The 199,599-nt window shown below is 64.7% G+C and carries 227 protein-coding genes, 2 tRNA genes and 2 pseudogenes; 121 read left to right on the forward strand and 110 right to left on the reverse strand.

Annotated features, from left to right (window positions below):
* The 5 genes from AC1RLU_RS23885 to AC1RLU_RS23905 all read left to right on the forward strand — a co-directional run.
* Positions 1-655, forward strand: a 655-nt coding sequence (locus tag AC1RLU_RS23885; RefSeq protein WP_492798601.1) for a DUF1643 domain-containing protein, incomplete at its 5' end; no start/stop codon positions are given.
* Positions 648-914: a hypothetical protein gene (locus AC1RLU_RS23890; RefSeq protein WP_492798602.1), complete on the forward strand. Its 267-nt coding sequence runs from the start codon at positions 648-650 to the stop codon at positions 912-914. The genes AC1RLU_RS23885 and AC1RLU_RS23890, both read left to right, overlap by 8 nt.
* A complete protein-coding gene (locus AC1RLU_RS23895; RefSeq protein WP_492798603.1) occupies positions 904-1,170 on the forward strand; it encodes a hypothetical protein in 267 nt (88 codons plus the stop codon). Before AC1RLU_RS23890 ends, AC1RLU_RS23895 begins: the two co-directional genes overlap by 11 nt.
* Positions 1,167-1,607, forward strand: coding sequence for a hypothetical protein (locus tag AC1RLU_RS23900; RefSeq protein ID WP_492798604.1), 441 nt, complete (start codon positions 1,167-1,169; stop codon positions 1,605-1,607). Before AC1RLU_RS23895 ends, AC1RLU_RS23900 begins: the two co-directional genes overlap by 4 nt.
* Positions 1,608-1,739 carry a hypothetical protein gene (locus AC1RLU_RS23905; protein ID WP_492798605.1) on the forward strand — a complete coding sequence of 44 codons (132 nt, stop codon included), beginning with the start codon at positions 1,608-1,610 and terminating at the stop codon, positions 1,737-1,739.
* On the opposite strand, the gene AC1RLU_RS23910 is transcribed toward AC1RLU_RS23905, so the two are convergent.
* Genes AC1RLU_RS23910 through AC1RLU_RS23925 form a run of 4 tightly spaced genes read right to left on the reverse strand, consistent with a single transcriptional unit; the run spans position 1,736 to position 5,318 of the window.
* On the reverse strand, positions 1,736-2,752 hold the full coding sequence (locus AC1RLU_RS23910) for a PAS domain-containing protein (protein ID WP_082617510.1): 1,017 nt from the start codon (positions 2,750-2,752) through the stop codon (positions 1,736-1,738). The two genes, AC1RLU_RS23905 and AC1RLU_RS23910, sit on opposite strands and share 4 nt — an antisense overlap.
* Before the next feature lie 18 nt (positions 2,753-2,770).
* Positions 2,771-3,037 (reverse strand): hypothetical protein, encoded by a 267-nt coding sequence (locus tag AC1RLU_RS23915; RefSeq protein WP_492798606.1) that lies wholly within the window; start codon positions 3,035-3,037, stop codon positions 2,771-2,773.
* Positions 3,034-5,103 (reverse strand): ATP-dependent helicase, encoded by a 2,070-nt coding sequence (locus AC1RLU_RS23920; RefSeq protein ID WP_492798607.1) that lies wholly within the window; start codon positions 5,101-5,103, stop codon positions 3,034-3,036. Before AC1RLU_RS23920 ends, AC1RLU_RS23915 begins: the two co-directional genes overlap by 4 nt.
* On the reverse strand, positions 5,100-5,318 hold the full coding sequence (locus tag AC1RLU_RS23925; RefSeq protein ID WP_492798608.1) for a hypothetical protein: 219 nt from the start codon (positions 5,316-5,318) through the stop codon (positions 5,100-5,102). Before AC1RLU_RS23925 ends, AC1RLU_RS23920 begins: the two co-directional genes overlap by 4 nt.
* 59 nt (positions 5,319-5,377) lie before the next feature.
* Here AC1RLU_RS23925 and AC1RLU_RS23930 point away from each other — a divergent pair, with 59 nt between their 5' ends.
* From AC1RLU_RS23930 to AC1RLU_RS23945, 4 genes and pseudogenes are all read left to right on the forward strand, one after another.
* Positions 5,378-5,632, forward strand: coding sequence for a hypothetical protein (locus AC1RLU_RS23930; RefSeq protein ID WP_492798609.1), 255 nt, complete (start codon positions 5,378-5,380; stop codon positions 5,630-5,632).
* Between the two features lie 435 nt (positions 5,633-6,067).
* A pseudogene (locus AC1RLU_RS23935) lies at positions 6,068-6,469 on the forward strand (DUF7696 family protein); the annotation flags it as partial.
* A gap of 95 nt (positions 6,470-6,564) precedes the next feature.
* Positions 6,565-6,858, forward strand: coding sequence for a hypothetical protein (locus tag AC1RLU_RS23940; RefSeq protein ID WP_492798610.1), 294 nt, complete (start codon positions 6,565-6,567; stop codon positions 6,856-6,858).
* A 451-nt stretch (positions 6,859-7,309) separates the two neighbouring features.
* Positions 7,310-7,735 (forward strand): helix-turn-helix domain-containing protein, encoded by a 426-nt coding sequence (locus tag AC1RLU_RS23945; protein WP_492798611.1) that lies wholly within the window; start codon positions 7,310-7,312, stop codon positions 7,733-7,735.
* Between the two features lie 208 nt (positions 7,736-7,943).
* On the opposite strand, the gene AC1RLU_RS23950 is transcribed toward AC1RLU_RS23945, so the two are convergent.
* The gene (locus AC1RLU_RS23950) at positions 7,944-8,933 is read right to left on the reverse strand and encodes a LysR family transcriptional regulator (RefSeq protein ID WP_492798612.1); all 990 of its coding nucleotides are present in this window, start codon (positions 8,931-8,933) and stop codon (positions 7,944-7,946) included.
* A gap of 133 nt (positions 8,934-9,066) precedes the next feature.
* Between AC1RLU_RS23950 and AC1RLU_RS23955 the strand changes: the two genes are divergently transcribed.
* Positions 9,067-10,524, forward strand: coding sequence for a GNAT family N-acetyltransferase (locus AC1RLU_RS23955; protein WP_492798613.1), 1,458 nt, complete (start codon positions 9,067-9,069; stop codon positions 10,522-10,524).
* A gap of 290 nt (positions 10,525-10,814) precedes the next feature.
* Entirely contained in the window at positions 10,815-11,351 is a 537-nt protein-coding gene (locus AC1RLU_RS23960; protein ID WP_492798614.1) for a PAS domain-containing protein, read from the forward strand.
* Between the two features lie 223 nt (positions 11,352-11,574).
* On the opposite strand, the gene AC1RLU_RS23965 is transcribed toward AC1RLU_RS23960, so the two are convergent.
* The 5 genes from AC1RLU_RS23965 to AC1RLU_RS23985 all read right to left on the reverse strand — a co-directional run bounded on the left by AC1RLU_RS23965 (position 11,575) and on the right by AC1RLU_RS23985 (position 15,793).
* Positions 11,575-11,745, reverse strand: a complete 171-nt coding sequence (locus AC1RLU_RS23965) for a hypothetical protein (protein ID WP_492798615.1) — start codon at positions 11,743-11,745, stop codon at positions 11,575-11,577.
* Positions 11,746-12,351: 606 nt separating this feature from the next.
* Complete coding sequence (locus AC1RLU_RS23970; protein WP_492798616.1) at positions 12,352-12,651, reverse strand: PRC-barrel domain containing protein; 300 nt, start codon at positions 12,649-12,651, stop codon at positions 12,352-12,354.
* 135 nt (positions 12,652-12,786) lie between these two features.
* Positions 12,787-13,323: a GNAT family N-acetyltransferase gene (locus tag AC1RLU_RS23975; RefSeq protein WP_492798617.1), complete on the reverse strand. Its 537-nt coding sequence runs from the start codon at positions 13,321-13,323 to the stop codon at positions 12,787-12,789.
* A gap of 777 nt (positions 13,324-14,100) precedes the next feature.
* Complete coding sequence (locus tag AC1RLU_RS23980) at positions 14,101-14,973, reverse strand: FkbM family methyltransferase (RefSeq protein WP_492798618.1); 873 nt, start codon at positions 14,971-14,973, stop codon at positions 14,101-14,103.
* A gap of 79 nt (positions 14,974-15,052) precedes the next feature.
* Positions 15,053-15,793, reverse strand: a complete 741-nt coding sequence (locus AC1RLU_RS23985) for a 3-deoxy-manno-octulosonate cytidylyltransferase (RefSeq protein ID WP_492798619.1) — start codon at positions 15,791-15,793, stop codon at positions 15,053-15,055.
* Positions 15,794-16,001: 208 nt separating this feature from the next.
* On the opposite strand from AC1RLU_RS23985, the gene AC1RLU_RS23990 reads away from it, so the two are divergent.
* Positions 16,002-16,499 carry a hypothetical protein gene (locus tag AC1RLU_RS23990; RefSeq protein ID WP_492798620.1) on the forward strand — a complete coding sequence of 166 codons (498 nt, stop codon included), beginning with the start codon at positions 16,002-16,004 and terminating at the stop codon, positions 16,497-16,499.
* Here AC1RLU_RS23990 and AC1RLU_RS23995 read toward each other — a convergent pair.
* The 10 genes from AC1RLU_RS23995 to AC1RLU_RS24040 form a co-directional block, all read right to left on the reverse strand.
* Positions 16,471-18,708: a capsular polysaccharide export protein, LipB/KpsS family gene (locus AC1RLU_RS23995; RefSeq protein WP_492798621.1), complete on the reverse strand. Its 2,238-nt coding sequence runs from the start codon at positions 18,706-18,708 to the stop codon at positions 16,471-16,473. The two genes, AC1RLU_RS23990 and AC1RLU_RS23995, sit on opposite strands and share 29 nt — an antisense overlap.
* Before the next feature lie 69 nt (positions 18,709-18,777).
* A complete protein-coding gene (locus AC1RLU_RS24000) occupies positions 18,778-19,884 on the reverse strand; it encodes a hypothetical protein (protein WP_492798622.1) in 1,107 nt (368 codons plus the stop codon).
* 61 nt (positions 19,885-19,945) lie between these two features.
* The gene (kdsA, locus tag AC1RLU_RS24005; protein ID WP_492798623.1) at positions 19,946-20,815 is read right to left on the reverse strand and encodes a 3-deoxy-8-phosphooctulonate synthase; all 870 of its coding nucleotides are present in this window, start codon (positions 20,813-20,815) and stop codon (positions 19,946-19,948) included.
* 107 nt (positions 20,816-20,922) lie between these two features.
* The gene (locus AC1RLU_RS24010; protein ID WP_492798624.1) at positions 20,923-23,436 is read right to left on the reverse strand and encodes a capsular polysaccharide export protein, LipB/KpsS family; all 2,514 of its coding nucleotides are present in this window, start codon (positions 23,434-23,436) and stop codon (positions 20,923-20,925) included.
* Positions 23,437-23,443: 7 nt separating this feature from the next.
* Positions 23,444-24,193 carry an FkbM family methyltransferase gene (locus AC1RLU_RS24015; protein WP_492798625.1) on the reverse strand — a complete coding sequence of 250 codons (750 nt, stop codon included), beginning with the start codon at positions 24,191-24,193 and terminating at the stop codon, positions 23,444-23,446.
* Positions 24,194-24,239: 46 nt separating this feature from the next.
* Positions 24,240-25,298: a KpsF/GutQ family sugar-phosphate isomerase gene (locus AC1RLU_RS24020; RefSeq protein ID WP_492798626.1), complete on the reverse strand. Its 1,059-nt coding sequence runs from the start codon at positions 25,296-25,298 to the stop codon at positions 24,240-24,242.
* 999 nt (positions 25,299-26,297) lie between these two features.
* Positions 26,298-26,867, reverse strand: a complete 570-nt coding sequence (locus AC1RLU_RS24025) for a hypothetical protein (RefSeq protein ID WP_492798627.1) — start codon at positions 26,865-26,867, stop codon at positions 26,298-26,300.
* Positions 26,867-26,992: a hypothetical protein gene (locus AC1RLU_RS24030; RefSeq protein WP_492798628.1), complete on the reverse strand. Its 126-nt coding sequence runs from the start codon at positions 26,990-26,992 to the stop codon at positions 26,867-26,869. The genes AC1RLU_RS24025 and AC1RLU_RS24030 overlap by 1 nt, the downstream gene beginning before the upstream one ends.
* Positions 26,985-27,227, reverse strand: a complete 243-nt coding sequence (locus AC1RLU_RS24035; RefSeq protein ID WP_492798629.1) for a hypothetical protein — start codon at positions 27,225-27,227, stop codon at positions 26,985-26,987. The genes AC1RLU_RS24030 and AC1RLU_RS24035 overlap by 8 nt, the downstream gene beginning before the upstream one ends.
* On the reverse strand, positions 27,224-28,198 hold the full coding sequence (locus tag AC1RLU_RS24040) for a glycoside hydrolase family 19 protein (RefSeq protein ID WP_492798630.1): 975 nt from the start codon (positions 28,196-28,198) through the stop codon (positions 27,224-27,226). The genes AC1RLU_RS24035 and AC1RLU_RS24040 overlap by 4 nt, the downstream gene beginning before the upstream one ends.
* Before the next feature lie 254 nt (positions 28,199-28,452).
* Here AC1RLU_RS24040 and AC1RLU_RS24045 point away from each other — a divergent pair, with 254 nt between their 5' ends.
* Complete coding sequence (locus tag AC1RLU_RS24045) at positions 28,453-28,641, forward strand: hypothetical protein (RefSeq protein ID WP_492798631.1); 189 nt, start codon at positions 28,453-28,455, stop codon at positions 28,639-28,641.
* Between the two features lie 736 nt (positions 28,642-29,377).
* Here AC1RLU_RS24045 and AC1RLU_RS24050 read toward each other — a convergent pair.
* The gene (locus AC1RLU_RS24050) at positions 29,378-29,566 is read right to left on the reverse strand and encodes a hypothetical protein (protein WP_492798632.1); all 189 of its coding nucleotides are present in this window, start codon (positions 29,564-29,566) and stop codon (positions 29,378-29,380) included.
* Positions 29,567-29,903: 337 nt separating this feature from the next.
* Between AC1RLU_RS24050 and AC1RLU_RS24055 the strand changes: the two genes are divergently transcribed.
* Together AC1RLU_RS24055 and AC1RLU_RS24060 are read left to right on the forward strand one after the other, a co-directional pair.
* Entirely contained in the window at positions 29,904-30,173 is a 270-nt protein-coding gene (locus AC1RLU_RS24055) for a hypothetical protein (protein ID WP_492798633.1), read from the forward strand.
* A gap of 20 nt (positions 30,174-30,193) precedes the next feature.
* Positions 30,194-30,406, forward strand: coding sequence for a hypothetical protein (locus AC1RLU_RS24060; protein WP_492798634.1), 213 nt, complete (start codon positions 30,194-30,196; stop codon positions 30,404-30,406).
* An 8-nt stretch (positions 30,407-30,414) separates the two neighbouring features.
* Here AC1RLU_RS24060 and AC1RLU_RS24065 read toward each other — a convergent pair whose 3' ends face one another.
* Positions 30,415-32,673: a hypothetical protein gene (locus AC1RLU_RS24065; RefSeq protein ID WP_492798635.1), complete on the reverse strand. Its 2,259-nt coding sequence runs from the start codon at positions 32,671-32,673 to the stop codon at positions 30,415-30,417.
* 72 nt (positions 32,674-32,745) lie between these two features.
* Positions 32,746-33,180, reverse strand: coding sequence for a hypothetical protein (locus tag AC1RLU_RS24070; protein WP_492798636.1), 435 nt, complete (start codon positions 33,178-33,180; stop codon positions 32,746-32,748).
* A 258-nt stretch (positions 33,181-33,438) separates the two neighbouring features.
* Between AC1RLU_RS24070 and AC1RLU_RS24075 the strand changes: the two genes are divergently transcribed.
* From AC1RLU_RS24075 to AC1RLU_RS24115, 9 genes are all read left to right on the forward strand, one after another.
* The gene (locus AC1RLU_RS24075; RefSeq protein WP_492798637.1) at positions 33,439-33,582 is read left to right on the forward strand and encodes a hypothetical protein; all 144 of its coding nucleotides are present in this window, start codon (positions 33,439-33,441) and stop codon (positions 33,580-33,582) included.
* A gap of 325 nt (positions 33,583-33,907) precedes the next feature.
* Positions 33,908-34,135: a hypothetical protein gene (locus tag AC1RLU_RS24080; protein WP_492798638.1), complete on the forward strand. Its 228-nt coding sequence runs from the start codon at positions 33,908-33,910 to the stop codon at positions 34,133-34,135.
* Complete coding sequence (locus tag AC1RLU_RS24085) at positions 34,135-35,409, forward strand: site-specific integrase (protein WP_492798639.1); 1,275 nt, start codon at positions 34,135-34,137, stop codon at positions 35,407-35,409. Before AC1RLU_RS24080 ends, AC1RLU_RS24085 begins: the two co-directional genes overlap by 1 nt.
* Positions 35,410-35,662: 253 nt before the next feature.
* Positions 35,663-36,886 (forward strand): tyrosine-type recombinase/integrase, encoded by a 1,224-nt coding sequence (locus tag AC1RLU_RS24090; protein WP_492798640.1) that lies wholly within the window; start codon positions 35,663-35,665, stop codon positions 36,884-36,886.
* Positions 36,883-37,248, forward strand: coding sequence for a hypothetical protein (locus tag AC1RLU_RS24095; protein WP_492798641.1), 366 nt, complete (start codon positions 36,883-36,885; stop codon positions 37,246-37,248). Before AC1RLU_RS24090 ends, AC1RLU_RS24095 begins: the two co-directional genes overlap by 4 nt.
* 101 nt (positions 37,249-37,349) lie before the next feature.
* A complete protein-coding gene (locus AC1RLU_RS24100) occupies positions 37,350-37,565 on the forward strand; it encodes a helix-turn-helix transcriptional regulator (protein ID WP_492798642.1) in 216 nt (71 codons plus the stop codon).
* A gap of 2 nt (positions 37,566-37,567) precedes the next feature.
* Positions 37,568-38,461 carry a hypothetical protein gene (locus AC1RLU_RS24105; RefSeq protein WP_492798643.1) on the forward strand — a complete coding sequence of 298 codons (894 nt, stop codon included), beginning with the start codon at positions 37,568-37,570 and terminating at the stop codon, positions 38,459-38,461.
* Positions 38,458-38,907 (forward strand): hypothetical protein, encoded by a 450-nt coding sequence (locus AC1RLU_RS24110; protein WP_492798644.1) that lies wholly within the window; start codon positions 38,458-38,460, stop codon positions 38,905-38,907. Before AC1RLU_RS24105 ends, AC1RLU_RS24110 begins: the two co-directional genes overlap by 4 nt.
* Positions 38,904-39,650, forward strand: coding sequence for a hypothetical protein (locus tag AC1RLU_RS24115; protein ID WP_492798645.1), 747 nt, complete (start codon positions 38,904-38,906; stop codon positions 39,648-39,650). Before AC1RLU_RS24110 ends, AC1RLU_RS24115 begins: the two co-directional genes overlap by 4 nt.
* On the opposite strand, the gene AC1RLU_RS24120 is transcribed toward AC1RLU_RS24115, so the two are convergent.
* Positions 39,647-40,396 carry a hypothetical protein gene (locus AC1RLU_RS24120; RefSeq protein ID WP_492798646.1) on the reverse strand — a complete coding sequence of 250 codons (750 nt, stop codon included), beginning with the start codon at positions 40,394-40,396 and terminating at the stop codon, positions 39,647-39,649. The two genes, AC1RLU_RS24115 and AC1RLU_RS24120, sit on opposite strands and share 4 nt — an antisense overlap.
* Positions 40,397-40,489: 93 nt before the next feature.
* Here AC1RLU_RS24120 and AC1RLU_RS24125 point away from each other — a divergent pair, with 93 nt between their 5' ends.
* On the forward strand, positions 40,490-40,702 hold the full coding sequence (locus AC1RLU_RS24125) for a hypothetical protein (RefSeq protein ID WP_492798647.1): 213 nt from the start codon (positions 40,490-40,492) through the stop codon (positions 40,700-40,702).
* Positions 40,703-40,854: 152 nt separating this feature from the next.
* A complete protein-coding gene (locus tag AC1RLU_RS24130; RefSeq protein WP_492798648.1) occupies positions 40,855-41,670 on the forward strand; it encodes a hypothetical protein in 816 nt (271 codons plus the stop codon).
* A 253-nt stretch (positions 41,671-41,923) separates the two neighbouring features.
* Here AC1RLU_RS24130 and AC1RLU_RS24135 read toward each other — a convergent pair whose 3' ends face one another.
* Together AC1RLU_RS24135 and AC1RLU_RS24140 are read right to left on the reverse strand one after the other, a co-directional pair.
* Positions 41,924-42,805, reverse strand: a complete 882-nt coding sequence (locus AC1RLU_RS24135) for a hypothetical protein (RefSeq protein WP_492798649.1) — start codon at positions 42,803-42,805, stop codon at positions 41,924-41,926.
* Between the two features lie 414 nt (positions 42,806-43,219).
* Positions 43,220-43,558 carry a hypothetical protein gene (locus AC1RLU_RS24140; protein ID WP_492798650.1) on the reverse strand — a complete coding sequence of 113 codons (339 nt, stop codon included), beginning with the start codon at positions 43,556-43,558 and terminating at the stop codon, positions 43,220-43,222.
* Between the two features lie 377 nt (positions 43,559-43,935).
* Here AC1RLU_RS24140 and AC1RLU_RS24145 point away from each other — a divergent pair, with 377 nt between their 5' ends.
* The 18 genes from AC1RLU_RS24145 (at position 43,936) to AC1RLU_RS24230 (ending at position 56,179) form a co-directional block, all read left to right on the forward strand.
* A complete protein-coding gene (locus AC1RLU_RS24145; protein WP_492798651.1) occupies positions 43,936-44,343 on the forward strand; it encodes a hypothetical protein in 408 nt (135 codons plus the stop codon).
* Positions 44,344-44,571: 228 nt separating this feature from the next.
* The gene (locus tag AC1RLU_RS24150) at positions 44,572-44,880 is read left to right on the forward strand and encodes a hypothetical protein (protein WP_492798652.1); all 309 of its coding nucleotides are present in this window, start codon (positions 44,572-44,574) and stop codon (positions 44,878-44,880) included.
* Positions 44,880-45,134: a hypothetical protein gene (locus AC1RLU_RS24155; RefSeq protein WP_492798653.1), complete on the forward strand. Its 255-nt coding sequence runs from the start codon at positions 44,880-44,882 to the stop codon at positions 45,132-45,134. The genes AC1RLU_RS24150 and AC1RLU_RS24155 overlap by 1 nt, the downstream gene beginning before the upstream one ends.
* Positions 45,134-45,355: a hypothetical protein gene (locus AC1RLU_RS24160; protein WP_492798654.1), complete on the forward strand. Its 222-nt coding sequence runs from the start codon at positions 45,134-45,136 to the stop codon at positions 45,353-45,355. The genes AC1RLU_RS24155 and AC1RLU_RS24160 overlap by 1 nt, the downstream gene beginning before the upstream one ends.
* A complete protein-coding gene (locus AC1RLU_RS24165; protein ID WP_492798655.1) occupies positions 45,355-45,615 on the forward strand; it encodes a hypothetical protein in 261 nt (86 codons plus the stop codon). Before AC1RLU_RS24160 ends, AC1RLU_RS24165 begins: the two co-directional genes overlap by 1 nt.
* Complete coding sequence (locus AC1RLU_RS24170; protein WP_492798656.1) at positions 45,599-45,787, forward strand: hypothetical protein; 189 nt, start codon at positions 45,599-45,601, stop codon at positions 45,785-45,787. Before AC1RLU_RS24165 ends, AC1RLU_RS24170 begins: the two co-directional genes overlap by 17 nt.
* A gap of 69 nt (positions 45,788-45,856) precedes the next feature.
* Positions 45,857-46,078 (forward strand): hypothetical protein, encoded by a 222-nt coding sequence (locus AC1RLU_RS24175; RefSeq protein ID WP_492798657.1) that lies wholly within the window; start codon positions 45,857-45,859, stop codon positions 46,076-46,078.
* Positions 46,075-47,694 (forward strand): hypothetical protein, encoded by a 1,620-nt coding sequence (locus AC1RLU_RS24180; protein ID WP_492798658.1) that lies wholly within the window; start codon positions 46,075-46,077, stop codon positions 47,692-47,694. Before AC1RLU_RS24175 ends, AC1RLU_RS24180 begins: the two co-directional genes overlap by 4 nt.
* Positions 47,694-48,110, forward strand: coding sequence for a hypothetical protein (locus AC1RLU_RS24185; RefSeq protein WP_492798659.1), 417 nt, complete (start codon positions 47,694-47,696; stop codon positions 48,108-48,110). The genes AC1RLU_RS24180 and AC1RLU_RS24185 overlap by 1 nt, the downstream gene beginning before the upstream one ends.
* A 94-nt stretch (positions 48,111-48,204) precedes the next feature.
* The gene (locus AC1RLU_RS24190) at positions 48,205-48,429 is read left to right on the forward strand and encodes a hypothetical protein (protein ID WP_492798660.1); all 225 of its coding nucleotides are present in this window, start codon (positions 48,205-48,207) and stop codon (positions 48,427-48,429) included.
* The gene (locus AC1RLU_RS24195) at positions 48,429-50,003 is read left to right on the forward strand and encodes a portal protein (protein WP_492798661.1); all 1,575 of its coding nucleotides are present in this window, start codon (positions 48,429-48,431) and stop codon (positions 50,001-50,003) included. The genes AC1RLU_RS24190 and AC1RLU_RS24195 overlap by 1 nt, the downstream gene beginning before the upstream one ends.
* A 201-nt stretch (positions 50,004-50,204) precedes the next feature.
* A complete protein-coding gene (locus AC1RLU_RS24200; protein WP_492798662.1) occupies positions 50,205-50,966 on the forward strand; it encodes a hypothetical protein in 762 nt (253 codons plus the stop codon).
* A gap of 9 nt (positions 50,967-50,975) precedes the next feature.
* Positions 50,976-51,905 (forward strand): major capsid protein, encoded by a 930-nt coding sequence (locus AC1RLU_RS24205; RefSeq protein WP_492798663.1) that lies wholly within the window; start codon positions 50,976-50,978, stop codon positions 51,903-51,905.
* A 56-nt stretch (positions 51,906-51,961) separates the two neighbouring features.
* The gene (locus AC1RLU_RS24210) at positions 51,962-52,399 is read left to right on the forward strand and encodes a hypothetical protein (RefSeq protein WP_492798664.1); all 438 of its coding nucleotides are present in this window, start codon (positions 51,962-51,964) and stop codon (positions 52,397-52,399) included.
* Positions 52,400-52,429: 30 nt separating this feature from the next.
* Positions 52,430-52,750 (forward strand): hypothetical protein, encoded by a 321-nt coding sequence (locus AC1RLU_RS24215; RefSeq protein ID WP_492798665.1) that lies wholly within the window; start codon positions 52,430-52,432, stop codon positions 52,748-52,750.
* Positions 52,751-52,846: 96 nt separating this feature from the next.
* A complete protein-coding gene (locus AC1RLU_RS24220) occupies positions 52,847-53,437 on the forward strand; it encodes a hypothetical protein (RefSeq protein WP_492798666.1) in 591 nt (196 codons plus the stop codon).
* Positions 53,437-55,635 (forward strand): phage tail protein, encoded by a 2,199-nt coding sequence (locus AC1RLU_RS24225; RefSeq protein ID WP_492798667.1) that lies wholly within the window; start codon positions 53,437-53,439, stop codon positions 55,633-55,635. The genes AC1RLU_RS24220 and AC1RLU_RS24225 overlap by 1 nt, the downstream gene beginning before the upstream one ends.
* Positions 55,636-55,705: 70 nt before the next feature.
* Positions 55,706-56,179: a hypothetical protein gene (locus AC1RLU_RS24230; protein WP_492798668.1), complete on the forward strand. Its 474-nt coding sequence runs from the start codon at positions 55,706-55,708 to the stop codon at positions 56,177-56,179.
* A gap of 72 nt (positions 56,180-56,251) precedes the next feature.
* On the opposite strand, the gene AC1RLU_RS24235 is transcribed toward AC1RLU_RS24230, so the two are convergent.
* Entirely contained in the window at positions 56,252-56,677 is a 426-nt protein-coding gene (locus AC1RLU_RS24235; protein WP_492798669.1) for a hypothetical protein, read from the reverse strand.
* Between the two features lie 9 nt (positions 56,678-56,686).
* On the opposite strand from AC1RLU_RS24235, the gene AC1RLU_RS24240 reads away from it, so the two are divergent.
* From AC1RLU_RS24240 to ligD, 9 genes are all read left to right on the forward strand, one after another.
* A complete protein-coding gene (locus AC1RLU_RS24240) occupies positions 56,687-59,914 on the forward strand; it encodes a transglycosylase SLT domain-containing protein (protein WP_492798670.1) in 3,228 nt (1,075 codons plus the stop codon).
* A complete protein-coding gene (locus AC1RLU_RS24245; protein WP_492798671.1) occupies positions 59,914-64,311 on the forward strand; it encodes a hypothetical protein in 4,398 nt (1,465 codons plus the stop codon). The genes AC1RLU_RS24240 and AC1RLU_RS24245 overlap by 1 nt, the downstream gene beginning before the upstream one ends.
* Complete coding sequence (locus AC1RLU_RS24250) at positions 64,311-64,835, forward strand: HNH endonuclease (RefSeq protein ID WP_492798672.1); 525 nt, start codon at positions 64,311-64,313, stop codon at positions 64,833-64,835. Before AC1RLU_RS24245 ends, AC1RLU_RS24250 begins: the two co-directional genes overlap by 1 nt.
* A 45-nt stretch (positions 64,836-64,880) precedes the next feature.
* Entirely contained in the window at positions 64,881-67,952 is a 3,072-nt protein-coding gene (locus AC1RLU_RS24255; RefSeq protein ID WP_492798673.1) for a hypothetical protein, read from the forward strand.
* A 73-nt stretch (positions 67,953-68,025) separates the two neighbouring features.
* The gene (locus AC1RLU_RS24260) at positions 68,026-68,994 is read left to right on the forward strand and encodes a glycoside hydrolase family 19 protein (RefSeq protein WP_492798674.1); all 969 of its coding nucleotides are present in this window, start codon (positions 68,026-68,028) and stop codon (positions 68,992-68,994) included.
* On the forward strand, positions 68,991-69,224 hold the full coding sequence (locus AC1RLU_RS24265) for a hypothetical protein (RefSeq protein ID WP_492798675.1): 234 nt from the start codon (positions 68,991-68,993) through the stop codon (positions 69,222-69,224). Before AC1RLU_RS24260 ends, AC1RLU_RS24265 begins: the two co-directional genes overlap by 4 nt.
* Before the next feature lie 120 nt (positions 69,225-69,344).
* Positions 69,345-69,698: a hypothetical protein gene (locus AC1RLU_RS24270; RefSeq protein WP_492798676.1), complete on the forward strand. Its 354-nt coding sequence runs from the start codon at positions 69,345-69,347 to the stop codon at positions 69,696-69,698.
* The gene (locus AC1RLU_RS24275) at positions 69,695-70,405 is read left to right on the forward strand and encodes a hypothetical protein (RefSeq protein ID WP_492798677.1); all 711 of its coding nucleotides are present in this window, start codon (positions 69,695-69,697) and stop codon (positions 70,403-70,405) included. Before AC1RLU_RS24270 ends, AC1RLU_RS24275 begins: the two co-directional genes overlap by 4 nt.
* Before the next feature lie 648 nt (positions 70,406-71,053).
* Positions 71,054-72,031, forward strand: coding sequence for a non-homologous end-joining DNA ligase (gene ligD, locus AC1RLU_RS24280; protein ID WP_492798678.1), 978 nt, complete (start codon positions 71,054-71,056; stop codon positions 72,029-72,031).
* Here the strand turns inward: ligD and AC1RLU_RS24285 are convergent.
* The 4 genes from AC1RLU_RS24285 to AC1RLU_RS24300 are packed head-to-tail and all read right to left on the reverse strand — an operon-like array spanning position 72,028 to position 73,015.
* Entirely contained in the window at positions 72,028-72,213 is a 186-nt protein-coding gene (locus tag AC1RLU_RS24285) for a hypothetical protein (protein ID WP_492798679.1), read from the reverse strand. The two genes, ligD and AC1RLU_RS24285, sit on opposite strands and share 4 nt — an antisense overlap.
* Positions 72,214-72,248: 35 nt before the next feature.
* The gene (locus tag AC1RLU_RS24290) at positions 72,249-72,503 is read right to left on the reverse strand and encodes a DUF7696 family protein (protein ID WP_492798680.1); all 255 of its coding nucleotides are present in this window, start codon (positions 72,501-72,503) and stop codon (positions 72,249-72,251) included.
* A gap of 38 nt (positions 72,504-72,541) precedes the next feature.
* Positions 72,542-72,829 carry a hypothetical protein gene (locus AC1RLU_RS24295; RefSeq protein ID WP_492798681.1) on the reverse strand — a complete coding sequence of 96 codons (288 nt, stop codon included), beginning with the start codon at positions 72,827-72,829 and terminating at the stop codon, positions 72,542-72,544.
* A gap of 60 nt (positions 72,830-72,889) precedes the next feature.
* A complete protein-coding gene (locus AC1RLU_RS24300; RefSeq protein WP_492798682.1) occupies positions 72,890-73,015 on the reverse strand; it encodes a hypothetical protein in 126 nt (41 codons plus the stop codon).
* A gap of 439 nt (positions 73,016-73,454) precedes the next feature.
* On the opposite strand from AC1RLU_RS24300, the gene AC1RLU_RS24305 reads away from it, so the two are divergent.
* The 3 genes from AC1RLU_RS24305 (at position 73,455) to AC1RLU_RS24315 (ending at position 75,800) form a co-directional block, all read left to right on the forward strand.
* A complete protein-coding gene (locus tag AC1RLU_RS24305; protein ID WP_492798683.1) occupies positions 73,455-73,820 on the forward strand; it encodes a hypothetical protein in 366 nt (121 codons plus the stop codon).
* An 18-nt stretch (positions 73,821-73,838) separates the two neighbouring features.
* The gene (locus AC1RLU_RS24310) at positions 73,839-74,588 is read left to right on the forward strand and encodes an SOS response-associated peptidase (protein WP_492798684.1); all 750 of its coding nucleotides are present in this window, start codon (positions 73,839-73,841) and stop codon (positions 74,586-74,588) included.
* Positions 74,589-74,783: 195 nt separating this feature from the next.
* A complete protein-coding gene (locus AC1RLU_RS24315; RefSeq protein WP_492798685.1) occupies positions 74,784-75,800 on the forward strand; it encodes a hypothetical protein in 1,017 nt (338 codons plus the stop codon).
* A 105-nt stretch (positions 75,801-75,905) separates the two neighbouring features.
* On the opposite strand, the gene AC1RLU_RS24320 is transcribed toward AC1RLU_RS24315, so the two are convergent.
* Positions 75,906-77,312, reverse strand: a complete 1,407-nt coding sequence (locus AC1RLU_RS24320; protein ID WP_492798686.1) for a site-specific integrase — start codon at positions 77,310-77,312, stop codon at positions 75,906-75,908.
* A gap of 275 nt (positions 77,313-77,587) precedes the next feature.
* On the opposite strand from AC1RLU_RS24320, the gene AC1RLU_RS24325 reads away from it, so the two are divergent.
* Positions 77,588-78,232, forward strand: a complete 645-nt coding sequence (locus AC1RLU_RS24325) for a hypothetical protein (RefSeq protein ID WP_492798687.1) — start codon at positions 77,588-77,590, stop codon at positions 78,230-78,232.
* A gap of 13 nt (positions 78,233-78,245) precedes the next feature.
* Here the strand turns inward: AC1RLU_RS24325 and AC1RLU_RS24330 are convergent, their stop codons facing one another.
* On the reverse strand, positions 78,246-78,599 hold the full coding sequence (locus tag AC1RLU_RS24330) for a hypothetical protein (RefSeq protein WP_492798688.1): 354 nt from the start codon (positions 78,597-78,599) through the stop codon (positions 78,246-78,248).
* A gap of 245 nt (positions 78,600-78,844) precedes the next feature.
* A complete protein-coding gene (locus AC1RLU_RS24335; protein WP_492798689.1) occupies positions 78,845-79,255 on the reverse strand; it encodes a helix-turn-helix transcriptional regulator in 411 nt (136 codons plus the stop codon).
* 85 nt (positions 79,256-79,340) lie between these two features.
* Here AC1RLU_RS24335 and AC1RLU_RS24340 point away from each other — a divergent pair, with 85 nt between their 5' ends.
* Positions 79,341-79,751 carry a hypothetical protein gene (locus AC1RLU_RS24340; protein ID WP_492798690.1) on the forward strand — a complete coding sequence of 137 codons (411 nt, stop codon included), beginning with the start codon at positions 79,341-79,343 and terminating at the stop codon, positions 79,749-79,751.
* Positions 79,751-80,005, forward strand: a complete 255-nt coding sequence (locus AC1RLU_RS24345) for a hypothetical protein (protein ID WP_492798691.1) — start codon at positions 79,751-79,753, stop codon at positions 80,003-80,005. The genes AC1RLU_RS24340 and AC1RLU_RS24345 overlap by 1 nt, the downstream gene beginning before the upstream one ends.
* A gap of 248 nt (positions 80,006-80,253) precedes the next feature.
* Here AC1RLU_RS24345 and AC1RLU_RS24350 read toward each other — a convergent pair whose 3' ends face one another.
* Positions 80,254-80,649, reverse strand: a complete 396-nt coding sequence (locus tag AC1RLU_RS24350) for a hypothetical protein (protein WP_492798692.1) — start codon at positions 80,647-80,649, stop codon at positions 80,254-80,256.
* 59 nt (positions 80,650-80,708) lie between these two features.
* Here AC1RLU_RS24350 and AC1RLU_RS24355 point away from each other — a divergent pair, with 59 nt between their 5' ends.
* The gene (locus AC1RLU_RS24355; RefSeq protein WP_492798693.1) at positions 80,709-81,029 is read left to right on the forward strand and encodes a hypothetical protein; all 321 of its coding nucleotides are present in this window, start codon (positions 80,709-80,711) and stop codon (positions 81,027-81,029) included.
* 39 nt (positions 81,030-81,068) lie between these two features.
* On the opposite strand, the gene AC1RLU_RS24360 is transcribed toward AC1RLU_RS24355, so the two are convergent.
* The 33 genes and pseudogenes from AC1RLU_RS24360 to AC1RLU_RS24520 all read right to left on the reverse strand — a co-directional run.
* The gene (locus AC1RLU_RS24360; protein ID WP_492798694.1) at positions 81,069-81,512 is read right to left on the reverse strand and encodes a dATP/dGTP diphosphohydrolase domain-containing protein; all 444 of its coding nucleotides are present in this window, start codon (positions 81,510-81,512) and stop codon (positions 81,069-81,071) included.
* Positions 81,509-82,873 carry a hypothetical protein gene (locus AC1RLU_RS24365; protein WP_492798695.1) on the reverse strand — a complete coding sequence of 455 codons (1,365 nt, stop codon included), beginning with the start codon at positions 82,871-82,873 and terminating at the stop codon, positions 81,509-81,511. Before AC1RLU_RS24365 ends, AC1RLU_RS24360 begins: the two co-directional genes overlap by 4 nt.
* 2 nt (positions 82,874-82,875) lie before the next feature.
* Entirely contained in the window at positions 82,876-83,193 is a 318-nt protein-coding gene (locus tag AC1RLU_RS24370; RefSeq protein WP_492798696.1) for a hypothetical protein, read from the reverse strand.
* Complete coding sequence (locus AC1RLU_RS24375; RefSeq protein WP_492798697.1) at positions 83,190-83,750, reverse strand: hypothetical protein; 561 nt, start codon at positions 83,748-83,750, stop codon at positions 83,190-83,192. Before AC1RLU_RS24375 ends, AC1RLU_RS24370 begins: the two co-directional genes overlap by 4 nt.
* 2 nt (positions 83,751-83,752) lie before the next feature.
* The gene (locus AC1RLU_RS24380; protein WP_492798796.1) at positions 83,753-84,448 is read right to left on the reverse strand and encodes a lysozyme; all 696 of its coding nucleotides are present in this window, start codon (positions 84,446-84,448) and stop codon (positions 83,753-83,755) included.
* A gap of 226 nt (positions 84,449-84,674) precedes the next feature.
* Complete coding sequence (locus AC1RLU_RS24385; protein WP_492798698.1) at positions 84,675-85,865, reverse strand: glycine-rich domain-containing protein; 1,191 nt, start codon at positions 85,863-85,865, stop codon at positions 84,675-84,677.
* A gap of 10 nt (positions 85,866-85,875) precedes the next feature.
* Positions 85,876-86,580 carry a hypothetical protein gene (locus tag AC1RLU_RS24390; RefSeq protein ID WP_492798699.1) on the reverse strand — a complete coding sequence of 235 codons (705 nt, stop codon included), beginning with the start codon at positions 86,578-86,580 and terminating at the stop codon, positions 85,876-85,878.
* 21 nt (positions 86,581-86,601) lie between these two features.
* Positions 86,602-88,581 (reverse strand): hypothetical protein, encoded by a 1,980-nt coding sequence (locus tag AC1RLU_RS24395; RefSeq protein WP_492798700.1) that lies wholly within the window; start codon positions 88,579-88,581, stop codon positions 86,602-86,604.
* On the reverse strand, positions 88,582-89,085 hold the full coding sequence (locus AC1RLU_RS24400; protein ID WP_492798701.1) for a hypothetical protein: 504 nt from the start codon (positions 89,083-89,085) through the stop codon (positions 88,582-88,584).
* Positions 89,085-89,297, reverse strand: coding sequence for a hypothetical protein (locus tag AC1RLU_RS24405; protein ID WP_492798702.1), 213 nt, complete (start codon positions 89,295-89,297; stop codon positions 89,085-89,087). The genes AC1RLU_RS24400 and AC1RLU_RS24405 overlap by 1 nt, the downstream gene beginning before the upstream one ends.
* 122 nt (positions 89,298-89,419) lie before the next feature.
* Positions 89,420-90,529 carry a baseplate J/gp47 family protein gene (locus AC1RLU_RS24410; protein WP_492798703.1) on the reverse strand — a complete coding sequence of 370 codons (1,110 nt, stop codon included), beginning with the start codon at positions 90,527-90,529 and terminating at the stop codon, positions 89,420-89,422.
* 29 nt (positions 90,530-90,558) lie between these two features.
* Complete coding sequence (locus AC1RLU_RS24415; protein WP_492798704.1) at positions 90,559-91,089, reverse strand: phage GP46 family protein; 531 nt, start codon at positions 91,087-91,089, stop codon at positions 90,559-90,561.
* A gap of 15 nt (positions 91,090-91,104) precedes the next feature.
* Positions 91,105-91,659: a phage baseplate assembly protein domain-containing protein gene (locus AC1RLU_RS24420; RefSeq protein WP_492798705.1), complete on the reverse strand. Its 555-nt coding sequence runs from the start codon at positions 91,657-91,659 to the stop codon at positions 91,105-91,107.
* Positions 91,652-92,758 (reverse strand): phage baseplate assembly protein, encoded by a 1,107-nt coding sequence (locus tag AC1RLU_RS24425; RefSeq protein ID WP_492798706.1) that lies wholly within the window; start codon positions 92,756-92,758, stop codon positions 91,652-91,654. Before AC1RLU_RS24425 ends, AC1RLU_RS24420 begins: the two co-directional genes overlap by 8 nt.
* A gap of 15 nt (positions 92,759-92,773) precedes the next feature.
* A complete protein-coding gene (locus AC1RLU_RS24430) occupies positions 92,774-93,964 on the reverse strand; it encodes a DNA circularization N-terminal domain-containing protein (protein ID WP_492798707.1) in 1,191 nt (396 codons plus the stop codon).
* Complete coding sequence (locus AC1RLU_RS24435) at positions 93,964-95,892, reverse strand: phage tail tape measure protein (protein ID WP_492798708.1); 1,929 nt, start codon at positions 95,890-95,892, stop codon at positions 93,964-93,966. The genes AC1RLU_RS24430 and AC1RLU_RS24435 overlap by 1 nt, the downstream gene beginning before the upstream one ends.
* Before the next feature lie 68 nt (positions 95,893-95,960).
* Positions 95,961-96,329 (reverse strand): hypothetical protein, encoded by a 369-nt coding sequence (locus tag AC1RLU_RS24440; protein WP_492798709.1) that lies wholly within the window; start codon positions 96,327-96,329, stop codon positions 95,961-95,963.
* Positions 96,326-96,706, reverse strand: coding sequence for a hypothetical protein (locus AC1RLU_RS24445; protein WP_492798710.1), 381 nt, complete (start codon positions 96,704-96,706; stop codon positions 96,326-96,328). The genes AC1RLU_RS24440 and AC1RLU_RS24445 overlap by 4 nt, the downstream gene beginning before the upstream one ends.
* 67 nt (positions 96,707-96,773) lie before the next feature.
* Positions 96,774-98,273 (reverse strand): phage tail sheath subtilisin-like domain-containing protein, encoded by a 1,500-nt coding sequence (locus tag AC1RLU_RS24450; RefSeq protein WP_492798711.1) that lies wholly within the window; start codon positions 98,271-98,273, stop codon positions 96,774-96,776.
* Between the two features lie 28 nt (positions 98,274-98,301).
* Positions 98,302-98,505 carry a hypothetical protein gene (locus AC1RLU_RS24455; RefSeq protein ID WP_492798712.1) on the reverse strand — a complete coding sequence of 68 codons (204 nt, stop codon included), beginning with the start codon at positions 98,503-98,505 and terminating at the stop codon, positions 98,302-98,304.
* A 12-nt stretch (positions 98,506-98,517) separates the two neighbouring features.
* On the reverse strand, positions 98,518-99,324 hold the full coding sequence (locus AC1RLU_RS24460; RefSeq protein WP_492798713.1) for a hypothetical protein: 807 nt from the start codon (positions 99,322-99,324) through the stop codon (positions 98,518-98,520).
* Entirely contained in the window at positions 99,321-99,728 is a 408-nt protein-coding gene (locus AC1RLU_RS24465) for a head-tail joining protein (RefSeq protein WP_492798714.1), read from the reverse strand. The genes AC1RLU_RS24460 and AC1RLU_RS24465 overlap by 4 nt, the downstream gene beginning before the upstream one ends.
* Positions 99,728-100,315 (reverse strand): hypothetical protein, encoded by a 588-nt coding sequence (locus tag AC1RLU_RS24470; RefSeq protein ID WP_492798715.1) that lies wholly within the window; start codon positions 100,313-100,315, stop codon positions 99,728-99,730. The genes AC1RLU_RS24465 and AC1RLU_RS24470 overlap by 1 nt, the downstream gene beginning before the upstream one ends.
* Before the next feature lie 213 nt (positions 100,316-100,528).
* A complete protein-coding gene (locus AC1RLU_RS24475) occupies positions 100,529-100,855 on the reverse strand; it encodes a DUF2190 family protein (protein WP_492798716.1) in 327 nt (108 codons plus the stop codon).
* An 86-nt stretch (positions 100,856-100,941) separates the two neighbouring features.
* The gene (locus tag AC1RLU_RS24480) at positions 100,942-102,903 is read right to left on the reverse strand and encodes a prohead protease/major capsid protein fusion protein (RefSeq protein ID WP_492798717.1); all 1,962 of its coding nucleotides are present in this window, start codon (positions 102,901-102,903) and stop codon (positions 100,942-100,944) included.
* Entirely contained in the window at positions 102,900-104,414 is a 1,515-nt protein-coding gene (locus AC1RLU_RS24485; RefSeq protein ID WP_492798718.1) for a phage portal protein, read from the reverse strand. The genes AC1RLU_RS24480 and AC1RLU_RS24485 overlap by 4 nt, the downstream gene beginning before the upstream one ends.
* Before the next feature lie 5 nt (positions 104,415-104,419).
* Positions 104,420-104,629, reverse strand: a complete 210-nt coding sequence (locus tag AC1RLU_RS24490; RefSeq protein ID WP_492798719.1) for a phage head-tail joining protein — start codon at positions 104,627-104,629, stop codon at positions 104,420-104,422.
* A gap of 3 nt (positions 104,630-104,632) precedes the next feature.
* On the reverse strand, positions 104,633-106,627 hold the full coding sequence (locus AC1RLU_RS24495) for a phage terminase large subunit family protein (RefSeq protein WP_492798720.1): 1,995 nt from the start codon (positions 106,625-106,627) through the stop codon (positions 104,633-104,635).
* A gap of 2 nt (positions 106,628-106,629) precedes the next feature.
* Entirely contained in the window at positions 106,630-107,235 is a 606-nt protein-coding gene (locus tag AC1RLU_RS24500) for a DUF1441 family protein (protein ID WP_492798721.1), read from the reverse strand.
* Positions 107,236-107,538: 303 nt separating this feature from the next.
* Complete coding sequence (locus tag AC1RLU_RS24505; RefSeq protein WP_492798722.1) at positions 107,539-108,258, reverse strand: hypothetical protein; 720 nt, start codon at positions 108,256-108,258, stop codon at positions 107,539-107,541.
* A 381-nt stretch (positions 108,259-108,639) separates the two neighbouring features.
* Positions 108,640-110,385, reverse strand: coding sequence for a DNA primase family protein (locus AC1RLU_RS24510; RefSeq protein ID WP_492798723.1), 1,746 nt, complete (start codon positions 110,383-110,385; stop codon positions 108,640-108,642).
* A 6-nt stretch (positions 110,386-110,391) separates the two neighbouring features.
* Complete coding sequence (locus AC1RLU_RS24515; protein WP_492798798.1) at positions 110,392-111,150, reverse strand: hypothetical protein; 759 nt, start codon at positions 111,148-111,150, stop codon at positions 110,392-110,394.
* Between the two features lie 49 nt (positions 111,151-111,199).
* A pseudogene (locus tag AC1RLU_RS24520) lies at positions 111,200-111,712 on the reverse strand (DNA cytosine methyltransferase); the annotation flags it as partial.
* A 29-nt stretch (positions 111,713-111,741) separates the two neighbouring features.
* On the opposite strand from AC1RLU_RS24520, the gene AC1RLU_RS24525 reads away from it, so the two are divergent.
* Positions 111,742-112,344 carry a hypothetical protein gene (locus AC1RLU_RS24525; protein ID WP_492798724.1) on the forward strand — a complete coding sequence of 201 codons (603 nt, stop codon included), beginning with the start codon at positions 111,742-111,744 and terminating at the stop codon, positions 112,342-112,344.
* Here the strand turns inward: AC1RLU_RS24525 and AC1RLU_RS24530 are convergent.
* The 9 genes from AC1RLU_RS24530 to AC1RLU_RS24570 all read right to left on the reverse strand — a co-directional run bounded on the left by AC1RLU_RS24530 (position 112,341) and on the right by AC1RLU_RS24570 (position 118,315).
* Positions 112,341-113,405: a bifunctional DNA primase/polymerase gene (locus AC1RLU_RS24530; RefSeq protein ID WP_492798725.1), complete on the reverse strand. Its 1,065-nt coding sequence runs from the start codon at positions 113,403-113,405 to the stop codon at positions 112,341-112,343. The two genes, AC1RLU_RS24525 and AC1RLU_RS24530, sit on opposite strands and share 4 nt — an antisense overlap.
* Positions 113,402-113,617 carry a hypothetical protein gene (locus AC1RLU_RS24535; RefSeq protein ID WP_492798726.1) on the reverse strand — a complete coding sequence of 72 codons (216 nt, stop codon included), beginning with the start codon at positions 113,615-113,617 and terminating at the stop codon, positions 113,402-113,404. The genes AC1RLU_RS24530 and AC1RLU_RS24535 overlap by 4 nt, the downstream gene beginning before the upstream one ends.
* 5 nt (positions 113,618-113,622) lie before the next feature.
* A complete protein-coding gene (locus tag AC1RLU_RS24540; protein WP_492798727.1) occupies positions 113,623-116,310 on the reverse strand; it encodes a DNA methyltransferase in 2,688 nt (895 codons plus the stop codon).
* Entirely contained in the window at positions 116,307-116,528 is a 222-nt protein-coding gene (locus AC1RLU_RS24545; RefSeq protein WP_492798728.1) for a hypothetical protein, read from the reverse strand. The genes AC1RLU_RS24540 and AC1RLU_RS24545 overlap by 4 nt, the downstream gene beginning before the upstream one ends.
* Complete coding sequence (locus AC1RLU_RS24550) at positions 116,525-116,731, reverse strand: hypothetical protein (RefSeq protein WP_492798729.1); 207 nt, start codon at positions 116,729-116,731, stop codon at positions 116,525-116,527. The genes AC1RLU_RS24545 and AC1RLU_RS24550 overlap by 4 nt, the downstream gene beginning before the upstream one ends.
* Entirely contained in the window at positions 116,728-116,943 is a 216-nt protein-coding gene (locus tag AC1RLU_RS24555) for a hypothetical protein (RefSeq protein WP_492798730.1), read from the reverse strand. Before AC1RLU_RS24555 ends, AC1RLU_RS24550 begins: the two co-directional genes overlap by 4 nt.
* Entirely contained in the window at positions 116,940-117,404 is a 465-nt protein-coding gene (locus tag AC1RLU_RS24560; RefSeq protein ID WP_492798731.1) for a hypothetical protein, read from the reverse strand. The genes AC1RLU_RS24555 and AC1RLU_RS24560 overlap by 4 nt, the downstream gene beginning before the upstream one ends.
* A 1-nt stretch (position 117,405) precedes the next feature.
* Positions 117,406-117,888, reverse strand: coding sequence for a phage regulatory CII family protein (locus AC1RLU_RS24565; protein ID WP_492798732.1), 483 nt, complete (start codon positions 117,886-117,888; stop codon positions 117,406-117,408).
* Between the two features lie 193 nt (positions 117,889-118,081).
* Entirely contained in the window at positions 118,082-118,315 is a 234-nt protein-coding gene (locus AC1RLU_RS24570; protein WP_492798733.1) for a transcriptional regulator, read from the reverse strand.
* Here AC1RLU_RS24570 and AC1RLU_RS24575 point away from each other — a divergent pair.
* The 17 genes from AC1RLU_RS24575 (at position 118,232) to AC1RLU_RS24655 (ending at position 127,406) form a co-directional block, all read left to right on the forward strand.
* Positions 118,232-119,146, forward strand: coding sequence for an XRE family transcriptional regulator (locus tag AC1RLU_RS24575; RefSeq protein WP_492798734.1), 915 nt, complete (start codon positions 118,232-118,234; stop codon positions 119,144-119,146). The genes AC1RLU_RS24570 and AC1RLU_RS24575 overlap by 84 nt on opposite strands.
* Positions 119,147-119,161: 15 nt before the next feature.
* Positions 119,162-119,404, forward strand: coding sequence for a hypothetical protein (locus AC1RLU_RS24580; protein WP_492798735.1), 243 nt, complete (start codon positions 119,162-119,164; stop codon positions 119,402-119,404).
* Positions 119,405-119,825: 421 nt separating this feature from the next.
* Complete coding sequence (locus AC1RLU_RS24585) at positions 119,826-120,230, forward strand: hypothetical protein (protein WP_492798736.1); 405 nt, start codon at positions 119,826-119,828, stop codon at positions 120,228-120,230.
* Entirely contained in the window at positions 120,230-120,355 is a 126-nt protein-coding gene (locus tag AC1RLU_RS24590; RefSeq protein WP_492798737.1) for a hypothetical protein, read from the forward strand. The genes AC1RLU_RS24585 and AC1RLU_RS24590 overlap by 1 nt, the downstream gene beginning before the upstream one ends.
* Before the next feature lie 70 nt (positions 120,356-120,425).
* Positions 120,426-120,584, forward strand: a complete 159-nt coding sequence (locus tag AC1RLU_RS24595; RefSeq protein WP_492798738.1) for a hypothetical protein — start codon at positions 120,426-120,428, stop codon at positions 120,582-120,584.
* Positions 120,581-120,841 carry a hypothetical protein gene (locus tag AC1RLU_RS24600; RefSeq protein WP_492798739.1) on the forward strand — a complete coding sequence of 87 codons (261 nt, stop codon included), beginning with the start codon at positions 120,581-120,583 and terminating at the stop codon, positions 120,839-120,841. Before AC1RLU_RS24595 ends, AC1RLU_RS24600 begins: the two co-directional genes overlap by 4 nt.
* Positions 120,838-121,536, forward strand: coding sequence for a hypothetical protein (locus tag AC1RLU_RS24605; RefSeq protein WP_492798740.1), 699 nt, complete (start codon positions 120,838-120,840; stop codon positions 121,534-121,536). Before AC1RLU_RS24600 ends, AC1RLU_RS24605 begins: the two co-directional genes overlap by 4 nt.
* 3 nt (positions 121,537-121,539) lie before the next feature.
* Positions 121,540-121,782, forward strand: a complete 243-nt coding sequence (locus AC1RLU_RS24610; RefSeq protein WP_492798741.1) for a DUF2312 domain-containing protein — start codon at positions 121,540-121,542, stop codon at positions 121,780-121,782.
* 171 nt (positions 121,783-121,953) lie between these two features.
* Complete coding sequence (locus AC1RLU_RS24615; protein WP_492798742.1) at positions 121,954-122,238, forward strand: hypothetical protein; 285 nt, start codon at positions 121,954-121,956, stop codon at positions 122,236-122,238.
* Complete coding sequence (gene dnaN / locus AC1RLU_RS24620) at positions 122,235-123,347, forward strand: DNA polymerase III subunit beta (protein ID WP_492798743.1); 1,113 nt, start codon at positions 122,235-122,237, stop codon at positions 123,345-123,347. The genes AC1RLU_RS24615 and dnaN overlap by 4 nt, the downstream gene beginning before the upstream one ends.
* A gap of 146 nt (positions 123,348-123,493) precedes the next feature.
* Positions 123,494-124,387: a TAXI family TRAP transporter solute-binding subunit gene (locus AC1RLU_RS24625; RefSeq protein WP_492798744.1), complete on the forward strand. Its 894-nt coding sequence runs from the start codon at positions 123,494-123,496 to the stop codon at positions 124,385-124,387.
* 109 nt (positions 124,388-124,496) lie between these two features.
* Complete coding sequence (locus AC1RLU_RS24630) at positions 124,497-124,772, forward strand: hypothetical protein (RefSeq protein WP_492798745.1); 276 nt, start codon at positions 124,497-124,499, stop codon at positions 124,770-124,772.
* Positions 124,765-124,995, forward strand: a complete 231-nt coding sequence (locus AC1RLU_RS24635) for a hypothetical protein (protein WP_492798746.1) — start codon at positions 124,765-124,767, stop codon at positions 124,993-124,995. Before AC1RLU_RS24630 ends, AC1RLU_RS24635 begins: the two co-directional genes overlap by 8 nt.
* Before the next feature lies 1 nt (position 124,996).
* A complete protein-coding gene (locus AC1RLU_RS24640; protein ID WP_492798747.1) occupies positions 124,997-125,461 on the forward strand; it encodes a GTP pyrophosphokinase in 465 nt (154 codons plus the stop codon).
* Between the two features lie 3 nt (positions 125,462-125,464).
* Entirely contained in the window at positions 125,465-125,962 is a 498-nt protein-coding gene (gene ssb / locus AC1RLU_RS24645) for a single-stranded DNA-binding protein (RefSeq protein WP_492798748.1), read from the forward strand.
* 8 nt (positions 125,963-125,970) lie between these two features.
* Positions 125,971-126,249: a hypothetical protein gene (locus AC1RLU_RS24650; protein ID WP_492798749.1), complete on the forward strand. Its 279-nt coding sequence runs from the start codon at positions 125,971-125,973 to the stop codon at positions 126,247-126,249.
* Positions 126,237-127,406: a hypothetical protein gene (locus tag AC1RLU_RS24655; protein WP_492798750.1), complete on the forward strand. Its 1,170-nt coding sequence runs from the start codon at positions 126,237-126,239 to the stop codon at positions 127,404-127,406. Before AC1RLU_RS24650 ends, AC1RLU_RS24655 begins: the two co-directional genes overlap by 13 nt.
* A gap of 72 nt (positions 127,407-127,478) precedes the next feature.
* Here the strand turns inward: AC1RLU_RS24655 and AC1RLU_RS24660 are convergent.
* From AC1RLU_RS24660 to AC1RLU_RS24675, 4 genes are all read right to left on the reverse strand, one after another.
* Positions 127,479-127,555, reverse strand: a tRNA-Arg gene (locus tag AC1RLU_RS24660).
* 31 nt (positions 127,556-127,586) lie between these two features.
* Positions 127,587-127,892: an ETC complex I subunit gene (locus AC1RLU_RS24665; RefSeq protein ID WP_061966904.1), complete on the reverse strand. Its 306-nt coding sequence runs from the start codon at positions 127,890-127,892 to the stop codon at positions 127,587-127,589.
* A 71-nt stretch (positions 127,893-127,963) separates the two neighbouring features.
* Positions 127,964-128,040, reverse strand: a tRNA-Pro gene (locus tag AC1RLU_RS24670).
* 108 nt (positions 128,041-128,148) lie between these two features.
* Entirely contained in the window at positions 128,149-128,631 is a 483-nt protein-coding gene (locus AC1RLU_RS24675) for a DUF192 domain-containing protein (RefSeq protein WP_492798751.1), read from the reverse strand.
* Between the two features lie 204 nt (positions 128,632-128,835).
* On the opposite strand from AC1RLU_RS24675, the gene AC1RLU_RS24680 reads away from it, so the two are divergent.
* Positions 128,836-130,671 carry an aq_1923 C-terminal domain gene (locus AC1RLU_RS24680; RefSeq protein WP_492798752.1) on the forward strand — a complete coding sequence of 612 codons (1,836 nt, stop codon included), beginning with the start codon at positions 128,836-128,838 and terminating at the stop codon, positions 130,669-130,671.
* Entirely contained in the window at positions 130,661-131,374 is a 714-nt protein-coding gene (locus AC1RLU_RS24685; RefSeq protein WP_492798753.1) for a CatB-related O-acetyltransferase, read from the forward strand. Before AC1RLU_RS24680 ends, AC1RLU_RS24685 begins: the two co-directional genes overlap by 11 nt.
* On the opposite strand, the gene AC1RLU_RS24690 is transcribed toward AC1RLU_RS24685, so the two are convergent.
* The 5 genes from AC1RLU_RS24690 to aspS are packed head-to-tail and all read right to left on the reverse strand — an operon-like array spanning position 131,346 to position 135,781.
* Positions 131,346-132,392, reverse strand: a complete 1,047-nt coding sequence (locus AC1RLU_RS24690) for an acyltransferase family protein (RefSeq protein WP_492798754.1) — start codon at positions 132,390-132,392, stop codon at positions 131,346-131,348. The genes AC1RLU_RS24685 and AC1RLU_RS24690 overlap by 29 nt on opposite strands.
* Complete coding sequence (locus AC1RLU_RS24695; protein ID WP_492798755.1) at positions 132,389-133,270, reverse strand: glycosyltransferase family 2 protein; 882 nt, start codon at positions 133,268-133,270, stop codon at positions 132,389-132,391. The genes AC1RLU_RS24690 and AC1RLU_RS24695 overlap by 4 nt, the downstream gene beginning before the upstream one ends.
* Positions 133,271-133,312: 42 nt before the next feature.
* Positions 133,313-133,621 carry a hypothetical protein gene (locus AC1RLU_RS24700; protein WP_492798756.1) on the reverse strand — a complete coding sequence of 103 codons (309 nt, stop codon included), beginning with the start codon at positions 133,619-133,621 and terminating at the stop codon, positions 133,313-133,315.
* Positions 133,622-133,629: 8 nt separating this feature from the next.
* Positions 133,630-133,998, reverse strand: coding sequence for a hypothetical protein (locus AC1RLU_RS24705; protein WP_061966898.1), 369 nt, complete (start codon positions 133,996-133,998; stop codon positions 133,630-133,632).
* A gap of 4 nt (positions 133,999-134,002) precedes the next feature.
* Complete coding sequence (gene aspS / locus AC1RLU_RS24710) at positions 134,003-135,781, reverse strand: aspartate--tRNA ligase (RefSeq protein WP_061967270.1); 1,779 nt, start codon at positions 135,779-135,781, stop codon at positions 134,003-134,005.
* A gap of 189 nt (positions 135,782-135,970) precedes the next feature.
* Between aspS and AC1RLU_RS24715 the strand changes: the two genes are divergently transcribed.
* Both AC1RLU_RS24715 and rnd read left to right on the forward strand, forming a co-directional pair.
* Complete coding sequence (locus tag AC1RLU_RS24715; RefSeq protein ID WP_492798757.1) at positions 135,971-136,234, forward strand: hypothetical protein; 264 nt, start codon at positions 135,971-135,973, stop codon at positions 136,232-136,234.
* Between the two features lie 48 nt (positions 136,235-136,282).
* Complete coding sequence (rnd, locus tag AC1RLU_RS24720; protein WP_492798758.1) at positions 136,283-137,422, forward strand: ribonuclease D; 1,140 nt, start codon at positions 136,283-136,285, stop codon at positions 137,420-137,422.
* 113 nt (positions 137,423-137,535) lie between these two features.
* Here rnd and fliP read toward each other — a convergent pair whose 3' ends face one another.
* Both fliP and AC1RLU_RS24730 read right to left on the reverse strand, forming a co-directional pair.
* Positions 137,536-138,255 (reverse strand): flagellar type III secretion system pore protein FliP, encoded by a 720-nt coding sequence (gene fliP / locus AC1RLU_RS24725; RefSeq protein ID WP_492798797.1) that lies wholly within the window; start codon positions 138,253-138,255, stop codon positions 137,536-137,538.
* Between the two features lie 210 nt (positions 138,256-138,465).
* Positions 138,466-139,776 carry a hypothetical protein gene (locus AC1RLU_RS24730; protein ID WP_492798759.1) on the reverse strand — a complete coding sequence of 437 codons (1,311 nt, stop codon included), beginning with the start codon at positions 139,774-139,776 and terminating at the stop codon, positions 138,466-138,468.
* Positions 139,777-139,997: 221 nt separating this feature from the next.
* On the opposite strand from AC1RLU_RS24730, the gene AC1RLU_RS24735 reads away from it, so the two are divergent.
* From AC1RLU_RS24735 to AC1RLU_RS24785, 11 genes are all read left to right on the forward strand, one after another.
* Entirely contained in the window at positions 139,998-140,399 is a 402-nt protein-coding gene (locus AC1RLU_RS24735) for a flagellar basal body protein (RefSeq protein WP_142112461.1), read from the forward strand.
* Between the two features lie 2 nt (positions 140,400-140,401).
* A complete protein-coding gene (flgC, locus tag AC1RLU_RS24740) occupies positions 140,402-140,812 on the forward strand; it encodes a flagellar basal body rod protein FlgC (protein ID WP_061966893.1) in 411 nt (136 codons plus the stop codon).
* Positions 140,813-140,859: 47 nt separating this feature from the next.
* On the forward strand, positions 140,860-141,183 hold the full coding sequence (fliE, locus tag AC1RLU_RS24745; protein WP_091856529.1) for a flagellar hook-basal body complex protein FliE: 324 nt from the start codon (positions 140,860-140,862) through the stop codon (positions 141,181-141,183).
* Between the two features lie 24 nt (positions 141,184-141,207).
* The gene (gene fliQ, locus AC1RLU_RS24750; protein ID WP_061966891.1) at positions 141,208-141,474 is read left to right on the forward strand and encodes a flagellar biosynthesis protein FliQ; all 267 of its coding nucleotides are present in this window, start codon (positions 141,208-141,210) and stop codon (positions 141,472-141,474) included.
* A gap of 92 nt (positions 141,475-141,566) precedes the next feature.
* A complete protein-coding gene (fliR, locus tag AC1RLU_RS24755) occupies positions 141,567-142,322 on the forward strand; it encodes a flagellar biosynthetic protein FliR (RefSeq protein WP_061966890.1) in 756 nt (251 codons plus the stop codon).
* Positions 142,323-142,331: 9 nt separating this feature from the next.
* Complete coding sequence (gene flhB, locus AC1RLU_RS24760; RefSeq protein WP_061966889.1) at positions 142,332-143,399, forward strand: flagellar biosynthesis protein FlhB; 1,068 nt, start codon at positions 142,332-142,334, stop codon at positions 143,397-143,399.
* A gap of 72 nt (positions 143,400-143,471) precedes the next feature.
* Positions 143,472-145,976, forward strand: a complete 2,505-nt coding sequence (gene cckA, locus AC1RLU_RS24765) for a cell cycle histidine kinase CckA (protein WP_492798760.1) — start codon at positions 143,472-143,474, stop codon at positions 145,974-145,976.
* A 193-nt stretch (positions 145,977-146,169) separates the two neighbouring features.
* Positions 146,170-147,255 carry a recombinase RecA gene (gene recA / locus AC1RLU_RS24770; protein WP_492798761.1) on the forward strand — a complete coding sequence of 362 codons (1,086 nt, stop codon included), beginning with the start codon at positions 146,170-146,172 and terminating at the stop codon, positions 147,253-147,255.
* Between the two features lie 188 nt (positions 147,256-147,443).
* On the forward strand, positions 147,444-150,086 hold the full coding sequence (gene alaS / locus AC1RLU_RS24775; protein WP_492798762.1) for an alanine--tRNA ligase: 2,643 nt from the start codon (positions 147,444-147,446) through the stop codon (positions 150,084-150,086).
* Positions 150,086-150,745, forward strand: coding sequence for a hypothetical protein (locus AC1RLU_RS24780; RefSeq protein ID WP_492798763.1), 660 nt, complete (start codon positions 150,086-150,088; stop codon positions 150,743-150,745). The genes alaS and AC1RLU_RS24780 overlap by 1 nt, the downstream gene beginning before the upstream one ends.
* A gap of 190 nt (positions 150,746-150,935) precedes the next feature.
* Positions 150,936-151,601, forward strand: a complete 666-nt coding sequence (locus AC1RLU_RS24785; protein ID WP_492798764.1) for a hypothetical protein — start codon at positions 150,936-150,938, stop codon at positions 151,599-151,601.
* Positions 151,602-151,715: 114 nt separating this feature from the next.
* Here the strand turns inward: AC1RLU_RS24785 and AC1RLU_RS24790 are convergent, their stop codons facing one another.
* Complete coding sequence (locus AC1RLU_RS24790) at positions 151,716-152,930, reverse strand: NADP-dependent isocitrate dehydrogenase (protein WP_492798765.1); 1,215 nt, start codon at positions 152,928-152,930, stop codon at positions 151,716-151,718.
* Between the two features lie 215 nt (positions 152,931-153,145).
* Between AC1RLU_RS24790 and AC1RLU_RS24795 the strand changes: the two genes are divergently transcribed.
* The 3 genes from AC1RLU_RS24795 to AC1RLU_RS24805 all read left to right on the forward strand — a co-directional run bounded on the left by AC1RLU_RS24795 (position 153,146) and on the right by AC1RLU_RS24805 (position 155,417).
* Entirely contained in the window at positions 153,146-153,967 is an 822-nt protein-coding gene (locus AC1RLU_RS24795; RefSeq protein WP_492798766.1) for a hypothetical protein, read from the forward strand.
* A 77-nt stretch (positions 153,968-154,044) separates the two neighbouring features.
* Positions 154,045-154,782: an SDR family NAD(P)-dependent oxidoreductase gene (locus AC1RLU_RS24800; RefSeq protein WP_492798767.1), complete on the forward strand. Its 738-nt coding sequence runs from the start codon at positions 154,045-154,047 to the stop codon at positions 154,780-154,782.
* Positions 154,783-154,871: 89 nt separating this feature from the next.
* Positions 154,872-155,417 (forward strand): 2,4'-dihydroxyacetophenone dioxygenase family protein, encoded by a 546-nt coding sequence (locus tag AC1RLU_RS24805; protein ID WP_113587240.1) that lies wholly within the window; start codon positions 154,872-154,874, stop codon positions 155,415-155,417.
* 68 nt (positions 155,418-155,485) lie between these two features.
* Here the strand turns inward: AC1RLU_RS24805 and AC1RLU_RS24810 are convergent, their stop codons facing one another.
* A complete protein-coding gene (locus AC1RLU_RS24810) occupies positions 155,486-155,893 on the reverse strand; it encodes a flagellar assembly protein FliX (RefSeq protein ID WP_492798768.1) in 408 nt (135 codons plus the stop codon).
* A gap of 226 nt (positions 155,894-156,119) precedes the next feature.
* Between AC1RLU_RS24810 and AC1RLU_RS24815 the strand changes: the two genes are divergently transcribed.
* The 8 genes from AC1RLU_RS24815 (at position 156,120) to flaF (ending at position 162,292) form a co-directional block, all read left to right on the forward strand.
* A complete protein-coding gene (locus AC1RLU_RS24815) occupies positions 156,120-157,253 on the forward strand; it encodes a flagellar basal body P-ring protein FlgI (protein WP_061966878.1) in 1,134 nt (377 codons plus the stop codon).
* A complete protein-coding gene (locus tag AC1RLU_RS24820; RefSeq protein WP_061966877.1) occupies positions 157,253-157,609 on the forward strand; it encodes a rod-binding protein in 357 nt (118 codons plus the stop codon). The genes AC1RLU_RS24815 and AC1RLU_RS24820 overlap by 1 nt, the downstream gene beginning before the upstream one ends.
* A complete protein-coding gene (locus AC1RLU_RS24825; protein WP_061966876.1) occupies positions 157,596-158,084 on the forward strand; it encodes a hypothetical protein in 489 nt (162 codons plus the stop codon). Before AC1RLU_RS24820 ends, AC1RLU_RS24825 begins: the two co-directional genes overlap by 14 nt.
* Positions 158,085-158,308: 224 nt before the next feature.
* On the forward strand, positions 158,309-158,758 hold the full coding sequence (locus tag AC1RLU_RS24830) for a hypothetical protein (RefSeq protein WP_492798769.1): 450 nt from the start codon (positions 158,309-158,311) through the stop codon (positions 158,756-158,758).
* 243 nt (positions 158,759-159,001) lie between these two features.
* Positions 159,002-160,144: a flagellin N-terminal helical domain-containing protein gene (locus AC1RLU_RS24835; protein ID WP_492798770.1), complete on the forward strand. Its 1,143-nt coding sequence runs from the start codon at positions 159,002-159,004 to the stop codon at positions 160,142-160,144.
* Positions 160,145-160,343: 199 nt separating this feature from the next.
* Entirely contained in the window at positions 160,344-161,495 is a 1,152-nt protein-coding gene (locus AC1RLU_RS24840; protein ID WP_492798771.1) for a flagellin N-terminal helical domain-containing protein, read from the forward strand.
* Positions 161,496-161,544: 49 nt separating this feature from the next.
* A complete protein-coding gene (gene flbT, locus AC1RLU_RS24845) occupies positions 161,545-161,937 on the forward strand; it encodes a flagellar biosynthesis repressor FlbT (RefSeq protein ID WP_061966872.1) in 393 nt (130 codons plus the stop codon).
* Positions 161,921-162,292, forward strand: a complete 372-nt coding sequence (flaF, locus tag AC1RLU_RS24850; RefSeq protein WP_492798772.1) for a flagellar biosynthesis regulator FlaF — start codon at positions 161,921-161,923, stop codon at positions 162,290-162,292. Before flbT ends, flaF begins: the two co-directional genes overlap by 17 nt.
* A 76-nt stretch (positions 162,293-162,368) precedes the next feature.
* Here flaF and AC1RLU_RS24855 read toward each other — a convergent pair whose 3' ends face one another.
* The 7 genes from AC1RLU_RS24855 to AC1RLU_RS24885 all read right to left on the reverse strand — a co-directional run bounded on the left by AC1RLU_RS24855 (position 162,369) and on the right by AC1RLU_RS24885 (position 171,302).
* Entirely contained in the window at positions 162,369-163,883 is a 1,515-nt protein-coding gene (locus AC1RLU_RS24855; RefSeq protein WP_492798773.1) for a flagellin, read from the reverse strand.
* A 7-nt stretch (positions 163,884-163,890) separates the two neighbouring features.
* Complete coding sequence (gene flgK / locus AC1RLU_RS24860; RefSeq protein WP_492798774.1) at positions 163,891-165,750, reverse strand: flagellar hook-associated protein FlgK; 1,860 nt, start codon at positions 165,748-165,750, stop codon at positions 163,891-163,893.
* Positions 165,751-165,809: 59 nt separating this feature from the next.
* Positions 165,810-167,210 carry a flagellar hook protein FlgE gene (locus tag AC1RLU_RS24865; protein WP_091856517.1) on the reverse strand — a complete coding sequence of 467 codons (1,401 nt, stop codon included), beginning with the start codon at positions 167,208-167,210 and terminating at the stop codon, positions 165,810-165,812.
* Positions 167,211-167,386: 176 nt separating this feature from the next.
* The gene (locus AC1RLU_RS24870; protein WP_492798775.1) at positions 167,387-168,400 is read right to left on the reverse strand and encodes a YcjF family protein; all 1,014 of its coding nucleotides are present in this window, start codon (positions 168,398-168,400) and stop codon (positions 167,387-167,389) included.
* 27 nt (positions 168,401-168,427) lie between these two features.
* Positions 168,428-169,873 (reverse strand): YcjX family GTP-binding protein, encoded by a 1,446-nt coding sequence (locus AC1RLU_RS24875; protein ID WP_492798776.1) that lies wholly within the window; start codon positions 169,871-169,873, stop codon positions 168,428-168,430.
* 13 nt (positions 169,874-169,886) lie between these two features.
* A complete protein-coding gene (locus tag AC1RLU_RS24880; RefSeq protein ID WP_091856514.1) occupies positions 169,887-170,414 on the reverse strand; it encodes a SixA phosphatase family protein in 528 nt (175 codons plus the stop codon).
* A 42-nt stretch (positions 170,415-170,456) separates the two neighbouring features.
* Positions 170,457-171,302: an AAA family ATPase gene (locus AC1RLU_RS24885; protein ID WP_113587247.1), complete on the reverse strand. Its 846-nt coding sequence runs from the start codon at positions 171,300-171,302 to the stop codon at positions 170,457-170,459.
* Between the two features lie 214 nt (positions 171,303-171,516).
* On the opposite strand from AC1RLU_RS24885, the gene AC1RLU_RS24890 reads away from it, so the two are divergent.
* Positions 171,517-173,310, forward strand: coding sequence for a cation:proton antiporter domain-containing protein (locus AC1RLU_RS24890; protein WP_492798777.1), 1,794 nt, complete (start codon positions 171,517-171,519; stop codon positions 173,308-173,310).
* Here AC1RLU_RS24890 and AC1RLU_RS24895 read toward each other — a convergent pair.
* The gene (locus AC1RLU_RS24895) at positions 173,246-174,355 is read right to left on the reverse strand and encodes a glycosyltransferase family 4 protein (protein ID WP_091856511.1); all 1,110 of its coding nucleotides are present in this window, start codon (positions 174,353-174,355) and stop codon (positions 173,246-173,248) included. The genes AC1RLU_RS24890 and AC1RLU_RS24895 overlap by 65 nt on opposite strands.
* Complete coding sequence (locus AC1RLU_RS24900; RefSeq protein WP_492798778.1) at positions 174,355-175,185, reverse strand: UDP-2,3-diacylglucosamine diphosphatase; 831 nt, start codon at positions 175,183-175,185, stop codon at positions 174,355-174,357. Before AC1RLU_RS24900 ends, AC1RLU_RS24895 begins: the two co-directional genes overlap by 1 nt.
* 126 nt (positions 175,186-175,311) lie before the next feature.
* Here AC1RLU_RS24900 and AC1RLU_RS24905 point away from each other — a divergent pair, with 126 nt between their 5' ends.
* The 3 genes from AC1RLU_RS24905 (at position 175,312) to AC1RLU_RS24915 (ending at position 177,847) form a co-directional block, all read left to right on the forward strand.
* A complete protein-coding gene (locus AC1RLU_RS24905) occupies positions 175,312-176,091 on the forward strand; it encodes an SDR family oxidoreductase (protein WP_492798779.1) in 780 nt (259 codons plus the stop codon).
* 123 nt (positions 176,092-176,214) lie between these two features.
* Complete coding sequence (locus AC1RLU_RS24910; RefSeq protein WP_142112500.1) at positions 176,215-177,138, forward strand: DMT family transporter; 924 nt, start codon at positions 176,215-176,217, stop codon at positions 177,136-177,138.
* An 88-nt stretch (positions 177,139-177,226) separates the two neighbouring features.
* Positions 177,227-177,847: a helix-turn-helix domain-containing protein gene (locus AC1RLU_RS24915; RefSeq protein ID WP_061966859.1), complete on the forward strand. Its 621-nt coding sequence runs from the start codon at positions 177,227-177,229 to the stop codon at positions 177,845-177,847.
* On the opposite strand, the gene AC1RLU_RS24920 is transcribed toward AC1RLU_RS24915, so the two are convergent.
* The 7 genes from AC1RLU_RS24920 to lysM form a co-directional block, all read right to left on the reverse strand.
* A complete protein-coding gene (locus tag AC1RLU_RS24920) occupies positions 177,825-178,460 on the reverse strand; it encodes an HAD-IA family hydrolase (RefSeq protein WP_492798780.1) in 636 nt (211 codons plus the stop codon). The two genes, AC1RLU_RS24915 and AC1RLU_RS24920, sit on opposite strands and share 23 nt — an antisense overlap.
* Before the next feature lie 19 nt (positions 178,461-178,479).
* On the reverse strand, positions 178,480-179,421 hold the full coding sequence (locus AC1RLU_RS24925) for a c-type cytochrome (RefSeq protein ID WP_492798781.1): 942 nt from the start codon (positions 179,419-179,421) through the stop codon (positions 178,480-178,482).
* Between the two features lie 183 nt (positions 179,422-179,604).
* Complete coding sequence (locus AC1RLU_RS24930; protein WP_492798782.1) at positions 179,605-180,036, reverse strand: c-type cytochrome; 432 nt, start codon at positions 180,034-180,036, stop codon at positions 179,605-179,607.
* Positions 180,037-180,167: 131 nt separating this feature from the next.
* Positions 180,168-182,477, reverse strand: a complete 2,310-nt coding sequence (locus AC1RLU_RS24935) for a xanthine dehydrogenase family protein molybdopterin-binding subunit (protein ID WP_113587256.1) — start codon at positions 182,475-182,477, stop codon at positions 180,168-180,170.
* A gap of 101 nt (positions 182,478-182,578) precedes the next feature.
* Positions 182,579-183,538: a DUF3829 domain-containing protein gene (locus tag AC1RLU_RS24940; RefSeq protein ID WP_091856504.1), complete on the reverse strand. Its 960-nt coding sequence runs from the start codon at positions 183,536-183,538 to the stop codon at positions 182,579-182,581.
* Between the two features lie 52 nt (positions 183,539-183,590).
* Complete coding sequence (locus AC1RLU_RS24945) at positions 183,591-183,908, reverse strand: rhodanese-like domain-containing protein (protein WP_492798783.1); 318 nt, start codon at positions 183,906-183,908, stop codon at positions 183,591-183,593.
* 146 nt (positions 183,909-184,054) lie between these two features.
* Complete coding sequence (lysM, locus tag AC1RLU_RS24950; RefSeq protein ID WP_061966853.1) at positions 184,055-184,495, reverse strand: peptidoglycan-binding protein LysM; 441 nt, start codon at positions 184,493-184,495, stop codon at positions 184,055-184,057.
* Between the two features lie 179 nt (positions 184,496-184,674).
* Here lysM and AC1RLU_RS24955 point away from each other — a divergent pair, with 179 nt between their 5' ends.
* Positions 184,675-185,103 (forward strand): GlcG/HbpS family heme-binding protein, encoded by a 429-nt coding sequence (locus AC1RLU_RS24955; RefSeq protein WP_492798784.1) that lies wholly within the window; start codon positions 184,675-184,677, stop codon positions 185,101-185,103.
* Positions 185,104-185,261: 158 nt separating this feature from the next.
* Positions 185,262-186,323, forward strand: a complete 1,062-nt coding sequence (locus AC1RLU_RS24960; protein ID WP_061966851.1) for an NAD(P)/FAD-dependent oxidoreductase — start codon at positions 185,262-185,264, stop codon at positions 186,321-186,323.
* A gap of 215 nt (positions 186,324-186,538) precedes the next feature.
* On the opposite strand, the gene AC1RLU_RS24965 is transcribed toward AC1RLU_RS24960, so the two are convergent.
* Positions 186,539-189,034 carry a DUF2339 domain-containing protein gene (locus AC1RLU_RS24965; RefSeq protein ID WP_492798785.1) on the reverse strand — a complete coding sequence of 832 codons (2,496 nt, stop codon included), beginning with the start codon at positions 189,032-189,034 and terminating at the stop codon, positions 186,539-186,541.
* Between the two features lie 304 nt (positions 189,035-189,338).
* Positions 189,339-190,574 (reverse strand): urate hydroxylase PuuD, encoded by a 1,236-nt coding sequence (locus AC1RLU_RS24970; RefSeq protein WP_492798786.1) that lies wholly within the window; start codon positions 190,572-190,574, stop codon positions 189,339-189,341.
* Between the two features lie 241 nt (positions 190,575-190,815).
* Between AC1RLU_RS24970 and uraH the strand changes: the two genes are divergently transcribed.
* The 3 genes from uraH to AC1RLU_RS24985 all read left to right on the forward strand — a co-directional run bounded on the left by uraH (position 190,816) and on the right by AC1RLU_RS24985 (position 192,828).
* Positions 190,816-191,169, forward strand: a complete 354-nt coding sequence (gene uraH, locus AC1RLU_RS24975) for a hydroxyisourate hydrolase (protein ID WP_061966848.1) — start codon at positions 190,816-190,818, stop codon at positions 191,167-191,169.
* 6 nt (positions 191,170-191,175) lie between these two features.
* Positions 191,176-192,600, forward strand: a complete 1,425-nt coding sequence (gene puuE, locus AC1RLU_RS24980) for an allantoinase PuuE (protein WP_492798787.1) — start codon at positions 191,176-191,178, stop codon at positions 192,598-192,600.
* Between the two features lie 69 nt (positions 192,601-192,669).
* Positions 192,670-192,828: a hypothetical protein gene (locus tag AC1RLU_RS24985; RefSeq protein ID WP_162766440.1), complete on the forward strand. Its 159-nt coding sequence runs from the start codon at positions 192,670-192,672 to the stop codon at positions 192,826-192,828.
* 3 nt (positions 192,829-192,831) lie between these two features.
* On the opposite strand, the gene AC1RLU_RS24990 is transcribed toward AC1RLU_RS24985, so the two are convergent.
* The gene (locus AC1RLU_RS24990) at positions 192,832-194,235 is read right to left on the reverse strand and encodes an SNF2-related protein (protein WP_492798788.1); all 1,404 of its coding nucleotides are present in this window, start codon (positions 194,233-194,235) and stop codon (positions 192,832-192,834) included.
* A 137-nt stretch (positions 194,236-194,372) separates the two neighbouring features.
* On the opposite strand from AC1RLU_RS24990, the gene AC1RLU_RS24995 reads away from it, so the two are divergent.
* A complete protein-coding gene (locus AC1RLU_RS24995) occupies positions 194,373-195,761 on the forward strand; it encodes a M20 family metallopeptidase (protein WP_492798789.1) in 1,389 nt (462 codons plus the stop codon).
* A 5-nt stretch (positions 195,762-195,766) separates the two neighbouring features.
* Here the strand turns inward: AC1RLU_RS24995 and AC1RLU_RS25000 are convergent, their stop codons facing one another.
* A complete protein-coding gene (locus AC1RLU_RS25000; RefSeq protein WP_061966844.1) occupies positions 195,767-196,024 on the reverse strand; it encodes a hypothetical protein in 258 nt (85 codons plus the stop codon).
* A 226-nt stretch (positions 196,025-196,250) separates the two neighbouring features.
* Here AC1RLU_RS25000 and AC1RLU_RS25005 point away from each other — a divergent pair, with 226 nt between their 5' ends.
* The 7 genes from AC1RLU_RS25005 to AC1RLU_RS25035 form a co-directional block, all read left to right on the forward strand.
* A complete protein-coding gene (locus AC1RLU_RS25005) occupies positions 196,251-196,589 on the forward strand; it encodes an RcnB family protein (protein ID WP_091856495.1) in 339 nt (112 codons plus the stop codon).
* A 186-nt stretch (positions 196,590-196,775) separates the two neighbouring features.
* The gene (locus AC1RLU_RS25010) at positions 196,776-197,258 is read left to right on the forward strand and encodes an XkdD/Y8K6 family phage-associated protein (protein ID WP_492798790.1); all 483 of its coding nucleotides are present in this window, start codon (positions 196,776-196,778) and stop codon (positions 197,256-197,258) included.
* Complete coding sequence (locus AC1RLU_RS25015; RefSeq protein ID WP_492798791.1) at positions 197,251-197,982, forward strand: hypothetical protein; 732 nt, start codon at positions 197,251-197,253, stop codon at positions 197,980-197,982. The genes AC1RLU_RS25010 and AC1RLU_RS25015 overlap by 8 nt, the downstream gene beginning before the upstream one ends.
* On the forward strand, positions 197,979-198,224 hold the full coding sequence (locus AC1RLU_RS25020; RefSeq protein ID WP_492798792.1) for a hypothetical protein: 246 nt from the start codon (positions 197,979-197,981) through the stop codon (positions 198,222-198,224). The genes AC1RLU_RS25015 and AC1RLU_RS25020 overlap by 4 nt, the downstream gene beginning before the upstream one ends.
* A complete protein-coding gene (locus AC1RLU_RS25025; protein ID WP_492798793.1) occupies positions 198,221-198,394 on the forward strand; it encodes a hypothetical protein in 174 nt (57 codons plus the stop codon). Before AC1RLU_RS25020 ends, AC1RLU_RS25025 begins: the two co-directional genes overlap by 4 nt.
* Entirely contained in the window at positions 198,387-199,262 is an 876-nt protein-coding gene (locus AC1RLU_RS25030; RefSeq protein WP_492798794.1) for a hypothetical protein, read from the forward strand. The genes AC1RLU_RS25025 and AC1RLU_RS25030 overlap by 8 nt, the downstream gene beginning before the upstream one ends.
* Positions 199,259-199,599: hypothetical protein (locus tag AC1RLU_RS25035; RefSeq protein ID WP_492798795.1), on the forward strand; the 341-nt coding region annotated here is incomplete at its 3' end. The genes AC1RLU_RS25030 and AC1RLU_RS25035, both read left to right, overlap by 4 nt.

Here is a 199,599-nt window from a genome sequence, read left to right on the forward strand (position 1 = left end):
TATGGCGGTTTCTCCAAACGATCCGATCCGCCCTGTCTCAGTCCACCTCTGCCGGGAGGGTTGGGGAATGATAGGGGTTGGCATCTGCGAGACCTTGCCCGGCATCGCGCCGGCCGTCATCAAGACCGCGCGCATTTCCGATTGCGGCGCCTATCGCTATCGGCTGACCCGGCACTGGGATTCCGACCGCCCGCCGATGACCTTCGTCATGCTCAACCCGAGCACAGCGGACGCGGATATCGACGATCCTACCATTCGACGCTGCATCGGCTTTGCAAAGCGCGAGAGCGCAGGCGGGATAGTCGTCGTAAATCTCTATGCCTATCGGGCTACCGATCCTAAGAACCTGCCGAACGACGCCAGCAAGGTAGGTCCCAAGAACGAGAGCTATCTGCACGACGCACTCATGGAAGCCAACGGACGCCCCGTCGTCTGCGCGTGGGGCACCAAGGGCAACGGCTCGTTCTTCGTACAGTGGGCGAAAGGCTACGGCGCCAACCTGATGGCCCTCGGCATCACGAAAGACGGCTTTCCGAAACACCCGCTCTACATCGCTGGCGACGCCCCGCTGATGCCGTACCCGAGGCGCCTAGGCTCTGGCCGGAACCTCGCGGATGCGCACTCTAAATATCCCCCGGAGGCAGAGCATGGCTGAGAAGATGAGACGCGCGCCGCTTCGATGGAACTACGAACCAGGCGGCTACAACAATGCCAGCTATCGACTTCGCCGGGCCGGCGTTGATTACGCGGTCGTCACGCCGGCCAAGTCTGGCGGGTGGTACTCCTACAGCCTCGACGTGCCTCGAGACCATCGGTGGAATACCCACTCTGAACCGTGCGATCTCGAGCAGGCGAAAACCGACGCCCTCTCGAGAACCCGCCGCGCCCTAGACGAGGCCAGCCATGACCGGTGAGAAGGTGGACTGGCGGCCGATCAAGTCGGCGCCGAAGGACGGGCGCGATATCGAAATCCGCACATTCGACGGCTTCGAGATGAAAGCACGGTGGGAGCGCCACGGCTTCGAGGACGAGGACGGCAAGAGCGTGGGTGCTTGGGTCGCCACCGAGGAAGAGAAGCACCCGCCCTGTTGGACTGATGGCGCTTGCTGGGCATCCAACGCGGACGAGGTTCAATCCGACCAACCGATGATGTGGAGGCCCACGTCATGACCTCTGAGAGGGACGCCCCTGCCGAGGTGCCGGGAGACGAAGACCGCCTCTCAGCAGTATGGCTAGGGCTCAACCCCTACGCCCCGGAGACTTGGCCTCTCGGGACCGTTCAACGCCTGACCCGCATTCGCGCTGAGCGGGGCCATCAGAAGTTCGTCGAAGAGATCGCCAAGATGACGACGCCGCCCAGCGCCGGCATCGGCGGCATCTTCAACGCCTGCTGTCACCGCGAGGAATGCCGCAAGCTCGAAGCCCGCGCGCTAGCCGCAGAAGCCGCGCTCGCTGCGGAGAGGGAAAGGTGCGCTAAGATTGCGGAGACGCACGACAAGTTGCCATGTCGGTCATTGCTGGCAGGGCAACGTGGCGAGGATTACGATTGCGGCCAGATCGACGCAGCAACCTCAATTGCCGCAGCCATACGGGCGCAGGGGGAGTAGATGAAGGAGAAGTCCTACCCTTCGTTCATCGCCCGCTGGTGGCTGCTGATCCCGATGGCGGCCGGAGCCGTCATCTGGTGGGCGGTTTTCTTCGGTCAGGCGCGGAGGCTTTGGGCGGCTGTGTTCGGCTAGACACCGATCTTGTCTGCAGACATTTCGATCTGGACAACCAGCCCCGCGGGATTCCAGTCAAACCGCATAAGAGCGCCGAGTTGCGCTTTGGCCGCACGATCCACGAGCAGGCTACCGAAGCCTTGCCTATGGGGTGACCCGACGACGGCTGGTCCACCGCGCTCCTCCCACACCAAGACGACGTGCTCGCCGGAACCCTTAACTTCTATCCGCACGTTCCCCGTCGGGATTGAAAGTGCGCCGTGCTTGACGGCATTCGTCGCAAGCTCGTGAATGATAAGGGCAATGGATGTCGAACTGGAGCGTCCGATGCGAACCTTATCGCCGCCAACACTGATCCGAATGCTACCTTCGGCATTGTAGGGCGCAATCAGGCGGCCAATCAGATCGGGCAGATTGTCCGAAGACTCATCGCCGTTCTTATCCAGGACGATGCCGTGGGCCCTGTGCAGCGCGGTCAACCGGCCGATGATTTCATCTGCAAATTTTGCAGCTGCAGGCTCCGCGCGAGCGCCCATCGAAATGAGGCTGCTGACCACGCTAAAAATGTTGCCAATGCGGTGCTGCAGTTCGCGGGCGATCAACTCGCGCTGCTCTTCTGCCGTACGGCGTGCGGTAATGTCGATGTGGGCTCCAATGAGCTTGATCGGTTTCCCGAGATCATCACGTTGAATTTCAGCCTTGGCCAAGATCCATCGGGTCTCTCCGTCGGACGGTCGGATTATCCGATATTCGACCTCATAGTCGGTGTCGAAGCTATCAACGCTTTGTTGGAAATGGCTTACGACTCGATCGCGATCCTCGGGATGGATCCGCGCAACCCACGCCTCGTGACTTTCGTTCGCAGCATCGGCCGGCAATCCATGAACCGCCAGGTATTCCGGGGATCGCTGGTTGCGAAACGCGCCTTCTCTGAGATCGACTTCAAGGCCCCCGATTTGCCCGATGCGCTGCACGCGTGCGAGCTCGTCTTCGCGCGAGCGTAACTGCTTCAGTGCCTCGTTCAGCGGCAACGGAGATTCCCCAAGTTCTCAGAGCAAAGATACTTGCTTCGGTAGCTCTGGTTCCGAGTCGTCGCCATCTTTTTTGACACCCCGAGCCACGATATCGAGCGCGCCATCCGCAAGCGGCCGTTGCAGTGCCCTCGCCTCTTCCCACGGCGCCGTCATCCAGGCCTCGCATTCCTCCGGCGTCGTTAGGATGACGGGCAAGCCCGCTCGAACGGCCTTTCGGAACACCGGGAGCATGAGCGGCATCCCGAAGGCGATTGGATGAGCCTGCATAACGGAAAGGTTCATCGCCACATCCCGCGCATCTTCGCCCTAACGTCGACCTTTGGACCTCCAGAGGGCGCTCGCGTGTCTTCGGAAGCAGAGATCGGCCAGGCCGACCGCTCGAACTGTCCGAGAAGCGCGTTCGGGATGAAGCGGGTGCGATTGGCATACACATGCCGGTCGCCGGTCGCGGACTGCCCATACGTGAAGAAGCGCTGCGGCACGACGAGATGCAGGTCGTCCTTGGCCCGCGTCATCGCGACATACAGCAGGCGCCGCTCCTCCTCGATCTCGTCCCTGGCGCCGGCGCCAAGGTCGATCGGAATGCAGCCGTCGACCGTGTTCATGACGAAGACTGACTTCCATTCCTGCCCCTTGGCTGAATGGATCGTCGACAAGATCAGATAGTCCTCATCGAGATGCGGCACGCCTGCTTGGTCGCTGGTTGCGTCGGGAGGATCCAGCGTCAGTTCGGTCAGGAAGCGCTCTCGCGATGGGTAGCCGCTGGCGATCTGCTCCAGTTGCACGAGATCGGCTTGCCTCGTGCTGGCATCCTCGTGGATGCGCTCCAGGTGAGGTTCATACCATCGGCGGGCACGCTCGATCTCGGCTGGCCAACCGGCAGAGCCGGCGCGCAGCTCCCCGATCGCGGTTACGAACGCGCCCCAGTCTTCGCCGGCTCGAGGTGGAGCCGGGGCGCTATCGAGGGATTCGATCGGCGCCGACGCCTGCGCCATATGCTCAAGGACACGCTGCGCCGATGTCGGCCCAACACCGGGCAGCAGCTGCAGCACCCGAAAGCCAGCCACTTTGTCACGCGGGTTCTCGACGAAGCGCAGGAGCGCCAGCAGATCCTTGATATGAGCGCTGTCGAGGAACTTCAGACCGCCGAATTTGACGAACGGGATATTCCGGCGCGTGAGCTCGATTTCGAGCGGGCCGCTGTGATGGGAAGCTCGAAACAGCACCGCCTGCTGTTTCAGCGTCGAGCCGCCCTCGCGGTTCTCCAGTACCTTCTCCGCGATGAAACGCGCCTGGTCAGCCTCATCTCGAACATGAACGAGCTGCGGCTGCGATCCGGCTGCACGATCGGTCCAGAGGTTCTTGGTGAAGCGCTCCGCTGCCAGATCGATCACCGCATTCGCTGCCGAGAGGATCGCGCTGGTCGAGCGGTAGTTCTGGTCGAGCGTGACGATTTCGGCCGGCGGCACGAAAGCGGACGGAAAGTCGAGGATGTTGCGGACGGTCGCCGCGCGGAACGAATAGATCGACTGAGCATCGTCGCCCACGACCGTTAGACCCCGCCCATCCGGCTTGAGCGCGAGCAGGATCGAGGACTGGAGCCGGTTGGTATCCTGGTATTCGTCGACCATGACATGATCGAAGCGCGCGCCGATATCAGCCGCGATATCGGGATCGGTCATCGCTTGCGCCCAGTAGAGCAGTAAATCATCATAATCGAGGACATTCTGTTGCTGCTTCGCGTCGACATAGGCGGCGAACAGGTCCTTGAGTTCGGCCGCCCAGGCAACACACCACGGGTAGGACTGCCCAAGAACCTCCTCGATCGGCCGCTCGGCATTCACGCAGCGCGAATAAATCGCCAGACAGGTGCCTTTCGTCGGAAACCGTGACTCCGTCTTGGAGAAGCCGAGCTCGTGGCGGACCAGGTTCATCTGGTCGGCGGAGTCTTCCCGATCGTGGATCGTGAACGCGGGATCAAGACCAAGCTGATCGGCACAATCGCGCAGGAGCCGCGCTCCGATTCCGTGAAATGTGCCTGCCCAACTGAGAGCGTCGTTCAGGACGCCAGCGCCCTCCCCGAGAACTTTGCGGGTGATCCGCTCAACGCGCTTCGCCATTTCGCCGGCTGCCCGGCGCGAGAAAGTCATTAGCAGGATGCGCCGCGGATCGGCGCCGCTCACCATGAGATGGGCGACACGATGCGCCAACGTGTTGGTTTTGCCGGAGCCTGCCCCGGCAATCACAAGCAGGGGGGATGCCGTCACGGCGCCGACACCATGGGTCACCGCGCGCCGCTGTGCCGAATTGAGAGCGTCGAGATAGCCGATTGGGGAGACGGCATTCATGCCTTCGGCTCCCGCACCGGCCGCGCTCCCTGCGAGAACACCCCTCGAAGGAACCCGCGGGAGACCGAGCGATCAGCATCTGCCAACAGGACATTGAAATCGTGCAAAACGGCACGTAGCGCGGCGCGCTCGCTTCCATGCTCAGCTACGAGATCATTGATCTCCCATTCGATTTCGTTCGCCTCGTCGGAATCTTCTACTGGTTCGGCTGACATGGCTTGCGTCCTCGGGCACGAGAACATTATGAGAACAAACCAACCCGAGGAGTCAAGCCATGGCCAGCATCGACACGTTCTTCCTCCAGCCCTTCAAGACGCACCGGAAGCGTCTGGTGCCGGGCCAGCGGGTGCTGGCGAAGACGAAGCACCACGCCTTGAATGAGGGCGAGCGCCTGGGGCGAACTGCTGAAGGCGTGGCAGTCATCCACGTCACCGCCGACGATGAAACCGGCGAGGTCAGCGCGCTCGACGTCCTGGCGCGCCACGGCGCGATCCCCGAGGAGTTCGAGGAGCAGATCAGGGCGTTGTGAAGCATGAGAGCAAGGGGTCAACCGAGCGACACGCAGATCAACCGCGACTTTCCGCATCAGGTAGCGGTCTCACTCTTTGAAGGGCGCGGCCTCGGCTACTTCAATTCGTTGGGACCTCTGTCGAGCCTCTGCCCGCGTCGCTTTCAAGTTGGCGATGGGGCGCGAAGCTATGAGGTCTACTGCTTCGGCGATCGGGATCAGGCGGAGCAATTTCGCGAGGCAATCAAGGGCGAGGATTTCGATCCCCGCGATCGCGTCGGCGCGATATGGCACCGCGGCCGAGGTAAGCGGCGAGATGCCAGTCGCGCTCGAAAAGGATATTGGTAGCGAGCCCGCCTCAGAGATTCGCAGAGGCCTTTCCCACCCGACCATCCGCCGCACGTCTATTCCATCTTCGCCGGCCGCGAGGTCTCGACCTGGTAGGAGGAGTGGAAGCACGAATGCGAGGTCAGGAATCGGGCCAACATGCCGCTTGCTCAGCGGAATGAGGCGCTCGACGGCGTCAAAGACGGCATGCGCGGCGTTCGGCAGATCCGAGGCGATGCCGCCGTCGCGCAGCTCCGCGCCGAGATCGATCGGTATGCGGCGCTGAAGGCGCGGCCGGACTATAAGTCCCAACGGCGCGATGCAATCCACGCAATCGCTGCCACGGCCACTATTCCAACGGCAACCATCAGCGGCTCGTCCATGACCTCATTCCTGCGCGTCGGCAATGTAGAAACCGAAGGCCGAAGCGCAGGCCAGAACGACACTGATCTCGATCAATCCCATTGGAGCCTCCCATCTGACGATGTCGAAGCAACTGCGCAACGCCCGCCGTTGTTCCGCCACGTCTGAGGCCGCATTGTGTTTCTTGAGAACCCTTGCCGAATTGCCAAATCTTCGACCCCTCTTGCAACGCTGCCGTCGTCAGCTATTGGGTTCATGTCGACATGACCAAAGGGCAACAAGGGGATATTATGAAACTATTGGGGCTGACGAGCGCGATCGCGCTTCTGCTGATTTCTGCGCCTGCGTTGGCCATGCCTGCCGGCATGGGTGCGGGCTGCCAAAAGGGTTACGGAGTGTACGACACATCCAAAGCCCCAAAGGCCTTTGCAAAAGGTAAGACCAAAGGTTGCGGCTATGCCTATGGCAAAGCCGATATCGCGGAAGCGCGCAAAGCAGCCTTGAACTTCTGCCGCGGACACGGGGGCGATGGCTGCCGCGTTGTGGAAAGCAGATAAATTCAGCAGCCATAAGAAAATGGCCCCGTCAGCTTCCGCGGCGGGGCCTGCACATGAAACCGACCTGTGTGTTCAGGGATAGGTATACTCCGACATCGCTTTAAGCTGATCCTTGTTCCAGTTCATAACAGGCGGACTGCCGGCTACGTTCGGACATTGCCCTTGCCGTAAATCCGACCAATCGCAGTACGCAAATTATAGGTTATGCAATTATAAATTGCGTTCGATGCGGCAGCAATTTCGCTTCATTGATATCAAGGGCGTCAGTTTAGCGGGTTCCAATCGCGTCCTTTTGTGCTAAGGGCGCGGCGCGTTTCCAATGCCTGAGCCATCAGCAAGCTTTGGGCTAATTCGCGCATCGGTTGTGTTGCCTACGCCTATCCCATCGAGCAGCGGTTCTGAGCGGCCCGGCTATTTCGTCGAGCCCTCCAGTTATTGGCAGTGAAAGGGAATGTCCGTGGTCATTAAGTTACCAAATCCGATCGACAAGCATGTCGGTAGTCGCGTCCGCATGCGTCGGATGCTCGCGGGCGTCAGCCAGGAGAAGCTGGGCGATGCACTCGGGCTGACCTTCCAGCAGGTGCAGAAATACGAGAAGGGCTCCAACCGCATCAGCGCGAGCCGCCTCCAGCAGATCGCCAAGATGCTGGATGTGCCGGTCTCCTTCTTCTTTGACGGCGCGCCTACAGGCGATGTGCCGGACCCCGGCTTCGCGGATTCCACATCGACAAATTATATTTCGGAATTCCTGGCCACCAGCGAGGGCGTCCAGCTGACCAAGGCTTTTGCGCAGATCAAAAGCGGCCGGGTTCGCCGGCGGATCATCGACGTAGTCGAAGCCCTTGCCGAAGAAGCTGATCGTTCGGAGCAGAAGTAGTCGACGGCTCCGTGTGATCGGCACCACCGTCCTCCAGCAGGCCCCGAAGCTCGCGCTCAGCACTCGCCAACAGTTCGTTGACGAGAGCACTATTGAGATGCTCAGCGTCCAACGCCAGCTTGCGAACTCGGCCAATCAAGCCTGCCAGTTCATTCTCATCGCCGCCGAGCATTCGTCACCCAGCTTTTTGCCCGGCCCCCCAGCAGGGTCAGGAAGCAAGGCTAAGAGCGCACGACGGAGTAAACAAACTTTTGCGATCCTGGGTGGCCATGAAGGCTTCGATCTCGGCCGGCGCGATATATTTCTCACGGAACCAGGGATAGATCGCTGGATTGAAGGACGAAATGATCCAGTCGATCGTCCGTCGAACATGACACAGCTCAGCAGCCTGCGGGTGGTATGCTAGCCATATATCGCGAAGCAGTACAAAATCCTTCGCAACATGCACAAGCCCTCTCGAAACGACGGGAGCATATGTTGGCAGCGCAGTGACACCCAAGCCGCTGATGACAGAAACAAATTGGGCTGAGCTGGTGTTGACGCGGATGTTTACAAATCGTCGCTTATCCTCCCGCGTCATCTCCTCTTCAACTTTCTCACTGCGTATTTGTGGCGCAACGATATCAATGAATTGATGCTTCTCAACGTCAGACTTACTCTCCGGAGCGCCGTGTGCTGCGATGTAGCTTTCTGCTGCGTAGAGAACGACATGCAGATTGCCGATCTTGCGGACCATTAGATTCGGATCTGTGGGCTTATCGAGCTGTATCGCCAGATCGACCTCCAACTCCGATATCTTGGGCGGCGTCATCGAGCATTTCAAATCGAATTGAATGTCAGGATGACCGCTACGCAAGTCGCCTAGCATTGGCGTCAGCCAGAAAACTCCCAGCCCTTCCGTTATCCCGACGCGAACGGTTGAGCGCAGGGCAGCCTTCTCACGGCTTGGTATTGTCGCGAAAATGTTAGTTTGCCGCTGGATATTTTCAGCGACGGCCACAAGGCGCCCGCCGGTATCCGTCAGGATCATACCCTTTTTCGTCCGGTGGAAGAGAACCGCGCTGGTCTGCGCTTCCAGGTCACTGATTCGATTCCGCACGGCCGCGGGGGAGTGCCCGGTCTCCGAGGAGACCGCGCGAATACTACCCAGCTGAGCCAGCTTGAGAAAGATTCGTATGTCATCCCAGTTGAGATTCATTGCTCCTCTCGCGTCTGAGTGAGCACCATCTGACCTCACGTGCGTCATTTTCATTCTATCCCCGCCCCCACAAATCTAGGTTAACCTTTCCTTGTTGCGTACCTAGTTCCACGTATCCAGAAGGATTTGCGTTATGGGAATCAACTACTCACAGGAGAGCTTCAAGATTGCGCGAAGCGAGCGCAATTTTCGGACGCTGAACTACATGCGCTACGGGCGCGGTTACACCACATTCAGCCCTACCGAAAAGATCATCGATCATTCCATGCAAATGGCAAGACGCGATGTACCGGGGCTGGCCACGCTCGATACGGTGATGAAGGTCTACCGGCATAATCCGGACACCATCTCCGCATTCGCGCGTCAGTGGTTCGAGGCGCCCGGCCGCGACCCGATCGGCATTCTGGCGCACCTGCCGCTGAATCAGGAGGGAGCTCGCGCGCTGTTCACGGGCGAACTCGATACCGGCAATCCCGATCTGAAGTTCATATGCCGCCCGCATGAACGGGCCGCCGCCCTCTATTTCTGGTTCATCTATCTTCCTGGCGGACAAGGCGGCGGCATGTCGCTGGTCATGGAGCGAATGACCAGCGCGAAAAACCGCGACCTGCCGATCTTCTGCAAGCCTGCCAACGTGCAAGCCCGCTACTTCTTCGAGAACATGGGCTTCGTGATGGGCGCAACCTACGAGATGCTCCATTCGAGCACCCTCATGAGCTGTGCCATGCCGGATCTGGCGCGTGGCAGGAAGCCGTATGACAACTATCTTCCGGGCGAGAATGTCGGCACCAAGAAGAACTCCGTCACCGTCGTTCACTCGCTCGACGACGTCCTGAAGTGCATCGCCATCCGCGGCGCCGCCTATGTCGAGGATCGGAGCATTCCATACCAGGAAGACGTCGACGGAAACGACTTCACCGCCACCCATCTGCTCGGCTACTTCGGCGATGAGCCGGCCGGCTGCATCCGGCTGCGCTACTGGGCCGACTTCATCAAAATCGAACGGCTGGCAGTCCTCCCGAGATGCCGTGGCGGACTTGCCCTCGACCTCGTGCGAGCGGCAATCGCTTTCGGGCAGGACAAGGGCTATCGCCGCTTCTATGGCCAGGCAGCTCAGCCTCTCCTCAAGCTCTGGAAACATTTCGGCTTCGTCCAGCGGCCAGGACCGGGGCTCAGTTACCTCACCGACGAGGTCTACTACGAGATGGACCTCGAGACTGAGCCGAAGTCTGCGCCCATGACGCACCTATCCGGTGCGGCTGTCCTGATCCGACCTGAGGGGCAATGGGATCGACCTGGCCCGCTGGAAGAGCAATCAAGTTCGGAGCTTGTTCCGAACAAGGCGTTCGGTGCCGACCCGGCCGAGCGGAACGCTCCCGTTTCCGAGTCTTCCGCTCCCCCTCCCCAGATCGACAGCAAGGGACTCGTTAACGGCCAATGGGTGCCCGGCGTCAGTCCCACGACCATGTACCCGGATCGCGACATCCCCGGCTGCATGAACCCGTTCTACGGCGAGGCGCCAGACGGCAACGCCAATTCATGGCCGCCGCTCATCTACGGCAAGATCAAGGGGTTGAACGACCATGATTGATGCGTGGCCGCCTGTGCCTTACCAGCGCCGAGACATCCAGACTCTGATCAAGCAGGTCGATGATCTGATCTGGGACGTCTCGAAAGTCGACCCCGTGAGCACGGCGCTGCTCGGTCTGGTGAAGACCGAGCTTACAACCCGCAAAGCCATCGAGGATAGGGCGGTTAGCGCTTTCCCCTCTCCTTCGCCACGGGGGGCTTTCTCTCCACACGGCCGGTAATCCGCCTCCGCTCTCCTGCGTTCTAGCAGGGGAGCATTTCTCCTCAATCCAATCGACGACGGAGGGCACGATGCAACTTCACTATGATGTGGCACGTTTTCTAGGGGCCTGGCGTTGGCTGGTGTCGAAAGACCTGATCTTCATTGGCGAAGAGATCGCGGTTCTGTTCGGAATCGATCCGGCCGCAGGCCGCTCAGGGGTGAGGGTGAGCCGCTTGGCTCAATTCATTCACCCAGCAGACCAGACTGGCTTCTTTCAGGCCATCGATCGCGCGTCTTATTTCGGCGGCGATATCGGCTTCAGCTTTCGGTTGCTGGTCGAGGATGAGTTTCGTCGCATCGAAGCTACAGGAACCTGCGTACGGGCCAAAGCGGGCGGCCGGCCTGCGGAGTATCTAGGTGCTGCGCATATCTATAATGGGCGCGCCGAGCACCCGCTTTCGATCGTCGCTGATCACTTGCTCGCTTCAGCTGAGATGGCGAAAGCAGCTGGCGAGAGGGACCTGACGCACTTCATCAACATGGCGCTGATGGAGGTCGGATCGCGGCTTGCTTCCCTTGAATTATCGCTGCAGAAGCCAAGGCCTTGCATCGCGGTCGTCAGCTAAGGCGCGGCGGCGCCGACAGTCCCACATACCTCTCGATAGTCGCCCTTCGTCGCTATGGACGGGTGCACGATCCGACAAGGACACACCGCGAACATCGCATTCAGCAAAGAGGAAGAGATCGGCTGGCGAAGGCCTCGATCGGAAGCCGCCGGTACATCCGGGACTAACTCCGATCGAAGGCGGAAGAAGCGAGCGGGCACCGAATCCCCGCCGCTGATCGGCATCAAATGCACCTTGACGGGCGATAGCCCAATGCCCGTGCTTGCTTGCGGCGCTCTTTGCGTGCCAGCGAGTTCAGGTGCTCCCACTGGCGGAGCGATGCCCATAATTTCAAGTCATAGGTTGGGGGCTGCACCAACTGGCTTTCGTTCCGGGCCGGATTGATCTCGCTCAAGCCGCCCTCGTTATCGTCGGTGCATCATTCGATGCCGGACCCTAGGCCCTAGTGAAGCGACCAGCCCTGTCAAAAGACAGAACCGTGGGAATACGAAAAAAAGCCCCGCCAGCCTAAGCTGACGGGGCCGAGGTTCATTCCGAGGTGTAACTGCCATGGAACGCGCGCGAAGTCCTTCAGGTTCCTCGCCGTCGGCGATCAGGCGGCGCTTCAAAAGCTGATCGCCGAAACGAAGCTCTGGACCGTGAGAGAGACCAAGTCGTCCTCGCTCGACGTTTCGCCGACTAATCCGACTATGATCCGGGCCATGCGGTCGTGATCGACCAGATCGCTATTTCGGGCCAGTCCTTTGGCAACGACCAGTATCCAGGCTCGCGCCAACGCAGCCTCAGCCCGGACGCGACCCTCAGGGTTCAACGAAGAGAATGGCATCTACCGCCTCCGCGCGACCACGGGATATTAGGCCCAGGCAGCGCGCCGCATGTTGTCAAAAGACGCAGCCCCAAAAGGTAAAAGGCCGCCGCCCCCTTTCGGAGACGGCGGCTGAAGCCAAAAGCTCGGCACCGCTGGGCGAGCCGCGCCAAAAAGACGACTCAACAAATTGGCTCAGGGATCGATGTGCTCAGGCATCCCCTTGAGCTGATCCTTGGTCCAGGTCGTGACGGCATGAACGTCGCCGTCTTCGTCGCGCATGAATTCGAGATCGCTTACCGGCACGGATACGGGCTTAGCTCCAATGCCAAGGAAGCCGCCGACATCGATCACGACCTGGGTAGACGCGCCGGCGCCGTGCGTATGCGAAACGGAGCCGATCTTCTCATCTCCAGGTCCGTAGATCGTCGCTCCATCGAGAGCACTCGCAGTCAACTCCGCCGGCGCGAGACGGACGTGTTTGGAATGGTCCATGGTTTCCTCCTTTTGCTGGATGCCTTTCCAAACAGCGGGAGGGCGCTCGCGTTCCGCGCGAAAGATAATACCGGCGAAGCGTGAGCGGCCGGACTGTTCTTGATGTCCGCTCCCGCCCCTTAGCTGAACCTCGTGTCAGGCAATGAATTCCGTGTCGAGCAGTCCCATGATGATATCGTCGTGCCATTGGCCTGCGAGCAACGCCGATTCCCTCTCACGCCCTTCCTCGACAAAGCCGCACTTGCGATAGCACGCTATGGCGCGGCTATTGGTTGCGAGCACACGCAGAGAAACACGATGGAGGCCGCACTTGAAAGCGTAGGCCAGCGCGAGCTTTATCGCTTCCGATCCATAGCCTTTGCCGAGTGCTGCGGGATCGTCGATGCCGATTGCGAGCGTCACCCTTTTGTCCGCTTGAACAAGAGTATGAAAGCGGATGTGACCGATGAAGCCAGCAGCGTCGATGACCCAAGCATAGTCCTGCTTGTCGATGAATCGAACTGCGGCCTCGGCATGAGCTTTCGTGAATGCGGCAGCCGGATCAAAAACGCCGCCATACGCCTCAACGATTTCTTTATGTCGTCCCAGCGAGAGGCGAATTTGCACATCATGTGGGCTCGGCCTGCGAAGAACGAGCCGAGCACTTCTGAGTTCGGGCGGGGGGCTTTCCATAGCTAAGGTGTAAGCGAAGCGAGCGGCGCGTTGAATGGCTCCTTTCGACCCATAGATCCTTCAGAAATTGCCTAAGCCGCTTGGTCACATTCTATGCGTCGGCGTGACCGATTCCGACTTGTTCCGCCAAAACGAAAAGGCCCCGCCAGCAGAGCTGATGGGGCGGAGATGATGTCCGGGCGACCAGACAAAGCGCGATAGCAGCAATCCAATCTGTGCCTGACAGGTCGATCGGTCGGTTTGAGCGGCCTCAGCGACGATGCTTGCCATAAACGCCGGGCCCGCAATTCAGTCGAGCGTCGGCGCGCGCTCCGCCATTTCCAGAAAAGCATAGAGTGCGGCAAGCCATAGGATCGCGAGCATCGTCATACCTGCCGATAAGCGTAGTATGACGTTAGGAAAGCATTAATCAGGCCACGACGCTAGGGGCGTTTTCCGCGCCCGTTGGCTTCGAAATTGTCCCGAGATCCTGAATAGTTTCTTGGGTGACCCAGATTGAAACACGTAAAGCGCAGATTGAGCCGGCTGTTGGCCTCAAGGCCTGTCAACAAGGCGTTGCGGTCTCTGCTTGTCGTGTTCGCATTTGGCATGGAGGCGGCTTGGATCGTCGCGCTCTGCATCGGTGCGATCAAACTCTACAACTGGGTCACCTGAAACGAAAACGGCCCCGCCAGCCGGAGCTGACGGGCCCCAGAGAAGAGAAACCTGAGGGCCGCAGCCGAGAACCACAGACGGACCTGGGACTGCGGGCGCACCAAAGCGCGGCAAGACGGTCGGTTACGGCCGTGTCGGCTTCGCAGCAGCGTCGTCAAGATAGAGCAAACGATCCTCTCGATTTGTTGGGTCGAGCAGATCCTTATCCGAAACGGGAACGACTTCCGCGTCATAGCCCAGGATTTGGAGGACGGGATAGGCTCCGCGCAAGCGCGCGAGCAGCCCGCGAGGGTCGCGGCAGCGGCTGGGATTGAATTCGAGGATGATGCGCGGCCGCCAGCGCTCGATGGTTTGGCTCAGTCCGGTGACTATGTCTTCCTCTGCACCCTCCGCGTCGATCTTGAGGAAATCGACGCGGGGAAAGGCGCGGAGGAGCGAGTCGAGGCTATGGATGGGGACAGCGACCGCTTCCGCCTCGTCATTCGGCAAGGCCTTGCTGACCAGCGTCGCATTCTTCGGCTCTCCCGCCGGGACCATGAGACGCCCCTCGCCCTCCCCCGAACCCGCCGCGGCCGCCACAATGGTGCTGCGGCTGGCAAAGCCGTTGAGCTCGAGGGTCCGCTTCAGCGTGTCGGCAACGGGGGGGTTGGGCTCGACAGCCAGCAAGCGGCCATCGGGGCCGACGAGATCGGCCAGCAGCAACGCATAATAACCGAAGTTGGCACCGATATCGGCGACATGCATGCCGGGCGCGACGAGGCGAGCAATGAATTCCGTCAGCCACATCTCCCAGTAGCCGTCGAGCATGACATGCGCGCCGAAACCTCTGTCCCGCGTGTCGAGGAACATCTTGTAGCGCCCTAGGACGCGCGACAGAACCGAATCCCCGCCGAGAAAGGCGGCCTGGCTTGCCGCGCGGCAGATGCATTCGGTGCGGTAGCGGTCCGGTCCGCGCAACTCGTCCAGCGACAGAAGACTTCCGGGCTGAATCGGCATCGGTTGAGGCGTCTCTCTCCTGAACATCAGTATCAATCCGCCTCATTCGATCCAGTCTTCACACGCCTGCCGTACCCAATCAAAATGGCTTAGCGGCCAGGAACGCCCGGGCGCGATCGAGATCGGGCGGCGTGTCGACGCCGCGCGGCACATGGTCGATGACCATGACGTCGATGCGCATGCCGTCTTCCAGCGCACGGAGCTGCTCCAGCTTCTCGCGCAGCTCCAGCGGCGATTGCGGCAGGCTGACAAAACGGTCGAGCGCGGCGCGGCGATAGGCGTAGAGCCCGACATGGTGATAGAGCGGCCCCTCGCCGTAAGGCGCCGTCGCCCGGGTGAAATAGAGCGCGCGCAGATGGTCGGGGGCAATCTCGCTGCCGACGAGCTTCACGACGCTCGGCGCCGTCTTCTCTTCCTCGTCATCGATTACCCCGGCGAGAGTCGCGATATCCACAGCCGGATCGGCAAGCGGTTTCACCGCTGCGGCGATGGCCGAGGGCGCCAGCGTCGGGAAATCGCCCTGCACATTGACGATGATGTCGTAATGCCTGTCAGGGTCGAGAATATCGGCTGCTTCCTTGATCCGGTCCGATCCGGTCTGATGATCGGCGCTGGTCATCACCACCTTGCCCCCGGCGGCTTCGATCGCGGCCGCGATTTCCGGCGCATCGGTCGCCACGGCCACATCGCCGGCCCCGGATTCGACCGCCCGGCGCCAGACATGCACGATCATCGGCTCGCCATGGATATCGGCGAGCGGCTTGCCAGGCAGGCGCGTCGCCTGCATACGGGCCGGGATCAGGATCAGGGGGTTGGACATTGGCTGGGTATGCTCGTAATCGGCAAAAGGTCAAAAGGGGCGCGTGATAATGCGAGATGTAATGCAGCGCGCAAAGCGATTAAGCAAGCATGCGTACCGGTTGCCAGGGCCGGTACAGCAAAGCACCTAGTGGCGCTAACCTAGGCTTCTCCTCTTTCGGAGCCCGCCATACCCTTCTTAGTTTAGGACAGCGGAATAGTGGTCATTAATGCCTACAGCAGCATTACAGACCAAAACACGTATGGAGATTGCATTGAACCATCGAGATGAACTTCCTAATGCATTAGCCGGCATAACGGCAACGCTGTTCTCAGTTATCGAACTGCTACTTGAGAAAAGAGTTGTAACACCGGTCGAGATCTTAGGCCGTATGCAAGAGATCATTTCGGCTGATAGGCCCAGTGCACCGGATGATGGATTTAGCTCATCCGCAAAGCTCGTGGCTGCATGGACGCGTGATACAGTCGTATCGGGCGATGCAAGCCTTGGCAGCTTCGCGCCAAACCTCCCGGCTGTACTAACGGGCCAGACCGAAGCGGTCATCTCTCTAATCAAAATCCTGATAAAGAAGAACGTCTTTACCGAAGATGACATAAAAGGCGAACTTAATGATCTCATGCTAGATCGCGAGCAGCAGTCAAGCAACGCAGGTTTTGATGCGGCGGCGAAGCACATCATCAAATCATTGGAGTCTGCAAGGAAGTAACGAAGCTCGTGCTAGTGAGATCGTGTAGCTCTCCCCCCCGGAAAATGAACTTTTCGTTCTGCCCAAGGCGATGGCACCAGATCCTCAGCTCGATTTCACCTGCGGTTTCAGTAACGAATTCGAGGGTTGGCGGCCGGTCATTGCCCTGGTAAAGCCACTCGACAGCAGCAACGGTCTCGCCATTCAGCGCTGCATCGAAAGTCCACTCTGACTCAGCGGCCTTGCTGTTAGATGACAGAGCCAATTGTGCGCGCCATTTGCCAGCAGGCAGGTTTCGATAAGGGCCATAAATTACATGCCCGCCGTTGATCGGCCCAGCGATAAAAATTTCGGCGCCATTGGATGAACGCTCGCAAATTGTAGAGAACAACGCGGCCCCTAGGAGCGACGGTTCATAGCGCAGCACGGATCGCAAGCGACGAGAAACCAGACGTGAAATAAGCGGCTCCAGCAAACCCTGCTTTTTTCGCAGCAGAAAAAATGCATCGGAGGCGCCATCGAAATTGCGCGCTAGCTCTCTTCCCCGCCTAGCGCGAACTTCGACACAAATACTCGGATCAATATCCCTTATAATTAGAATTATATCGTCAATGCTCAATCTCTGAACATATCGACTTTCATTGGATGGCAACTTCGCCTCGAAGGCGACAAACTTAAAGCTCGAGCACATTTCACATAAATGTTGCAACAATCTATCGGGGACATGGTGGTTCTGCAGATTTCCCCTGTACTGGGCAATTTTTTGAGCGGATCTCGTTGAGAAAAGCGACCGATAGCTCGGCTCGACGACGTCGGCCTGCAAGGTGCACACGGGCCCTCCATAACGGTGGTTGGACAAGGTCGGACCCGCCACAGTCTGGATCAGGTCTCGGTCTTCCTCGTCTAACTTCGCAAGAGCGGCTTCAAGGCGAGGCTCGATTTTGAGCTGGACCTCCAGGGCGCCAGCCGCGCTCGAAATTCGCCGTATCCATTCCGGATAGAAATTCGCGAACGAGCGCGGGGCACTCGTTGCCATACCCAAAAGCTCTTGGAATCGATCACTACCTCGATGGGGCAACAGACCAGTTTCAAGGACATGGCAGATCAGAGCGTCCCGTTTCATCGGATCAAGAGCGGGGAGCGGAGCAGAAAGATACGCGCCCAAGCCAGATGGATCCCCAAGTTCGGTCGTGCAACCCTTTCTCGAATATACTGGCTGGCCCCATACGGTGACCGGCAAGTCGTACAGCAAGGCTTCCAAACCGACATTGGAACTCATCGTCGCCACGACCGAAACTCGCTCGAGGATATCGTGAATTGCAATGCCAGTAGCATCGAAGGAATTCTGCGGTCGAACTTGGATTGAACGTCGAAGACCGCCTTTCGGGTGGCTCTTGGTTAGCAATCGCCAATCGTTTGGAATGCTATCGATCGCAGCCTGGAGCGACGCCTCGTAGTCGTCGTATGCGCCGAGATTGATGACGACGTTTGCATCCGTTGGAACCTGCTGTGGGATGAACACGATCGGCCGCGTATCGGCCGCAATCCAATTCTCCAAGCGAGTCAGGTCTGCCAGATCGCTGGCCTGATCGTACTTCGATCTCCGTTCGGCGATAAAGCGCCGGACGAACGCTCTCGTTTCTTCAAGCGAGAGCTTTGCGGTGATTGTTGGCGGCCAGGTTTTATCGATGAGACTCTGCTCATGGAAAAAATGGGGGGCATAAGGATCGACAAAGTGATAGCCTTGAAAAAATGGGCTTTCCCAATAAAGAAATTTGGCTGATTTCTGAGAGCAAACCTCGGCGATTATCGCAGAAATAACTTCGGCCCCGTTCGGAATCAGGACGTAAGCCGGTTCAAGTGTTTCAAGAACCTGATTGAAACACTGTGCGACCCCACGCAAATGCTGAGCCCACGGCGATTCCGGCAGCAGCGTATCAGGGCGAAGGTCCCCGATACCATAGGAATGGCTCATGAGCTGCGGCAGTTTCAGACGATACCCGTGGATTGAATGGAATGCGAAATCGGAAAGGCGTGGCGCGTCTGCAATCTCGCTTCGGAGTAACGGCTGCATGGCCCAGGTCGAGCCCGTCCTCTCATGCTCGTCATCGAACCAGTAAGTGAGGATCTTGGGCTGGTAGCCGGCTTGCTCAACGGTCAGCGCCAATTCCACGGCATTCCGATACGATTCCTCGCCAGATGTCCGAACGATCAGGATGGACTTAGGCATCTGAATGGATTGGATCCTAGAAAATTCCGCATCGGCAGTTGATCGAGGCGCAGCATCGGAAAGTCGCAGCTAATTCACCGCTTGAAACGAATTATTCGCGACATCATTGTCGGGATCATCGACCCTGATGGCGTTGCTTTCGCGAAAGCCCATGAAGGTATTCAACTTCACTTGATTTCGCTTTGCGTGATCTCCGTCGTCCACGCCACTTCCAAAAGGCACACCTGCATCCAAGGCGCACCAACTCTTGAAGCTATTCCCACGTTCCCTGGATGCTACCCAAACCGCGGGCGCATCACCTGCGGGCCCGCGATCGATGACGAAACGGTTCCGTTTGATCTGGTTACCTTCTGGCTTGCCTCGCCTAACGACGCCGTTCTCACCGCAATTTCGATAGAGAAAGATCGCGCCGTGCCGCGGATTCCTGAACTCATTGCCCACGATCGAATTGCCCGACGAACCGTCGATCGCCAGCAATTCTCTGCTGCCCGTAGCAACCGAGAAGACAGAGTTCTGGATTACGTTACCCGAGGAACTATCGTCGAGGTAAACTGGAACGCCGCCTTTGATCTCTCCTTCGATCCGCCCGTTATTGAAAATAATCGATCTGGATCCAGAGCCCACATAGAATAAATTCGCTGTTACGGGGCGCCCTTTAAAAGTTGGAGCCTGAATCGAAACGCCGTTAAATTCAACATTGCTAGGAGCGACCGCACTGATCATCTCCCAAAAATCCGCACTCCTTGTCATTTCCTTGTAGTCTTTCAGGCTAATCGATATTGAGACTTCGACACTTCCGACAACCTGACATTCAACGATCGAAACATCGCTGACCTTCGTTCCCGTCCGCTTGTCGGAATTGAATGAAGATCGAATCTGCAGGCGCCATCGGTTGGTCGGTTGTTCAATATCTTTGCCGAATGCTAGGGATGCTCCGGCGCAATCCAGAGTGATCCCAGCCCCTTCCGGCCCAATGATTACCCGCTTCGTAACGCGGTCAGACGCGGCGAGCCTCACGCTACAAGATAGAGAAAACGTGTCCGCTTCGGTTTTCGCGGGCTCCAGCAGCTGTCGGCGCTCTTCGGCACTGCATGTCGTTGCTGCCGCCACGGGATCGACCGCGAATGCAAGCGAACCTGTTACGAACAGCGCCAGCAGCGCGAATTTAAAAAGCATAGGCAGGCCCTCGAAAATGCCGCATCAGGCCGGTGAAAAGCGCAGTGATGCGGCGGGCATTTCAATCGTTTGCGAGCGTACTCTTCAGAATGCGGTTGGCAAGGCGGTCGAACTCTTGCAGTTGCCGGATCAGGGCCGGGAACTCGCGCAGCGCCACCATGTTGGGACCGTCGGAGGGCGCCTTGTCGGGGTCGGGATGGGTCTCGATGAAGAGGCCGGCGACGCCGACGGCGACCGCCGCGCGGGACAGCACCGGCACGAATTCGCGCTGCCCGCCGGTCGAGGCACCCTTGCCGCCGGGCTGCTGCACCGAATGGGTGGCGTCGAAGATCACGGGGGCGCCGATCTCGGCCATGGTCGGCAGGGCGCGCATGTCGGAGACCAGTGTGTTGTAGCCGAAGGAGGCGCCGCGCTCGGTCAGCATCACGTTCGGATTGCCGCTCTCGGTCACCTTGGCGGCGACATTGACCATGTCCCAGGGCGCAAGGAACTGACCCTTCTTGACGTTGACGACGCGGCCGGTCTTCGCGGCGGCGACGAGCAGGTCGGTCTGGCGGCAGAGGAAGGCCGGGATCTGGAGGATGTCGACCACTTCGGCCACGGGCGCGCATTGATCGGCTTCGTGGACGTCGGTCACGACCGGCAGGCCCGTGCGTTCGCGGATCTCGGCATAGACGGGCAGGCCGGCCTTCATGCCCATACCGCGGGCGCCCTTGACGCTGGTGCGGTTGGCCTTGTCGAAGGAGGCCTTGAAGACGAGGCCGATATTCAGCTCCGCCGCGATCTCCTTCAGCGCCAGCGCGCATTCGAGCGCGTGGTCGCGGCTTTCCATCTGGCAGGGTCCGGCGATCAGGGCGAGCGGCAATGCATTGCCGAAGCGCACAGGGCGGGCGAGATCCTCGCCGATGGTCACGATGGCGTTGGGAGTCATGGTGGGCCCAAAATCCTCGAGTTATAAGGGCAAAGCTCGCCAAAAGCGGGTTCGCTCCTTCGCGTCCGATCTGGGAGAGTGAGAATTAACAATCGCGCTTCGGCCGATTATCCGTCTGCATTCAGAACAACTTCTGCCAACATCAACGTGGTGTTCCCGTCGGTCCAGACGCGGAATTCAAATTTCCTTGCGGACAACTGTCCATTCTGAGGAATTTCAAAGCGGAGCGTTTCATCATACTCACTAGCGATCGCGCCTGAATTGAGGGTCTTGGTGAGAATTATGCATTCCCCTCCTTCTGTGGCGATGTCGAATACGATCTTGCTCTCCTTCCGGAATAGTCCACGTCGGCTGCCACTTCGGACGCCCTTAACGCGCAAGGCATAGCGGCCAGGGTCCAGCTCACTGTACGGCCCGAATACGGCATGACCTGCAGGGCCAGCACCTATCTCGACGCCGTTTCGATCCGTCCGTTTTGCGTGCGACGCAAGGGACAGCTGCGGCAAAATATCGACGGAGCGCTTACTAATTGGCTTCGCCTGCCCCGCGGAATTCGACGCAGGCTTGGCCTGCAATGCGACCGGCGTGGGTTTGGCCTGCAGCGTAACAGGATCGCGGAAGCCCTTCGCACCACGAAGAACAAACGAACTGGGACTAATCCATTCCGGCACCGTGCCCAGGTTGACGGGCGGCTTAGGCAAGTTGGTAATCCGAGAAAAGTCAATCTGATTGCAAATTCTAGTTAGCGAACCATCAGCCTCCTTCTTCTCAAAGTATTTGCTCGCACCAAAGCTATAGAAAGACTCTTTCAGATAGTGGATGAATTTAATTCCGTTGTCTCCCGGCGACGGCAAATTCGAGTGGACAAGTTCATGTAGATGCTCGGAGCTGGTCGCTTGATGAGCCAATCCGCCATTTGCGTAGTATGCCAATCCGCAGACGACCACAGGCTTGTTCATGCCAAGAGCCAGGACACCGACGCCGGAATTCAAGACAACCACGCATGTGGCCGCCTCTATAAGGTCATGAATGTTTGCGTCATCCGGAACGAAGATAGCCTGCTCGATCGGTGGCCGCTCTGCCTCCAGAGGATGCTTTTTAACGACGAGCACATAGTGGCGCTTGTCGAGACTGCGAGCCAGGTTTTCCAACCACTCCAGATAGTTTGCGTAAGTGCCAGAAGGGCCCGCGAAAAACCTGGTAGCTGTATCATTCGGCCTCTGCAGAGCAACTAGTACGATCTTGCGTGCGCCGATACCCAGCACATCGCGCCAGTACTCGCCCCCCTTACGCCTTCCATTCCGCTCCAGCGTCGTCCCCGCCGATGCGAATTGCTCAATCCAACTACGTGTTGCGCCCAATGAATCGGGCGAGACAGCAACATCCCAATGCGAAGGATCGTATTTGGAGCTCCGACCGAGAAAGCCGCCGTCATCGAAGAACCAGCTGTCTGGGAGAGCGCCACGGTCGAAGGCATATGCTTTGATCCCGCGCGACCGAGCCCCTTCGAAAAGTGCCAGTCGATGGGGGTTACCGTAGGGGTTCAGAAACAGCAGATTATCGATTGCTTCATCGTCCACATAGGACGTTAGCATGTCCGCATTTTCAAAACTCGTCTCAGGAACGAACCTGTAATCTCCCAGCGAGGGCAGCACTCCTCGCAGAGATTGAGCCGGCATGGATGTCGGACTCATGAGAAGCAACGTGCGGCAATTTACCGATGGATCCTTGAGCGGCGCCAAATGCCGTTTGTTGCTCTTAAACTCGCTCAATTTCTGCTTAAGGAGAGCAAAATTCTCTGATGACCGCTTATAGGAGGGGTCGAAATCTTCGCGACGAGGATGGGATAGATGTACGAGCGCGACACCGCGCATCCAGATATCCATTCCATACAAGGAGAAGAATGCCCGGTAGCCTTCCCACACACCGTTCGCAAACGGTATGTCGTTATCATATTTTGGAGGCCGCCCTTGCCGGCGAGCAAGATCCGTCAGGCGGTTATAGAACTCGAAGTCTTCAGCTCCGTGCCCCTTAAAATCGGCGTCATGGCCACCGCTCATCAAGTAAAAGTATCGGTTGATGAGAAGCGCAGAGCTTCCAAGCGCAAAATGCTGAATAAATTCATTGCGATTATAACGAAGCGCTTGGTTGTGAATTCGCCGATCAGCCGAACGCCGACGATCCTTGTTGTGCATAGACAGGTATAGGCTTGTACCTTCTTCGGTCAGATAAATGGTGGGGACGCATACAAAATCGTAACCTTGCTGATCGAGGCAACGATACCTCGCCTCGTCAGCAATATCCAAATAGGTTTCCGTTTCGCAGAGGAAGTCTAAATCATGAAACATTACGATCGGCGTCTGCGCGTGGCGCACACCAAAATCTCGCGCAGCCCCAATCGAGAAGGGCTCATCCGGGTCGCCGGTACGGAGAACTGTGACGTGGGTATGCCGCTTCTCGAGAGCACGCAGTTCGGGCGCCCTCGCCTCATTGGTACCGAAATCGACGATCAGAATCGAGAACGCGTCGAGCGGAATCGACTGGATAATCCGATCCAGCCGTTCGATCTCGTCGTAGAGAGGATCGGTGGAAAGCCTCAACGGTATGATTGCAGTAATCATCTAATCCTCAGGGCCGAGAAAACATCACTGTAGCACCGACAGAAAAATCGGGATCATAATACAATCCCTGCGATGCCAAAACGTGAATTACTTTATTTATTCCCGCTAGCCCGATGATCGACTTATGGACTTCGAAGAATATCCTATTGACACCATCTAAATTACAATCATCGAATAAATCAGCCTCACCACCTTCGATATCACAGATAATTACGGTCGGCTTGTACTTGTCGATCAGAACTTGCGTTTGCGTAATATCGACGTCAATTGCACGTCTCGCGGAGGCCCCGGAAACCAATGACGAGCCCCAAAAATTCTCGTAGACGTAAAATGGAATCTGATTGTCTGCATTAGCGCTGGCGCGCATCGTTGAGCGGGGCGACAATGCCACAGTATTGATGACGTCCGACTCTACACCATTCAATGAATGATTGCGGCGGATAACCGGTATCAGCTCGGGGTTCGCCTCGACCACGGCGCATGACGACAGTGGCACGATCTTCGAGCACAACGACGATATGAAGCCGAGACCGGCGCCAAACTCCAAGAGCCGATCGCCCGCCTGAAGGAACCTCGGCAGTTGCCGTGCTTCGAGATGTTCGTACTTGCCGCTCTCGATCGCCTGCCGAATGCGAGGCGCAAGTAGCTTCGAGGGTATCTCCAGCTTAACGCCATGCAGCTCGAATAGGCTAGCTGTTGGTATGTCACTCTCTGCCGGCGTGGTTTCCGGGCTCGTCTCGGAATCGTGCGAGGTCATTGCGCTGTCTTTCGGCTTTGTCTTACGGTCATTGTCAGCACCAGCGCTACTGCACACCCGCCGACAGCAGGTCGTGCACATGGATGAGACCTACTGGGCGCTCGTCCTGGTCAGCGACAATCAAAGCGGTGATCCTCAAGCGGCTGACCATCTCCAGAGCTTCTACAGCCAGCGCATCGGGCGCGATGCGGCGCGGATTCGCAGTCATCATGCCACGAGCTCGATCTGCGACGGAACAACCAGCGGTCAGGGCCCGGCGCAGGTCACCATCAGTAACGAGGCCGGCGAGTCGCCCCTCGGAATTAGTGACAATGGTACAACCGAAGCCTTTGCCGGAAATCATTTCAGCAACGTCGGAAAGCGTTGCATCGAGGCCGACGAGAGGCAACTCCTCCTGTCGATGCATGATGCTCTGGACCGTTTTGAGCTGCGCGCCAAGCTTTCCACCGGGGTGATAGACGTAGAAGTCCTGGCGCGAGAAGCCGCGAGCATCGAGCAGGGCGACGGCGAGCGCATCACCGAGGGCCATTTGCATCGTCGTTGAGGTCGTCGGCGCGAGCCCATTCGGGCAGGCCTCCTGCACCTTGGGTAGGACAAGCGCGATATCGGCTTCGCGCCCGAGCGCGCTGTCCGGGTTCGAGGTCATGCCGATCAAGCCAACTCTGAAACGGCGGGTATGGGCAACGAGAGCCGCTAGCTCTGCCGTCTCCCCCGACCAAGACAGAGCTATAACGACGTCAGTCGGCTGTACCATGCCGAGATCGCCGTGGCTGGCCTCGGCCGGATGGACGAAATGCGAAGGCGTACCGGTTGAGGCAAGTGTCGCCGCGATCTTGCGCCCGACGTGGCCGGATTTGCCCATGCCGGTGACAATCACCCGGCCGGACTGCTGTTGTGCGCTGCGGATCATCGAGCAGGCAAGGCCGACTTGGCCGCCGAGTGCCCCATCCAATGCCCCCCGCAGCACTGTAAGCCCGCGAGCTTCTATGTCCAATGCGCGCTTAGCAGCTTCTACCACGCCGTCGGTGGATTCAGTCCTGATCGCCACTATCCCCACTGCGTCCACCTCCTGCCCACTCAATGCAATCCGCGCCATAGATCGCATTCAGTGGGCGTATCGGTCAATCGATGAGCGCGTTGAGTGAGCGGTTTCAGTTCGTACTCTTCTGCCTAGAATCGAAATAAATCTTCAATTAGCGAGGAGCGACGCAGGGTAGTAGAGTATGATATGATCGGGATTCAAAAGAGATTCGAAAGAGATAGGGCTTAATGTAAGAGCGGATGGGCATAGCGCTTGACCTGAGCCCCCCGCCCCCTTCCCCGGCTATCGTGCAATCGCCGCATTCCCTATTCGTCGACTACTGAGCCAGATGTAGCCGACCCTGCGCGCGCATGGAATCAACGACGGCCCGCTCGGCCTTCCAAGGGTGGCCTGACCACCCGCTAAAGTCGAAGCCGATCAACGTAACGTCATGATCGTCGAACCGACCGCTGCTGAGCACATGCATGATTGCGAGAAATCCCGTACTCGGCATCATGAAAATTTCGTCACAAACGGCCGACAGAACGATAAATGCGCACTCATTCTCGACCCTAGAAAATCTGAATGATCTCGCTTTTACATTGTTGTTCGCAACGATATGTCGCGCGTAATCACGAAAGTATTTAATTTTTGGCGCGCCGCCAATCATATTGGCATAATATGAATAATGAGATCTGTGAGATTTAAATTCGCGGGGGAACCAAATTTCATCGAGATCATCGATAAAATTAAATTTCCTTATAGAATTTGGTATTGCAAATAATTTTGCGGGCCAGCCGAAATTTGTCAAACACAGAACCGTAGTCTTCGATCCTGAATTTCCGGAGATACTCTCGCAATTGTTGAACCTAACGACACAGTCGGCGCCGTCCACAAGCTGTGAATGATCGGCTCCAATCGTAGCGTTTCCTACCAGAACGATGCTTTTTCGCCGGAGCGCCCGTCCAACTATCGTCACAAGTAACTCACGAATCTGCCAAGTCGGGAACCATAGCCAGCACGCTTCAGACTACAAGACCGTATCCAAAGGGCGCCGAGACAGTGCCGTCCCCCGGGATCTCGTCAAGGCGCTCGACGAGCCGCGATATCGCGAACAGTCTGCTCCATTGCCTTCAGCTTCTCGTCATGCTTGGCCATCTCGGCATCGAAGCTCTGGGCCTTGTCGATGAAAGCCGTGTTCGCCCGTGCGCTCTGCTCGACCAGTCCGAGCTTGACGCGATCAGCGGCTTGCTCGCGCTGCATGGTCTGGATCGCCGCATTGAGAGCCGTCTGACCGTCGACCATGCCACGCACAGTCAGGCCGACCTGCGCAGTCGCCGCTTCCGCCGACTGCTTCGCCGATGACACCTGACTGGTCAGGTCGGCGCGCACCGACGTGGCCGAAACGTTGATCAGGTACATCAGGCCACCGAGCAGAATCGCCGTCATCGAGACTGTGCCGGCGAGCATGCCGATGATCTGCGGGAAGGTCAGGCGGGCCGCGCGATGGGCCTTCCGGTCCTCCTCGGCCTTGCTGGACCATTCCTCGCGGAACTCGGCGAGGCTACGTCCGATCGCCGTGACATCGCTTTTGACGAGGGCGAACTCAGTTTCGAGCTTGCCGAGGCGGTTCTCGGTCGTTGTCTCGGCCATCAGTCCCGCCTCCAGCCGCAGGCGCCGACGCCCTTGGCGTTGTGCTGGTCGACCTGCGATCGTGTCTCCGGCGTATCGCTGGACGAGCCGTAGATCGGCGCGAAGATCCGGCAGCCGTCAGTCACGGTCGAACTGCTGCACGCGGCTGCGGTCAGCGCCACCGCGCAGGCGATCAACCTCTTTGCGTGCCGCATTGGCCGCCTCCTGTTGCTTGCGTTCGATTTCGACGAGAGCTCCGGCCGCACCCTCCCGGCGCTGTTGGCAGCCATACAGCCCGCCAGCGAGCATCAAACCGGCGGCGGCCCATACCTGCCAAGGCCAGTTGCGGGCGGCGGCGGCGATAGCGATCAGCACGGTCATGCCGCCACCGCTTTCTTGATCTCCTTCACGGCCGCGATGATGCGAGCGTGGAAGACCAGACCGAGCCCGGCTATGACGATGCCGCCGGCGAGCGCGACGGCTGTGACCCTCCAGTCGCCGAACAGGACGCCGCCGAGACCCGTCGCCAAGGCGCCGATCTGGCCGATGCGCTCCCAGAAGCCGCCAGTCTTCTCGACCGGCTTGTCGAGCGCAGCCGGCGTTACCGCGACGGGCTTCTCCTCGACGACGGGCGCAGCCTGCACATCGTCGGCGCGATCGACCGGCACAGTCAGCCGCACCAGCGCCTGGTGCAGTGCGGCGCGCGTCTTCGGTCCGGGATCGCCGTCGATCTTCACCCCCGCCTGTTTCTGGAAGCCCCGCACATCCGTCGGCGCAAAGCCGAGCATGACGAGCGAGACCCGCACCAGGTAGTCCAGCCGATCGGTGAAGCCGTTGCGGCCGCCATTGATCTTGACGGTGATGTTCTCGACGTCGCCCTGATCGGCATAGCGGTTGAGCGACTGGCAGGTCGGATTGCCGACAGCCCAATACCAGATCGGGCCGAGCCCCTCCCATGGATCGGTGTTCATGAGATCGGGATGCGCGACGAAATCGGGCGCCATCGGATCGATGTACTTGCGGCACCAGTCGCGGAAGCGCCGGGTATTGTCCCGACCGGTGATTTGCATCGCGGTATGGCCCGCGAACTTCTTGCCGTCGCCGGGCTCGGTATTGCCGAGATCCTTGCGGCCTTCATAGCGCTTTTGAGCGGCAGTCGGACCCCAGATTTCCCGATCATAGCGGAAGTCCGCGCTCTCATGCATGAGCTGCGGCAAATACTGCGCCCGCCGGTGAGGCTGATCGAGGCCGAAGAGCGCGCCATAGCGCTCGAGCGCGACGACGACGGATTTCGCGTTGGCGGGGTTCGGCGCGCGTTTCGCCGCCCGCTTGATGACCTCAAGCGTGTTCACGATGGATGCTCCGGATGTGGAAAAGCCATTAGGCAGCGAAAGCGCTGCCCAGTTGTTGCCAGAATGGAGGCCGATGGCTGGCCTTTCCTGCTCAAGCCCCGCCTGGCCGGCAGGAGCGCTACCGGCGGCGCGGTCAAGGTGCCGCCGGTAGATTGTCATCGAAAGGTCTTGCCGTTAGCCGTCAGCCGTGTTCCGCTACGTCAACAAAAGAGCGGGAGGCGCGCCGTGCTGTTGAGTAATCGTAGCGCTGGCGTATGGATGCGCACCGCCATCGTCATTGCGCTGGCGATTATCTTTGCGCTACCGATGGCGATTACGCTGTGAGGCGTGCCCTGAGTGACGAAGGCGCAGACTTCGACGCCGCAATCGAGACTGTGCCGCAATGGTTACTGGCCGCGATCAACCTCGTCGGCGTGATGGTGCTTGCGCTGCTCCAGATGTGAATTGCCGCAGGTGGCTGGATGCGGCCTTTATTTCGCCGCGCATGGAAGGAATCTATTAATCTAACGCTGGGGAATAGCACTAAATCGTGAGGTCGTGATGACGACTGAACTTCGCCTGCCCTCTGCCGCTCCCCTGGAGGTTCCTCACCAGCCGGCGGCCTGTAGTCGGGCATCAATTCCTAAGATATCAGAGACGGAGCGCCTCGAACGTCTCTATGTGGAACTGATGGTCGCGTTGGGCTTCAAAAGTCCAGCCGAGCCCAACGCAACCCGTTAGAAGATCCGGTCCAGCAGCGCGAATGCCAGAGCGGCCGCCATCCAGACGGCTGCAAGATACGAGCGATGCTTGAGCCGCTCCAGCATCTCAGGGATTTCATAGGATAGGTCGTCCATCCGAAGGCTCCCTCTTGGAAGCATGGAACAGAGGTTAGCAATCTGCGCTTAGGCAAAAGCGACCAAACGACTCAATCACGAGCCTGAATGATAGCCCAAAATTATTAACGTGACGTAAGGGTTAGAGGGCGTGGCCGACAGCCAGGAGAGCGACCACGGCGGCAGCGTATCCCGCAGCCATCTTCGCGCGACGCTTGAACCCCTCGATCAGTTCCGGAATTCTGTACGAAATGTCGTTCATGATGATGGAAACTTTCACGAACGACTGCTGTTCCCTACCTGAGAGGAAAGCCGCCGCAGCAATCGCCGGCGCGGGCCGCCAACTTCGGCCTTTTAAGGGCCATCAGTGGCTCAGATCCGAGGTCTCTAATATGCATGTGTCGATCATTGCGGAGAGTTTGATAGCATCGAATTCGGTCAGCTTGATTTTGTATTCCCCGCCGTGCTCGTCCCGAAAGCACACCACTACATCGCGCTCCCGCACAACTCGAAACTGGGTCGGGACGATCTCGATAAAGGTTTCGCTTGCCACCGCTTCCGCCAAAATTGCTTTCTGCCCGGCCGCACACTACGGGTTCGTCGATCATAGTCAAACAAGGACGGCTCGCTACTTTTGGCCCTGAAACCCGCCTTTCGGAGAAAACATGATCGAAATCAGTTCCGACGCCGAATATTCGCGAGCTGTCGATACCCTTCGTAAGCTCGTTCGAAGCCCTCCGGGTTCTAGAGAAGACGAGGAGGGGGCCAGACTGCTCACCGTCATTGAAAAGTGGGAGACCGCGAAACACGGTGAGTCTCTAAAGCGTGTGTTTTCTCGGGATGGCAACTCGTTTGTGACCACCATCCCGCGCCGGCCATGGGAGTAGGCTGTGGAAGACGAAGGGCCGGTAGGCGTTGTCACCGCAGAAATGGAGCGCGTCCTAAAGCTCATCGTCGAGAACGGTGGCGAACTCGTACGTGTTGACGACCATTTCTGTGCTGCCGGGCAGAAGATCGCGACGCCAGAGGAAATCTGGTCGATCATTCACACCGATTGGATCGATGTGGATCACTCATTTTTCCAAGTCAGGATTGAACTTCTCAAGGCCGGGCAGGACTACTACGACGGGTTGACCAACCCACCGAGCGCCTACAACTGATCCAACTAATCGAGGGTGCGATGCAAACTGATCCGAAAATTGCCGCTGCCTACGACGAGCAGCTCGAAAGCCTCCTCGCCGCAATGGACGCGGGCGCAGAACAGAACCCCGACGCTCCGCTCTCCGTCGATGACGAGGACTGGTCGAACGGTGGCCTTGCGAGGATCATGCCCGCCGATTTCATTGCGGATGAGCAAGCGATGCAGGTGGAGCTTTGGGCTAACCGCGCTTAAGCGAGTGATCAGGCGTTCGCGACAACGAGGGTATTTGAATCGGTGACAGTGACCTTCTTTCGCGCGCCGGTGTCAGTCAAAAGATAAAGTCCGTTCCCGGTGGCCGGCTGGGTAAGCTCGAAAAACCCATCTGGGCGCAAAATCGCTGACAATTGCACTTGATCTTCGCCCGTCGCCCCTAGACCAGTCCAAAAACCAGCGCCCACGCTGGTAGGGCTCGCCCCTACCTGAATAGCACCGAAGACCGCTCCCCGGCGGGAGGAGTTAGCCCGAGATGCGGCGAACGTCCCTCCTGGAACGAGGCTACCAGCCGCGGTACCGGTCTGAACGGCATAATAGGTCCCGAATTTCCCATCCGTGATCTGATTCCCTGGCGTCCCCGCCTCGAACCCACCGGCCTGAACCGCGTGGCCCGCAAGGAACCTCGGGTTCGTCGGAACGCCGGTGAATCTGCGGCCATTCCAGCGAAGATCAGCGTTGAAATTATCGGGGGCTGCATTCGACGGGACGTTCAGGAAGATCGGCAAATAGACCGTGTTGGGCGTGCCCGTGATATCAACCCGTCGCCCGCTGGATAGTACCGGAGTTGAGCCGCCGCCCGTGAACGTGTTGAAGACGCGAGTGTTGGCGCTAGAGTTTGTGCCGAAGATCGCGCCTGCCATGCCGAGATTCAGGTCGCCATACTCCATCGTGTAGAACGAAACGCTTTGGATAACCAGGAACGATGTGCTGTTGGCCTTGCCGGAAATGATGGGAATGTCGACACCGTAGACGGGTCCGGCGGCCCATGCCGACGCATCGCTATCCTGATCGGAGTTTATTGAGACGTGGACGGTAGCGAATCCGTCGCCATAAAGGGACGCGAGCTTGATCGCGGTGACATTGCAAAGACCGATGCCGGCTTGGCCTGAGAATGTTGCGTCTCGGATAAAAGCTCGGCAGTTGCCCAGGGAGACCTTGTCAGCCCGCGTGATGCGGATGAACTCTCGGTTTCCTTCCGAAGTGCCGTCGCCAATGTCGATGCCGATGATATTGCCGACTTTAATGCCGAAGGCGCGTTCCGTCTTATAGGGGCTGAGAGGGAGAGACGGGTCGAGAAGGAGCGTCGGGTCGACTTTGAATGCGCAGCCGCGCGATTCGGTCGCAAAGATGTCGCCTATGGTGATGTTCTGAGATTTCGCGTTGGCATGAGGCGAGCCGCCGATGCGAATTGCGTGGCCGCACTCCTCCATGTGGAGATCGCCGAAAACACTATCTTGCACGCCCTCAAGCAGATTCGAGATATACCGGCCAGGAGCGGATATCAGGGCGGCGCTCGCGCTTCTGCGGCGGGCCGTGATGTTGCCGAACGTGCCAGACAGGTACTGCGCATAGAGTGTCCGCAGATAACCGTCTGCCTCGATGTCTCCGATCTGCGAACCAGTCGCGAGGACGGTCGTAGAGGGATTAATGAGGGATAGCGGGTAGTCGATGTTCTTCGCTCGGATGCGACCGATGCGCGTCCTGACGCCCGTGGCGCCAATGCCGTTAAGGCTGGCTGCGTAGCCCAGCGCTGCATTGGCGCTAATGGACATCGGGCCACAGGTGAAATCGTCGCCAATGTCCACTAGGCGAGCCGAGGGTGAATTCCCCAACTCCGTGCCGTCGAACGTGAAGTTCAACTCGTCCGCCGTGACGTTCTTCCCGATCACGATGAAGCTCGCGCGCGCTGCCAGAGTGCCAACGCGGGCGATGGTCGCCCCCGCCGCCTCGATCGTCACGCCATCAGGAATCGTCAGCGTGGAGACAGCATAGGTCTTCCCCGGCAGCAGCTTGAACGTGTTGTTAGCGCCCACAGCCTTGGCCATGCCGGCTTCAAGAGCGGCTTTGTCGTCTGTAACGCCATCGCCAACGGCCCCGACATCGCTGGCGAGCACGGCCCCGCGCTGCGCCATGATCGCCTGCGTTGTCCGCAGCGGCGTCATGGTCTTGGTGTTGTCAGCGCCAGCTTCAGCTTCAGCCTGAGAGGCCAAGCGTGAATCAAAGTGTGCTTTCACTCCCTTCGGCGAGACAGCCTCGTTGTCGATCAGGCCTTCGATCGTAGCGGGCACGGTCGCGATCGCAGGGATCTGGGCGACGACATCGGCCAGATCGCCAGCCGACGGAACTCCCGTGAGGGCAGCCCCGACAACGTCCATGTTCTGGTCGACTTTGCGGAAGGCATCGCGAAGGGTATCCCCCTGCTTGTCGCCGCCGGTCTGACCGATATTGATCTTGACTAAATCCATGGCAAAGCTCCGCCGCTCCAGCGCGAACCGGGCGGTTGGTCGTCATTTGGAGTGTGGAAAGAAGCGGCGCTTCTATACGGCCGGGCCGAGACCTAGGAGAACGCTGTCGCGCCGAGACGTCGAAATTAGTTCGTCGTCAACGAGGGTCTGCAGTCCAACCGCCAGCCTGGAATCGTCGAGCGAGATGAATTGCGCGCCCACGGCACGATCGTACCAGAGCTTGGTCGAGACATCGGACATGGCCGCGCCCGCAATGGCGAGTTGCTCGTCTTCCGTGAACAGGTCCATGAATTCGAGGAACGAGAGGCGAGGAGCCTCCTGCTCCTCGGGTTCCGGTTCCGGAATGGGGCCGAACTCGCCATCGGCATAGGTCATTCCGACCCTCGTCGTTGCCTTGGCTGCCACGAACCCGGCGTGGGGGTGGAAGGCGTCGGCAAGCGCCACGCCATTTGGCAACTGAACGACCTCGACCACGATCCGGTCGAGAATTCTCGCCACGTAGCTCATCAATAGAACTCCCAGACAACGACGATGCCGGGAGCCCCATTGCCGCCCGCAAACCCGTTAGCGCTCGCAACGAGCGAGCCGCCGCCGCCGGCTCCGTAGCCGCTGGCAGCACCGCCGGCCCCGTTCACGCCGCGCCCATATCCGCGTGGCGACGGCCGAGATCGTTGCGCAGCCTGTCGTGTCTGACGGCAAGAACTACGGGTCGACTGGAGGCTGGGTTCATGCGGCCGAGGACGCGCAGCCCTGCGAGGTGCCGGCATGACGGACTACGACCACATCGCCGCGGCGCTCATCGTCCTGATCGGAATCGGTTGGCTGATTTGGCGCGCGCTCGACCGCCGCATCTACGGTGCCGACCCGCAGGCGCAGCCGCATGGCGACATTCCGGGGCCATCCAAATGAAGGATGGCGCAACCAATACCTCGGGGCACCTTCGCTTCGCCTACCCCTCTTTCCCGTTGAGGGTTTCGGCGGCTGCCGGCGTGTCGCTCAAACCTCCTCCCATCGGAGCGCCGGCAGCTTCGCCGAGGCACTACCTCTACCGTTGGGATCGTTGCGGCCGAAAAGGCCAGCGCTGCCGTGTCTTTGCACGCGGAACCATGAACTCCGTCGGCCTCGTCTTCGAAGATGGCTACCGCATGGTCTCTTCGGGCAACGCGCTGAGGAGGGCATAGCCATGGCGCGCGCTCTCCCGGCTCGATACCCGCTTCACGGCGCGTGGCCGGAGATGATGCGCGCCGACATGGCTGCTGCGTTCTTCGATCGAAAGGACACCAAGGATCTCGCGACGGCTGTCGTTCGCGGTGAGATTCCGCCACCATGCGGCTCGATCGGGGCGGGCAAGGCGAAGGAGCCGGTCTGGACCCGATCTTACTGCCTCGCCTTCATCGGCAGGCGGTACGATGCCGGCGCCGCCGAGCGCGCCGTGTCCGAAGACCTGGCTGACATGGTGTGATGATGAAGATCAGGACGAAGCCCAGATACACGAACCGGAAGTGGCTGAGCGGCCAGCGGCGCTGGGCCTGGTACTTCACTGTGCCGTCATGGGCCCGCGAGCGCGGCTGCCCGATGAAGGATGTTCCTCTCGGCACCGAGCGCGACGCAGCGTGGGATCACGCCGAAGACGTTGTCCTTCCTCAGTTCGATTCCTGGCGCACGGCCGGCATGAGCGACCTTGCCGAGGTTCGCGGCGCCGTCGGGTCCTTCGACTGGCTGGTGACGGTCTACAAGAACCATAAGAGCTACAAGGATCTGAGCGATGGCCAGAAGCGCAATCACGAGCGCGGCTTCAGCATGGTTACCGACTATGTGCTGACCAAGGGCGCTCGCAAGGGCGCGCGGGTCGGAACGCAGCCCGTCGTCGACATCACTACGAAGATGGTGGATGCGCTCTTCGAGGCGCTCCTGACCGTCACGGAGACAGATGACGACGGGAACGAGGTCACGCGGGAGCGGAAGACCACGACCAATACCGCGATGAAGTCCTGCCGGCGCGCATGGAACATCGCCTATCGTGCGGAGCCAGGCATCGTTCCAAAGGATAACCCCTTCTCCCGCATGGGCCTGAACGAGTCCTCCACGCCGAACACGGATGCGACTTTCGAGCAGTTGAAGGCCTTTGTCGCACAGGCGGACAAGGAGAAGCGCTCATCACTGGGCACCGCGGCCATGATCACCTGGGAGTGGCTGCAGCGAGGGGAACATATCTTCCGCTCCTTCGAGGTGGCGCACTACCGGCCGAAAGAGCGGCCCGACGATGTTCGAATCGTTCACCCGAAGACCGGCAAGGAGGTTTGGTGGCCGCTCTTCGATCCCGAGCAGACCGAGCGCGTGCCGCTCTTCCCCGAGCTCATGGCCCGGCTCGACGCCATCAAGCGCGAGCGCATCGGCGGGCTGATGCTCGTCCGCGACTGGAAGGACGACAAGAAGGGGCGCCCGCTGCCCTGGCCGACCGGAAAGAAGGGCGACCTCACCTACATGCGCCACGAGGTGAAGCGGATCGCCAAGGCGGCCGGGCTGCCGGAGGCAATCACGTTCACGTCGTTCCGACACGGCGGCCTGACCGAGACGGGCGACGCCGACATGACTGATCGCGAGATCCTTGCTCAGTCGGCGCAGACCTCTGCAAAGGTGCTCCCGCGCTATGTCAAAAAGACCATGAAGCAGGTAGCCAACGGCGCCCGGAAACGCCGAGCCGTGAGAACGGACAGCGGTCAAAAGTCAGAATGACCAGCAGTATACGTGTCAGAACGCCCCCGAGAACAAAGAGGAATTCATGAACAAAAACAATGGCGAGCCCGGCTGGATTCGAACCAGCGACCAGCAGCTTAGAAGTCAGATTTCGCGATTCGACACTAAATGCGGATTGCTGCGGATATCTCGAATTTTTCGGCGATTTCCACTCAAAACCCGCTGTCGCAGTTCTTGCAAGTGAGGATGGGTAACGGCAAGATTGTTACCCATCTGCTACCCAGGCGAGAATATGCTCCTCACGCGCGCCAACATCAGGCAACTCAAGGTGCCACCGGGTAAAGCCGAAGTCACCTACTGGGACGATGAGATAAAAGGGTTCGGGCTGCGACTTAGACAGGGCGGAGGTGGTCGGTGGATAGTCCAGTTTCGCAACGCTCAGGGGCAGCAGAGGAAGCTGACGCTTTCGCGTATTCCCATGAACAGCGTTGACCAGGCGCGTGCCGCGGCCGAGCGCGTCATTCGGAATATCGCCGACGAGCGCGACCCCCAAGCCGAAAAAATCGCTCTTCGCCAGGCGAGCGCGGTCGAGAAATTCAAGGTGTCGGACCTGCTGAAGCTCTACCTTCCGGCGGCGAAAGATCGCCTGCGCTCTTCGAGTTACGACGAAGTCGAGCGCCACCTGCAGGTTATCTGGGCTCCCATCCACAAGGTCGCGGTGGGAGCGCTCGACGCCCGGCGTATCGCGTTGGAGCTCGACAAGATCGCAAAGGCACGGGGCCTGATCACCGCCAATCGTGCTCGCTCGTCACTTTCCGCGATGATGGGTTGGGGGATCGAGAAAGGCCGCGTGGACAATAACCCAGTCATCAATGTCGCCAAAGCGCTGAAGCGCGAGCCCAAGCGGGACCGCGTGCTGACAGATGACGAGTTGGTCGATGTCTGGACTTGCTCTGGTGATGACGACTTCGGTCGCATCGTTCGCCTGCTCATCCTTTCGGCGGCTCGCCGCGAGGAAGTCGCGGGCATGCGCTGGCCGGAACTCGATCTCACTCGGGGAACCTGGCAACTTCCGGCCGAGCGCGTGAAGAACGGCCGATCGCACTTGATCCCCCTCCCCCAAGCCGCGATTTCCATCCTGCAGTCGGTCGATCGGCGCGAGAAACGGGAACTTCTTTTTGGCGAAGGCGAAGGCAGCTTCGCGGGTTGGAGCAAAAGCAAGGCCCGCCTCGACGAGGCTGTCACGGCGCGCCGGCAAAAGATCGCCGCGGAGATCGGCACCGAGGCGGTCAGCATGCCAGCGTGGCGCATTCACGATCTTCGCCGTTCCGCTGCAACTGGTATGGCTCGCCTCGGCGTCAGCATCGCCGTTATCGAGCGCGCTTTGAATCACGTCTCGGGAGAATTCAAGGGCATCGTGGCGGTGTATCAGCGGCACGATTTTCAGCAGGAAGTTCGGGAAGCATTCGCAACCTGGGCAGAGCATATCGACAGCCTTACGAGGCCACGCGATTGAACGATGATGAACAGGTCTTAGCCTACCTGAAGCTCCGGGGGATCGAACCCGGCGTTATTGAGGTTCTGCGCGCTCAGCTAGCTTCGAGGCCTTTAGTTGCTGCCCCCCAAGTACCGATAATAGTCGCCCAATACGACCCGACGATCGACGATTTTAAGGGACGCCGAGGGGGATACTCGACCGATCATAAGCGGAATATCGCGGCGGCCCGCTCGAAGCTTGGGTGGCAGGAGGGCCTGCCACCGTACGTTTCCAAAGGAGAGGCGGTTCGACAGATCATCAAGGCCATCAAAGATATGGGATTCAACGAGGCGGAGTTGCCAAAGTCTCGCACTGTCGAACGTCGCCTCGGGTACCGCTGAACTCCAAATTGTCGAACTTGTCGAAATGGCGTTCTCGCTGAAACACGTGCCCTAACCCATCCTCACCTCACCGAACACTCCTTCGTCTCCGTGAGGTCCGCATGAACGCCGCCGATTCCGTCATACCAGGGGCTCTGGAAAGCCGGCGACTTCTGGACACAAAGCAGTCTGCCTCAATCGTCGGATATTCCGTCGCTCATTTCCGCGATTTGGTTAGGCGCGGCGTTGCTCCCCAGCCTGTGAGGCTTTCCGCTCGCAAGCTCGGCTGGCGCGCAGGTGACCTAGCCGCGTGGATCGACTCCAAAGTGGGCGCCTGACGATGAGCGAGCGCGGCGTCTTCGCGGTCGATCGTGGTGTCTGGGATCATCCCGCGTTCGCCGACGAACCGTTCAGCGAGCGTGAAGCCTGGCTCTGGCTCGTGTCGGAGGCGGCCTACAAAGCGCATGCACGGCGGGCCGACGGCAAGATCATCGAGCTTCAGCGCGGGCAGCTTTGCCACGCCGTCCGCTTCCTGGCGAACGCTTGGCAGTGGTCCAAATCTCGCGTCGATCGGTACCTTGATCGACTGGAAAAGCACGAAATGCTTTCGCGAGAACGCGGGACAAGAACGCCGCTCGTCACGCTCAACAACTACGACGATTATCAGCGGGTTGCCCTCCCCGACCGGGACAAGAGCGGGACGACTGCGGGACAAGAGCGGGACAAACTAGAAAGAAAGGAAAACAAGGAAATATCCTCAGAGACTACGTCTCTTCGGAATAGCCGATCGCACCGCGACCACTCGGCGAAGCCAGCCAGCCGAAAGGACGAGGTCGTTGCGATTCTGACACCAATCGTCGGCACAAGGCGGGCCGAGGCGATTTACCAGCACCGCGAGCTGATGAAGGCGCGGCTGACGCCGTACGCGGCGGAGCAGCTCGGGAAGAACCTGGCCATGGCGCCAGACCCCAACGCCGCGGCCGATGCGATGATCGCGAACGGTTGGCGGGGCTTCAAGCCGGAATGGCTACAGTCTCGGGTCAGGAAGAAGACCTTCGGCGATCTATACCAGGAAGCATCGGCTGCAGCGGCCCGTGGAGAGCCGTTCATGGCCGACTATGTCGATCCGTTCGATCTCAGTTCACCTTGCGCCGCGCCTCAGGAGCCCGAGTTTGCAGTGCACCGCGACGGTCAGTGGGTGGATGCAACCCTCTTCACTAGGACGGCGCAATGAACGCGGCGCCGGCGGCTACGACGTTCGAGGACCTGATCAGAGCGATTAGGGCAAGGCGAATCCAGCTCGGCCTTTCGCAATTGGCCGTGGATGAAATCGCCGGCCTACCGACAGGCTACCAAGGGAAACTGGAAGCCAGTCTCACGAACCCCACAGCAAAAAACGCTCGATCGATCGGGCGAGACAGCCTGCCGCTGGTGTTGGGAGCGCTTGGCCTGGAGATCGATGTGAGGCCGCGTCGGAGCCCTGCTCCGAGCCCCGAAAAGTCGAACGAAATCAAAGCGAAGAATCGCCCGCGCCTAAAAACCTTGTCCGATCGTGGCCGAAAGGGCGGGCAAATCTGGTGGGCGCGTCTGTCCGAGAAACAGCGCACCGCAGCCATCATGAAACTCAACAGAGCTCGCGCCGCGAAAAGGGCCGCGAGGAAGCAAGGATCAGCACGATGAAGCGCAACGACAACGTCAAGAACCTGATGGCCCGTTTGAAATTCGCCTCCGTACCCGAGGACCTGCGTCGTGATATCGAGGCGACCCTGCTAGACCTGAAGGCGGCCGAGATTGACGCGAGATGGGCTCTGCCGAAAACGCCTCCTGGGCGCACGGTTGGTGTTGACGATCTCGGCGTAGCGCTTTCAGCGATCGTGCTGGCCATGTCGGCCGCCATCCAAAAGTCGATGCCGGGCGAAGCGAAAGCAGCAACGCTCCTTCGGGAGGTTCAGCAAGAGCTGGGCATCACGGCGGACGCCTACCGCCAACGGGACGGCACCATTCTGCCCGCCGGCCAGGCGCTGGAATATGCATCGGGTATGCTTTTTCTTAGCGACCCGGAAGGCCCGTCGACGGCGTGCGAATCCGTTTGCTCGGTCGCCCGGCGGAAATGGCCAACGAAGACCGCAGTAAGCCTCGCCCAACGCGCGGGCGTTTCCAATCGCGCCGCGCAGTATTGGCTCGATACCGCGGGAGGCATATCGGCCGACGCGCTTGCCCAGCTATTGCGCTCCGATGCCGGACTGGACTTCCTCCAAGGCCTGCTCGGCCCTGATAAACCGCATTGGTTCGCGGCAATTGTGGCTCAGAACAGTAATGCCTCTGTGATCTACCAACTGGAAAGCATCCGCGCCGAGATCGCGTCCGAGCGCAAAAAGCTCGAGCAGGGAACTAAAGCCCCGAAGGCTCGTCGCGCTCGCTAAATGTCAGGCCGAATGGTGCTCAAGTTTGGGGGCAATATCATAGGTCCAAGCCCGCGGCTTGGGGTTTCCGGCTTGTCGGCAGCGGCGGGCTTGACGGGCGCGCCGCTGATCACAACGGTCAACTGCTGTGTGTCGACGCGAGTGCTGGACGCGGATGCGCCGGCGTCGAAATAGGCGAGCTTCAGCGTAACGCCGCCCTTGCCTTCTGTCGTGACGCCGATCGTTGCATCGTAAGTGATTTTGGCGAGCTGCCCGGTGGGTTTCTCAAGCGAGACCTTGCTTAGATCGACCAAAAGCTCGCTGAGCCACTGAGAGAATCCAAACATGTCCGCCGGGCCATTAGCCAATTCTGAATCGAGATAAGCTGCCTTACAGACTTCAGAGTTGGCAGCATCGAGCTTGTAGGAGCTATTCAGCGTCGTATCGACTGTCCAAGCCTGGCTAGAGCTAAAGGAGATACTCGGAGCAATTGTGCCTCCGAAGGCGACAATGCCGGATCCGCCTGCGTTGATGCCAGCAGTATTTGTGCGGGCGACCTTCAGCTTCAGTTGCACGGTCGCAATATTCCCTTTCAGCCTGCGATATTCCGCCGGCAGGCTTCGCTCCTTTTCGAGCGCAAGCGCCAGTCCGCACTTGACTGAATTTGTGACCAGCCAGACCGGAATTAGATCTTGTGGCCGCGGCGGCGCCGACGCACACGACGCAAGAATGAGTGCTCCGATCGGCACAGCGAACGCGATTTTCATGTGATTGCCCCTTCCCCAAGGGAACGATAAGCAAATGCGCGTTCGAGGCGAGTCGAATTTGACCGGTGCTGAAACCTGAGACAATCTCGGCTGATGCGCGCCGCCATGCTCATCCTCGCTTTGCTCGCCTCTGGCTGTGTTAGCCAACAGGAGCGGCAGGCGCGTGACGAAGCGAACTGTGACCGCTTCGGGTTCAAGCGCGGCACCGACGGTTTCGCCAACTGCCTGATGACCGCCGAGCGCGATCGGGATCACAAGGATCTCGAATGGCAAAAGATGAGCCGCGCATCGCTAACGCAACCATAGCCGGCATGGAATGAGCGGCGCGGCTCGCCCGCATGATTTGAGGCTGCAATGGCTATGATGGATTCGGCAAGCATGAGATTTCGAGACCAATACTGGGCATTGGCGCGCCTTGGAAATCTGACCCAGTTTCCATCTAATATGGTTTCTGCTGAATGATCTTACACGAAGCAGATCTGGGGTTCGGGGAGCTTCGCTATGAACGCCGCCTGGTCGTATTTTTTGACATTCTAGGTTGGAAAAACGCGATTGCCGCGGCGGGGGAGAACTCGCGGCGCATTGCCCGATTGGCTTCCGCTGTGCGTACGTTCAACGCCAACGCTGGGAACATTGGTGAACAGCGAGCTCGACTAACGACATTTTCTGACAATGTCGTTTTCAGCAAACCATTCGATCGGAGCGATGTCCAAGGGATTCTGCAGAGCTTGGCTATCACCCAGTTGGGCCTGGCTGCCCAAGGTTTTTGGCTACGCGGGGCGGTGACGATCGGACAAATCTTTCACGACGAAGATATCGTTTTCGGACCGGCGCTCAACCGCGCATATCATCTAGAAAGCAAGGTAGCGCGTTATCCGCGCATCTTGCTTGATGTGCCCACGCTCCCGGTGCCCGATGGCACTGATTTCATTATCTCCGATGAAGAGACTTTTCTCGACCCGTTTACGCCGCGCTTCTGGGACCGAATTCTCACCGAGCATCCGATCCGCAAAGAGGCGCTCGAGCTCTTCAATCAGCGCTACGGATTAACGCTTCCGACTGAGACAGCGACGATTTCCGGTCACGCAGCTCTTGGCAGCATCGCAACTCGGCTTAGCGATGAACTGATAGCAACCGACGACCCTAAAATTTGGCTGAAGCTCGCTTGGCTGTTCGATCGCATTATGCTCTCGATCGGAGGAAAGACCACCTCCAGAATACTCCCCAAGGCGGAAGGGTTACGAGCTGCTCTCGCGCTGGCGACAACGGGTTAATAGCCACTGAAGCCAGCCTAGGAATGCGCGATGTGCGGTGAAATGTACAACAATCTCAATACCCTCAATTCACACCTTGGCTTGGGGCATCACAATGTGGACGGACGATCATATCCAGTCGAAAGTGCTGAATGAGGCCAGCCTCAACGCACTTCGTGAAGCTGTCGGTAATCTCGAATCTTTGACTGAGCAGGTTGAACGTGTGTGGCGAAACGCGAGGCAGAGGCTGCTCCACCTGGAGGCGCAGTTGAAGTCAGACGCCCATCAAGCGCCCCGAGGGCGCTAATTCAAACTCGACGTCATCCCAAGCACCCAGCGCGGCGAGATTTTCCTCAACCAAGACATCGATCGGTCCGCTAACGCTGAAGACGGTGAATGCTAGCCTCACCTCGTTTGGCTCTCCCACGTTGCTGACTGGGGCCGCCCCTGTAATCGTGAGCGCCGGCTGATGATTTGCGTCCAGGTGCCCAATCAATGTATTTTCCGAGCCGTTTGGGAAAACGATCTTTGTGCGATGCATTGCGGATACTGCAAAAAGGCCAATGATCGTTTCAAGTTCGCTAAACTTCTCGACTTCCGATTTTAGGAGTAGATTTTGACTACGAAGGACAGCCGTCATATCCTCGCATAATTTGGGGGGATCAAAGGCTGGAGTAAATGCCATTATCGATGTAAGGACCGTAAGAAGCTTTATTTCTTTTCCAGTAAGCGGGGGATTTATACCAAAAGTTCCATCCCCGTTTGGGGTCATTTTTCTCAGAATTCCTCCCAGGTGCTTGTGGGTGGCGCCGGCAGAAAAGCCGATCTGTTGACGAATATAAGCCTCAGGCAAGCGCCGAGCTGTGGCGCTTAGGTAGAGCGGCATAAACGAGGGAAGTCTCCATAGCTCATAAGGCGGCAATTTGCGAATGCTGTTTGAGTGGTAAGAGACGATGGCAAAGCTTTCCTGCAATGATCGAGTTATAGGCCCTTTGGTACGTTCATCACGGTGCGCGACAAAGTCCCCGACCTCTCGGATTGATTCGCGCCCATCGTTGTGAGCGCGGACGTGCAAGAACAGTCGCGAAAAGTGCTCTTGCCTAAATTCGCCGGCAAGCAGTCGCTCAACTCTTCGACGGAGCCCTGGATCACTCATCGCTAATTTGCTCGCGAATCGTCCGACATTGACAATTTAGCTGAGTATCTCAATTCGGGCGCGATTCAGAATGAGATGGTTTTGGGCTTTGCCCGTAGCAGCAACATTGTGACACGCGGTGTGCGGTGAACCCCGGCTCAGACCCGAGCATATAGGCTGCATCTCGCCTCGGCGGCTTAGGCTGTGTGCTCAGCGGGGATGAGAGACCGGCACCCTTAACGAGCTTGGGGTCGGTCACCAGTTTCAGTTCGACGAGCGGCGTGGAAGGACACGCGCGATCCCGTTGAGATGGCACGCCAGTAAGAATCCCGCGAAAGCGGTGGCTCGGGGAACTGGACCCCGATACCCAGACGGTGCAGGGGTATAGTTTAGGTGCAGCCGGTGTCGAGCCCGGCCTCGTCGATGAGCCCCGCCCTAAGCCGGCGGGGCTTTCTCGTTCTCGGCCATGATGCGATCGTGCAGGTGTCGCAGCGTCGCCTTGCTCGGGCCGGTGCGGGGATGATGCTCTGCCTCGGTGTCGTCGCGGACGCCTTGTCCGGCAGCTACCCGCTCGGCGTTGGTCATCATGGCTGCGATGCGAGCCGAGCGCGCCGCATCAGGATTGAGCCTGGCCTGCTTGCACCATCGCCAGACCGTCATCAGGCTCACCCGGCCGATCTGGGCCGCCTCGACCTGTGAGACCAAGCCACGCCTCAGCAAGCTCATCACATGGCGCTTCATCGCCGCCATCGCCTCGGTCTGACGCCCTGCCATTGTGTTACGATCCATAACGCATCGTTTTCGTGTCAAGCACCGCACATCGGGCGGATTTGAGCGTCGGCCTGCCCAACTAGCGCCCAACTGCGCATCACCTCATGTCATTGACAATGCAGCGATAATCGTCCCGCGCGTGCGATACGCGCACCAGCCATCAGACCATGTGCGGTGCCGCCAATCGCAACCCGAGCCATCTTCCTCGCGCCCACAGCCTCGCCCGCGCTCGTTCCTCTTCTCGTTGACGAGCGACCAGCGAGGCAGCCGAGCGGCAGCGATGGCAGAGAATGGATACCACCTCAACCAAGCCTCCGGCCCTCGCAACCTCTGGCAAGACGCTCCTCAACAGCGAGCGCGTCCAGGCCTTCATCGAGCTCATGATCGAAGGCGAGGAACTGCCGGCTGCCGCCAAGCAGGCCGGTCTCCGCGTCAAGCGGGCCCGCCTCATCATCTCCGATCCTGCCGTCCGAAGGCATTACTTCAGGCAGATGGAGGTGCTCAGCGAGAGCGAACGAGCGCGCAACATTCTCCTGCGTCGCGCCATCCGTAATCGCGGGCTTGACCCTCATGCGCCCGCGGCGCTCGCCAAGGTGGCGCTCGAAGCGGCCAGGCAGCTCGACGGCGACGAGAAGCAGGGCGGGATCACGATCAACGGCGGTCAGAACGTGATCGCGGGCTATGTGATCGACCTGCGCGGTGATGCTGAAGGCCCTCGTGCGATCACAAATCGCAGTGCAGATGGGGCTAAGCCGTTGATAAGACATGAGGATGTTACCGATGTCTAAGGGTAACACGCTCCGATCGGCCATCCGCTGCACTGCAGCATGGGCGCCCGCTCACGTTTCGGATCGAGGCCACCCCCTCGATTCCTGCGCGCGCTCGCTGGGGCGGGCCGGGGGGCAAAATGGGCGCGCCATGTGTCACGTCCTCCCCCACACGCACAACTTTCCCTCGGAACATCCGGGGCCGGTTCTCCAGATTTTTCAGCCCTCAGACATTCGCGAGGTTCGGTGATGTTCGGAATATCCCCGCCTGGGTATGTGCCGTGGGCCTTGAGGCCGCCCGGTCTGCTGTTCTGTCTGGCGATCGCCATCGGCTTGGTCGGCTGGGCGGTCTCTTCGGGGCTCGACGACCGTGATCGCATGCGGGCTGACCAAAAGGCGGTGCGCGCGATGTGGTCGGGTGCTGAGCTCGTCCGCATCTGTGCGCGCGGCCAGGAAATCTACCGGATCGACGGACGGCTGGTGACGGGCGTCATCGGGTGGTCACGACCGCGTCAGTTCGCTGCTGATGTGACGCCGGAAGCGGCGTGTGTGCGCTGATGATCGACGACTGGTCAGCGGTTCGAAAGCAGGCGGCGGTCGCGAATGTCGACGGTCAGCACGCCTGCAACTGCGTCGGCCCGCGGCCCGGCGAGCCTCTCTGCCCGTGCGCGATGCGCGGTGTGATCGTTCGGGACGGCCGGTACATCCTGCCGGAGCGCGACCTGGGCCCGGTGCGCCCCACGCCCGTAGACCGTCGCATCGAGAGGCAGCGCTTTCAGTTCCCCTCGGGCTTCAAGGCGAGGTTTTTCTGATGGCCGAGATCAAGGTCGACTGCGATCTCCTCGCGGAGATGCTGTTCCCCGGCGTGGAGGCCGTGCGGGTGACCAGTGTCCGCAATGACGATCTGACGCCAGCCATCATCCTGACGGTCGAGGGGCCGGACGTTCCCGACGCAGATCAGGTTCGAGCAGTCTTCACGCTGCGCGCGACGCGGCATCAGCGCTTCATCGAATGCAAGCTGGAGCCGCTGTGATGCAGCCGCGCACCTACGAGCACGAGGGCCGGCGGGTCCGAGCGATGCGGTTCGTGGGGAACGGGCCGGATGTGGCTCGGTTCGCGGGGCCGTTCGGTCGGTCGGAGGGTGATGGGCTGTGCGGCTCGCTGCGGGTCGGTGGTCGCGTCGTCGCCTGCGGCGATTGGGTTGTGATGGACGGCGGCATTCCGGCGGTGGTGTCGCAGGTGGCGTTCGCGGCCGGGAAGTTCGTGGAGGTGGCCAATGCCGACCAGCAGTGAGCTCGTGAAGCAGAAGCGCGAGCGCGAGGCGTGGGACGCCTACATGGCCGGCCTGCGCGCGCAGTCGGTGGCCCAGCCTGTGCAGCCGGCGCCTGCCCCCGAACCGGAGGCGCCTGCCCCGTTGCTCGGCCCGGATGGCCAGCCGATCGCACCGGAGTCGAGCGATGGGTAACGGCATCGCCTGGCCGTCGAACGTGATCGCGTTCCCGCGGCCAAAGCCCACACCCGAGAGCGCGCCGGAATGAGCGACAACATCGTCAATCACCCATCGGCATGGGCTCGCACCAATCTGACGCCAGAGCAGGCGCTTCAGGGCGCCGCGCAATACGACTGGGAGACGGTCGTGATCGTCGGCTTCACGAAGGACAGCGAAGAGCTTGTCGTTCGGTCGAGCGAGATGAACCGCAAGGACGCGCTCTGGATTGCCGAGCACTTCCGGCTTCACGCGCTGGACCGCCTATGACCACGGCCGACGACGAACTCCTGACGCTGCCGCCCGCGATCGAGCGCGACGAGCACGGCCGCGTAATCTACCGGCCTGACGGCGCGGTCCTCCGCGGGTTCATGCTGTCGAACGCGCGGGTGCGTATCATCCGCGGCCCGATCCGCTCGGGCACGTCGTCAATGTGCTGTCAGGAGATATGGCGGCGGGCATGCGAGCAGGCGCCGGGGCCGGATGGTTTCCGGCGCACGCGCTGGGCGATCGTCCGCAACACCTATCCCGATCTGGCGCAGTCGACGGTCAAGACGTGGCAGGCCTGGTTCCCGGAACGCGAGTTCGGCCGCTTCATCAACTCGAAGCCCATGGTGCATCACATGCGCAAGGGCGAGGTCAGTTGCGAGGCGGTGTTCCTGGCGCTCGACAAGCCGGAGGATGTCTCCAAGCTCCGATCGACGGAATGGACCGGCATTTGGTTCAACGAGCTCGAATACATCCCGAAAGAGCTGTTCGACGAGGCGGAATCGCGCGCGGGCTACTTCCCGGCGATCAAGGATGGCGGCGCGACCTGGAGCGGCGTCTTCGGCGACATGAACGCGCCGTCCGAAGACAACTGGGTCGTGATGATGACGGGCGAGGTGCCGCTGCCGGAGGACATGCCGGACGATGAGCGGCAGCAGTTCCAATGGCCGGAGGGCTGGGATTACTTCGTGCAGCCGACCGGGCTGGTCGAGCAGTTCGGGCCGGATGGCAAGACGCTTGACCCCGACGAGCCGTATCGCCTGAACGTCAAGGCGGAAAACCTGCACTGGATCCCGAAGATCAACGGGCGGCCGCTCTACCTCGAAACGATCAAGGGCAAGACGAAGCGCTGGATCGACTCGCGCATCATGAACCGGATCACGGCGCCGATCGATGGCTCGCCGGTCTGGCCAATGTTCGTCGAGGAGACGCACGTCGCGAAGCAGGCGCTGCGGTACAATCCGAACTGGCCGGTCTATGTCGGGCTCGACTTCGGCCGGCGGCCGGCGGCGGTCATCGGGCAGCTCATCAACGATCGGTGGCAGATCATCGGCGAGCTCGTCGGCGTGGATCAGGGCGCCAGCGTTTTCGCGCCGCGCGTCCGGCGATGGCTGTTCGAGAATTGCCCCGGCCTGCTGGCGGGCGAATCGCAGTTCGAGCTTGAGCAGGCTTGCCGGCAAGGGCGCCTGAAGCTCTATGGCGACCCGAAAGGCCAGGACAAGGTCCAGTCGGACGACGCCACGGCCTATGACGTGTTCGCCGATCATGGCCTGCGCGTGACGGCCGCGCCGGTCCCCTCGAACAACATCCAGACGCGCGTCGGCGCGGTCGAGTTCGTGCTGAACGGGATGCGGGACGGCATGCCGCGCTTCCTGCTCTCGCCGGGCTGCCGCACGCTCAAGATGGCGATGGCAGGCGGCTATCACTTCAAGAAGGGCGATTTCCAGAAGGTCGAGCCGGTGAAGGACCGGTATTCCGACATCGCGGACGCTCTGCAATATCTGCTGCTCGGCGCGGGCGAGGGTTCGGTGATGACCGGCCGCGACCGCCCATCGAACCGGCCATCCGCGCCGGTGAAGGCCCATCAGGGCCGGCGCTCGCTGCGGCGGGTCTCCTGATGGCGGGTGATAGCGGCAGGATCGGCGTCGAACCGGACATGTGGTTCCTCATCTTCACCGAGAAGACGCCGCACCGCTGGCTACGATGGCTGTCATGGGGCCGCTTCAAGCATGTCCTCGCGCTCGGCTTGCTGCCGGATCAAAACACCTGGGTCGTCTATGAGGTCAGCATGACGCGGACGCGCATCGCGGTCCTGCCTAATTGCCCGGGCGCTGACGAGTTGGTGTCCGACCTGCGCGCCGGCAACGTCACGCTGGCGATGAAGCCCGGGCCAGAGCGGGCACCATGGGCGCGCATCGGCTTCTGGTGCGTGCCGGCGATCGCCCATCTCGTCGGCCTGAAACGCCAACCGCTTCGGCCGGATGCGTTGTTCCGCGCGTGCCTGGCCGAGGGTGCGGTGGTCGCTGACTGGTAGCTTTGTCCCACCCGTCCCAAACTCACTACTTGGTGTGCGGTGCAGCCCCGCGCGTCGCGCCTGATCTTGCGAGCCTCACGATAGGAGGCACCGCATGGGCGGATCGATGTTCAGCGGCTCGTCTCAGCGCCGTCAGGCGATGGTCACCGCGACCGCTCAGAAGGAAGAGCTCGACACGCAGAAGGCCGTTGCGGATACCGCGCAGGCGACAGCGCTTCAGGATGCACTCGGTCGTGACACCAATCGCCTGCTTCGCGTCTACGGGACTCGGTCGCTTCTGACCGGGGGCGGTGCGCGCGCTCCCATGCAGGTCCGCTGATGGCGGGCGAGAAGACCCCACTGGAGAAGGAAGCGGCGCAGCGGCTGCAGGACTGCCGGCGCTTCAAGTCGCAGATCGATATCGACCTGCGCGAGGGCTATTTCTTCACGGCGCCGCAGCGCTGCCGGGATGTCTCATCGCAGAGCGCGCAGACCGATCGCGGGCGCGAGACGGACGTTGCCGAGCTCCAGATTTCGATCGGCATGGAACTCGCGCAGGATTTCGCGACCGAACTGCTGAACACCTTCACCCCGAAGATCATCGAATGGGCGCAGCAGCAGCGCGGCATCGACCTGACCGAAGAAGAATGGGGCGAGATCGAGGAACAGGTGTCGGCGCAGACCACCACGATCTTCGAGGCCATCCGCGCGTCGAACCTCTACGCGGCGCTGGCACTTGCCTATATGCCGGACGCCTCTCTTGGCACGACCGGGCTGTGGGTGTCCGACCTGCGCGCGCACGAGCCGATCGTCTCGCAAGCCGTGCCGCTGCGCGAGATGGAGATCAACATCGGGCCGTATGGCGATATCGACGATCGGTTCATCGTGCGCCACACCCGCTATCGTCACCTTCCGGCGCTGCTGCCCGGCATCGATCTCCCGGCCGAAATCCAGAAGAAGATCAAGGAAAAGGGCAACGAGCGTTGTGTCTTGTCGTGGGGCTGGTGGCGCCTGTGGGAGCGCAATGACGATGTCTGCTGGCAGCACGTCATCCGCGTAGACACCAAGCAGGTGTTCGACACTGTCTTGGAGGGCGCCGGCTCCTGCCCGTTCATCGTCTGGCGCTTCAACCCCGACACCATGTTCCCGTTCGGGCAAGGCCCCGCGTTGCAGGCGCTGCCGGAATTGCGTCGCCTAGACGAGACGGAAGCGCTCAAGATCGAGAACGCCGATTTCCAGATCCACTCGCCGTTCATCTATTCCGACGACGGCGTGATGAATTTCGAGAACGGCATCGAGCCGGGCATGGGCTACAAGGCCCGGCCCTGGCAGAGCCCGCCGATCGAGCGCCTGTCGTTCGATTCGAACGTGAGCTTTGCCGAGTTCGTCACGCAGGACATCGAGCGCCGGATCAAGCGCCTGTTCTTTGCCGACTATCCCGAGCAGCAGGGCAAGACGCCGCCAACCGCCGAGCAGTGGCTCGACGAGATCCAACGCGCCAAGCGCCGCCTCGGCACGCCCGGCGAAATCTTCTTCAAGGAAGGCCCGGCCGAGCTGTTCCTGCGGTTCAAGTATCTGCTCAAGGCCCGCGGCGTCATCGACGAGATCGAGGTGAACGGGAAGACCGTCGCCCTCACGCCGTACGATCCGACCGAGCAGGCGCAGGAATTCCAGGACGTGCAGGTCGCCGGCCGCATCCTCCAGATGGCGCAGGCCTATTTCAGCCAGACCGCCGCGGTCGAGATCGACGGTTCCGCCACGCTCGCGAACATCAAGAAGAAGCTCCGCGACAAGATCGTGGTGCTGCGCGACGCGACGCAGGTCCAGTCCGCGATCGAGCAGTTCGGCCCGCTCCTGGGTGGCGCTGAAGGCGGCGGCCCTGGCCCGGCAACAGGCGGAGCGCCCCCGGTATGACGAACGAAGAACTGGAGCAGGCGTGGGGTCGCGTGCTGTCCGATCGCGCCGTCGCGGGGGACGGTCAGCGCATCGCTTTGTGGCTCCGGCGCAAGGTTCTGAATGTCCTCCCGCTCGGCGCCCCGACATGTGCGGTGCACGATTCCGAGGGTAGCCGCAGGTTGGCGTCAGACATTTTGAACTTCGTCCCCGAGGACACCCATGACGCAGCAGCCGAGCCCCGCGACGCCCGAGCCGATCTCGCCCTCCGGCGAGCCGCCCGTGGTAACGCCGCCGGCAGCCCAGCCCGAGGCGCCGCTCGCCGCGTCCCCGTCCGCTGAGCGGCCTGACTGGCTGCCGGAGCAGTTCTGGGACGGCGACGGCAAGGCGATCAAGGGTTCCGATCTTCGCGCGCAATTCGACGAGCTCGCCGCCTTCAAGGCTGGCGAGGACTCGAAGCGCGCTGCCGCTCCCGAAAAGCCCGATGCCTACGAGCTGAAGCTGCCGGAAGGCCTCGACTTCGGCGAAGGCGTCACCTTCGAGCTCGACGACAAGGACCCGATGTTCGGCTTCGGCCGGCAGGTCGCGCATGATCTCGGCCTCGATCAGGCCGGCTTCGAGAAGCTGGTCGGCTCGTATGCCCAGATGCAGGTCGCGCAGTCGAAGGCCGATCAGGCCGTCTTCGCGCAGCAGATGGAACAGCTCGGCCCCAAGGGCGCCGATCGCCAGAAGGCGGTCGAGACCTGGATCAACGCGAAGCTCGGCCCCGATGCGGCTGTGCTGTTCGGCGGCATCACCAAATTCAAGACGGGCGTCGAGACGCTGGAGAAGGTCATGCGCCTTGCCTCCGGCGGTAACGCGCCCGGCTTCACGCAGGGCGGGCGCGATGTCGGCAAGGCCGCGCCGTCCGAAGAGGAATACGCGGCGATGTCGCCGGCCGAGAAACTCGTTTCTGCGCGTCGTGCGCAGGCTGGCGCACGATAGGGGGCCACAATGAAGACGCTTGTTGAATACGCCAAGGGCCTCGGGACGGATTCCCCGGAACGCCCGCTGATCGAGATGTTCGCCACGTCTTCGGACGTGATGGGCGCGATCCCGTTCGATGGCCTGACCGGCTCCGTCTATGAGGGCTTCCGGCAGTCCGCACTTCCCACGGTCGGCTTCCGCGGCATCAACGAGCCGTCGACCACCGGAACCGGCGTTCTCTCGCCCTTCCAGGAATCGAGCTACATCGTCGACCACGATCTCGACGTGGACCGCGCGATCGTGGACCGCTACGGCGAGACGCGCCGCGCCCGCGAGGAAACCATGGCGATGGCCGCGGCCGGTCGCCTCTGGGTCGACACCTTCCTGAAGGGCGACAACACCAGCAACCCGCGCGTGTTCGACGGTCTGCAGCGCCGCTCGGCCAAGTTCAACCGGACGATCGTCAACAACTCGGCTTCCGGTGGTGGCCCGCTCTCGCTGCTGAAGCTGGACCAGGCGATCGCCAACACGAACCAGCCGACGCATATCATCGCGGACTTCGCGACGATGCCGCTCTGGATTCAGGCGGCGCGGACGACCTCGCTGACCGGCTTCGTGATGCAGTCTTGGGACGAGATCGGCAAGCCGAAGATGTCCTACGCCGGCCTCCCGATCCTGTGGGGCTACCAGAAGGACGATCACGCGGCGATGCTGCCCTTCAACGAGGTCGGCGCCGGTGGCGGCAGCGCCGTCACCACGTCGATCTACATCGTCTCGTTCCGTGACGGCGGCCTGAAGGGCATCCAGATCCGCCCGATGGCCTTCAAGGACATGGGCCTCCTGGAGAACGGCATCACCTACCGGACGCACCTGTCCTGGGATGTCGGCCTCGTCGACGAGCACAAGTACAGCCTGACCCGGCTGTCCTCGATCACCAACGCGGCGATCGTCGCCTGATTTCGACGGCGGGGCTTCGGCCCCGTCACCACTTCTCGAATTGATGGGGGCTCCCGATGGGCAGCCGGACTTACACCTTCGACGCGCTGCTCCAGCTTAAGGATGCAGGCGCGGTCACCGCCTCCGCCGCGGCGCAGGTCGCCAGCGCGGCCAAGATCCTCGACATGGGCGCCGGCCGCTTCGACGGCACGGTCGTGATCGATGTCAGCGCGCTCGACATCGTCTCGAACGATGAGGAATACAACATCATCATCCAGGGTTCGAGTTCGGCGACCTTCGCGTCCGATATCGAGAACCTGGCGATGCTCAATCTCGGCGCGACCGAGGTGCGCGATGGCGGCGGCAAGGACTCCGTCGTCGGGCGCTACGAGATCGGCGTGACCAACGAGCAGGCGGATGTGACCTATCGCTACGTCCGCGCCTACACGTTCGTCGCGGGCACCACGCCCTCCATCAACTACACCGCATTCCTGTCGAACGACGCCGGCCGCTAACGCGGTCGGTGACACTGAGGAGCCGGGTCGATGACCAAGGTCAAGGTTTACGAGAAAGACGGCGACAAGGTCGTCGAACATGAGATGCATGCGGTCGATGCGCGCGAGGCGATGCTGCACGACCCCAAGCGCTATTCCTACACCGACCCGCGCGTGAAGAAGGCCGATCGCGATCCCAACGCCGGCCCGTCTCAGCCTCGCTACAAGGTCGAGCACGCCGGCAACCGCAAGTACAATGTGATCGACACCGCCAATGGCGAGATCATGGAAAGCGGCTGGGATAAGGAGGCGGCCGAGGCCAAGGCGGCCGAGCTCGGCGGTGGTCACGCGACGACTTCCCCGAATACCTGACGCGGCTTCGGCCGGGGGGAATGCAGAGGCCGGGCCGCAAGCCCGGCCTTTCTCATGTGCGGTGCACGGCGTCGCCGATCGCCGCACCGTTCGGCCATGGACCGGATCACTGTCATCCAAGACGCTCTGCAGAACACCGGCAACAACCGGGTCAATGTGGAATTTGACGGGTCTTCCGAATGGCAGGCTGCCGAGCCGGCCTATCGCCGCGCGCTTCAGTTCCTGCTTCCCCGGCATCAGTGGAATTTCGCCAACACCAGCACGCCGCTCGCCGGCCTGCTGCCGTCGTCGCCGCATGAAAGCTACCAGTACGCCTATCAGCTTCCGAGCGATTGCCTGCTGGTGGAGAACGCTTTCGCGAGCGGCCGGCCGATCGAGTTTGAGATCGTCGACCAGAAGCTGTGCTGCTGCTTCGATCAGGGCGTGACGGTGAAGTATGTGCGCGCGCCGTCGCCTGGGCAGTGGCCGCTCCTGTTCGCCGAGCTCGTGACGATGAAGACGGAGGCATACATCCTCCGCGGCTACAACGAGGACACGGACAACGCCCGGCGCCGCGACGCGGACGTGGAAGCGATGCTTGGGGAGGCGCGGTCGGCTCTCGATCGGCAGGAGCCGCCGCGCGCCATGTTCAAATCGCGCTCGGCCGCCCGGCGCTTGGGCCGCGGCTCCCGCTCGATGGTGCGCTGATGGACGCGCAGATCGTCGCGCAGCGTGATTTCTCCGCCGGGCAGATCGATGAGACGGCCCTGCGTGCGGACGATACCGAGATCATGCGTGCCGGGCTGCGGCGGGCGCGCAACGTTCGCATTCTCGCGTCCCGCAGCCTGCGCCGCCGGCCCGGCCGTCGCGCCCTCTTCGCTACGACGGGCATCTGCGAGAAGGTCCGCCCGGCGGCTGGCATCGAATGGTACATGGAGATCGAGGCCGGCAGCATCACCTTCCGATCGGATAGCCAGACCCTCGCGCTGAAGTTCACCGGACTGCCCTGGTCAGCGGAGATGCTCAAGGATCTCCGCTGGGTCGAGAGCGGCGGCACGGTCATTTTCGCTCACCAGAGCATGCGGCCGCAGGTCTTCTCCTATGATCGCTTGGGGAACTCGTGGGCCGCCTCGGTCTTCTCGTTTTCGGTCGATCCCAACGGGTCAACCCGCCAGCCCTTCCACAATTTCTATCTGGGCAGTGGCATCACCATGCGTCCGTCCGCGCGCTCGGGCGGCATCACAGCGACGTTTTCCGCGTCAATCCTGAACGCCGGTCATGTCGGCGTGGTGTTCACCTATGCCGGGCGGCAGTTGCGCATCACAAGCGTTTCGAGCTCGAACGTAGCGAACTGCACCGTCATTGAAGAATTGCCTCCGACCTTCGACGTAGCGATGGACAATGTCTCTGGCCTGCAGGTCGGCGATGTGGTCGAGGGCGTGTCGAGCGGCGCGCGCGGCCAGGTCATGGAGATCATCGGCGCGACCATCCGCGTGCTCGTCGAAAAGAACTGGTCGGGATTCACCGTCGACGAACTGGTGGCCGGCCCGCGTTCGAAGATGAAGGTCACCAGCCAGGCGGACGGTCCTACGGTCGCGACGACACAGTGGGCGGAAGCGCTCATGTCCAATTTCAGGGGCTGGCCGGGCTGCGTGTCGAAGGACGTGCAGCGGATCATCTTCTGCAAACTGGCGCAGGCCGGCGCGGCCATCGTCTGGTCGTCGACCGGGACGCTGAACGATTTCCGCATTGGCGCGGAAAAGGAAGATGCGATCTTCGAGTTCGTGCCGGAGAACTGCCTGGTGCTCGATGTGGTCGGCGGCGCCGACGAGTTCGTGTTCACGGACAAGGGCAATTACTATGTGCCGGTCTCGGTCTCGAACCCGCTCATTCCCGGTTCGATCGACTTCCGCCTAATTTCGGATGACCCGTCTTCGGATATTCGGCCGCGCTCGACGACGGACGGCCTGATCTTCATCAACAGCGCCCGCACGCGGGTGTTCGCGATCATCGGCACCGGCCAGACCGCTCGGCCCTATATCGTCGAAGATCTGTCGGAATATCACTCGTCGCTGATCCGATCCCCCACATCGCTCGCGACCAGCACTGCGGATGTCTCGGCGCCGGAACGGTATCTCTACATTGGCAACGCGGACGGCACGCTTGCGGTCGGTCGGTACCAGAAGGCGCCGACGACGCGCGGCTGGGTTGGCTGGGTGCCCTGGGACGGCAAGGGCACGATCGAGTGGATAGCGTCTGGCGGCGACTCGGTCGTGGTCACGGCCCAATACGAGACCGATGCCGGAACCGTGCGCTTTGTCGAGGTCTTTGACGACAGTCTTCTCCTCGACGCCACGCAGGCCATTGCCGCGCGCGATGGCGGCGATGCGCTTGAACTCTCGCCGGGCGTTTATCTCGAACTGGAGACCGGCGACCCGCTGGCTCTCGACGAGTCGTTCTCGTTCAACTGGGCGGCGGGCACCATGCTCTCGGTCGAGCGCAACGGCTGGTACCGGGGCGACTATACGGTCGAGGAGGATGGCTCTCTCTCGGATGTGATCCCGGTCCAGAACGTCGTCGGTCTGAACGGCGGGTTCAATTTCGAGGTCGAGGTCGAGCCGTTCGTGCCGCATGTCGAGGGCGGCCAGGCTCGCCGGCAGCGGTTCCGGCCGCGGCGGATCAAGCAGATCGGCGTCACCGTACAGCGTTCTCAGGCTCTCAAGATCGGCGAATACCTCGTCCCCTTCTATCGCGGGGGCGAAAACGAGGAGGTTGCGCCGGCTTTGCGTGACGAGGTCTACCGGACCCGGCTGCCCGGTCGCGCATTCGATCCGCGCTGGAGCCTGAAGCAGGAGCTGCCCGGCGCGCTCACGCTCCTGGAAATGACCACAGAGGTCACGATCTAACTCGGGTGTGCGGTGCAGGTAGTGCCGCTCCGCCGCAGGTTCGTCCCATCGAAATTCGTGTGAGGACGACATGGGCGCCGCTGCAGCACCTTTGATGGCCGGGGCAAGCATCGCCGGCAAGGGCTTGCAGATTGCCGGCGGCATCTCACAGGGCATCCAAGCGAAGACGGCGGCGCAGGTCGAAACCGTCAAGCTCAAGATGGCGGCCGAGGCCGGCAAGGTTCGCGCGATCCAGACGGACGCGGCCCTGCGCGAGGAATTCAACGACACGATGAACAACATCTCGGCGATCCGGTCGGCGCAGAATGTCCGTTTCGACTCGCCGACTTCTTTCGCGATTGCCGATAAGGCGCGGGAGATCAGCGACCGGGCGCGCGTGGTAGCGGTGTCGAATGAGCGCCTGAAGGCGCTCGGGCTGGAGGGCGACGCTGCTGCGGCCTGGGCTCGCGGCCAGACTGCCCGAACCACGGCGATGCTTGGGCAGGCGGGCAACATCCTCTCTCTCGGGCAAGAGCTCGCTGGTCTGCCCGGCAAGTTCACGTAGGGCGCCATGGTCGACATTCTCGAAGCATCAGGCGCCCGCCGGCCGAAGCCGGGGCTCGCTGCCACGCCGACATCAACCATCAGCGCCGAGCGGATGGCGCAGCCTTACACCGATCTCGCGAAGGCAGTCGGTGCGTTCGGCGCAGCCTTGGACGAGGCGGCCGCGCCTTATCATGCGGCCGAGGGTGCGAAGGCCGTCACGAAGGATGCGGACGGCAATCTGCAGGTGCAGTGGCGTGGCGAGTTCACGAGGGGGGACAAGCTCTATAACGCCGCGGCCCGGCAGAGCGCGCTTGCGACGATCAAGACGGACATCTCGCAGGAGCTGCTTCAGCTTCGAAACGACTTCGACGGGCGGCCGGCTGAGTTTCAGGCCGCGGCGCGCGAATACGTCAAGAACAAGGGCAAGGCCGGCGATGCGCTGCTGCGCCCGTTCATCCAGGACGAGGCCGATCGGCAGTCCAGCCAGTATTTCGAGGGGCTGGTCTCGGCGAAGCATGATCTCGACATGCGCAACGCCTTCAACTCGCTCGTCGACCGGCGGAAGCTGGTCGCGGACAATCTGGAGGCGCTGGCTGCGAACGGCGGGACGGATACCGACGAGTTCAAGCGTGCCCGCGAAGAATGGACCGATATCGGCGGCCAGCTCTCGGCCAACCCGAAATTCGCATACAATGCCGAGAAGGACGCCTTCGACACGCAGCGGCTCGATACCCGGCTGAAGGGTGAGAGCATTGCGTCGATGACCCGGCGGGTGCTCGGCGATCAGGGCGTCGACGCTGCGCGCAAATTCGTCCAGGGCGCCTTCGACGACCCGGCCAACGGCATGGACGCGAAGGAGCGCCGGACCTATCGAAACCTGGCCGAAAGCGTCATCAACGAGCGGTCGAAGGAACTGGCTACGGCGCGGCGCGAAGTGACGGCCGAGGGCAAGGAAATACTCGCCGGGCTGAAGAACGGTGTCGATGTCGACGATGGAGCCTTCGACGACTTCCTGACGCGCGCCTCGGCCGCGGGCGCAGCCAACACCGTTCGGCAGCTCGTGCAGACACGCGCGGCAAAGCAGCAGTGGAAGATGTTCGAGAGCCTGCCCACGGTCGAGCGGGTCAACTTCGCCAAGCAGGCGATTACCGGCGCGGGCGCGGGCGGCATGGATCGCCTGGTGCAGGCCGTCATCGGGCAGGAGTCGTCCGGCATCGCAACGGCGGAATCGCCGGTCGGCGCGTCGGGGCTCATGCAAATCATGCCGGGCACCGCGCGCGAGCTCGCTGCCGGCCTGGGCATTCGCGATCTCGACGGCAAAAGCGACGCGGACGTGAAAGCCTGGCTGAAGGCCAACCCGCAGCAGAACGTCCAGATGGGCACGGCCTATCTCGCACAGAACCTGCGGCGCTTCGGCGGTGATGTGGCTTCGGCGCTGGTGGCCTACAACGCCGGGCCCGGAACTGCGCAGGAATGGATCGCTGCTGGCAAGGATGACGCCGTGCTGCCGGCCGAGACGCGCGACTACAAGCAGAAGATCGTGGCGCGCCTGAACATGGGCGCTGCTCCGACCGGCCCGGTGCTGTTCAACGGTCGGCAGATCAGCGGCGCCACGACGGCTGAACAGATCGGCACGCAATATCTCGGAATGAGCGAGCGTGACCCCGGCGGCCGGGCCGCGCTTAAGGGCTTCCTGAAGCAGTATGCCGGCACGGACATCGACCCCGCGACGGTCCCCTGGTGCGCCGCGTTCGTGAACGGCATCATGGGCGCGTCTGGCCGGAAGGGAACGGGCTCGCTCCGCGCTCTCGATTTCCTGAACTACGGCACCGCGACCTATCAGCCGACATCGGGCGATATCGTCGTCTTCGACTGGAAGGACGGCAGCGGCCACGCGGGAATCGTGCAGGGCTTCGAGGAGAAGAACGGCAAGCGCTATGTGCGCGTCCTCGGCGGCAATCAGGGCGGCACTGACGACGCGGGCAACAAGGTTCGCGGCACGGTGAGCTCGTCGCTGTTCAACCTCGACGACGTGGCGGGCTATCGGAAGCCGCCCCCGGTCGGCGGCGGGCCGGAGTTCGCCCAGCCGCGTCAGTTCCAGGTAGCTGGCGGTGGCCGCGGCTATCTCTATCCCGACGCCTCAATGATCGACGACTACCGCAAGTCCATGGCCTCGGATGCGCGCCGGCTGATGCCTTCGATCTCGGATGGATTCCGCAAGGGGCTGCCCCCGTCTGCCGAGGAGTTCTCCGCGTTCGTCGACATGGTCACGCTGTCCGGCGATCAGAAGCTGAAGACCGAGACGGTCAGCCTCGTGAAGTCGCTGGAGGCCGCGAAGCAGTTGGAGGGGCTGCCCAAGCCTCTCCGAGATGCGGCGATGCAGCGGTTGACGCAGGAGCTTTCGGGCGGCTCGTCCGAGATCCAGCGCTCCATGGTCGACAACCTGACCGAGTCGTTCAACGCGCGCGACAAGGCCCTGGCGGATGATCCAATGGGCGCCGGCCAACGGTACAAGATGGTCCCGGCTCAAGCGCCGATCGACTGGAGCAACCTGCAGGCGTCGTTGCCCTCGCGCGCAAAGGCTGCGAACGAGCTGCGCGCTGCCACCGGTGCGACCGAGGCCGTTAATCCGCTCACGCAGGCGGAGACGTTGCAGTTCTCGCAGCAACTCGCGCAGGGCGATGGCCAGGCTTCCGGCGCCCTGCTCGGCGGGCTTGCCTCTCTGCCCCCGGACCAGTTCGGCGCGCTGCTCGCACAGACGCCGGTCCGCGATGCGCTGATCGGCATGTCTCGCTCGGGCGATCCGGCCAAGATGACGGCCGCCTTCTCCGCCTTGGATGCCGAGCGCCGCCGCGACCCGGAGGGCTTCAACAAGAAGTTCCCGAGCGTCGAAGATCGGCTGGAGGTCTGGACGTCGAAATTCGCCGCGATGCCGGCCGAAGTCATCGCCAAGGAAATGTCTCGCGTTGAGGATCCTTCGATGCAGAAGGCGCGGGAGACGTTGCGAACCGAGGCCAAAGAAAAGACGAAGAAGCTGACGACGTCTGATGTCGCCGGGTACTTCGATGAAAGTTCTCTGCCATTCACCAGCCCGAGCGCGCCCGCTCAGGCGCTCCAGGCCGGGGAGATGAAGGCCGAGTTCGATACGCTTTTCGCCGGCTTCTATTCGGAGCTAGGCGACGAAGGAAAGGCGCGGGAGCTCGCGGTCGAGCGGATGAGGCGCTACGTCGCGCCGTCCGCGCTGTCCGGCGGCCGCCTGATGCGGTTCGCGCCGGAGAAGTCACCCGCCTATCCGCCGATCAACGGCTCGCATGAATGGATCAAGACGCAATTCGACGCGGCGGTCCAGCAGGCGCTTTTTGGAATGGGCGCTGTCGTCGCTGACCCCGCTGATTATTCGGGCGCGAACTACGATCCAAACCGACAGGACGTGTTCTCGGCGCAGTCGACGGCGATGCTTGATGCCCCGCGGATGATCGTTCCGGACGCCCGCACGCAAGCAGAGTTCCAGAGTGGTAAGCCGCCGTCCTACAGCGTCGTCATTCAGAGGCCGGACGGGAGGTTCGAGGCACTGCAAGTCCGCGGCCAGGAAATGCGGTTCGTTGCAGACCCCGACCTTGCCATGGCGCCCCTGCGGGCGGCTGCTCAAGCAGAAGTCGAGAGGCGCCGGCCGATCAATGAGGCGCAGGACGCACTCGACGAGAAGCGGCGGCGGAAGGCAATGAATCGCGGCTGGACGCGGAAGGTCGACTGATGCCGCTGATCCCCAACACGCCGGAAGAAACCGTGCTGCGAGCGCCGTCCGCGATGACGGAGCCCAGCCCCTTCGCCGCGCCGCCGCCGGGGCCTGATCCGCTATCCGCCGCCTTCCGACAGGAGAACACGATCTCCAATGTCGTGTCGCTCCTGAACCGGCCGACCTATGCGCCGGAGCCGGGGTACAACCCTGTCGAGGCGATCCGGGGCACGAAATATGAGCGCGACCATCTCGACGATGCACTGAACATCCGCTCGGCGGCGGAGATGCGCGACTGGCAGGCCCGTATCGACTCCCAAGAGGCTGATCGGCGCGCAATGCATGACGCTGGCGGCTGGGGTGTCGCGGCTGGCATTGCGGCTGGATTGCTGGATGCTCCCTCGTTCCTGCCGCTGGGAGGGGTCGTAAGAGCAGCCCGTGGCGGATATAGCGTGGCCCGGTCAGCGGCCGTTGTCGGCGGTCTCTCCGGTCTGCAAGCCGGCGTTTCCGAGCTTGCCCTGCACGCCAACCAAGATGCTCGGACCACAGAAGAAAGCGTCATCGCGATTGCGACTGGAACTGTGCTTGGCGGCTTGATCGGCAGTGGGGCAGCATCGCTGCTTACGCGTGCCGAGCGCCGAGCCATGGAAGGTCTCTTTGATCAGGACCGCAAGTTCGTCACGGAGATTGTCGAGGGTTCCGCGGGGCAACCGGCCTCGGCCGGCGCAGCGGCAACAGACATCCGGCAGCTCAAACTCGTGGGCTATGGGCTGGACAAGGTGCCGGGTCTGTCGACGCTCGTTGAGAAGATGAGCCCGACCCTGCGCGTGTTCTCGTCGGACAATGTCTCGGCGAAGCGTGCGCTGGCCGATCTTGCGGAAACGCCGCTGCGCTTCGAGGACAATGCGCGCGGCATCAGCACGTCGTTCGGCGGCGCGCCGGTGAGCCGCGTGGTTCAGGCGCAGAAACTCGGCATGCAGCTTGAAGCGGCAGAGACGCTGAAGGATGCGTTCACGGCGTATCGCTTCGGCGATGCCGTCCCGTCTGCGGCCATGGCGCGCGCGGCGATTGACGACCTGCGCGGCGTCGTGGAGGACGGCAAGCTGTCGTTCAACGACTTCAAGCGCGAGGTGACGAACGCCCTGTTCTCCGGCGACGTGCATGCGGTGCCGCAGGTCGAGCAGGCCGCGAAGTCGATCCGCGCCAATATCCTGGACCCGATCCGGGAAAAAGCGGTCGCGCTCGGGCTGCTCGATCCAGACGCGGCGCCGAAGGGTGACCCCTCGTGGTTCGCGCGCGTCTGGAATCGGGAGAAGTTGACGCAGCGCCGGCCGGATGCGGTGAAGCGGTTCGCGGACTGGCTGGAAGGAGAGCAGACCCGAAAGGCTTCTGCGCAAGAGCGTCTCTCGGTCGCTAGCGATGAGCTTGAAGCGGTCGATGCCACGCGCGCCAAGCTCGAAGCGCAGGTGCAGCGGCTCGAAGCGACGACGCAGAAGCTCGAAGGAAAGATCTCGGAACGCGCTCTGGAAGCGCGCCGGGCGGCCGGGCGCGTCGATGTCCTGAACGAGCGGCAGTCTCTCCTTGCGCAGGAACAATCCGAGCTCGAAGAGTTCATTTCGACGATGCGCGAGGAGGTCACGAACCCCGCGCTTCGGGAGCGTATCGACAACCTGGAGAAGGATTTCCGCGCCGCGCGTCGGGCGGAGAAGCAGGCGGCCGTCTCGGATGCTGATCTGGAGCGCATCGACCGCGAGGAGGCGGCGGGCGCCCTCTCCGACCGCGTCGGCAGCATGGCGGCGGATATCGTGCTCGGCCGGCGCCGGCCGGCGCGGGAACCATCCTTCGCGCATTACCTCGCGCGCAACGGCGGTATCAAGGATACGGGCGGGGATGCCCGCTATGTCGTCGGCTCGACGCGCGCGCACCCCGGCTTGCTTTCGAACAACGGCCGCACGCTCGATGAGTGGGGCGAAAAGCTCATGGAGGATTTCCGCCTCCCCGAGCGCCCGACCGAGCGCCAGGTGCTCGACTTGCTCGACGATGCCATGCGCGGCCAGCAGCCGGGGTTCTGGCTCGACAGTATGACGGGCGCACAGCACGCAGCCCTCGACGCCACGCGGTTCGCCGCATCGCTCGACGAGGCTATGTCGCGCGCGGGCTTCACGCCGAAGTCGCGCGAGGATGTCGCAGCGTTCCTGCGTGGTGACAGCGCCAACCCGCGCAGCCTGGAGGACTTAGACCGCGCGCTTGCCGAGATGGAAGGCGCCGCGGTGCCGCCGTCCGTCCGGCTCGAAGGTGTCGACGGGGAATTGACGCTAGCGAAGGGCGATCTCGCATCGGCGCGTGCTGCCGTTCAGCGCGGCATGCGCGGGCGCCAGCAGGCAGCTACGCAGGCGCACGTCGTCGGAGGTAGGCAGGCCGAGGCCGGCATCGCTGACCGCGTCAGCCGTGGCCGCATTGGCATCCTGGAAGATCGCCGGGCGCAGTCGACGACGCGCCGGGAACTGCTAGAGGAAGCGCAGCGGCTTCAAGATGCAGCGGAAGCCGAGATCATGACGCGCATCGAGCAAGAGCTCGGCGAGTGGGGCGGCCGGTCTGCGAATGAGGCCCTGACCGCTATCAAGGCGCGGGACAAGGCCGCGCTCGGCCGCGATCCGAATGCCCCTCGCCTCTCCGGCGCCGACAAGCCGATGATGAAGGCCGTCGCGCGCATCCTCGATTCCGACCGCAACATGTCGCGGGCTGAGCTCGATGCCCGCGCGAACGAGATCGTCGACCGCATCCTCGGCACGCCGGACGGGCGACTGCCCTACGACGCAGCCTCGGGCGGCCCGAAGAACATGGCGACGCCGGAAACCGGGGAGATGCGCGGCTCGCTGCGGTCGCGTGACTTCGCCATCCCGACGAGCCTTGTCCGCGACCTGATCGAGGACGACGCGGAGCACGTCCTTTCGACGGTCACTCGGACGATGCTGCCGGACATGGCGCTAGTCGAGCGGTTCGGCGATGTCGACATGACCGAGGCGATGAAGAAGATCGTCGAGGAGTCGGCAGCAAAGGCCGCGCGCACGACAAACGTGAAAGAGCTGAAGGCGATCGAAGCGGAGAAGCAGGCGCTCCTTCGCGATGTCGCCGCCACACGCGACCGTATCCGCGGAACCTTCGGCTTCTCGCAGGACGCGACCGGCCGGAACATCGCCCGATACGCGCAGGTCGCGAAGAACTTCAACGTCATCACGGACCTGGGCACGGCCGCACTGAACAGCATGGGCGATGCGGCGGGCGTCGTCTTCCGCCATGGCTTCGTCAACACCTTCCGCGACGGCTGGGCGCCGTTCTTTCAGCGCATGCTCACCACCGCACCGGCTGGCGAGGCTGATAAGCGGCAGCTCCGCGCGATGCTGCTGGCGGTCGAGACGCAGACCAACCTACGCGGTCATTCGATCGCCGATGTGGCGGAGAACTACCGGCCGGGAACGCGCTTCGAACGCGCCGTGCGCTGGGCTGCCGATAAGTCGCAGGTCATCAACGGGCAGACGTTCTGGACGGACTGGACCAAGGGCATCGGCGCGACGGTCGCCTCGGCAGAGATGCTGCGTGCGACGGAGCGGGTCGCGCTCGGCAAAGCGACGGCCAAGGACATCGCCAATCTCGCGGAATCCAGCATCGACGAGGCCATGGCCGGGCGCATCCACAAGGCGTTCGCCGATGGCGGCGGCGCGGAGGTCGACGGCGCTCGCCTGCCGAACACCGACCAGTGGAAGGACCGCGGCGCTGCGCGAGCGTTCGACGCGGCCCTTCAGCGCGAGGTCGATATCGCGGTGATCACGCCGGGTCTGGAAAAGCCGCTCTGGATGTCGAGCCCGGTGATGTCGATGCTCGGCCAGTTCAAGGCGTTCATCTCGGCGGCGAACGAGCGGATGCTGATCGCCAACCTGCAGCGCTCGGACTGGAACACGCTGCAGGGCCTCTTCGCTGCCGTCACGCTCGGCATGCTCTCCTATCGCCTCTACACCCTCGTCTCGGGGCAGAAGGCCAGCGAGCGTCCGCAGGACTGGGTGAAGGAAGGTATCTCGCGTTCCGGCGTCATGGGCTGGTTCGACGAGATCAACAGCATGGGCGCCAAGTTCACGCGCGGCCAGTCGGACATCTACCGCGTGATCGGCGCGGACAAGCCGCTGTCGCGCATGCAGTCGCGTGGTGTGCTGGGCACCTTCGCCGGCCCGACCGCCAACAAGGTCGAGCGTCTCGCGCAGATCGGCGGCTCGGCTGCGACGGGCGAATGGAACGCCTCGGACACCACAGCCGTGCGCCGGCTGCTGCCGTTCCAAAATCTCTTTTTTGTAAGGCGGCTGCTCGATGAAGTCGAAGTCGGAGTGAACCGCCAACTCGGAATTCCGCAGAGGACGCCCTGATGCCGTCAACCAAACCGCTCCCGCCTCTTGAAGAGTTGCGGCGCGCCTTCGTGCTCGATTCAGAAACCGGCTGTCTCTACTGGCGGGAGAGAGCGAATATGTCGCCGCAATGGAATGGCAGGTGGGGAGGTCAGAAGGCTGGTAGTCCTGGCGCAAGCCACGGCCGGCTCACCGTTGTCCTCCAATACCGGCAGCTTCTCGCTCATCGGGTGGTTTGGAAACTACACCATGGCACCGAGCCGCCGAACGATATCGACCACATCGACGGGGATTTCACCAATAACCGCCCGCAGAATATGCGTGCAGCCTCGAAGCACGAGAACTTGCGAAATTCCCGGCTTCATCGCGGAAAGAGCCTGCCCAAAGGCGTTTCCTTCCACCGTGGAGCAGGAAGGTACAGAGCTCAGATCTATATCGGTGGCCGCCACCGCCATCTTGGTCTGTTCGACAAGCCCTCGGATGCGCATGCAGCCTATCGCGTAGCGGCGATGCAGGCTTTCGGAGAGTTCGCCCGGTTCGGCTGATCCATGTGCGGTGCAGGTCGGTGAAGGCGCGGCGAATGTCGCGCTATGACCACGATCCCCGCCTCCGAACGCTCGATGTCCTACGCGCCGGTTGCTGCGACCGGGCCTTTCCCCATCGACTTCCCCGTCTTCGATGGCACGGGGGCTGATCTCCTCGTCACGCTCGACGATGTTGAGGTCACCGGCTGGACGTTCTCGGGCACGATCGAGAGCGGCTTTTACGGGGAGCCGAACACCTGGATCAATGGCTCTATCACCTTCGCCGCCCCGGTTACCGGCGCGCTCGTCATCGATGGCGTTCGCGACCCGCGCCGGCAGGGGCAGTATGCGGAAGGCCGCGGCATTCCCGCGCGCGATCACAACACCGAACTGAACATCCTGACGGCGACCGATCAGGAGCTCCGCCGTGATGTTGATCGCGAAAAGTCCCGGCGTCAGGCGGATGTGAGCGCACTTGATGCGAGGCTCGATGCGGCCGAGCCGGTGCTCGCTGATGTAGCAAACCGCGCCGTTCGTGTTCCCGTAAGCGAGAGTGGCATCGAGATTCCTCCCGTCGCGTTGCGGCGCAATTTTTACGCAGGATGGGACGGAGCTGGGGGCTTCGCGCCTTTGGGCTTGCCGGCCGCCATTGTGGGCGATGGCATCGCGGACTTTTCGACGGCTCTTGCCGCCACTGGAGCCTCCCTCCCGGTAATCCAGCTATTCTTCCGCACAGCTGGCCGCTTCGCGCCAGGCGACGGCGGCGGCGCGCTCTATGAGGTTGTAGGAACTGAGCCGGACAATGGCGGCATCGCGCTCGCCGGCGGCCTTTGGGGCGCCCTGGCTGAACAAGAATTCCATGTCGAGATGTTCGGCGTTCGGCGCGGTCTATCGCTCGCCTATGTGGCCGGGAACGAGGTTGCCAAGCAGTCAGCCCAGGCCTTCATGAAGGCTCGTGGTGGCGGACGCATCTACGCTCGGGGTCTGTTCTACACCATGGGCGTGGGCGGCTGGCGGCTGCCTAGCGGCGTCAAGCTAATCTGCGGTGGGGCGACCGGCGAGTGGGAGCCCATCTACCCGGCCCGCGTCAAGACTTGGTACGCCACCAACTTCGTGTTCGCTGGCACGGGCACGAAAGACCAAGCATTCCCCGGCATCACGTCGATGAAGAATGGCGGGGGCTGGCGGCCTGATGCGGCCAATCCTGGCCAATTCTTCAAGCTGTGGTCTGCCCACAACGCCGACGCCACGGGCACCACGCCTGCCACTCCTCGCCTTTTCTCGGCGGGCATTACCGGAGAGTTTGAGGCGCAGGGCTGGGGCGTTGAAGGCTGCCGCGTCGCCGTGTGGATTGGCGATGATGGCATTTCCGATTGGAGCAATCAGGCCTCCACCAACCTCGGGGATGCCTGGGACTTCGGCATCCTCATTCGAGACGGCGAGTATGTCACGGTCGACAACTGCCAGTCGGTGGGGGATTGGCGTGAATTTGGCTTCCTAGAGGCCATCACCGCAACCACCAACTCGCGGGGCGAGCGCAACAAGGTCAGCCGCTGCCGCTTCCAAGGGCGCGTCGGTCTTGGCATCCGTGGACCTGATCGCTGGGCCTGCACCACGCCGAGCACCTCCTCCGTGCAGGTCTTTTGGAGCGAGGAAAGCTACTGGCCGGCTGCGGGCACGTTCCGGGGCAGCAACAATGTCACCTACACCTATACCGGGCTCGCGCGTGCTGGCGGATCCAGCGAGTATTTGCAGTTCACGGGCGTGACGCCGAACCCCACCGGCATCTTCCATGTTCGCCATCCCTCGGCCGGTATCGCAAACACCGAATACCGCGATGTGATCTGCACCGGGCTGGACCATGTGAGTGGACAGAGGGCATCCGCGCTTGGCCTCTCTGACAGCAAGGGTTTCGAGGCGTCCGGTTATCCGCTACGCGGCGCGAAGTTCTTCAACTTCAAGGTGCAGACCTTGGAGCCGGTCACCATGCATTTCCATGACGCGCAGGACTTTGCCTTCTACGCCGTGCAGGTCGAAGGCGGCGGGCACCTGATCGCCTCACCGGCCAGCAATGACGCTCCCTGGGCGACCGGTCAGGTCGGCGAGACCCGCAACCTGATCATGCTGGGCGACGATGGCACCAACCTTCTTGGCCTCACCATGTTCACACCGAGGTCCGGCTTTGTGCAGGGCCTCCAGATGGCCCCCGTGTCCAACCTGACGGCGGACCTGATCCTGCGCCCCCTTCGGGCTGGGCGGTCGATTATTCACGAGGCGGATGCGATCCTGTTCCGCAACGGCGCCGGCAGCACGGAGCTGGGCCGCTTCGAGGCGAATGGTCTCCGCGTCGGCAATCCGCTAGGCACCACGCCCGGCGCGGGCAATACCGTGGTCGGCGGCGCGATCCGGGCCGATGGTGCGGGCTTCTTCAGCCGCAACAGCGACTACGTCTTGAACGTCAACCGCAACGGCAGTGATGGCGACCTCGTGCACTTCCGGAAGGACGGCGTGGTCCAAGGCGGTATCGCCATCGCAGGCGGCGTCATCGCGTATAACACCTTCGTGGGGGCGCACTGGTCGCAGGGCGTTGGGGCGCTACCCCGAGGCACCGTCCTGGAGACGCTCGACGAGCTTTGCGCCTGGAAGCGCATCGAGATCGAGGTCATCCGCCAGCCGGAAATCGAGATCGATGACGACGGAACCGAGATCGTCATTCATCCCGGCGTGCAATTCACGACGGCGATGCAGTACAGCGGCGACGGCCAGGTGGGCGATATCGAGCAGGTCGACTATGACGGCCTGACCTATTCCGGCCTGATCACGGCCGAGCTTAATGAGCATCTGCCGATGGTGCAGGTTGCCGGGGAGGCATCGCGGCGCATCTACGGCGTCGCGCTCGGGCTCGATGATGACGGCGACATGCAGGTCGCGGGCCTTGGCGCCTTCATGGTGCGGCTGGCGTCCGGCGAGATCGTGCAGGGCGGTGACCTCGTCGAAAGCGCCGGTGGCGGTTGCGCCCGCGTGCAGGCCGGCGATGCGATTACCGCCCGGACCCTCGGCAAGATTTCCTCTTCGCAGGTGATCGAAACCTATGGCGATGGCTCCTTCACCGTGCCGGCCGTCCTTTATTGCGGTTGAGAGCCCCCCCTTCCCGGATGTGCGGTGCGGCTTGCCCCTCCGCCGCCCATGGTCTGGCATCACGAGGTGCCAGATGCAGCTTTCCATCGAACAGGTCCGGGAGATCGCGCGCAAGCCGTTGAATGCGGCGGCCGTGGCGAACGCGAATTCCGTCCTGGTCGCCTTGTCGCATTATGGCAGCCGGTTCGGACTCGATCAGCCGCATCGCCTGGCGCAGTTCATCCCGCAGATCATGCACGAGAGCGGGGAGTTCCGGTACGATCGCGAGGTGTGGGGACCGACCCCAGCGCAGAAGCGCTACGAGGGCCGCGCCGACCTCGGCAACACCCAGCCAGGCGACGGCCGCAAGTTCGCCGGCCATACCGGGATGCAGATCACCGGGCGCGCGAACACCAAGGCCTTCCGCGACTGGTGCCGAAAGCACATCGACGCCAACGCGCCCGACTTCCTCCGCTTCCCCGACCTGATGAACACAGATCCCTGGGAAGGGCTCGGGCCGCTCTGGTACTGGGACACCCGCAATCTCAACCGATACGCCGATCAGGGCGATGTCGAGATGATCACGCGCCGGATCAACGGCGGGCTCAACGGCTACGATGATCGCCTCGATCTGCTTGCGCGGGCATCACTTGTGGTGCTCGGCTACGGGCCGGACGAGGTGCGCCGTTTCCAATCCGACGCCAAGCTCGCCCTGGTCGACGGTGACGCGGGCCCCAAGACGCGCGCGGCAATGCACAAGGCGCTTGTGGCAATGACGGCCGGCGCGGCGCGATCGGATGATGTGAAGTCGGCGCCGGTGGTCGAAGAGGTGCCCGTGACGCCGCCAGCCCTCGACAAGCCGGTCGAGAAGACGGGCGGGTTCTGGGAGCGCATCGGCCAGATCGCGCTTGCCGGCGGCAGCGGCTTCGCCGCCTTGCTCGGAGACTGGCGCGTCGTCCTGGCCATCGCCGGGGCCAGCATCGTTCTGGGCGGGCTCGGTATCCTGTTCCATGCCCGCATCCTCGCCGCCGTGCGCGACCTGAAGCGGGAGATATCGGCATGACCTGGCTCTGGTCGAAGGTTTCCGGCTGGCTGGCTGGAGCGGGCGCGCTGATCGCCCTCGCTTTCGGTATCTGGCTCAAGGGCCGGCAGGAAGGCGAGGCCGCGATCCGAGCGGAGCAGGAGCAGAAGCGGGCCGAGGCTCGGCAGGTGCGGAAGGAAATCGACGATGAAGTGGACGGCCTGGGCCATGCTGATCTTGACCAGCGCATGTCTCGCTGGGTGCGCCGGTAGGAACGCCGGGGACTTCTGCGACGTTTCCTCTCCGATCCGGCCTTCCGCCTCTGCCGCCGCCGCGATGGACGCTGCCGACAAGGCGTCCATCGTGAAGCACAACGAATACGGCCTGAAGGCGTGTGGCTGGCGATGAACCAAAAGGTCGAGGCCATGATCGGCAACCGCGATGGGAAGTTCTTCGAGCGCTTGATCCCGAGCCTGCTGTCGGCCGGGATCGCGGTCATCGTCGCGCTCAGCGGTCAGGCGCTCGGGTTCTGGTCGGATAGCAAGGCCGCCGACGTGCAGACCGCCGCTGCGATCACGCGCCTCACCAACGACCTGGCCGAGACGAAGCGCCAGTTCAAGGAAGAGACGATGGAGATCAAGCGCTCGGCTGAGATCGACCGGCAGAAGACGAACGAGCTCTCGGCCGACGTGAAGGTGATCCTGGCCATCATGCAGCGGATCGAACGCAAGGTGGATGCTCGATGACGACGCTTCCCAACCTCCCGGCCGCGCCGGATGACGCTGCCGAAGGCGAACTGCTCTATGTCCGGCCGGCGTCCGGCGCGGCCAATGCCAAGCGCACGTTCGGCTCGCTCTGGCGCAATGTGCTTGGGCGCACCGCTGCGGCCCAACGCTCCTTCTTCGGCGCTGATCCGGTTGCGCAGCCCGCCGGCGCCGCGCAGGCCGCCATCGTAGACAACTCCGGCGGGACGGCCGCTCCGACGACCGGCCTTGCCGCTGCAACCTATCGCCAGACGATCATCCTCCCTCTGCAACTGGCAGATATCGCGGCCGGCGACTTCAAGGTCGCCCTGCCCTTCGACTTCACGGTGATCTCGGCTCTGTTCCGCACGGCCAAGCCCGCGTCCACAGCCTCAAAGCTGGCGACGCTAACTGCCTCGGTGAACGCTGTGGCCGTGACAGGCGGCGTGATGGCCCTGACCACGGCGAACCAGAACACGATCGGCGGCACAGTCGTGGGCACGGCGATCACGGCTGGCAATCTGGGCTCCGCCGGACAGACGATTGGCGTCACCGCCTCCGCTGTGACGGCCTTCGTTGAGGGTTCGGGCTGGGTGGAGTTCACGGTCCTGAACCGTAGCCAGGCGCACGCGGCCGCGACGCTGGCGGCACAGGGAAACGCGATCCGCGCCGCGCTCGTCGCGCTCGGGCTTTTGAAGGGTGCCGCCTAAAGGTAAGCGCATGCTCAGGTGCACCCTTACCTCCGCAGCCCGTCACTTTCATCTCGTCGGAACCGGCACAGATATTGACACCGAAATCAGAGACTGCGACCCAGTCTCTGGAGCCGAATGCGGTAATACTTGGCCCGAGGGGGTACAACGTGGCACGGATCACTTTGCGGGCGAACCAATACGAAGAAGAGTTTGACGGGCAAGAATTGGACCTGACTAAGGTCGGCTACCATATCTTCGGCCTGGGCGGGAATTGGAATGACCGAGCGGAGTCTGTCACAGTTCATGAGGGCGTTTGGCGGCTGTTCGAGCATATTGACGGCCATGGTCAATCCATTGACGTAGGCGTGGGCTACTTCAAAATGCCAGTCGGATTTGGGCTCTCGGGAATCCATCCCCTGGTCCCATAGGGCAATCGCGCTGCCGATCTTCGGTGCTAAAAGTCGGCCGCTTGCCGCCGCCTAGCGCTTTGAAAGTTTTGCTACCGGCCCGGCCCGCTCGCGCGGCGCCGGGCCTTTTTCGTTTTCGACTGGCCGGAACGATTCGATCCGCCGCTCGTTCGCGACTCGTTGCGTTGTGGAGTTGCGTTCAATGTGCGCGCGTCGGGTTCTCAGAGCCGGGCCTCCGCCGGAGGTGGTCAAGGGTCCGGTGGCTCGGCGGCGCAAGGCCGAGCGTGACCTCTTCGTCGATCCGATGCCGGAGCGGGTCGAGCCCTGCCTCGCGAAGCTTCAGAGCAAGCCGCCGGTCGGCGATGATTGGGCTTTCGAGGTGAAGTGGGACGGCTACCGGCTGGCGATCCATATCCTCGGCAAGCGCGTCCGGATCATCACCCGCGGGGGCCACGACTGGACACCTCGCTTCCCGACGATCGGGCATGATGCGCTCGAGCTCGGGCTCGACAGTGCGATCCTGGATGGTGAGGCCGTGGTGCTCGACGAGCGCGGCGCCTCCGATTTCGGCGCGCTGCAGAAGGCCCTTGGAGGCCGTGGGGGCAAGCGCTTCGCCTCCGAGGCCCGGCTCTACGCTTTCGATCTCCTCTACCTCAACGGCCATGACCTGCGGGAGCAGCCACTGACCGAGCGCCGCGAGATGCTTGCCGACGCGCTGGCCGGGCAGCCACATGGCTCGATAAGCCTGAGCGATGAGATCAATGCGGATGGCGCGGCCTTCCTCAAGCTTGCTTGCGAGATGAGACTTGAAGGTATCATCGCCAAAAGGCGGTCGGCTCCCTACCGATCTGGGCGCGGCGGTGACTGGCTGAAGGTGAAGTGCGCGCAGACTGAGAGCTTCGCGATCATTGGGTACGAGCCCTCGGCCGCGGCGATCGGCGGTATCGGGCGGCTCCTTCTTGCAGCGAGGCAGGGAAAAGGTTTGGCCTATGTCGGCGGAGTCGGCACCGGCTTCACACATACCAGCGGCATGGCATTGAAGAGGCAGCTCGACGCGATACCGGTCGACAAGCCACCCGCCATGATGAAGAACCGCAAGGGCGTCCGGTGGGCGCGCCCCGACCTCGTGGCCGAGATCGCTTTCCGGGCGTGGACGGACGACAGCAAGCTTCGTCACGCCTCCTACAAGGGCTTGCGCGAAGAGGCGGACGAATCCTCGATCTATCGGTTGGTCTAGCTCGCAGCGTCGTCGTTGGCAGCGTGGCGCTGCGAGAGCGCGACTTGCGCATACAGATCGACCGCTTCAGCGATCTCTTCGAGCTCGCGCTCCTCCGCGCTCCCGTTTACGCAGCCGAGCAATTCCTCTGCTCGATCTAAAGCGGCCCGCAGCTCTTCATCGTTTCGGATCACGAGATGCATAGGCGGGCAACCTGCCGGCGCGAACGTCGTTCCGGTCAGGGCTTGCTCTTCAGCGCCGCATATCGATCGATCTCGGCGCGGATATGCGCGACCGCCGCGTCGCCGCGGATGCTCTTCATGCCTCGAAGCCCGTCCTTCACACCGTCGATAGCATCGTTCCGTTCACGGAGAGGCAGTCCGGCAAGAAACCGCACCTCGCATTCGTGCTTCCACTCTTCCGACCAGGTCGACACCTCACGGCCGGCGAGGATGGAGTAGACGTGCGGCGGGTTGTCGGGCGGGTAAGGCATGATCGCGACTTGCCAGATTCGCTCGGAACCGAAAACGATCAGCCGCGCGCTTTCCTCTGCGCATCCACGAGTTCGTAGTGCTCATGGGTGTCGCCCCGTGACATAAGGTTTTTCGAGCCGCAGACGGAGCAGCGATAGCGCAGGCAGACGTCAGGAATGGGCGTCTCGGGCGGCAGCCCGCTGACATCGATGCCATTCGCATGGTGATGGCATTCGTTGCAGTAGATCTCGATCTTCCGTCGCCCGAGAGCCATATGGCTCGCGACCGTGGCGGGCTGGATTTCGCTGCCGTCCTTGTTGTAGGCGCGGCGCGGGTTCCGCTTCATGGCTTGACTCCTAGCTTACGCTTGTTCTCATAATGTTCTCATCATTGGACGAGAGCAATGTCAGCCCAGCCAGGCGATCAGCAAATCGAGGACACGTCGATCGATGCCGAAATCACATCGCTGATCGCGGATTTGATAGAGGAGCATGAGGGCTTCGAACGCGCGGCCTTCCGCGCGCTGGCTCATAGCTATCTCCTCCTGCTGGCCGAAAGCGGCCGGCTGGCCCTTGAAGCCGATCGGTCATGCTCGCGGGGTTTTCTCCGCGGCCTGTTCTCGGAGGGAGCGCGGCCGGCCCGCGAGCCCGAATGAGCCATGGAACCGCCAGACGAAGAGACCGCGTTGCGGGATTATCCGTGGGTGGTTTTGCGCCTGCGCTGTCCGTGGTGCCGGCGTGGCGGGGATTACAAGCTCGCCGATATCGCGGCGAAGCACGGCAGCCGGATCACAATCGGATCTGTCGTCGTCGCCTTCATCGAGGGCTGCGAATGGCGGCCCTGGAACCCCGCCCGCAAGCCGCAGAAGTATGGGATGAGATGCGGCGGCTATTGTCCGGACCTGTGCAGGCCCGACCCGCCCGATCTGCCGCCGTCGATGATCGGGCTCAACCTGATCGAGGGAGGCAAGGATGACCAGCTACCAAGCAGCCCAGAAGCCCCAGCTAGACGAAAGCGTCGCGTCGGAGGCGGAGCCTTTTGACCCCGACGCCTACATCAGCTCAGAGTACGTCAATCCGAACGCGATCGAAGGCGTAATCAAATCGCTGAAGGAGACGCGCGACCTGGGCCGCATTGGTGGTTGTTCGGTCGATGACTTCAGCCCGACGACGGGAATGAATTGGCTCAACGCCATGGCCGAGCACTACGATTGCGAGGTGAGCGGCCCATACATGGGTGATGTCGACCACGGCGGTGATTACTACCTGTTCCACCACCGGCCGAAGCCGCCGATTCCGCAGGGGGACTTGTTCGAGCCACTGCGGGATGCAGGATAGGCCGACGGCGGAGGCCCCATGTGCAATCTCTACAGCCACACCCGGAACGTCGAGGCGATCAGGAAGCTGTTCGCGAACTTCAACGATGCCGGCGTGAACGTGCCGTCCCTGCCGGGGATCTTCCCGGACTATGCCGCGCCGATTGTCAGGAATGATGAGGGCGGCCCGCGGCTGGCCATGACGCGCTGGGGCATGCCCTCATCCAAGAAGGCGTTGCTCGATGCAGCAACGGGCCGGGCGGACAAGCTCCGCGCAAAGGGCAAGGAGGTCGATTTCGACAATCTCCTAAGGATGGAGCCGGACAAGGGCACCACGAACGTCAGAAGGACTGATAGCAAGCATTGGAAGCGCTGGTTGGGCGTAGAGAGCCGATGCCTCGTGCCGTTCAACAGCTTCAGCGAATTCGACTGGAGCACCAAGCAAGACATCTGGTTTGCCTTCGGCGAGGACCGACCGACGGCATTCTTCGCCGGCATCTGGGCGCGCCAGTGGACCTCGGTGCGCAAGATCAAGACCGGCGAGGAGACGATTGACCTCTATGCCTTCCTGACGACTGACCCGAATGCCGAGGTCGGCGCAGTCCATCCGAAGGCGATGCCGGTCATCCTGACCACGCCGGAAGAATGCGAGGCCTGGATGACGGCGCCTTGGGAGGAAGCGAGGGCGCTGCAAAGGCCGCTTCCAGATGGCTCGCTCGAAATCGTTGCCCGCGGCGTGAAGAAGGATGGCGGCGAAGCTGAACTGCCGGCGGAAGCTTTCCTGATCTGAGCTCTCGCGCGAGATCTGTTCTATCGGCGGACAAAGAGGAAAGCTCGGCGCGAACGCCGGACCTCTTGATGTCGCGTTCGGACAACCAACGAGTTACTCGGCAAGGGATATTGGCCGAAGGGCGAACCGCTACTGCTTGATCGAACCGGGTAACAGGTTGCACAAACGCAGTCGTCTTCAGGAGACTTAGTAATCTTGGCCACCGTCACCATTCCGGAGAGCCTGACGCTGCCGGCCCTCTTTGCGCTTGCGCAGGAGATTGACCACCACGTTTTTAGAGACGCACTAACCGTCGAGTTTTCGCGAGAGACATTCTTTTCGCCATTCTCGATGCTGTTTATTGCGGCGAAGTTGAAAGCGCTAAAGAACAGGAACCCCGAACTGATTTTGCGGTGCTCTGGTCACTCAGATCATCCATACCCGGCCCACGTAGGCTTTTTTAGGTTCTTGGGTTTCAACCACGGGAAAGAAGTAGGTGAAGCCTGGGGCTCGGAAAACTACATCCCGATCACCGAGCTCACCCGCGCTGACCTGTTTCTTGAGCCAGGAGACAAGTGGCAGGAGATACCGGACTTAGTTCAACGCCACGCAGACAAGCTGGCGCTAATGATCGCGCGCGGCCGAACAACTAACAGGGATCTCTTTGACGTGCTTTCATACTCCGTTCGTGAAGTGATGAGAAACGTTTTCGAACATAGCGAAATCGACAAACTATACTACTGCGCACAATATTGGCCAAATAGCGGAAAAGTTGAGTTTTCAATTGTTGATTTCGGAATCGGCATTAGAAGAGGCCTCGCAACTAACCCGAACTTTAGATTTAAAACCGACAAAGAAGCTATAGAGTACAGTCTTCTCCCCGGAGTTTCAGGAAAAACCCATTTGCCAAGAACGTCAGATGTTTGGTTTAATTCTGGATACGGTCTATACATGACAAATAGGCTAGCAAGGAACGGAGGAAATTTCGTAATTGTAAGCGGGTCCGCAGGCATATACTTTACCAGAAAAACCAAAACTAATTATGTGACGTCATTTCCGGGAACGGCCCTGAGGTTTAACATGGACGTTCGCAACATTGGCGATGTTGCGAAACGATTAGACGAATTCCGCCGCGACGGCCGGGAAATTGCAAAGAAAATAGCCGGCAGCGGAAACAGGCCGCCTTCGGCGATGTCCCTTTTGTTGCGACGTGATTATACCCAAACGCCTTAGCGGCTCATCGGCCACATCCTTCCGCGTTCTGCCCGTCGCGCGCCAAGGAGCTTCGCGTAGTCGATGCTCCCGGCCATCGATCGCCGACCCTAATTAGTCTCCCCCTCACTCGTCTGCGGCCGACTTCGTCGAGCGATGCGCCCGGCGCAGTGTTGCCACCCGGCTCGATTGGACGACGGCCCCACGATTGTAGCCCATCGTCGTGCTCATCTGCGTATGGGTGGCGGCCTTCATCACGTCCGCAGCGTCTGCGCCTGCCTCGAATGCCTCGGAGATCGCCCCTGCGCGGCTGTCCATGTTCCACAGGCCCTTGGGCCATCCGGCAGCGTCTGCGAGCTTCCTGAACGTGCGCGAGAAGTATTCCCGACGGTACGGTTGCGCGGTTCGCACGTTCTTGATGACCGCGCCGACCCGTTCATCCGCTGGGATGCTCTGCAGCCGCGACAGAAGGTTCGGTAACTGGGTTAGATCGTGCTCCGCGACCAGTCGCCCGTTGCTCTTGCTGGTAGGCTTGCGCAGGATCCAGTTCTCGTCGATCTGATCCCAGGTAAGCCCCCAAATCCAGGCCTTGCCGCCCGCCTCGGCTGGCACCCATTCGCCGATCACGTCCTTCTGGCGTAGCGAAAGCTCGAATTGCATGAGAAGCGTTGTGACCATCGCCTCCGCATGCTCGCCCGACGCCGACGAAACGAACGCGTCGACAAGATCACGCGTCAGTTTTTTCCCTCTGCCCTTGGGCTGCTCGAACTCCATGCGCTCCAGAATCTCGCGCAGGAAAAAGCTCGGGTCGTCCCGCGATGTCGCGCACTCCACGCCATAAGACGCCACGACGCGGAGCGTCTGGATGCAGCCGTACGCCTCGCGCCAGCTTCTCTCGGTCCGCCATTCGTTGAACCATACCCGTACCTGCTTCCCGTTGATGCCAGCGATCTTCTGTTCGCCAGCGCGATCTCGGAGGAGCTTGAGCGATCGAGCATAGAATTTTTGAGTGCTGTGGCGGAGCGCGCGCGCGCGGGAATCCGCATCGCCTTCGAAGGCATCGCAAAGTTGACCGAGCGTGCCTGCGGCAAACCGCGATAACGCTCTTCCTGTAGGCGGCGCCCAGGCCAGCAACTCAGCCTGTAGCCGCTGGCAGGTTTCGGCCATTTTTCGAAGATCGGTAGCGCTCTCCGGATCGCCATGCACCCTTACCGCCTTCATGGGAAATCCCACTTGTGCCAACCGCGGCGATGGGCGCCAATAGTAGTCGATCCGCCCTCCAAGGCGGCGCTGTCCGTGAAGGCCGGGCGTGGCTAGATCGATTCCGTGTTCATCGAGCTTCGGCTCCCATGCCTTAGCTGTGCTCGTTGGGGCTATCGTTGGCGAAGCCCTGGCGCTCCGCCGCTTGAGATACGCCAGCACGTCTGGGAAGAACCGGCCGCCAAAGAGCTGGTCAATCGGCGGGAGGCCGTGTCGCTCTTCCACAACCGCATAGGCCGGCCACTGATGTGCGCGATCGGCGCCGAGGATCATGCGGCCGAGCTCCTTTTCGTTGGGATAAAGGCACGACGGTTCGATTGAAATGCGAGCTATCCGAGCCATTGCCGATCCTTCTACTCGGCGCATCCTGCGCTGAAGCACGAGAAGTTCAAGCGGCTCATCGCGCGCTGGCCGCCTTGCTCCGCAAGCGGGTCGTCGAGAAAGCCGGCGGAAGCGGCATTTCGCGAAAACTGCGGCAGAGCCACTAGTGCTCACCGTATCGCTGAGCCATGTTGGCCTCGTCTTTATCGCGGTTTAGCGAGCCTCGAATGTTCGGTTTGTCTCCGAAAGAAATGCTCTGGTGGACGAATGAGATCCGCATCTATGCCAGTGTTGGAACGGTCATCGTTGGCCTTATCGCGGGATTGGCACAATGGGGCCAGATCAGGCTAAGCGCAGTTGTTTCAGCCGAGAAGGACCACGAATTCGACAAATATAAGCTCGGTGCAGAGGAACGCATAGCCGCCGCCAACCATTCCGCCTCACAAGCCGTTGAGCGAGCAGCAAAATTGGAGGCGGAGGCTGCGTCAGTTCGCCTTGAAGCGGAAAAGCTGAAGGCGACGATCGCGTGGCGTCGCGTTACGCCGGAAATGTTCGCGATCTTGGAACGTGAGCTGGCGGGCGAGAAAGGGCCGCTATGGCTGACCTTCGTCGGTTCGGACCCAGAGGCGACCCAGTTTCGGCAACAACTTGCGGCCAGCCTTGAAGCGATTGGGATCCAGACTAACTACTTCTCTGGCTACGCAATGGCCGCCGGCGTTGGATTGACCCAAACTGGTGCACCGATTGAGATAAAATTGTTGCGCGCATTGAACGCTGCCGGGATTGAAGTCCTGGCTTTGAACGGGCCGAGGGATGCCCACCCGAAAGATAACGTTCCCGAACTGCTGATCGGCACTAAGCGTTATGATTGACTAGTGCCGGAGCCTAGTCCGCTTCCGGCGCCGACGCCTCGAGCATGGCGGCGGTTATAAGCACGGCATCCTTGGCCGGCGTGGGATTGCCCTCGGGATCGTTCATCGCGCCGCCGAGGTCGCGGAGTTCTTCAGCCAGCACTTCGAGCAGATCATTCACCGACCCGCCTTCCGTCTCGCGGATCGCGTTCGCGAAGCTGAGGGCGAAAGCCGAGAGTGCTGCCCCGAAGTCCTCGGCCGTCATCGTCGGGCTCGTCTTTTGATCGGTCACGCGAAACTCCACACCGCTGCTACCGGGGCTTATCGGCCGCTCGCGCGAAACATTATGGCCGCGATCGCGATCGCGGCCGATATAATCCACTTCCAATGGTTGATCCAAAAATGGCCAAGCCGGCCAAGGATCTTAGCGAGCAGCGGCTGCTCGTAGTGCCCCAACGAAAGAAAAACTACAGGACCGCCAGTATCTTGCGAGGGCGGAATATATCGCCCTTGATACCATTTCGCCAATTTCTCGCGCATACGCTGCAGCCACTCGCGCATCTGGCCCGCCTACCTTGATATCTCGCCCTGGCGTAGCCTGATGCCCGGCCCGCCGTCTATGCTCAGAAGTCGTTACTTCTGCTGCAATTCCTCCTCAGCCCGCTGCCCCTGCTCCCAGAGGTCGAAATACGGCGACTCAGGCGGATACGGATTCGCATGCACATTGTTGCGCCAATCCTCTTGGCCTCGCTCGAACGCCTTTTGATTGGCTTCCCGCTGCTTGTCACTCATCGTCATCTCCTGTTTGCGCAGCCTCACACCGGGTCCGCCATCCGCCGTCTCGCCGTTACCTAGGAAGGTAATGCCGGCCGCTTCGAGAGATCCGACCACCTTGTCGCGGGTGCTGGCATAGCCGGCAAGTTCGCCCGACCCGAGCTCCAGCCGCGCAATCGTCGGCTTCGAAACGCCGGATCGAGCAGCCAGGTCGTCTTGCGACCAGCCGAGGAGCGCGCGCGCGGCGCGGAGCTGAGGAACCGTCGTCATGCAAAGATGATAACTTTGATATTGACTTCGCGCAAACCAGAGTTGATATTATAGTTATCAAATTCGCAAAAAAACGGAGACGACCATGACGAAGCCCACCGCGGCGGCGAACCCCGCCGGCTTGCCTGACGCCTGCACGCTGAGTTGGAGGGGCCTCAGACTTCCTGAATTCCAGCCAGGCGACAGGGCGGCCGATGCAGCGGCACTCTATGACGCGCTCACAACGCTTCATCGCGTGAGTTTGGCAATGACCTGCCAACCGCGTTTCCAGAGAGGCGAGTGGTTTAGCCCTGCCGGCGAGTGCCTCGATGCGCTTCAGGAGGCGATCAGCATGAGCTGCTCCCAGATTGCCGATTCCCTGGGATTGGCCGCGACGCACGAAGACAACGACGACAGGGCTGAGGTGCTTATCGTGGAGCGCTTGCGGTGTGGGGACGTTTGGAGAGTGCCCGCACTGTCAGCCCGTCTGCTTGCGGATGATCTGGGGCTTTCGTGATGAGCGCTCGGCAGATTGCAATCAGCAAGGCCCTCCAGGAACTGGAGCCTGCGGTGCTCGACCTAGCGAGGATGTCGCATCTCGTCTCGGAGCACGCAGAAAGCGCCATCGGGCAAATTGAGAAGGATGGCGGCGCTCGACTGACGGCCGCAGATGCCGACGCCCTGCTGTTCGGCGTCTACGACCTCGATCACCGGATTCGACAGATCAGGGACGCATACGAGCAGGCGTTCAAGCAGGCGCCGCCAATCTAGTTACCCATGCGCTACCCGCCTCGCCAATCTGGGTAACAAAACCTGATCTAGACGCACCCAAGCGGCTGTAAAATATGAATAAAATGGCGAGCCCGGCTGGATTCGAACCAGCGACCAGCAGCTTAGAAGGCTTTGTGGATTGATAGCAGTATCAAGGCACCTTCCAACTCGACCACGACCGCGCTCATGCGTTTTTGGGGCGCCAGTTGGAAAGGCTTAGCTCGCTTTTCTCGCACGACAGATGATGCTCATTCCTCGCCGCCAACCCGCTTCCGCCGCTCAACCTCCGCTGGCGCGGCCGGCAGCTTCTCGCTCAGCCCGCCCTCGATAATCTGAAGCCCAGCCATGCCCGGCGGCAGGTCAGGCGGGTCTGGCCTGCGCAGGTCCATGCAATAGCCGCCGCATTTCATGCCGTATTTCTGCGGCCGCCGCGTCGGGTTCCAGGGTGCCCATTCGCATCCCTTCATGAACTCGATCACGAGCTGGCCCAAGGTGGCATAGGCGCCATATTTCTCGGCAAAGACGGCTAGCCGCACGTCGCCGCCGCGCCGGCAGAAATGACAGCGCATCCGCACCACAACCCACGGATAATCCCGCAGCATCGTCGAATCGGTCGGAGGCTTCGGCCGCTCCTGACTCTCCATGACACCAGCCCCTGCATGATGAGAACGTACAGGGAACAAACAGAGTGGAGTGTCAAGTCATGTCGCGTATCGAGAGCCCCGCCGGAAACAGCCTCACCCGTGCGGAAATGCACACGATCATGCCCTGCGAGGGACATTTTACCCTCACGCGCATCGAAGCCGAGCGCGAGGGGAAGGCAACCGATCACGTTTTCGATCCGCCCTATCACCTGCTGAACGGCGAGACCTATGCGATCTACCAGACGCCGGCCGGACGGATCGAGCTCTGGCAGGTCGAATGTGTCGCGCGCGGCAACTGGCGCTGGGTCCAGGAGGCGAAGCGGGCAAAGTCGAAATGGCCAGCGGAGATCGTTGCCGTCAACGGCATTGCCATGGCCTGAACGCAGAAAAGCCCGCCGGCGCGAGCCGACGGGCTATCACTACTGATTGCAGACCGCGTTCTCCGCCGTCCAGTGCGTTGGATCATGCTCGGCAAAGAGCGCGCGGATGCGCGCAACCTCACCCTCGAGCCGCCGCATCGTCTCGCCGAGAGCGACCTTCGGCGGCCGGTCATCCGTGACCTTCCCCGCCAACCCGGCATCGAGCAGGATGCCGGCACAGGCGATGATCGAAGCCAGATGCGGCACGCCGGTCAGAGGATCTGCATCCTCGCCGCTCCACCAGCTCTTGAGGTGTCGGTCGAGCGCTGCGCGATAGACCGAGGCGCGTATGCCAGCGACCCGCCAGTTATAGGCGCCGTATTTCGCCGCGCCCTCGACGAAGGCAAGGGCCGCATAGGCAGCGATCGTGTCCGGCACCAGGTCGAGCGGGAGCTTGTTGCTGGCGATCCGGTCCTTCGGGTTGGTCGCCTTCGTCGCGCTCATGCCGCCCTCCTGAAGCTGACCCAGTCTTCTCCGGCACCGGTCTCGGGCTCGTCGACCCGGATTTCCCAGCGCGAGGTGATGCCCCGTCGCGGATGTACGAACCAGAGCGGCTGGCAGGGCGGGGACGGCGGCGCGCGCAGGGCCGAGCGGGCATATTCGTCCCAACCCTTCAGGGTGCCGGAGACGATGACGCGCGGCAGCCAGATCATCTGGTGCCAGTGGCCGATCACCAGGACGTCATAGTCCAGGCCGAGCGCCGCAGCCTGCTTGCCGACCTTGGTCTCCCCGCGCGCGATCGGGCCGAGCGAGCCGATGATGCCGTCGCCACCTTTCACGCCGAGCATGTCGCCATGCATCGCCAGATAGCGCTGGCCGAAGACGCGATAATGCACCTCGTTGGTGTCCGGGATATCGAAGACGAGGCGCCGGTCGCCCTCGAAGGCGCGCGCGACGAGCTGATAGATCAGCCAGTCGAAGTTCTTGTAGATGTAGCGCTTGAATTCCGGCTTCTGCGTCGCACGGCCGTGGTTGCCGCTGGCACAGGGCACATAGACTTGGCCGAAGGCATCGGCGATCTGGCGCAGTCCCCAGACCAGCAGGTCGACGCAGCGCAGCACCGTCGGCAGAACCTCCTCGGCATCGGTCTTGGCGAGCTCGGGATGCAGGCCGCCGGAGACGAAATCGCCGAGCAGGTTGACGACGATGCCGGGATAGTCGCCCGGGCCGTGCTCGCGGGCGAGCGAGAGCGTCGCCGCCACCAGACGGCGGACCCGCGCTTCGGCAATCGCGGGATCGTAGGCGTTCTTGCCGGCCGTCTCGGCCGCTGACACCACCTCGCCCATATGCCAGTCCGACCAGACGGTCACCGGGACCTCGGGCGTGCCCTTGCCGCGACGGGCGCCGAGCTCGATCGTCCAGCGGGGCGGCGAGGACTGCGCGGCAGCGAGACGGCCGAGCAGAGAGCGCACGGCCTCGGTATCGAGATCCTCGCGCTGCTGGGCCTTGAGCTGCTTGCGCAGGCTCGTCACCTCGTCCTGCAACCCGGTCAGCTTGCGCTGGACCGCATTGTCGGGCGCGGTCGGCTTGCCGCCCTTGTGCCCGTTGCTCTGGCCGCGCTGACGCTCGACCGGCGCGATGCCGTTCGCCTGCAGGCCGTAGAGCCGGCTCGCCTGCTCCAGCCGATTCCTGAGCGTGGTCGCGGCCAGCCCGAGGGCTGCGGCGGCTTCAGCCAGTGCCGAGCGACCCGCCTGCCCCCTGGCCAGCGGATAGAGCGCTCCGGCCGCGATCGCCGCCTCGACGGCACGGACGGACGCTTCCCCCTCGGCTCGGCCGAGCGGCTTGTTGAGATGCTGCACGCCCATGATCAGCCCGCCCTGCCCCGGCCCGTACTGGCGCGGGCATCGAGAACCTTGTCGAGACGGTCGGCGAGGCGATTGATCGCATCGGAGATCCGCGTCTCGACCTTGGCCAGCATCTCGTCGCTGACGAAGCGCTGCACGGCCTCGATCTTGAAGGCGGCGAGCTCGCGGCCGAGCGCCTCGCAGCGATCGTCGAGCCGGGCGATCCGCTTGTCGTGCTGGACCGCCTGGAAGCGGACGACGGCATAGCTCGAGACGATCGCGCAGATCGCCGTGGCGATCGAGACGATGACGGGGATCGGGGTATCGGAGAATGGATTCACGCGCGCTTCCTCCCGAAGCCGATGGAAGGGGCGATCTCTTTCAGGGTATGGCCGCCATTGAAGACCGCGAGCCAGGCCAGGGTGACCGAGCCCCAGTTGCCGATCAGGTCGGAGAGCGGGATCAGCGGCTTCAGCCCGATCAGGGCACCGAACAGGGCCGAGAGCAGGATCACCGCCCAGCCGCCGATGATCAGGGCCTGCCATGCACCGCGCCAGAACTGCCAGGCGCCGAAGCCTTTCTCGATCTCCGCCGCCTGAGCCGCGGTCCCGCGATCGGCCTCGCTCTGCCAGAGCCTGATCAGCTCCGGCGCGGCGGCCTCGACCTGCGCGACGATGGCGGGCGCCTCGGGCTTCTCGGCCACCGCCTTTTCGACGGCCGCAGGCGTGGCCGGCGTGCCGAGCTTGCCGGCCAGCTCCTCGATGACCTTGCCGGCGACACCGCCGAGGACGGTTCCGGCCGGCCCGCCGATGGCGGTTCCGATGATGCCGCCGAGCTGCGGGGCGCCCATTTTGAACAACTGGCCCGCGAGCGAGCCGAGGGTGGTCGCGAGATCCATGATCAGCCTCCGAAGGCGCTCTTGAGGCCGGCCCAGAAGCGGGCGAGCCATCCGGCCGCCGCGGCCGGGGCGGCAGGTGGAGGCGGCAGGTCGGTGACAGGCGCTGCCGGAACCGGCGGATTGGCTGGCACGGCCGCGTCAGGCTTCGCCGCAGCGAGCGCCGCAGCGATCGCGGCGCGGACATCGATCCGCTTCGCGCTGGCCCAATCCGGCGTCATCCCGGCGGTGACGCGGGTGTATTCCGTGATGCGGCCGTCATTCGACCAGGCGCCGTCGAAGAACAGGGCGCATTCCTTCTGCCGGCGCTCGACGATCTCCGCCGGCTTGTTCCACGCCATGAAGGCGCGCTTGGCGCCGGCGATATCTCCGGCAAGCCAGAGCTTCGGCCAGGTGGCCGACTTGATCGCCCCGGTGTTCCAGTGGAACGAGAGGGCGGCGGCGAACTGCGCCTCGCTCAGCGGCTTCCGGGCGAAGACCTCGCGCACGGCCGGCGCGTAGCGCGTCTCCAGCAGCCACGCATAGATGGCGAGGCAGTGCTCCATCGTTTGCGGCTTGCCGACATAGCGATCGACCTTATGGCCGCTGGCGCTGGTGACGCCGATCGACCAGGTCAGCACGCCCTTCGAATCCCGATAGGTCTGGCGCACGAGCCCTTCATGCGACGCTGTTTCCAGCGCCACCCTGGCGGTGACTTCCATCACGATACTGCTCCGATGTCAGAAGGTCAGATGCGGTTCTGGACAACTCGCCACAGATCGCCGCCGGGCGGCTGGCGTGGCGCACAGGCATGCAGAAGCGCGAGGGCGAGGACGCCCGCGAGGACAGCGCGGATCATGGGAGACTCCGGACATGAAAAAGCCCGCGCAAGGCGGGCCGGTCAGGCAAACGACGAGATTCCGTCAGGGACGCTCGCCGCGTGATCGATCAATAGAACTCCCAGACCTTGATGACGCCGGGCGAACCGTTGCCGCCAGCGAAGCCGTTGGCACCGATCGATGCGAGAGCGCCGCCGCCGCCGGCCCCGTAGCCGGACGCATTGGCCGCTGACCCGCCTCCATCGACACCAAGCCCGAGTCCGCCGCCGCCCAGCGGAGACGAGGCGCCATTGCCGCCATAGCCGGTCGAACCGGTCAGCCGGACACCGCGCTGGCCAGGCGATCCATTGCCGTTGATGTCGCCGCCCGTGCCGGATCCACCCGTGCCGCAAGCAGAGGCATTTGCCGTGTTGCCATTGCCAAGCACGCTGCCGCCGCTGCCGCCGGTCGCCGAGGCTTCCGAGCCCCAGCTCGTCGTGCCACCGGTCGTTCCACCCCCGTTAACGGAACTGGTCCCCGCCCCGCCGATCGCGACGGCGTAGGAGGAAGCAGGAGCGATGATCAACTTGAGAAAATAGCCACCAGCGCCGCCGCCGCCGCCTTGGCTCAGATTGGCAGCCGTCGAGTTTTCGGAGCCACCGCCGCCACCGCCGCCACCGACGCCCTCGATCAGGATGGCGCGGCAGCCTGCCGGTCGGCTCCACGTCGCCGAAGCCGTGATCTTGTAGATCGAGCCGATCGCAAACGGCCCGACACCCTTCTGGAGATTGACGACCAGAACCGTGTCGGACGTTTGATCATAGATGAATTCCATGATCGAACCGGCGAAGAGGTCACCTGCGCTCAACGCAGCCCCGGCCAGCGTGCGGATGTTCTTCGCGCCGAGGCCATTGAGGTTGAGCGTCGCGGCGCCGCTGTTCGTCGTGCCGATCCGGAGGCGGAGCGGCATCCCGTTCAGATCGGACCAGGCCGTCGGAGCCGGATCGAGCGTTGCCGTCAGGGCATTCGCGGACCCGCCCGACACTCTGAAATTGTAACCCTGACTGCGCAGTCCGACAGTCAACAGATCATCACTCAGGTTGGTGACCTGGACCCCGCTCTTGCGCACGGCCGAGCGCAACTGTTGCAGCAGCATATTGACCGATGCTGCCTTCCACTCCGTGCCGTCATCCTCGGCGGGGCTCGAACAATCCTTATAGAAGGTATCCGGATCGCCCGGGCCATTCGTCGGCTCGTAAGCCGGGCGCGACGCAGCAGCATCCGCGGCGCCAAAGGCACCGGGACCCCAGAGATCAACCATGTGGAGCTCCTCAGATCGTCTCAAAGACGAGATCGGCATGCGCCGGCGCGATGCGCCGGATCAGGCATGACAGGGGTGTGATGTCGGGTCCGCAGTCGAAAGCGAAACCCAGGCGCATGCGCCCCAGCAACGGCTTGCGCCGCTCAGCATCGACATAGGACGGCGACGCGGCGAGAGCGACGGTGATGCGCCAGGTGACGCCCTGCATTGCCGCCATGCGAGCCGCGCCCATGCGGGCATGGCCCAGCCGCCCAGATTGCTGGACGGCGATGAACTCCTCGGCGATCGCAATCGACCAGCCGCGCTTCAGCGCCGCCGCCTCGGCATAGGCCGGGACGCTGTCGCCGACGGCATTGACCTTCTCGCAGACATCCGCGAATGGGTCACAGCCATCGGGCACGCCATGCTCCAGCGCCCAGAGATCAAGCGTCTCGGCCGCCGTCGAGCAGAAGAACTCGTCGACCAGCGCGCAGATGCGCCGGTCCGTCTCTCCCGAGACCTCGCCGAAAGCCGCGAAGAAGTCCCCCATGGTCGAGCCGGAGAGCCCGTCATGGCCACCATGGCGCCAGGCGTCGCCGCGTGGGCGATGCGCCGCGATCGATGCCGTGACCTCGGCATCGGACCGGCACCAGGGCGGCGGCGGATCAGGCGGCCGCCCGGTGAAGAGGAACCAGGTGCTGTCGAAGGTGACGACACTACTATCGAAAGTGAACATGCCGGACGGCCTCGCGGTCGCTTATGCGATGACGTTGCCGGTTGCAGTGCTGGCCGATGCAAGGCCCGTCGTGGTGGCCGTAGCGCCGGAGAACACGTTGCCGACTGTTGCGATGCGATCGGGGCTTCCGGAGCCTTCGACGCCCGCCGAAACAGCGCCGAAAAACACGTTGCCGGCGATTGACGCCCGCTGGATTGAGCCTCCGCTTCCCGCGTTGAGGAAGATCATTTTGCCGTTCGACGGCGCGCGGCCTTGGTTCCCGGAAATTGAGAAGCTCTCCGCAAGGCGCCCGGAAGTGGTCTGAATTTCGATGATCCTGCCGCCGCTCGCCACCTCTCCAATGGCATTGTTCGTAATGTTGAAATACCAGATGTCCGAGGTGCCGAGATAGATGTAGACGCCGCGCAGATAGTTATCTCGGATCGAATTTCCGCAGATCGAGACAGCCTCGAGGCGGCCTTGTGCGCCAGCTCCGTTCGAGCACTCAACGTAGATGCCTGCGGCGGCGCCGCCTCCGCGCTCGATCTGGTTTCCTTGGATGCCAAGTGAAACCGGGCGATTCTTGGCCCAAATCTGACACGCAATGCCGTTGTCATACGCTCCGCGAATGACGTTGTTGTTGATAATGGCCGTCCCGCCGAAATGCTGGATACCGTTCTTCGAGCTGGTGGAGACATTGCCGATCGCAGCTGAGACGATGTTGTTGCAGAACGAGACCATGTCGGCGGCGGGATGGGTATCGATGCCCGCGGCCCGGCAGCCGTTCATGATGTTGCTGTGCGCCACGATGTAGCGAACAACGCCCTCGGTGCCGCCCGTCATGATGGCGTGGCGCATGTCCTCAAAATAGTTGCCGGAGATGAAGACGTTCTGTGTCCCGTGGACGCAGGCCACGCCATAGCTCTCGCCGCCGGTGGTCGCCACGGCGCCAGGGTCATAAGTGCGCGTAAAGGAGTTACTGACAACCCAGCACTTATAGCACTTCGAGAATTCGATATTGTCGGTGTCGAAGCGGTCGAAGTCGCATCCAATGATGCGCCATCCCATGCCATAGGTCGCCCGGACGGCGTATTGACCGCCGGAACCGGCCCCGTTCTGAAGCGATCCGCGGCCCACAGCTTTGACATTCTCGATGGTCACGCCTTCGACGTAGGCCGGCTTGTAGAAGACGGGGTTCGTCGAATAGGCCGCGTGCAGACCGTCGCGGAGGGTCACGGTCGTCCCGCTGATCGAGAGGATCCGAGCGAACTCGCCCTCGGACGCGTTGGTGTTGTTCTCGAAGGCGTCGGACGAGCGGATGCGAATATACTGACCAACCGAAAGCCCGGCGACGGAGGCGGCAACGAACGAGTTGCTGTAGCGCAGCGCCCCGGAGGTGATCGCAACCGAGGCCCCCTCCACCCCGCTTGCCTGGAACAAGGTGGCGCCAACGTCGGCATTGGTGAAGTCGATCTCGAAGTTGCGGAATGTGATCTTCGACTTCGGTACCAGAGGGCTATCGATCCGATACTTCTTCCCACCCCCATCAACACACCCGCCCACCGGGCATGCGTCGATCGCCGCCTGCACCCCGGTTCGGGCGTTCACGAGGCCCCCAGCCGGCGCAAGGCGCTCGGCGTAGACGATGGTGTCGGTGAAGATCTCCGACCGGATATCGGAGGCCATGGCCTGGGCGAGATCCGCAAGCGCCACGTCGGCCGGGATCGCTGAGCTGCCGCTGATGTTGCCCTTGACGGTCAGGGTATCCATCGCAGCGGTAGCCGGAAGCTGGGCAACCGGGACCTTTCCAGTCGCATCGAGCCCAGCGAAGCCGTTAGCCTGCCCCTTCTCGGCCTTGGTCTGCCAGCGGCTGGGCGGTGGAAACTCCTGGACCGTGTTGCTGGCATCCTTCGTAAAGAGCCGCATATCGGCGATATTGATCGCAAGTTCAGCCTGCACGAGCTGAGCCGCCGTCGGAACGACCCCTGCAGTGGTCGACTTTCGCTGAACGATGCGCGGCATTTAGAAACTGCCCCCGTCAATTGTGGCTTCGAGATTGGTGACGCGCGTCGTCAGAGCCGTGACACTCGCCGTGTCGGCCTTGCCCGATGCCGCGCTGGCGGCTTCGGCCTTCGCGAAAGCGGTTGTTGCGATCTGTGTGGTGCTCGTCCCGGCCGCAGCCGTGGGGGCGGTCGGCGTGCCGGTCAGTGGCGGCGAAGCGAGCGGAGCCTTGGCCGCCAGTGTGGTATCCAGCCCTGTGATCGTGCTGGTCGCCTGCGTACCGGTGTGATTGGCCCGAGCCTTGAGGTTGGCGTCGGAATCGTTCGCCGTGGCCCCGGCCGCAACGCCGGACAGCTTCGAGCGCTCTGCCGCAGACATACCGAGTTCGACGATCGAGCCGGCGCCATTCTTGTGAAACAACTTGCTGTCGGCGGTGTTGATCGCAAGCTCGCCGACATCGAGGTCGGCAGGCAACGGAACCTTGCCCGCGGTCGGCGATCGCTTGAGCTGGATTACCTGGGCCATCAGTAGCTTCCTCCGTCGATGACTGTCGATGAGCCTGCCTCAAGACCGGAGACACGGTTTGCGAGTTCGGAGACCTCATCGGCGCCCGCCTTAGTGGCAACCGCCTGATAGAGTTCATCTGTCATGTGGTTGATCTTCTCGCCCGCAACGCGCGCCGAATCGCCGAGACCGTCATTCGGGACCTCACCGATTTTGATGATCTGCCTCGCCATTGCCTGCCGCCGCTCTAGGTGAACGTGATGGTGCCGAGCACCGGGATCGCGCCAATTGGGACGGTCCCGTCGTCAGGCTGCGCGCCGATAGAGATGAATTCGATCGCGTCCATCGGCTGCCCTCACAGGAAGGTCGGAATGCCGGGCACCGCGGTCTGGCCGGGGCTCAGCGTGATGTTGGTCGCGGGGTCAACCAGGATGTGGCTTTCCTCGCCGGTCGCATTGGCGACGGCCTGCCAGATCCAGCTTCGCGAGAAGCCGGCTGGCGTCGCCAGGAACGGCATGGAAGGGTGCGGCGCCGACCAGCCGGCGACGCGGCTGTTGCGATAGAAGGTGGTCGAGACCTCGGCGACGACGGCGGCGCGCACCTCGGGCGTGTCCGGCGTCAGCGCGTCGATGGCGTAATCGACCGGCACGGCCTGCGCGATGCGCACCACCGCCTTGCCGGCGCCGGGGCCGGCGCTGCGCAAGGCGTTCAGAACCGCCAGCCGGTCGCTTTCGAGCGGGATGCCGTGCGGCCGGGTCAGGTCGAAAAACGGATAGATCACGACCGTGGCGCGGCCGGCGCCGAGCGGGTCGACGAAGGCACGGGTCACGCCCGGCACCGCCAGCGTGTATTTCAGCCAGTCGGCCGGGGCGCCGGCATGTTCGGGAAAGGCCTTGGCCAGCAGCAGCCGCGCCTTGTAGGCCTGATGGCCTTCGCGATCGGCCGCACCGCCCAGCCCGCCGGCATCCACGGCCAGGGTCGCCGGGCCGGTCAGCCCGGTGCTCGCTGCCAGGGTCGCCTCGGCCACTGTCGCGCCGGATGCGCCAGCTTCGACCGCGGTGACCCGCACCGTCGCCGTGCCGGCGCCGGGCAGGGTCACGCCGGCATCGACCGTGAACTGGACGCCGTCCGAGCGCGAGAGGAGCGCCCCGCCTGCGAGCACGATCGCCCCTGTCGCGGTCACCACCACGCCGCCGCGCGCGGCCGTCGCCTCCTTGCGCGGCACCGGCGGCTTCATTTCGGCGCCATGCCGGTCGAGGCTGTCGGCATCGCTGGTCAGGATGAAGCGCTGGTCGGCCGCCCAGGCGAGGCGCTGATGGAGGATCGACATCTCGCCGGCGATGACCTTGGCGGTCGGGGCGAGGTTGTTGCGCGCAAGAGCCGCATCGGCGCCCTGCAATTTGCCGGTGAAGGCGCGCGAGACGCGCGTCACCAGCGCCTGCAGCGTCGGGGTCGTCCAGGCCATCGGCGCGGGTCTCTCTAACGGAGGTCTTGCTAGCGAAGGTCTTGCCAGAGGCGCTCGAAGCGCTGGCTGTAGCGAAGGGCACCGTCGCGGCCATAGATCGCGGCCGCGAGCCAGACGCCGCGGCGCGGGTTCTCGATCAGGCCGGAGGTGACATCGACCCGGGCCGCGACATGGTCGCGGATCATCCAGGACAGCGCCTCCTCGGCATAGATCCTCGCGAGATTGGCGACATCCTCGGTCGCGACCTCGTTCCGCAACAGCCAGAGATGGCTGCCGATCGGCTCCGGTGTCTCGCCCTCGGGCGCGATCGCATCGCCCCACCAGCCCCGCCGATCCGTCACGTCCGGCCGCCAGCCCTCCGGCGCCCGCTTGTCGCTGAACAGCGAGATGATGACGGCGCTGGCAAGCTGGCCGGAGGCATCGAGCCCGCCCGGATTGACCGGATCGTTCGCCGGCGCCACCCGCCAGTCGCCGAGCCCGTCCTCCGCCGACCAGAAGGTCGACCAGAACAGGGCGGGCCGAGCGGCCGCCTCGCGGCTGATCGCGATGCCGTAGGACATGCAAACTCCCGACGATCAGAGGATCGCGAATACCTTGCTGGAGAAGCCGCTCTCCGTGGCGACACGGGCGCCGCCCTCGCCGCCGAGGTCGACCCGGCCGGGCGTCAGCACGACCTTGAGCCCGCTCGCGAGCGCGAACTCGACCCGTTCGTCGGAGAGCGTCGCCTGCATGCCGCCGCGCTTCAGGCTGATCGTGCCGGCCTCGGCCTCGACCGAGACGCCGCCGGCTGCCGCCTTGACCTTCACGCCGTCGGCTCCCCGCGCGAAGATGGTGTTGCCTTTGTCGTCGTAGAGGACGGCGGTTCCGGGCGGTGAATTGACCGGGCGCCCGCCGCTCTCGAAACCGAGCGCCACAAGTCGGTCGGACGAACCCAGCCGCAGGAAATGACCGACGGCGTCGATCGGCGGATGGGACGAGAAGCCATGCGGTTGCCCGCGCAAGACCTTGCTGAAGCGTTCTCCGGTGAAGCCCTCGACATCGAGCGTTTGGCCGCGGGCGCTATCGACGACGGCGCGGATCTTGCCGCGCGTGATCGACGAAGCGTCCCAGAATTCGGTGACTTCACTCATCGTCGCCTCCGGCTTTGCCGGTATAGTCGGTGCCCTTGTTCGCCTTGCCCTTCTTGCCGCCGAAGCTGCGCGGATCGACGAGGCTGAGCACGGCCTGCGTGCCGCCGCTCGCTTCGTCGGACTGGCGCAGGCTGACCTTCTTGATCAGCATGTCCTGCACCACGTCGAGGGTCGGCAATTCGGTGAAGACGAGAAGGCCCGGGGTCCAGATCGTGCCGGCCGCGTCGCGCCAGCCCGGCACCGTCACCTCGCAGGTCAGGCCTTCGCCGCTGGCGCGGTCTCGGTGCCATTTTGCCCGCTCGCGCGCATCCTGCTTCCGGATCAGCTCGGGCGGGACGATGATCTTGACCCGCTTGCGCTTCAGCGTGTCGTCCTCGGCCTCGGCCTCGATCCGCAGATCGTCCTCGCCATAGCCGTCCGGCGCCTGCGCCCGGACCTTGACCTTCGAGAATTTCTTGCTGTCGTCATGCACCGCCGAAGCGTCGAGGATGTTGAGCCCCTCGCTCAGGCTGCCGGCATGGCGCTTGCTGCCGGCCTTGGCCAGCTTGAGATTGCCTTGAGGCGTGTCGCCAACAGAGAAGCCCGATGCGCGGCCGATCCGCTCGGCCGCGGAGAACACGGTTTCGCCCGGCCTCATGCGAAATAGAGGTCGGGCCGCTGGCGAGCTCTCGGTCTCGACGGAGACGCCATAGCCCTGCGAGAGTTCCCCGATGATGGCCTGCGGCGTCTTGCCTTCGAATTCGCCGGTGGCGTGCTCGGCGCTCGAATCGACCAGGTCGCCGGTCTTGGAGCGGCCGGCGATCGGCAGTTCCTGCTCGGCCGAGCGCAAGGCAGGCGAGCGCTTCTCGACATGGCCGGTCAGCAGCAGGTCGCCGCCATCCTGGCCGAGAGCCGGCGAATAGCCGTCGCTGGCCAGGCTGTGGATGGTGACCGCGGGCGAGCCGCGCAGCGCCTTCAGCAGATCGACCTGCGACAGCACGGGATGCTTGACCTTGGCCTCGAAATTCCGGGCCGCCTCGTCCATGGCGATCTCGATCGCGATCGTCAGGGGGCGAAGCATCAGCCCCGCCACTTTGAGCGTCACGATCTCGAATGCCATCTGCGCAGGCCTCTATCAGGAGGCCAGGGCCTCGAATTGCTCGGGCAGGAAACCGGGATGGACGGCGCCGGAGCGCCGGACGAGCTCGCCGGCCCGGCCGGGGTCGGCATAGAGCGACCAGGCCCAGACCAGCGCCGGCAATTCCCGGTTGGCCGAAACGGTAATGATCGGCGCAAGATCGGCCTCCTGCCGCTGCGCCAGTTCCGCGACAATGCCGGCCATGGCCGACAGACGGTCGAGCAGGTCGAGGCCGGATCGGCCGATGCGCGACAGGGCATCATCGAACACCGCCATCGCCTCGGCCCGCGCCGCAACGGCTTCGGGACGGTCAGCGTAGGAACGCCGCGCCTGCGCCTCGCCCATGGCAAGCGCCCGGGCGGCGGCCGTCATCGCAACCGCCACCGTGGCATTCTCGGCGATCGTGATCGCCGTGCCGCGCGAGACCTGCGCCGGCGGCGCATCGGGCGGCGGACCGAGCGCGGAGAGCGCCCCCGCAAGCATGCCGGGATCGGCCGCATCGCCGATGGCGACGGCCAGATCCGCGACCGCGCGGCCGAAGCCGGCAGGGTCGCCCGGCAGGGATGCCAGCGCCAGCGTCGCATCGGACAGGGCCAGATTGACCGGCGCCCGCAGATCGGGGGAGAGCCGCAGCAGATCCGCGATCGCGGTGAGATCGCCGACGATGCCGGCACCCGCATCGATCGCCGCCTCGATCACGGTCGCCGGCACGCCGACGAGTTGCAGGCCTGTGAGGGCAAAATCCGCCAGGGCATCCGCGACCGGACCGGCCGCGGCGAACAGGCTGGCGATCAGCGCGTTCGGCGACAGCCGCGCCGGCGAAAGCTCCGGCTCCGCCACGGCCTCGATCGAGACCGCGAGATAGCCGAGCTTGTCCTTGGCAAACTGGCGTCTCGCCTTGGTCAGGCGCACCAGGCGGGCGCCGCCAACCGGCAGCACCAGCAGGCCGCGATGACGGGTCTCGGCCGCCACCAGCAAGCTGTCGGCCAGGGCCTCGGCCGCATCGCCGACGAGATAGGCCTCGATCTCGTATGTGCGCGGGTTCGGGCCGAAACTCTCGTTCAGCCAGGTGCCGTTCGGGATCGTCGGCGAGGCGACCCGGTGCCCGGCCTCGTCATCGGACGTATCGACATGGAAGCCGATGCCGTTGAACGAGGCGCGGCGCAGCCGGCGCGGATCGAAGACCATTAGTTTGGACCCTGCTTCCCGGTCGGGAGACCGCTGACGCTCATCGACGGCATCTTGAGCGATGCCAGCTCCTGCTTCAGGCGCGCGACCTTGGCCAATAGGCTGTCGATACTGCCCTCGGCCGGGCTGAACCCCGCCGCGACCGCGCTACCCGCTGTCTGGGCCGCGGGCCCGAGCAGGCCGAAGGAGGCGGCAGCCGCCTCGCTCTTGCTCCTGGCATCGTCGAGGGCCGCAACAGGCACGAGCCCGCCGCCACCAAGGTCCTTCGGACGCGAAGGCGGCAGCACCTTGCCCTGCCGGCCGCCGGAAACCGGACTGTTTCCACCGATGCCACTGAAGCCGGAGGCGCGCCGCGCCTCGCGAGCCGCCTCGATCACGTCCGCGAATTCGGGCGATTGCGAGGTCAGGGAGCCCGGCAGGACGCCGAGACGGCGAAGCTGGTCACGCGACCATGCATCGTCACCGTCCGCGAGACGATCCTGGAATGTCTTCTTGTTATGGCGGTCGAAATACGACAGGTAGCCCTGCTTCTTCTCCTTCGATTGCAGCGCTTCAAGCGCTTTCATCGTCGCCGTCCGGCTGGTGTCGCCGGTGAGGAAATCCGACCAGGAGCCCTTGTCCGGGTTGGTAACACCCTCGAGCGTCTGAGAATCGACGAAGCCTTGCCAATTCTCGTTGTGCTCGCGAAGTTCCTTGCCGACGGTGTCCGTCGCGAGCTGCTTGACAGCTTCGAGAAAGCCCTTCTCGCGAACCGCCGTGGTCGCGCGCTCCAGCGCTTGCGCCACGCGATCGAGGTTATCGGCGCCGGCCTGGAGCCGGCCTGAACTGAGTTCGAGCGCGAGCCCGCCGACTGCCGTCTTGGCACGATCCGTCGCTTCCGCGAACCGATCGAACTTGGCCTGCGCGTCTTCAGAAACCCGCTGAAAGTCGACGTCGATGGTGCCTTTCGAACCCTTCAGCTTTTCGCGCAGATCGACCATCTTCTGCATGTCGGCCAAGAGGGGCCGCATGCCCCGCTGCACCTCCATATCCGAGAAGAGCTGCGGCAGCTTCGAGAGATCGCCCTTCAGGGCCTTGTTCGAGAGATCGACAAAGACATCGAGGAGGTTCTTGCCCTCCTTACGTGCCTTGGTCATTTCCTTGCGCAGATCGATACCGAACTTGGCAAAGCGCTTGACCGTCTCCTCGCTTTCCATCTTCGAGAAGATGTTCTGCGCGGAACTCGCTGCCTCTTCGGCAGAGCCCGTTCCGCCCCGGATGACCTGGAGCATGGCGACCAGGTTGCGCAGACCGCCCTGCCCGCTCTGTCCGAGCGCCTTGAAGGCCGGCAGCATCGAAGGCAGGTATCGCGCCATATCCTTCAGCTCGAACTTGCCGAGCTTGCCGCCCATCGCGAGCGTGTCCTGCGCCTCCTGCAGTCCTTCGACTGCGATCTTCATATGGTCGATCAGAGCGGTCGAGGAATTGGCGATGTCCTCGACCCCGGCGCCGGAGGCCTGTGCCGTCCGCAGAACGGACGGCATCATGCGCAGCGCTTCGCTGAAATCCCGGCCCGACGCCGTGATCGCATCAAGGCCCTGCTTCGCCGGGTCGAACAGCGTCGCGGTCTCGCGGGCGAGGTTGCGCAACTCCTCCGTGCCCTTGCGCGTGGCCTCGGCCGTCGCATCGCCGGTGATGCCGATCCGGGTCATCGAGCGATCGACCTCGGCGAAGCGCTTCTGCGCCTCGGCGAGGTTGCGCACGACGCTATAACCGGCGATCGCTCCGCCGGCCGCGGCCATGGCGCGGGACGCCATCGACTGGAAGGCGGCCATGCCGCGCGTCTGGCGCGCCCGGAAGCGATCCAGCTCGCGCGCGGCCGAAGCCAGGCCTGGACGGAGCTTATTCTGCGCTGTGAGCAGGGCCTCGGCCCGGACCGCGACGACCATGCATCACCCGTAAAGCTCGGCCCAGCGCCGCAACGCGGAAAGCGTCATGCCCGCGAATTCCTGCGGCCTCACGCCGGATCTTGCGAGGGCGCGGAGGCGGGCTTCAACCGCATCCGCGCCGTCTTGAAAAAATCGAGGACGGCCTCCTCGATCAACAGGCCAAGGGCCGGGTCGCGCTCGCGGCCGATCACGTCGGCATCGTGCTCGGTGACCAGCTTCCTGATCCACTGCAGCAGGAGCGGGCGGTCGACATAGGGCGTGCCCTCGCCCTTGTCGTTGAAGATGAAGCCGCGCGGATCGCCGATCTCCCACATCTCCGCCGCCATGGGCAGGCGCAACAGCAGCGAGGACTTCGCCTGACCCTGGTCGACGATCGGCGCCGGGAAATGGATGCGAACCGATCCGTCCGGCAGATCCTCGCGCCGGGGTCCGCTCATCGCGGCACCTCGAGGAAGTTCTGCGCGACGACGTTGATGCCCGACAGTTCGCCGGTAACGTCGTCGACCGAGGGGTCGCCGGTCAGCTTGGCGCGGCCATAGAATCTGTCGATCCGCTCGCTGTCGTGCAGGAAGGTGAAGTCGACATTGTCGAGCGCCATCAGCTCGCCGATCGGCGTCGGCAGGCCGTCACTGTCGCGGGCAGCCAGCGACATCGAGGCGCGATAGCCTTGCGGCGTGAAGGTGCGGTCGATCGTGCCGTCAAGATTGACCACCGGCTCGGCGCTGAAATTCAGCGGGTTATGGGTCACCGACCCGCGGATCGAGTAGTTGCGGCCGCTCGGCCCGCGAAATTTGATCAGGCCGTAATCAGCCATGGGTCAGGCTCCGAAACGAATGGAGGGAAACTCCGCCGCCGGGTGCGGCGGAGCTGGAAGGCGGGCGTCAGCTCGTCGGATACTGCGCGTAGAAGGTCGCGTTGTTGGCGAGGATGTCGAGCGGGTTCACCCGGTCGAGATGCTCGGCCAGATTGACCCGGGCCGGGTTCGATCCGTCGATCTCGACCTTGATCCGGCGGGCGAATTCGGCCTTGTCCTCGAACAGACCGCGGTCGACCAGGTCGCCATAGAGCGCAACGCAATCGGCCTTGATGTCGTCCGGTGTCGAGATCGACGGCAGGTTCGACGGGTTGGCCCGCGACAGCGCCTTGTTGCCATGGCGCACCGACAGGCCCCAGCGCAGATAGCGCAGGCCCAGCATCGTCTGCGCGATCGCCTGGATATCGCGGAACACCGTGTCCGGCAGGTCCTGCGCGTTGGTCCGCTGCATCGTGATCAGCTTGTCGAGCACGACCTGATCAGCGCCGTTGACCTTCCAGGTCGAGATACCCGAGCCGAGCAGCGTGTTGCGCACCGCATAGTTCGGCCAGAGCGAGCGGTCCCGCGGCGGGCGGATATCCTCCAGCACCAGGTCACTCTGGTTCCGGGCGGCGTTGCCATTGGTATCGTCGGTGAGCCAGGGCAGCACGCGGGCCGCATAGGCGGCGACCCATTCCCAGCCCGGCGTGGGCGAAGCGACGCGGCCGATGATCGAGACGTGGCGGTCGTTGCGGCCGAGGCCGAGGGTCGTCTGCGCGCCGGTATTGCCGGTGTTGACCGTGATGTAATGCCCGTAGAGCTGGGCATTCCAGGCCCAGCGGCCGGAGATGTCGGAGAGAGCGGCCGCCGCGGCGTCGAGATTGGTCGTGTCGGCGAAAGGCGAGATGACCCAGTCCATCGGCAGGTCGCCGAGACCGGCCATCACCGTCGCGATCGAGGCGGCACCGGTCGCCGGTACCGACTGCACGATGGTCAGTCCGGCGCCATAAGCGTTGCCGGAGATGTTCGGGTCGGCATAGACCTCGAGCTCGTTCGTCGTCGTGCCGGCATGGCGGGCCGTCAGCGTCACGACATTGGTGTTGGCGGCCGCCGTGACCGGCAGATAAGCCAGGGTCAGCGGATCGACGAAGGCGTTGATGGCCGCGGCGATCGCGGTCGCGGTCTGCGCCGCGGTCTCGCCCGCCGCCTTGGCAACCTTGATCTTGCGCCCGGCGATCTCGATCACGCCGTCGCCTGCGGCCGCAGCGAGCGCGCCGACCGTGACGGTCCACTGGCCGGGCGTGCCGGTGACCGGGACGGCCGCGATATAGATCCGCTGTACCGGGGCGGCGCGACGGGCGACGCGGAACATCTCGTAAAGCTGAGAGCCCGGCCCGGCCAGCGCCGCAGCCTCGCCGATGGTCGAGCACAGCGTCAGGGCATTGTCGGCGAGCGAGCCGGCAGCCGACTTGTGGCCGATGACCACGCCAAAGGACTGGCTTTCATACTGGCCGCCGGAATTGACCTCGAAGAAGGTGCCGGGCGCGATCAGGCCGCTGCCCGGGATGTAATTGAACAGCACGGCCATCAGCAGCGCTCCGGATTGAGGGGAAGGGTCAGGCGTGGGGCTTCGTCGGCTTGGCCGGCGGGGGCAGGTCAGCAGGCGGGTCGACCAGCGACCGATCGGCGATCAGCCCTGCGAAGAACGGATCGATGATCGACACTTGGAAGGGCTCGCTCGGCAGCAGGAGGCCGGGCTTGCCGGGCCACGGCACGCGCGCATCCTTGTCCGCCAGGACGACGGTTCTGGTCAGGCTCATGGGATGCCTCGTCTAGAAGGAGATGGAGCCGCCGAGATCGCCGATGGGCGGCGTCTCGCTGGCATCGGCGGGCTCGGGCGGTGTGTCGTCGCCGGCGCGCTTCAGGTTGACGGCCAGGCGCATTTCGTTGAGCGCCGGGAAATCGGCCGGGCGGCCGATCAGGCTGCCCAGCATCGTCGCGATCTTGTGGCCGTAGCTGCCGACGGGCAGATCGTGGGCCACCTCGGCCAGTGGCGAGGGCAGATAGTCGAAGGGCTGCGGATTATCCGGCAGACGGGCCGGCCAGCGCCCGCCGCGGCGGACCCGGCAGGAGAATTCCAACCGCCGCGCCGAGAGGCGCGTATCGGTATCGGGATCGCGATAGGACAGGCTCTCGACCTCGTTGATCGTGAGCAGCACCCGCTCCAGCGGCCCGATCATCCGGGCATCGTCGAGACGCTGCTTGATCTGTCCCTCGATCAGGTCGAGCAGGGATTCCGCGGCGGCATCGGTCGGACCGACCGCCTGCACTTCGGCGGCAGAGCCATCGCCGACCGTGACGGGGACCATGATCTCGCAAGCCAGGGTGACGAGCAGCGGCGTCGAACTCGATTCGAGCGAGACATCGGTCCCGTCCGCCTTCAGCACGGTTTCATCCGTGGTGACGCGGATGATCGGCGCGGGCTTCTCCACATCGGCCAGCGCGGTCGCGCTGATCTCGGTGTCGAAGACGAATTTCCCGGCGAGGGTCGGCCAGGCCGGGGTGGCCGCGCTTTCCTGCGCGAAGGGGGCGAGCGCCTCGATGACGGCGAGGCGCAGGGCCGTTCGGGCGAGCATCATCCCGAGATCCTCGACAGGCCGAGATGCAGGCCGGCGAGGCCGTCCGGCATCGGCTCAGTGATCTGGTAGCGGGCGTCCGGGCGATCGCCGAAGACGAGCTCGTCGCCCTTGCGCGGTTGCCAGGCGAGATCGGCGCTCTTGACGGTGGCGACGATCCGGCGACCGGCAACAGGGGAACCGAAGGCGCCTTTCGGCGTCGGCATGCCGTTGCCGCCGATCTGCACGCGCTCGGACCATTCCGAGCGAATCACGGTGACGCCCGAAATTTCCGCGCGCGACCCGTCCGCCTCCGGCTTGCCGTTGACGCCGCCGCCGGTCGACATCGGGAAGATGGTGGCGGTATCGCCGAACAGGACGCCGGCGGCATCGAGCGCCATCGCGTCGAGCTCGTCGAATGCCGACATCAAAAACCCCTGAGCGCGGCGAGCAGCGCTTCCTTCATGTGATGCGGCAGGCGGGCCGAGGCGTCGCGCTCCCAGGCCCGGGTGAAGGGCCGCGACTGCATCGCCTCGGGAACACCGGGACCACGCGGCCGGTCGAGGGCCCATTTGCCCTTGCCGGTCCGCTGCCAGACCGCATGCGAGATGCGGCCACGCTTGCGGCGCGGGAACTTGCCGGAGAGGTAGAAACTGCGCGCCACCAGCTTGCGGGCGCCAAGCCAATGCACGGTTGCGCCGGCCGGGGTTTCCTTCGGCTGGTACCAGATCAGCGGCAGGCCCCGGCCGAAGCCGGCCATGGAGAAGGTCAGCGTCGCCGCATTGGCCTTGCGGACCGAGGTGTAGCGCTTCACCGCCTGGGTGACGGTGCCCTTGGCGTAAGGGTGCTTCCGCAGGCCGAGGACCTCGCGGATATTGCGCTTGCCGGCATTGGCGGCAGGCGTGCCGGCGCGGTTGAGGCCGCGCGCGATCGCCCGGTTCGCCTTCGGCCCGGCCGCCATGACGAGGCGATCCAGCCCCTTCATGGTGATGTCGGTCCGAACCTGCAGGCTCATCGGGCGCCCTCGCCTATCGTCGCCGCGCCAGAGCGGCCTGCGCCGCCTGAGCGACCTTGCCGGCCAGGTTTTGCGTGACCCGGCTGAGATCGACCCTGGCCGAGGCGGCGGCGGCTCTTGCCGCTGACCCCGCCTCCTGCCAGGCACCGCGAACGGCTGCCCCGCCAGCGGTGGCCAGAAGGCCCCGCCGCTCTGCACAGCCGCCGCAGGCCATCAGGCCGGCACCAGGAAGACCTGGATGCTGGTATCGCCGTTGGCCTGCGCCGTGGCCGCATAGCCGATCTTGGTATTGCCGGCGCTCGTCGTGGTGACGTTCTTGGCGGTGTTGTCCCAGTACACCAGGGCGCCTTGCGCGATGACGCCGGCAGCCTTGGGCAGAGTGACGACATCGTCGACCTGGCCGGTGAAGGTCTCGCCGGCAGCTGCGGTATTGACCGCCACACAGAACAGCGCGCCGATCAGATAGCCGAGACCGGAAACGACGCCGCCGCCCGGTGCCACGAACGGCAGGCGGCCGCCGTAGCGAACGAAATTCTTCATGGAAAGCTCCCGAATGAGGTTGAGGACAGGGCTTTGCAAAGCCCGCCGGGAAGGCGGGCTCGCTCAAAGCCCTGCAAGAAGGCCGATCAGTTGCCGGGATTGCGGTAGCCGCCGCGCCACTCGATGCCGCCGCAGCCGAAATCGTGCTCGACCGACATCTGCGTGCCCTGCGTGCCAAAGGGGTCGTCGATGCGGACACGCGGCGCGGTGTAGCCGCTCAGCAGACCCCAGCGGAAGTTCGCGCGGACACTGGGATCGGTATAGAGCTCCCAGGCGTTGCCGGTGATCATCTGCGACACCAGCGGGCGAAGCTTGCCCTGGAAGGGGTTCACCTCGGCGCGGGCATTCGGCTGGATCGTCGTGACGAACTGCTCGGCTTCCGTCTCCTTGGCTGCCCCGACCAGCAGGATCGAAGGAGCGTTGAACAGCAGCTCATTGCCATCGATCGATTTGAAACCACGCATCGCGGCTCGCGCCGCCGAGACCGTCGTGATCGAGATGGCGGCGCCCGCACCGGCCAAGTTACCGCGTCCCGCGGCGAACATCGCGGCGTTGCCTTCCAGCAGCGTCGGGCCGGCCCCAGCGTTCAGAGCCTTGACCGCGTAGAAGGTCTTCTCCTCGAACAAAGCGACGGACTGGCCGTAGTTCGCGATGACGCGGTTGAGGCCGCCCAGGCTGTCGTTGACGAGGAGCTGACGGGAGAAGGCCAGGCCCACGGCGTAGGGCACGACAGCCACGGTCTCCTTCTTCTCGCCGATCGTGCCGAACTGGATCTTGCCGGCTTCGGCGATCGGCTGCAGCATCGGGAAATCGCCGACCGTCACGGTGCTGTGCGGACGGAAGTCGTTGAAGTCGTCGCGGATCGAGATCTGCCGATAGGTCGGCTGAGCCAGGGCATAGGTCGCCGCGAGGTTCCGGTTGACCGCGTTCTCCAGCAGGATCGGAAAATCGCCGGTCGTGTGCATGGCGCGGCGCAGCACTTCCTCGCGCTGGCCGAAGGTGTGCCCAACGCGACGGATGGTGAGCCGCTCGGCCGCCATGTCGACCAGCGACATGTCGCGATAAGGCGCGGCACGCTCGGACCACTCGCCCTGAAGCGAAGCCGGATTGATGCTGCGGGTGATTGCCTCCTCCATGCCGAGGCGGCGGGTCTCGGTCTCGTCCCGCTCGACACGGACATGGCTCGTCGGGGTCTGACGCGACACCAGGCTGTCGAAGGCCTGCGCGCGGAAGGCTTCGACGGTCACCGCGAGGTCGCCGGCCGCGGCGCGAACGGCGGCGCCCTCCATGCCGGCCCGCTCGCCGATCTCCATGATCTGCGTCACGCGCTCGGTTGCGGCGCGCTGCAGGTCGGCAGCCGACGGCTGCTGAACGGCCGGGGCCGCGCGGGTTTCGACGACGGTCGGGGCGGGCGTGGTGACGGGGGTGGGAGCCGGCGCATCCGCCGGGGCATTGCGACGCATGTCGTCAGTCTCCAGAGTTTCAGGGTTTGCAGGCGGGGCCGCACGGAACAGTGCGGCGGGGTCCGCGGGAACGGCGACGAGGGAGACTTCGAGAAGCTCCCAGCGGTCCGCCCGCCAGATTTCGGAATCGTCCTCGACCTGGGTGAGCGTCCAGGTCGACACGCGGTAGCCGACCGAAAGGCCGGGCGCGTCAGGGGAGTTGACGCGAGCCTCGGCGGCGCGGCCCGCTTCGGTATCGGCAAAGCGAATCTCGACCATCAGGTTCGCACCCTCGATCCAGGCGCGCGTGACCGAGCCGAGGATGCGGTCGATCGAGCCTTGGTCGTGGCTGTCGAGCAGCTTGACCTGCCCCGGTGCAACGCGCCCGAGGTCGATCGCCTCGGACGAGATAGCGAGTTCCTCGAAAATGCCCCAGCGGCGGACACGCGCGCCGGTCGAGGCGACGGCCTCGATCGTGCGCGCCTCGGCATTGTAGCTCGAGGTCGAGAACCGAACGGCGGTATCCCCACCGGCCCGCCGATCGAGCGCCGAGCCGGGAACGAACCCGTCCGGCGTCACACCGGGGGCTGCGGAGCGGATATTCATGCGGTTGCCCCATTGGCGCCCGCCGTTGGCGAGGCGTCCGTGATCTGCTGGCCGGCGCGCGTGCGCTGGCGCGCGTCAGTGTCGAAAATGGCCTTCGCGGCATCGGCCGCGCCGAAGAATTCGGCGTATTCGGCCAGAACCTCCCGCCAATCGCGGCCCCAAGCGCCAATGAAGTCCTGCGGCGACATCCGGCCCGCGCGAACCGCGAGGATGTCCGCCTCCAGGTCCTTCATAGGATCGACCGGCTCGAAGGCCGGCATGATCACCTGGCAGGGATACCCTTCCAGGCGCGGCCGCAAGCGGCCGGCCAGAATGGCGCGATCGATGAAGCGAGCGATAACGCGGTTGACGACCTGCGGCGCCAGCATGTGCCACTGGGCGTCAGCGACGAACTTGCGCTGCTCGATCAGACCTGCGCGAAGGCTCGAATAGTTGGCCTGACTGAGATCGCCGGTGAGCTGGTGATAGGTCAGGCCGACGCCCGCGGCGATCCCCATTAGGGTCACGCGCGAGATCGGCTCGAAGGCGGTGTTCGAGGCCGGCGTGAACGCTTGCAGCTCCTCGCCCTGGCGCAGATACTGCACCATCCCCGGTCGGATCTGCTCCAGACGCGTCGGGGCGTCCGGCCCCTTACCGGCAACCGCCGCGCCGATCGTGGGTGTGGCGTCGTTGCTTTTGATAAAGGCCCCGATCGACGCTTCGAGCCTGGCCTTGACGACCAGCGCGTCCATCACGTCGGCGAAGTCCTTCGCCGCCATCAGGACCGGCGCGAATAGCGGCACGCCGCGAACCTGCCCAGGCCGAAGGCGTCGATAGAGGTGGCAGACCTGCTCTCGCGGAACGAGAGTGGACGGCTGCTGGACATCGCCGAGCCGCTGCGGCTCGCCCGGGACAGTCCGGTGCAGCCAATAGCCCAGTCGCTCGTCATGATCGCCGAGCTCGACGCCGAGCCGAGCCCTGGCCGAGCCGGAGGCCAGTGAACCAGAGTCCCGCCCCTCGTCGATCAGATCGCCCTCGCCGGCATGCAATGCCAGCGGGACGGGGCGATCCTTGTCGCGGAGAGGTCGATCCAGCATCCGCAGGATCGCGTCTCCGCCTTCGTAGGAGGAGCGCACCAGCAGGGAAAGTTGCCCAGTAAGTCCGGTCTCGCCCTCGATGTCGAAGACCTTGACCTGCTCGTCCCAGAGCGCCTGAGCCTGCCGGACGGCTGGCCCCTTGCCGGTGAAGCGAACAGTGAGGTCCGCCGAAACGACATGCGTCGCATGGATGTCGAGGGCGCGGGCACCGATGAAGGTATTGCGAACCAGGTCGCGCGACCGATCCCGCAGGACCGGAAGCGCCCGGGAAATCTCGGCGTTGGCCGAGCCCTCGCCGCGCCGGAACGAGGCGCCGCGACGGCCCTGCTGGGCCGCATCGTAGCCACGCGCGGCCGCGAGGAGCTGGCGAGCTTGCCAGCGCCGCAGCCCAGCCTCCGGGGAGACCGCGCCGATGATTGCATCGAGCAGGTTCATGATCGTCAGTCGCGGATGAATTCGGTGACGGCGAACCGCGGCGGAGCATTGCCGCCGGCGGCCTCGGCCTCCATGCGAGCGAGCAGATCGAGCATGTCCTTAAGCGCGTGGAACTCCTGAACGCGGCGGGTTTCGCCCGAGCCGAACTCGACACGACGCGCACCGGTGGCGATCGCTCTCTTCAGGCGATCGATATCGGTCTGCGTCCAGGCCATGGTTCACCAGTTGGCGCCACGGCCTCCGAGCCAATCATCGGCCGGCAGGGGCGAAGCACTCGTTTCTTCAGGTTTCGGATCAACAGAAGGCACAGCCGGCGAAAAAAGGTCCCGCTTCGTCACCTCGGCCGGCAGGCCGCGATGGCGCGCGAGCGCAGCCCATTCGTCCGCGGTCGAGGTCGACAAGCCCAAATATTCGGCCAACGCCTTGTTGTAGACCCGGCAGTCGAGCAGGTGGTTATCCCGCCGGACCTTCCAGACCTTGCGGCTGCGGCCCCGGAACTTCTCGTCGGCCAGATACTCGGCCGTGATCTGCTCGAAATAGCCCATGTCGAGCCAGGTGCCGAAATGGCAATAGCCATCCGGATCACGCAGCGCGCCCGATTTCAGACCGTCCTTGCGCAGATCGTCATAGATCGAGCCCTTCAGCGACCAGGTTCCGACCGGCCAGAGCTTGCAGCCCTGCTTGATCTTGTGGCCGCCGAGATCGATGTCGACCAGCTTCGGCATGCCGATCGCCGGCAAGGCCCAGCCGTCGCGCCCGTCGAGCGCCAGAATGACATCCTTGCCCGTGTCCGGGTGCAAGCGCTGGTTCTGGCGGACCCAGGAATAGACGACATGCGAGCGATAGCCGGAATCGATGCCGAGCGCATCGAGCGAACGCTTGCCGCCGAAGGCATCGTCGAACTCGCGCCCGATCGTCGCCTTGCGCAGCAGCTCGAAGGCCTCGCCATCCGGCGAAGACGTGTCGCCGTCGCAATACCCCGCGTCGACAACCCAGCTCTCGCCGTTCGGCGCGACCGCGAGGATCTCGTACCAGATGCCGCGCATCTGCACGTCGGCTGCCGCGGTCAGCAGCAGGCCGGCGGGCGGCACGCGATAGCGCGGCAGACCGTCCTCGCGCCGCTCGAAGAGCCGCACATGGTCCGGCGCATCGCCCTTCATCTCGAAGGGCAGGCCGAGCGTCAGGTTGTAGAAGGTCTTCTGCTTGGCGATGTCGCTGCCGGCCTTGACGGCCCGCTCCGCGATCTTCGGCCAGGGCACGAAGGGCGAGGACATCGCGTTGAAATGATAGCCGGGCATCTTGCCCGGGCCGGGATCGGTCGCCTTCCAGCGCCCGTTCCGGACGAGATCGCGCTTCTCATGCTCCTCGACGACCGAGCCGCAGCAGGGCGCGACATAGTAAGCCCGATAAGGCCACTCGTCGGAATATCGGAAGTTCGGACCGAATTCGAAGACGAATTCACTGCTTTCGCCCGTTTCATCCCGGCAATGCGGGCATTTCACGAACCATTTGCGCTTGTCCGAGCCTTCCCAGTATCGCTCGATATGCGAGCCGCCCTTGATGGTCGGGGTCGAGACATAGACCCGCTTCCACGATCCGTCCGACAGGAAGCTCTCCTGCCGGGCCTCGATCATGTCAAAGGGCGAACCCTGCCCGTCGAGGTCCTCGGCATACTCGTCGATCTCGTCCAGCCAGGCCTTGCGGACCGATTTGGACCGCAGGTCGGCGGTCGACGAGGCGAGCGCCAGGGTCAGCGAGCAGGCGCCGTAGCGCTTCTCGTAGGTGGTCGAGGCCTTGCCGGACCGTGCCGTCTGCGGCGCGACCTTCGCCGCGAGCGCGTCAGAATTGTCGATCGCGATCTGGAGCTTCTTCGAATTGAAGTCCGTCAGCGCGCCGTCGGTCGGCTGCACGATCATCTGATCGCACGGCTCGATATCGATGGTGTGCCCGATGGCCGCGATCATCAGCGTGGTGAAGCCGGTCTGAGCCGACTTCATCACGCAGAATTCGTTGACCGGGCTGTCGATGCTGGTGTGCGACAGCGGTTCCGCCACGAAGGGCGTCAGCTTCCGGTCCCATTTCTCCAGCTTCTTCGGGCCGTCCGGGACGGTCAGTTCGCGCTCCGCCCATGTCGGCGGGTCGATTTGCTCCGGCGGCGTGATCGCGGCGATCAGGGCCTCGACGACGATCGTCAGAGCGTCGGGAAGCGCCATCGTCAGTCGTCCGGGGTCTCCGCCGGCGCCTCGCTCGGTTTCAGGTTCAGGACTTGCGCCAGTTCCCGGGCGACCAGCTCGCGCAGGTCGCGGGACTTGGCCTTCAGGGCGGTGCGGGCACCGGACGGGCCGGCGCGCCCGACTTCGGCCGCGACATCGTCGGCCATGGTCGGAAGCTGGTCGAGGGCGCGCGCGATGGCGTCTCCGACTGTCGCGATGGCGTTTGCCACCTCCGCGACCGACAGGATCTTGCCCTGGCGTTCCTCGAGGTCGAGGCGGGCGCTCTCGGCCTTGTAGGCCATGTGCCGCGCCTGCTCGGCGGTATAGATCGGCGCCGCGTCGTCCCGCGGCGAGGGAGATGCCGTCAGCCGCTTCGTCTCGGCGCCCGCCGCCTTGGCAAGGTCGGTGGTTTCGCCGATGACGCGATCGAACGCGGCGAGGTTGACGAGGACGACCTTGCCCTTGCCGGGCTTGGTCGAGAGCTGGCCCTTCGCGATGAGGCCTTTCACCCGCTCCGAGACCGCTGCCTTGCTCAAGCCCTTCAGGCGGGCGAGCTCGCTGATGGACACCCACGCGGCATCAGGCGTGTTCGGGTCCATCTCGGCCATGTTCGGGGTGTTCGGTCAGATTTCGGAAGCTGCGGCTAGCAAAATCCCGCGCCGCATTCTCGTCGCGGGGTGGGGTGGCCCGGGAAGGACCCGTGACCGGAGCCGGTCGGGCCGGCTCGACGAGGTCACATGGCAGCCTCCCCCAGCCAGAGCCGGAAACGCGAACCGCCCCGGCGCTGGTGCGACGGGGCGGCTCAGATCCCTATTGGGATGCTCCGAACATGCCACAATAGGGTGCGGCCGTCAAAGAAGGCGATTGCTTTGTTATCTCAACGAGTTATCGCGCATTAGATTACCGTGTCTTCAGGCCGTTTCGGTGGCGAGATCGAACACTTCGCCCTTCGCTCGCCTATCCCATGGTGCTGCCTGGCTGACCGGGCCGTTGACCTGATGCTTGACCAACACGCCATCCAGTGCCGCCGCCAGCAGGCCGAGCGCCGCATGCCAGGTCGCATAGACCGAGCGCGCCAGCATGATCCCCGCCCTCTCGGCCCGCACTGCCTCGCTCGGCCGGCCGCGATAGGGCGGCATCTCTCCGCCATGGTCCGGCCGCGAACCATTGCGCGCATGCTCGATCACCAACGCGGTCAGGAACGGGTCATGCAGCCGCGACCACGCATCCGCCTGACGCTCCGCGCCCGGCCGCACCAACCACAGGCCCGAGGCCGCATCCTCGATCCGCCAGCCCTGCGCCACGAGATCCGAGCGCCTCCAGGCAATCGGCGCATCCGTCTCCGCGCCCTCGATCAGCCACTCGGCCAGCGCCAGCACATGGTCGTGCACGAGAAGCAGATCGTCCGGCGTCGCCGCCGCCATCTTCTGGAAGCCGAGCATCCGGGCGGCCGCCCCGGAATTGTCGATGATCGTACCGAGCTGCAGCGTCTGCATCGCCCCGACCAGCGAGCCGTTGGGCCTGAAGCGCGGCAGGCCGAGCACGGCCTCGGGCGTCACCCTGTCGACGCGATACTGGGCATAGGCCCGGTGCAGCAGCGCTTCGATCCCGATGGTTTCTTTCGCGGTCATTGGCCGGTCTTTCCGCTCATGCGAGGGTTGCGAGGGTTCAGCGAGCATCGAAACAGACCCTCGCAAGCCATATTCCTCAATTCATTCAACATCTTACCTATCCATCTGCGAGGGTTGCGAGGGTTTGGAACGTGTAGAGGCAATATGAGAAATGGTTCCGGGGCTTCCCCGAAGCCCCTCATGTCTATGAGGCCCGCGATAACCCTCGCGACCCTCGCAGGCCATCACCTATCCCCTTGAGCAGCCTTACGAATTCTCCCCGCGAGGGTTGTCCCGAACCATCGCGCAACCCTCGCGACCCTCGACGCGCAAAACGCATGGCGCAGCGGCAGGAGGGCGTATGATCACGCAAAAACACATGACGATTGCGAGCATCGCGGTTCATCGGTCGTCTCCATAGCGGGGGCTGCGGGGCTCGGGCCGGTCGGGGATGTCGTGCAGCACGAGCCCCTCGAACGTGCGGATGCGGCCGTTGTGCTTGACGAAGCCCTTCTTCTCCAGGGTCTGGCTGAAGGCCTTCTCGCTCCAGGGCTTCATGGCGTTGGCGAGGCACCAGCTTTCATAGGCCTCATAGATCGCCCGTGATGGCACCTGCTTGGGCTCGTCAGGCGGTTCCGGCGGCGGCAGGCGGCGCACGCAGGCGTCGATGAAGCCCTGCACCTGGTCCATGTCGGCGCGATAGGCCTTGGTCGCGTCGCGCACCTCCGGCGGCTCGTGCAGGCCTTCCTCGAGGTAGATCAGCGCGCCGGCGATCAGCCAGTTGAGGATGCCGGAGCGCTCGGCTGCGAATTCGCCGAGCACGGTCTCCATCTCGCGGCGCTCAGCCTCGGGGATGGTCTGCGCCCAGACGACAAGCGAGAGCCGGCGCCAGATGCCGAGATCGACGCCGTCGATGCGCGGCTTGTCGTTGCCGGACATCGTCGCCTTGAACACCGGCCGCAACTCGAAGAAATTGCCGTAGTTATGCCGGGCCATCATCGGCTCGCCGCCGGTGAGCTGCTTGACCAACGCCTCGCGCAGCATCTCGCCGCGCGGCAATTCCGAGACGCGCACCAGGCGCTTGCCCGGAAGCTGGGCGATATCGGGCGTGGCCTGGCCTGCCCCGCGCGATTGCGTGCCGGTGACAGATTCGGCGTTGAGCGTGCCGGCATAGGGGCCGAACAGTCGCGCCAAGGCCTCGATCAGGGTGGATTTGCCGTTGGCGCCCTCGCCATAGTGGAAGACGAGCTTCTGCGCGCCGATGATGCCCAGCAGCGAATAGCCGTAGAACACCTGCAGGAAGCGCTGCACCGCCGCATTGGGCTGGCACAGATCGAGGAAGGCCTGCCATTTCGGACAGTCCGCATCCGGCTCGTAGAACGCTGGCGCCAGCTTCGCCAACCGGTCGGTCCGTTCATGCGGCCGCAGACGCGCGCGCCAGTAGAGCGGCGGCTTGACGTCCGATCGGGCTTCCGGATCTTCGACCCGCTCGAAGACGAGCGTGCCGTTCTCGACATTGACCAGCATCGGGTCGGCATCCATCGCCTCGACGCCGACGGTCAGATGCGGTTGCGCCTGCGTCAGCATCTGGGCGACGCGCGCACCATTGCCGCAGGAGACCGAGAATTCGCGCCTCCGGCCGCGCCGCTTCGACCAGGCGCCGATCGCCTTCTTGCCCTCGTCGATGGCGCGTTCCTGATCCTTGTCGCGCTCAGCCTCGGGAATGCGCCGCGCTGCGCGCCCGCCATCGATTGCAGCCTGCTCGGCCTCGCTCGGATGCATCACCAGGCTCTCGGCCGCGATCCAGCGCGCCGACGCCTGCGCCGTTCGGTGCGCCGCCTCGGCGCCGCCCAGCGGGTCCCAGAACGACCCGGTCCAGACATGCCAGCCGATATCGCGGACAAAGAGCAGGTCGAAGCCGCGCCAATGGATCAGGCGGCGGCCGTTATCGGTATCGTTCGGCAGCAGCCGCATGGCGAATTCCAGCCGGTCGACATGGTCACGGGCACGATCCGGGGCGCGAGCATCGTCGTTGTCCGGCCCGAGCGGATCGCGGGGCTGCGGGGTCGCGGCAGCATCGGCCTCCGCCCCGGTGATGAGCGCGCGCAGGCTCTCGGCCGAGAGATCGTCGGCGGGGAGATCAGTCATCGGGCATCATCCGAACAAGGAGGCCTGCGCCGGCGGAGCGGGACGCAAGGCGAGAGGCGAGAGTGCGCAGCGCATACGCTGCTTGAAGCGGGACAACGCCATTGCCGAGCAGGCGAAGTCGCTCGATACGAGCAAGGTCCAGCCGGGAGGCCAGCCCATCAGCCACTCGACGAAAAGCGGGTTCAAGCTCCGGCGCTCCTTTGAGGACGGCTTGCCAGTTTTCACGGTCGTGAGGGCCAGGGGGGAATAGAGGTCTTTCGCCGCCGGCCAGGCCACCACCTGATCCTCGAGGAATCCCTTCCCCCGCTTCGCCGTGATGTGCTTGGGGTTCCCGAGAGCTCGCGACATTTCCACGCGCGGCGCTGCCCACGTCTTCGCCTGCGTCGGCAGCGCAGATTGCGGCTGGCCGGTATCCCTGCGAACGCGATCCGCACCGCTCGTCGCATCCGATGCCTTGGGAGCCATCCAGTTCGCAGCCTGAGCCGGCAACGGCTGGCCGCCCGCTCCGAAGCTCTGGTTCGGCCCGCCCTTCTCCCCATCGCTCGCCCGAGGCGTCGACCAGAAGGCCGCCGCAGCCGTATCCTCCAACCTGCAATTGGAGGGATCGAGAGCCCGCTCGCCGTTGCCGTGGCCGCCGTTGTTCCCCACTCTCGGCGTCGGCCATCGGCCCACGAATTCCGACAGAGGCCGGGAATTCTTCTCGTGGGTGGCCTCTCCAGCCTCCAATGATCGATGATCCCTGGCGATCGGCGAAGGCCAATTCATCGTGGACTCCGAGGATGAAGAGACGCTCGCGCTCCTGGCTCGCGCCTGCTTCTTCCGCCGTGAAAAGTCCAACCTCACGCGCAAAGCCAAGTCTCCCCAGCTCTCGCCAAACCCGCTCGGCACCGCCCGACGAGAGCATGCCGCCGACATTTTCGATGAGGACGAACCAGGGCCGGGCCGCGACGATGATCCGTCGCGTGGGTCCCCAGAGATCGCGCGGATCTGCACGCTCAAGCCGCTTGCCGGCAAGGCTGTGTGGCTGGCAGGGAATGCCACCAATGAGGCCGTCCAGGCAGCCACGCCACGCTCGGCCCGCGAAGGTTCGGGCATCGCTCCACACAGGAGCCGGAGCCAGGAGACCCGCTCGCATCGCTGCAACCAGGTGCGCGACGGCGAAGGCTTCCCTCTCCACCATGCAGACGACGCGAGCGCTTGGCACTGCCAATTCGACGCCGAGATCGAGCCCGCCCCCCCCCGTGCAGAGGGAGAGGATGCGGGGGCCGGCTCGCAATTCGGAACGTAGAGCCACATTCACGCAGGCCTCCGTTGTACAAGGCCCCACGCCGCCCTAGCTTCGGCGAGATGGGAGAAATGACGATGGAATGGTGGGGACAAGCGGCGACGGTGGTCGCTGCGATAATCAGCTTGTTGGCGATGGGCGTTGCCGTATCGCAGGCCGTTTCGGCGCGCTCTTCGGTGACACTCGCGAAGGCGCAAGCCGAAGCCGCCAAGAAGTCGGCACAGAGTGCCGCCGATCAGGTCGAGGAGGCCAAGCGCGCGAACAGCATCGCAGAGCGTCAGCATGCCCGAGACTCTCTGCCGGATCTGACAGTACTTCTCGAGAGACTGGAAGCCGTCTCTGATTTTATCGCCACCGTACTCAGCTGGAGGGGCAAGCGGATGGCCGTCGCCGACAAACATGTGTCGGAGTTCAAAGCTCGATGCGAAGAGATTGGGCGAAGCAATCCGAGCCTGCCGCGTTCTACCGCCGCGAAGCGGCGAGATCTCGTCATTGAACTCCTGAAGCAGGCGCCGAGCGCTCGCTCCAGACTTCAGGGTGTCGAAATCAACGACGAGATGATGATGGAGCAGAATACGCGCTTTGCGGAGATTGACGCTCAAGTCCAAGCGCTCATCGACGAGGTTAAGGAGACCATCGCCGCGAATGAGAGCCTCGCCGCTGGGAGGAGTTAGCACGCCGCCCTCCCCCGCCCGAGCTCGTCGGGTGAAAATGTTCCGCGCTCGGTCGCATCGAGGCCGTTGCGGATGGTCTGGTTGATCTTGTGCTCGGTCGGCTCGACGCCGGCGGGCAGGTTCGCCAGCAAGAGCTGTTCAGCCCGGCCGCGGTCGAGATGTCCGGAGCGGACGAAGCGGCCGAGATGCGAAGCCGCCAGGAAAACGTTCTGGTTGCGCTCGCCGGCAGGCGCCGTGCGGGCAAACTCCAGGGCCCAAGCGACGGCGCCGTCGACATAGCGGGCGACGCGGCTGTCGCTGCAGCCTTCGGTGCGATGCGGCCCGCTCCGCGCCCTGGCGGCCGCACGACGCTGCGCCCGCTCGGCATCGGTCAGGAATTCGCCGGTGATGACGCCGCGCAGACGCCGCGGCAGGGCTGGCAGGCGCGAGACCTGCGGCATCAGCCATTCATAGCGCTTGCCATCCGCCATGACGGATGGCGGCGCGATGACATAGCCGCCCTCACCCCGCACATCGATATGAGCGAGCTCGGCCGGGCATTCGCCGTCGCGCAGGAAGCGCGTGAACAGGTTTGCCTTGTTGCCGATCGAGCCGGAGACCGGCTTGCCCAGCCGCGTCAGGTTATCCGCGACCTCGGTGAAGGTGGCCTCGTCCGGCCAGGCGAAATAGAGATGCAGGCCGCCCGATTGCGTCCGCGCGATCACCGGCTCGACGATCTCGCCGGTCTCCGGGTCGATCTCGCGAAGCTGGCCGCAGAACCGCGTCAACGCGGCCAGCATCGCCTTGGTCGAATGCTCCTTCGGATCGAGGTCGACGACGATGCAACGCGCGCGCAGCCCGGTCGGAAAGCCGATCAACGCCTGCGGCCAGCGCTTCCACCAGCCGCGGATCACGCCCTCGTCGAGGCTGGCCAGCCAGTGCCCGCCGTCCTTCTTGCCGGTCTCGCTCTCCTTGGGCAGATGCGGCGCCTTCGACCAGGGAGCAGGCTTCTGCGCCGGGTTGGCCGGAAACACCGGGCAGCCGTTCGCGGCATAGGCAAGGGCGTGGTCGAGCATGGTCATGCCGGCCGCCAGTGGCTCGGCCCATGGCCGTAATCCTCACACCAGGTGAAGGAGCCGTCGACGGCCTCCCAGATACCGATCGAGAGCGAAACCAGCGGGTTCGAGCCTGCGGGGTTCCAACGCATGAGAAAGCTGCCGACATCCTCATGCATCACCCGGACGAGCGAGCCGTCTCGCGGAACGGTGGCGATATCGCGATAATCGTCGCCCATCCGCCCTACTCCGCCGCCTCGAGCACTGGCGCCGGCTGTGCGGCATCGAGCAGGTCGAACAGGCTGGGGATCGCGATCATGTCCTCGGCCGCGGCGCAGTGCAGCGCGCCGTCCATGAAATAGCCGGGGTTGAGCTCGACGCCGACGCCGAAGCGGCCCTGCAGGATCGCCCGATAGGGCACGGTCATCAGCCCGCCGAAGGGATCGAACACGGTCTCGCCGGGCATCGACATCTGCGCGATCACGCGGTCGACGATGTCGAATTGCAGCGGGCAGAGATGCATCTCCTTGCCCTTCGCCTGCTGCACGCCGTTGAGCGTGCGCATCCGGGTCACGTCGCTCCAGACGGACTCGTCCGGCGAATGCGTCGGCAGCAGCATGAAGGTGGGCGGCAGGCGGCCGCGCGTCTCCAGCGCCTCGGCGATCGCGACGTGGTACTCGAAATCGTAGACAGCCTCGAGGTTGAAGCGCTTCCACATGCGATAGATCGTGGCGGCGTCGACGCCATTCAGATCCTCGGCCTTGAGCGCGCGATCGCCGGAAGAGCGCAGATAGCCATGTGCGTCGATCTGCCAGCGGGCGCGGCTATACCCGTCCGGGTTGATCCAGCCACCTTCCAGCGGCCCGGCATCCTCGATCAGATCGTCGCCGGCCTCCGTCTCGGCCGAGCCGTACCACTTCTTCGCCTTCACCACCTTCGTGTCGGCATAGGAGACCGAGCGATCGGTCTGCGGCTTGCGGAAGATCAGCAGGTATTCCGGCAGGCCGGCGCCCATCTTCGAGCCGTCCTTGCACTGTTCCGACCAGCCCAGCCGATAGGTCTGGTTGTTCTCGCGCACCACGTCGGTGGTGATCGTCTTCATGCCGAGGAAGGCAAAGCCGTGCTTGCGGAAATGCTGGATCGCGTCGCAATGGAAGGTCGAGACTGTCTGGAAGCCGAGCCCGGTCAGTCCGCCCGGGATGATCCGGTCCTTGACATGGATGACGCAGTTGCGGCCGGGCTGAAGCGCCTTCAGCAGCGAGGGCGTCAGGAAATCCATCTGCGCCCAGAAATGCGGGTCGCTGTCGGTGTGGCCGAAGTCGTTATAGCTCGGCGTGTATTCGTACTGCGTCGAGAACGGAATCGACGTGACGATCAGGCCAAGCGAGTTCTCCGCCAGGGCGGCGCTTTCCAGCACCGTATCGTTGTTGACGATGCGATGGTGCTGACCCCGGATCTCGACGCGCTCGACGCCGATCGCGCGGGAGAGCGAGGCGGCAAGCGCCTGCTCGTTCAGGCCATATTCGCGGATGATCTTGCCCATCTCGGCCACCATGTGTTCGTGCTGGCGCCATTTCTGGAGAAGCGTGCGCAGGATCGCCTGCTCGCCCTCGCTGGCGATGATGTGGATTTCGACCGGCTGATCCTGCAGGAAGCGCTGGATGCGGTGCACGGCCTGGATGAAGTCGTTGAACTTGAAGCCGATCCCGAGGAACACGGCCTTGTGGCAATGCTTCTGGAAGTTGCAGCCGGAGCCGGCGATGACGGGCTTGGCGGCCAGATGCTGGAAGGCGCCTTCCGAGAAGCCGATGATCGTCTCCTCGCGGGTATCGAGATCCTGCGTGCCATAGACCGAGCGCACGCCCGGCACCGCCACCTCGATCGCGCGCCGCTCATCCTCCAGGTCGTGCCAGATCAGGAAATGGTCGTCCGGCGCGGCCGCAAGGATGTCCTGCAGCCTGGCGATCCGCGCCGGCAGGCTGTCGCGCTTCTCGCGCGAGGCGCCGACGACGCCGAGCGCGGCATTCTTCAAGAGGATGCCCTGGCCGTCGCGCTCGGTCTCGCGCGTGGCGAGGTCGCTGGCGACGGTGTGATGGATGACCTGGAGCGGCGGCAGGGCATAACCGGTATCGTCGCAGCCGAGATCGGACGGCCGCTGCACGAACAGTGCCCAGCTCGACACCCACAGCCAGAACTCGCGTTCCTTGTGGGGATGGATGGTGAGACTGTCGGCCTTCTCGCTGTTGCGCTTGAAGAACCGGGTCTTCGCCTCGCCGACATCCATCACCTCGAGGAAGGCGGAATAAGCGAGCAATTCGATATAGTCGTTCGGCGAAGGGGTCGCAGTGGCGACCAGCTTGAAGGTCACCCCGTCGTAGAGCCGCATGAATTCGCGGAAGGTCTTGGAGCCGCCGAAGCCGCGCAGGCAGGAGGCCTCGTCCAGGCTGGCGACCGCGAACAGGCGCGGGTCGAGCTTGCCGTCGCGGACCGTCTCGTAATTGGTGAGATGGAGCCCGGTCTCAGCCGCCTCATCGATCGCGCGGATGAAGCGCAGGTTCGGGATGCGCTCCGGCCGGCCCTCCTGCCAGCGCCGCAGATCCTCGCGCTGCGCCTCGGTGATGCGCTCGTCCTCGCCGGTCGCCAGCACATGCACGTCGCGGCGGAACTCCTGCCGCACGCCGAGCGGCGCGGTGATCAGCCCGCGCCCGCCGCGCTTCTCGCAGACGATCCGGGTGAACTCGATCTGCATGAAGGTCTTGCCGAGGCCGAACGCCGCAAAGAGCCCGGCCCGGCCGCGCCGCAGCGCCCATTGCACCATCAGGCGCTGATGCAGCTTCAGCAGCGGGTTGATCTCGTCGAGCCCGACATCGAGGCCGCGACCGGGCGCGATGCAGGCCTTGGCCTTGAGGAAGGCGAGATAGGCGTCGCTCATGCCGCCCTCTCGATATCGAAGAAGTCGCCGGCGTCGCGCAGGAGCTTGGCGGCTTGCGACAATGCTTCGGCCCGCCGCCGGGCAGCCACCAGACAGTTGCCGGCGACGAGGCCGAGCTCTGGCTCGAAGCGGGTCGTTTCCAGCACATGGATGCCGGCGGCCTCCTGCTGCGCGGCGCCTTCCAGCTCGGCGATGATCTGGGCGAGATGCATGGTCACTTCCCCTCCCGGAACAGAGCGCGCTCGGCCGCGCTCCACAGGCCAGCCGGGGCTTCCCGGCAGGCGACGATGTCCTCGGCCGTGGCGCGCTTCATTCGCAGCACGGCGGCGATGATCGCGGCGGTGAAGCCGGCCCGGGCCATGCCGCGCGCGGCGGAGCGGCGGAAGCGGCCGATCTTCTGGAGCGTGAACCCGCGCTTCATGCCGCCGCCCTCGCGGTCAGCCGGCAGCGGCCACGGCCCTTGCCGGTCGGCTTGTAGAATTCGACCAGGCCCTGATCGCGCAGGCCGTTCCAGGTCGAGCGCATGAAGGGCGCCAGTTCGCCGGCGGCGAGCAGCACGCCATTGATGTCGAAGCAGCCATCGCCATTGTGCTTGCGCAGCCAGTCGAGGGCCTGTCGCTCGGCCTTGGTCATGCCGCAGCCCTCGCCGGCTCGACATCGCGATAGCTGCCGCAAGGCTCGGCGAAGAGCCCGGCCAGCGCGCTCAGATCCTGCTGGACATGGGCCGGCAGCCGGCGAGCGGCGGCGCGCTCCAGCAGGCTAACGGCCATGAAGGGAGCGCCCGCCGCGCGATAGCGATGGGCGCGGTGGATCACGGCGGTGACGCCGGCGCGCTGCCCGGGCGAAAGCCGCTCCGGCTCGCGCTCGCCCGGCTTGAGCGGGCGCGGCGCGGCGGACAATTCATAGCCGGCCCGGCATTCCCGGACATGGCCGAGTGTGATCAGGCGATCGAGCACGCGGCCGAGCCAGTTGCGATCATGCCCCGTCAGCATCGCCAGCAGCGCTGCGCGGCCGATCGGAGATTCCGCCTCCGCGATCGCGGCCAGCACGCGCGCGGTCAGCGATCCCGGCTTGATGCTCCCCCGTGCTGCCATCTCACTCCCCCGCCCGCTCGGCGAGACGGCGGATGACCTCGCCGAACTCCTCCTGGTTTTTGATCGCGGTGGCGAGCAGGCCCTTGATCTCGCCGCGGGTCAGCTTCTGGTCGGCGATGGCCTCCATCGCCTGCGCGGCGAAGCGCCCCTGGCTGGCGGTCGTCGCCATGACCGAGCGCATCAGGCAGAATTCATCCTCGTTGGCGCCCGATACCGGAACGAGCTGGTGCCCGGTCAGGGATGCCAGCGCACGCGAGAGGACCGGCTGCCCGGTCGCCGCCTCGAGGATGGCGGCCACATGCAGCGGCATCAGCGCCGGGTCGTTCTCGCTCTGCCATTTCGAGATCTGACCCTGGCTGTAGCCGGTCATGGCCTCGACACGCTGCGGCCCGGTCTGGCCGGGCGCGGCGCAGGCATTGACGAGGGCGCGCCCGGCCGTTTTCAGCAGCGGCAACAAGCCTTCAGGCAAAGCGATATTGCTCACGAAAAAAGCCCTTCTGCTTTTTCGTTGGGAAAACGGCGGTTCAGACGGACAGTCGCGGCGTCAGATCACGGAGGCGGAACCCCATGGACGAGAAGCAGAAACAGGCGGCAGGAGCAGGCTCGGCGCGGCGCGAAGCGGCCGAGAGCCGCTTGCGCCAGGCGCTGGTCACGATGGCGAAGGCGAGACGAGAGGCTCACGAAACGGGCCTCCCCAAAACGGGCGACGGACCGTGCAGGTCCGGCCGGAGCTCATGACGCGACACGCCGCTCAGCCCCTCGACGGCGAGTACGCGATTGGGCGGCACGCGCTTCCACTGCGAGACAGCTTGAGAGGAAATCCCAAGATGACGGGCGAGGGAGACGGGTCCACCGACGGCTTCGAGGGCCTTGCAAAGGGGGCTATCGCTCATGGCCCCAATTACAAGCATCCCTTACAAATAAAAGCAAGCGATACTTTTATTGCCGGCATCGGCGGAGCGCCTAATGTCCCCGTCATGCAAAATGACCTCGGCAGCACCCTGCGACAGGCACGCAAGAAGCTGAAAAAGCCCATGTCGGAAGTGGCCGAGGCGGTCGGCGTCAGCACGGCGGCAGTGCAGCAGTGGGAAACCGGCGTTACGATGCCGAGCATCGACAATCTGACTCGGACCGCGATGTTCCTCGGCCTGGACGCCTTCGAGATGATGGCAATGGTGATGCGGCAGCCGCCGCCAGCCGGCACGCCCCCTCAGTACGCGCAACACGTCGCCGCCGCGCATGGTGGCACGCCGATATCCCCACCCACAGACACGCCCCCCAATGCAATCATCGAAGACCGCGAGCCTGCCTTGCCGGAGCGGGGCGGCGCGCGCGACATTGAGGAGCTAGGAATCGCGGTCGGCGGTGACGGGGAGGATGATGGTGCCTTTGAGTTCAACGGACAGGTGGTCGATCGAGTGACCAGGCCTCCCGGCATCAAGCATCGCAAGGATGTCTTCGCCCTCCGCATCGCCAACTCGAGCATGTTCCCGAAATACGAGGATGGCGAGCGCATCTTTGCGGAACGGCGGCGCCCAGCAATCGGCGACTATGTTGTCGTTGAGCTGTTCCCAGCCGAAGAAGGCCGCGCCGGCAAAGGCTTCGTCAAGAAGCTGATCAGCATGAATTCCAGCAAAGTCGTGGTTGAACAGTTCAATCCCGCGAAGTCGATCGAGTTCGACAGGGCCCGCGTTAAAGATGTCCATCGCGTGATACCGTGGCACGAACTCCTGGGCATCTGAACGGAGGATGATCGCGTGATTTTCGTTCTTTGGCTGATCGCGGCGGCCGCGGCGTTGTTCGCCGGCGTCAGCGTCATGGACGTTATCGCGACAGCCAAGTCCAGCGCGCCACCAATTGCGCACTTCGCCGCCAAAATCGACCTGGGCCTGAGCCTTCTCGTCTTCGTCGCGGCGCTCGGTTTGGGTGGCGTCATGAAGAAGCTGGACGAGATCGCCCTGAAGGCGACCCTGCGCCACCCGGAACCGCCCGCCTCCTAGGAGCGCCGCCGGCGGTATGTCGGGAAGACGTTGATGTTCTTGCCGGTACCGCCACGCTCATAGCAGATGGAGCATCGCAGCTTCCGATGCAGGCCTAATACCGTTCGCACCCCTTGAGCCATGGCCTGCTGTATTGCTGCCGGCCAGAGCTGCCGCGAGTGACCGCAATCCTCACACTCGACACGCACCGTTGCGACGCAGGCCAACTCCGCTTGGCCGCTTTCTTCCTGCTGCGCGACGACCATTCCCAACGCCCCGTGTTCTCATTTCGTTCTCACATCTGAAGCAGAGGCAAACCGATGAGTCCAGAGTGATTCGTCACACTCCTGACTCTCGCTTCTAAAGCGGCCCTTACATTTCTGCTTGCGCTTGTTTTAAAGCTGTGCTTTCAATCGGTCATTCTTCACCGATGGAGGCCGCCTTGTCGCAAGCCGCCCACCCTGCCGACACGTCGAGCCGGCGCATTCTCGAAAGCCGCGCTGCCGTCGATGACGGCTATATCTGGCCGCTCAAGCGCAGCCAGATGGTCACCGAAGCCAACATCGCCGAGCGCATGGTCGAGGATATCGGCGCGCTGGTGAACGATTGCGGCGAGGCCGCTGTCGTCACGCTCGACGAGCTCACCCGCATCGGCTGGCTGCCTGCCCAGACCGCGCGCCACGGCGCCCGCGCCTTCGCGCTCTATGAGGCGGCGCACCGCAAGCCCCGCCGCACCACCGGCAACCGCTCCACCGTCCGCCGTCCCGGCTGGCGCCAGGAGGCCGCGGCGCTCGCCATCTTCGCCCTGCCGGTCGCGCTGCTGGCGCGCCAGATGCTGGGGGCGTGATGGACAGCGAACATGCACCGCCCCTCGGACTGCTCATCGCGGTCTGGTCCGTCCTCATCGCTTCCGCCGCCCTCGCCTGCGCGCCCGTGATCCTCGCGCTGCTGCTGATCTTCGGAGCGCAGTGATGGCCGGGCTCTGGCTTCTCCTCACCTATGCCGGCGCCACGGCGCTGCGCCACTCGCTTCGGAGGCGCGCATGACCGAGCGCCAGCGTCAGTCGCTCATCGACCTGATGAACGCCATCCTCGCCTGCGCCTGCGCGCCGGCCGATATCCGCTTCCGCGCCAACAATCTCCTCTGGAAGCTCCAGATGGATCAGATCGGGCTCGACCGCTTCTTCGGGGGGCGAGCATGACCCCGGCCCAGCGCGAACTTGCGCGCCATGCGCTCGGCCTGCCGAACCCCATGCGGAAGAGCTATCGCAATCGCTATTTCGCTCCGGCAAGCGGCGAATGCGCCGAGCAGTGGAAGGGCATGGTCACAGCCGGCGAAGCCGAGGGCGGCACGCCGGCCCGAAAGGCAGCGAGCCTCTTCTTCTGCCTCACCTTCGAGGGCGCCAAGCTCGCGCTGGAGCCCGGTGAGTATCTCTGCTTCGAGGACTTCCCGCGATGACCTGGCTCCCCACCACGACCGGGCGCGTCTTCGACATCATGCGGCCGGACTGGCGCGTCATCGACCTGATGAACGATGTCGCCGAGCAGCTCGCCCAAATCGCGCGCTTCTCCGGCGCCGTCAGTGCAGGCCCGTATTCGGTCGCACAACATTCCGTCATCGGCGCGGATTTCGTCTATCGCAACGGCCGCGATCGCGCCGCCGCCGCGGCCTTCCTGCTCCACGACGCGCATGAATACGTCCTAACCGACAAGACCTCGCCGAATGCCGAGGCCGAGATCGAGACGGCCGAGGTCATCTGGCCAGGCCATGGCGGACGTGTCGTCCGGCAGATGCAGGCGCTGATGAAGTTCCGCATCGACGTGTCGATCTATCAGGCAGCTGGCATGGGCGGAAACGGCTGCCCGACGCAGTATCGCGACCTGGTCAAGCAGATCGACCTGCGCCTGCTCGCCACCGAGAAGGCCCATCTGCTCGGCCCGCAGGTCAAACTCTGGAATGAGGCGGTCGAGGCGGCCGAACCGATCCGCCTGCACGGCCGGATCACGCCATGGCCCTGGCATCAGGCCGCCGATGAATTCCGCGACCGCTTGCGCAAGTACCTGCCGGACCGCTTCGGCGGCATCACCAGCAATCCCCCGTCGAAATCCGGACCGCGCCGCGATGGAGCGCGCCGCCAGCTTGAGGAGACCTAGACCATGGATGATCCCGTTCAGGGCGATCAGCTCAAGAGCATCGTCGAGCGCATCGAGCGGCTCGAGGAAGAGAAGAAGACCATCTCCGACGACATCAAGGAGGTGTACGCGGAGGCCAAGGGCACCGGCTACGACGTTGCGGTGCTGAAGAAAGTCATCGCGCTCCGCAAGCGCGACCTGGACGAGCGCAAGGAAGAGGAAGCCATCCTCGACCTTTATCTGCAAGCGGTCGGCGAAACGGCCTGACGCGATCCGGAGCTGAGACCGGATGCGGGCGAAACTGCAGCCCAAGCAACCAGCAAAGCAGTGACAGCACGGAGAGACGGCACCCATCCCTTCAAGAGGCTCGCCATGGACCAACCAGTCTGCGCGGAACAGCCTTCCGCGCGTTCGATCGCCACAAATGATGCCCTCGCGTTGCTCAAGGCGCATCTGGCCGGCTATGCGCCGGCTGATGCCTCGGTCTCGGCGGCCCTCTCCACGATCGCCGACCGCCTCGGCTACGGCCTTATCCATTACGACAACGAAGACGTGGACGATCGCGCCTCGCTGCACGTTGACGAGCACGAGCTGGACGAAGCCCGCGCTCGCGCCATGCGCGGCGAGGTCGAGGATGCCGTGGTCCACCTCGGCCGAGCCCTCCCGTCCGAATTCGCCATCATCGCCGACCGTATCGGCGACTGTCTCCGGAGCGCCCCATGAAATTCGTCATCGATCGCGCGGCGCTTCTACGGGCGCTGGCTCCCGCGGTCCGCATCATCGAGCGGACCAACACGATCCCGATCCTGGCCAATGTCAGGCTCGACGCCGAGAGCGGGCGCCTGCGCATCACTGCGACCGATCTCGACATCGAGATTCGCGGCGAGGCGGAAGCAGAGGTCGAAACCGAGGGCGGCATTACCGTGCCCAGCGGTCGCCTCAATGACATCGTGCGCAAGCTGCCCGATGACAGCCGGATCACGATCGAGGCGAGCAAGGAAAGCGTCACCCTGCGGTCAGGCCGCTCGAACTTCCAGATGCTGGGCCTGCCGGTCAGCGACTTCCCGCAGATCACGCCCGGCACCTTCACCCATGAATTCGAACTTCCGGCCGAGACTGTCAGCGCCCTGCTGGCCGCAACGCAATTCGCCATCAGCACGGACGCGTCGCGCTATTACCTGAACGGCATCTTCCTCCATACGCTGGAGCAGGATGGCAAATCCGTTCTGGCCGCCGTCGCGACGGATAGCCATCGCCTCGCCCGCTACCAGGTCGACCTGCCACAGGGAGCCGCCGGGATGCCCAACAGCATCCTTCCCCGGAAGACCGTGGCGGAGATCGCGCGGCTCGTCGACAAGGCCAAGGAGCCGCTGTCGATCAGCCTCGGCGGCGAAAAGATCCGCGTCACGCTCGGAGCCTTCACGCTCTCGTCGAAGCTGATCGAAGCCGTCTACCCCGACTATCAGCGCGTCATCCCCTTCGCCAACGACAAGTTGGTCACCGTCGATGCGCCGACACTGGCGGGGGCAGCCGATCGCGTCGCCACGATCTCGGGAGAGCGCGTGCGGTGCGTCAAGCTTGCCCTGTCCGATGGCAAGATGGAGCTGACTGTCACGAACCCAGATTCCGGTTCGGCCCGCGAAGAGCTCGATTGCGAATACGAGAGCGATGCGATCGATATCGGCTTCAACGCCCGCTACCTGAGCGAGATCCTGAGCATCCTTGGCGGCGACACCGTTAAGATCAAGCTCTCAGAGCCTGGCGCTCCAGCCATCCTCCAGACGCGCGAGGGCAGCCCGCTGCTCACCGTGCTCATGCCGATGAGGGTCTGACCGATGCTCTGGGCACTCGTCACCCGCCTCAGCGACGTCCTCGCGCTTATCGGTCTCGGCACGGTGATCATCGGTGTCGTGCGCCTCACCCGTCGCCTTACCCGCATCCTCGGCCGCTGATCGGCCAAACCTGAAAGGTTCCTGCCATGCGTCGCCTTGCTTTCACCGCCGCCACCGCCCTCGCCTTCGGGACGCTGTTCGGCGTCACCGCCTTTGCCCAGCAGCCGGCGTTCCGGCTCTGCACCGGCTCGGATGCCGGCAACTATTTCAAGGCCGGCCATCTCCTGAAGAAGACGGCCAATTCACTGAAGCTCGACGTCATCCCGACACAAGGGTCGCTCGACAACCTCGACAAGGTCGTGAAGGGCGAATGCGACGGCGCCTTCGTCCAGTCCGATGCGCTGCTGGTCTATTCCAGCCGCAATGCGCAGGCGCTGTCCGCGATCGAGCGCGCCGGCGTTCTCTACCAGGAGCACGCGCATCTGCTCTGCAACCGGGGTTCCGGGGTCGATCGCGTCACCGACCTGACGAACAAGCACAGCGTCGCGGTCGGCCCAGATGGCTCCGGCGCCCGCACCACCTGGGATGCCTTCGTGCTGGCGGACAAGAAGCGCTATGCGCCGGTCCAGATCGACACGCGCAGTGGCGTGCGGGCGCTCTCGGCCGTGGCTGACGGCAGCCAGGTGCAGTGCCTGCTCTGGGTCGGCGCTCTCGGCTCGAGCTATCTCCGGAATGACGCCCAGCAGAACGGCGATCGCATCGTGCTCGCCGGCACCGACGACTGGGACATGGGCAAGGTCGCCAAGGACGCCCGCGGCAAGGAGGTCTACGGCTATTCCGAGATCCCGGCCGGCACCTATCCGCGCATCCAGCCGGGCGGCACGCTCTACGGCACCAAGGCCGTGAAGACCATCACGGTCGACGCGCTCTTCGTCGCGAATATCGCCTGGATCGACGCGAATGCCGGCGCCTATGACCGCATCCTGCGCGGCTTCGCCGCCGCCAAGCCGGCCATCGCCGAGCTCGTCACGCCGAAGTGAGGGACGGGCGATGGCGGATGTTCGCGGCCCAGGCGGGCTGCCCGGTCAAAGAAGCTGCCCGCCTCAAGGAATCCAGTGTGATGATTGTAGCGAACCTGCGACGGTTCGCGTGCAAGGCGAGACCGACAGCTTTGGCTCGGAGCAGCACGATCTCTGCGACACGTGCGCCAAGAGGATGCGCGACGAGTGCGATGATAGCTCAGGACGCTGCGACTGGTGCAAGCAGGATGCCGCCGAGCGGGTTTGGACGCGCGATTACGAGGAGGGGCTCGGCGGGCCAGTCTATCACATCTGCCGGCCCTGCTTTCAGCGTCAACAGGATCGTATCAACGAAGATATCGATGGCTGGGCCGACGATGGCAGTTGGGACGATTACGATGAGTAGTCTAGCGACCCTCCGCCGGCGCCGCCTCGACGCGAAACTCGCCCTCGCGAAGGCCGAGGCGTGTCCGAAGAAGCGCGGCCGCGGCGAAGCCCGCCGCGCCTACATCCTCGCCACGGCCGCGATCATCCGCGCCGAGCTCAATCACCGTATCGCCGCCCCGCTCCTGCGCGCCCAGGCGGCGCGGCGCGAGACCGGCGACCTCTTCAGCCAGATCGGAGCCTGACATGGAAACAGTGCCTGACGGCGCCGGCCTGCCGGCGGCCCTTTCTCTCGCAGCACTGGTTCATGGCGATGCCGTCGACCGCGGAGGAGCGCTCTACATTGCCCACCCGCTCCGGATGGTCGTCCGGGCGATAGAGCAAGCTAAGCCCATCGAAGTTGCGATTGTCGCCGCACTTCATGACGTCGTTGAAGATACGCCGACCAGCTTAGACAAGCTCCGAAATCTTGGATTTTCAAGCACCGTAATTCTTGCAGTCGATGCCATGACGAGGCGGCAACAAGAATCTTACGAGAGCTACCTCATTCGGATCGCAGGCAATGCAATCGCGAGGCAGGTGAAACTGCTCGACATTGCCGACAATGCCGACCCCGCGCGGCTCGCCAAGCTCAGTCGAACGGATCGCACGAGACTATCTCGCAAATACAGCGAGGCCCTCGAATACCTCTCCATCTTTGAAAAGGACTGACCCATGGCCGGCAGCGTCAACAAGGTCATTCTCGTCGGCAACTTGGGCAAGGACCCGGAAATTCGTCGCACCGCCCAGGGAGAGCCCGTCGCCTCGTTCCGCATCGCGACCTCCGAGACCTGGCGCGACAAGCAGTCGGGCGAGCGGAAGGAGCGCACCGAATGGCACAGCATCGTCATCTTCAATGAGGCGCTGGCCAAGGTCGCGGAGCAATTCCTGAAGAAGGGCTCGAAGGTCTATCTTGAGGGCCAACTCCAGACCCGCAAATGGCAGGACCAGAGCGGCGCCGATCGCTACTCGACCGAGGTCGTGCTCCAGCGCTTCCGCGGCGAGCTCACCCTGCTCGACAAGGCCGAGCGCGAGCCGCCCTCGCAGGACAGCTATGGGCAGACCCGCACGCGAGAGAGCGGCCAGAGCTACAGCCAGGCGAAGAACGGAGATTCCAGCAGCGGTCCATCGGGAGGCGGCAGCGCTCACCTCGATGATGATATCCCGTTCTGAGGCTTGCCATGGCACGCGCGCAGCTCGTCGACGACCTCCCGCTTTCCACCGTCGCCCGGACCCTCGGCTTCGACAGCGCCGAGGCATTTCGCGCGCGCCTGCCCGAATACCTGAAGCGCGGCCTGCCGGCGCCGGACCCGATGACGAACCGGATCGACCCCGAGGCCTTTGAGCGCTGGCGGCGCCTGCGCACGCCTCATCTCTTCCCCGAGTTGACGAGCGCACCGGGCGCACGCAACGCTGCCGACCTCGCGGCCGAGCGGAAAGCACGCAGATGGGGCAAGTGAAGATCCCGTATTCGCCGGTCAAGAACGGCAAGCGCTATTGGCAGCCGACCAAGGCCATGCAGGCGCAGGGGTTCCTGCCGAAGCCTCTCGGCGACGACGACGCGCGCAGCCAGAAGATTGCGGTGGACCTCTATCAGGAATGGCTGAAGGTGCTGCGCGGCGAGACGCCCGCCCCGGTCGCGGCCGACGCCACGCGTGAGACGGCAGAGGCCGCACGGCGCTATCCAGCGAACTCTGTCGGCGAGGCCTTTCAGCGCTGGATCAGGACGAAGGCATGGGATGCCATGCCCCACAGCACCCGCAACAAGGTGCTTTGGCCGGCCTGGTATCGCGTCCGCGATGCCTGGGGCGACGCCGCTCCAGACACGCTCACCTTCGAGCTGCTGGACGACTGGCGCGCCGAGCTCGTCGAGGAGCACAGCACCGGCGTCGCACACAAGACACTGAAGTTCTGGCGCAAGCTCTGGAAGGTCATGCGGGCGATGAAGGTCGCGCGGGGCGACGACCCTTCGCTCGGCCTCCGCAACAAGGCGCCGCCACCACGCTGGCAGACCTATACCGAGGGCGAGGCCGTCATCCTGGTCAAGCGCGCGATTCGGGCGAGGCAGTTCGATCTCGCCTGCATGATCGCGGTGACCTGGGACACGCTGTTTTCGCCCGGTGACACCCGCCTGCTCACGGGAAGGCATGTGGCCTATCTCAAGCAGGGCGATCGAAAAGCCCTGTATTTCGACCGCTCGAAGGACGGCCGCATCAAGACCGGCCGTGCCGCGATCGGCACGGTCAGCCGGCGCACGCAGAAGCTCTGCGAATCTGTCTGGGCCTGGCGAGGCCTCGAGCTGACGCCGGAGGCCTATCTCTGGCGCAAGGCGAACGGCCAGCCGTTCAAGGATCACGAGATGGCCAAGGCCTTCGCGACGATCCGCGACGAAGGCGACGATCGCCAGCTGCGCGACATGCGCCGGTCCGGCAGCGGCGAGGCGAATGCGAGCGGAAGCTCCAACCCGGGCCTGCTCTCGGCGAAGCTCGCCAACAGCATCCAGACCTCGAATGCCCTGCACAAGACCTATGCGCCGGTCGATGTCGACGCTGTGCTGGCCTTCGACAAGGCCCGGCTCGCGGGGCGCCAGAAGCGCCGCGGCCAGAACGAAAACTGAATGTCAGTTGGAAAGCAGCAGACTTCTTCCAACTTCAGGAGCACCGCCAGACAGGCTAAGTGCTTGATATTATGGCGAGCCCGGCTGGATTCGAACCAGCGACCAGCAGCTTAGAAGGCTGCTGCTCTATCCATCTGAGCTACGGGCCCGAAAGCGAGGATGTCCCCTCGCCTGTCGGCTTCAATGCGTCCACTGACCGACGCGCGAGAATTTGAAATTATCGGAATAGGACAGTGAACGGCGCTTGGCCTCGTTCGGCTGCTCGACGCGATAGGCGATGCCGTTGCGCGTGGCATAGGCGACGGCTTCGGCCTCGCTGTCGAACCAGAGCTTGAGCTGGCTCTTCATGTCCGACGACGAGGTCCAGCCCATCAGAGGCTCGATCTGGCGCGGCGCCTCCGGCTCGTATTCGAGCAGCCAGCGCTCGGTCTTGGCCGTGCCGGACTGCATGGCCGTGCGGGCCGGGCGATAGATGCGTGCGGTCATGAAAGCGCTCTGCCGTCACCAAACCTGTGCAGTTCGCGACGCGAACCGCTTCCTATACACGCGTGGATTGATGGTCGGGGCACCAGGATTCGAACCTGGGACCCTCTGCTCCCAAAGCAGATGCGCTACCGGGCTGCGCTATACCCCGACGAAGCAATCCAAACGTTGCGGTTCGCTATCATGCCACAGGCGCAACCCGCAAGCGAAAGCCAACCGCAAGGCATTCCGCTTGTGCAGGGACGTGCCGCTGGGAGGCTCAGCGCTTGAACAGGGCGTGCTCGACCTTGTCGCCCGGCTTGATGCCGAGCTGCTTGCTGACGCCGCCATTGATCTCCAGCACCGAGAGCACCGGCTCGCCCGAGGGAATCGTCCGCGTCGAGAGCGGCTCGGTGCGCTCGGCGATGCGCGCGATCGTGCCGTCCGCCCGGATGAACAGCATGTCGAGCGAGATGTAGGTGTTCTGCATCCACATCGCCACCGGCTCGCTCACTGCGAAATCGAACAGCATGCCGCGGTCAGTCGGCATGTAATTGCGGAACATCAGGCCCTTGGCCCGCTGGTCCGGCGTGCGCATGACCTCGACCTGGAAGGCATGGCGCGTGCCGCCGCTGACGATGACGAGCGATTCGAGGCCCGCTCCCCCGGCGGCAGCCGGCTGGCCCTGCGCTTGCAGTCCGGCCGGTGCCAATGCGACCAGCGCCAGCGCGAAGGCGGCGAGAGCGTTTCTGAGGGCATGCATCGCTTTGGGCTCCGTGGCGGCCATGACCTCTTGCGCTCTAGAAGAGGCCGATGGCAAATCTTCGGCAGATGGCCGCCTTCGCCGCCTTTCGGTCAAGCCTTTCGTCATCATATGAATGCGGGATGCCACGCGGCGTCCCCTGACGGCTTTCTTTCGTCATCCGCTTGCGGCAGTTTCGCCGGGCTATTGAAGCAGGAGATATCCATGATCGTTGCGCGCCCTCGTCGGACGACGCACCTCGCCGGCACGGCCCTGGTGGCCGTCCTGATGTCCTTCGCCTCCTCCGCCTGGGCCGCCGATTTCCAGCTCGACAATGTCAGGATCGACCTCGGCAAGCTCGTGATCAACGCGCCGAAGATCGCGATCAAGGGCTCGACACTGGAAAAGGACGCCTTCCTGGCGCTGTTCACCGGCGCCTCCGCCAACGAATCCGCTTCGGCCAGGGCTGCACGCCTGAACGCTGCCGAGATCAGCGCGCCGGAACTGTCGCTGGTGCAGACGGTCGGCGACCAGAAGCAGACCACGGTCTATCGCGACATCCGCCTGACCAATATCCGCGAGGGCAAGATCGGCCATGGCGAATCGGCGAGCGCCAGCATCACCGCCGATGGCGCTGCCACAGGCCCGATGAAGGGCGAATTGAAGCGCACCGCCTTCGACGCCTTCGACCTGCGCCAGATCACGCGCGTGCTGACCGAGAAGGCCGCGCCCGGCGCCAGCGAGGCGATGCTTCCGGTCATCGGGAATTTCGAGCAGGACGGCTACAACCTGGACATGGGCAAGGCCGGCAAGATGTCGCTCGGCAAGACGACGGCGCGCGGCTTTGCCGCCAGGGTCGGCCCCGAGCCGCTCCTCGACGTGGTCTCGCGCCTGGCCAAGGCGAGCGAGGAAGTCGAGCGCAAGCAGGACGACAAGGAGACCGACGCCGACAAGCCGCCGGCCAAGACCGAGGCCGAACGGCAGCTCGGCCTTTCGATGCTCGCGCTCTTCGACATGTTCGAATACGGCAGCGGCGAGGCCCGCGATCTCGTCATGACGGTGAGCCCGCCGCCGAAGGCCAGCGCCAAGGTCGACGCGGTCGACATGCGGATCGCCCGCATGGCCTTCGGCGAGAACACCCCGGCGAAATCCGGCTTCGCCATGGAAGGCTTCCAGTTCCGCTCGGGCGAAGCCAAGGGCGGCATCGATTCGATCGCCTATTCCGGCTTCGCCTTCGGCTCCGTCATCCGCGAGTTGCGGGCGGCGCTGGCCGAACCGGACAAGCCGATGGACGAGATCGATTTCCGCCGCTTCATCCCGACGCTCGGCACGGTGCGTCTCGCCGGCATCTCGATCGACGCACCGGCGATCATCACCGGCAAGGAGCCGGTCAAGATCTCGCTCGGCACCTTCGAGATCAAGGCGGGCGAGCAGCTCAACGGCATCCCGACCAGCCTCGCGCTGACGATCGACAAACTCGTCACTCCGGTCTCCGAGGCGACCGGCAACCCGGCGGCCAAGGACATGATCGCGATGGGCATCCGCTCGCTCGATCTCTCGGCCAAGCTTGATCTCGCCTGGGAAGCGGCGAAGAACGAGATCGCCATCCGCACGCTCTCCTTCGGCAGCGCCGGCCTTGCCCAGATCGAGGCCTCCGGCACGCTCGGCAACGTCACCAAGGACCTGTTCGCCAGCGACCTCGCCCTCGCCCAGGTGGCCGCGCTCGGCGCCACCGCCCGCAACCTGCAGGTCAAGCTGCAGAATTTCGGGCTGGTCGAGAAGCTGATCGAGAACGAGGCGCGCAAGTCCAAGCGCAAGGTCGAGGACGTCCGCCAGCAATTCACGATGGTCGCGAGCCTCGGGCTGGCCGCCATTCTCGGCCCCTCCGACGGAGCCAAGGCCGTGGCAGGCGCCGCCTCCCGCTTCGTCGCCAAGCCCGGCACCCTGACGGTCTCCGCCAACGCCAAGTCGGCGACGGGGCTGGGCCTTGCGGACGTCATCACCATGACGGAGCCGACGGAGATCTTCGAGAAGATCGATCTCAAGGCCGATGCGCAGTGAAGAACAGGGTGTGATCGCGCCCGAGGACAGCGACTGGCGTCCGTCAGGCCTTCAGGCCTGGTGGGCAGGCCTGCCGCAGGTTCCCCGTGGCTGGCTGCGCAAGCGGCTGAACCCCGACAACCAGACCCGGCTGCACCTCGCGAAGCTCGTCGCGCGGCGGCCGGGGCAATTCACCGTCTGCCCCTATACCTATGGCCGCCCGAAGGTGCGCTTCCCCGAGAGCGGCGCCCGGCTCGTGATCGGGCGCTACGGCTCCATCGCGGATGGCGTCGAGATCCTGCTCGGCGGCAATCACCGGCTCGACTGGGCGACGACCTACCCCTTCCCCGCCCTACCCCGGCTCTGGCCGCAGGCAGCGGGAATGACCGGCCATGACACGACTCGCGGCGATGTCGTCATCGGCCACGATGTCTGGCTCGGATCGCAATGCATGGTGATGTCGGGCGTGACGATCGGCCATGGCGCCGTGGTGGCGGCGCGCGCGGTCGTCACGCGCGACGTGCCGCCCTATGCGATCGTCGCCGGAAACCCGGCACGGGTCGTCAGGTTGCGCTTCGACGAGGCCCGGATCGCATCCTTGCTCGAAACCGCCTGGTGGAACCGTCCCCGCGCCGAGATCGAGCCTCTGATCCCGCTCCTGCTCTCCGAGCGGTTCGACGAATTGCTGGAAGCGCTCAGGAAGCGCCCATCAATCGGCGCTTGAGCCCAAGCGCCGGCTTCTCGATCAGGTACCAGGACAGCGCCGCGACGACGACCGTCGCCGCGAGCGACGGCCAGAGCAGCGCCACCGCGCCGAGCGACGGGGAGAGCGCGTGCAGGGCCTGCTGCACCGGCCAGCCATAAAGATAGACGCCATAGGAGAGATCGGCCGCTGGCTCGACCGAGCGCCGCGTCAGGGCCGGCGCCAGCGCCAGCACGAGGACGCCCCAGGCCGTGACGAGATAGAGCGCCGCCTTGTAGAGCGGCGTGAAGGACAGGGGTACCAACGCCAAGAGAGCCACAGCCAGCAGCGGCAGCGAAAGCGGCACCTTCTCGCAATAGAGATAGACGACGCCACCGGCGAGGAAGATCAGGGGCAGGCGCAAAGCCGTCTCGGTGCCTTTGGACCCATGCGGCGCCATAACCTCGCGCAGGACGACGGCGAGGGTCAGCGCCAGCATTGCGGCCAGCGCGAGGCGCGGCCGTGCCAGAAGCCCGGCGAGGCCGGCAGCCAGCACGCCGAGATAGCACAAGGTCTCGTATTTCAGCGTCCAGACCGTTCCCAGCGGGAACGGCAGCGGATTGCCTTCGAAGACGCCCGGCAGCGCCGCAGCGCTCTTGAAGGTGGTCAGCGTGCCCGTGATGAAGCGCCACAAACGCGGGTCGCTGAAATAGGCGGATCGGTCGAGCGTCGTCATCAGCCCGCCCAGCACGAGCGCCACGACCAGGGTTGCCGCGATCAGCCCCGGCGCGATTCGCAGAAAGCGCGCGACGACATAGTCGCGCCAGCCGCGCCGGACGAAGCTCATCGTCACCAGGAAACCGGAGATCGCGAAGAAGCCGTTGACGGCGTGCTCGCCCAGCGTGAACCCGGTCGTCTGGAACCAAGGCTCCTGCTCCACCCGCCCATCGGTCACGCTGAAGGCATGCGACACCACGACGGCAAGCGCCATCACCAGCCGAAGCAGGCCGAAATTGTTATGCGGGTTGGCGAGCGCCTCTGCGACCGTGGGCCGGCTCATGGCATTTCCCTCAGCCCTTCATGCGCCAATGCCGTCTCGCCGCGCCGCCAGGCGCGGGCACCCGCAGCCGAGCCCGCATGTGCAAACATCTTCTCGCGCCTGAGCAGCAGCCCGTAGCCCGCTGCCTTGCCGATATTCTCCAGCAGGCGGATCGGCCGCGGCCCGGCCAGCCCGTATTTCCGGGCGATGTAATGCTCGGACCACGCGAGATGCCAGCGTGCCTTGAAGCGCCGTTGCGGCGACGACGCCGTCGAACGGCCCCGGCCATGCCGCGCCTCCGCTTCATGAACATGGACGAGGGCATGGCCGGCATCGCGCATGCGCCGGCACAGGTCATCGTCCTCATAGAACAGGAAGATCGCCGGATCGAAGCCGCCGAGCTTGATGAACAGCTCCCGCCGGATCAGCAAGCAGGCCCCCGACAGGAAAGGCAGGCAGGCATCGCCCTCCGGGATCGCCATCGTGCCGGAGCGATTGAGATGCGGTGGCGAGAGCAGCGAGCGCGGCTGCAGGAAGATGCGGCCGGACGGCTCGACGATACGCGGCGCCAGCATCCCGGCATCGGGATAGCGCTCCGCCGCCGCCAGCAACGCCGCAGCGGCGCCGCGGCCGAGTTCGAGATCTGGATTGACGATCAACACATAGGGCGTCTCGGCTGCCGCGATGCCGATATTGTTGGCCCGGCCATAGCCCTCGTTGTGGGCATTCGCGATCACGCGCGCGCCATTCGCCGTGGCGATCGCGCGGCTGTCGTCCCCGCTGGCATTGTCGACGACGATAGCCCCCACGCCCTCCCCGGCCAGCGCATCGAGGCAAGCGGGCAGGACCTCGGCGCTGTCATAGCTGACGACGATGGCGGTGATGGCGGCGGCGGGCATTGCGGCCTTGTGGCCTTGTCGCGGTGCTCGAAGCAAGCGATTTCAGCGGCGGGCGAGCGTACCGATCTCGTCCTTGATCCGCTCGCGCTCGGCACTCTCGCAGCGATGCGGCGCCTTGTAGGACTTCACCGCGTAGCCGGCATTGGCCGCGATGAAGCGTTGCCGATCCCGTCCGTCGAGGCGCGCGATGATGCGGTGGCGATCGACGCGCAGGCCGCAATCATAGGCGCGCGAGACCGTCGCGGCGGCATACTCCACCGTGCCCGGCATCGGCCCGGCAACCGTGCAGGCGCCGAGCGCCGCAAGCAGAACCGCCGCCGCGGCGGGTTTCAGGATCGAAGGCATCGGCATTGCGGGGCTCAGAGCGTGTTGAAATCCCCGGCCCGGATGCGGCCCATCCGTGCCTTGAGTTCTGCCCGCTCTTCGGCCGTGCAGGCCTGCGGTCGCACACCCTGATTGACCATCTCGGCCTCGGAGACGCCGATATAGGCCGCACGCGCCGCCGCGATCTGCTGATCGTCGGCGCCGCGCGCTTTTTCAGCCGCGAGGAAGCGGTCGAGCGTCGTGCGCTGCGGCGAGCCCGCCTTGCAGGTGATGGCGCGCGACACCGTCGTCGCCAGCGCCGAAGCGCGCCCGCTGCTGCTCTCGCCATGGGCGACGCAGGCGCCGAGCAGCGGCGTCAGGAGGCAGGCAAGCGAGAGGGCTCGCCCGGCAGGCAGGGAAGGCATGGGGTCAGCCGTTCTTCTCGGGCGGATTGACGCGCAGATGCGCCTCGCGCAGCTGCTTGGGCGAGGCTTCCGCCGGGGCGCCCATCAAGAGATCGACAGCCTGCTGGTTCATCGGGAACAGAGCGACCTCGCGCAGGTTCGTGGCGCCAGCCAGCAGCATGATGATGCGGTCGACGCCGGCAGCCATGCCGCCATGCGGCGGCGCGCCGTACTGGAAGGCGCGATACATGCCGCCGAAGCGCTCGATCACCGTCTCCTCGCCATAACCAGCGATCTCGAACGCCTTCACCATCGCCTCGGGACGGTGGTTGCGGATGCCGCCGGAGGCGAGTTCGAAGCCGTTGCAGGCGATGTCGTACTGGAAAGCCTTGAGCGAGAGCGGGTCTTCCTCGGTCAGCGCCTTCAGGCCGCCCTGCGGCATCGAGAAGGGGTTGTGCGAGAAATCGACCTTCTTCTCGTCCTCGTTGTACTCGAACATCGGGAAGTCGACGATCCAGGCGAAGGCATAGGCGTTCTCGTCGATCAGCCCGAGATCCTGGCCGACCTTGTTACGGGCGCTGCCGGCGAACTTGTAGAACTTGTCCGGATCGCCCGCGACGAAGAAGCAGGCATCGCCGCCCTTCAGGCCCATCTGCTTGATGATCGCGGCGACGCGCTCCGGGCCGATATTGTTGGCGATCGGCCCCTGGCCCTCGCCGTCTTCCTTGACCATCAGGTAGCCGAGGCCCGGCTGGCCCTCGCCCTGCGCCCAGGAGTTCATCCGGTCGCAGAAGGCACGCGAGCCACCCTTGGGCCCAGGGATAGCCCAGACGCGGTTCTTCTCGCCTTCCAGAATGCGCGCGAAGACCTTGAAGCCCGAGCCGCGGAAAGGCTCGGAGACGTCCTGCATGATCAGCGGGTTGCGCAGGTCCGGCTTGTCGGAGCCGTATTTGGCGATCGCCTCGGCATAGGGAATGCGCGGCCAGTTGCGGGCGACCGTCTTGCCCTCGGCGAACTCCTCGAAGACGCCGGTGATGACCGGCTCCATCGTCGCGAACACGTCCTCCTGCTCGACGAAGCTCATCTCGACGTCGAGCTGGTAGAACTCGCCCGGCAGACGGTCGGCGCGCGGGTCCTCGTCGCGGAAGCAGGGCGCGATCTGGAAGTAGCGGTCGAAGCCCGCCATCATCAGGAGCTGCTTGTACTGCTGCGGCGCCTGCGGCAGCGCGTAGAACTTGCCGGCATGCAGGCGGCTCGGCACCAGGAAGTCGCGCGCGCCTTCCGGCGAGGAGGCCGTCAGGATCGGCGTCTGGAACTCGGAGAAGCCCGAATCCTTCATGCGGCGGCGCATCGAGTCGATGACCTTGGTGCGCAGCATGATGTTGTTGTGCAGCTTCTCGCGACGCAGGTCGAGGAAGCGGTACTTGAGGCGGGTATCCTCGGGATATTCGAGATCGCCGAAAACCGGCAGCGGCAGTTCCGCCGACGGGCCGAGCACCTCGATCGCCGTCGCGAAGACCTCGACCGCACCGGTCGGCAGGTTGGCGTTCTCGGTGCCTTCGAGGCGGGCCTTGACCTTGCCGTCGATGCGCACGACCCATTCCGAGCGCAGCGTCTCGGCATCCGCGAAGGCCGGCGAATCAGGATCGATCACCACCTGGGTCATGCCGTAATGGTCGCGCAGATCGATGAAGAGCACGCCGCCATGGTCGCGGATGCGATGGCACCAGCCGGACAGGCGCACATTCTGGCCGATATCGCTGTCACGGAGTGCGCCACAGGTATGGGAACGATAGCGATGCAGGGTCACGGGATCGGTCTTTCGGAAATACGTCAAAGGCCGGTCCGTAGGACCAGCCGCAGCTTGCGGCTAAGCACACGCGCGCGCCCGAAATGTCAAGAACGGCCGCGACATCCGGTAGGCGCACTGCTAGCCTCGCATAGAGGTATCCGGACAGCGCGTGGAAGAGTCGACATGGTCCGATTAGCGATAATGAAGCCGCTGGCGCCGCTTTCTCTCGCCGCCATGCTGCTCGCCGGCGCGGATGCCTCCGCGCAGGCACAAGATCGTGGCAATGCCTACAGCGCGGGCCTGAACATCGCACGCAAGCGCAGCTACGCCCACCCGGGCTGCTTCGCCAGCGTTTTCGCAAGGCACGCGAGGCCACATCCGGATGGTCGCCGGAACCATTGGGTCGCGAGCGCCGGACGCGCCTATCAGGGTGAACTGTGGAGCCAATGCGGCATCAGTCGCTGACAGCTTCGAGACTCGACGAAAGCCTGCTTCCTCCGCTAAGCCGAAGCCATGCATCTCATTTCCGATACCGCCGCGCTCTCCGCCGCCTGCGACCGCCTCGCGACCCACCCCTTCGTCACGGTCGACACCGAGTTCCTGCGCGAGACCACCTATTACCCGAAGCTGTGCCTGATCCAGCTCGCCTCGCCGGACGAGGCGGTGCTGGTCGACCCGCTCTCGCCCGATCTCGACCTCGCCCCCTTCTTCGGGCTGATGGTCAACGACGCCGTCGTGAAGGTCTTCCACGCCGCCCGGCAGGACCTCGAAATCGTCTGGCTGCTCGGGCGTGTCTTGCCGACGCCGCTCTTCGATACGCAGGTCGCGGCCATGGTCTGCGGCTATGGCGACTCGGTCGGCTACGAACAGCTCGCCAACGACCTCGCCAAGGCGCGCATAGACAAGTCCTCGCGCTTCACCGACTGGTCGCGCCGTCCCCTCAACGAGGCCCAACTCGTCTATGCCGAGGCCGACGTCACTCATCTGCGCGACATCTACCTCGCCCTGAAGGCCGATCTCGACGCCAGCGGCCGCGAGAGCTGGGTCGCCGAGGAAATGTCCGTGCTGACCTCGCCGGGGACCTATGAGGTCAAGCCGGAGAATGCCTGGCTGCGCCTCAAGGGCCGCATCCGCAAGCCGCGCGAACTGCCGAACCTGATGGAGATCGCCGCCTGGCGCGAGCGCGAGGCGCAGACCCGTGACGTGCCGCGCCAGCGCGTGCTCAAGGACGACGCGCTGATGGATATCGTCCAGCGCGGTCCGCGCTCGGTCGAGGCTCTGGCGGAGCTGCGCTCCGTCCCCAACGGCTTCGAACGCTCGCGCAACGGCGCCGAGGTCCTTGCCGCGATCGAGCGCGCTGCCGCCATCGATCCGAAGACCCTGCCCCGGCTGGAGCGCGAGCGCGGCCGGCCGACCAGCGCCGCCGTGCTCGACCTGCTCAAGGTGCTGCTCAAGGCGGTCGCCGATGCCGAGCGCGTCGCGCCCAAGATCATCGCCTCCACCGACGATCTCGAGGCGATCGCCTCCGATGATCTTGCCGAGGTGCCGGCCCTGCAAGGCTGGCGTCGCACCGTCTTCGGCGAGAAGGCATTGGCGCTCAAGGACGGCTCGCTCAGCCTGCGCATCCAGCGCGGCCGGGTGGTCGTGGGCTGAAATCAGGCGGGGCGCTGGCTACCCGACCCGGACCATCGAGCGGCGGCGGTCCTGAATCGCATTCTGAAGAACCACGTTTACGCGGCTGACAGGATTCGCGTTCTCGTGAATTCTCACCCGCTGCCGTAGCTTTTCACCAGCGATCCCGCGACCAGCCCCCAGCCGTCGACCAGCACGAAGAAGATCAGCTTGAACGGCAGCGCCACCGTCACCGGCGGCAGCATCATCATGCCCACCGACATCAGGATCGAGGCGACGACGAGGTCGATGATCAGGAAGGGTACGAAGAGCAGGAAGCCGATCTCGAAGGCCCGGCGCAGTTCAGAGATCATGAAGGCCGGTACCAGGACCTCGACCCCGACATCCTGCGGCTGCTGCGGGCGCGGCGCCTGCGACATGTCGAGGAACAGCTCCAGGTCCTTCTCCCTGACATGCTTGAGCATGAAGGTCTTGAACGGGACGACGCCGCGGTTATAGGCCTCCTGCGGCTGGATCTGGCCCGCGACGAGCGGCTGGACGGCCGTCGTGTAGGCCTCGCGCAGTGTCGGCGCCATGACGAAGCCGGTCAGGAACAGCGACAGCCCGAGGATCACCGCGTTCGGCGGCGCGGTCTGCGTGCCCAGCGCCGAGCGCAGCAGCGACAGCACCACGACGATCCGGGTGAACGACGTCACCATGATCAGGATCGACGGCGCCAGCGACAGGACCGTGATGACGGCGATGAGCTGCAGCGCCCGTTCCGCCACGCCACCACCCTGCCCGAGATCGAGCGACAGCGTCTGCGGCAGCGCCGGCATCGTCTGAAGCGCGAGCAGCAGCGCGGCCGCCGCCAGGGTGCGCCCGCTTCGAAACCGTCTCGTTCGTCCGCCGATGAAATTCACGCGCGCCGCCACTGCCCGACTCAAGCGACCGGGCGCACCGAGGCTACCGATGCGAAAACGCCGCGCAACCGATGCGCGGCGTCGATGAGCCGGGATGGCCGAGTATCCTGTTGATGGTCGGCCGCCTTCGGGCTGCCGACCTCCAGCCTGCTGCTTGCCGCCTCAGGATTTGGCCTTGGGATCGCGGCCGAGCAGCCGGGCGAATTCGGCTTCGATCGCGTCGACCGAGAAGGGATCGATCTCCTTTGCAGCCGGCTCGGCCGGCTTTTCCGGCTCGGGCTGTGCCTTCGGGCTCTCGGCCGGGGCCGGCTCGTCCACGCTGGCGACACGGCTCCGCTCCGCGGGAGCGGGCTCCTCCTCGCCGATCGATTCGGATTCGGGCGCCGGTTCCGGCTCCGGATGATGCATCTCGGCCGGCTTGGCCTCGAATGGCCGGGGCTCGGGCGCTTTCGAAAGGGGACGATCCAGCGTCAGCCCGAGTGCCGCGGCAAGCTCGGCCTCGACATCGCTCGGAATCGGCTTCTGGCGCGGCGCAGCGTCCGGCTCGGGCTCCGGCACGATCTCGGGCTCGGGGGCCGGCGGCTCGACCACGGGCGCTGCCGCTTCCGCCGGCGGCGCTTCGTCCTCGACGACAGGCGCCGGGAAAAGCTTCTCTGCCGGAACAGGGGGTTCCACGGCCGGCGCCGCACTCTCGGCCGGCGCCTCGCCGCCGAGATTGGCCGGGCGCACGGCGGAGAAGGGCCGCTTCAGCGCCTCCTCGAGCTGGCGCGTCATGTCGTCGAGCTCGCCGGGGCTGACGGCGGGCTGCGGCGCATGTTCGCGTGCAAAGCTGGGCGCGGGTCCGGTGGTGACGGGCGGCGCCGGCATCGCAGGTATCACCGGCTTGGCAGCGGCCGAAACCGCCTCGGCGGCTGCAACGCCCAGAGCGGCGGCAACACCTGCCGAGGCAACGGTTGCAGCCGCAGGGGTCGGCGCCGCCGGCTCGACCGGGAATGAAGCCGGACGGGTCGGCAAAGGCGGCAGCAGCTCCGGCCCTTCGGGAGCATAACCGGCGCGGCGCGCCTCATCCCCCGCCCGCATCGCAGGCTCGCTCGGAGGCACCAGCGTCTCGAACGGCGGCAGCGGCCGATCCGCCGTGGCGGTGTCGACATAGGCCGGCGCCGCAGCGCGACCGCCGCTGCGCAGGATATTGGTCTCGACCACGACATCCGACGCGCCGCCGATCATCACCAGGTGCTCGATATTGTCCCGCCGGATCAGGACGAGCTGGCGCTGGCGATCGAGGTCGTAGGTATCGACCACGCCGAGACGGGGCTGGCGCTGCCGCCCCCCGGCCTGGCCGCGCAGCCGAAGCCGCCCGCCCTGGATCTGCCGCACGAACAGGCCCAGCAGGGCGAGCAGCACGAGAATAACGACAGAGGCGACGATCACCTTCTGCGCGGTGGAGAGTTCCAATCCGAACAAGCTCTGCAAGGTCTGCCTCTTACGCGACGGCCGCCCGGACGGCCGTTAAGTCCCGCCCATGGTTGAACACCTTGGCTATAGCATAACGCTTTCGCTATCGGGAAACATGGTGAACGTGTGGTTAACCACACCTGCGAAACACCGCTCCTTAACCGGATATTAACCATGCACCCGGCAGGATTTGCCGAGTGAACCGGCCTCGCCGGTGGCGAAAACGGGGAGCGGGAGCCATGGCGAATGACGGCTTGAACGTCAGCGGCGGCCTGATGCAGGCGCTGAAACTGCGCATGCACTACCAGCAGTCGCGCCAGAAGATCCTCGCCGAGAACGTCGCCAATGCCGACAGCCCCGGCTTCCGCCCGGTCGACCTCAAGCCGCCGAGCGTCGATCCGGCGCGCGCCGGCGTGGCGCTCGCCCAGACCAATGCCGGCCATATGAGCCTGACCAGCACCAATGGCGGCTTCGACGGCACCGGTGCCCCGCGCTTCGAGACCACGCCCAACGGCAACGCGGTGAACCTCGAGGACGAGATGCTCAAGGTCGCGCAGAACCAGTCGGACTACCAGCTCGCCGCCTCGCTCTACAGCAAGGGCCTCGGCCTGATGAAGATCGCGATCGGGAAAGGGCGCTGATCATGGACCTGATCAAGAGCATCGCCGTCGCCGCTTCAGGCCTGCGCAGCCAGTCGGGGCGCATGCGCGTCATCTCCGAGAACATCGCCAACGCCGATTCCGGCCCGGAGCGCGCCGGCGCCGAGCCCTACCGGCGCAAGGTCCCGACTTTCCAGCGCCATTTCGACCGCACGCTCGACGCCCAGCTCGTCGCGCTCGGCAAGGTCCAGCGCGACCAGAGCGCCTTCAGGGTCAAGCACGATCCGGGCAACCCCGCAGCCGACGCCAAAGGCGACGTGCAGATGCCGAACGTCAATTCGCTGGTCGAGATGGTCGACATGCGCGAGGCCCAGCGCAGCTACGAGGCCAATCTCAACCTGATCTCTTCGACGCGCCGGATGATCCAGCGCACCATCGACATCCTGCGCGCCTGAACCGCCCGGCGACCGAAACAAACACTCCAGAAGGGGACTAGACCGCCATGGCCACTCCGGGTTTCGCCGCAGGCGCCTATGCCTCCATCCAGGGGATGGGCGCCGGCAATCTGATGCGCAAGCCGCTCGCCACGGGCGCAGCGGAAGCGGGCGGGCCGGATTTCTCCGCCCTGCTCGGCAAAGCGCTCGACGCCACCGCCACTGCGGGGCGTGAGGCCGATGCGCAGACCGCGAGTGTCGCCGGCGGGCGGGCCGACATCGTCAATGTCGTGACGGCGGTGGCCGAGAGCGAGGCCGCGATCGAGACCCTGGTCGCCGTGCGCGACCGGGTCATCGCGGCCTATGAGGAAATCATGCGGATGCCGGTCTGACGGCGACAGGATCGGACGAGCATTATGACTTCCGGAGCCATTCTCGACATCGCCCGCGACGGCATCGTCGTCTTCCTCAAGGTCGGCGGCCCGCTGATGCTGATCGCGCTCGCGGTCGGCCTCATCGTCTCGCTGGTGCAGGCGCTGACGCAGATCCAGGAACAGACGCTGGTCTTCGTGCCGAAGATCATCGCCGTCTTTGCCGGATTGCTGCTGTTTCTTCCGTTCATGGGAAGCGCGCTGGCGGGTTATATGGGGCGAGTCGCCGCCCGAATCGCCACGGGCGGATGAGCCCGTCGCGCCTGCTGCCGGCCTTGGCCGGCGCGGGGCCGCGGCGCCCGTCCTGGCGTGCAAGTCCTTGGCGTGAAGGTCCCCGCGGCACGATGCAGATCGCGATCCTGCCAGAGATCAGCGCCCTTTTCGTGCTCGTCTTCGCGCGGGTCGGCACGCTCGTCATGCTAATGCCCGGCATCGGCGAACGCTTCATCTTCTCACGGGCGCGACTGTCGCTCGCCTTCTTCATCGCCCTGATGATCGTGCCCGTCGCCCGGCCTTCCCTGCGCGTGCCCGGCGACGTCTCCGGCGTCGTCACCCTGCTCGTCGGCGAATTGCTGATCGGCCTCGTCATCGGGCTCTGCGCCCGGCTGGTGATGGCCTGCCTGCAGACCGCCGGCACGCTCGTCGCGCAGACCATGGGGCTGGGCTTCGCCATGACCGTCGATCCGACCGGCGGCATGCAGAATCCCTCGATCGGCAACTTCCTGACGATGCTCGGCATCACGCTGATCCTGACCACGGACCTGCACCACATCGCCATCGCCGCGATCCATGAGAGCTATCGCCTGCTGCCGCCGGGCGGCGCCGTCGACATGACCGACGTGATGGCGCTGGCGATCCGCTCGACGGCGCGCGGCTTCGCCCTGGCGATCCAGATCTCGGCGCCCTTTCTCGTCTTCGGCCTGCTGTTCAATCTCGGCCTCGGCGTGCTCGCGCGGATGATGCCGCAATTGCAGGTCTTCTTCCTCGCCGTGCCGGCCTCGATCATGGGCGGCATGCTCGTCATGCTCGTCGTGCTCGGCGTGATGATGAGCGTCTTCATCGACGACCTCGGCGCCTTCCTCCGTCAGTTCACCGGCTGAGGGGGCACAATGTCCGAGGAAGCCGAAAACGAAGACAGAACAGAAGACCCGACCCAGCGAAAGCTGGACGAAGCCACCGAGAAAGGCGACGTCCCCAAATCGCAGGAGATAGGGACCTTCTTCGTGCTCTGCGGCTTCACGCTCGCCTTGATGGTGGCTGCCGGCTGGTCTGCCCGCGAGGCGATGCTGTCCTTGCGCTCCTTCCTGATGAACGCGCATCAGGTCCCATCCGACGGCGCCTCGTTCATGCAGGTCACGCAGCGCGGCGTGCTCACCGGCTTCATGGCGCTGGGCCTGCCTTTCGCCTTCATCCTCTGCGCCGGCCTCGCCGGCGCGATGCTCCAGCACAAGCCGCTCTGGACCTTCGAGCCGCTGATGCCGAAGTTCAACCGGATCTCGCCGATGGCCGGCGCCAAGCGGCTCTTCGGCAAGGAGGCCTGGGTCAACTTCGCCAAGGGCCTGGCCAAGACGACGCTGATCGGCGTCGTGGTCTGGTACACGCTCTGGGGCCAGCACGACCGGCTCGAAGGCTTCGCGCAGATGAGCGTCGAGGCGCTGATGCCGGCGACGCTGTCTCTCGCCATCCAGCTGATGGGTGCGGTGCTTGCCCTTTTCGCCATCATTGCCATCGGCGATTTCGGCTGGCAGCGCTTCTCCTGGTACCAGCGCCAGAAGATGACGAAGCAGGAGATGAAGGACGAGTTCAAGAACTCGGAGGGCAATCCCGAGGTCAAGGCGAAGCTGCGCCAGATCCGCGCCAGCCGCGTCCGCAAGCGCATGATGGCGGCCGTGCCCAAGGCGACGGTGATCATCACCAACCCGACCCACTTCGCCGTCGCCCTGCAATACGAGCCCGGCATGGCGGCGCCGCTCTGCCTCGCCAAGGGCGTCGACACCATGGCCCTGAAGATCCGCGAGGTCGCCGGCGAGCACCGCGTGCCGATCATCGAGAACCCGCCTTTGGCGCGTGCGCTTTACGCCACGGTCGACATCGACGAAGAAATTCCTGTCGAACACTATCAGGCCGTCGCCGAAGTCATCGGATACGTCTTGCGCCTGAAGGGTCGGCGCGCCTAACTCGGCAGGGATGCGAAGGAAGGATGGCCGCGGAGTTTCCGCAGCGGCCCCAAGCGAACGGACTCCACCGCAATGAGCGGCACCACGGCGACCAATACGATCGATCGCTCCGACAAGCCCGGCCATATCGGGATCATCCTGTTCGTGGCCGCCCTGCTTGTGGGCGCAGCGATCGCGCTCGGCTTCCTCGCCAATGAATGGGCGCAGCCGCTGATCCTCGGCCTGCTGGCCCTGCTCTCGGTCGTCGGCGTCTTCGGGCTCTTCGCCTTCGCCATCGGACTCGTGCAGTTTTCCGGCCGCGCCGCCCGCAACGACCTGACCAAGGCTGTCGTCGACGGCGCCGATGACGGCATCGTGGTGACCGAGAGCGAAAACGAGATCGTCTATGCCAACGAGGCCTATCTCGCGCTGGCGGGCGCGACCGGCGCCAACGACCTCAAGCCCGTCGGCCGCCTGCTGACCGGCCGCGCCGACGTCTCCGAAGCGATCTACCGGCTCGCCACCGCCGCCCGCGAGCATCGCCGCCTGGTCGAGGAAGTCCGCCTTGAGCCCGCCCTGAACGGGCGCAGCGAGGTCGGCTGGTACCGCGTCCGGGTCTCGCCCGTCCGCCGCGAGACCTCGACCGCGACGCTCTGGTCCGTCGCCGACATCACGCCCGACCGCGAGCGCCAGGAAAACGCCTTCCAGGAGCTCCAGCACGCGATCGACTATCTCGACCATGCCCCGGCCGGGTTCATCTCGATCGATGCCGATGGCGAGATCTCCTATCTCAACGCGACGCTCTCCGGCTGGCTCGATTTCGATCTCGCCCGCTTCGGCTCCGGCGGCCTGCATCTCGACGATGTCTGCACGCCCTCCGCCGCCGCCCTGCTCCAGGCGATCCGCGGCCAGCCCGGCGATGTCCGCGTCGAAGTTCTCGATGTCGACCTGAAGCGCCGCAACGGCGCGCCCCTGCCCGTGCGCCTGCACCATCAGGTTGCCTTCGGGCAGGATGGCCGCGCCGGCCCCTCGCGCACCCTCGTGCTCAACCGCACGGCCGGCGAGGCCGGCTCCGATGGCGGCAGCGACGCCGAGGTCCGCTTCGCCCGCTTCTTCCATTCGACGCCGATGGCGATCGCCACCATCGACGAGGCCGGCGCCATCCTGCATTCCAACGCCGCCTTCGCCCGCCTGATCCCGGCGGGCCTGCGGCCGCAGACCATCCACGACCTCGTCGCCTCCGGTGCCGGCCTCGATGCGGCGCTAGCCGAGGTGGTGGCCGGGCGCTCGGGTGGCGCCCCGCTCGATCTGGCGCTCGCCGGCGAGGATGGCCGCTCGGCCAAGCTCTACCTCACCCCGGTCGCCGGCACCGAAGGCGGCGACGGCGAGCGCGCCATCGTCTACGCGCTGGAGACCACGGCCGAGCGCAAGCTGCGCGACAACATGGACCAGGCCGGCAAGATGCAGGCGGTCGGCCAGCTCGCCGGCGGCATCGCGCACGACTTCAACAACGTGCTGCAGGTCATCATCAACGCCTCCGAGTTCCTGCTGGCGAGCCACCGGCCGACCGACCCGTCCTTCCCGGACATCATGCAGATCAAGCAGAACGCCTACCGTGCCGCGGCGCTGGTGCGGCAACTGCTCGCCTTCTCGCGCCGCCAGACGCTGCGCCCGCAGGTGCTGGAGCTCGGCGAGGTGCTCTCCGATCTCTCGCTGATGCTGAAGCGCGTCGTCGCCGACAAGGTCACGCTCGATGTCCGCCAGGGCCGCGACCTCTGGCCGGTCAAGGCCGATCTCGGCCAGCTCGAACAGGTCATCGTCAACCTCGCCGTCAATGCCCGTGACGCGATGCCGGATGGCGGCAAGCTCGCGGTGCGCACCCGCAACGTCACCCGCGAGGACTGCGCCTCCTTCGGCCAGGACGCCCTGCCCGCCGACGACTACGTCCTGCTGGAGGTCGAGGACAGCGGCACCGGCATCCCGCAGGAATATCTCGACAAGATCTTCGAGCCCTTCTTCACCACCAAGGAGGTCGGCAAGGGCACCGGCCTCGGCCTCTCGATGGTCTATGGCATCGTCAAGCAGACCGGCGGCTATGTCTTCGTCGACTCGACCATCGGCAAGGGCACGAATTTCCGCATCTTCCTGCCGCGCCATGTCCCGAGCCAGGAGGATATCGCCGCCGAGGCCGCGGCCAAGGAAGCGCCGAAGAAGCTCGCCGCCGATCATACCGGCGCCGGCGTCATCCTGCTGGTCGAGGACGAGGATGCGGTCCGCGCGCTCAACGCCCGCATGCTGGTCTCGCGCGGCTATACCGTCCACGAGGCAGCCTCGGGCGTCGAGGCGCTCGACCTCTTCCTGCAGAACGACGGCAAGATCGACCTCATCGTCTCCGACGTGGTGATGCCGGAGATGGACGGCCCGACGCTGCTCGGCGAACTCCGCAAGCGCAACCCGGACACCAAGGTCGTCTTCGTCTCCGGCTATGCCGAGGAGGCCTTCCGCAAGAACCTGCCCGAGGGGGAGGAATTCCACTTCCTGCCCAAGCCCTTCACGATGAAGCAACTCGTCGAGACGGTGAAGGCGGCGATGGGCTGAGGCCGACGGCGCCCGCATTCGGGCGCCATACTCCGCTGTGGCCGCCCTGCCCGTGACAGCTCCTGACACCCCTCCTGACAGAAACTGACACCGAGAACAAAAAAAGAACTTGCGAACAAGAACAAAGCGTGACCATCCTCATGTCAAGACGCATTGAGATGTCCCCGTCGCCCTGCCATAAGGAGCCCGAACCGTGAATCAGGCGAATCTCAAACTCGTGGAAGGCTCCTCGATGGACAAGGCCAAGGCGCTCGATGCAGCGCTCTCCCAGATCGAACGCGCCTTCGGCAAGGGCTCGATCATGCGGCTCGGCAAGAACTCGCCGTCGATCGAGATCGAGACGATTTCCACGGGTTCGCTCGGGCTCGACATCGCGCTGGGCGTCGGCGGCCTGCCCAAGGGCCGCATCGTCGAGATCTACGGACCGGAATCCTCCGGCAAGACCACGCTGGCGCTGCACACCATCGCCGAGGCCCAGAAGAAGGGTGGCGTCTGCGCTTTCGTCGATGCCGAGCACGCGCTCGATCCGGTCTATGCTCGCAAGCTCGGCGTCAATCTCGACGACCTGCTGATCTCGCAGCCCGATACCGGCGAGCAGGCGCTCGAGATCACCGATACCCTCGTCCGCTCCGGCGCCATCGACGTGCTGGTCATCGACTCCGTCGCCGCGCTCACGCCCCGCGCCGAGATCGAGGGCGAGATGGGCGATGTCCAGCCCGGCCTGCAGGCCCGCCTGATGAGCCAGGCCCTGCGCAAGCTCACCGCCTCGATCTCGCGCTCGAACTGCATGGTCATCTTCATCAACCAGATCCGCATGAAGATCGGCGTGATGTACGGTTCCCCGGAGACTACCACCGGCGGCAACGCACTGAAGTTCTACGCCTCCGTGCGCCTCGATATCCGCCGCGTCTCGACGCTGAAGGAGCGCGACGAGGCGACCGGCAACCAGGTCCGCGTCAAGGTCGTCAAGAACAAGGTCGCGCCGCCCTTCAAGCAGGTCGAGTTCGACATCATGTTCGGCGAGGGCATCTCGAAGGTCGGCGAACTGATCGATCTCGGCGTCAAGGCCGGCATGGTCGAGAAGGCTGGCGCCTGGTTCTCCTTCGACAGCCAGCGCCTCGGCCAGGGCCGCGAGAACGCCAAGACCTTCCTCAAGAACAACCCTGACCTGGCCTCCAAGATCGAGGCCACGATCCGGCAGAATTCCGGCCTCGTCGCGGACCGCATCCTCGATCAGGCGGACCCGACCGCGGACGATCTCGACGAAGGCGAGGCCTGATCACGGCCTGTACTGTCCCGGACGAAGACGCGGGCGGCCTTCGGGCCGCCCTTTTCGTTTGCGGATAAGGCCTTGCCCGGTGTGCGCTGCGTCAAGCTTTCTGGACAGCGGCAAGCCGCCTGACTAGAACCGGTCCTTCCTGCCGGGCGCGCCCGGCCTCCTGCCCCAGATCAGAGCGCAAAAGAGCGATGAGCGGCGTCAACGATATCCGGTCGACCTTCCTCGACTACTTCAAGTCCCAGGGCCACGAGATCGTGCCGTCGAGCCCGCTCGTGCCGCGCAACGACCCGACGCTGATGTTCGCCAATTCGGGCATGGTGCAGTTCAAGAACGTCTTCACCGGCCAGGAGAAGCGCCCGTATTCGCGTGCCACCACCGCCCAGAAATGCGTCCGTGCCGGCGGCAAGCACAACGACCTCGACAATGTCGGCTATACCGCGCGCCATCACACCTTCTTCGAGATGCTGGGGAATTTCTCCTTCGGCGACTATTTCAAGGAACAGGCGATCCATCACGCCTGGACGCTGGTCACCCGCGAATTCGGCCTGCCCAAGGACAAGCTGACGGTCACCGTCTACTCCGAGGACGACGAGGCGCACGCTCTCTGGAAGAAGATCGCCGGCCTGACCGACGACAAGATCATCCGCATCGCGACCTCGGATAATTTCTGGCGCATGGGCGATACCGGTCCCTGCGGCCCCTGCTCCGAGATCTTCTACGACCATGGCGACCATATCTGGGGCGGCCCGCCCGGCTCGGCCGAGGAGGATGGCGATCGCTTCATCGAGATCTGGAATCTCGTGTTCATGCAGTACGAGGAGGCCGCGGGTGGCGTCCGCACCAACCTGCCTCGCCCCTCGATTGATACCGGCATGGGGCTGGAGCGCATCGCCGCCGTGCTCCAGGGCACGCATGACAACTACAATATCGACCTCTTCCGCGCCCTGATCACGGCCATCGCCGACCTGACCTCGGTCGATCCGGACGGGCCGATGAAGGCGAGCCACCGCGTCATCGCCGACCATCTGCGCTGCTCGGCCTTCCTGATCGCCGACGGCGTGCTGCCGTCGAACGAGGGCCGCGGCTATGTGCTGCGCCGGATCATGCGTCGCGGCATGCGCCATGCGCAGCTCCTCGGTGCCAAGGAGCCGCTGCTTCACAAGCTCGTCCCGGCGCTGACCCGCGAGATGGGCCGCGCCTATCCCGAACTGCTGCGTGCCGAAGCGCTGATCACCGAGACGCTGAAGCTGGAGGAGACCCGCTTCCGCACCACGCTGGCGCGTGGCCTCACCCTGCTCGACGACGCCTCGAAGGACCTGACCGCCGGCCAGAGCCTCAAGGGCGACGTCGCCTTCACGCTCTACGACACCTACGGCTTCCCGCTCGACCTGACGCAGGATGCGCTGCGCGCCCGCGAGATCACGGTCGATACCGAGGGCTTCGATGCCGCCATGCAGCAGCAGAAGGCCAAGGCGCGCGCCGCCTGGGCCGGCACAGGCGAGGCCGCGACCGAGGCGCTCTGGTTCCCGCTGCGCGACAAGGTCGGCGCCACCGAGTTCCTCGGCTACGACACCGAGATTGCCGAGGGCGTGGTCACCGCGCTGATCCGCGACAATGCCGAGGTCCCCGCGCTGAAGGCCGGCGAGAGCGGTTTCATGCTGGTCAACCAGACGCCGTTCTACGGCGAATCCGGCGGCCAGGTCGGCGATGCCGGCCTGGCGAAGGCGCCGGGGGCGCTGGTCGAGGTTTCCGACGTCCAGAAGAAGCTCGGCGACGTCTTCGCCCACAGCATCACGGTCAAGGAAGGCGAGTTGAAGCTCGGCGCCGCTGTCGAGCTCGTCGTCGACCATGAGCGCCGTTCCGCGATCCGCGCCAACCACTCGGCGACGCATCTGCTGCACGAAGCGCTGCGCCTCGTCCTCGGCGACCATGTCGCGCAGAAGGGCTCGTTGGTCTCGGCCGATCGCCTGCGCTTCGACTTCTCGCATCCCAAACCGATCAGCGCCGAGGAACTGCGCGAGGTCGAGGAGATCGCCAACGCGATCGTCCTCCAGAATGAGCCGGTCACGACCCGCCTGATGAGCGTCGACGAGGCGATCGCCTCCGGCGCGCGCGCTCTCTTCGGCGAGAAATACGGCGACGAGGTCCGCGTCGTCGCGATGGGCACCAACCCGGCCGGCCGCGCCTATTCGGTCGAGCTCTGCGGTGGCACCCATGCCGCGCGCACCGGCGATATCGGTCTCGTCAGCATCGTCGGCGAAGGTGCCGTCGCGGCCGGCGTGCGCCGCCTCGAAGCCATGACCGGCAACGGAGCGCGCCTGCGCCTCAACGAGGAATCGCGCCTGCTCGACGGGCTCGCGAGCCTGCTCAAGGTCCCCGCCGCCGAGGCCGGCAACCGCCTGGCCGCGCTGATCGAGGAACGCCGCAAACTCGATCGCGAACTGACCGAGGCCCGCAAGAAGCTCGCCATGGGCGGCGGCGGCGCAGCCGAGGACCCGATCCAGGAGATCGCCGGCGCCAGGCTGCTGGCGCGCGCCGTCACCGGCATCGAGATGAAAGACCTGAAGAGCCTCGCCGACGAGGCCAAGACGCGCGTCGGCTCCGGTGTCGTCGCGATCGTCGGCGTCGCCGATGACGGCAAGGCCGGCGTCGTCGTCGGCGTCACGCCGGACCTGACCGAGCGTTTCGACGCGGTCGCACTGGTCCGCGCGGCCTCCGAGCAGCTCGGCGGCAAGGGCGGCGGCGGCCGCCGCGACATGGCCCAGGCCGGCGGGCCGGACGGCAGCAAGGCGCAAGCCGCGCTCGACGCCGTCGCCGCTGCGATGGGCTGATGGCGACGGGGAAGAATGGCGCCTGCACAGGCGCCCTCTCCCGCCGCATGCTCTTGATCGCGGTCGGCCTCTGGCCGGCTGCTGCCGTAGGCCAGAAGCAGCAGAAGCCCGCACCGGGCTCATCGCAGCCGTCGCTTTCCGCGGCGCGGACCATCGTCGCCGGCGCGCCGCTCAGCGTCTTCCTCACCCGCATGCCGCAAGGCGCGCGCCTCGCCATCGCGCGCCCGGATGACCCGGCGGACAAGGCGATCGTCGTCGTCGAGCCCAGGACCACGGTGCCGGCTCTCCCCACCCCCGGCGCTGTTGGGACTTACGAACTGCGCCTGACGGTGGAAAAGGCCGGCGCGCCCACGATCCTGCTGCGCCAGCCGCTCGCGACGACAGAGCCGAGTGCGACGCTGGCTGCGCCCGAGCGTGTCGGCCGCGGCCAGGGCGTGCCGGTGCGCGGCATCGGCCCCAATGGCGAGCAGGACCGCGTGATACTGGTGAAGCCGGACGCGCCGGCCGACACGGACGGCCCGCGCTTCTTCCCCGCGGAGAATGTCGAGGCGACGCTGGAGGCGCCGGACCAGCCGGGTGTCTATGAATTGCGCTACATCCTGCATGCGCCGCTGGCGGAACATCGCATCCTGGCGCGGCGGCCGGTCAGGGTGGAATGACCGGACATATCGCGATGCGGCTTGAGCGAAACCGCCCCGCCGCCTGACCTGCCCCCTTCAGTCACTTCCTTGCGACTATGCCGAGGCCGCCCCCAACAGGCCGAAAGCCATGTTAGGCTGCCCCTGCACCGGCTGCGGGCGTCGCTGAACGAACGTAGCCAAGAGCGAAGAAGACCAGGGAGACCGAACGATGAGCGCAAAATTCGTCACGCTTGCTGCGACCTTCGGATTGCTGGCGCTAACCGGCAGCACCGCCCAGGCTCAGACCTCGGATATGACCTTTTTCATCACGAGCGCTGGCTCCGGCAAGGGCGCGGATCTCGGCGGGCTGGCGGGTGCCGATGCGATTTGCCAGCGCCTCGCCCAGGCGGCCGGCGCCGGCAGCAAGACCTGGCACGCCTATCTGTCGACGCAGGCAGCCGGCAGCACCGCCGCAGTCAATGCGCGCGATCGGATCGGCGCCGGCCCCTGGCGCAATGCCAAGGGTGCGGTGATCGCGAACAGCGTCGCGGACCTGCATGGCGGCGCAGCGAACCTCACCAAGCAGACGGCGCTCACCGAGAAGGGCGAAGCCGTCAACGGCCGCGGCGACACGCCCAACGAGCACGACATCCTGACGGGCTCGCAGCCCGACGGCACAGCCTTCGCCCCGGGCGAGGATCGCACCTGCGGGAACTATACGAAAAGCGGCGCGGAGGGTGCGGTGATGATGGGCCACCATGACCGCACCGGGCTCGACGAGTCGCCACCCGCGAAATCCTGGAACAGCTCACATGCCTCGCGCGGCGGCTGCAGCCAGGACGCACTGAAAAGCACGGGCGGCGCCGGGCGCCTTTACTGCTTCGCCGTCAATTGACCTGATCGCGCAGCGACGGGCAGGTTCAAGTCAAGACGTCCTGCCATTACCGTTGATGAAAAAAGCCCGGCCTTTCGGCCGGGCTTCTCATTCCACGCAATGATGCGCCCTAAATCAGGCGGCCATCGCCTTGCGCATGTTGTCGCTGACCTTCTCGAGGAAGCCGGTGGTCGAGAGCCACTTCTGCTCGGCGCCGACCAGCAGGGCGAGGTCCTTGGTCATGTCGCCGGCCTCGACGGTGTCGACCGTGACCTTTTCCAGAAGCGAAGCGAACTTGGCGAGCTCGGCATTGTTGTCGAGCTTGGCGCGGTGCGCGAGGCCACGGGTCCAGGCGAAGATCGAGGCGATCGAGTTCGTCGAGGTCTCCTTGCCCTTCTGGTGCTCGCGGTAGTGGCGCGTCACCGTGCCGTGCGCGGCCTCTGCCTCGACGGTCTTGCCGTCCGGCGTCATCAGCACCGAGGTCATCAGGCCGAGCGAGCCGAAGCCCTGCGCCACGGTGTCGGACTGCACGTCGCCGTCGTAGTTCTTGCAGGCCCAGACATAGCCGCCCGACCACTTCATCGCGGAAGCGACCATGTCGTCGATCAAGCGGTGCTCGTAGGTGATGCCGAGCTTGTCGAATTCGGCCTTGAATTCAGCCTGGTAGATCTCCTCGAAGATATCCTTGAAGCGCCCGTCATAGGTCTTGAGGATGGTGTTCTTGGTCGAGAGATAGACCGGGTACTTGCGGATCAGGCCGTAGTTCAGCGAAGCGCGGGCAAAGTCGCGGATCGACTCGTCGAGATTGTACATCGCCATGGCGACGCCGGCCTCGGGGGCCTTGAAGACCTCCTTCTCGATGACGTTGCCGTCCTCGCCGACGAACTTGATCGACAGCGTGCCCTTGCTCGGGAACTTGAAATCGGTGGCGCGGTACTGGTCGCCATAGGCATGGCGGCCGATGACGATCGGCTGGGTCCAGCCGGGAACCAGGCGCGGCACGTTCTTGCAGATGATCGGCTCGCGGAAGATCACGCCGCCGAGGATGTTGCGGATCGTGCCGTTCGGCGACTTCCACATCGACTTCAGGTTGAACTCCTTCACGCGGCCCTCGTCCGGCGTGATGGTGGCGCACTTCACCGCGACGCCATGCCTCTTGGTGGCGTTGGCGGCGTCGATCGTGACCTGGTCGTCGGTCGCGTCGCGGTTCTCGACCGAGAGGTCGTAATAATCGAGCTCGAGATCCAGATACGGGAAGATCAGGGTGTCCTTGATCTTCTGCCAGATGATCCGGGTCATCTCGTCGCCGTCCATGTCGACGACCGGGTTGGCGACCTTGATCTTGCTCATGCGATGACCCCTGTTCTCTCCAGATAGAACGATCCGAAATCGCGGCTTTCGGCCACGATCCACGGCTGGGTCGCTTCCTAGCTCGTTAGAGCCGGCGGGGGAAGCGCGGCTTTCGGGCAATCTTATGCAACAATGATTATGCTGCATTGCCGCAAAATCGGCATCTTCCCGGCCTAGTCTGTTCTGCCGCTCGTCATAGCGACAGGACGAACGACGTGTTCCGTTTCATTCATGACCTCCGCGCCGGTCTTCAGCCGGCCGCGATCCTTCTGGCGGCGACGTTCGGCCCCGCCCTCGCCTCCGCGCCGATCACGGCCGAGGAAGCACCGACCACCCCGCTGCCGGTCCCGCGCGGCGCGCTGATCGATCCCGATGCCGACGTGATGGCGGCTCCGGCACTCGCCGCCGATGACCCCGATGCTCTCGTATTCGATCCGGGGCTGGCCGCGCTCGGCCGGGCGGCAGCGGCGTCCGGCGCCCATCTGCGGGCGCGGGCGCCGATTCCCGTCGACATCATCCGCAAGGGCTTCGCCGCGCGCCAGACCATGACGAGCGCAGCGCAGGATCGCTCCGTCGGCTTCAAGCTCGGGCAGGACATCTTCTCGCTCTCGACCACAATCTTCGACCCGGCGAGCGTCGGTGCGACGCGCGACGCGGAGCTGCGCTGGCGGCTGGGCAAGCCGGCGGTAGCCCAGAAGGGCTTTATCTGGAGCCTCGCGACCGGCGGCGGTGGCTCGCTCTACGGCAATCCCGAACAGACCGGCGAGGCCGTGATCGGCTACCGGCAGGAATTGTTCCCGCATCTCACCCTGACCTCCCAGCTCGCCATGGCCGGCAATTACGTCTTCGCGCCGGGCGACGGCCTCCACACGGCATTCACGCCGGAGATGAAGCTCTCGGTCGATCTCGCCAGGCTCGCCGACCTGCCCTGGCAGACTTCCTTCGATCTGACGCTGGCGCGCAAGGTGCCGCTCGTCGCCAGCGATTTCGAGACGCAGGGCCGGGCCATGCTCTCCTTCAAATACAAGTGGGACTGACCGGCACGGCCGCCATCGCATGGCGGCCTGCATCATCCAGCCTTTCCCATGGGCCCGGAGCGCTCTAGCCTCGCTCCATGACAAACCCGGCTTCGACCAAATTCGCTCTCGTTACCGGCGGCACCCGCGGCATCGGCGCCGGCGCCGCCCTTGCCCTGGCACAGGCCGGCTACGAGGTCCTCGCCACCGGCCTGACCGAGGAGGAGGTGGCAGCGGCGCCGGCCCATCCTGCGATCCGGCATGCCCGGCTCGACGTGACCCGCGACGCCGAAGTCGCCGCCATCGTCGCGACCTGCCCGCGCCTCGATGCCCTGGTGAACTGCGCAGGCATGATCCAGCGCGGCGGCAAGGAATTCGAGATCGACGCCTTCCGCCTGACCATCGAGGTCAATCTCAATGGCACGATGCGGATGTGTGTCGCCGCCAGGGACAAGCTCGCCGCCAGGGGCGCGGATAAGACCGGCGGCGGCATCGTCAACATCGCCTCGATGCTGACCTTCCACGGCTCCGCCTTCGCGCCGGGTTATGCCGCCTCGAAGGGCGGCATCGGCCAGCTCACCAAGTCGCTCGCCGCCGCCTGGGCGCCGGACGGCATCCGCGTCAACGCGGTCGCGCCCGGCTGGATCGAGACCGAGCTGACCCGGCCGCTGGTCGAGGATGCCGAGCGCTCGGCGCCCATCATCGCTCGCACGCCGATGGGCCGCTGGGGCAAGCCCGGCGATGTTGGTGGCGCCATCGCCTTCCTGCTCTCGGACGCGGCCGCGTTCGTCACCGGCGCTATCCTGCCGGTCGATGGCGGCTATCTCGCGGTCTAGGAAAGTGTTTCCGACTCAACAGCTTGAGCCGGAAACCTGAATCGAATTGCAAGCGCATTGAATCAGAACATCAGCCCGGGAGAGACGCCATGAACACGACGAGCCCGATCCCCGTCGCGGCCACCCAGGAGGAGCGCTGGACGCCCTATCGCCATCCCCAGCCGAAGGAATCGCCGCCGGAGCTGATCGTCCCGAACGTGATCCCGACCGACGAGCGCGTCTGGGTGCCGGTCGATGACAATGTCTGGTTCCGCCCGCTGCTCTTCTGCGTCTCGCGCGGCTACTGGATGAACCTGCTGAAGGTTCGCCGCGCCGGCGTGCTCTCGCGCCATCGCCATCCGCTGCCGGTCCACGGCTACGTACTGAAGGGCCAATGGCGCTATCTGGAGCATGACTGGGTCGCGACCGAGGGCTCCTATGTCTACGAGGCGCCCGGCGAGACCCACACGCTGGTGGTCGATCCCGAGACGGAAGAGATGATCACCATGTTCCAGGTGAACGGCGCGATGATCTATGTCGACCCGGACGGCAAATGCCTCGGCTATGACGACACCTTCACCCGCATCGACAAATGCCGCGCGCATTACGCCCAGAACGGGCTGGGTGCGGAGTATGTCGATCAGTTCATTCGGTAGTGCTTCGTCATGGTCGGGCTTGTCCCGACCATCCACGCCTTCGCTGGTCGCATGCGGTGTTCAAGCCGTCAGCGCTTCAGCTTCGCCAGCTCGACCGCCGCGCGCAGTTCGATATGGGCGAGAACCTCGTCGAGGCGCGGATCGTCGGTCGTCTCGCGCCTGAGCGCCAATGTCGTGCGCAGCCGCTCCAGCTCCGACGGCAGAACCCGGCCAGCGAGCAGCGCCGCCTTCAGCCGGTCGAGCCCGTCGAGCAGGTCGTGCCCGCGCCTCGCCTGCCGGCGCTTGCGGTCCTGCGTGTCCTCCTGCGCCTGGACGACGAGCAGCGTATCGAGCGGGCCGGCCGCGCTGACGCCGCTGCTGCGGGTCGCGGTGGCGGAATCCTGCGGCGGAAGCGTGAAGGCGGCGCCGCTCGAGCGCCTCGCGGAACTGGCCGGGCCGGCATTCGAAACGGGCGCGCGCTGGTCGATCCTGATCATCGGCGGCCTCGTGAAGGGTTAATGAAACCTTGTCGGAAGACGGTTAACAGCCGGTAAACGACCCGGCAGAAACTGCCGCCCCGGCAGGAAGCGCAGGCTCCGCAAGAGCCTCCCAACCATGAAGCCGAACTGCAAAGGACTGACAAACAAGGCTTTTCAAATTCGAGCGGTTTGGCACGCCCCTCGCAAGGGTCGGATGAGTTCAACCACCCCCGGTGCCAGACGCATGTTCCGCAACCCCGCCCTGAAGACGCTGCTGAAGCCGCTGGCCGCTCTGCTGGCCGTGGTCGTCGGCCTGTCGTCGCAGCCGGTGTTCGCGCTCTCGCGCATCAAGGATCTCGCCTCGGTCGAGGGCGTGCGCACCAACCAGTTGCTCGGCTACGGCATCGTCGTCGGCCTCAACGGCACCGGCGACACCCTCAACAACACGCCCTTCACCAAGCAGTCGCTGCAGGCGATGCTGGAGCGTCTCGGCGTCAACACCCGCGGCGCTAACATGCGCACCGCCAACGTCGCCGCCGTGATGGTGACCGCAAACCTGCCGCCCTTCGCCACGCAGGGCACCCGCGTCGACGTCACCGTCTCGGCCATGGGCGATTCCAAGTCGCTGCAGGGCGGCACGCTCCTGGTTACGCCGCTGCTCGGTGCCGATGGCGAGGTCTATGCGGTGTCGCAGGGCCCGGTCGCGATCTCCGGCTTCTCGGCCGAGGGCGAGGCCAGCAAGATCACCCGCGGCGTGCCGACCGTCGGCCGCATTGCCAATGGCGGCGTCGTCGAGCGCGAGATCGACTTCGCGCTGAACAAGCTCCAGACGCTGCGCCTGTCGCTGCGCAATCCCGACCTGACCACCGCTCGCCGCATGGCGGCTGCGATCAACGAATTCGTCGGCGGCGACTCGGCCGAGCCGACCGATCCTTCGACCGTGGCCTTGCAGATTCCGGCCCGCTTCAAGGGCAACATGATCAAGCTGCTCACCGATATCGAGCAGCTGCGCGTCGAGCCCGACCAGCTCGCCCGCATCGTCATCGACGAGCGCTCCGGCATCATCGTCATGGGCAAGGATGTCCGCGTCTCCACCGTCGCCGTAGCGCAGGGCAACCTCACCGTCACGATCAGCGAGCAGCCGCAGGTCTCGCAGCCGGAGCCCTTCGGGCGCGGCCAGACCGTCGTGACGCCCCGGACCAACGTCAAGGTCGATACCGGCGGCGGCAACAAGCTCGCCCTGGTCAAGGAAAGCGTGACGCTGGCCGAGCTGGTCGACGGGCTCAATGCGCTGGGCATCGGCCCGCGCGACCTGATCTCCATTCTCCAGGCCATCAAGTCGGCAGGCGCGCTGCAGGCCGAAATCGAGGTGATGTGATGACTGCTGCCCTCGCGCTTCCCGCCGCGAATCTCGCCCTCGGCGTCGCCGGCAAGGTCGCCAGCGGCATTGCCGATGCGCTCGACCCGGCCAAGGCCAAGGCGAAGAAGCAGGCCGACGATTTCGAGACCATGTTCCTCGAGCAGATGACCGAGAAGCTCTTCGCCAGCGAGGGCACCGAAGGCCCGCTCGGCGAGAACGGCACCGGCGGCGGCATCTGGCGCTCGCAGCTCACCCAGCAATACGCCAAGCAGATCCAGCAGGCCGGCGGCATCGGCCTCTCCAACCAGATCATGCGCGACCTGATCAATCTCCAGGAACAGGCCGCGGGCGGAGTCCAGAATGCCGGTCGCTAAGCCTGTCCTCGACGAACGCCCGCGCATCGCCGACGCGCTTGGTGCCCGAGCCCTGATCGAAGCCGTCCTGGAGGCGCTTGGCGCCCTCTCGCATCTCGTCGGCGAGGAGACCGAGCTGGTTCGTGCCGGCCGCCTGCCGGAAGCCATGACCCGCGAGCCGCGCAAGACCGAGCTCGCCGGCATCTACATGCGCGGCGTCGAGCAGGTGAAGCTGAATGCCGTGGCGCTGGCCCGCTTCGTGCCGGACCAGGTCAAGCGGCTGAAGGAGGCGCACAACGCCTTCCAGGGCCTGATCGAAACCAACCAGATCGTTCTGGCGACGGCGCGCGCCGTCTCGGAATCCGTCATTCGCGATCTCGCGGCCGACGCCAACCGGCCGATGCGGGCCAATGGCTACGGCCCGACCGCGACTGTCGGCGCCGGTGTCTTCGCCCGTCCCAATTCCGGGCCGTTGGTCGTCTCGCGCCGGCTTTGATCGGCGCCCTGCTCTGGCGGGCTCGCCGCCGGCAGCCGCCAGGCCCTTGGTATATAAAGGGTTTACGCGCCGGCTGCGCCGGAAACCCTAAAGATTTACCTAATTTCTTGACGCCGGATTCAATCTTTTCTGCCAATCCTCGCAGCGTCGGGTAGCGCGTCCTGCTCCCGGCACCGGACGAGAACGGCGCAACGGCGCCGTGAACGACTCCAGAAGGAGTGGTCATGGATTTTGGCAACGCCCCCAGGCTCGCGGCCGTGACTGCCGCGCCGCCCGTCACCCGCTCGGACGTCACGGCGCAGGCCGGCAGCATCGCCGTGGACCTTCCTCCCGAAAAGACCGTGCAATCCGCCTCTGCCGGCGCGGCCGTGAATGTCGAGGTCCGCGCCGAGGCACGCGACGCCCAGAGTCGCGCCGATGGCGAGCGCCGGGCATTCGCTAACGACCGGAACGATCGCACCGCCACGCGCACCGCCGACGAGACGGTCGAGCGCAAGCTGATCATCGATCCGAAGACGCGCGCGATCGTGCTGCAGAAGAAGGACCCGCACACCGGCGAGACGATCTCGCAACTGCCGGACGAAGTCCTCCTGAAACTCCGCGCCTATTCGCGCGAGCTCAGCGAACGGGCGCGCGAGGCCAGCGAGGCCCACCAGGTCGAACGGACCGCCTGAAGCCGGCCTGCTCCACGACATCCCGGCTTGCCTCCCGCAAGGCCCGCGCAAGCGGGCCTTCGTCGTTTCAAGGCTCCCTCGCCCCCTTAATCCGCCATTCACCATACCGGCAGGCTGCCCCGTCAGCGGCGCATTCTAACGTCGAAATTTACGTCTCGTTACGAAGCGCCGCGGCAGGGTCCTTTCGTCGCGGCCAGAACGGCCACGACGCCAGAAGGCATCATCCCAGAAGGGTTTCTCATTATGGCCTCGACGATCTCTCTCTCCGCTGGCGTGCGCAACGCGCTCTCCTCGCTCTCCTCGACCACCGCCGCCTCGCAGCAGGGTCAGTTCCGTCTCGCCACCGGCAAGAAGGTCAACTCCGCCGTCGACAACGCGGTCAACTTCTTCACCGCCGCCGGCCTGAACGATCGCGCCGGCCAGTTCACCAACCTGCTCGACGGCATCTCGAACGGCGTCCAGACCATCACGGCCGCCTCGAAGGGTATCGACGCGATCACCAAGCTGGTCCAGTCGGCCCAGTCGACGATCAAGCAGGCCCAGGCCGACGCCGCCCAGAACCGTCCGAGCACCGTCAGCGCCGCGATCGATACGACCAAGGCTGCGGCCTTGGCCAAGACCGTCGCCGCAGCCGGCGACATCACGATCACCGCCGGCGCGACGGAATATACCGTCACTGCATCCGCGACCGACACGATCCGCGACGTCGTCAACAACATCAACAAGTCGGGTATTGCGACCGCTTCGGTCAGCAACGATGGCAAGCTGACGATCAAGGGCACGGGTTCGGACGCTCTGACGATCGCCGGCGCCGACGCTGTTACCGGCGTGGCCGGAAACGACCAGGCCGACGTGGCGGCCACTGCCAACTCCGACGTTCGCGCCAGCCTCGTCGATCAGTTCAACGACCTGCGCACGCAGATCAATGAACTCGCCAAGGACGCCGGCTTCAACGGCATCAATCTTCTCGCCGGCGACGCGCTCTCCGTCGTCTTCAACGAGAAGACCGGTGCCGCCAAGAACGAGCTCAAGGTTCAGGGTGAGGAAATCAGCGCCACGAACCTCGGCATCGGCGAAGCCGGTACCGACATCGACTTCCAGAATGATACGCAGCTCGCCACCGCTGCCGACTCCCTGACCAACGCCCTCACCTCGCTGCGCTCGACGGCTTCGTCGCTGGGCTCCAGCCTGGGCGTCGTCCAGACCCGCCAGGACTTCACCAAGGACCTGATCAACACCCTGACCCAGGGTGCCGACAACCTGGTGCTGGCCGACACCAACGAGGAAGGCGCCAAGCTGCTCGCTCTGCAGACCCGCCAGCAGCTCTCCCAGACCGCCCTGTCGCTTTCGAGCCAGGCCGACCAGGCCGTCCTGCGCCTGTTCTGATCCTTCGTCCGCAGAAGCGGGCTTGCCCACAGAATTTGGGCCGAAGACAAAAGAAAGCGGCGGAGCGCAAGCTCCGCCGCTTTCTTCGTTACGAGCAAGGATTTTCCGTCGCGATTAACCGTTTATTAGCCTTAACAAACAATGATCGGTCCAAAGCAATCCGGGCGGGCGTAGCGCCGCGCGTTCAGAGGACCCAGACATGGCCAATACGATTCTCACCAGCGGCGTGCGCAACAACCTGCTGACGCTCCAGCAGACCACCGCCGAGCAGGGCGCGATCCAGAATCGCCTGGCGACCGGACGGCGCGTCAATTCGGCCATCGACAACCCGATCAATTTCTTCACCGCAGCCGGCCTGAACGACCGGTCCAACCAGCTCGGCGGCTTGCTGGATGGAATCTCCAACGGCATTCAGACGATCCAGACGGCCTCGAAAGGTATCGACGCGATCGTCAAGCTGGTGCAGTCGGCCCAGTCGACCATCAAGCAGGCCCAGGCCGACGCCGCCCAGAACCGTCCGAGCACCACGGGTGCCGCCATCGCCGCGACCAAGGCCGCGGCTCTCGCGAAAACCGTCGCTGCCGCGGGCAACATCGTGATCACGGCCGGGAACACGGAATATACCGTGGCGGTCGGCGCGACCGAGACGATCCGCGACGTCGTCAACAAGATCAATGATTCCGGCATCGCCACCGCAACGGTGAACAATTCCGGCGAGCTGACGATCAAAGGCACGGGCTCCGACCCGTTGACCATTGCGGGCGCCGACGCCGTTACCGGTGCGGCCGGCAGCGATGACACGGACGTCGCCGCCACTGGCAATTCTGACGTGCGCGCCAATCTCGTCGACCAGTTCAACGAGCTGCGCAGCCAGATCAACGAGCTCGCCAAGGACGCCGGCTTCAACGGCATCAACCTGCTGGCCGGCGACGCTCTCTCGGTCGTCTTCAACGAGAAGACCGGAGCGGCCCAGAACAAGCTGGACATCCAGGGCGAGGAGATCAGCGCGACCAATCTCGGCATCGCCCAAGCCGGATCCGCCGTCGGCGACATCGATTTCCAGAACGACAACGCCCTGGCCAATGCCTCCGACGCCTTGACCAACGCGCTGACCTCGCTGCGCAGCTCGGCCTCGTCGCTCGGCTCGCAGCTCTCGGTGATCCAGACCCGTCAGGACTTCACCAAGAACATGATCAACACCTTGACCATCGGTGCCGACAACCTCGTTCTCGCCGACTCCAACGAGGAAGGCGCCAAGCTGCTCGCGCTCAACACCCGCCAGCAGCTCTCGCAGACGGCGCTGTCGCTGGCCTCGCAGGCCGACCAGGGCGTGCTCCGGCTCTTCGGCTGACGCCGAAGACGGCACAGCCCTCCCCTCCGCCAGAAGGCAAGGACAAGACATGGCCCTCAAGGTCGAGCTCAAGCCCAAGGAGCGAATCATCATCGGCCAGGTGGTGATCCGCAACGACGAGCAGCGCACGCGCTTCTTCATCGAGGGCGATGCGCCCATCCTGCGCGAGAAGGACATTCTCACCGCAGCCAGCGCCGACACCCCGGCCAAGAAGATCTACCTCGCCATCCAGCTGATGTACCTGGCGCAGGACCCGACGCATGAGCACGAGACCTATTTCCAGCTCGTGCGCGAATTCATCAATGCAGCGCCCAGCGCTCTGCCGCATGTTCATGAGATCAATAACCGCATCTTAAGCGACGACCTGTACAAGGCTCTGAAGGCGGCCAGAAAGCTGATCGCCTATGAAGCGGAATTGATCGAGAATGCAAAACGGGTTTAACGCCTACGCCGCCGCGGCCAAGACTGCCCAATCCGTCGTTTCGCCCCGCGAACTTGAAGCCTCCCTGCTGATCAAGGCCGCGACCCGGCTTCAGGCCGTCGCCGACGACTGGGACGCGCGCGGGCGAGATGTCGACGAAGCCCTCACCTACAACCGGCGCCTCTGGACCCTGCTGGTCTCCGCCATGATCGCCGAGGACAACCCTCTGCCGGTCGGCATCAAGACCAACATCCTCGGCCTGGCCAATTTCATCTTCAATCAGACGTTCAAGATCTCGGCCGATCCGCAGCCGCAGAGCCTCAGTGCGCTGATCAGCATCAACCGGGAAATCGCCGCGGGTTTGCGCGGCCGCTGATACCTTTCCGCGGAAGACCTGAGAAACAGAAACGCCGCCCGATGGGCGGCGTTTCTGTTTGCGGGTTTTTCTGCGTTCAGAGGTAATTGGTCAGGGACAGCTTCGACAGCATCGAGGTGACCTGATAGCTCGCCTGCAACTGCGTCTGCAGCGACAGGATCTGCGTCGCGACCTCCTCCGTCGTCACGTTCTCGACGCCGGAGAGTGTCGAGATCAGGTAGTTCTTGGTGCTTTGGTGACGCTCCTTGGCGCTGGCGAGCGCGGTCTGGGCCGAGCCGAGCTCGGTGATGATCTCAGCCGGCTTCTGGACGGAGTCGCCGAAACCGAGCTTGTCGCCGACCCGCGACGCCATCGCTTCGTAACCTGCCTGCGCATTCGCGTCGCTGGCCGGGAAGGTCTCGGTCGCCATGATCGCGAACTGGGCGAGGCCGACGCGGAAGGCCTGCTCGTTGGCCCGCGCACCCGTCCCCACGACCTGCCCCTGGTCGATCTGGACCGTCGCCGTATTGCGGGCAGGGTCGCTGCCGTCATCGCCGCGATACCAGGTCACTGTCGTCGCGGCCGTGCCGGCATTGCTCGGCGGTGCGGTCGCCGTCGCGAAATTCGGGCCCGGCACCCGCTTCGGCGGATTGCTTGGGCTGCCGGCGAAGAAATCCTCGGCCGCAACCTGCGCGGAGGCGGCAGGGAGTGTCGTCTTCGCTTCCCTGCCGAGGGCAGCGTCGATCGAGGCCTTCAGCGCCGTCGCGGTATCGGCCGGCGTCGCGCCGATCTGGAAGCTGTCAGCGGCCGAGCCATCGGTTCCGGCGGCCCGGGCGGTGAGGGTCACCTCTTCCTGCGTTCCATCGGGCAAGGTCAGCTTGAGGGTCACCTTGTCGCCCGGCTGGGGCTGCGCCGTCACGTCGACGGCGAGATTCGCCGGAGTACCCGCATTATAGGTCACGGCAAGGGCCGAGGAGCTCGACGTGGCTCCGGCCAGTTTGAAGCCGTAAACATGGTTCTCGTCGGCGACCGTGACGCTCGTCGTGCCGGTGATGCCGGTCGTCAGCCGTCCGAGACCGGAGCCCAGATCGGCCTGCTTGCGCTCGTCGATCAACTGCTTCAGTCCGGCCTTGCCGGCGCCGTCTCCGTTCATGATCTCGTCGAAGCCCGCAGTCGGCTCGGTATCGGAGGTCTTGCCCGAGAAGAGATAACGCCCGTTGACCGCGGTATTCAGCAGGTCGAGCGCCTGCTTGAACTTCTCCTCGGCCAGCAACTGCGGCGCGGAGCGGCCACTGGCGCTCGGCACGTAGCTGTTGGAACGGGTATCGGTACGCGTCTCGTTGACGAGCTTGGCGAAGTTCTCGACGCTCTGTGACGAGAGCTTCAGATTCACGTTGGTCAGCTCGATGCCGCTGAGCCAGGAATCGAGCTGCGAAACCTTGGCGTTGAGATCGAGGCTGACGCGCCGGTCGATGCCGAGGTCGCCATAGCTCGTGCTACGCTGCTTGGTGTCGAGCTGGCGCTGGAGATCGTCGAACTGGGCCCGGGTCGAAACGAACTCGTTGGGCTTGGCCGCGCGGTAGGCGCCGGTTCCGTAAGCGGTGATGGTCATCGCGGCCTCACACTCTCATCAGCACGTCCATCATCTCCTTCATCGTGGAGATGATGCGGGCATTGGCGGCATAGGCGGTCTGGAGTTCGATCAGCATCGACATCTCCTGGTCGACATTGACCTGGGACGTCTCCTGGAAGCGGCTCTGGATCGATGCGAGCGCGACCTGCTGGCCCTCGTCGAGGCGCTTGGCAGCCTCGACCGCCTGCCCCTGCGAGGAGACCACGCGCTGGACGAAATTGGTGATCGTGCCGGAAAAGGATGCCGTCGCCCCGTCCGGCGAGGAGCTGTTGTCGAAGCTGCGAACGCTGCTCGTCAGGCTCTCGAGCAGCGCCTTGGGCCGCGTCGCATCGCCGGCCGCGGTGCCGGCCGGGCCGACCAGCAGCGCGCTGTTCCGGATGACGTCGGCATTGACCGCGATCCGGCCCGCCAGCCCGACCTTGCGCGTGGCGTCGTCATAGGAGCCGATGAAGGGCTTGTTGTCCGCATCGACGAAGAGGGGCATCCCGGAGGTCGCGGAATCGGCGGCGAGCACGCCGGTCTTGGCGCCGAGCCCGGCGACGCGACCGCCCGGCTCGGTGATCCGCAGCAGCGAGCCACTGGGATTGGCCACCGTGAAGCCCGTCGCACCATTCGTGTCGAGCGCGTTCTGGATCTGAGCGGCGACCGAAGCGGGGCCGGCCGAGAAATCGATCGCGATCGTCTTGTTGGACGGGTCGCTGCCGATCGGCAGGACTGTTCCGGCAGGCGCATTGACGAAGGTGAAGCGCTGCGTCGGGCCGGGTGGTGTCGGCGTGTAGTCGAAGGTCAGCGTGTTCAGGCGCTGCTTTGTGGTATCGAAGCCGAGATCGAGATCGAGGCCGGTCTGCGCCGCCGGCGCCGGCGGATAGGCCGCGCTCGGGAGGGAATTCTCCGAGAGCGCCTTCGACATCTGCGCGGCGATCTCGTCGAGCTGCGCCTGCGCCTGGACCAGCGTCTTGTCGCGCAATTCGATATTGGCCGCGATCTCGCCGGAGCGGAAGATCCGGTTGGCAATGGCGTCCGAGGCGTTGCCGGAGGCATCGATGATCTTGATCGTGCCGACGCTGCGCTTGGCCGGGTCGATGTCCCACTGGTCGTCCGGCCCCAGCCCGGCATGCTCGTCGAACTTGAAGGTGACGGCAGCCTGCCCATCGAAGAGCTGCGTCCCGGAACCCGTCACAACGCTGACCGAGCCCCGCGCATCCTCCGTCGTCTTGATGTCGACATACTGCGACAGCTCGGAGAGGATCAGGTCGCGCTGGTCCTTCAGCCCCGCCGTCGCGCTGTCGTTCGGGCTGCCGACGATGCGCGTATTGACCTTGGAGAGCGCGCTGAGCAGGTCGTTGACCTTGGTGACCGCGGTGGCGATGCCGCTCTCGGCCTGGCTGCGCAGGGCCTGCACGCCGTTGGAGAGCGTGTTGAGCTGGCGCGCCAGCTGCGTCGCGTTGTCGAGCACCTGCGCGCGCAGGCTGTAGGACGACGGATCGTTCTGGAGCGATTGCAGCGCGCTGGTGAACTTGTTGAAGATCGTATCCAGCGCCGTGGCGCTGCCCGGCGCGCCATAGAGCTTGTCGAGATTGGACAGCGAGCTCGCGCGGGTCGACGTATAGGCCGCCCCCGAAGCCTCCTGCCAGAGCTGATGCTGGACGATCTTGTCGAGGAGACGCTGGACCTGCGTGCTCTGCACGCCGACCGTCAGCCCGCTCAGGCTGTCGGCGGTCGAAACGGTCCGGCGGACATAGCCCGTCGTTCCCGCATTGGCGACGTTCTGCGAAACGATGCCGATGCCGACCTGCGCGGCGTTGAGGCCGCCGATCGCGGTGTTCAGGGAAGTGCTCAGGCCCATCGTCAACTCCTGTTGCGAGATGCGGCCCTCCTGGGCCGCAGCTTAGGCAGATGCGCCGCTCAGCGGATGATGTTGAACACCGCGGTCAGCATCTCCTGGGCCGTGGTGATGACCTTGGTGTTGGCCGAGTAGGCCTGCTGGGTGACGATCATCTTGGAGAATTCGTCGGCGATATCGGTGTTCGACTGCTCGACGCTGCCGCCGACCATCTGCGAGGTGCCCAGGCCGATGATCGGCGGGCCGGATTCGATCGTCTCCTCGAAGGCACCGCCGTCGAGCCGCTTCAGCGAGTTGTCGGCATTGAAGCGGGCGACCGAGACCTGGGCCAGCGCCACGACCTGGCCATTGCTGAAGGTACCGATCACCGCGCCTTCGGCCGAGACCGAGACGCGATCGAGCGTGCCGGCGGTGTAGCCGTCCTGGCGGATGCTGCGGGCGTCGATCTGGCCGCTGACATCGCCGTTCTGGGTCACGCCATTGCCGCCGGTCGTCAGGTTGATGCCGGTGATGGTGGTTCCGTTGATCGTCATGGTCGGCAGCGTGATGTCGCCGCTGGCCGGGGAAACCATCTGCCCGGTGGAGCCGAAGCTGACGGTCTGGCCGGCCTGGACATAGGCGACGTCGCCCGCCGCGGTCGCACTGGTGTCCTGGGCGACGAACAGGCCCCAGGTGCCGGATGTGGCCGGGTTCGCAGCCGGGTTGCCGTTGTCGATCTTGGCCCAGCGCATCTCGACGCTGGTGGCCTTGCCGAGCTCGTCATAGACGGTCACGGAGCCGCCCGGGATCGAGGTCGCCAGGAAGCTGCTGATATTGTTGCCCATCACCGCAGCATTGGCGGCATAGGGGTTCGGCGCCGCGCCCGCCGCCGTGACCGAGGCAGGGTTCAGGAATTCGGTACCGCCCTGGCTTTTCTGCGTCGTCGCCGGCACGGCCGGGATATTGGCGCGGTACTCGATCGAGCTCGTCGCCTTGGCCGGGAACTGCTCCTTGGTGATGCGCAGCACGTCCGGCTGCGTGCCGACGAGCTGGCCGGTCACCTGATCGATCTTCAGGCCCTTGAGATAGTAGCCGGCGCCGTTGACGAGGTAGCCATTCGCGTCGAAGTCGAAATCGCCGCGCCGCGTATAGAGGTTGCTGTTGGAAAACTGGGTGTTGGCGCCGACGCCGCTCTGGCGCTGGTCGACCACGAAGAAGCCGTCGCCGTTGATCGCGATATTGGTGTCGATGCGGGTCGGGTTGAGATCGCCCTGGATCGAGTTCGTCGCCTGGCTGAAGGCCGCGACCGAGCCGGCGACCTGCCGGTTCAGCGCAGCGTCGGGCACGAGATCGGCGAAGGCGGTATCGACCCGCTTGTAGCCCGCCGTCCGCGAGTTGGCGATGTTTCCGGAAATGTTCTCGAGCGCATAGGACTGCGCCGTCATTCCCGAAACCGCCGTGGTCAGCGCACTGAAAACACCCATGGAACCCTCACCTCGACCGGCAGCCCCCCAAGGGCGGCCCACAACTTCGAGGCGGTATCTGCACGGGGCGTGCCATGCGCAGCACCGTGCTATTTCAAGGGGTTGGATCGTTTACGAAAGGTAAAACGGCAGTCGGAGCCGGGCAGAAACCGCTGCCCCGGCAGAATCTGCCGGGCTCAGGCTTCCCCATCCTTGTCGCCGCGCCATCCGCCGAGATCGCCCGCGACATCGGACAGGGTCGGTGCCGCCGCCTCGACGAAAGGCAGCGGCCGGCAGACCGCGAGCGCCGCGAGCCCGATCCGGGCCGTCAGCATACCGTTGATCACGCCCTCGCCGAGCTTGGCCGAAAGCCTCGCCGCGAGCCCCTGCCCCACCACCTGCTGGATCACGGCATCGCCGGCCGCCATGCCGCCGGTCAGGACGAGATGGTTCATCACCTGCCGCGCCAGCCGGAGCAGACCGAGCGTCCCGGGCCGCCCGGCATAGATGCCGGCGATGGAGCGCAGCAGCCGCGCGCAGGCGACCAGCACGAAGACGACATCGACCAGCGCCCGCGGGCTGACCGCGGTGACCAGCGAGACGCGCCGCGCGGCTAACGCGATCTGGGCGGTGGCCAGCGCATCGAGCGGTGCGAGCAGGCTGCGTTCCGCCACCGTCAGCATATCGCGCGCGGCGAAGAGCTGCGGCAGCGCCTCCTGCAGGGCGGCGCGGCCCTGAGCCGTCTGCGCCCGCCCCTTGTAAAGCGAGACGAGTTCGTCGGCGATCGCCCGGCCCTCGTCGGGCGTGCCGCCCGCCAGCGCCGCGACGGCCCGCTCGCGCAACGCCTCGACCTTGCGCTCGCGCAGGATGTCGCGCAGCACCCGGCCCAGCATGACCAGCAGCGCCAGCGTCGCGATCGCCGCACAGACCAGCGCGGCATAGCCGAGTGCCGGATTCTGGCTCATCAGCGAGCGGATCGTGTTCTCGACCCAGACGCCGGCCGCCAGCGCCAGAAAGCCGGACAGCCCCGCCACGAAGAGCGAACCCCAGGAGAAGCGACGCCTGGGTTTGGCGGACACCGCAGGAACGGCGGCATCGATCGGCTCGCTCTCGGGCAGGATCGCGAGGTCGCCGCGCCGAAGCGGGGCCTCTCCGGCGGACTCGCCCGCCTGCGGGCCATCGAGGCGGATCGCGCGCGGTGCCTTGCTCATCGCGAAACCCCGTTCATGCCGACATCCTCATGCCAGCCTGTCGCCGATCAGGAATTCCAGCGCACGGTCGAGGCGGATCTGCGGCGGCGGCCTGAGGCGCCCGCCCGCATCCGGTGCGACCATTGGCGGCCGGAAGCGCGGCGCCCGGACCTGCCAATGCGCCTTGGGATCGAAGATGGCTTCCGGCCGCTCAGGCAGTTCGCCGGGAAAGATGGCCGCTTCCGCTATGCCGTCGAAGACCTGCCCGTCGATCGTCTCGCCGGCCTCCGGCACACCGGCGATGGCCGGCAGTTCCTCGCGGCCTTCCTTGATCCGGACCTCATGCGTCGCCCGCACGGCCGCCAGCGCCATCGCCTCGACCCGCGCGCCGGCGCCTTGCGCCCGCGACAGCGCCCGCCCGACCAGATGCGACATCACCGCCGCCAGCCGGTCATGGCTCGAATGGTGGATATGGTCGGCCTTGGTCGCGGCGAAGAGCACGCGCTCGATGCGCGGCGCTAACAGGCTCGACAGCCAGGAATTGCGACCTACGGAAAAAGCGGCGAGCGCCTGTCCCAGCGCGGTTTCGAGATCGGCCAGCGCCGGCGCCCCGGCATCGAGCGCGGCAAGCACGTCGACCAGCACGATCTGCCGGTCGAGCCTTGCGAAATGATCGCGGAAGAACGGCGTCACCACGACGCGCTTATAGGCCTCGAAGCGCTCCGCCATCAGCGACGCGAGCGTGCCCGGCCGCACATCGCGATCATGGCCGAGATCAACAGGCGCGAAGGTCAGGGCCGGCGAGCCCTCGAGATCGCCCGGCATCAGGAAGCGACCGGGCGGCGTCACCGCCACCGCTTCAGGATCGGCGCGCAGCCGGGCGAGGTAGCTCTTGAACAGGTCGCTCGCGGCTTCCGCCGCCAACTCGTCCGGCGCCCCGTCCGGGTCCCGCCCCGGCAGATCCGCCAGCCACTCCGCAGCGGCTTCACGCCGATGCGCCTTGCGTGCATCCGCGACGGCCTGCGCCGACCAGGCCTTGTAGTCCTGCCCGATCAGCGCGAGATCGAGCAGCCACTCGCCGGGATAATCGACGATGTCGAGCGTCAGTGTCGCCGGTCCCTTGAACCAGCCGGCGGCCCGCTCGTAGTCGATCTCGATCCTGAGCTCGGAGATGCGCCGCGTCGATTCCGGCCAGCGACGGTCTGGCCCGTTCATCGCCGCGCGATGCGCCTCGTACGGAAAGCGCGGCACGTCGGGATCAGGCTGCGGCACCAATCTGACGCGCGCGATCCGCCCCTCGGAGGCCGCCTTCAGCACCGGCAGCTTCGCGCCTTCGATCAGGTTCTGGATCAGGGCAGTGGTGAAGACCGTCTTGCCCGAGCGCGACAGCCCGGTGACGCCGATCCGCAGGCGCGGGCGTGCGAGTCCGAGCACGCTGTCGCCGAAGGCAAGAGCCGCATTGCGGGCGCTGTCGAGATAGGAGGTGTCGCTCACGGCGCCGCGGCGCTCACTCGTCCGGGCCTTCGCCGAGCGAACCCGGCGTGACGAAACGGTCGAGCCTGCCTTCCCGCGCGGCAACTGCGTACCAGTGCTCGGTGGCGAAATCGATCACGGCCAGCCCGCAGGTCGGGTATTTCTGGCTCATCCGCGCCGAGGCATAGCGGTCGCCGTGGCCGGTCAGCAGATGTGCCAGCTCCTCGAAGCCTGGATTATGGCCGATGAGCAGGAGCGTCCGGACATCGCCCTCGACCTCCTGCACGACATCGAGCAGGCGCTCGGTCTTGGCCTCGTAGATTTGCGGCTCGAACTGGACCGGCGGTCTTTCCGGCAGCATCGGCGCGACCATCTCCCAGGTCTCGACCGTGCGCTTCGCCGGCGAGACCAGGACGAGATCGGGCAGCAGCAATTCATCGGCGAGATAGCGCCCCATCACCGGGGCGGCCTCGCGCCCGCGTGCCGCGAGGGGTCGGTCGCGGTCGGCCACACCCGTGGGCCAGTGGGATTTGGCGTGGCGCAGAAGCATGAGGCGTCGCATGAGCAGAACCTAGCGATGCTGGAGCCGATTTGCGAGGGGCGCTCAGCGACTCTCCCGCCGCGTCATGAAGGCGAGCTTCTCGAACAGCGAGACGTCCTGCTCGTTCTTGAGCAGCGCGCCGTGCAGCGGCGGGATCAGCTTGCGCGGGTCGCGCTCGCGCAGCACCTCCGGCCCGATATCCTCGGCGACGAGCAGCTTCAGCCAGTCGAGCAGCTCCGAAGTCGAGGGCTTCTTCTTCAGGCCGGGCACCTCGCGCACCTCGAAGAACAGGCGCAGCGCCTCCTCCATCAGGCGCTTCTTGATGCCGGGGAAATGCACCTCGACGATCTGCTGCATCGTCTCCGCATCGGGAAAGCGGATGTAGTGGAAGAAGCAGCGGCGCAGGAACGCATCCGGCAGCTCCTTCTCGTTGTTGGAGGTGATGATCATCACCGGCCGCTGCGCCGCCTTGATGGTCTCGCCGGTCTCGTAGACATGGAATTCCATACGGTCGAGCTCGAGCAGCAGATCGTTCGGGAACTCGATATCGGCCTTGTCGATCTCGTCGATCAGCAGCACCGGCCGGACGGGCGCGACGAAGGCCTCCCAGAGCTTGCCGCGCTTGATGTAGTTGCCGATCTCGGAGACGCGGGGGTCGCCGAGCTGGCTGTCGCGCAGGCGGCTCACCGCATCGTATTCATAGAGGCCCTGCTGCGCCTTGGTCGTCGACTTGATGTGCCAGGTGATTAGCGGAGCGCCCAGCGCAGCCGCGATCTCCTCGGCTAGCACCGTCTTGCCTGTCCCGGGCTCGCCCTTCACCAGCAGCGGACGCTCCAGCCGGATTGCGGCATTGACGGCGACGGTGAGATCCTCGGTCGCGACGTAGTTTTCGGTGCCGGCAAAACGCATGGACGGTCCTTCTAAGCCAATGGCGAGACGCTAGCCCATCCTTTGCGGGCGCGGAAACCGCTTTTTCGCCCGCGGCACCTGAGCACCCCTGCCTAAAGGCTCGCGCCGCAACGCAAATTTCTGCCCTCCATGACGATTCGAAGGTTGTGCTGCGCCGCCGCAAACCGCAAGAATTGCCGGCGCATCCCGCAGCCCCCGAATCGCAAGGCACCCTTTGGCCGGAGCAGTCGATCTTTCCGTCTATCACGACGCTATGGTCGTGCTGGCGACCGCCGGCGTCATCGTGCCTTTCGCCAAGCGCTTCAAGATCAATTCGATCGTCGCCTTCATGGCTTGCGGGGCCCTGCTCGGCCCCTTCGGCCTCGGCGGTCTGGTTTCCTCGGTTCCGCTGCTGAGCACGATCACCGTCTCGCATGCCGAGGCCCTGGCCGGGCCGGCTGAACTCGGCGTCGCCTTCCTGCTCTTCGTGATCGGGCTGGAGCTCTCCTTCGATCGTCTGAGGACGATGCGCCGCCTCGTCTTCGGGCTCGGTCTTGGACAGGTGCTGCTGTCGGCGGGAGTCATCGGCGGCGGCGCCTATGCGCTGGGTCAACCGGCGCCGGCGGCGCTGATCATCGGTTTCGGCGTCGCCCTGTCGTCCACCGCGATGGTGGTCGAACTGCTCTCGGCCAAGAAGCGGATGATGACGGCGGCCGGGCGCGCCAGCTTCGCCGTCCTGCTCTGCCAGGACCTCGCGGTGATCCCGCTGCTCTTCCTGGTCAGCGTGCTGGGCGCGCAGTCCGAGGGCGGCTCGCTGCTCGCGGGCCTCGCCCAGGCGCTGGTCCAGGCCTTCGCCGCCATCGCCGCCATCGTCGTGATCGGCAGGCTGGCGATGCGGCCGCTGTTCCGGCTCGTCGCCTCGACCGATTCCTCCGAGAGCTTCATGGCGGCGACCCTGCTCGTCGCGCTGGGCACGGGGATGGTCGCGGCCGGGGCCGGGCTGTCGATGGGGCTGGGCGCCTTCATCGCCGGCCTACTGCTGGCGGAAACCGAGTATCGTCGCGCCATCGAGGTCACGATCGACCCCTTCAAATCGCTACTGATCGGCGTCTTCTTCCTGACCGTCGGCATGGGCGTAAACCCGGCTTTTCTCGCAGCCCGCCCCCTGACCATCCTCGGCATCGCGGCCGGCATCTTCACCGCGAAGGCGGCAGTGGTCTACGTCATGGCGCGGCAATTCAGATTGTCGGGGGCGACAGCGCTTGAAACCGCGATCATGCTCGGCCCCGGCGGCGAGTTCGCCTTCGTCCTGATCAATGCCGCGATCGCCGCCAAGCTGCTGGCGCAGGATTCAGCCGGCCTCGTCCTGGCGGCCGTCTCGCTGACCATGATCGCGCTGCCGCTGATGGCACGGATGGCCCCTTCGCTGGCGTCGCGGCTGCAGATTCCGGCGACCCTGCCCGACGAGGCCAGGATCCTGCCGCCGGACGATCATTCGGCCCGCGCCATCGTCGTCGGCGGCGGTCGGGTCGGGAGGCTCGTCTGCTCGATGCTGGACGAGCACGGCAAGCCGTACATCGTCGTCGACCTTGACTCCTCGCTGATCACGGCGCAGCGCCGTGCCGGCCGCCCCGCCTACTACGGCGATGCGTCCAAGCCGGAATTCCTGCGCCTTTGCGGCCTGGAGCAGGCGACGGCGCTGATCGTGACGATCGACAGTCCCCGCGCCGTGGACGAGACCGTGCGCGCCGCGCGCCAGCTCCGCCCCGACATCGTCATCGTCGCCCGCGCCCGCGATGCGGCCCATGCCCGCCATCTCTATGAGCTCGGCGTGAACGACGCGGTCCCCGAAACCATCGAGGCCAGCCTGCAACTGTCGGAAGCGGCGCTGGTCGGGCTCGGCGTGCCGATGGGCCTCGTCATCGCCTCGGTCCATGAGCGGCGCGACGGCTTCCGCGCCCAGCTCAAGCCGTCAGGCGCCGCGGCAGCCCGCGCCCTTCCCCGCCACGCCCGCTCGCGAAGGCTGTGACCGCGGCGGTCGAGCCTTCGGCCTCGCGCGGCAGGTAGCCGGCCTCGCGCGCCACGCGCCGGATATGGCCGTAGAACTGCGCGGCACTCGCTGCCCAGCTATGGCGGGCTGCCAGCTCCAGACAGGCAGCGCGCGGCACCCTGAGCGCCTGCATGGCAGCACGGCGCAGGTCCTCGTCGAGCACGGCCGCACCGCTGCCGGCGAAGACATCGCGCGGCCCCTGGACCGGAAAGGCGGCGACCGGCAGCCCGCTCGCCGCCGCTTCCAGCAGCACGATGCCGAAGGTGTCGGTCAAGCTTGGGAAGACGAAGACATCGGAGGACGCGTAGATTCCGGCCAGCTCCTCGCCCTCCTTCAGGCCGAGGAAGCGGGCCTCGGGAAAGGCGCGCGCGAGATCGGCCCGCGCCGGCCCGTCGCCGACCACGACCTTGCTGCCCGGCAGCGTGAGCGACAGGAAGGCCTCGACATTCTTCTCGACCGCGACGCGCCCGACATACAGGAAGATCGGCCGCGGCAGGTCGAGCAGACTCTGCGAGCGCGGATGGAACAGGCTGAGATCAACGCCCCGCCCCCAGCGCACCAAGTTCTCGAAGCCGTGCTGGCGCAGCTCCTCTTCCACCGTCCCGGTCGAAACCATCACCGCGGCGGCCGGGCCATGGAAGCGGCGCAGCAGCCGGTAGCTCCAGCTCTCGGGGATCGGCCAGCGCGCCGCGACATATTGCGGAAAGCGCGTGTGGTAGCTCGTCGTGAACGGCCGCTTCTCGGCAAGGCAGGCCGCCCGTGTCAGCCAGCCGATCGGCCCTTCGGTCGCGATATGGACATGGTCGGGCGCGAAATCGGCGATGCGCGCGGCGAGCGCCCGGCGCGTCGCCAGCGCCAGACGAATATCGGGGTAGCTCGGCAGGCCGACCTGATGGAACCCTTCCGGCGTCAGCGTTCGCGCCGTGATGCCGAGCCCGGGCGCCGCCGCGATCATCTGCTCCAGCGAGCGCACGACGCCGTTCACCTGGGGCCGCCAGGCATCGGTCGCGACCAGGACGCGCATCACGCGGCCTCGATCAGGTCCCGGACCGGAGCCGGGCGCGCCGGCATCGAAACCGGCTCGGCAGGCGTCGTCTTCATCCGCCCCTGCGGCCAGCGGATCAGTTCGAAGCGGCCATCTTCGTGCTCGACGAAGGCGGTGCAGCTTTCGACCCAGTCGCCGGTATTGATATAGGTGAGACCATCGATCTCGCGCTGGGCGGCATGGTGGATATGGCCGCAGATCACGCCGTCGGCCTTGTGGCGGCGCGCCTCGGCGGCAAGGCAGCCCTCGAACTCGCCGATATAGTTCACGGCGTTCTTGACCTTGGCCTTCGCCCAGGCCGAGAGCGACCAGTGCGGCAGCCTGAGCACGCGGCGCACCCGGTTGATCGCCATGTTGAGCGCGAGCGCGACCGTGTAGGCCCAGTCGCCCAGCAGCGCGAGCCATTTGGCATTGCGCACCACGAGGTCGAACAGGTCGCCATGGATGACGAGCATCCGCTTGCCGTCGGCCGTCTCGTGGACGATCTCGTCGACCAGCGTGATGCCGCCGAACTGCAGGCCGGTGAAGTCACGCAGGAAATCGTCGTGGTTGCCGGTGACGTAGATCAGCTTCGAGCCCTTGCGGACCTTGCGCAGCAGCTTCTGGATCACGTCGTTATGGGTCTGCGGGAAGTACCAGCCGCTCTTGAGGCGCCAGCCGTCGATGATATCGCCGACGAGATAGATTTGCGGCGCATCATAGGCGCGCAGGAACTCCAGCACGAGATCGGCCTGGGCCCCGCGGGTGCCCAGGTGCAGATCCGAGATGAAGATGCTGCGGACCCGCTTGCTGTTATCCTCGTCGCTCATGCCGGAAAGCCCCTGCTGCTGCGATGCGAGGGCCGTGTGTCTGATTTGCGTTGCGCTTTGATGACGGCGCGACCGATCCGTGCTCAGGGTAAGCCACGAACACCTCCCCTCTGATCGGAGACCATCATGGATCTGGGAATTGCCGGCCGCACGGCCATCGTCTGCGCCTCCAGCAAGGGGCTGGGCCGCGGCTGCGCCGAAGCGCTGGCCCAGGCCGGCTGCACCGTCGTGATCAACGGCCGCGACGCCAAGACCCTCGAAGCCACCGCCACCGCGATTCGCGCCGCGACCGGCGCGACCGTCATCGCCGTCGTCGCCGACGTCTCGACCAGGGCCGGCCAGGATGCGCTGCTGGCAGCGGCGCCCAACCCCGACATCCTCGTCAACAACAATGGCGGCCCGCCGCCCAAGCCCTTCCGCCAGGTGACGCGCGAGGGGCTGCTCGAAGGCGTCGTCCAGAACATGGCGACCCCGCTGGAGCTGGTGCAGCGCGTCATCGACGGCATGGTCGAGCGCGGCTTCGGCCGGATCATCAACATCACCTCGGCGAGCGTAGTGACCCCGCTGACCGGGCTCGACGTCTCCTCGGCCGCCCGCGCCGGCCTCACCGCCTTTCTCTCGGGCGTTGCCCGCGAGGTCGCGCATGCCAATGTCACCATCAACAACATCCTGCCGGGCGTGTTCGACACCGACCGGATCAAGACCGCGACCAACAAGGTCGCCGAGATGCAGGGCATCAGCATCGAGCAGGCCACCAAGAACCGGCTCGCCGCGGTACCTGCCGGCCGCCTCGGAACGCCCGACGAATTCGGCAAGCTCTGCGGCTTCATCGCCAGCGCCCATGCCGGCTATATCACCGGCCAGAACTTCCTGATCGACGGCGGCGCCTTCCGCGGCACGTTCTGAGGGCGGTCCCACGCCAATGACCTAGCCGGGTTGCGACGTTCACGCTTCGCTTCCCGGCTTCGACATGATCTAAGAAGCGAACGGTTTCGCTCGAAACCATCCCAAGCTCCTCGGCCGCGCGCTTTGTCCCCTCTTCTCGGCATCACCCTCAAGCTGGTCTCGGCGCTGGCCTTCACGCTGATGTCGGCCGGGATCAAGTCGATCTCGACGCGCTATCCGACCGGCGAGATCGTCTTCATCCGCTCCTTCTTCGCGATGATCCCGCTGCTCATCTGGCTGGCCTGGCGCTCCGAGCTGCCGGCTGCCCTGAAGACCGACAACCTGCGCGGCCATCTCAAGCGCGGCATCATGGGCTCGACCGGCATGTTCTGCGGCTTCGCGGCGCTGCAGTTCCTGCCGCTCTCGGAGGCCGTCGCGATCGGCTATGCCGCTCCGCTGGCCGTCGTCGTGCTGGCCGCGCTCGTCCTCAAGGAACGGGTGCGCATCTATCGCTGGAGCGCAGTGACGATCGGTTTCGTCGGCGTGCTCATCATGCTCTCGCCACATCTCGGCGCCGGCGCTCATCCGGTCGGCAGCAATGCCGCGCTCGGCGCCATGCTGGGCCTGGCCGGCGCCTTCTGCTCGGCCTTCGCCTCGGTCGAGGTGCGCCTCCTGACCTCGACCGAGCGCACCGGCGCCATCGTCTTCTACTTCATGCTGCTGACCAGCCTGCTCGGCCTCTCGACCATCCTGCTCGGCTGGAACATGCCGGACCTCCAGGATGCGGCGATGATGGTCCTGATCGGTATCCTCGGCGGGCTCGGCCAGATCCTGATTGTCCAGGCCTATCGCTACGGCGACGCCTCGCTGATCGCGCCCTTCGAATACTCGACCATGCTCTGGGCGGTTGCGATCGGCTGGTTCTGGTTCGGCGAATGGCCGGCCCTGGCGATCCTGATCGGCGCGACCATCGTCATCGCCTCGGGCATCTACGTGATCCTGCGCGAACGCCAGCTCGGCCTTGCCCGTCGCGAGCAGCGCGAGGTCGGCCCCAGCCGCATGACCTGACGGCATCGACCGAGCGCCGGCACAGTTCGCTTGTTCAAACGATCGTCCGCCGTTACAAACGATTTCGCAATCGAAAAGGGCCGGACGGATGGGAATCGAGACCAAGGAGCGCGGCGGGCGGGAGCTTGAATCCGGGGCTCAGGTCATCTCGGGCCAGCTCGGCAAGACCATCCAGCGCCTGCGCAAGGCCTACAACTTCTCGCTCTCCGACCTCGCCGAGCAGTCCGGCGTCGCCAAGTCGATCATCAGCCAGATCGAGCGCAACGAGACCAACCCGACGCTGGCCACGATTTGGCGGCTGTCACAGGCGCTCGACATCTCGATCGAGCGCGTCCTCTCCAGCGGCGAGGAAGAGCCCTTCATCGACAAGACCACCCGCGCCGACACGCCGATCCTCGTCTCCGAGGACGGCAAGTTGCGCCTCGCCATCGTCGGCTGGATCAAGACGGTCGAATGGCTGCAATGGTACGAGGTCTCGTCCGAGCCCGGCGGCGAGCTCGATTCCGAGGGCCATCAGCGCGGCTCGATCGAATCGCTCTCGGTGACGTCAGGCGAATTCGAGGTCGAGGTCGGCGACATCATCCAGCGGGCCAAGGCCGGCGAGACGCTGCGCTATCGCTGCGACCGCCGCCATGTCGTCCGCTGTGTCGGCAGCGAGCCCGGAACCGCCCTGATGGTCTGCATCCTCAAGGCCGCGGTGATGGAGTAGGCGGCGGGCGCTCCGCCGCTTCGGCCATCAGCGCAGCCAGTGGCCGGGTACCATCCCACAGGGCCGCACTCCAGCCTTCCGCGCGCGCCGCGTCGACATTCGCCTGCTTGTCGTCGATGAAGAAGATATCATCGGGCGCTAAGCCGGATCGCGCCGCTGCGGCCTGGAAGAACTGCGCTGCGGGCTTGGCCCAGCCGAGTTCGGCCGCATAGTGCATCCCGTCGAAATGCTGCTTCAGCCCGAGCGCGTCCCAGATGTAGCGGGCGCGCTCATGCTCCTGCACGGTCGCGAGATGCAACGTCACGCCACCGGCCCGGATCGGCGCGAGCTGCACCAGCAGCCCTTGATCGAGATGGGCATCGTTCTCGAACCAGTAGCGGATCAGCCTGTCGACGCCGAGCCCTGGTGCGATCTCGGCCAGCACCGGCCCGAGACGCTCCCGCAAGCCGGCTCGCCCGAGAATGACGTCCTGCCAATGCGGTTCGAAGAATGCCGTCTGGAGCAGTGTCTTCGACAGGCCGAGATCGCGTTCGAGATGCGCCGACCAGCCCCGCGGATCGGGGTGTGCGATCACGACGCCATCGACGTCGACCATGACGGCCTTGAAGCGCATGCTGCCTCGCTGCGGCGCTTCAGGGCGCCTTGGCCTGCGGCCGCGCCGGCCCTTCCACCGCCGGGAGCGACTTCAGGTATTCCGCCATCGCCATCCGATCGCCCTCGGGCAACTGCGCGATATTGCGCACGACCGACGCCATCGAGCCGCCGACGCTGTCGAAATCCGGCGTGAAGCCGGTCTTCAGCAGTTCCGCGATCTCCTCCTTCGACCACTTGGCGAGACCGTTCTCCGATTGTGTGATGTTCGGCACCCAGCCCTTGCCTTCGGGATCGGGGCCGCCGGCGAAGCGGGTTGCCGGGACGATGGCGCCGAGCGCGTTACGGGCGGAATGGCACTCGGCGCAATGGCCGGGGCCATTGACCAGATAGGCGCCACGGTTCCAGGCCTCGCTCTGGCCCGGATCGGGCCGGAACGGCGTGCGCTCGAAGAACAGCAGCTTCCAGCCGCCGACGACCCGGCGGATGTTGAAGGGGAAGCGCAGGTCATGCGCAGCCGCCTTGCCCTCGACCGGCGGCAGCGTGCGGATATAGGCGAAGAGGTCGGCCAGCGCCTTCGGCGGCATCAACCGGTAGGAGGTATAGGGGAAGGACGGGTAGAGATGCTGCCCGGACGGCGAGACGCCCGCCGCCATCGCATCGACGAAATCCTGCACGCCCCAGTTGCCGATGCCGTCGCGCGTGTGCGGCGAGATATTGGGAGCATGGAAGGTGCCGAAAGGCGATTCCAGCGCAAGCCCGCCACCGAGCCTGAGCTTGTCATCCTGCCCGGGCGTCGCATGGCAGGAGGTGCAGCCGCCGGCCGAAAACAGCAGCTTGCCGTTCTCGACATCCGCTGCCGGCAACGCCCCGATCTCCGGCGAGGGCGAAACCACGCGCGGGTCGGTCAGCACGTAGAAGCCCGCGAAAGCGACGGCCGCCAGAAGGACGAGGGTCACGAAAAGGCGGCGCAGCAACAGCATCGAGGTCTCCCGTCAGGACGTCCGGCAGATTGGACGGGCCGGCACTTCATCGGCAACCCTGAAATCGCAGCAATTCCAGACTGGCCCGTTTTCAACGCCCGTGAGCGGTCAAAAGCTCCCTCAGCCACGAAAAAGCGGGCGGCCGTCGCCGGCGCCCGCTTCCGGAACCGGCCGCGAAGCCGATCACTTCTTGATGCGGTAGGCCTCGTGGCAGGTGCCGCAGTTCTTCGTGGCCGCGCCGAAGGCGGTGCGGAAACCATCGAGATTGGCGACGCTCGCGCCAGCGGCGGCATCGGTCTCGAACTTGGCGAAGGCCGCCTTGAAGCCGGCCTGGTCCTCCCAGATCTTCGGAGCGGCCGTGGTCTCGCCGCCGGTCTTGGAGGAATCCGGGAACAGAGTGGGCATCTTCTTGGCCGCATCGGCATAGGTCTTGAAGATCGCCTGCGCCTTGGCGGCATCGAAGGCGGCTTCGCCCTTGGCCATCGCCGCCCCCTCGCGCGTGGCCCCGCCGACGCCCTTCATCGTCTGCTGGCGCTCCGTGATCGGGTTCGACTGCGCCATCACGGCGGTAAGGCCGAGCCCGAGGCCGGCAAGAACGAGAGCGGTGCGGATCATTCAATTCCCCTCAAAGACAAGTCCGCGCCATCCGGCGCTGTTTTGAACTCGTCCAGATCAAACGATGATCGCAACCTAAGCCAGTCGCTTTTGCGTGAGCGGGCTTGCGTCGCCGCAAGCCCGACCTTGCATCAAAGCCGATATCCGGCCTCCTTCAGAGCCGTGAACACCTTGAGCGGCGTCGCCGGCATGTCCATCGCCTTGATGCCGGCCGCACGGTCGAGCGCATCGACCATCGCGTTCATCACCGCCGGGCAGGCGCCGATCGCTCCGGCCTCGCCCGCGCCCTTCACGCCGATGGCGTTGGTCAGGCAGCGGACATTGCGCGTCTCGAAATGGAAGTTCGGGATGTCGACGGCGCGCGGCAGGGCATAGTCCATGAACGTCGCGGTCAGCATCTGCCCGTCCGGATCGAAGCGAATCTCCTCCATCAATGCCTGGCCGATGCCCTGGGCCGCACCGCCATGGACCTGGCCCTGTAGCATCAGCGGGTTCAGCGTCACGCCGAAATCATCGACGACGACATAGTTGAGGATCTCCGTGCCGCCGGTGCCGGGATCGATCTCCAGCTCGCAGACATGGGTGCCGTTCGGATAGGTCGCCTCCGGCGGCTGCCAGCTCTGGTGGACCTTGAGCATGGCCGGCGTCGCGCCCGGCAGCGCCGCAATCGCGGCGAGGTCGAGCGACTTGTCGGTGCCGACGATGCGCACCGCGCCCTCGGTGATCTCAAGATCGCCGACCGCCGCCTCGAGCTTCTCCGAGGCGAGCTGCTTGAGATTGTCGGTCAGGATGCCTGTCGCCTTGTCGAGCGCCGCCCCTCCCACCGGAATCGAGCGTGAGCCGCCGGTGCCCGAGCCGGTCTCGACCCGGTCGGTATCGCCCTGCACGACGCGGATGCGGTCCATCGGGATATCGAGATGCTGCGAGACGAGCTGCGAATAGGCCGTCTCATGCCCCTGCCCGTTCGACTGCGTGCCGATCAGCACCGTGACGGTGCCGTCCTTCTCCAGGATCACGGTCGAACTCTCCGGCCCGCCGCCGCCGCAGGCCTCGATATAGCAGGCCAGGCCGATGCCGCGGATCTTGCCGGCCTTCGCCGATGCCTTCTGGCGGGCCTTGAAGCCCTTCCAGTCGGCGACGTCCATGGCACGCCGCATATGGCCCTCGAACTCACCGGAATCGTAGACCGGGCCGGTCTGCGTCGAATGCGGCATCTCCGTCGGCTTGACGAAGTTCTGCGCCCTGACCGCTTCCGGCGCCTTGCCGGTCTCGCGCGCGATCGCGTCGACCAGCCGCTCGATCAGATAGGCCGCCTCGGGACGGCCGGCGCCGCGATAGGCATCGACGGGGGTGGTGTGGGTCAGCACGCCACGGAAGACGACATGCACGGCCGGAATGCTGTAGCAGCCGGGCGTCATCGTCGTGCCGACCCACGGGATGAAGGGCCCGTATTGCGAGAGCCAGGCGCCCATCTCGGCCGAGAGATCGACCTTGAGGCCGATGAAACGGCCCTTGGCGTCCAGCGCCATCGTCGCCGTCGCGAGATTGGCGCGGCCATGCGTATCGGCGAGGAAATGCTCGTTGCGATCGGCGACCCAGCGCACCGGGCGCTTGAGTTTTTCGGCCGCGATCATCGCCAGCGGGTATTCGCGATAGAGGAAGATCTTGGTGCCGAAACCGCCGCCAACATCCGGCGTCACCACGCGGATGCGCTTGGGATCGACCTTGAGCACATAGGTCGCGATCAAGTCGCGCATGCCGTGGCTGCCCTGGCTGCCCAGGGTCAGGGTCCAGCGCTTGTCGGCCTTGTCGTATTCGGCGATGCAGGCCCGCGTCTCCATGTAGTTGGAGGCGAGCCGGTTGTTGACGACCGTCAGCGAGACGGTGCGCGCCGCCTTGGCGAAGGCCTTCTCGGTCTTCGCGCGGTCACCCTGCTCGGCTTCGAAGGCGACATTGCCCTTGCGGTCGGGCCAGACCTGCGGCGCGCCCTTTTCCAGCGCCTCGGCAATGCCGGTCACGGCCGGCAGCGGGTCCCAGTCGATCGCAATGGCCTCGGCCGCGTCGCGCGCCTGCGCCAGCGTCTCCGCGACGATGAAGGCGACGGCCTCGCCGACATGGCGCACCGTGTCGGTCGGCAGCACCGGAACGGGCAAGGATTCCGACATCTCGCCAGAGGTGGTCTTCACATGCCCCTTGCACGGCAGATCGCCATACCCCGAGACATCCGCACCGGTCAGGATAAGCTTGACGCCCTTCATCTTGCGGGCCGTCTCGACATCGGCGACGGCGAAGCGCGCATGGGCGTAAGGCGAGCGCAGGACGAAGGCGTGCAGGGCACCCTCGGCTGCGATGTCATCCGTATAGCGGCCGGCGCCGGTCGTCAGGCGCTGATCCTCGACCCGCCGCACCGGCTGGCCGAAACCGAATTTCATGGGACGCATGAGGCATATCCTCAGTTAGGTCTAATGAAAGACTGGAGCATAAACCGCGCCACGTCAGCCCCGGCGCACCACGCGCCGGGGCTGCGCCGCACGCATCGAACTCAACGCGACATGCGCACCGCCGTCTCCGACAGCGAAACCATGGTGTTGTAGCTGCTCACCAGCCAGTTGGCGTCGTTCGCCGCGCCGCGCCGGACATCGCCCTTGCTCTTGGCGAGCTTGTCGCTGAAATCGCGCAGCTTGCCCAGCCAGGAGCTCGCCTGGCTCTCGATGAACGGCACGCCCTTGGGCTCCTTGTCCTTGAACGCATCCATCTCGCGGACGGCGGCAGCATAGTCGGCAATCGCGGCGTTGAAGGACTTGAGGTCGACGATCGGGCTCTCGTTGCTCGGCATCAGGTCCATCACGGCACGCGCGTTGATCATGATGTTGCGCACCTGCCAGCGGGCCGACTTGCCCTCGCGCTGCTCGACCGAGGCAAGTTCGCGCTGGTCGAGCCCGCGCTTGTAGACGCGCATCAGCGCATCCACCTTGGCCCGCTCCTCGAGGAAGGTCTTCGCCGCCGGCACCATCAGCGCGTGCAGCTTCTGGCCCTCCGCAAGATTGTCGTCGCGATAGTCCTTGCGGTCGTAGTAGCGCTCGGCCCTGGTGATCAGCGGCGCCAGCTCCTGATAGGCCTTGATATAGCGGCCCATGGTCTCGTCGATCGCCGGCAGCTTCGGCTCCCGCGCCATCGCCTCCTCGGCCTTCTTGATCTCGCTGTTGACGTCGTAAAGGCTGTAGAGCCCATAGGTGATGTAGCGCTCCTTGCCGGTCGGACCCTTCTTCATATCGACCCAGCTGTCATAGCGCTCCCAGGACTGGATCGCCCGCAGCGTGCGGTTCATCAGTCCGGTATAGGCGTTCGACTTGGTGATCGCGGCCTGGAGATCGTCATCGGCGGCCTTGCTGGCGCTGCCGGCGGGAACGGTCGCGGCGCTCTGCGCCCAGCCGGCTCCCGGAGCGGCCAGGAGCAGCGCGGTGGCGCAGGCCGCACCGTAGAAGAAAGTTCGGGTCAGCATGGTTTTATCCTTGGTCTACGGGCGGCGTGGGCGTGGATGAGGCCTCAGGGCCTCAATCCTGCTCCACCGGCTCGCCGTGCATCAGCCAGTCCTTGAAGCCGCCGGCATAGTGGCTGTCGATGTCGAGCCCCGCCGACTGGGCGAATTCCAGTGCCCGCCGCGAGCGCACGCCCGCCGCGCAGGACAAGACGATGCGCTTGCCGGGCTCGTTCGGCAGGTCCGCGGGGTCGAATTGCGACAAAGGCCGCGAGACCGAACCGGGAATATGCCCGGCGGCGAATTCATGCGGCTCGCGCACGTCGACCAGAAGGATGGAGCCATCGCCCAACCCCACCTTGATGGCGTCGATATCGAGGTCGTTCACGATCATGGGCAGGCCACTCCAGCCCGGTCGGGCGAGCCGTTGAGATAGGGCGGCAGTCCGGGAAACGCCACCGCTCGGCCGCGCTTCCGGGTGCCGAAAATAAAAAGCAGCCGCGGGCACGAGGCGCGCGGCTGCCTTGTCGGCGAGGCGTCTCAGCCTTTCGGCGGAATGCGCAGGACCCAGCCCGGCTGGATCAGGTCGGGATTCTTGACCGGCGGCGTGTTGGCCTTGACGATCTCGGTGTACTTGGCGCCCTGGCCCTTGCCGTAATGCTCCTCGGCGATCTTCCAGAGCGTGTCGCCCTTCTTGACCGTGTAGAACACCGCCGCCGCGGCCTCCTTGGTCACGGCGAGGTCCGATTCGACCTGGGCCACGCCCGTGGTGTTGCCGAGCGCGAGAATGATCTTCTCGGCCTCTTCCGTCGAAACGGCCTTGCCGGAGACCTTCACCTTGTCGCCGTCGATCTGGATGTTGACGTCAGCAGGCAGGCCGTGCCCGGCGAGTTCCTTCTGCAGATCGTCGGCGGTCGCCGCCTTGGCCGAGCCGCCGAATATCTTGGCGCCGGCATCCTTGATGAAACTGAACAGACCCATGAGCAAATCTCCTCGTGTCGGTATGCTATCAAGCCCTGTCGCGCCGCCCTATGCAAGCGGCTACGGAAAAGGTGTTTTGCTTGCCGGCTAGCACCAATCGCGCAAAGCGGACCCCACCGGCCTTTCCCGCACCTCTCGCGGCTGGCAAGAACGTCGCCGACGAAACCGGAGTTCCCGCCATGCTGACCCTCGCCCAGGCCCAGACCATTCTCCAGACCGCGCTGGCCCATGCCGAAGCCGCCGGCTTCAAGCCGCTCGCCATTGCCGTTCTCGACGCGCGCGGCGCGCAGAAGGCCTTCGCCGCGCAGGACGGCACCAGCCTGAAGCGCGGCGAGATCGCGCTCGGCAAGGCGCATGGCGTGGTCGCGCTCGGCCTGGGTTCGCGCGCCCTCCACAAGATGGCGCTGGATCGGCCCTATTTCGTGGAAGCCGCGACCCATGCCGTCGGCGGTTCGCTGGTGCCGGTGCCCGGCGGCGTGCTGATCCGGTCGCCCGAGGGCGCAGTCCTCGGCGCGGTCGGCATCTCCGGCGACACCTCCGACAATGACGAGGCCGCTGCCTGCGCCGGCATCGCCGCAGCCGGGCTCAAGGCCGATACGGGAGCCTGATTCCGCTACCGCGGCCGGGGGAAAGAGAAGGCTTTTCCCCTCCCCCCGGTCGCTCCGCTGTTTCAGCACTTTGCACTTGCAAACCGGCCTTCGAAGCCTCATGTCCTGCGCGCGAGTTCGTTAAATCGGACAGTTTGGACCGGCTCGAAGGTAGAATCATGAGCGACGCGGCTGCCGCCAACGAAAACGAAGTCATCACCACCGACGTCGTCATCGTCGGCGCCGGCCCCTGCGGCCTTTTTGCCGTCTTCGAGCTCGGCCTGCTCGATATCCGCGCGCATCTCGTCGACATCCTGCCGAAGGTCGGCGGGCAATGCGCGGAGCTCTATCCGGAGAAGCCGATCTACGACATCCCCGGCTTCCCGATGGTCACCGGCCAGGCGCTGGTCGACAACCTGCTCGAGCAGATCAAGCCGTTCGGGCCGACTTTCCATCTCAACCAGATGATCGAGGCGGTCGAGCCGACCGGCACGCAGGAGGCGCCGCGCTTCCGCGTCACCACCGATGCCGGCACCGTGTTCGACACCAAGAGCGTGATCATCGCCGCCGGCGGCGGCTCCTTCCAGCCGAAGAAGCCGCCGATTCCCGGCATCGAAGGCTATGAGAACGGCTCGGTCTTCTACGCCGTGCGCAAGATGGAGGCCTTCCGCGGCCGCAACATCCTGATCGTCGGCGGCGGCGATTCCGCCCTCGACTGGACGCTGAACCTCCAGCCGATCGCCAATCGTGTCACGCTGATGCATCGCCGCGACGATTTCCGCGCCGCGCCGCATTCGGTCGAGCAGATGCGCAGCCTCGTCGCAGACGGCAAGATGGACATGAAACTCGGCCAGGTCACCGGGCTCAAGGGCGAGAACGGCAAGCTTGAGGCGGTGGTCTGTCGCGGCACCGACAACGAGCCCTTCGACATCGCCTGCGATACGCTGCTGCCCTTCTTCGGGCTGACCATGAAGCTCGGCCCGATCGCCGACTGGGGCCTGAACCTCAACGAGAACCTCGTCCCGGTCGATACCGAGAAATTCGAGACCAGCGTGCCCGGCATCTTCGCCGTCGGCGACATCAACACCTATCCGGGCAAGCTCAAGCTCATCCTCTCGGGTTTCCACGAGGCTGCGCTCTGCGCCCAGAAGGTCCACCGCTACGTCTATCCGGAGAAGCGGCTGACCTTCCAGTACACGACCTCGTCCAGCAGCCTGCAGAAGAAGCTCGGCGTCGCCTGAGCGGGGCGGCACCTGTCATCCCGTGCGCGCCGCAGCGTGAAACGCTGCTGCGCAGACACGGGACCGCGTGACGCTTGGGGCTCCCGTCCTTACGGCCTCCGGATGGGCGCCTTTTCCGGGAAACGGTCCCGTGTCTGCGCAGCGGCATTCACATGCCGCAGCGCGCACGGGATGACATCGCTTACTTGAAAGCCGCGGCCCCCGCCGCGGCATTTTCAATGCGCGATGGCGTCGCCTGGAATATGCGCGGCGGCCGTGCCGTTGCGCGCCGGCGGAACCTGGGCGGAGCCCAGACCCAGCGAATTGCGGACGCTTTCGGACGGTCCCGCCAGCCTCGGCATCTCGCCCGGCGCGGTGACGATCTGCGGCTCGTCATGCCTTGGAGCAGGCGGCAACATGTCATCCGGCTCCTGCGGTTCGATCCGCGCCCTGAGCTCCGCCAGCGCGCCCCAGAGCGGCTGGAAGCTGAAGCGCACCTTGTGCGTGCCGGCCGGTACCTGCACCGCACGGAACAGCACGTTGGCCCGCAGGATCTCGCTCTCGACGCCGTCGACCTCGGCCTTCCACCAGGGATGCCAGATGTCGTTGAGCACGACGAAGCCGGCGACAGGCGTCGTGACCTCGATCTCGACCTGGGCATTGCGATAGCGCGTCAGCTTGACCTCGGCCTGGGTCGCGACCGGCCCCTCCGGCGTCGCGACGGGTGGCTCGGTATCAAGCAGCACGGCCTGCGTCGGGTCGGTCTCCGGCCAGCGGCCCGACAGCTTCATGCTCTCGAAATCGGCGAACTGCCAGCCGCCGACGAACTGCACGCGCGGCAGGGCCCGCGGGTTTTCGTAGACATAGCCCTGCTTCGTCCGGGCGATCAGGGTGAGATCGTTCTCGCCAAGGTTGTGGTCGACCTGCTCGATCGGAACCGGCGAAGCGATGTAGCGCAAGCCCAGCAGGTTCGCGAGGCGGCAGCGATAGGACGGGAAGAGCGGGGTGAACTTGCGGTCGGCCGGCCTGGCGATGCCGTCGCCCGTGCCGACAGCCTCGGAGAAATCCTCCAGCCGCAGCGGGTTGTAACCGAGCGTGTGGTCGAAGCCGTGAACCATGCCGGCATTCGGCCATTCGAAGCCCATGCCGAGCAATTCGACCCGGTCGCGGCGCGGCGAGCCCTCGGGCTGGGAGGTCAGGTGCTTCAGGAGCGCGATGGTGTCGTTCTTCGTGCCCGGCTCCAGCACGTCGTAGAGCTGCGGCGCGAGCGCGGTCGATTCGTTGGGACCGTTGTTGACGCCGAGATCGGCGGCGACAACGCCGGTGACCAGGACCGCCGCGGCGGCAGTGCCGAGCGCGCCGCGCCAGCGCTGCAGGATGAAGAACGCTCCGCCCGCGACCACAAACCAGCCGAGCGCGATTGCGACCGGCTTCCAGGCATCGGCCAGGTGCCCCCAGCCGCGCGAGACCGCGAGCGCGAGCACGAGCGTGCCGAGCACCAGACCTGCCCCGATCAGCATGTCACGGCGGAACGAGGTTCCCGCCTCCGCCGTCAGGATGCGATGCAGCACATAGCCCGAAAGGATCGCTGCGATGCCACCGATCAGGAAGGTCGCGTCGGCCGGCCGGCGGAACTGCTTCACGCCCGGAAGATATTCGTAGGCGAGATGGAACAGCGGCGTGTAGCGCCCGAGCGCGAACAGCACCATGAAGGCCAGCATCAGCGTCAGCGGACGAACCGACTTGTCCCAGAGCCAGCCGCGCGTCAGGCCGGGTGCCAGCAGCAGCAGCAGGGGCAGCGCGCCGAAATAGACCTGCGCCATGTTCTGGGAGAGATAGAGCACCTGCGGATTGCCGTACGGGCCCCAGAATTCGACGGCCGGGTCCTTGGCGCCGAACAGGTCGCCGACGAAGGCGGACAGCAGCGACACCGGATGTAGCGAGCCACGGCCCGCGAACGCGAAATCGATCTCGGGCCGCGTCGTCGCCTCGGCGAAGAGCCAGGTCCAGATCAGCGGCATGGCGATGACGGCGAGACCGACCACGCTTGCCGCGGCGATCGGCAGCAGGCTCGCCTTGAAGGCCGCCCAGCCGCCGGAGATCCAATGCGCCACCACCATGGCGATCAGCACATAGCAGGCGAGCAGCGCGACCTGGTCCGGCTCCAGCACCATCATGCCGGCGGCAAGGCCGGCGAGGACACCGGACAGGACGGATGAACGCTGCAGCATCCGCGCCGTCAGCCAGAAGGCGATGGCAAAGAAGGCATAGCTTGCGATCTGCCCGACATGCTGGACGCGCCAGGCCGCCGAGGCACCGAAAGCGAAGACCAGCGCCGCCATCAGCCCGCCGGCCGCATGCCAGCCGCGATCGCGGAAGAACAGGATGAGTGCGAGCCCGCCGGCCAGCAGGTGCGCCAGCACATAGGCATCAACCTCGCGGAAGCTCGGTTCCGGCGAGATCAGCGCGAGCAGGATCGCGGGCGAGAAGATCAGCGATTGCGGATCGGCGATCTGCGGCGAGCCGGCAAAGACGTTGTGATTCCAGAAGGGCGACTGGCCGGTATGGATCGCGTTGGCGAGGAACTGCACCTGCGCCTGGAAATGCGCCTTGGCGTCGAACGGAATCGTCACCGCCCCCGAAAGCCAGGGCCAGCACAGGATGCCCCATGCCACGACGAAACCGATGGCCGCCAGCAGGTAACCGGCGCCCCTTGCATCCACGCGTCTCAACTGGACCCCCACGGTCCTCGGCACGAACGGTCCCGTTCTGGGATCCTGTCTCCAGCCCTGGCAGTGGCCGGACCATGACGCCGCGTACCTGAACCGAATCTGAACGCGATCACGCATCCGTGAGCGGGGATGCCGACAGGCTGAAGAAAGAGGAAATGGGATGTGCGAAGGACGAGGTCACGGCGCCCCGAAGCACGCATCCGTCATGGTCGGGCTTGTCCCGACTATCCACGTCTTTGCTGTTCAAGGGATGTGTTCAAGGCGTGGATGCTCGCCACAAGGGCGAGCATGAAGGCAGAACGCCTCAGCGCGCGGCAGCAAGCCATCCCGCCAGTGCTTTCCGCTCGGCCGGGGTCATCCCGGAGAGGTTGTTCGGCGGCATCGCATGGGTCATCACGGCTTGCGTCCGAATGGCGCGGGCATGGATCGCGATCTGCTCGGGCTCATGCAGCAGCACGCCCTTCGGCGCGATCTGGATGCCCGGCCAGGACGGCTCCGGCGCATGGCACATGGCGCAGCGCCCGGTCACGATGTTCGAGACTTCGGTCGGCGGCAGTGTCATGCCCGCCAGCAGGGCGGGTTTCGCCGCCTCGCCCGCCTTCAGGCCGAGCTGCTCGCGCCCGCCCGGCGAGGACGACATCGCCACCCAGAAGGCGAGCCAGAGCGCCAGGATCGCCACCGCCCAGCACCACCAGGGCGATTTCGCGTGGTCGGCATGGCGGATATTGAAGAAATGCCGGATCAGCGCTCCGGCCACGATCACCAGCGCCACCAGCAGCGGGATCACGCTCGAATTGGCATAGGTCACCGGATAGTGGTTCGACAGCATCAGGAACAGCACCGGCAGGGTGATGTAGTTGTTATGCGTCGAGCGCTGCTTGGCGGCCTTGCCGTATTTCGGATCGGGCTTCTCGCCCGCAACAAGCGCCGCGATCACCTTCCGCTGGCCGGGCATGATGTTGAAGAAGACATTGGCGGTCATGATCGTCGCCATCAGCGCGCCGGTATGGATCAACGCCCCACGCCCGGAGAAAACATTGGCGAAGGCCCAGCTCGCCGCGACGACATAGCCGAAGCCGACGAGGCCCAGCCACACATCATGCTTCCCGAGCGGCGACTTGCAGAGCAGGTCGTAGATCAGCCAGCCGACCACCAGCGCCGCGATGCCGATCGCGCCCGCGGCAAAAGGCGACAGCTGCATCACCGCCGGATCGATCAGGTAGAGCTCCGACTGCGCGTAATAGACCCAGACCAGCAGGAAGAAGCCTGAGATCCAGGTCCAGTAGCTCTGCCATTTGTGCCAGGTCAGCTCGGCCGGCATCACGGCAGGCGCGACCATGTATTTGCGCATCTCGTAGAAGCCGCCGCCATGGACCTGCCAGGCGCGGCCACCTGTGCCGGGCGGGATATCCTCGGCCGGCTTCAGCGAGGCATCGAGATGGATGAAGAAGAAGGAGGCTCCGATCCATGCGATCGCCGTGATGACATGGAGCCAGCGCAGCATCATGCCGCCCCATTCCATCAGATAAGCTGCAAGCATGGCGCTGCGCTCCGCGAGGGCTGATGATCGTCCCGAATCCGGAAGATGCGGCTTCGAAGGCGGAAACTAGCCTGCTTTCGCCGTCTCTGAAATCGCCCCCCGCGCCGAGCTTCCGGGAAGACGATCCTGGCGAACATGCAGCTATCGATTTTCGCGCCGGTCGCTTTACAGTCGCGAAGGTCCGTGGCCACGCCGGAATCGGCGCCCGCCGGATATCGACGCCTTCAGGAGAAGCCGGCGCATGGGACATCTTTCGACGCATGTGCTGGACACGGTCAACGGTCGCCCGGGCGCCGGCATCGCGGTGTCGCTGGATCGGCTCAGGGCCGACGGCACGCGCGAGCGGCTGGCCGAGGCCGTGACCAATGCCGATGGCCGCACCGATTCAGCCTTGCTCTCGGGAACGCTGGTGCCCGGCACTTATGAACTGACCTTCGCGATCGGCGCCTATTTCCGCGGCCTCGGCACCGCCTTGCCGCAGCCCGCCTTCCTCGACCTCGTCCCCGTCCGCTTCGGCATCGCCGAGCCGGAGGGGCGCTATCACGTCCCGCTCCTGGCCTCGCCCTGGAGCTACTCCACCTATCGCGGCAGCTAGACCATCATGAGCCAAACCACTTATCCGCGCGACATGAAGGGCTATGGCCGCGCGGCTCCGCACCCGCACTGGCCGGGCGAGGCCCGCATCGCTGTCCAGTTCGTGATCAATTACGAGGAAGGCGGCGAGAACTGCATCCTCCATGGCGATGCGGCCTCCGAAGCCTTCCTCTCCGAGATCGTCGGCGCCGCGCCCTGGCCGGGCCAGCGCCACATGAACATGGAGTCGATCTACGAATACGGTTCCCGCGCCGGCTATTGGCGCCTCTGGCGGATGTTCACGCAGCGAAACATGCCTGTGACCGTCTTTGCCGTCGCTTCGGCGCTCGCCCGCTATCCCGAGATCGTCGGCTCGATGCAGGAGGCCGGCTGGGAGATCGCGACCCACGGCCTGAAATGGATCGACTATCGCGATACGCCGAAGGAGCGCGAGCGCGCCGATATCCTGGAAGCGATCCGCATCCAGACCGAGCTCGCGGGGACACGCCCGCTCGGCTGCTATCAGGGCCGCACCTCCGAGAACACCATTCCCCTGACGATGGAGGAAGGCGGCTTCCTCTACACGGCCGATGTCTATGCCGACGAGTTGCCCTACTGGCTCGCCGGGCCGAAGGGGCCGCAGCTCGCCGTTCCCTATACGCTCGACGCCAACGACATGCGCTTCGCCACGCCACAGGGCTTCAACACCGGGGAGCAGTTCTTCACCTATCTCAAGGACTCGTTCGACACGCTTTATGCCGAGGGCGAGACCGCCCCGAAGATGATGTCGATCGGCCTGCATTGCCGCCTCGTCGGGCGCCCGGGCCGCGCCGCGGCGCTCGCCCGCTTCCTCGAGTATGTCCAGAGCCATGAGCGGGTCTGGGTCGCGACCCGCCTCGACATCGCCCGTCATTGGGTCAGGACGCAGCCGCCGGCTGGCGGTTATGTACCCTCGAAGCTGCCCAAGGCGCTGTTCACCGAGGTCTTCGGCCGCGTCTGGGAGCATGCGCCCTGGATCACTGAGGCCGCCCACGACGCCGGCATCGGCGCAGATCACGACACGGCGGAAAGCCTGCACGCGGCGATGGTCTCAAGCATGCGCAAGGGGTCAGCCGAACAGCAGAAGTCCCTGCTCACCGCCCATCCCGACCTCGCCGGCAAGCTCGCCGCCGCAGGCGAGCTCACACCTGAATCGACGCAGGAGCAGGCCGGCGCCGGGCTCGACCGCCTCAGCAGCGACGAGCGCGTCCGCTTCACCGCGCTGAACGAGGCCTACAAGGCCCGCTTCGGCATCCCCTTCATCATGGCGGTGAAGGGCGCGACCAAGGCCCAGATCCTCGCCGCCTTCGACGCGCGCCTCAAGAACACGCCCGAGCAGGAAACCGCGACGGCGCTGGCCGAGGTCGAGAAGATCGCCCTGTTCCGGCTGAAGGAACTGCTGCCGGCGGGCTGAGCCCGGCCAGACCGGAACCCTCCTTCGATCGCGGCGTTGATGGTGCGCTATCGAGGAGGGTTTCCGTTCGTGTTCCGACTGCTTCTGGTCATCATCGTGCTCGTCGTCGGCTATGACGCGGTCGTCCATCAGGGCGCCTATACGCGCGACGCCTGGAACAGCATCGTGCGGTTGACCAGCTCGTCGGTCGAGGGCGCCAAGGAACTCGGCGAGCGCGCCCGCAACTGAGCTTTACGCGGCCGCCCGCCCCTCGACGATCCCGGCGATCGCCTCCAGCATCCGTGTATCGTCGCCCGCCAGCCCCTCCATCGCCGCCATGCGCTGGATCACCGTGCCGGCGATCGCCTCCTCCACCGTGTCCTCGGCATAGGCATAGAAGATCGTCGCGTGCTGGCCGTCGCGATGGCAGCGGCCCTCGATCTGCTGGAGCTGGATCGCGCTGTGGCGCATGTCGTGGATGACGAGCGCCCGCTCGCGCTCACCGCCCGGCATCTCGCCCCGATGCAATGAGATCGACTCGGTCACGGTAAAGATCACCGCGTCGAGCTGACCGGTCTGGAAGGCAATCCGCGTCTCCTCGTTCTGCGCGCCCGAGCGTTCGCCGTTGATCTCGGCCGTGCGCCAGCCCCGCCCCCTGAGCGTTTCAGCAAGCATCGCGCTGGTCTCCAGGAAGGCGACGGAGATCGCGACCTGCTCGTCGTTGCCCAGCAGGTCCTCGCAGAAATCCGCCGTGCCGGGGATGCGGAGCAAACTGGCTTTCTGCCGGAAGCGCAGATCGGCCGCCCAGCCCTGCGGCTTGCGGGTCGAGCCGCCGGCCAGGCCAAGCTCTTTGCGGAACTCGCGCCAGGTCGCGTCATAGAGCTTGCGTGCCGCCGTATCGAGCGCGACCGGCGCCAGCTCCCGCTGCACCTCCGGCCAGCCGGCGATCTCCTCTGGCCGGCGACGCAAGCCGATGGCGTTCGCGCCGCGATAGAGCAGATCCGCCATCACATTGCGGTCGGCCTCGTTCGGCTCCCAGCTCCAGTTCTTCCAGCGCCCCTTCGCCCTGCCGATCTTCAATCGCTTCATCAGCACGCGAAACCCGTCGAGATCGGCCGTGGGCATGCCCGCCGCCTTGGCCAGCAGGCCCGCGAGATAGGACAGTTCATGCGGCGACTGGCCGGCCGTCGCGCTCATATAGATCGTGAAATCGGCGGCCTCCGCCATCTGGCGGCAAACCAGCCCCTGCTGCGAGTTCGGATTGCGGATGCGGTGCGCCTCGTCGATCACCACGAGCGGCCAGGCACGCTTGGGCCGGCCATGCTTGGCGATCTCGTTGTTCTTCGCCCGCGTCGAGCGCTTCTTGCTGTCGGCAACGGGGGCGAGCAGCGATTTCGTCTTCTCGAAATTCATCAGCGTCACGCGCTTCGCCGGCAGGCCGGAGAGCGCCATGGTCCGCCGCCATTGCGGGATCGCGCCCTTCGGGCAGATCACGAGCACCTCCGCCTCCGGCATGGCCGAGAGCGCGAGCCAGGCCGAGAGCGTCTTGCCGAGGCCAGTGAGGTCACCCAGCAGGAAGCCGGCCGCGCCCTTCGCCCGCGCCGCCAGGATGGCGTCACGCGCGACGAGCTGGTGCGGATGCGGGATCATCGTCATGCGGCGGGAAGAGCCCTGTCGATCGGTATGGCGCCCGCCCTGCCTCGTGGGCATAACGCGCCCGGCTCTCTTGGCACTGGCGCTGGTCTCCGTCCACCGGCACTGTGCCGGCCACCGATTGGGGAGACCACAAGACCATGACCCGCGCGCAGGCGATCGCGAAAGCCCAGGACTATTTCGATTCAGGCCGGATGAAGAGCGATCTAGGCCGGCTCGTCGCGATCCCCACCGAAAGCCAGAACCCCGACCGTGCTCCCGTGCTGGGCGAGTATCTCGACAAGGAGATGCAGCCCCTGCTCGAATCGCTCGGCTTCACCTGCCGCATCCTGACCCATGCCAAGGCGCGCGGCCCCTTCCTCTATGCCGAGCGCATCGAGGACCCTGCCCTGCCGACCATCATCGGCTATGGCCATGGCGACGTCATCCGCGGGCTCGACGCGCAATGGAGCGAGGGCCACTCGCCCTGGAAGCTCGTCGAGCGCGACGGCCGCTGGTACGGCCGCGGCGTCGTCGACAACAAGGGCCAGCATCTCATCAACATCAACGGCCTGCGCGCCGTGCTGGAGACGCGCGGCAAGCTCGGCTTCAACGCCAAATACCTGATCGAGATGGGCGAGGAATCCGGCTCGCCGGGCCTGCGCGAGCTCTGCGAGGATGAGGCCGAACTGCTCAAGGCCGATATCCTGATCGCCTCGGACGGGCCGCGCCTCAATGCCGAGCGCCCCACCGTCTTCCTCGGCGCCCGCGGCGTCATCACCTTCGACCTGCAGATCAAGGCACGCGACGGCGGCCACCATTCCGGCAACTGGGGCGGCATCCTCTCCGATCCGGCGATCCAGCTCGCCCATGCCATCGCCTCAATCACCTCGCCCACCGGCCAGATCCGCATCCATGAATGGGTGCCGAAGGAACTGCCGGACGGTGTCCGCCGCGCACTCGCTGATTGCGAGATCGACGGTGGACCGGACGGCCCGACCATCGACCCGAACTGGGGCGAGCCCGGCCTCTCCCCCGCCGAACAGGTCTTCGGCTGGTGCTCCTTCGACGTGCTGGCAATGAAATCCGGCGTCCCGGAAACCCCGGTCAACGCCGTGCCGCCGAGTGCTTGGGCCCGTGTCGCCTTGCGCTTCGTCGTCGGCATCGATCCGCGCGACGTCGCCCCGGCGCTGCGCCGCCATCTCGATCGCCATGGCTTCGACATGGTCGAGATCGTCATGCCCGGCACCGAGCGCTTCGGCGCGACGCGGCTCGACCCCGACGATGCCTGGGTCCGCTTCACCATCGATTCGATTGCCGAGAGCACCGGCAAGAAGCCGGCCTTGCTGCCCAATCTCGGTGGCTCGCTCCCGAACGACATCTTCGCCGAGATCCTGAAGCTGCGCACGATCTGGGTGCCGCACTCCTATCCGGGCTGCTCGCAGCACGCCCCGGACGAGCACCTGCCGGCCGCCATCGCCCGCGAAGGCCTCGTCGCCATGGCCGGGCTCTACTGGGATATCGGTTCGGGCAACGCCCCGAAGGTCTAAGCGGACTATTCCTGCGGCTGGCGCGGATCGCGCCCCGGCGGCAGATCGATCGGCGTCGCCGGGGGAGCCTCCGGCGGCGCATTCGGCGGCAGTTCCGGCGGTGGCTCGGTCGGGATGCCCTGCGGTTCCTCGTCCGGCGGTGATTCGACCGGCGGAGCCGGCGGTACCTCGCCCGGCGTCAGGGGCGGCGCCTCGGGTGGCGGATCGGGGATGGCGGGCGTATTGCCAGGCGCAGCCGTGAGGCCTTGATCGAATTGCATCATGCGAAAACTGTCCTTTTGGACAGGAACGCCCGAGCGGCCGAAAGGCTCCGTCCCACTCCGGAAAACGCCACTCCGTCAGAGCAACGCCAAGCGCGATCGAGCAACAATCGAAATTTAAAAATCAATTACAGCTTACAGGAACATTACAGAGAATTAATCCAACTATTCATCTCCCGTTTAATGAAGATGCCTCATGATAAATTCATCGAGAACAGGAGATATCGTTATGAAAAAAATTATCGCCTCTGCAATCGCGGGCGCTTTTCTACTCGGAGCAACCGCTCCCAGCTTCGCTCAGTCTTACCGGGCACAGCATCACGGCCCCGCTCGTCACGGCCCGGTCCATGTCGAGAAGCATGTGACGAAGAAGGTCATCGTCCGCAAGGATCGTTGGGCGCGCGGGCATGCCCTGCCCCGGCAGTACCGGCAGAGCTATGTGCGGGATTATCACCGCTACCATCTGCGTGCGCCTGGCCGCGGCCAGCGCTGGGTCAGGGTCGATAATCAGTTCATTCTGATCAACAGCATCACGGGCATGATCGCAGCCCTCGCCGCGGCCCGCTGAGCCCGGCACGATGCGGAACGGGCGGCGGCAGCACATGCCAGCCGCTCGCTTCAGCGAGATGTCCGTTCAACAATGTTTGGAATGGTCGTGGTGGGTGATGTAGGGCTCGAACCTACGACCCGCTGATTAAGAGGCACCTTTTAGCGTTGATTTCAAACGCTTTTCCCACAAACCGAGGGAAAAGCCATGGACCATAAAACAAGCACTTACAGACGTTTTGCAAACCAACATATCGAACCCACGACCCCTTCGGCACACCCCTCCAAGGCGCCGTTCTCGGAGGGTTCTGGGTTCACGCCGGGGCCTTGGACGCGAGGTGAGGCGCCGTACCACAATGACGTGTTCGGAGCAGACGGATTCTCGGTGGCGGACGCAGGCAGCGTGGCTTGCCTGCATCGGGACTTCTATGCCGGCCGCATGGGTGATGATCATTGGGCCACAACCCCCGGCTCGCACATCAAGCGCGAGGATGCCCAGCTTGAGGCCAATGCCCGCCTGATCGCGGCGGCTCCCGACATGTTCGAGGCGCTGCTGAATGTGAAGGGGTTGCTCGACACGCCCTTGGCACGCCGCAGGCATGATGGCGACCCGTTCTATGACGGAGTGATCGAAAGCCTTCGCGCAGCCCTCTCCAAAGCCACCCCCACCGGGGAGGCCTCCGATGTCTGAGGGGCGGAACACAGAGCTGGTGTCGTCGTGGCGCGAGGCCATGGAAGGCGTGACTCCGGGACCTTGGATCAAGGTCGAAGACGACAGCTTTGACGAGACGATCCTTGTCACCACCGAAGAGCGCAATGGCAATCGCTGCCCGATCTCTGCGACGGCAGCCGGCTTTACGGAGCCATTCGACAGCGAACAGCGCGCCAACGCCGCGTGGATCGCCCGCTGCTCGCCTTCCGGCATCTCCGCCCTTCTCGACGCCCTAGAGTCGACCTCCCGCGCCCTGAGCGAGAAGGAGGGGGAGCTGGCGGAGGCGCGTCGCGATTTAGACGACGGCATGCGCGATTATGACGGCGGCTACGAAGCCGGCGCTGGCGACATGTCCGCAGCCGCCGATGCCGCCCTAGAGCGCGCCACTGTCGCAGAGCGCCAGCGCGACGAAGCCCTAGCCGCCCTCAAAGCCTCCGAAGAGGCGCTAGACGAGCGTATCGATACCGCTTGGGCAGATGGCGCTCGGTTCGTAGTGAACGAACTGGATAGCCTCATCCCAGACAGCACGCTCGTGCGGGATAAACTTGTCGACATCGATCAGATGATCGCGCGGCGCTACGCCGATGCCATCGCCAGTCGAAAGGAGCGCCGCGCCCGCTCGGTTCTGGAGAACGGCCTTTCCAATCTCGCGGATGCCACAAAAAAAGATCCAGGGACGGAACAGAGGGAGGCGGGCGTATGAGCGGCTGGCCCGACTACATGCGCGCCCGATGCAACAAGTGCGGTCGCTACATCAGCGAAGGCGCTCCGGGCGTTTCATGGTCGCAGAACTGGAGCACGGGCTGGGGTGGTGTGCCTGACCTGCACGACCCCTCGTATCGGTGCTCCCCCTGCACCGACAAGCACGGCATCGCACCGACCAACTGCAACGAGACGAACGGCAAATACCGAGGCCGCAATCCAGTCGATCAGGAGGCAGCATGACCCCTCTCTCAACCCCCGCCGCGCAGGGGACGGTGGCGCTGAACCCTCTGGCGCTTGAAGCGCTCGAACATAATCAGCGTCAGCTTGACATGGACGGCGTTGAAGTCGGCGTGTCGCGCCAGGCGCTCGACGAGTTGCTGGCCGCGTACAAGGATGCCAGCCATGACTGAGCCCGTGAAATCCCCGGCGCGTGCAGAGGCGTTGAAGCTGATCCAGAGGATTCGCGCCACCGAGCGGTTCTACGAGGCAGGCGATCGTTCGTCATCCGAGCGTTTCTGCCTGACGGAGGACGAGGCTGCGGCGCTGATCCCCGCCTCCCCACCGGCAGCCTTGCCTTCCCAGACGAGGGGGGCGGAGGCTGTGCTGACGCGAAACGACATCTGCCGGATTTGGCAGATCGCCGCGAAGCTTCCTGCCATGACCGCCGAGCAGTTCACCAACGAATTGCTTCTGGATATCGACAACCGCGCTCCCGCAGAAGCCCTCGCCAAGCCCGCCTCGGAGCCTGCGGGCGGCGGGGCGCGGGAGGTGTTGGAGCAGGCTGCACAAGCCGCCGAAGGCCCCGAGTTCTGGCCTCATCCGAAAGAGCCTGGCGACCGGCTCACCTATCGTGGAACCAAGGACGGCAACTGGCTTGCTGTGAAGCCACCCTTCAGGCTTGACCCGTATTCACAGGGCCGGGCTGACGCAGCCGCAGCAGTGCGCGCCCTGTCCTCTCCCGCGTCGTCATCCTCTGCCGAGCCGGGTGGGGTGGATGGTCCGGCCTATGTCGTGAACTGCTGCAATTGCGGCCGGATCATCGACACGCGGGAAGCGGACGAGGGCGGAGACGATTTCGGCTGCGAGCTTTCCGATAATCGGTGGGTTTGTTCGCCTGAATGCTGGGATGCGGTTGTCGAGCCCGCTCCCCTCACGTCTGCCCCAGCGCCGGAGGATCGAGGCGATCCGTGCATGTGGGACCAGGACAAGCCTTGTACCTGTGGCGGCGCTGCTTGCGAACAAGTCGACTTCGGCAAGGACGAGGAGCCCCGCCCATGACCACGACCAACGACGCCCCAGCGCCGGCTCCGAGCGGGAGCGGGGTGCGGGTGAAGGCGCTTGAGTGGCGGTCAGGCCAGCATGATACCTATCATGCCGACCCTGACTTGATCTTTTGCGGCTATGTGACGGTGAGGACCGGCGAACGCGTTACATGGCGGCCGTCAGAAAGCGACGAATGGCGCGAGGCCGCCACTCTCGACGAAGCCAAAGCCCAAGCACAAGCCGATTTCGCATTCCGCCTGGGCTCATTCCTCTCACCGGCCGCGACGCCCGTGTCTGAGGCTGAGCCGGTGGCGTGGGTAAGCGTGGATGATCTGGAAGCGCTGTCTCGCAT

This window comes from Allobosea sp. GW822-FHT05A11, assembly GCF_058800455.1.

Coding starts and splice junctions, on each gene's coding strand:
- AC1RLU_RS23890 (WP_492798602.1), top strand. CDS start 648: ATGGCTGAGAAGATGAGACGCGCGCCGCTTCGATGGAACTACGAACCA.
- AC1RLU_RS23895 (WP_492798603.1), top strand. CDS start 904: ATGACCGGTGAGAAGGTGGACTGGCGGCCGATCAAGTCGGCGCCGAAG.
- AC1RLU_RS23900 (WP_492798604.1), top strand. CDS start 1,167: ATGACCTCTGAGAGGGACGCCCCTGCCGAGGTGCCGGGAGACGAAGAC.
- AC1RLU_RS23905 (WP_492798605.1), top strand. CDS start 1,608: ATGAAGGAGAAGTCCTACCCTTCGTTCATCGCCCGCTGGTGGCTGCTG.
- AC1RLU_RS23915 (WP_492798606.1), bottom strand. CDS start 3,037: ATGAACCTTTCCGTTATGCAGGCTCATCCAATCGCCTTCGGGATGCCG.
- AC1RLU_RS23920 (WP_492798607.1), bottom strand. CDS start 5,103: ATGAATGCCGTCTCCCCAATCGGCTATCTCGACGCTCTCAATTCGGCA.
- AC1RLU_RS23925 (WP_492798608.1), bottom strand. CDS start 5,318: ATGTCAGCCGAACCAGTAGAAGATTCCGACGAGGCGAACGAAATCGAA.
- AC1RLU_RS23930 (WP_492798609.1), top strand. CDS start 5,378: ATGGCCAGCATCGACACGTTCTTCCTCCAGCCCTTCAAGACGCACCGG.
- AC1RLU_RS23940 (WP_492798610.1), top strand. CDS start 6,565: ATGACCAAAGGGCAACAAGGGGATATTATGAAACTATTGGGGCTGACG.
- AC1RLU_RS23945 (WP_492798611.1), top strand. CDS start 7,310: ATGTCCGTGGTCATTAAGTTACCAAATCCGATCGACAAGCATGTCGGT.
- AC1RLU_RS23950 (WP_492798612.1), bottom strand. CDS start 8,933: ATGAATCTCAACTGGGATGACATACGAATCTTTCTCAAGCTGGCTCAG.
- AC1RLU_RS23955 (WP_492798613.1), top strand. CDS start 9,067: ATGGGAATCAACTACTCACAGGAGAGCTTCAAGATTGCGCGAAGCGAG.
- AC1RLU_RS23960 (WP_492798614.1), top strand. CDS start 10,815: ATGCAACTTCACTATGATGTGGCACGTTTTCTAGGGGCCTGGCGTTGG.
- AC1RLU_RS23970 (WP_492798616.1), bottom strand. CDS start 12,651: ATGGACCATTCCAAACACGTCCGTCTCGCGCCGGCGGAGTTGACTGCG.
- AC1RLU_RS23975 (WP_492798617.1), bottom strand. CDS start 13,323: ATGGAAAGCCCCCCGCCCGAACTCAGAAGTGCTCGGCTCGTTCTTCGC.
- AC1RLU_RS23980 (WP_492798618.1), bottom strand. CDS start 14,973: ATGCCGATTCAGCCCGGAAGTCTTCTGTCGCTGGACGAGTTGCGCGGA.
- AC1RLU_RS23985 (WP_492798619.1), bottom strand. CDS start 15,793: ATGTCCAACCCCCTGATCCTGATCCCGGCCCGTATGCAGGCGACGCGC.
- AC1RLU_RS23990 (WP_492798620.1), top strand. CDS start 16,002: ATGCCTACAGCAGCATTACAGACCAAAACACGTATGGAGATTGCATTG.
- AC1RLU_RS23995 (WP_492798621.1), bottom strand. CDS start 18,708: ATGCCTAAGTCCATCCTGATCGTTCGGACATCTGGCGAGGAATCGTAT.
- AC1RLU_RS24000 (WP_492798622.1), bottom strand. CDS start 19,884: ATGCTTTTTAAATTCGCGCTGCTGGCGCTGTTCGTAACAGGTTCGCTT.
- kdsA (WP_492798623.1), bottom strand. CDS start 20,815: ATGACTCCCAACGCCATCGTGACCATCGGCGAGGATCTCGCCCGCCCT.
- AC1RLU_RS24010 (WP_492798624.1), bottom strand. CDS start 23,436: ATGATTACTGCAATCATACCGTTGAGGCTTTCCACCGATCCTCTCTAC.
- AC1RLU_RS24015 (WP_492798625.1), bottom strand. CDS start 24,193: ATGACCTCGCACGATTCCGAGACGAGCCCGGAAACCACGCCGGCAGAG.
- AC1RLU_RS24020 (WP_492798626.1), bottom strand. CDS start 25,298: ATGCGATCTATGGCGCGGATTGCATTGAGTGGGCAGGAGGTGGACGCA.
- AC1RLU_RS24025 (WP_492798627.1), bottom strand. CDS start 26,867: ATGGCCGAGACAACGACCGAGAACCGCCTCGGCAAGCTCGAAACTGAG.
- AC1RLU_RS24035 (WP_492798629.1), bottom strand. CDS start 27,227: ATGACCGTGCTGATCGCTATCGCCGCCGCCGCCCGCAACTGGCCTTGG.
- AC1RLU_RS24045 (WP_492798631.1), top strand. CDS start 28,453: ATGGATGCGCACCGCCATCGTCATTGCGCTGGCGATTATCTTTGCGCT.
- AC1RLU_RS24060 (WP_492798634.1), top strand. CDS start 30,194: ATGCAAACTGATCCGAAAATTGCCGCTGCCTACGACGAGCAGCTCGAA.
- AC1RLU_RS24065 (WP_492798635.1), bottom strand. CDS start 32,673: ATGGATTTAGTCAAGATCAATATCGGTCAGACCGGCGGCGACAAGCAG.
- AC1RLU_RS24070 (WP_492798636.1), bottom strand. CDS start 33,180: ATGAGCTACGTGGCGAGAATTCTCGACCGGATCGTGGTCGAGGTCGTT.
- AC1RLU_RS24075 (WP_492798637.1), top strand. CDS start 33,439: ATGACGGACTACGACCACATCGCCGCGGCGCTCATCGTCCTGATCGGA.
- AC1RLU_RS24080 (WP_492798638.1), top strand. CDS start 33,908: ATGATGCGCGCCGACATGGCTGCTGCGTTCTTCGATCGAAAGGACACC.
- AC1RLU_RS24085 (WP_492798639.1), top strand. CDS start 34,135: ATGATGAAGATCAGGACGAAGCCCAGATACACGAACCGGAAGTGGCTG.
- AC1RLU_RS24090 (WP_492798640.1), top strand. CDS start 35,663: ATGCTCCTCACGCGCGCCAACATCAGGCAACTCAAGGTGCCACCGGGT.
- AC1RLU_RS24100 (WP_492798642.1), top strand. CDS start 37,350: ATGAACGCCGCCGATTCCGTCATACCAGGGGCTCTGGAAAGCCGGCGA.
- AC1RLU_RS24105 (WP_492798643.1), top strand. CDS start 37,568: ATGAGCGAGCGCGGCGTCTTCGCGGTCGATCGTGGTGTCTGGGATCAT.
- AC1RLU_RS24110 (WP_492798644.1), top strand. CDS start 38,458: ATGAACGCGGCGCCGGCGGCTACGACGTTCGAGGACCTGATCAGAGCG.
- AC1RLU_RS24115 (WP_492798645.1), top strand. CDS start 38,904: ATGAAGCGCAACGACAACGTCAAGAACCTGATGGCCCGTTTGAAATTC.
- AC1RLU_RS24120 (WP_492798646.1), bottom strand. CDS start 40,396: ATGAAAATCGCGTTCGCTGTGCCGATCGGAGCACTCATTCTTGCGTCG.
- AC1RLU_RS24125 (WP_492798647.1), top strand. CDS start 40,490: ATGCGCGCCGCCATGCTCATCCTCGCTTTGCTCGCCTCTGGCTGTGTT.
- AC1RLU_RS24130 (WP_492798648.1), top strand. CDS start 40,855: ATGATCTTACACGAAGCAGATCTGGGGTTCGGGGAGCTTCGCTATGAA.
- AC1RLU_RS24135 (WP_492798649.1), bottom strand. CDS start 42,805: ATGAGTGATCCAGGGCTCCGTCGAAGAGTTGAGCGACTGCTTGCCGGC.
- AC1RLU_RS24140 (WP_492798650.1), bottom strand. CDS start 43,558: ATGGCAGGGCGTCAGACCGAGGCGATGGCGGCGATGAAGCGCCATGTG.
- AC1RLU_RS24145 (WP_492798651.1), top strand. CDS start 43,936: ATGATCGAAGGCGAGGAACTGCCGGCTGCCGCCAAGCAGGCCGGTCTC.
- AC1RLU_RS24150 (WP_492798652.1), top strand. CDS start 44,572: ATGTTCGGAATATCCCCGCCTGGGTATGTGCCGTGGGCCTTGAGGCCG.
- AC1RLU_RS24155 (WP_492798653.1), top strand. CDS start 44,880: ATGATCGACGACTGGTCAGCGGTTCGAAAGCAGGCGGCGGTCGCGAAT.
- AC1RLU_RS24160 (WP_492798654.1), top strand. CDS start 45,134: ATGGCCGAGATCAAGGTCGACTGCGATCTCCTCGCGGAGATGCTGTTC.
- AC1RLU_RS24165 (WP_492798655.1), top strand. CDS start 45,355: ATGCAGCCGCGCACCTACGAGCACGAGGGCCGGCGGGTCCGAGCGATG.
- AC1RLU_RS24170 (WP_492798656.1), top strand. CDS start 45,599: ATGCCGACCAGCAGTGAGCTCGTGAAGCAGAAGCGCGAGCGCGAGGCG.
- AC1RLU_RS24175 (WP_492798657.1), top strand. CDS start 45,857: ATGAGCGACAACATCGTCAATCACCCATCGGCATGGGCTCGCACCAAT.
- AC1RLU_RS24180 (WP_492798658.1), top strand. CDS start 46,075: ATGACCACGGCCGACGACGAACTCCTGACGCTGCCGCCCGCGATCGAG.
- AC1RLU_RS24185 (WP_492798659.1), top strand. CDS start 47,694: ATGGCGGGTGATAGCGGCAGGATCGGCGTCGAACCGGACATGTGGTTC.
- AC1RLU_RS24190 (WP_492798660.1), top strand. CDS start 48,205: ATGGGCGGATCGATGTTCAGCGGCTCGTCTCAGCGCCGTCAGGCGATG.
- AC1RLU_RS24195 (WP_492798661.1), top strand. CDS start 48,429: ATGGCGGGCGAGAAGACCCCACTGGAGAAGGAAGCGGCGCAGCGGCTG.
- AC1RLU_RS24200 (WP_492798662.1), top strand. CDS start 50,205: ATGACGCAGCAGCCGAGCCCCGCGACGCCCGAGCCGATCTCGCCCTCC.
- AC1RLU_RS24205 (WP_492798663.1), top strand. CDS start 50,976: ATGAAGACGCTTGTTGAATACGCCAAGGGCCTCGGGACGGATTCCCCG.
- AC1RLU_RS24210 (WP_492798664.1), top strand. CDS start 51,962: ATGGGCAGCCGGACTTACACCTTCGACGCGCTGCTCCAGCTTAAGGAT.
- AC1RLU_RS24215 (WP_492798665.1), top strand. CDS start 52,430: ATGACCAAGGTCAAGGTTTACGAGAAAGACGGCGACAAGGTCGTCGAA.
- AC1RLU_RS24220 (WP_492798666.1), top strand. CDS start 52,847: ATGGACCGGATCACTGTCATCCAAGACGCTCTGCAGAACACCGGCAAC.
- AC1RLU_RS24225 (WP_492798667.1), top strand. CDS start 53,437: ATGGACGCGCAGATCGTCGCGCAGCGTGATTTCTCCGCCGGGCAGATC.
- AC1RLU_RS24230 (WP_492798668.1), top strand. CDS start 55,706: ATGGGCGCCGCTGCAGCACCTTTGATGGCCGGGGCAAGCATCGCCGGC.
- AC1RLU_RS24235 (WP_492798669.1), bottom strand. CDS start 56,677: ATGCTTCGCCGAGACCAGCCCCTCGAAATACTGGCTGGACTGCCGATC.
- AC1RLU_RS24240 (WP_492798670.1), top strand. CDS start 56,687: ATGCGCAACGCCTTCAACTCGCTCGTCGACCGGCGGAAGCTGGTCGCG.
- AC1RLU_RS24245 (WP_492798671.1), top strand. CDS start 59,914: ATGCCGCTGATCCCCAACACGCCGGAAGAAACCGTGCTGCGAGCGCCG.
- AC1RLU_RS24250 (WP_492798672.1), top strand. CDS start 64,311: ATGCCGTCAACCAAACCGCTCCCGCCTCTTGAAGAGTTGCGGCGCGCC.
- AC1RLU_RS24255 (WP_492798673.1), top strand. CDS start 64,881: ATGACCACGATCCCCGCCTCCGAACGCTCGATGTCCTACGCGCCGGTT.
- AC1RLU_RS24260 (WP_492798674.1), top strand. CDS start 68,026: ATGCAGCTTTCCATCGAACAGGTCCGGGAGATCGCGCGCAAGCCGTTG.
- AC1RLU_RS24265 (WP_492798675.1), top strand. CDS start 68,991: ATGACCTGGCTCTGGTCGAAGGTTTCCGGCTGGCTGGCTGGAGCGGGC.
- AC1RLU_RS24275 (WP_492798677.1), top strand. CDS start 69,695: ATGACGACGCTTCCCAACCTCCCGGCCGCGCCGGATGACGCTGCCGAA.
- AC1RLU_RS24285 (WP_492798679.1), bottom strand. CDS start 72,213: ATGCATCTCGTGATCCGAAACGATGAAGAGCTGCGGGCCGCTTTAGAT.
- AC1RLU_RS24290 (WP_492798680.1), bottom strand. CDS start 72,503: ATGCCTTACCCGCCCGACAACCCGCCGCACGTCTACTCCATCCTCGCC.
- AC1RLU_RS24295 (WP_492798681.1), bottom strand. CDS start 72,829: ATGAAGCGGAACCCGCGCCGCGCCTACAACAAGGACGGCAGCGAAATC.
- AC1RLU_RS24300 (WP_492798682.1), bottom strand. CDS start 73,015: ATGAGCCAGCGCGCGGAAGGCCGCGCGTTCGAAGCCCTCATGCTCCTC.
- AC1RLU_RS24305 (WP_492798683.1), top strand. CDS start 73,455: ATGACCAGCTACCAAGCAGCCCAGAAGCCCCAGCTAGACGAAAGCGTC.
- AC1RLU_RS24310 (WP_492798684.1), top strand. CDS start 73,839: ATGTGCAATCTCTACAGCCACACCCGGAACGTCGAGGCGATCAGGAAG.
- AC1RLU_RS24320 (WP_492798686.1), bottom strand. CDS start 77,312: ATGATCCTCGGCGCCGATCGCGCACATCAGTGGCCGGCCTATGCGGTT.
- AC1RLU_RS24325 (WP_492798687.1), top strand. CDS start 77,588: ATGTTCGGTTTGTCTCCGAAAGAAATGCTCTGGTGGACGAATGAGATC.
- AC1RLU_RS24335 (WP_492798689.1), bottom strand. CDS start 79,255: ATGACGACGGTTCCTCAGCTCCGCGCCGCGCGCGCGCTCCTCGGCTGG.
- AC1RLU_RS24340 (WP_492798690.1), top strand. CDS start 79,341: ATGACGAAGCCCACCGCGGCGGCGAACCCCGCCGGCTTGCCTGACGCC.
- AC1RLU_RS24345 (WP_492798691.1), top strand. CDS start 79,751: ATGAGCGCTCGGCAGATTGCAATCAGCAAGGCCCTCCAGGAACTGGAG.
- AC1RLU_RS24350 (WP_492798692.1), bottom strand. CDS start 80,649: ATGGAGAGTCAGGAGCGGCCGAAGCCTCCGACCGATTCGACGATGCTG.
- AC1RLU_RS24355 (WP_492798693.1), top strand. CDS start 80,709: ATGTCGCGTATCGAGAGCCCCGCCGGAAACAGCCTCACCCGTGCGGAA.
- AC1RLU_RS24360 (WP_492798694.1), bottom strand. CDS start 81,512: ATGAGCGCGACGAAGGCGACCAACCCGAAGGACCGGATCGCCAGCAAC.
- AC1RLU_RS24365 (WP_492798695.1), bottom strand. CDS start 82,873: ATGGGCGTGCAGCATCTCAACAAGCCGCTCGGCCGAGCCGAGGGGGAA.
- AC1RLU_RS24375 (WP_492798697.1), bottom strand. CDS start 83,750: ATGGATCTCGCGACCACCCTCGGCTCGCTCGCGGGCCAGTTGTTCAAA.
- AC1RLU_RS24380 (WP_492798796.1), bottom strand. CDS start 84,448: ATGGAAGTCACCGCCAGGGTGGCGCTGGAAACAGCGTCGCATGAAGGG.
- AC1RLU_RS24385 (WP_492798698.1), bottom strand. CDS start 85,865: ATGGTTGATCTCTGGGGTCCCGGTGCCTTTGGCGCCGCGGATGCTGCT.
- AC1RLU_RS24390 (WP_492798699.1), bottom strand. CDS start 86,580: ATGTTCACTTTCGATAGTAGTGTCGTCACCTTCGACAGCACCTGGTTC.
- AC1RLU_RS24395 (WP_492798700.1), bottom strand. CDS start 88,581: ATGCCGCGCATCGTTCAGCGAAAGTCGACCACTGCAGGGGTCGTTCCG.
- AC1RLU_RS24400 (WP_492798701.1), bottom strand. CDS start 89,085: ATGGCCCAGGTAATCCAGCTCAAGCGATCGCCGACCGCGGGCAAGGTT.
- AC1RLU_RS24405 (WP_492798702.1), bottom strand. CDS start 89,297: ATGGCGAGGCAGATCATCAAAATCGGTGAGGTCCCGAATGACGGTCTC.
- AC1RLU_RS24410 (WP_492798703.1), bottom strand. CDS start 90,529: ATGGCCTGGACGACCCCGACGCTGCAGGCGCTGGTGACGCGCGTCTCG.
- AC1RLU_RS24415 (WP_492798704.1), bottom strand. CDS start 91,089: ATGTCCTACGGCATCGCGATCAGCCGCGAGGCGGCCGCTCGGCCCGCC.
- AC1RLU_RS24420 (WP_492798705.1), bottom strand. CDS start 91,659: ATGAGTGAAGTCACCGAATTCTGGGACGCTTCGTCGATCACGCGCGGC.
- AC1RLU_RS24425 (WP_492798706.1), bottom strand. CDS start 92,758: ATGGCATTCGAGATCGTGACGCTCAAAGTGGCGGGGCTGATGCTTCGC.
- AC1RLU_RS24430 (WP_492798707.1), bottom strand. CDS start 93,964: ATGGTCTTCGATCCGCGCCGGCTGCGCCGCGCCTCGTTCAACGGCATC.
- AC1RLU_RS24435 (WP_492798708.1), bottom strand. CDS start 95,892: ATGGTCGTCGCGGTCCGGGCCGAGGCCCTGCTCACAGCGCAGAATAAG.
- AC1RLU_RS24440 (WP_492798709.1), bottom strand. CDS start 96,329: ATGAGCGGACCCCGGCGCGAGGATCTGCCGGACGGATCGGTTCGCATC.
- AC1RLU_RS24445 (WP_492798710.1), bottom strand. CDS start 96,706: ATGGCTGATTACGGCCTGATCAAATTTCGCGGGCCGAGCGGCCGCAAC.
- AC1RLU_RS24450 (WP_492798711.1), bottom strand. CDS start 98,273: ATGGCCGTGCTGTTCAATTACATCCCGGGCAGCGGCCTGATCGCGCCC.
- AC1RLU_RS24455 (WP_492798712.1), bottom strand. CDS start 98,505: ATGAGCCTGACCAGAACCGTCGTCCTGGCGGACAAGGATGCGCGCGTG.
- AC1RLU_RS24460 (WP_492798713.1), bottom strand. CDS start 99,324: ATGATGCTCGCCCGAACGGCCCTGCGCCTCGCCGTCATCGAGGCGCTC.
- AC1RLU_RS24465 (WP_492798714.1), bottom strand. CDS start 99,728: ATGTCGGCATTCGACGAGCTCGACGCGATGGCGCTCGATGCCGCCGGC.
- AC1RLU_RS24470 (WP_492798715.1), bottom strand. CDS start 100,315: ATGAGCCTGCAGGTTCGGACCGACATCACCATGAAGGGGCTGGATCGC.
- AC1RLU_RS24475 (WP_492798716.1), bottom strand. CDS start 100,855: ATGAAGAATTTCGTTCGCTACGGCGGCCGCCTGCCGTTCGTGGCACCG.
- AC1RLU_RS24480 (WP_492798717.1), bottom strand. CDS start 102,903: ATGAATATCCGCTCCGCAGCCCCCGGTGTGACGCCGGACGGGTTCGTT.
- AC1RLU_RS24485 (WP_492798718.1), bottom strand. CDS start 104,414: ATGAACCTGCTCGATGCAATCATCGGCGCGGTCTCCCCGGAGGCTGGG.
- AC1RLU_RS24490 (WP_492798719.1), bottom strand. CDS start 104,629: ATGGCCTGGACGCAGACCGATATCGATCGCCTGAAGAGAGCGATCGCC.
- AC1RLU_RS24495 (WP_492798720.1), bottom strand. CDS start 106,627: ATGGCGCTTCCCGACGCTCTGACGATCGTCGTCGAGGCCCTGATCGCC.
- AC1RLU_RS24500 (WP_492798721.1), bottom strand. CDS start 107,235: ATGGCCGAGATGGACCCGAACACGCCTGATGCCGCGTGGGTGTCCATC.
- AC1RLU_RS24505 (WP_492798722.1), bottom strand. CDS start 108,258: ATGACCGCGAAAGAAACCATCGGGATCGAAGCGCTGCTGCACCGGGCC.
- AC1RLU_RS24510 (WP_492798723.1), bottom strand. CDS start 110,385: ATGACTGATCTCCCCGCCGACGATCTCTCGGCCGAGAGCCTGCGCGCG.
- AC1RLU_RS24515 (WP_492798798.1), bottom strand. CDS start 111,150: ATGAATTGGCCTTCGCCGATCGCCAGGGATCATCGATCATTGGAGGCT.
- AC1RLU_RS24525 (WP_492798724.1), top strand. CDS start 111,742: ATGACGATGGAATGGTGGGGACAAGCGGCGACGGTGGTCGCTGCGATA.
- AC1RLU_RS24530 (WP_492798725.1), bottom strand. CDS start 113,405: ATGACCATGCTCGACCACGCCCTTGCCTATGCCGCGAACGGCTGCCCG.
- AC1RLU_RS24535 (WP_492798726.1), bottom strand. CDS start 113,617: ATGGGCGACGATTATCGCGATATCGCCACCGTTCCGCGAGACGGCTCG.
- AC1RLU_RS24540 (WP_492798727.1), bottom strand. CDS start 116,310: ATGAGCGACGCCTATCTCGCCTTCCTCAAGGCCAAGGCCTGCATCGCG.
- AC1RLU_RS24550 (WP_492798729.1), bottom strand. CDS start 116,731: ATGAAGCGCGGGTTCACGCTCCAGAAGATCGGCCGCTTCCGCCGCTCC.
- AC1RLU_RS24555 (WP_492798730.1), bottom strand. CDS start 116,943: ATGACCAAGGCCGAGCGACAGGCCCTCGACTGGCTGCGCAAGCACAAT.
- AC1RLU_RS24560 (WP_492798731.1), bottom strand. CDS start 117,404: ATGGCAGCACGGGGGAGCATCAAGCCGGGATCGCTGACCGCGCGCGTG.
- AC1RLU_RS24575 (WP_492798734.1), top strand. CDS start 118,232: ATGACGGGCGAGGGAGACGGGTCCACCGACGGCTTCGAGGGCCTTGCA.
- AC1RLU_RS24570 (WP_492798733.1), bottom strand. CDS start 118,315: ATGCTTGTAATTGGGGCCATGAGCGATAGCCCCCTTTGCAAGGCCCTC.
- AC1RLU_RS24590 (WP_492798737.1), top strand. CDS start 120,230: ATGGACAGCGAACATGCACCGCCCCTCGGACTGCTCATCGCGGTCTGG.
- AC1RLU_RS24595 (WP_492798738.1), top strand. CDS start 120,426: ATGACCGAGCGCCAGCGTCAGTCGCTCATCGACCTGATGAACGCCATC.
- AC1RLU_RS24600 (WP_492798739.1), top strand. CDS start 120,581: ATGACCCCGGCCCAGCGCGAACTTGCGCGCCATGCGCTCGGCCTGCCG.
- AC1RLU_RS24605 (WP_492798740.1), top strand. CDS start 120,838: ATGACCTGGCTCCCCACCACGACCGGGCGCGTCTTCGACATCATGCGG.
- AC1RLU_RS24610 (WP_492798741.1), top strand. CDS start 121,540: ATGGATGATCCCGTTCAGGGCGATCAGCTCAAGAGCATCGTCGAGCGC.
- dnaN (WP_492798743.1), top strand. CDS start 122,235: ATGAAATTCGTCATCGATCGCGCGGCGCTTCTACGGGCGCTGGCTCCC.
- AC1RLU_RS24625 (WP_492798744.1), top strand. CDS start 123,494: ATGCGTCGCCTTGCTTTCACCGCCGCCACCGCCCTCGCCTTCGGGACG.
- AC1RLU_RS24635 (WP_492798746.1), top strand. CDS start 124,765: ATGAGTAGTCTAGCGACCCTCCGCCGGCGCCGCCTCGACGCGAAACTC.
- AC1RLU_RS24640 (WP_492798747.1), top strand. CDS start 124,997: ATGGAAACAGTGCCTGACGGCGCCGGCCTGCCGGCGGCCCTTTCTCTC.
- ssb (WP_492798748.1), top strand. CDS start 125,465: ATGGCCGGCAGCGTCAACAAGGTCATTCTCGTCGGCAACTTGGGCAAG.
- AC1RLU_RS24650 (WP_492798749.1), top strand. CDS start 125,971: ATGGCACGCGCGCAGCTCGTCGACGACCTCCCGCTTTCCACCGTCGCC.
- AC1RLU_RS24655 (WP_492798750.1), top strand. CDS start 126,237: ATGGGGCAAGTGAAGATCCCGTATTCGCCGGTCAAGAACGGCAAGCGC.
- AC1RLU_RS24665 (WP_061966904.1), bottom strand. CDS start 127,892: ATGACCGCACGCATCTATCGCCCGGCCCGCACGGCCATGCAGTCCGGC.
- AC1RLU_RS24675 (WP_492798751.1), bottom strand. CDS start 128,631: ATGCATGCCCTCAGAAACGCTCTCGCCGCCTTCGCGCTGGCGCTGGTC.
- AC1RLU_RS24680 (WP_492798752.1), top strand. CDS start 128,836: ATGATCGTTGCGCGCCCTCGTCGGACGACGCACCTCGCCGGCACGGCC.
- AC1RLU_RS24685 (WP_492798753.1), top strand. CDS start 130,661: ATGCGCAGTGAAGAACAGGGTGTGATCGCGCCCGAGGACAGCGACTGG.
- AC1RLU_RS24690 (WP_492798754.1), bottom strand. CDS start 132,392: ATGAGCCGGCCCACGGTCGCAGAGGCGCTCGCCAACCCGCATAACAAT.
- AC1RLU_RS24695 (WP_492798755.1), bottom strand. CDS start 133,270: ATGCCCGCCGCCGCCATCACCGCCATCGTCGTCAGCTATGACAGCGCC.
- AC1RLU_RS24700 (WP_492798756.1), bottom strand. CDS start 133,621: ATGCCGATGCCTTCGATCCTGAAACCCGCCGCGGCGGCGGTTCTGCTT.
- AC1RLU_RS24705 (WP_061966898.1), bottom strand. CDS start 133,998: ATGCCTTCCCTGCCTGCCGGGCGAGCCCTCTCGCTTGCCTGCCTCCTG.
- AC1RLU_RS24715 (WP_492798757.1), top strand. CDS start 135,971: ATGAAGCCGCTGGCGCCGCTTTCTCTCGCCGCCATGCTGCTCGCCGGC.
- rnd (WP_492798758.1), top strand. CDS start 136,283: ATGCATCTCATTTCCGATACCGCCGCGCTCTCCGCCGCCTGCGACCGC.
- AC1RLU_RS24735 (WP_142112461.1), top strand. CDS start 139,998: ATGGCGAATGACGGCTTGAACGTCAGCGGCGGCCTGATGCAGGCGCTG.
- flgC (WP_061966893.1), top strand. CDS start 140,402: ATGGACCTGATCAAGAGCATCGCCGTCGCCGCTTCAGGCCTGCGCAGC.
- fliE (WP_091856529.1), top strand. CDS start 140,860: ATGGCCACTCCGGGTTTCGCCGCAGGCGCCTATGCCTCCATCCAGGGG.
- fliQ (WP_061966891.1), top strand. CDS start 141,208: ATGACTTCCGGAGCCATTCTCGACATCGCCCGCGACGGCATCGTCGTC.
- fliR (WP_061966890.1), top strand. CDS start 141,567: ATGCAGATCGCGATCCTGCCAGAGATCAGCGCCCTTTTCGTGCTCGTC.
- flhB (WP_061966889.1), top strand. CDS start 142,332: ATGTCCGAGGAAGCCGAAAACGAAGACAGAACAGAAGACCCGACCCAG.
- cckA (WP_492798760.1), top strand. CDS start 143,472: ATGAGCGGCACCACGGCGACCAATACGATCGATCGCTCCGACAAGCCC.
- alaS (WP_492798762.1), top strand. CDS start 147,444: ATGAGCGGCGTCAACGATATCCGGTCGACCTTCCTCGACTACTTCAAG.
- AC1RLU_RS24780 (WP_492798763.1), top strand. CDS start 150,086: ATGGCGACGGGGAAGAATGGCGCCTGCACAGGCGCCCTCTCCCGCCGC.
- AC1RLU_RS24785 (WP_492798764.1), top strand. CDS start 150,936: ATGAGCGCAAAATTCGTCACGCTTGCTGCGACCTTCGGATTGCTGGCG.
- AC1RLU_RS24790 (WP_492798765.1), bottom strand. CDS start 152,930: ATGAGCAAGATCAAGGTCGCCAACCCGGTCGTCGACATGGACGGCGAC.
- AC1RLU_RS24800 (WP_492798767.1), top strand. CDS start 154,045: ATGACAAACCCGGCTTCGACCAAATTCGCTCTCGTTACCGGCGGCACC.
- AC1RLU_RS24805 (WP_113587240.1), top strand. CDS start 154,872: ATGAACACGACGAGCCCGATCCCCGTCGCGGCCACCCAGGAGGAGCGC.
- AC1RLU_RS24810 (WP_492798768.1), bottom strand. CDS start 155,893: ATGATCAGGATCGACCAGCGCGCGCCCGTTTCGAATGCCGGCCCGGCC.
- AC1RLU_RS24815 (WP_061966878.1), top strand. CDS start 156,120: ATGTTCCGCAACCCCGCCCTGAAGACGCTGCTGAAGCCGCTGGCCGCT.
- AC1RLU_RS24820 (WP_061966877.1), top strand. CDS start 157,253: ATGACTGCTGCCCTCGCGCTTCCCGCCGCGAATCTCGCCCTCGGCGTC.
- AC1RLU_RS24825 (WP_061966876.1), top strand. CDS start 157,596: ATGCCGGTCGCTAAGCCTGTCCTCGACGAACGCCCGCGCATCGCCGAC.
- AC1RLU_RS24830 (WP_492798769.1), top strand. CDS start 158,309: ATGGATTTTGGCAACGCCCCCAGGCTCGCGGCCGTGACTGCCGCGCCG.
- AC1RLU_RS24835 (WP_492798770.1), top strand. CDS start 159,002: ATGGCCTCGACGATCTCTCTCTCCGCTGGCGTGCGCAACGCGCTCTCC.
- AC1RLU_RS24840 (WP_492798771.1), top strand. CDS start 160,344: ATGGCCAATACGATTCTCACCAGCGGCGTGCGCAACAACCTGCTGACG.
- flbT (WP_061966872.1), top strand. CDS start 161,545: ATGGCCCTCAAGGTCGAGCTCAAGCCCAAGGAGCGAATCATCATCGGC.
- flaF (WP_492798772.1), top strand. CDS start 161,921: ATGCAAAACGGGTTTAACGCCTACGCCGCCGCGGCCAAGACTGCCCAA.
- AC1RLU_RS24855 (WP_492798773.1), bottom strand. CDS start 163,883: ATGACCATCACCGCTTACGGAACCGGCGCCTACCGCGCGGCCAAGCCC.
- flgK (WP_492798774.1), bottom strand. CDS start 165,750: ATGGGCCTGAGCACTTCCCTGAACACCGCGATCGGCGGCCTCAACGCC.
- AC1RLU_RS24865 (WP_091856517.1), bottom strand. CDS start 167,210: ATGGGTGTTTTCAGTGCGCTGACCACGGCGGTTTCGGGAATGACGGCG.
- AC1RLU_RS24870 (WP_492798775.1), bottom strand. CDS start 168,400: ATGAGCAAGGCACCGCGCGCGATCCGCCTCGATGGCCCGCAGGCGGGC.
- AC1RLU_RS24880 (WP_091856514.1), bottom strand. CDS start 170,414: ATGCGACGCCTCATGCTTCTGCGCCACGCCAAATCCCACTGGCCCACG.
- AC1RLU_RS24885 (WP_113587247.1), bottom strand. CDS start 171,302: ATGCGTTTTGCCGGCACCGAAAACTACGTCGCGACCGAGGATCTCACC.
- AC1RLU_RS24895 (WP_091856511.1), bottom strand. CDS start 174,355: ATGCGCGTCCTGGTCGCGACCGATGCCTGGCGGCCCCAGGTGAACGGC.
- AC1RLU_RS24900 (WP_492798778.1), bottom strand. CDS start 175,185: ATGAGCGACGAGGATAACAGCAAGCGGGTCCGCAGCATCTTCATCTCG.
- AC1RLU_RS24905 (WP_492798779.1), top strand. CDS start 175,312: ATGGATCTGGGAATTGCCGGCCGCACGGCCATCGTCTGCGCCTCCAGC.
- AC1RLU_RS24915 (WP_061966859.1), top strand. CDS start 177,227: ATGGGAATCGAGACCAAGGAGCGCGGCGGGCGGGAGCTTGAATCCGGG.
- AC1RLU_RS24920 (WP_492798780.1), bottom strand. CDS start 178,460: ATGCGCTTCAAGGCCGTCATGGTCGACGTCGATGGCGTCGTGATCGCA.
- AC1RLU_RS24925 (WP_492798781.1), bottom strand. CDS start 179,421: ATGCTGTTGCTGCGCCGCCTTTTCGTGACCCTCGTCCTTCTGGCGGCC.
- AC1RLU_RS24930 (WP_492798782.1), bottom strand. CDS start 180,036: ATGATCCGCACCGCTCTCGTTCTTGCCGGCCTCGGGCTCGGCCTTACC.
- AC1RLU_RS24935 (WP_113587256.1), bottom strand. CDS start 182,477: ATGCGTCCCATGAAATTCGGTTTCGGCCAGCCGGTGCGGCGGGTCGAG.
- AC1RLU_RS24940 (WP_091856504.1), bottom strand. CDS start 183,538: ATGCTGACCCGAACTTTCTTCTACGGTGCGGCCTGCGCCACCGCGCTG.
- AC1RLU_RS24945 (WP_492798783.1), bottom strand. CDS start 183,908: ATGATCGTGAACGACCTCGATATCGACGCCATCAAGGTGGGGTTGGGC.
- lysM (WP_061966853.1), bottom strand. CDS start 184,495: ATGGGTCTGTTCAGTTTCATCAAGGATGCCGGCGCCAAGATATTCGGC.
- AC1RLU_RS24955 (WP_492798784.1), top strand. CDS start 184,675: ATGCTGACCCTCGCCCAGGCCCAGACCATTCTCCAGACCGCGCTGGCC.
- AC1RLU_RS24960 (WP_061966851.1), top strand. CDS start 185,262: ATGAGCGACGCGGCTGCCGCCAACGAAAACGAAGTCATCACCACCGAC.
- AC1RLU_RS24970 (WP_492798786.1), bottom strand. CDS start 190,574: ATGCTTGCAGCTTATCTGATGGAATGGGGCGGCATGATGCTGCGCTGG.
- uraH (WP_061966848.1), top strand. CDS start 190,816: ATGGGACATCTTTCGACGCATGTGCTGGACACGGTCAACGGTCGCCCG.
- puuE (WP_492798787.1), top strand. CDS start 191,176: ATGAGCCAAACCACTTATCCGCGCGACATGAAGGGCTATGGCCGCGCG.
- AC1RLU_RS24990 (WP_492798788.1), bottom strand. CDS start 194,235: ATGACGATGATCCCGCATCCGCACCAGCTCGTCGCGCGTGACGCCATC.
- AC1RLU_RS24995 (WP_492798789.1), top strand. CDS start 194,373: ATGACCCGCGCGCAGGCGATCGCGAAAGCCCAGGACTATTTCGATTCA.
- AC1RLU_RS25000 (WP_061966844.1), bottom strand. CDS start 196,024: ATGATGCAATTCGATCAAGGCCTCACGGCTGCGCCTGGCAATACGCCC.
- AC1RLU_RS25005 (WP_091856495.1), top strand. CDS start 196,251: ATGAAAAAAATTATCGCCTCTGCAATCGCGGGCGCTTTTCTACTCGGA.
- AC1RLU_RS25010 (WP_492798790.1), top strand. CDS start 196,776: ATGGACCATAAAACAAGCACTTACAGACGTTTTGCAAACCAACATATC.
- AC1RLU_RS25015 (WP_492798791.1), top strand. CDS start 197,251: ATGTCTGAGGGGCGGAACACAGAGCTGGTGTCGTCGTGGCGCGAGGCC.
- AC1RLU_RS25020 (WP_492798792.1), top strand. CDS start 197,979: ATGAGCGGCTGGCCCGACTACATGCGCGCCCGATGCAACAAGTGCGGT.
- AC1RLU_RS25025 (WP_492798793.1), top strand. CDS start 198,221: ATGACCCCTCTCTCAACCCCCGCCGCGCAGGGGACGGTGGCGCTGAAC.
- AC1RLU_RS25030 (WP_492798794.1), top strand. CDS start 198,387: ATGACTGAGCCCGTGAAATCCCCGGCGCGTGCAGAGGCGTTGAAGCTG.